We start from the raw sequence: 227,813 nt of genomic DNA on the forward strand, positions 1-227,813 counted from the left end.
CCAATCATTGCGGATCATCCGCTGGCGCTTGAGGTCTACCAGGGTGAAGTCGGCATCATAGCCCGCCGCCAGCCGCCCCTTGTTCAGCGCGCCATAAACCCGCGCCGGCCCGGCGCACATCAGGTCCACCAGCCGCGAGATCGACAGCCGCCCGCTCGTCACATGGTCGAGCATCAGCGGCACCAGCGTCTGCACGCCGGTCAGCCCCGCCGCGGTGTCGGGCCAGGGCCGCTGCTTGGCCGCCAGCGAATGCGGCGCGTGGTCGGACCCGATGCAATCCACCGTCCCATCGGCCACCGCCGCCCAGGCGGCATCGAGGTGCCGCTGGTCGCGGATCGGCGGGTTCATCACAGCGAGGCCGCCGAGGCGGTCATAGGCCTCGTCGGTCTGGGTGAGGTGGTTGAGCAGGACCTCGACCGTGCAGATGTCGCGGAAGTCGCGCAGATAGGCGAGTTCCTCCGCCGTCGAGACATGCAGGATATGCGCGGGACGGCCGGTCTTGCGCGCGATCGCCATCAGCCGCTTCGTGCCGAGCATCGCGGTCTCCACATCGCGCCATTCCATGTGGTTGCGATGCGGCATGCCGGGGGTGAACATCGGCTTGCGGGCCTGGAGACGATACTCGTCCTCGGAATGGTAGCAGATGCGCCGGCGGCCCGAGCGCATCACGGCTTCCAGGCTTTCATCATCCTCGACCAGCAGGTCGCCGGTCGAGGAGCCGGCGAAGACCTTCACCGCGCAGACATTCGGCTGCAGTTCGAGGTCGGCCAGCTCGCCGATGTTCTTCTTCGACGCCCCGACATAAAGCCCGACATCGCACCAGGCGCGGCCAGCAAGGAAGGCGCGCTTCTCGTCCAAAATCTCGCGGCTGATCACCGACTTCGCCGTGTTCGGCATGTCGAACACCGCCGCAAGGCCGCCCAGGATCGCCGCCTTCGTCCCGGTCTCGATGGTCTCGACCGCCGGGTCGCCCGGGTCACGCAGATGCACATGCGGGTCGATCAGCCCCGGCAGCACATGCAGGCCCGCGCAATCGAGAGTCTCCGCCGCCTCGGCGGTCCGCAGATCGCCCAAGGTGACGATGCGGCCATCCCGCACCCCGACATCGGCGGTCTCGACGCCCCAAGGCGTCACCACATGCCCGCCACGGAGCAGAAGGTCGAAACGTTCGGCGGTCATCGGCATGGCTCCTCAACAGGTCGGGGGCGTTTGTCGCACCGCCGCCCGCCGCCCGGAAGACCCGCCCGCCTTCCGCTGGACCTTCACGCCACTTGTCCGGCACGGCGCGCCTGCCCATGTCCCATGCTGCAATGCAACATAACCGCGACGACGTGATCCAACCCCTTGCCCTGGCGCTTCAGGGCGGTGGCTCCTTTGGCGCCTTCACCTGGGGTGTACTGGACCGGTTGCTGGCCGAGGCCGCCTTGCCGATCGCCGCGATCAGCGGCGCGAGCGCCGGGGCAGTGAATGCCGTGCTGCTCGCCGACGGCATGCTCGCCGGCGGGCCGGAGGAAGCGCGGGCACGGCTTGCCCGCTTCTGGCGCCTGCTGTCGGATCGTTCCGGCATGGCGGGGCTGCCGGTGCTGGGCTCGGTGCTGGCCATGGCGGAACTGCCGATGGCGCCCTTCGGCATCGCCATGCATGGGCCGGACTTGCTGAAGGAGTTGCTCGGCGACCTGGTGGACTTCAAGCGGCTGCGCGCCGAAAGGCCGCTGAGCTGCTGATCGCCGCGACCCGCGTGCGCGACGGCGAGGCCCGCATCTTCCGCGAGGATGAGATCACGCTCGATGCCGTGCTCGCTTCCGCCTGCCTGCCGATGCTGCGCGAGGCGGTGGAGATCGACGGCGAGGCATATTGGGACGGCGGCTACAGCGCGAATCCGCCTTTGCGCGACCTGATCCGAACGACTGCGGCCGAGGAATTCCTGCTGGTGCAGCTCTCGCCGGATACCCGCGAGGCCAGCCCGCGGCTGCGTCAGGACATCCGCAATCGCTCGCTGGAGATCGCCTTCTCCGCCCCGCTCAAGCGCGAATTGCAGGCGATCGAGGATATGCGCGGCCTGTGCCGTGCGGCGCGGCATGCGCGTCCACCCTTGTGTGACCAGTTCGACCGGCTGCGGCTGCACCGGCTGTCGCTGTGGGATGAGTTGGACGAATCGGGCGGCGCCAATCCGGCGAATCTGTCCTGGCCGTTCCTTCAGCACTTGGCCGAGGCGGGGCGGCTCGCGGCACAACGCTGGCTCGCCAGCGGGGCCTACACCGTCCAAGATCGGCAGGACGTCGCGGCGTCCCGCGGCTGATCCCGTACGACAGAGGGCGCAAGACCCGATGGTGCTGCACCGCATGCCCCTGGGTGTCGTCTTCGACATGGACGGCCTGCTGTTCGATACCGAGGCGCTGTATCGCGACGCCGCGCGCGACGCGGCGGCCGAGGCCGGCCGCGACCTGCCCGATGCCGTCTTCCTGTCCCTGATCGGCGGAAGCGCGCCGGACAACCGCGCCAGGCTGGTCCGTCATTTCGGGGCGGGTTTCGCCATCGATGCCTTCGAGGCGGCGTGGATGCGCCACTACGCCCGGCGGTCCGGCGGCGAACCGGCGCTAAAGCCCGGGGTGCCCGACCTGCTGGCGCTGCTCGACAGCCTCGACCTGCGGCGAGCCATCGCGACGTCATCGTCACATGAGACGGTGCGGCGGAACCTCGCCGCGCACGGGCTGGAAGGGCGCTTCGAGGCTGTGGTGGCGCGCGGCGACTATGCCCGCGGCAAGCCGGCGCCTGACCCCTTCCTGCTGGCGGCCGAACGCATCGGCGTGGTGCCGGAAGCCTGCCTGGTGCTGGAGGACTCGCCCCATGGCGTGCGCGCGGCAGCGGCGGCGGGCATGGCCGTGGTGATGGTGCCGGATCTCGTGGCCGCCTGCGAGGCGGATCGGGCGCTGTGCGAATTCATCGCGCAGGATCTGCATGTCGTGGCGAAGGCGATCCTGGCCGCGGCCGCTTAGCCGTTCCGAATAGCGCGGTGCATGCGCCAGACCTTCAACGGCCGTGAGCTGCGGCGCGCTTTCGGACGTTGTCGCAAGACGCCGGAGGTGCAGCCCGCCCTCGATGCAATCGTTGTCGCCAAGGCCAGAAACAAGTGACATTATTCGTTCTCGAAACGAATTACAGATCGCAAGGTTGCCGCTGTCCGTCGGATGGAACTCGCTGTCGTGCAGCGCAAGCTGCCCACGCCGTCCGATAAGCCAGCCGCCCGCTGTGACCGACTTCCATGACGGCCAGACTGCCAAAGATCCTCGCCCCACCTGAAGCGACGGACCAAGCTGGGAGACCAGTCATGAAGCGAACAACCGCAGCAGCCATTGCCGTCGTACTTGGTATTGGCTTCGCACCCACGGCATGGGCCCAAACGGCCACCCCGGGCACGACCGCGACAGGCAGTATCTCGGAGGCGCAGGCGCGCATGATGCTGGAGGCCGCCGGCCTGCGGAACATCCGCGACCTCACTTCCCTGAGTGACGGCAGTTGGCGCGCCCAGGTCACCAATGCGGCAGGGGGCAATGTTGTCGCGAGGATCGATTCCCAGGGCACTATCGTCCTGAACACCGGGGTGGCCGGCACGACGGCGCCGCTGCCACAGGCATCGACAACGCCCCTGGCGGAAGATCAGGCGCGCATGATGCTGGAGGCCGCTGGCCTGCGGAACATCCGCGACCTCACTTCCCTGAGTGACGGCAGTTGGCGCGCCCAGGTCACCAACGCGGCAGGGGGCAATGTTGTCGCGAGGATCGATTCCCAGGGCACCATCGTCCTGAACACCGGGGTGGCCGGCACGACGGCACCGATGCCACAGGCATCGACCACGCCCCTGGCGGAAGATCAAGTGCGCAGCATGATGGAGGCCGCCGGCCTGCGGAACATTCGTGACCTGACGCAGATGAGTGATGGGTCATGGCGCGCCCAGGTGACCTCAGGCTCGGGGGGCAATGTTCAGGCGAGGATCGATACCCAGGGCACGATCACCCTGAACACTGGTTTGCCGACGAGGTAACAGGCCCTCAGGCCAAGCAACCAGCCACATCACGCGATACGTTTCGGGCGATCGCGCGATCGCGATGTCGTCCTAGCAAGAGGCGGAACAGCGGATCCTGGCGTTCCATGATCTGCTGAACCGCGTCGATGCGAGTGTCGCCTACCGGGATGACGTCCCGGGCAAGCCGGCCGCGGAGCTGTTCCTCGTGCGGCCAAACGCCGTTGGTGTGGCGGCCGATGGCCGCCCCCTTCGTGCTCCCCCGGCCAGGAACCTCAACGTCCTGGATCTTCGATTTCGCAGAAATCGTCCGAAGGTGCAGTAGCCTTCGCTTCCTGCCGTGGTGCTCGAGGGGCGGCGCCCCTCGACCTTCTTCCTCACGCCGCCTGCTGCTCCAGCGTTGGCGCCACATCCGTCAGCGTCACCCGCCGCATGTCACGAGGATAGGTCGTGTCCTCGAAGGGCCGTGCCCGATGCAGCGTGCAGCGGTTGTCCCAGATCACCAGGTCGTGCTGCCGCCATTGGTGGCGATAGACGAATTCCCGCTGGGTCGCGTGCTCCAGCAGGTCGCGGATCAGCGACATGCCTTCCGGTACCGGCATGCCCTCGACGCGCCCGATATGGGAGGAGAGGTAGAGTGACACGCGCCCCGAGCCCGGATGCCGCCGCACCAACCGCTGCGGCACCGGGGCGAAGGCCTTCTTCTCCTCCTCGGTATAGGCGTCGAAGCCGAGCTGGGCGCGCGAATAGATCAGCGAATGCCAAGTCGTGAGATTGCGGACCTTGGCCTTGTCCTTGTCGGGCAGCGCGTCCCAGGCGGCGCGCATATCGGCGAGCTCGGTCTCGCCGCCCTCGGGCGGGATGACGCGCGCATGCAGCATGGAATAGAGCGCCGGCGTCGCCTTGAACGACGAATCGCTGTGCCACAGCCGGTTGCCGAGGTTGAACATCCGCCGCCGGTCATCGGCCGCGAGCAGCGAACCATCGACGTCGATGTTCGAGATGTCGTTCATCTGCTGGTGCTTTAGCCGATGCTTGTGGGCATCGACGACGGCGCGGGTTTCCTCGAGTGGCCCGAGGGCGCGGCCGAACGCCATCTGCTGGTCGTCATCCATCGCCTGGCCAGGCAGCACCAGCACGGCGTACTGGTCCATCGCGCGATGCACCTCGGCGGCCTGTTCCGGCGTGATCGGCTTGCGCAGGTCGATGCCGGTCGCTTCCGCGACGAAGAGCGGATGCAGCGGCTTCAGCGTCAACGGCATGGGCGGTGTCCTCCAGCCAGCCCGGTCCCAATGGGCCGGTTCTTCTGCGCGAAGCGTCGCGCCGGCGGCGGAGGGGGTCAAGATGGATGGCAGGGCGACGCCAACGCCAAGACGCACGATCGTGAGACGGGGCTGGAAGGTCGGGGGAGAGAACTCCCCCGATCCCCCTCCTTCTTCTGTCTGTTGGAGACGACCGCGGGGGCAGCGCCAAAAGACAAAAGACAGTGGGGGATTCGGGGGAGGTGTCCTCCCCCGCCTTTCTTCAGGCAGCGGTCGCGACCGCATCCTCGGCGTCGAGCACACCGGCCACCGCATGCACCACGGCGGCGATGCGCACCGCGGCCTGCACCGCTTCCTTCGACAGGCCGCCATGCAGGACGACCTTCTCATGGGCTTCCATGCACATGCCGCAGCCGTTGATGGCCGAGACGGCGAGCGACCACAGCTCAAAATCCGCCTTGTCGACGCCGGGCTTGGCCATGACGTTCATGCGCAGCTTCGCCGGCAGGTTGGCGTAGTCGCCGCCGACCAGGTGGGTGAAGCGGTAATAGACGTTGTTCATGCCCATGATGGCGGCGGCCGCCTTCGCGGCGGCGAGCGCTTCCGGGCTGAGCTTCGGGCCGAATTCACCGAGCATGGCGCGCGTCACCTCGGCATTGCGCGCGGCGATGGCGCTGGCGACGAAGGTGCCGGCGAGCTGCTGCTGGTTCAGTACCGGCTCCATGGCCAGCGAACCGAGGTTCAGTTTCAGGTCCTTGGCGTGTTCGGGCAGGCGGGCGCGCAGGGCTTCGAGGGACATAGTGGCCTCCAGGACAGACATGTCCCGCGTGCCCGATGAGGGCGCGCAGGACCGAGGGGTCTAAGGGGGGCTGCCTGCCCCCCTTTGCGCGGCGGCGGTAGGGTTGGTGTGGCGGCTACCGCTGCCGCGCACGAAACATCACGCCGCCTTCTCAAACAACGCCTGCGCGTTCAGCACGTCCTTGCCCTTCTCCCAGTTGCAGGGGCAGAGCTCGTCGGTCTGCAGCGCGTCGAGCACGCGCACAACTTCCTGCGGGTTGCGCCCGACATTCAGCCCATTCACCGAGGCCCACTGGATGGTGCCGTCCGGGTCGACGATGAAAGTCGCGCGCAACGCCACGCCCGCTTCCTTGTCGAGGATGCCGAGCGCGGTGGAGAGCTCGCGCTTCACATCGGCCAGCATCGGGATCGGCAGGTCGCGGATGTCGTCGTTGTAGACGCGCCAGTTCAGGTGGACGAACTCGCTGTCGGTCGAGGCGCCGTAGAGCACCGCATCGCGGTCGGCGAATTCACCGGCGAGCTTGCCGAAGGCGGCGATCTCGGTCGGGCAGATGAAGGTGAAGTCCTTCGGCCAAAAGAAGACGATCTTCCACTTGCCGGCATCGGTTTCGTTGGTGATCTCGGTGAAGGAAACGCCCGGGCCGCCGAGGCCCTCCTTGCCGCCCTTGACGGCGGTGAGCGCGAAGGTCGGGAATTTGTCGCCAACGGTCAGCATGAAGGTCAGGCTCCTCGGATCTGGTCGGGCCGGCGGCCCGTTGTGCAGCGCACTATGTGCGGTGCAGCAATGCGGCGGAGTGGGGATTCTGTCCAATGGATTTCTTCGAATAAATCGATCGAAAAGATCGATTTGATCGGAATGGCGGCGGGTCGGGGGAGGGCGAAACCGTCCTGCCAACGCCGCCCCGTCAGCCCCGGCCGGACGGATGCCTGGCTGAGCGATGCCGGAAGGGGCTTCCATCCGCGCCGGCTGGTTCAATCCCCGGGGCTTTCGCCTTCGCGAGCATCGTCACCCATTCAGGTGGCCGACCTGATCGGGCCCAATGCTAGAACGCAACGCGCAGGCCAAGCGTGCCGCTGTGAACGTCGTAATCGGCTGCGACAGCCCCATCATAGCGCAGGAAGAGTTCCATCGCCTCGACCGGCATGCTCAGACCGACACCGATGACGGCGAGGTCCCGTGGCGCGCGGACGCCGTCCACCGTGAAGGCGGCGCTCGGCAGGCCGGCGAAGGAGGCGTCGATGCTGCGGTCAATGTCGGCGAAATCATGCCCCCAGGCGAGGCGCAGCGCGGCCTGCAGCGTGCCCGTGCCCACCGCGAAACGCTGGGTCAGCTCGGCACCCAGCAAGCTCTGCACCGATGCGGTGGTCTGCGACCCGAGGCGGAGGTCGATGGCCCCGGCGCCGCTCTCGGTGAACGCACCCTGCGTGACGGAGACGACCTGCAGCCCGGCGATCGGCGTGAGCGCGGTGCTCGGCCCCAGTGGCACATGATAGCCGACCTCGGCCCTGCCGATCACGGCGTTGCTCCGTGGCTTGCCGGTGGCGCTGCGCACGACACCGGGGAAGGCGATGTCACGCGTCACATTCGCATCGGTGTAGGCGTAGCCGATCGCCGCATCGACATAGAATGCGTCGCGGGCATAGCTCGCATAAAGCGCGACCGTGTACTGATTGAGGTCGGCATTGCCGGAGAGCCCGTTGAGTGAATAACCGGAGCGGCCATAGCCAAGGGCGACGCCCGCGCGGAGTTCCGGCAGAATGTTGTATTCGACGCCGCCGATGATGCCGCCGAGCGCGAAGTCGGCATCGTGGCTGTTGCCGTTGCCGGAAAGCGAGCCCGCGCCACCATAGCCGCTGGCCCAGACGCGCAGCGGTTCCGCGCTTGCCGGCGGCGAAGTGCCGAGCGGACCCGCCCCGGCCAGCGTGCGCCCGATACGCATCTGGTCGCGCAGCGCGCCGAGAAAGAGCTGGCTGCCGGTGATCGCGATGGTCGGCAGGTCGGCATAGACCTCGCCGTCGAGCTGCGTCAGTGCGTCGCGCAGCCCCGCCGGACTGGTCAGGTTGAGGATGTCCAGCGCGTTGTAGACGCTGTCCATGTCGCCAAAGAGCGGCGGCAGGATCGCGTGATCGAGGGCATAGGCGACCGCGCCGGCATTGCCGCCGCCGGCATTGGGCACATAGGCCAGGGCGTAGGTGCCCATGTCGAGCTGCACGATGTAGGCGGAATCAGCCAGGTTCTGCGCGTCCACGCAGTTCGGATTGTTGGACTGACCGATGATGTAATATTGCGGGGTGCCGCCACGACCCCAGGGGCCTGGCGTGGGAATGTCGGGCGGGCTCGCGGGAAAATTGCCCAGCACGGCATTTCCCTGCGCCGCGAGGATGCAGGTTCCCGCCGGCGCGCGCGTGATCGCCAGCGATGTCGGCAGGGAAGGCAGAGCGAGCACGTCCTTCACCTGCTCGGCGGTCAGGCCGCGCACCGCGTTGGTGCCGGCGATCCAACTGCCGACCGGTGATCCCATGTCGCCCACGGCACCGGCCGTGTAGAAGCGCACCCACTGCGTTGGCGCCGAGGTCAGTACGACGGCGGCCGGCGCGTTGGGGACGAAAGAAAGCACAGGAGGAAAGGCGCCGACGTAATTGTTGGCATCCACGCCGGTCGTGATCGACGGGATGAAGCCGCCACCGCCCTGGAACGCAATCGGTCCGGTCAGGACCGCCCCCGGCGGCAATGGCGGCATGGAAAGTTGCTGCGCCCAGGCCATCCCCACATCGGCGAGAAGGCAAAGCCCCGCTGCCACGCCGGTCAAACGACGGCGCATTCGTCCCCTTTGGTCCATGTTTCTCTATTTCCCCTGGAGGCGAGGCCGCTTGGAAAGGATGTTCCTAGCCTAACAAGAGAAAAGCTCGGTGGGATATGACAACTTACGGCGCAAACAGGTGTCAGGCGACGCCGGGATCATTGTCTTGTGAGAGCCGGACGACATTGCTCAGCGAGGCGCCCGGGCTCTCCGTCCGGCTTCAGGCGCCGGGCGCATCATGACGCCCGGTGACATTTGCCGCCTCACGCTACCGCCGCAACTCCATCTGAATCGGCCCCTCCCGGTCCCCGCGCGCGAACTGGTCCACCATCGCATTCCCGCTCTCGCCCAGCACCGACGCCGGCCCGGTCCAGACGATCCTCCCCTTGTGCAGCATCGCCGCATCGTCGCCGATCCGTCGCGCGCTCGCCATGTCATGGGTGATCGACACAGCCGTCGCTCCCAGCCGCTTCACGACATCGACGATCAGCCCATCGATCACCGCCCCCATGATGGGATCAAGCCCGGTGGTCGGCTCGTCGAAGAAGATGATGTCCGGCTGCGCCGCGATCGCACGCGCAAGTCCCACGCGCTTCTGCATCCCGCCCGACAATTCCGCGGGCGACAGATCCCCCACCGAGGCCGCGAGCCCGACCTGTGCGAGCACCTCCGCTGCCTTGTCGCGCGCCTTGGCGCGCGTGATGCGCTTCTGCGCCAGCAGCTTGAAGCAGACATTCTCCCAAACGGGCAACGAATCGAACAGCGCACCGTTCTGGAACAGCATGCCGATCCGGTCGTTGAGTTCCTCGCGTTCGCGCCGCGGCATCGCCAGGATGTCGCGCCCATCCACCTCGATGGTCCCGGCATCAGGCGTGATCAGCCCGAGGATACACTTGATCGTGACCGACTTGCCCGACCCGGACCCGCCCAGGATCACCATCCCGTGCCCGGCGCGGATATCGAGGTCGACGCCATCCAGCACGCGCTTCTCGCCGAAGGCCTTGGCCAAGCCGCGCAGGCGGATCTTCGGGATCACGCCGGTCATCGCGCGAAGAACATCTCGGTCAGGATATAGTCGAAGGCGAGGATCAGGATCGATGACGCCACCACCGCGCTCGTCGTCGCCGCGCCCACGCCCTGCGCCCCGCCACGGGAATTGTACCCGCACCAGCACCCCATCAGCGTGATGACGAAGCCGAACACCGCCGCCTTGGCCAGCCCTGAGACGACGTCCATCACCTCGAGGAAATCCATCGTCGCCTTCAGGTAGCTCGCCGAATTGAAGCCGAGCTTCGTCGTCCCGATCAGCCAGCCGCCCATCACGCCCAGGATATCGGCCACCAGCACAAGGAAGGGCAGGGCGAGCACCCCCGCTAGCAGCCGCGGCGTCACCAGGTACTTCATCGGATTGGTGGACAGCGTGGTCAGCGCATCGATCTGGTCGGTCACCCGCATGGTGCCGATCTCGGCGGCGAAGGACGCACCGATGCGCCCGGCCACCATCAGCGAGGCGATCACTGGCCCGAGTTCACGGGTGATGGACAGCACCACCACATTGGCGACCGCGCCTTCGGCATTGAAGCGCGCGAAGCCGGTATAGGATTGCAGCGCGAGCACCATGCCCGTGAAGATCGCCGTCAGCGACACCACCGGCAGCGAGAAATAGGCGATCTCGATCAACTGCCGCAGGAACAGCCGCGCATAGAACGGCGGCCGCAGCAGGTGCGACAGCCCCTCCAGCGCGAAGAGCGCCAGCTCACCGACTACGCGGCAGGCCGACAGGACGACGCGGCCGATCGCCGCGACGGGGTTCAGCACCAGGTCCAACCGCTCAGCCCCGCAGGTATTCGCGGGCGTAGCGTGCACCGAGGCTGGTCAGCACCTCGTACCCGATGGTGCCCGCCCGCGCGCCGACCTCATCCGGGCTGCACCCGTCACCACCGATCAGCGTCAGGCGGTCGCCGGGGGCGATTTCCGGCAGGTCGGTCACGTCGAAGGTGGTCAGGTCCATGGATACTCGCGCCACGAGGGGAACGGACCGGCCGCGAAACTCGGCCACGGCATGGCCCGACAGACTCCTCAGGTAGCCATCCGCATAGCCCGCCGCAACCGTCGCGATCCGCGTCGGCCGCGACGCCGTCCAGGTCGCGCCATACCCGACCGGCGTGCCGGCCAGTATGTCGCGCAGCTGCAGCACCGGCACTTCGAGCCGCATGACCGGCCGCATCGGGTTCGGATGGTCCGGCGTCGGATTGATGCCGTACAGCGCGCAACCCGGCCGCGCGAGGTCGGAAGCGAAATCCGCCCCGAGGAACATCCCCGAGGAATTGGCGAAGGACCGCCGCATCTTCGGCAGCCCCGCACAGGCCGCCGCGAAGCGCGTCGCCTGCGCCGCATTCATCGGATGCGCCGGTTCATCGGCACAGGCGAGATGCGTCATCACATAATGAAGATCGAGCCCCGCCAGCATCCCATGATCCGCCGAGACCAGCGCCAGCTCCGCCGCATCGAGCCCGAGCCGCGCCATCCCCGTATCGACATGCAGGATCGCCCGTCGCGCCACCCCCGCCGCGCGCCCCGCCGCCGCATGCGCGGCCACGTCGCCCAGCGAGTTCAGCACCGGCGTCAGCGCCGCATCGCCATCCGCGCCAGGCGCGAAACCACCGAGCACACCGATCATCGGCCCGGGCCCGATCGCCGCGCGCAGGGCGATGCCCTCGCCCAGCAGGGCGACGAAGAAATGCCGGCACCCCGCCGCCCGCAGCGCCGGCCCGACCTCGGCCGCGCCGAGGCCATAGGCATCCGCCTTCACCACCCCGGCCACCGCGCCGGGCGCCCCGCGCGCGGCGAGGTCCCGCCAATTGGCGACGATCGCCGTCAGGTCTACCATCAACGTCGCGGCAGCACTCATCCGAGGTCCTTGCGGTACAGCAGGAAGCCGCCATGCGCGGCGACCTGGTCATAGAGCCGCCGCGCCTGCGCGTTGCTCTCATGGGTGTGCCAATAGACCCGTTCCGCCCCGGCCGCACGGGCATGGTCGTACAGCGCGGTGATCAGCGCGCGCCCGACGCCGCGGCCGCGCAGATCCGGCGCGGCGAACAGGTCCTGCAGATAACAGGTGCTACCCGCCAGCGAGGTGTTGCGGTGGAAGATCAGATGCGCGAGGCCGACCAGCCGGCCTTCCACCTCCGCCACCAGGCAATCCATCGGCTCCAGCGCGTCGAAGAAGCGCCGCCAGGCCAGGCGGGTGATCGCCTCGGCCGGCGCGGTCGCCCCTTCGCGTCCATAGAAGGCGTTGTAGCCAAGCCAGAGCGGTAGCCAGGCATCGTAGTCGGCAGGCCGCGCCAGGCGAACGATCACGGCCTCAGTCACGCATCGGCTCGTCATGCGTGGTGTCGAGGTCGCCGAAGCGGGTGAACTCCGCCTCGAAGAACAGCTTGATCGAACCGGTCGGGCCGTGACGCTGCTTGGCGATGATCAGCTCCGCCTTGTTGTGCGCCATTTCCATGTCCTTCTGCCATTTGTCGACGGCGTCGTGGAACTTCTCGGGATTGTCGAAGGCGAGTTCCTTCGGCGCGCGTTGCATCAGGTAGTAGTCGTCGCGATAGACGAACATCACCACATCGGCGTCCTGCTCGATCGAGCCGGACTCGCGAAGGTCGGAAAGCTGCGGCCGCTTGTCCTCGCGCGATTCGACGGCGCGCGAGAGCTGCGACAGCGCGATCACCGGCACCGACAATTCCTTGGCGATCGCCTTCAGTCCCTGGGTGATCATCGAGATTTCCAGCACGCGATTCTCCGGCCGCGTCCCCGCCGCCGGCCGCATCAGCTGGAGATAGTCGACCACTACCAGATTGAGCCCCTTCGTCCGCTTGAGCCGCCGGCAGCGCGTGCGCAGCGCCGAGATGGTGATCGCCGGCGTATCGTCGATCCACAAGGGCAGGGCTGAAATCTCGCGACTCACTTCAACGAAACGATCGAAGTCGCGCTGGCCGATCTCGCCACGGCGGATGCGGTCACCCGAGATGCGCGCCTCCTCCGACAACAGGCGCGTCGCGAGCTGATCCGCACTCATTTCCAGCGAGAAGATCGCGCAGCCGCCACGCGGCACGGCATTCGGGTCCGTCTCGCGCGCCTCGCGCAGGATGGCCTTGGCCGCGCCGAAGGCCACCTTGGTGGCGAGCGCCGTCTTGCCCATGCCTGGCCGGCCGGCGACGATCAGCAAATCCGACGGATGCAGCCCGCCCATCTTGGCATCAAGGTCGCGCAAGCCGGTCGGCAGGCCCGAGACGCCGCCTGGCGTACTGAACGCCTTCTCCGCATGCTGGACCGCGACGGTCAGCGCGCGTTCGAAGGAGACGAAGCCGCCATCGCCCGCGCCGCCCTCCTTGGCCAGTTCGAACAGCGCCTGCTCGGCGGCTTCGAGCTGGCCCTTGGCGTCGAGTTCCGCCTCCGCCCCGAAGGCGCGGTTCACCACCACCTCACCGAGGTCGATCAACTGCCGCCGCAGATAGGCGTCATAGACGACGCGCCCATACTCGCCGGCATTGATGATGCCGACCATCGCCGAGAGCAGCTGCGCGAGATACGCCGGCCCGCCCACTTCATCGAGCAGCCCGGAATGCTCGAATTCTGCCCGCAGCGTGACGACATCGGCCAGTTGCCCGGCTTCGACCCGCCGCTGGATCGCCTGGTAGATCCGCCCATGGATCGGGTCGGCGAAATGCTCGGCAGCGAGGAACTCCGAGACCCGCTCATAGGCCTTGTTGTTGGCCAGCAGGGCGCCGAGCAGCGCCTGCTCGGCCGCGAGGTTGGACGGCGGAAGTCGTTGCGACAGGCCAAGCAGCCCGTCATTCGGGGTCGTCGCGTCGAAGCTGTTCATCGCTGATCGTATAGCGCGCCCGGGCCCTCCCGGTCGCCGGCGATTCCCGCCTCGGCCTGGGGATAGCGGGGATGACCGCTCACGGCTGCGCGCGCGCCGCCACCCGTTCCGCCTCCAGCATGTAGTCGCGCGTCAGCGGCAGCGCATCGATCCGCCGCGTCAACTGCACCTGCCAGACCATATGCCCCATGTGCCGGAAGGAGAGTTCCGCGCCTGCCAGGTAGAATTCGAACATGCGGCAGAAACGATCATCGGTCAGGCTGGCAATGGTGTCGCGATTGCCGGCGAAGCGCGCCCGCCATTGCGCGATTGTCTCCGCGTAATGGAGGCGCAGCACCTCGATGTCCGTCACCAGCAGGCCGGCCTTCTCGATCCGCGGCAACACTTCGGACAGGGCAGGGGAATACCCGCCGGGAAAGATGTACTTCGCCAGCCAGGGGTTGGTGGACCCCGGCCCCTCCGACCGGCCGATGGCATGAATCAGCGCGACCCCGTCTTCCTTAAGAGCATCGCGCACCGCGCGGAAAAAACGGCGATAGTGGTCAATGCCGACATGTTCGAACATGCCGACCGAGACGACGCGGTCCACCGGTCGGGTCCAGTCGCGGTAATCCATCAATTCGAACTGGACCCGGTCCGACAGCCCGGCTTCCTCGGCCCGCTGCCGCGCGACGGCGAGTTGTTCGGTCGACAGGGTGATGCCGGTGACCCGCGCGCCCCAGTCGCGCGCCAGGCTGATCGCCATGCCGCCCCAGCCGCAGCCGATGTCGAGGATGTCCAGCCCCGGGCGGTGCAGGTGCAGCTTGGCCGCGATATGCCGCTTCTTGGCGGCCTGCGCCTGTTCCAGCGTCTCTGTCCCGGTGGCGAAGTAGGCGCAGGAATACTGCCGGTCCCGGTCGAGGAACAGGGAGTAGAGCCGCCCGTTCAGGTCGTAGTGGTGCGCGACGTTGCGCTTGGACCGGCCGGCGGAGTTGAGCTGGTCCAGCCGGCGCCGCGCCAGTCGGAACATCTCCATCGCGCGTTCGGCCGGATGCGTGCCGCCGTTCATCATGTTGAGGATGAACAGGTCGAGCAGGGCGAAGAGCGAACAGCCTTCCGGCTCGATCTCACCCGCCATGTAGGCTTCGCCGAAGGCGAGGGCGGGGTTGAAGGTCATGCCGCGCAGGGCCCGCTTCGTCCCGATATGCATGGCGGCCTCGGGGCCGGATCCGCTGCCATATCGGCGCAGCGTGCCGTCCGGATATCGCACGGTCAGAGTGCCGTGCCGGATCAGGCGCTTGAGAGCGAAGTGGAAAAGCATGCAAGGCTCCTCCAGGCTTGGAGGAAATCATTGCAGGACATCAGGCCGCAGGAAAAGGATTTTGGCCGTCAGGCAGCATCACGCGCGCGTGCCTGGCGCCCGGTCACGACGCCAAAGGCCCCGGCTCCCCCTCGCGGCGATGACCGGAAGGGCAGTGCCCCTCCGGCTTCACGCCCCGATGGGGGAGAAGGATACCCTCAGTGGTCCGCGTCGGCCTGCCCGGCCGCCAGTTCCGCTGCGAGTTCGGCCTCGAGGCTCGCCGCCTCGGCCTCGTCCTCGGCTTCCACGCGCTCGCCGCGGGCCTGCTTCTCGGCTTCCTCGACCGAGCGGGCGACATTCACCGCCACCGGGATCGAGACTTCCGGGTGCAGCGCAACCTGCACGGTGGTGACGCCGACCGACTTGATCGCATGCGGCAGCAGCACCTGGTCGCGCGTCACCGTCAGGCCGGCTTCGCTGCACTTCTCCGCGATGTCGCGGGTGGAGACGGAACCGTACAGCGCGCCGCTCTCACCCGCCTGGCGGATGATGGTCACCGACAGGCCGGCGACGCGCTCGCCGACGCGCTCGGCTTCCTCGCGGCGCTTGATGTTCAGCGCTTCCAGTTGGACGCGCTCACGCTCGAAGCGGGCGAGGTTCTCCTTGTTGGCGCGGATGGCCTTGCCGGACGGCAGCAGGAAGTTGCGCGCGTAGCCGGGGCGCACCTTCACCAGCTCGCCCATCTGGCCGAGCTTGTCGACGCGCTGCATCAGGATGAGTTCGATCATGTTGTGCCTCCGGGCGGGCTCGTGCGCCGCCCCCATTGCTCGTAGAAACCGAAGGCCGTCACCGCGACTGCGGCCGGCACGCTGAGGATGACAAGCCCGGCATAGAAGATGCCGAGCATGAAGTGGCGGCCCGGCCGTCCGGCCGAGCGGCGATGGATGGCGGCGATCCCCTGCAGGAACACCGGCAGCAGCAGCACCATCATGACGGAAAGGGCGACGACGTCGCCCTCCCCCCCAAAGACCAGCCAGGCGGCGGCCCCGGCCCCGGTCAGCGCCGGGTACCATCCGGGCAGCCGCACCGCGCTCCAGCGCGGCGTCGGCGCAAGGGCCAAGCCCATCCGCACCAGGGCGGACTGGGCGGCTGCCCCGTTGACCGAGAGCGAGATCGCCATCCAGAAGCCGATCGCCGCGGCCATCACCTGCACCAGTTCCTGGACCGGAACCTGGTCGGGCGATGTCCCCATGCGATGCAGCCCCTGGACCACGGCCGCGCGGATGGCGCCTTCAAGCCCGCCGGGAATGCCCGCGAAGGCAAGCCCGGCCGCCATGATGACGATAGCCGGCCAGATGCCGAGCAGCGCCAGCGGCAGCGCTGTGTCGATGCGCCCCTGGCGGAAGCCGAGGGTGACGATCAGCACCGCCGGCACGGCGAAGCCGACCAGGAACACCGCCATCGGCAGCATCCCCGAGACCGCGACGTGGATCACCGCAGCCAATCCGGCCGCCCAGGCCATGGAAGCCGGGCCGAAGCCCAGCCCCGCGGCAAAGAGCGGCAGGGGCGTCAGCCAGAAGGCCGCGAAGCCGAGCGGCAGCCCGCGCATGGCCCACAGCGAGAGGATGGCGGCCGTGAGGCCCGCCGCCGTTCCCGCCAGCCAGCGCGGATTGCCGAGCATGCTGCCCATGACGGATCGCCCCGCCCCCCGTCCTCAGTCGTTGATGACGTAGGGCAGCAGCGCCAGGAAGCGGGCACGCTTGATGGCCTGGGCCAGCTCGCGCTGCTTCTTGCCGGACACCGCCGTGATGCGGGACGGGACGATCTTGCCGCGCTCGCTCAGGAAACGGGACAGCAGGCGGACGTCCTTGTAGTCGATCTTCGGCGCCTGCGGCCCGGAGAAGGGGCAGGACTTCTTGCGCCGATAGAACGGACGGCGGGCGCCAACGGCCGGGCGACGGCCAGCGGGGGTCATATCAGTGGAATCGGACATGCTGGCTTACTCCTCCATCCCGCCGGGGCCATCCATCTCGTCACGCGGACGAGCACGGAATTCCTCACGGTCGTCGCTGCGCTCACGGCCGCCGGTGCGGCCCGAACCGAAGCGGCCGGCCGGGCGCGGGCCACGGAAGCCGCGGTCGCGTTCACGGTCGTCGCCACGCTTCGCCAGCACGGCGGAGGGGGCTTCGTCGAGCGCCTCGACACGGATCATCAGCGAGCGGAGCACGTCTTCGTTGAGGCCGAGCTGACGCTCGACTTCGGGCAGCGCCGTGGCGGGCGAGTCGATGCCGAGGAGCATATAATGCGCCTTGCGGTTCTTCTTCACCTTGTAGGCGAGCCCGCGCAGGCCCCAGTATTCCTGCTTCTTCACCTCGCCACCGCCTTCGGCGATGAGCGCGGTGACCTGCTCGGCGATCGCTTCGACCTGCTGCTGGGTGATGTCATTGCGTGCGATGAACACGCATTCGTAGAGCGGCATGTGATCTCCCTATGGCTGGCTCAGCCCTGGCCCCGGAATAGGGCGCGCAAACGGGCATAGCCGGGCGCTTGCCTCGCGCCCGGCAGGGGAGGCGGCGTTAAGCACAGTCGGGGGGGCGAAGGCAAGGCCTCGCTGTACCAGGGGTGCCACCTCGACCCTGCCACCATGCACCCACCCGGCCAATTTGTCGCCCGTGCCATCGCGTAGACAGCGACCGCGCCCGTCGTCCGAGGTCAAACAGCACCCAGGAGCGCACAGCGCGACCGCGGCCAACCCGCCCGTCGCCCCCGGTGCCGCCATCACACGGCGCGCAGCCAAGCCGCGCGAATGCGCGGCGCCCGACGCCTAAGGGCACAGTACAGTTGACAAGCGCGCCCCTGCACCGCATCCCGCGCGGCCACACCCGATTGAAACAACACGGAAACGCGCGAACATGGCTTTCGCCTTCGTCTTCCCCGGCCAGGGCAGCCAGGCCGTGGGCATGGGCCGCGACCTCGCCGAGGCCTTCCCGGCCGCCCGCCACGTCTTCCAGGAAGTGGACGACGCGCTGAATCAGAAGCTCAGCCGCCTCATGTGGGAAGGCCCACAGGAGGAACTGACGCTCACCGCCAATGCGCAGCCCGCACTGATGGCCCATTCCCTCGCCGTGGTCCGCGCGCTGGAGGCCGAGGGCGGCTTTCGCCTGGCCGAACGCGTCGCCCTGGTGGCCGGCCACTCGCTCGGCGAATACAGCGCGCTGACCGCCGCCGGCGCCTTCGACGTCGCCACCGCCGCCGGCCTGTTGCGCCTGCGCGGCGAGGCGATGCAGCAGGCGACCCCCCCTGGTACCGGTGCGATGGCCGCCCTGCTCGGCGCCGAGATCGACCTCGCCCGCTCCATCTGCGAAAAGGCCGCCCCCGATCCCGAAACCGGCAAGGCCGAGGTGGTCGAGGCCGCCAACGACAATGGCGGCGGCCAGGTCGTCATCTCCGGTGCCAAGGCCGCGGTTGAGCGCGCCATCGAGATCGCCAAGGCCGAAGGCGTGAAGCGCGCCATGCTGCTGCCAGTCTCCGCCCCCTTCCATTGCGCCCTTATGGCCCCGGCCGCCGACGCGATGGCCGAGGCGCTGGCCAAGGCCGACCTGCGCGCGCCCATCGTCCCCGTGGTCGCCAATGTCTCCGCCGCCAAGGCGACCGACCCGGTCGAGATCCGTGACCTGCTGGTCAAGCAGGTGACCGGCACGGTGCGCTGGCGCGAATGCGTCATCGCCATGGCATCGATGGGCTGCGACCATTTCGTCGAGGTCGGCGCCGGCAAGGTGCTGACCGGCCTGATGAAGCGCAACGCCCCCGACGCCAAGGCGCTCGCCATCGGCACGCCCGCCGATGTCGAAGCCTTCCTCAAGACGCTCTAGCCGGCAACGCGCGCGTGCCAGTCGCGATCGAACTGAACGACAGCGAAGACGCGGCGGCCGCGAAGGCCGTCGTCGCGGGCCTCCTCGACTTCAATGCCCGGATCGCCGGGCCGCATGGCTACCGGCCGCTCAACCTGCTGATCCGGCGCGAGGGCGGCACCGAGATCGCCGGCGGCCTGCTCGGCGGTACCTCGTTTGGCTGGCTGTTCGTGAGCGTGCTCCATCTGCCGGACGATCTGCGCGGGACGGGGCTTGGCGGCGAGCTGCTGCGCCGGGCGGAAGCCGAGGCGGTCGCGCGTGGCTGCATCGGCGCGCATCTCGACACCTTCTCCTTCCAGGCGCGGCCGTTCTATGAGCGGCATGGCTACCGGGTCTTCGGAACAATCGAGGACATGCCGCCGGGCATGCGCCGCTATTTCATGTCCAAACGCCTCGACGGCGCCGCGCCCGCGGGCGCGCCAGGGAGTCCAGATCATGTTCAGTCTTGAAGGCAAGACCGCCATCGTCACCGGCGCCACGGGCGGCATCGGCGAGGCCATCGCCACCGCGCTGCACCGCAAGGGTGCTACGGTCGCCATCACCGGCCGGCGGGAGGCCGAACTCGCCCGCGTGGCGGAAGCCCTGGGCGGCGCGCGCGTCATCATCGCCCCGGCCGACCTGACCGACCCGGCCGCGCCCGCCGCGCTGGTCGAGAAGATCGAGACGGAAGCGGGCGGCCTCGACATCCTGGTCAACAATGCCGGCTTTACGCGGGACATGCTCGCCCTGCGCATGGGCGATGCCGACTGGAACGCGGTGCTGGAAGTCGACCTGACCGCTCCCTTCCGCCTGGCACGCGCCGCCCTGCGCGGCATGATGAAGAAGCGCAGCGGCCGCATCGTCTCCATTGCCTCCATCGTCGGCGTGACCGGCAATGCGGGCCAGGCGAACTACGCGGCGGCCAAGGCCGGGCTGATCGGCATGTCGAAGTCGCTCGCCCAGGAAGTGGCGACGCGCGGCGTGACGGTGAACGTCGTCGCCCCCGGCTTCGTGAAGACGGCGATGACGGATGTGCTCGGTGAGGCGCAGAAGACCGCCCTGCTCTCGCGCATCCCGACGCAGCGCATGGGCACGCCCGAGGACATCGCGGCCGCGGTGGTGTTCCTCGCCAGCACCGAAGCCGGCTGGATCACCGGCCAGACCATCCATGTGAATGGCGGGATGGCCATGATCTGACACCGCGACGCCCGGATCATGCCGGGCATCGCGGTCTCGCAGCGACGGCGTCAGTAGCGCGCGGGCGGCACCACCACCGAGCCCGGCGGCACATAGGTCGTCGTGCCGGGCTGGATGACGGTCCCTGGCTGCGCGACAGGCTGCTGCACCACGACCGGGGTCGCCGCCGGCGGGTTGTTGACGGTGCACGCACCCAGGCCGAGCAGGCCAAGGGCCGCGAGACAGGACGCGGCGCGAAGCGAAATGGTCATCGTCGGTTACTCCAACCGCCGGCCATCGTCCCGTGGGATGTCGGTCGGCTTTTCACGCTCGTTGTGTGAGCGAACAAAATAACGAACGCGTGTCGGGAGCCGAGGTTGCGGACCGACGCGTCGATTGGCCCTTTGCCGGCGAGGCGGGCGGTCCCCGGCGCTTCCCGCCGCGGCCGACCTGCCTGTCCGATTCGTCACGAAACCGCCGCCATGCCGCCCGTGTTCCAGCTTTGCCGCCGCGCCGCGCGCGGCACCTGGGAGCCACGCGATGTCCAAGATCTTCGAAGCCCTGGCACAATGGACAGGCCGTCAGGCCGGACGCGCCTCGACCTTCCTGGGCGCGGTCACGCTCATCCTGCTGTGGGGGGTGTCCGGGCCGATGTTCGGCTTCTCCGACACCTGGCAGCTCGTCATCAACACCAGCACGACCATCATCACCTTCCTGATGGTCTTCGTGATGCAGAACACTCAGAACCGCGACACCCGCGCCCTGCAGCTCAAGCTTGACGAACTCATCCGCGCGACCGAGGGCGCGAAGGACCAGATGATCTCGCTCGAAGACAGCACCGAGGAACAGCTCGACGCGGTGAAGCGCCGCTTCGACACGCTGCGCGACGCGGCCCCCGACTGACCACGCCGGCCCCGGTTGGCCGGCCCGCGCAATCCTCTATGCTCGGCGCGCGACCGCCCCGGAAGCCGCGCCTTGTCCCCTCGACGCATGATGCAGCCGCTCGGCTGCGCCCTCCTGCTGCTGCTGTCGCTGGCGCTGCTGCCCGCCGCCCCGGCGCAGGCCTGCGGCGCCGATACCGACTGCATGCTCGGCACCCGGAGCTACCGCATCCGCCTGCCGCCGCTGCCGGCCGGTGGCGCCCGCATCGGCGCCATCCTCCTCGCCCATGGCTATCGCGACACCGCCGCCAACATGATGGCCGATGCCGCGGTCGCCGATGCCGTCATCGGCCTCGGCGTCGCGCTCATCACCCCGCAATCGGACGGCCTCAGCTGGAACCTGCCGGGCCAGCCCGGCGGCTCGCGCGCAGGCATCGACGACATGGCCTTCATCGAGACCGTGATCGCCGATGCCACCACCCGCTTCCCCATCGACCCGAACCGCGTCATGGCGAGCGGCTTCTCCGCCGGCGGCATGCTGGTGTGGAACCTCGCCTGCAACCGCGCCGGCCTCTTCGCCGGCTTCGCCCCGGTCTCCGGCACCTTCTGGAACCCGCTGCCGGAGTCCTGCCCGACCGGCCCGGCCACCATCCTGCACGCCCATGGCACCGAGGACCCCACCGTGCCGCTGCACGGCCGCGCCATCCGCGACACCAGCCAAGGCGATGTCTTCGAGGTGTTCCGCCGCTACGCCGCCTGGGGCCATTTCGGCGCGCCGGTCGAGAGCCACGCTGCCGACCTCGACTGCACCCGCCGCACCGATGCGCAGGGCCACGTGCTGGAACTCTGCCTGCACCCGGGCGCGCATGATCTGCGCCCGGTGGATGTGGTGCGCGCCTGGCGTGAACTCGCCGCCATCAAGGGCTGGTGAGCAGGGCATTGAACCCCGGCGGCCGGGCGCCGATCATCACCCGGCCAGCCAACCGCCTCACCGGCCAGCAAGTACGACCCGGCATGGATGGCCGGCGATGGCGGCGCCTTCGACACCCTCTGCGGCAACGAACTCGCCGCGCTGATTGACACCACCCTGTGAGGCCCGCTTCATGACCCGACCGCTCGCCCTGGCCCGCTGGGGCTCCTTCCATGTCGGCGGCCAGGAGGTCGCGGTTAGCGGCGAACCGCTGCGCGAGGTGCTCTTCACCCCCGGCAGCGCCCCGGCGCAGCTCGACCCCAACGGCACCTACCTGGTCGGCGCCATGTATGCGCAATACATGACCCCCGAGCCCCGGCGCGGCACCCTGCCGCTGATGCTGTGGCATGGCGGCGGCCTGACCGGCGCCTGCTGGGAGACCACGCCCGATGGCCGCGAGGGCTGGCAGCATTTCTTTGCCCGCCAGGGCTGGGAGGTCATCGTCACCGATGCGGTGGAACGCGGCCGCTCCGGCTGGATGCGCATCCCCGAGGAGACCGGCGGCATCCCCGTCACCATCACGGTCGAGAATCCATGGACGCGCTTCCGCATCGGCACCGGCACGCCGCAGGACGGCGCCTTGCTGCCCGGCAACCAGTTCCCCGGCGACGCGGCATCCTGGCACAACTTCATCCGCCAATGCGTGCCGCGCTTCACCTCCACCGACGCGCTGACGCTGGCGGCCTATGGCGCGCTGCTTGACCGCGTCGGCCCCTCGGTCGTGGTCGCCCACAGCCAGGGTGGATTCTTCGCATGGCGCGCCGCGCAGGAATGGCCCGACAAGGTGCGTGCGCTGGTGCTGGTGGAACCCGCCTCGACCGGCCTGGCCGAGAAGGCCGCCGCCCTGGCCGCCATTCCCGTGCTGATGCTCTATGGCGACTACATCGAGGGCAACCCGCGCTGGCCAACGATCCGCGCCAAGGGCATCGCCTTCGCCGAGGCGGTGCGCGCCGCCGGCGGCAGCGTCGATGTGGTGGATCTGCCGGCGCGCGGCATCCGCGGCAACAGCCACATGATCCAGATGGACCGCAACAGCGACGAGGTCGCCGCCCTGGTGCAGGATTGGCTGGCGGCGAAGGGCCTGTGGCACGCCGGAGCTGAACAGTAATTTAGTAGATGCGCATCTAGTCGCCGCGCTACCCTCCCGCCGCTGCGCGACACGTAGCGCGTCAGGGAGGAACGGTGATGCGACGGCGGGACCTACTCGCGGGCGCGACGATGCTGGCGGCATCCCGCCCGGCATTCGCGCAATTCGACCCGAGGCTGCCCGAGGGCACGCGCCAGATCGCGCGCATGGGCGCGCCGCCGGGCAAGAAGGACCTCATCGAACTCACCGACCGGCCGCCGAATTACGAGACGCCACTCGACGCCTTCCGCACCGCCATCACGCCGAATGACCGCTTCTTCGTGCGCTACCATCTCTCGGTCATCCCCGACATGGATGAACTGCGCGACTGGCGCCTCGAGATCGGCGGCGACGGCGCCGAACGCAGCCTCACCCTGACGCTCGATGATTTGCGCCGCGACTTCGCCCCGGTGACGATCGCCGCGGTCTGCCAATGCTCGGGCAACCGGCGCGGCCTCTTCCAGCCGCATGTCCCCGGTGTCGAATGGGGCATCGGCGCCATGGGCAATGCGCGCTGGACCGGCGTGCGGCTGCGCGACGTGCTCGTCCGCGCCGGGGTCAAGCCGGGCGCGCTGGAAGTCGCCTTCAATGGCGCCGACAGCGCGGTGGTGGAGGAAACGCCGGACTTCCTGAAATCCATCCCGCTGGCCCGCGCGATGCACCCGGACACGCTGCTCGCCTGGGAGATGAACGGCGAGGCGCTGCCGCACTACAACGGCTTCCCGCTGCGCGTCGTGGTGCCGGGCTGGACCGCGACCTATTGGATGAAGCACGTAAACCGCATCGCGCTGCGCACCACGCCGGAAGACAATTTCTGGATGAAGGCGGCCTATCGCGTGCCGCGCGGGCTGTTCCCGACAGACATGCCCTTCGCCTCGCAGGTCACCACGGGGAATGAGCCGATCACCCAGATCATGGTGAATTCTCTGGTGACCAACCTGCAGGACGGTGCGCGCGTTCCGGCCGCGGGCTTCGACATCGAGGGCATCGCCTGGGATGGCGGCCACGGCATCCGCACCGTCGAGGTCTCGACCGACCGCGGCCAGACCTGGCGGCCGGCGACGCTGGGCGAGGACCTCGGCCCCTACGCCTTCCGTTCCTGGACGATGCGCCTGCAGCCAGGCCGGGCAGGGCCGGTGCAGGCGATGGTGCGCGCCACCAGCAATGCCGGGCAGGTGCAGGTGGCGCAGCTCGTGCCCAACCCGGCCGGCTACCACCACAACGTCATCCAGACGCTGGAGGTCACCGCGTCATGAGAACCGCGCTCATCGCCGCCGCGCTCGCGCTGGCCGTCACCACCGTCGCGCGCGCCGAGGAACCCGAACTGCGCCCCGGCCCGGGCCGCGACCAGGTGATGGACAATTGCGGCGCCTGCCACACCCTGGCCTACATCCCGATGAACTCGCCCTTCCTCACCCAGGCCCAGTGGACGGCTGAGGTGAACAAGATGGTCGATGTCTTCCACGCGCCGATCGCGCGTGAGGATATCCCGGCGATCATCGCCTACCTCACCGCGCAATACGGCGCGCGCTGACGTACGGACGTCGCTTCACCCGGCCAGATGCGTGTTGAACCAGCGCAGCAGGTCGGGCTGGCCCGCCACCTCCGCCCCCGCGCCATACAGGCTGGCGAGGAAAGTCACCCGATGGCTCGCCCCCGGCACGGCGACGCCATCGATCCTCGCCCCGCCGGCAGGAAGCGGCCGCTGCGCGAGTGCCGGATGGATCGCCTCATCAGCCAACCCGTAATAGAGCCGCATCGGCGCCGCATAATCCCAATAGGTCGCGCGGTTGCTCGCCATCTGGCGCAGGAACCGGCTGTTCACCTCGGCGGTGAAGCGCTGCTGCATGCCCTCGACCAGCAGTTCCTCGGTGGTCGGGAAGGGCTTCGACCGGTCGACGTCGAGCGCATAGTCGCGCCAGTATTTCGCCGCCATAGCCTGGTATTCCGGCCGCACCGCCGCTTCCATCAGCCCGTCCATGCCGTAATAGGTCTCGTGGCTGCCCAGCAGGATGATCAGCACCAGCGTCCCCCAGGCGGGCCGCGCCGGGTACGGTGCCGCGGTCGGCGGCGCGTAGGTATCGAGGCCGGTCCAGAACCGCACCGTCTCGCTCAGGTCGTTGAACGGACTCTGAACCGCTGAAGCGCGCACCGGCCGGCCGGTGCGCTGTAGTTCCTGCGCCAGCCATTGCGTGTTGAACGCCCCCTGCGACCAGCCATCGAGGAACAGCGCCCCCGGCTCCAGCCCCAGCCCGCGCATCCCCGCCAGGCCGGCATCCAGGATGTCGATGCAGCACTGCGTCGTCGCGCCCTTCACCAGGAAGGGTTCCGAACGCCCGTCGCGAAACGGCCCCTTGCCGATGTAGTCCGCCGCGATCACCGCATAGCCGTTGGCCGCGAGACGCTGCAGGACGAACAGCGTCTCGATCGAATCATCGGCATCGCGCAGTACGTAGTCCGGCGCCGCAACGAGCGTGAGGTTGGACGGCACCGGACCGAAGCCGAGCAACGTGCCATGCTGCCAGCACACCACCGGCAGCCGCCCCGTGGCCGCCGCCGGCACGGCGAGCAGTCCGCTGACCTTCACCGACTCGCCGGTCTCCGGCACCCGCGTCCAGGTGGTGATGCGCTGGAGGCGGATATCCGAGGCCGCGCCATAGGTCGCGACATCGAAGGGCCGCAGCACATTGCCCTCGTTGAACACCGCGTATTGTTCCGTGACCAGCTGGTTCAGCCGCGCCACGCCAAGCGTCACCGCATTGTCCAGGCTCGCACGCTGCGCGGCCGGGGTGGCCTGGGCCGCCAAGGCCGGCACGGCCAGACGCTGCGCCAGCACCACGCCGCCAAGCCCGCCCAGGAAAGCGCGGCGCATCGCGCCGGAGACATCATCGGTGGCACGCGCAATCATCGGCGTGTCGGTTGGCTTGTCCATTGGTGCAATTCCAGTCGGGCGCCTGACCCGGCGCGGTGGCAACGGGGCGGTCACCCTACCCCGATACACACCGCGCAATGCCCGACGGTTGCGCCACAGTTTCGCGATGAACCGGCGAGGCGTTATTCCGCCGCCGCCGCCTTCGGTTCCATCCCCATCGCCAATACCGGCCACCGCGCGCAGGCGAACAGGAAGCCCGCCACCATCGCATAGGCCAGCGCCACCGCGGGCGTGACGCCGAAGCCCACCGCCGGCCCATGCATGAAGCCGAAGAAGGTCAGCACCGCCCCCGATCCGGCGAAAGCCGAGGCTCGCAGCCAATCGCGCTCGATGATGAACACCACGATCGCCGCGAGAATTAGCCCCGACAGGATCGCCCCTTCGCCCAACACCTCCAGCCCCGGATACAGCACGCCAAGCCCGGCGAGCTTGTCCATGCCCACCGCAGCCGCATTGGTCCCGGCCGCCCCCAGCGCCCCGTCGATCAGCGTCTTCGCCCAGGCGGCCAGATGCGGCACCAGCCCGATCACCACCGCCGGCGCGTGCGATTTCGGCGTCTCCTGGAAAGCCTGCGCGCCGATCAGCATCCCGATGTACAGCAGGATCGGCGAGATCGCGACGACCGGCACTAGGTCAAGCAACACCGACACCACGCCGAGCCAGGTCACCACCAGCACGGCCAGGCCCGTCGCCGCCGAATACCCGATCCGCCCGCCCATCGCTTTCCAGCCCGGGTGGCCGATATAGACCGCGTTGATGAAGGGGTTGCCCATCAGGCAGCCGATCAGGCTGACCGCCCCATCGGCGGAGAGCACGCGCGTCGTCGGGAAGGCATCGCCCGCCGCCTCCGCGCTCTCCACATTATCCATCGCCTCGACAAGATCGTAGATGCCAAAAGGGATCGCGGTGACGAGGATGATGCCGAGGAACTCGAAGCCGCCGAACACATGGCCCACCGCCGGCAGCGGGATCGAGAAGCCGATATTCGACAGCCCATCGAACAGCGCCGTCAGGCTGCGCCCACCGATCCCCAACCCGAACAGCGCGGCGAGCCACGCCACCGCCATGCCGAAGCCGATCGCGACCAGCCCGGCCGGGATGTTGCGCGGATAACGCAACCCGCCGAACCACGCCGCCAGCACAATGCCGAAACACACCAGCCCGATCACCGGCGTCATGAACATCTCCAGCGCCGGCCGCATGGAAATGAAGGTGATCGACACGCCCGCCAGCGTGCCGAGCAGTGCCGCGCGCGGCGTGATGCGCCGGATGAGCGGCGCGACGAAACCGCCGGCCATCAGGATGAAGGACTGGATGAACACCCAGGTCAGCCCGGCTTCCCAACCCTTGATCGGGTCGCCCGTCCGCTGCGCGATCGGCAGCATGATCACCAGCACCACGATGAACATGTGCGGCACCGAAATGCCCGAGGGCAGGGCACACACATCATCCCGCCCCGTCCGCGCCGCCAGCCGGTACGCCAGGAACGCGTAGTACCAGGTGGACAGCGCCATCATCAGCCCGGCGGCGGGCAGGATGCGCCCGTACACGATCTCCGGCGGCAGTTGCAGCACGAAGCGCAGCAGCCCCGTCAGTACCAGCAGATTGACCAGGATGTTCGTGCCGAAGCCGAACAGCGCGTTCCAATCCCCCGGCGTCCAGAGCGCGGGTTTGGCGGTCGTCGTCGTCATGCCCTGTCCCTTTCCTGCGATGCGCTAGACAGATCCCGACCGGGTGGACTCACCCGGACGCGTGAAGTGGCTCGTTCGACCCGGCCGGGAGCGGTTCCGCCCCCGCGGCCAGCGCGTCGATCACGCGCCCGGTGTCGGTGACCCAGCCGAATATCCCGCCCTGCGCGCTGACCATCGCCAGCGCCGCCGCGTGGAATGCGGGGAAGTAGGAGGCGCAGGCATCGCCCAGCACGGCGCAGCGAAAGCCACGGTCATTGGCTTCCCGCACGGTGGTGTGGACGCAGACCTCGGTGGTCACGCCGGCGACCAGCAGCGCCTCGATGCCGCGATGGCGCAGCATCGGTTCCAACTCCGTCGCGTAGAAGGCGCCCTTGCCGGGCTTGTCGATCACCGGCTCGCCCGCGATCGGCGCCAGCGCCGCGACAATCTCGTGCCCCGGTTCCCCACGCACCAGGATGCGCCCCATCGGCCCCGGATCCCCGATCCGCTTCGACGGCGCCCCACGCGCCACCTTTGCCGGCGGCGCGTCCGACAGATCCGGCCGATGACCCTCCCGCGTATGGATCACCAGCATCCCGGCGGCGCGCGCCGCATCGAGCATCGCCCGGCACGGCCCGATCGCCGCGGCCAGCAGCGCGACGTCATTGCCCAGCGTCTCCCCGAAGCCACCGGGCTCGAGGAAGTCGCGCTGCATGTCGATGATGACCAGCGCGGCCCGCGCGGGGTCGAGCGCGAAATCGGACGGTTCGGCAGGGATCGCGATCAGCATGCGGCGCACCCTCGCAATGGGATGCGGGAGGGTCATGCAAGCGGCGTGCAAACTGTATACGCGGCTGTATGCAAGGGGTGGCGGCTGCTGCGCTGCACCAAATGCATGCAAGCGGCGGGCACGCTGCCGATTTTGCTGGCGGGGTAGGGTGGGAAAAGTTATCGGAATAAACGCTTGGCGTAGTCCTGCGCCCGCCACTCAGAGAGGGGCTCTGCCCCTCTCCGAACCTCTCCCCACCAAAGGCCTAAGGGCCTCTGGACACCAATACTTGGCGCCACGCCAGTGGGAACGGTCCAACGCCGCCATCGTCGAACATTCGGCTTCCAGCCCGCCAGCGGCGCCAAGCGCCCTCGACGGCATTCCAAAGGGCCCGGCCCGTGGTGGGGTGGCTTGGAGGGGCGACGCCCCACCAACCTTCGCCCCGCCCCGGGTATGCACCCCGGCGCCGTCGCCTCTACACTACCCTCCACAGCAGGCGGGATACACCGCCGCAGGAGGACGCCATCATCAAGCTCGTCAGCTTCCTCGCCCGTCGCCCCGGCATGACGGCCGAGGCCTTCCTCACCCACTGGCAGGACGTCCACGCCCCGATGGCGTGCGACCTGCCCGGCCTGCGCGGCCACATCCTCAACATCCCGATCGAGACCCATTCGCGCAGCGACGTCGCCCAGCTCGACGTCGCGCCCTTCGACGGCATCGAACAACTCTGGTTCGACGACCAGGCCGCCTGCGCCGCCGCCATGGCCTCGCCGGCCGGCGCTCGCTGGCGCGCCGAGGCAGCCCGATTCATCGGCGCCCAGCGCGGGTTCGCCACCGAGGAAGCCTGGCAGGTCCCGCTGCCCGCCGGCCCGCGCCCGGCGGTCAAATCCTTCACCGCCATCCGCCGCCGCGACGGCGCGACGCCCGAGCAATTCCAGTACGCTTGGCGCGTCGTTCATGGCGGCATGGCGGCGAGCGTGCCGTTGCTGCGCGGCTTCGTGCTCTCCGGCATCCTCGCTGAACAGCCGCGCGACGACATCCCGCCGCTGCGCATGGCCCTGCCGCTCGATGGCATCGCCGAAAGCTGGTGCGACGACATGCAGGCGCGCCGCGCCATGGTGGTCTCGCCCGAGGCGCAGCACTGGTTCGCCGACGGCGCCACCTTCCTTGGCCAGGTGAAAACCGTGCTGCTCCGCGAGGCGGTGATGATCCCGCCGGCCGCCGCGATAAAATCCTAAAATCCTAGAGTTTTAAAGTGGCGGCGAAGGAACAAAACACAGGAAATATTCCATAGCCGACGACATATTTCGCTTTTATCCTGGCGTCACGGCGTCACGGCGTCACGGCGTCACGGCGTCACGGCGTCACGGCGTCACGGCGTCACGGCGTCACGGCGTCACCGCGGTGCGGCCGCCCGCGCCAGCCGATCATTGATTGCCGCCCCCAGCCCATCCATCGGCACCGGCATAACCGCGATCCCCCGCAGCCCAAGCCGCGCCCCTTCCGCATCCAGCCAGCGCAGCCCGGCGAACAGCCGCGTCGCCGCCTCGCGCGGCTCGCCGGCCTCGGACATCTGCCACACCGCCCCGGCCCCCGGGATCGGCGGCCCGAAGGCGAGCAGCGCCTCATCCGCCGCGACCTCGCGCGCGCCCAGCCGCACCGGCAGCGCGGGCGCGTAATGCGACAGCATCATCCCCGGCGAGCGCAGGCTGCGCGACGCTTCCGCCGCCGCCAGCGGGATTGGCCGGGCAACCGGACCGATCACCGCCTCGATCGCCTCCACCGGCACCCCGCCATGGCGCAGCAGCGCCGCCCCGCCGGCCGCGAGGTCGAGCACCGTGCTCTCCACCCCCACAGCACAGGCTCCGCCATCGAGCACCGCCGCAATCCGCCCGCCGAGCCCGTCCAGCACATGCCCGGCCGTAGTCGGGCTGACCTGGCCCGACCGATTGGCCGAGGGCCCCGCCACCGGCACCGCCGCCGCGCGCAGCAACGCCAGCGCCAGCGGATGCCCCGGCACCCGCACCGCCAGCGTGTCGAGCCCCGCCCCGGCCAGCAGGTCGATCCGGCAGTCGGGCCGCCGCGGCAGCACCAGCGTCAGCGGCCCGGGCCAGAAGGCCTTCGCCAGCGCGCGGGCACGGTCATCGGGCAGTACCTCGGCGAAGGCCGCCTCGGCGTCGGGGAAATGGCAGATCAGCGGATTGAAATGAGGCCGGCCTTTCGCCTCGAACACCGCGGCGACGGCGCGCGCATTCCGCGCATCGGCGCCGAGGCCATAGACCGTCTCGGTTGGGAAGGCGACGAGCTCCCCCGCGCGCAACAGCGCCGCCGCGCGCTCGACCTCCTCCGGGCCTAGCCGCTCCGTCACGCCACCCGCCCCTCGCAGACGAAGGAAGGATTGGCCCAACCTGCCTTGCGGTATAGCAACGGCCCGCCGCCATCGAGCAGCCGCAGCGTTCCGCCTGCCGCCTCCAGCACTGCATGCGGCGCGGCGGTATCCCATTCCATCGTCCGCCCGAAGCGGGGGTAGAGGTCGGCGCTGCCCTCGGCGACGCGGCAGAATTTCTCCGCCGAGCCGATATTGACGATGCGTGCGACGTGCCGCCCTTCCAGGAAGCGCCCCATGCGCGGGTCGTCCTGGTAATGGTGGCTGCCCATCACCGTGATCCCTTCGGCCGGGGGCGACCGCACCGAGATCGCCCGCGTCCCGGCGGCGTCGCGCTTCCACGCCCCGCCGCCGACGCGCCCCCAGAACAATTCCCCCGTCGCCGGGATGGCGACGGCGCCGAGTACCGCCCGCCCATCCTCGACCAGCCCGACATTCACCGCGAAATTGTCCCGCCCGGCAGCGAATTCCCGCGTGCCGTCCAGCGGGTCCACCAGCCAGAAGCGATGACCGGGATCGATCGGCGCGGTGCCGGCCTCAATCTCCTCCTCGGCGATGACGGGGATGTGGGGGGCGGCGGCGCGCAACCCCTCGACGATCAGCGCCTCGGCGATGTGATCGGCCTCGGTCACCGGGGAATGGTCGGATTTGCGGTCCACCGCGAAGCCGGTGGCGCGCACCGCGTTGATCGCGGCGGCGGCCTGGTCGGCCAGGCGGGCGGCAAGGGAAAGCAGCGCGTCATCATTCATCGCCCCTCGTTTGGCGCCGCGGCGGCCCAGGGGCAAGCCCGGAGGTGGCGAGCCCCGGCCCCGGCCCCGGCCCTGGCCGCGCGGCGCCACGCTGCGTAATGTGCCCGCCTCAATCGCCACACCCACGGAGTCACCATGCCCGACATCGCCTTCGTGAAGCCCGCCTTGCCGCGCGCCGGCGCGCTGATCCTGCCGCTGGCCGAGGATGCACCGCTCGCCGGCCTGGCGCAGAAGGCCGATGAAGCGACCGGCGGGGCCATCGCCCGCGCGCTGGAGGCGGCGAAGTTCAAGGGCCGCAAGGGCCAGAACACGACGCTCTGGGCCCCGGGCGCGGGGCTGACCAAGGTCGTCGCCATCGGCCTCGGCAAGGCCGCCGACCTCGCGGCGACGGGGGCCGAGGCGGCGGGCGGGTCGATCGCCGGCGCCGTCGCGCAGGAGCGCGAGGCGGTGGTCGCCGCCGATGACTTGGCCCCCGCGCTTGCCGCGTCGCTCGCCATGGGCATCGCGCTGAAATCCTACCGCTTCGACCGCTACCGCACGAAGGAGAAGGAGGAAGACAAGCCGAAGGTCGAGCGCATCGCCGTCGCCGTCGCCGACCCCGCCAGGACGAAGGCCGCCTATGCCCCGATGCAGGCGATCACCGACGGCGTCTTCCTCACCCGCGACCTGGTCTCCGAGCCGCCCAACGTGCTCACCCCGGTGGAATGCGCCGAACGCTGCAAGGCGCTAACCAAGCTCGGCGTCGAGGTCGAGATCCTCGGCCCGAAGGAGATGAAGAAGCTCGGCTTCGGCGCCCTGCTCGGCGTGGCGCAGGGCAGCGTCCAGGAACCGCGCATGGTGGTGATGAAGTGGATGGGGGCGCCCAAGGGCAAGAAGGCGGCCAAGCCCGTCGCCTTCATCGGCAAGGGCGTCACCTTCGACACCGGCGGCATCTCCATCAAGCCGGCCGGCGGCATGGAGGACATGAAGTGGGACATGGCCGGCGCCGGCACGGTGATCGGCCTGATGGCGGCGTTGGCGGGGCGCAAGGCGAAGGCGGACGTGGTCGGCATCGTCGGGTTGGTCGAGAACATGCCCTCCGGCAATGCGCAGCGGCCAGGCGATGTGGTGACCACCGCCTCGGGCCAGACGGTGGAAGTCATCAACACCGACGCCGAAGGCCGCCTCGTCCTCGCCGACGTCATCCACTACTGCATCGAGAAATTCGACCCGCGCTTCATGGTGGACCTCGCCACGCTGACCGGGGCGATCATCATCGCGCTCGGCCACGAACATGCGGGGCTGTTCAGCAATGACGACACGCTCGCTCAGCGCATCGAGGCCGCCGGGCGCACGGTGGGCGAAGCCGCCTGGCGCATGCCGCTCGGCGATGCCTATGACAAGCAGATCAAGTCCGACATCGCCGACATGAAGAATGTCGGCGGCCGGCCCGGCGGGTCGATCACCGCGGCGCAGTTCATCCAGCGCTTCGTGCAGGGCAAGCCCTGGGCGCATCTGGACATCGCCGGCACTGCCTGGAGCAGCAAGGACCTGCCGACCGCGCCGAAGGGGGCGACCGCCTATGGCGTGCGGCTGCTCGACCGCTTGGTCGCGGAGCATTACGAGGGCTGAGCGCCCGGCCATGATCGCGGTCGAGTTCCGCCGCGCCCCGTCAGGCGCTGACCGCCCCTGCGTGGTGCCGCTGGTCGCCGCCGCCGAGCCACCGCCCGGCCTCGGCGCGGCGATTGCGGCAGCGCGCTTCACGGCTGCTGTCGGCGCCGTGCTGGACCTGCCGGGCGCGCCGCGGCGGCTGGTGACGGGCCTCGGCACGGCACCGACACCGCTCGCGGCAGAGACGGCGGGGGCCTCCGCCGTGCTCGCCGCCGGCCCGATCACGGAACTCGCCCTGGCGGCCGGAGCGATGGAGCCGGGCCTCGCGGCCTCGGTCGCCGCGGGCATCGCGCTCGGCGCCTGGCGCTTTGATGCGCTGCGCACGCGCGACGTGCCGGCGCGGCTGAAGCGCCTGGTCGTCCAGACCGGGCACCCCGGTGCCGCCGAGAAGGCTTTTGCCGCGCTGAAGCCCGGCATCGCCGGCTGCCTCTTCGCCCGGAACCTGACGGTGGAACCGGCCAACCGGCTGACCACGCGCGCCTTCGCCGAACGGCTGGAGGCGCTGGAGGCGGAGGGCATCGAGGTCACCGTGCATGGCCGCAAATGGCTCGAACGGCATGGCTTCGGGGCGCTGCTGACGGTCGGCGGCGGTAGTGCCTCGCCGCCGCGCCTGGTGGTGCTGCGCTGGCCCGGCGTGCTGCCGGTCCCGCCGGTCGCTTTCATCGGCAAGGGCATCGTCTTCGATACCGGCGGCATCTCCATCAAGTCGGCGGAGGGGATGGAGGCGATGCGCGCCGACATGGCCGGCGCCGCGGCCTGTGCCGGGGCGATGCTGGCGCTGGCAAGGCGGCGGTCACCCGCGCCGGCCGTCGCGGTGCTGGCGATCGCCGAGAACGCCACTGGCGGCGCCTCCTACCGTCCCGGCGACGTCATCCGCACCGCCTCGCGCCGCACCGTCGAGGTGATCGACACCGATGCCGAAGGCCGGCTGGTGCTGGCGGACGCGATCCACCACGCCATCGCCGCCTTCCATCCGCGCGCGATGATCGACCTCGCGACGCTGACCGGGTCGATCATCACCGCGCTCGGACATCATCGCGCCGGGATTTTCGGCAACGATGCGGCGCTGATGGCCGTCGCGGCGGCGGCGGGGGAGGCGGTCGGCGAACCGCTCTGGCCGATGCCGATCGGGGCGCGGCATCGCGAGGACCTCGCCTCGGACATCGCCGATATCAGGCAATGCGCGCCCTCGGGCAGTGGCGCCTTTGGCGGGCGTCTGCTGCCCGATGCCTGCCACGCGGCGGCCTTCCTGCGCGAATTCGCCGGCGAGCGGCCCTGGGCGCATCTCGACATCGCCGGGGTGGAGACTGCCGAGGCGGCGCATGCGCTGGGCCCGGCGGGGCCGACGGGCTTCGGGGCGCGGTTGCTCGACCGGCTGGTGGCGATGCGCTTCGAGGCGGAAGCGTGACGGAGATCGGCTTCTACCATCTGACACGGACCAGGCTGGACCAGGCGCTGCCGCGCCTGCTCGGGCGGGTGCTGGAAAGTGGCGGGCGCGCCCATGTGCTGTGCGGCGAGGCCGAGCGCGCCAAGGCGCTCGACGCCGCGCTTTGGCTGGCGCCGGATCCGGACTGGCTGCCGCACGGCATGGCGGGCGGCGAGAACGACGCGCTGCAGCCGGTGCTGATCGGCACGCTCGATACGCTGCCGCGCAATGGGGCGCGCTTCCTGTTCCTGGTCGATGGCGCCGAGAGTGGGCGGCTGGCGGATTATGACCGGGTGCTCGACCTGTTTGACGGGGCGGATGAGGCGGTCGTCGCGGCGGCCCGGCGGCGCTGGTCGGCGGCGAAGGCGGCCGGGCATACCCTGACATATTGGATGCAGGGTGAGTCGGGGTGGCAGAAGCGCGGCTGACATCGCGCCGTCCATGATGGCGATGCGCACCGGGGCGGAGCCGCTTGGCGGGATGCGCCGCGGGGTGATGCTGGAACGGACGCTGAGGGGCTTGCCGGCAACCCGGGGAAACCAGGTGCACCGGGGGTTTGCGGCTGGCGGCTCAAGAGCCGGCCGGCACGCGGCGGCGCGCGACGAAATTCTGCAATGGCTGGGCACCCGCACCGATGCCGGGCTTGGAGACGCGCCGGGCACGGCATGCAGCAAGCGTGGGCCTGGCTGCGTTGGTGCGGGAGCGCCGATCACCCCACGGTTGATCTGAAGCGCAAAATATCACGCTAATCGAAAAATTAAATCAAATTAGGAAGATAGGCGAAAAAATACGACAATCGCGCGAAAGTGATTGTGTTAACGGCATAATAATGGGCTTTATACGACCTCAAGGTAAAAATCGTCTAAATAAATCTCTTTATCTCCAAAATGCGACGCTCCAAAAAGGGCGCCGTCTCCTGTCAGGAAAGGTAGTTCGATGTCGGAGACCACTGATACCCTCACCAGCGGCAATGATGTCTGGCCGGGCCATGGCGTCGCGAACTGGGGTGACAACACGGTCTACGGCGTTGGCGGCGACGACTCGATCAGTGGCGGGTCGAATGACGACTACCTCGATGGCGGCGCTGGCAATGACACGCTGCTGGGCGGTACCGGCGACGATGTGCTGGTCGGTGGCGACGGCAACGACGTGCTTTCGGGCGGCTCGAACGATGACACGCTGATCGGCGGTGACGGCAACGACATCTTCGACCCGGGCACCGGCAATGCCTACATCTCGCTGGGCGCGGGCAATGACAGCGTCTTCGGCGTCAGCAACAGCGGCGTGACCTATATCGACGGCACTGGCGGCGGCACCAACGTCATTCGCATCGACGCGGCCTTGCGCGACTACTGGGATACGATCATCGGCGGGGCCGATTCCGTCGATTCCAATGGAAATACCTACAATTCCATCATCAAGGGTGATGGCTACACGGTCGAGCTCAATCACTTCCACGGCCAGATCATCTTCAACAACGCGACAATCGAGGCGAATTGCTTTGCCGAGGGCACCCGCATCATGACGTCCGACGGCGAGCGCGCGATCGAATCGCTCCGCGTCGGCGATCTGGTGGTGACGGCTTCCGGCCACGGCGCGCCACTCAAGCCCGTGCTCTGGGTTGGACGGCGTGAGGTGGACCTCGAGACGCATCCGCGGGCCGAGGATGTTGCGCCGATCCTGATCATGCCGGGGGCGCTTGGCGAGGGCATGCCGCATCGCCCGCTGCGCGTCTCGCCGGACCACGCGCTGCTGGTCGAGGGCGAACTGGTGCCGGCGATGCTGCTGGTGGATGACGAGGTGATCTTCCAACTGCCGGCCCGAGGCCGCATCACCTACTTCCATATCGAGCTCGACGTGCATGACATCGTGTTCGCCGAGGGCGCGCCATCTGAATCCTACATCGACCTCGGCAACCGTTCGGCCTTCGACAATGCGGGTCTGCTGCAGATGTTGCATGCCGACTTCTCGCCGAAGCGCGACGGCGGCATGCCGCGCACCACGGAAGGCCCGGCGCTCGTCAAGGCGCGCCTGGCCGTGGCGCGGCAGGCGGCGGTGGTGCGCAGCGTCGTCGCGGCGCCCGAGGGGCGGCGTAAGGCGGTCTGATCGAGCGGCGCCGGCAGGGGGCGGCTCGTGCGCCCCGCCGGCGTTGCCCAGCCCAGCCGATTGCGGCGTGCGGCGCGGGCCGTGCGCCGCTTTCTTATCAGGCGGTTCGGCCGTCGCGGATGAGCGGCGGCATGTTCAGCCGTCCAGGCGGATCCCGGTCAGGTCCACCAGATGCCGCCAGCGGGCAACTTCCTCCCGCTGGAAGGCCGCGAAGGCCCCGGCCGGCATCGGAGCGGCGACGAAGCCCTGGCCCTGCAGCCGCTCCACCATGGCCGGCTGCGCCAGGATGGCGACCAGCGTGTCCGACAGCCGGGTGACGATCTCCGCCGGCGTGCGCGCCGGGGCCCACAGGCCGAACCAGGCATCGACGGCGAGATCCTGCGCGCCGAGTTCGGCGAAGGTCGGCACGTCGGGCGTTTCGGGCAGCCGCGCCGGGGCCCCGATGCCGAGCGCGCGCAGCCGCCCGTCGCGCACCAGCGCCACCACCTGCGGCCAGGTCGAGACGAAGAAATCCACGGTGCCACCGACGGTATCCGTCGTCGCCTGCGCGCCGCCGCGATAGGGGATGTGGGTCGCGTTCATGCCCTCGCGCCGGACGAAGGTCTCGGCGATCACATGGCTCGCCGAACCGGCCCCCGAGGAGGCATAGGTCACCCGCCCGCCATTCTTCCCCTTGGCCGCCAATTCGGCGAGCGTCCGCGCGCCATTGGCCGGCACCACCACCGCGTGGTGCACGGCGGCGAGGCGCGCGATCGGCGCGAAATCGGCGACCGGATCATAGGGCAGGGCAGACAGCATGGCGGCATTGGCCGCATGGGTCTGGTTATTGCCGAGCGACAGGGTGTAGCCATCCGGCGCCGCCTGGGCGACCGCCTGGGTGCCGATCACCGCGGCACCGCCGGGGCGGTTGTCCACCACCATGGTGCTGCCCGGGATCGCCTCCTGCATCGCGGCGGCGAGGCCGCGGGCCAGCACGTCGGTCGAACCACCCGGCGGGTAGCCCACCACGATCTTCACCGGCCGCGACGGCCATGCCTGGGCGCGCGCGACGGCAGGCAGGGCGATGGTGGGGGCGGCGGCGAGCAGTGCGCGGCGACGAATCATGAAGGCTTCCTCCGGGATGGCGCAGGCGCGCCGGGCTTTGATCCCCCCTTGGCGCATCACACGGCGGCGGTCCAGCCGGCATGGATGCATGCCTCGCTTGCCCGGTGGCGATTGCGGCGCCGCCATCACGTGTGGGGGGGCGTGTTTCACACAACCTTTCATTGTGTATCTCGCGCGTGAGGTCCTAAGCTTCGATCCATAGACGAGAGGAGGGCTTGATGGATCGCATCGAACCGCCTCGGCCGGCCGATCAGGCCGCCCGGATCGCAACAAGGCGCGAAGCAGCGCCAGAGCCGTCCACCAATCGTGCGCTGTGGCCCACCTTCATGCGCCGGACGCTTGAAGAAGAGCAGGTCCGTGCCAGCGCCCAGAAGGAGCGCCGTCCGGACCGAGTGGCCGTGTGAGAATGCGCCGGATGGCGTATCCTGCCATCCGGCCGCAGCCTTGGCCGAACTCTTCGGGCCGAGGCTACCGCTGGAGCGGTTTGCGTCGGACCGTGCTGACGCAAACGGCTCTCTAAGCTCTTGCTTGAACGAGCATCGTCACGCGTCTGATTGGGTAGAATCAGACGCGATCTGCTCTAAGCGGCTTCGAGCTGCGCCGACAGGTCCAGCCATTCCTCCTCCAGCGCCGCCACGTCCTTGGCGATGGCGGCGCGGCGGGTGTTTGCCCAGGTAATGTCCTCGGGTTTGAAGCGTGCATAGGTGGTCGGGTCGGACAGGCGCTTTTCGATCAGCGCGTCCTCGCGCGCGAGACGCTCCAGCGCGGCCTCGACTTCCTTCAGCCGGGCGCGCAGCGGGGCGGTGGCAACGCGGGTGCCGGCGCGTTCGCGGCGGGCGCCGGCACGGGCACCGCCGGCTTCGCCTTTGCTCGCCCCACCGCGGGCGCGTTCGGCAAGCAGCGCGCGGTAGTCGTCGAGGTCGCCGTCGAAGGGTGTGACCGCGCCATCGGCAACGAGCCACAACCGGTCGGCAGCAAGCTCCACCAGATGCGGGTCGTGGGTAATCAACACCACGGCGCCGGGGTAGTCTGCCAGCGCCTTCACCAGCGCCTCGCGCGCATCGATGTCGAGGTGGTTGGTCGGCTCGTCGAGGATCAGCAATTGCGGCGCGTCGCGCGTGGTCAGCGCCAGCAGCAGTCGCGCCTTCTCACCGCCTGACAGCGCAGTGATGCGGTTGTCGGCGCGATCGGCATCAAGGCCGAAGCGGGCGAGTTGCGCGCGGCACTGCGTTTCGGTCGCTTTGGGCAGTGCGGCCTGCATATGGGTGAGCGGCGTGCCGGCGAGGTCGAGTTCCTCTGCCTGGTGCTGAGCGAAATAGCCGACGCGCAGCGCCTTGTTGCGGAAATAGGCGCCGCCTTCGGGTTGCAGCCGGCCGGCGAGCAGCTTGGCCAGCGTGGACTTGCCGTTGCCGTTGGCGCCAAGCAGCGCGATGCGGTCATCCGGGTCGAGCCGCAGGTTCATTCCCTTGAGGATCGGCGGGCCGCCATAGCCGACCGAGCAACCGGTCAGGGAGAGGATGGGCGGGGCGAGTTCCTCCGGCGCAGGAAAGGCGAAGCGGACCGGGTGGTCCTCGACCACGGCTTCGATCGGCGGCAGGCGTTCGAGCGCCTTGAGACGGGATTGTGCCTGGCGCGCCTTGGTCGCCTTGGCGCGGAAGCGGTCGACGAAGGACTGGATATGGGCGCGTTCGGCGGCGATGCGGACATTCTGCGCCGCCTGCTGCGCCATGCGTTCGGCGCGGATGCGCACGAAATTGGCGAAGTTGCCCTGGTATAGCGTGATCTGCGCGCGATCGAGATGCGCGATGGAATCGACGCAGCGTTCCAGCAGCCCGCGGTCATGGCTGACCACGATGGCGGCGCCCGGGAAGCGCGACAGCCATCCTTCCAGCCACATCGTCGCTTCGAGGTCGAGATGGTTGGTCGGTTCGTCGAGCAGCAGCAATTCCGGTTCGAGGAACAGCGCGCGGGCGAGGGCGACGCGCATCCGCCAGCCGCCGGAGAATTCCCGCGAGGGCCGCGCCTGCGCCGCCGCGTCGAAGCCCAGGCCGGACAGGATCGCCCCGGCACGGGCCGGCGCACTGTCGGCGCGGATGCCGATCAACCGGTCGTGGATTTCGGCCAGCCGCGTCGGGTCGGGGTGGCTGTCGGCCTCAGCGAGCAGGCCGGCGCGTTCGGTATCGGCGGCGAGCACGATATCGAGCAGGGGTTCATCCCCGCCCGGCGCCTCCTGCGCGACATGGGCCATGCGGGCGCGGGCGGCGAGGCGGATCTCCCCGCCATCGGGCTGCAATTCATGGGTGATCGCACGCAGCAGGGTGGATTTGCCGGCACCGTTGCGCCCGACCAGCCCGACCTTGCGGCCGTCATCGATCTGCAGGTTCGCCCCGTCCAGCAGGTTCCGGCCGGCGATGCGGATGGTCAGGTCGCGGATGGTGAGGACGGTCATGGCGGCGGGGTTGTAGAACAGGCCTCGCCGCAGCGCATCAGGCGATGGTGGCGGGGCTGCGCCGCGCCGCGCGGAACAGCGCATCCGTGAAGCCGGCCAGCGCCATGCCGTTCACCGCGTGCAGCGCCTGGATTTCCGGCAGGCCGGTCAGGCGACCCAAGGCCAGCCAGCCGAACTGCATGGCATAGAGCCCAACGACGGTCGCGACATGTCGCCGCAGGGTCCGCAGCCGCGCGTCCCGCCCGATGAACCAGGCCAGGGCCGCCAGCGGCAGGGCAAAGGCGGTGCCGACCGCGCGATGTGCCTCCCACGCCGAACCCGTGGCAAAGACACCAAGACCGGCCAGGGTGAATTGCAGCGCAATGAGCCCCAGCAGCGAGGCGGCCAGGATGCGGATGGTCGGCGGGGTCATGACAGGGCCTCCCGCGTCGCGCCGGTCGGCCCAGGCAGGCATCCGAGGCCGCGCAGGGCCGCCGCCACCGCCTCGTCGAGCGGCGTGCGGGGTTCCGCGCCCAGCAGGGCGACCAGGCGCGCATTGTCGAGCCGGATTGGCCTTCGCCACAGCGGCGCGATTTCCGTCACCTCCCGTGCGAAGGCGTTGACCGGGACAATCAGCCGGAACAGCCACCAGGGCAGGCGGCCGACCTTCAGTTCCGGCCGGCCGAGCACGCGGCGGATGGCGCCGATCATGGCCATGCCGTCGGCATCCCATTGGCCGTCCATGTGGAAGGTGGCGAAGCCGTGCGGCAGGGCGGGATGTTCCAGCAGCCGGACCATGGTCTCCGCCACGTCGGGCAGATAGGCCCATTGATGGCCGACCCCTGTCCGGCCGGGATTGGTGATGCGCGCGACCGGCACGCCCGGCTTCACCAACGCCTGGGAGAACCAGCTATTGCCCGCATCCGGGCCGAAATAATCGCCGGCGCGCACCACCAGCACGTCCAGGCCCGATGCCGCCAGGCGACGTTCCATCGCCACGCGGATCGCGCCCTTGCGGGTGGTGGGGTTCTGCGGTGACGCCTCGGTGAGGGGCCGCGGCCAGGCATCCGGGCCGTAATTGTAGATCGTGCCGGGCAACAGGATGCGGGCGCGCTCGGCGGTGGCGGCGGCGATGCTCGCTTCCAGCATGTGTGGCACCAGCGTGTCCCAGTGGCGGTAGCCGGGCGGGTTCACGGCATGGACGATCAGTCGGACGCCCTGCGCGGCGGCGGCTACATCCTCGGGGCGCAGCGCGTCGCCCTGGATCCAGACGATGCCGCCCTGGCTCGATTGCGACGCGGCGCGGCGATGCAGCGCCTTGACCTGCCAGCCGCGCGCCGCCAGGCGGCGGGCCACCGCCCCGCCAATCCCACCTGTGGCGCCGAGCACCAACGCTGTCTTTCCGGTTGTCATCTCGCGCATCCCCTGACTGCGATGCGCGGAAGAATGACGGCTCAGTACCTATAACAGAATTGGCGAAGTTCGTGTTGATGATATACATATTTGCATGGATAAAACCACGCCCGGCTGGGATTTGTACCGCAGCTTTCTTGCCGTGTTGCAGGAAGGTTCACTGTCCGGTGCGGCGCGGGCGCTGAACCTCGCCCAGCCGACCATCGGCCGTCAGATCGATGCGCTGGAGCAAGCCTTTGGGGAGGCGCTGTTCATTCGGTCCGTCCATGGCCTGCTGCCCACCGAGGCGGCGACCGCGTTGCGCCCGCATGCCGAGGCGATCGCGGCCCACGCCGCCGCGTTGGTGCGTACGGCGTCCGGCCGGCGCGGCGTGGTGGAGGGCACCGTGCGCATCACCGCCAGCGAGGTGATCGGCGTCGAGGTGCTGCCGCCGATCCTCGCCGCGCTGCGCCGGCAATATCCTGCCCTGGTGCTGGAACTCGCGCTGTCCAACGCGGTCGAGGACCTGCTGCGGCGGGAGGCCGACATTGCCGTACGCATGGTCGAACCGCGGCAGGAGGCGCTCCTGGCGCAGCGCGTCGGCGATATCAGGCTCGGCCTGCATGCGCGGCAGGAATATCTCGACCGTCATGGAATTCCCGAGCGGCGGGAGGATCTGGCGCATCACACGCTGATCGGCTTTGACCGCGAGACGGCGGTGATCAACGCCATGCGCCGGCGTGTCGCAGGCCTCGACCGTGCGAATTTCGCCCTGCGTGCCGACAGCGACCTCGCGCAGTTGGCCGCGATCCGGGCTGGCTTCGGCATTGGCGTGTGCCAGGCCGGCATCGCGCGGCGCGACCCGGTGCTGCGGCGGGTCCTGGCGAATGACTTCGATATCCCGCTGCCGAGCTGGGTCGTGATGCATGAAAGCATGGCCGGTAGCCCGCGCTGCCGAGCGGTGTTCGACACGCTGGTGGCCGGACTCGTGGCCTATGGTCGCGAAAGCGGGGGCTGAACCGGGCAGCCGGGCTTGCGGAGGAGGCGCGCCGCGTCTATGCGCCCGGCGACCTGCTTAGAACCCGAGGACAGTCACCATGGCCATCGAACAGACCTTTTCCATCATCAAGCCGGACGCGACCCGCCGCAACCTGACGGGCGCCATCAACGCCGTGTTCGAGAAGGCCGGCCTGCGCATCGTCGCGCAGAAGCGCGTGTGGATGTCCCGCGCCCATGCCAAGAAGTTCTACGAAGTCCATGCCGCCCGCCCGTTCTACAGCGACCTGGTGGACTTCATGGTGTCCGGCCCGGTGGTGGTCCAGGTGCTGGAAGGCGAGAACGCCGTGGCCAAGAACCGCGAGCTGATGGGTGCGACCAACCCGGCCAATGCCGAGGAAGGCACCATCCGCAAGATGTTCGCCGAGAGCATCGAGGCGAATTCCGTGCATGGCTCCGACAGCGCCGAGAACGCCGCGGTCGAGATCGCCTATTTCTTCGCCGGCACCGAAATCGTCGGCTGAGATCGCACCGCACGGGTTGCGAGGCCGGTCGCGACGACCGGCACCGGACCGCGTGATGATGCCGCGAACGGCACTGGTCCAAGCGCCCTGATGGGTGGGCGGGCCGGTGCCGTTGCTGTTTTTGGGTGCTGCGTGATCAGGCTCATGGGACGTTAATCGCCATCGTGCTTGATATGGGGCGGAATAGGGAGCTCCCACGCGCATGGACGGCACCACGGCACGGGCGGCAGACGACCTGCCGCCGGTTGGCCTCGGCACCGAGCTGGCCGACACGCTGGCCGCCGGTGGCGACGGGTTGCGGCTCGACCTGCAGCCGATCTGCTCGGCCGGGACCCTGGCCCCGATCGGCTATGAGGCCCTGCTGCGTTGGGAACACCCCGAACGCGGCCCGCTTGGCGCGGCGGAAATCCTGGGCGCGGCGACGGCGGTCGGCCGCGATGTCGCGCTCGAGGCCTGGATCCTGGTCGCGGCCTTTCGCCTGCGGGCGGGCTGGAAGGCCGGCGGGCCCTATCTCGCGGTGAATGTCTCGGCGGCCGGGATCAGCCGGGGCCATGCCGCGCCGATGATCCGCGCGGCGCTGGAGACGACGGGAGTCGACCCGCGCGGCCTGTCCATCGAATTGCCGGAGAAGGCGGTGGCCAGCCACCTCGCCGCCGCACGCGACCTGTGCGCCGCGCTGCGGCAGCTTGGCATCACGGTGGCGCTGGATGATTTCGGCGGCGAGCTGGGCTCGGCGCGGGTGCTGCGGGACATCCCGTTCGGCACCGTGAAGATCGACCCGATGCTGACCGCGGGCGTCGACCTGCCCGGCGCTGGCGCCAACCGTCCGCGCGCCGCGGTCACGGCGGTGGTCGACATGATCCACGCGCTTGGCGCCACCGCGGTGGCCGAAGCGGTGGAGACGCCGGAACAGATGCGGGAATTGCGCGTCGCCGGCTGCGACGCGCTGCAAGGGTGGCTGCTCGGCCGCCCCGGTATCGGGCCGACCTAGAGCGCGATGGCCGCAGGTGCGAATGCACCGGAGGTCTGAATCGCGCGATCAAACAATAGGTTAGAGCGTGGTGGGTGAACGAATGTGAACCAATCACGCTCTGACGGACGGATCGCCGGCCTGGCCAGGAGAATGCCCCTCGCGGCGCATCCGCGCGCCGGCGTCAGCCCAGGAAGATCAGCAGCAGCAGCAGGATGACGGCGATCGCGCCGGTCGACCAGGTCACGAAGCTCGTGAAGCCGTGCCATTCGGACTGGCGCTCAGCGAGGATATCGCCGGCCTTCACTTCGACGAATTCGTAGGTGATCTTGTGTTCGGCCACGTCACGCCCTCAACGCTCTTGTGCCATCAGCCTTTAGAAAGCGCGGGCGCCGAACACAAGGGGTTCGCGAGGCAACCCGCCGCCATCCCCACGCCCGATACCAGGGCCCGGCCGGCCTCGACCCGCACCAGCCCCGCCGCCAGCCACGCCAGCGCGGCCGGGTAGAGCCGGTGTTCCTCGGCCAGCACCCGGGCGGCGAGGGCGGATTCGGTATCGTCCTGCAGCACCGGCACGGCGGCCTGGGCGAGGATCGGCCCCTCATCCACCCCGGCGGTGACCAGATGCACGGTGCAGCCATGCAACCGCACCCCGGCCGCCAGCGCGCGGGCATGGGTCTCGAGGCCCGGGAAGCTCGGTAGCAGCGAGGGGTGGATATTGATCATCCGTCCCTCCCAGCGCGCGACGAAGGCCTCCGTCAACACGCGCATGAAGCCGGCCAGGGCGATGATCTCGATGCCGCGGCGGGCGAACTCGGCTTCCATCGCGACCTCGAAGCCGGCGCGGTCACCTCGGAAGCCGCGGCTTTCCACCACGGCGGTCGGGATGCCGCGCGCGCTCGCATGGGCGAGGCCGGCGGCATCGGCGCGGTTGGACAGCACCAGCGCGATCTCGGCCGGGTAGTCGGGATGTTCGGCCGCCGCGAGCAGGGCGGCCATGTTCGACCCGCGGCCCGAGATCAGGGCCGCGACGCGGCGTCGACTCATCCCGGCCAGCCGGCGGAAAGGCCGTCGATGCGCACCGCGGCGGGGCCGTTTGCGGCCTCGATACGGCCGATGCGGCAGACTGTCTCGCCGTGGTCGGCGAGCAGCGCGGTGGCGGCCTCGACCTCGCCGGGAGTGACCACCACGGCCATGCCGATGCCGCAGTTGAACACGCGCAGCATCTCCTCCGGCGCGACCTCGCCCACCCGGGCGAGCCAGGCGAAAACCGGCGGCGGCGTCCAGGCGGTGGCGTCGAGCACGGCCAGTGTGCCCTCGGGCAGCACACGCGGCAGGTTGCCGGGCAGTCCGCCGCCGGTGATGTGAGCGGCGGCCTTGACCAGCCCGGCGCGATGCAGCGCGAGAACCGACTTCACGTAGATGCGCGTCGGCTCCAGCAGCGCCTCGCCGAGGGTTTTCCCGGCGGCGAAGGGGGCGGGGGCGCCCATGCCGGCATTGCTGCGTTCCAGGACGCGCCGCACCAGCGAGAACCCGTTGGAATGCACGCCCGAGGCCATCAGCCCGAGCACCACGTCGCCGGGACCGACATCGCCGCTCGGGAGCAGGGCGCCGCGTTCGGCCGCGCCCACCGAGAAGCCGGCGAGGTCGTAGTCGCCCTTGGCATACATGCCGGGCATTTCGGCGGTCTCGCCGCCCACCAGGGCGCAGCCGGCCTGGCGGCAGCCCTCGGCGATGCCGGCGACGACCTGCTTCGCGGCGGCCACCTCCAGCTTCCCGGTGGCGAAATAATCGAGGAAGAACAACGGCTCGGCGCCCTGCACCACCAGGTCGTTGACGCACATCGCCACGAGGTCGATGCCGACCGTCGCATGCAGCCCGGCGTCGATCGCCACGCGCAGCTTGGTGCCGACGCCATCGGTGCTGCTGACCAGCACCGGGTCGGTGAAGCCGGCCGCCTTCAGGTCGAACAGCGCGCCGAAGCCGCCCAGGCCCCCCATTGTGCCCGGCCGGTCGGTGGCTTTCGCCAGCGGCTTGATGGCATCGACCAGCGCATCGCCGGCCTCGATGTCCACGCCGGCCGCGCGATAGGTGAGGGGGGAAGACGGGGAACTGGTCAGGGCGGCCTCCGATCGGGTATTGGCTGGCACGGAAGTGCCGCGCGGCGCGGTGCTAACGTCGGCCGACCCGGCCGACCAGGGGGTGGTGAGCGATGCCGAATAGGTCCTGCTCCGCGCAGGCGCGCGGAAAGAACCATGTGGCGACGCTGATCGCAACTGCCCTGCTGGTGGCGGCCCCCTTGGCCGCACCGCGGGCGCAGGAGGAGCCGGCGCTCTCGGCCGCGCCCGCCGCCCCGGCGGCCCCGGCCGCGATCAGTTTCACCCAGCGCGGCGTGCCCGCCGAAGCGACCGCTGAGAACGGCGTGGTGGCGCGCGAACGCGCCCTGGCCAATGGCCGCCGCGCAGCCTGGGAGCGAATCGCCTCGGCCGCCGGCGTCACCCGTTCGCTGTCCGATGCGCAGATCGAATCGATGGTGAGTTCCATCATCATCGAGGAGGAGCGTACCAGCCCGACCCGCTACACCGGCCGCATCACGGTGAATTTCAACCCGTCCCGCGCCCGCTCCTACACCGGCGGCAGCGGTGTTGCCGAAGGCGGCGGTTCGGGCGGCGGCTCGACGTCCGGCGAGGGCGCCGCAGGCCGGCCGCAGGGCCCGTTGCCGGCGGCTTCGACGGTCGAGATGGTCGCTCTCTACGGGTCGCTGAATGAATGGCTGGAACTGCGCCGACGGCTGACCGGGGCGGCGGCGCGGCTCGACATCGTCGCCATCTCGACCGACCGCGCCAGGCTGCGCGTCGGGCTGCGCTCGCCGCCGGGCGTGGCGGCGCAGGAACTGGCCGTGCAGGGGATCACCATGACCCCGGGTTCCGGGGCGCCGGGCGACGCTTGGCGCGTGGGCCTTGCCGGGCGCTCCTGACAAGGTTCGCCGGCCGCCCGCGCCGGCCTCGGTCGATGTCGAGGCCGGGCTCTTCACGCTGCCCAACCTCATCACCTTCGCCCGGCTGTGCGCCGTGCCGGCGGCGGTGTGGCTGATGCTGCAGCACCGGCTCGACCAGGCGTTCCTGGTGTTTGTCGGCGCCGGCCTGTCGGACGCGGTCGATGGCTGGCTGGCGCGCATCCGCAATGCACGCTCGACCCTCGGCGCGCTGCTCGACCCGGTGGCGGACAAGGCGCTGCTGGTCTCGGTCTATGTGACGCTGGCGGCGATCGGCGTGTTGCCGGACTGGCTTGCCATCATGGTGGTGTTCCGCGACGTGCTGATCGTCGGCGGCCTGCTGCTGTTGTGGGTGCTGGGCGTGCCGACGCGGATCCGCCCGCTGCTCATTTCCAAGGCGAATACGGCGGCGCAGATCACCCTCGCCGCGCTGGTGCTGATGCTGAAGGGGTTCGACCTGTCGGCACCGATGGTGCTTGAAACGATGATCTGGCTGGTGGCCTTCACCACCTTCGCCTCGGGCGTCGCCTATGTGCTGCAGGCCGCGCGGCTGACCGGGGAGCGAGCACCCTGAGCGAATCGACGCGCCCACCCGCCCGCGCCGAGCCGGCCGTCCGGCCCGGACCGCCGGCGCGCTTCCCCGCACCCGCCGTCCCGCGCACCGCGACGCGTGCGCAGCGCACCGCGCTCGTGCTCGGCTTCACCGGCGCGCTGCTGTTCTGCCTGTGGCTTTTCCAGGGCATCCTGACGCCCTTCGTGCTGGCCGCAGTGGTCGCCTATTTCCTCGACCCGCTGGCGACGCGGCTGACGCGGCTGGGCATCCGCCGCCCGCTGGCCGCCTTCCTGCTGATCTTTCTGCTGATGGCGCTGACACTGATCGCGGCGCTGCTGTTCTACCCGCTGATCCTCGCCCAGATTGGCGTGCTGGTGCAGCGGCTGCCGGCCTATATCGCCGGCGTCGGGTCGCTGCTGCAGGACGGGCTGCAGCGGCTGGAGGAGGCGCTCGGCCCCGAGATGGTGGACCGGCGGCTGCGCGACCTCGCCATCAACCAGGCGGGAAGCATGCTGGCCTGGTTGGGCACAGCGACGACCCGGCTGATTGGCGGCGGCTTCGCCCTGTTCCAGGTCTTCACGCTGGTGATCGTGGTGCCGGTGGTCGCCTTCTATCTGTTGCGCGACTGGGCGGCGATGCTCGCGCGCATCGAATCCTGGCTGCCGCGGCGCAGCGCGGCGGTGCTGCGCCAATTGGCGCGCGACACCGACCGCGTCCTGGCAGCCTGGCTGCGCGGGCAACTGCTGTGCTGCGCGGCGCTCGGCGTTTTCTATGCGGTGGCGCTGCAACTCGCCGGGCTGGAACTCGGCCTGACCGTCGGGCTGATGGCGGGCGTGCTGACCTTCATTCCCTATGTTGGCTCGCTGACCGGCTTCGCGGCGGCCTTGCTGCTGGCGATGGGCCAGTTCGGCACCTGGAACGAGGTGCTGGTGATCGTCGGCATCTTCCTAGTCGGCCAGACCGTCGAGGGCTACGTCATCTACCCTTATCTGCTCGGCGACCGGGTGGAACTGCATGCGGTGTGGGTGATCTTCGCGCTGTTCGCCGGCGGCGTGGCCTTCGGCTTCCTCGGCGTGCTGCTGGCGGTCCCGATGGCGGCGGCTCTCGGCGTCGTCGCGCGCTACTGGCTGCGGCGCTATCTCGAAAGCCCGCTCTATCTCGACCCGCCACGGACCGGGACGTGACCGCCTCGCTCGGCGGCACGGCGCGGCAATTCACCCTGCCGCTGCCGCTGCCGGTCTCCTCCGATCGGGCGGATTTCCTGGAGGACGCCTCCAATGCCGAGGCGCTGGCTTGGCTCGACCGGCCGGATTCCTGGCCGGGCGGGCGGCTCGCGGTGTTCGGCCCGGCCGGGGTGGGCAAGTCGCATCTGGCGCGCGCGCTGGCGGCCGAGCGGGGCTGGCGGCTGATCGAAGGCCCGACGCTGCGCGGCCTGCCCGAACCCGCCCCCGGCGGCACCGTGCTCGATGACGCCGATGCGGTGGCCGAGGAGAAGGCGCTGTTGCACCTGGTCAACCTGTGTGCCGAGCGTGGCGAGCACCTGCTGCTGATGGGGCGCGAGGCGCCGGCGCGTTGGAAGGTGGCGCTGCCCGACCTCGCCAGCCGGCTGAAGGCGACCACCGCGATCGGCATCGGCCGGCCCGGCGATGCGCTGCTCGGCGCGCTGCTGGCCAAGCATTTCGCCGACCGCCAACTGCGTGTAGCACCCGAGGTGCAGGCTTGGCTGCTCGCCCGGTTGTCACGGGAGGCGGCGGCCTTGGCCGAGGCCGCGGCGCGGCTCGACCGCGCGGCGTTGGCGGCGCGTGCCCCGGTCAGCCGCGCCCTGGCGCGGACCGCCCTGGCAGGGTGGGAGGGCTTTGGCGAGGGGGCGGATGATGATGCTTCCGAGACGATCGACAACCCGCCCTCGCCGTGCGCGCCGGCCCTGCTGTAGTCTATCCGGATGACCGCAACCGGCCGGATGCCATGAACGACGCCGCCCCGACCCTCAATGAGCGGGTGCAGGCGCTGCTTGCCAGCCCGGCGCGCTTCGCCAACCGGGAACTTTCCTGGCTCGCCTTCAACCAGCGTGTGCTGGAGGAGGCTGCCAATCCGCGCCATCCGCTGCTCGAGCGGCTGCGCTTCATTGCCATCTCCTCAGCCAACCTCGACGAGTTCTATTCGGTCCGCGTCGCCGGGCTGGTCGGGCAGGAACGTGCCGGCATCGCCAAGGTGTCGCCGGATGGCAAGACGCCGGGCCAGCAACTCGTTGCCATCCATGAACGCGCGCAGCAGCTGATCGCAGGCCAGCACAAGGCTTGGCAGGATTTGCGCGTGCTGCTGCGGCAGGCCGGTCTCGCGGTGGTCGAGACGCCGGAACTCGACGCCGCGGACCGTGACTGGCTCGATGGCTGGTTCATGGATCGCGTCTTCCCGATCCTCACGCCGCTCGCGGTGGACCCGGCACATCCGTTTCCCTTCATCGCCAACCTGTCGCTATGCATGGTGCTGAAGCTGGTGCGCGAGGAGGATGGCGGCACGATGCGCGCGCTGCTGCCGCTGCCGCCGCAGGTGCCGCGCTTCATCCGCTTGCCGGCGCGCGAGGGCGAGGCGATCATCCGTTTCCTCCAGCTGGAGGATCTGATCGTCCTGTTCCTCAACCGGCTGTTCCCCGGCTTCATCCCGGCCGAGACCGGCCTGTTCCGCGTCATCCGCGACACCGATGTGGAATTCGAGGAAGAGGCCGAGGACCTGGTGCGGTCGTATGAAACCGCCCTGAAGCGCCGCCGCCGTGGCCTACCGATCCGCCTGTCGGTCACCGCGGCGACGCCGCCCGACATGGTCGATTTCGTCGCCGAAGAGCTGGGGGCGCCGCGCTCGGAACTGTTCACCGTCGATGGGCTGCTCGGCCTCTCGGACCTGACGCAGCTGATTGTCGATGACCGGCCGGACCTGCTGTTCACGCCGTACACGCCGCGCTTCCCGGAACGCATCCTCGATTTCGGCGGCGACTGCTTCGCGGCGATCAAGGCGAAGGACATCCTGGTCCATCACCCCTACGAATCCTTCGATGTGGTGGTGCAGTTCCTGCGCCAGGCGGCGCGCGACCCGAATGTCGTCGCCATCAAGCAGACGCTGTACCGCACCACGCGCGACAGCCCGATCGCCAAGGCGCTGATCGAGGCCGCCGAGGCCGGCAAATCCGTCACCGGCATCGTCGAGCTGAAGGCGCGCTTCGACGAGGAACGCAACATCGCCCTGTCGCGCGAGCTCGAAGCCGCCGGCGTGCAGGTGGTGTTCGGCTTCGTCGAGCTGAAGACCCACGCGAAGGTCTCGCTGGTGGTGCGGCGGGAAGGGGCGCAGCTGCGCTCCTACGCGCATTTCGGCACGGGCAATTATCACCCGGTCACCGCGCGCATCTACACCGACCTGTCCTACTTCACCGCCGACCCGGCGCTGACGCGCGACGCGGCGAAGCTGTTCAACTTCATGACCGGCTATGCGCGGCCGGAGAGCATGGAGAAGCTCGCCTTCGCGCCGCTGACCATCCGCCCCTCGCTGCTCGCGCTGATCGAGCAGGAGACCGTCTTCGCCAAGGAAGGCAAGCCGGCGGCGATCTGGCTCAAGATGAACTCGATGGTCGACGAGGCGCTGATCGACGCGCTGTATGCCGCCTCGCGCGCGGGGGTGAAGGTTGACGCCGTGGTGCGCGGCATCTGCTGCCTGCGCCCCGGCGTGAAGGGCATGAGCGACAATATCCGCGTGAAGTCGATCGTCGGCCGGTTCCTCGAACATTCACGCATCGCCGTGTTCGGCAATGGGCACCGGCTGCCTTCGCGCCGGGCTAAGGTGTTCATCTCCAGCGCCGACTGGATGGCGCGCAACATGGACTGGCGCGTCGAGACCATGGTGCCGGTCGAGAACCCGACCGTGCACGCCCAGGTGCTCGACCAGATCATGGCGGTGAACCTGAAGGATACGATGCAGTCCTGGCACCTCGGCCCCGATGGGCAATGGACGCGCCTGAAGCCCGGCGACAAGCCGGTCTCGGCGCATGAGTACTTCATGACCAACCCCTCCCTGTCGGGGCGAGGCAGCGCGCTGAAGGCCGCGCCGCGCCGCCCGCGACAGGACCGAGTGATGCAGGACTGAGCTTGATGGACAGCGCGATGCGAGAAGGCCCCGTCTGGATGGAGGACGGACGGCGACTGCCGCGCTCGGCCACCGTCGACCTGGGGTCCAATTCGGTGCGGCTGGTGGTCTTCGAGGGCCGCGGCCGCAACCCGCTGACCATCTTCAACGAGAAGGCGGTGCTCGGTCTTGGCCGCGGCTTGGTGACGACCGGCCGGTTGAACGAGGAGGCGGTGGACCAGGCGCTGACGGTGATGGTGCGCTACCACACCGTGGCCCGCGCGATGGGCGCCGACCCGGTCGAGGTGCTGGCCACCGCCGCGGTACGCGATGCCGAGAATGGCCCGGCCTTCGTCGCCGCGCTGCGCGAGCGGCTGCCCGACCTGACGATCCGCGTGCTGACCGGGCAGGAGGAGGCGCTACTCTCGGCCGATGGCGTGTTGCTCGGCTTCCCTGATGCCGATGGGCTGCTGGGCGATATCGGGGGCGGGTCGCTTGAATTGGTGGAACTCGCGCATGGGCGGGCGGGGCGCGCGGTCAGCCTGCCGCTCGGGGCGATCCGTCTGTCGGAACGCGCGAGTGGCGAGATCCAGCGCGGCCGCGCCATGGCGACCGAGGAATTCAACCGCGTCCCGTGGCTGAGCGAGGCGACCGGGCGCGACCTGTATCTCGTCGGCGGTGCCTGGCGCGCGCTGGCGCGCATGCATATTGCGCAGACCGCCTATCCGCTTTCGATCGTGCATCACTACGTGCTGTCGCGCGAGGAAGCGCGCGACCTGTCGGGCGTGGTGATGGCGGCGACGCGCCGCACGCTCGAACGCATGGCCGGCGCGCCCACCAAGCGCGTGCAGGACCTGCCCTGGGCGGCGATGGTGATGCGGCGGCTGTTGCGGGCCTCGGGCGCGCGGCGCGTGGTGTTCAGCGCCAATGGGCTGCGCGAGGGTTGGTATGCGCGGCAGATCAGCAGCGAGGAACGCCAGCGCGACCCGCTGGTCGCCGCGGCGCAGGACCTCGCCGGCCGCTTCGGCCGCGACCCGCGCCTGCCGCCGGCACTCGCACAATGGACGGCCGGGCTCTTCGAACGCGAATCCAATGCCGAGGCCGCGCTGCGCGTCGCCGCCTGCTGGATCAGCGACATCGGCAGTCATGACCACCCCGACTACCGCGCCGAGCACGCCTATTTCCGCGTGCTGCGCCAGGCGGGCGTCGGGCTCGACCATCATGCGCGCGCCTTTCTCGCCCTGACGGTTGCGCTGCGCTACGAGGCCGGGCCAGAGGCCGCCTATCTGCAGGCCGCGCGCGTGCTACTGGACGTGGCCGGCGTGCGCCGCGCGGAAATTCTCGGCGCGGCACTGCGGTTGGCCTACACGCTGTCGGGCGGCACGCCGGAATTGCTGGCCGGTACCGGGCTTGAGCGCGAGGGCGGGCGGCTGGTGCTGCGCCTGGTCGAAGGCAGCGGCGTTTTTGCCGGGGAGAGCGTGCTGCGCCGCGTGGAAGCGCTGGCGGCGGTACTGGGGCTGGAATCGACGGTCGAACTGGCGGCGTGACCGCCATCGGCTGATGGGCGTTGCCTGCGTCATGGGCGCGGGTTGCCCGGGGCATGGTCATCGCCGGGCCAACATGGCCGCGTGCGGGGTAGTCCTGGGGCTGGGCGGCTCGTCGGCCTGGGCTATGATCCGACATCGATCGCGCGCCGCCTGCGTGCGATGCGTTGTCGAAGGACACCCGCCTGCATGCCTGACGCCGAAGCTCGCGCCCGCATTGACGCCGCCATCGATGAGGGCTTCGGCCGTCAGGTGGAATTCCTGCAGGAACTGGTGCGATTTCCCTCGTTGCGTGGCCACGAGGCGCCGCTGCAGGATTGGTTCGCCCGGCAGATGGCAGCCCGCGGCTATCCGGTGGACCGTTTTTCCATCGCCGATGTGCCGGCGCATCCCAAGATGGCGCCGATGGTCGGAGTCGACCCCGCCGGCTCGATGCAGGTCGTCGCCGCGCATCGCCCGGCCAATCCGACCGGGCGCAGCCTGATCCTGCAGGGCCATATCGACGTGGTGCCGGAAGGCCCGCACGAGATGTGGACCTACCCGCCCTACTCGGCGACGATCCGCGACGGCTGGATGTATGGCCGTGGCGCGCATGACATGAAGTCGGGCGTCGCCTGCATGGTCTTCGCCATGGATGCGATCCGCGCGGCCGGCTTCGAGCCCGCCGCCGATGTCTATGTCGAGACGGTGACGGAGGAGGAGAGCACCGGCAATGGCGCGCTCGCTGCCCTGCTGCGCGGCTATCGCGCCGAGGCCGCGCTGGTGCCCGAGCCGACCGGCCACACCATCACCCGCACCCAGACCGGCACCATCTGGTTCCGCCTGCGCGTGCGCGGCGTGCCGGTGCATGTTGCGGTCGCGCAGGACGGCACCAACGCCATCATGTCGGCCTATGCGCTGATCAACGCGCTTTACGCCCACACCAAGGTGCTGAACGAGGCGGCGAAGTCGAGCCCCTGGTACGCGGACATCAAGGACCCCATCAAGTTCAACCCCGGCATCATTCGCGGCGGCGACTGGGCATCGTCCACGCCGGCCTGGTGCGAGGTGGATTGCCGCATCGGCCTGGTGCCCGGCACCACGCCGGAACAGGCGATGGCCGGCATCGAGCAATGCGTGAAGGCGGCGGCGACGACCGACGGCTTCATGGCCAACAACCCGCCCGAGATCATCTGGACCGGCTTCCAGACCGACCCCTATGTGCTCGAACCCGGCAGCGAGGCGGAAGCCGTGCTCGCCGCCGCCCACGCCAGCGTGCATGGCGGGGAGATGCCGGCGCGCAAGACCACGGCGGTGAACGATGCGCGGTATTATGGGCTCTATTTCGGCTTCCCCGGACTCTGTTACGGTCCCAAGGGCGAAGTCGCCCACGGCTTCGACGAACGCACCTCGATCGAGGATCTCCGGACATGCACGAAGACGATTGCCGCCTTCATCGCCGAATGGTGCGGCCTGCGCCCGATCGGCTGACGCGCCGGGCCTTGCTGGGGGCGGCGGGGACGGTGCTCGCCGCGCCCGCCTTCGCGCAGGCCGACTGGCCGAACCGGGCGATCCGCCTGGTGGTGCCCTTCGCCCCCGGCGGGTCGTCCGACGTGCTGGCGCGGCTGATCCAGCCAGGCCTCGGCGCGGCGCTGGGGCAGTCGGTGGTGGTGGAGAACCGCTCCGGCGCGGGCTCGATGCTTGGCACCGAATACGTCGCGCGCTCGCCCTCCGATGGCTACACGCTGCTGCTCGCCGACCTGCCCTACGCCATCGTGCCGGCGCTGCAGGCGCGCATGCCCTATGACGTCGAGAAGGATCTGGTGCCGGTCGTCATGGTCGGCGTCGCGCCGCTGCTGATCTTCGGGCATCCCTCGCTGCCGGCGCGCAACGCGGCGGAATTCGCCGCCCTCGCGAGGGCGCAGCCCGGCCACTACACCTATGGCTCGGGCGGCGTCGGCGCAGCCTCGCACATGATGGGCGAGCTGTTCCAGGCCGCCACGGGCACGCAGTTGACGCATGTGCCCTATCGCGGCGGCGGGCCGGCCATCCAGGACCTTGCGGCGGGCAATCTGAACACCGTGTTCGTCACCGTGGCCTCGGCCGCGCCGCAGCTTTCCTCCGGGCAGATCACCGGGCTTGGCGTGATGGCGGCCGAGCGCATGCCCAGCCACCCCGACATCCCGACCTTCCGCGAACAGGGCATTGACCTCATCGCCGAACATTGGTGGGGGCTGCTCGCACCCGCGCGCACGCCGGAGGCGATCATCCAGAAGATCGCCGCGGCGATGCCCGGCGTCCTCGCGGCGACGGGGATGGCGCAGCGGCTCGACGCGCTCGCCGTCATCCCGCGAAGCGACGGGCCCGAGGCCTTCGGCCAACGCATCCGGCAGGACCTCGCGCGCTATGGCGAGATCGCCCGCACCCGGGGCATCACCGCGCAGTGACGCGCGAGGCCTTTCTCGGCAGCATTGCTGCCGATGCCGGGCTCGCCGCCGATTTCGCGGCGATCTGCGATACCGGCGGCAGGCTGCAGGGCACCGAGAGCGCGGCGCGCGGCTTCGCCATGATGGCCGAGCGCCTCGGCACGCTCGGCATGGTGCAGGACGACCCGGTGCCCTATGCCGGCTGGCGCTGCCACGAGGCGCGGCTGACCGACCTTGCGACAGGCCGCGACCTCGGCTGTGCGCCGCTGCTCGGTGCCGCCGCCACGCCACCGGAGGGGCTGGCGCTCGACACGCTGGATTGCGGCCGAGGCGCGCCCGGGGACTACGCCGCCGCCGCGGGACGCGTGGTGTTGGCGCGGCATGAATATCCGTTCTCGGCTGGCACGGTGCATCGGCGGGTGAAGCTCGCCGCAGCGCAGGAAGCGGGCGCGGCGGCCTTCCTGATCGTGCAGCCGGAGCCGGGCATTGGGCCGGTCTCTGGTTCATCCGGGCGTGCCGGCGGGGCGGGCATCCCTGCAATGGGCATTTCCGCCGAAGCCGGCGCGCTGCTGGCCGAAGGGCGGCGGGTGCAGCTGACGCTGCTTGGCCAGGACCATGCGGCGACGACGCCGACGCTGAGCCTCAGCCTGCCGGGGCGTGGGGAGGGGCAGGTGGTGCTCTCGGCGCATCTCGACGGCCATCCCTTGGGCGAGAGCGCCATCGACAACGCGACCGGCCTCGCCGCCGCGCTGTGCCTGGCGCGGGCGGCGGCACCCTTCGTCGCGGGCTGCCCGCGCGGGTTGTTGGTGTGCGTCTTCGGGGCGGAGGAATGGGCGCTGGCCGGCTCGAAAGCGTGGCTGGACAGGTTGTCGCCGGCGCGGCGGTCGCGCCTGGCGGTGAACATCAACCTCGATTCCATCGCGGGCGGCGCGTCGCTCACGGCGCTGACCAGCGGCTTCGCGCGGCTGGGGCCTTTCCTGCGCGATGCGGCGGCGTCCTGCGGGGCGGATCTGCGTACGCATCAACCGCTGATGAGCAATTCGGACCACGCGAACTTCGCCGCGCATGGCATCCCCGCCGCCCGGCTGTTGGCAGGCTTCGGCGAGCCTGACAGCGCGCTGCGCTATCTGCTGACGGCGGCGGACCGGCGCGCGATCGTGCCGCTGCCGCAGTTGCGGGCGGCGACCGTGACGGCGGGGGCGCTGCTGTGGGAGGCGCTCAACGCGCCGGACGATGTGATGATGCGACTGCGGGGCACCGTTTAGCCCAGGCGCCGGCGGCCCCTTTCCCGACGCGCCCGACAATGTTCTGCTGCGGCCGATCAATGATCCATCGGGGGAAACGCGGTTGTACGACTACATCATCGTCGGCGGGGGCTCTGCCGGCTCGGTGCTGGCCCATCGCCTGTCCGCACCTGGCGCCAACAAGGTGCTGCTGTGCGAGGCCGGCCCCGATACGCCGCCGGGCAAGGAGCCGGCGACCATCCTCGATACCTATCCGGGCCAGGCCTATTTCGACCCGCGCTTCCATTGGACCGAGCTGAAGGTCCGCACCCAGGTCGTCTCCCACAACAATCCGGGCGCCGACCGGCCGCCGCTGCGCAAGTATGAACAGGCGCGGGTGCTGGGCGGCGGGTCGTCGATCAACGGGCAGATGGCCAATCGCGGGGCGCCGCATGACTACGACGAATGGGCGGATAGGGGCGCGGCCGGCTGGAACTGGGATGCGGTGCTGCCGTATTTCAAGAAGGTCGAGCGCGACGTCGATTTCGACAATGAATGGCACGGCAAGTCCGGGCGCATTCCGGTGCGCCGCATCCCGGAACAGCATTGGTCGAAGCACGCCAAGGCGGCCGGCGAGGCGTTCAAACAGGCCGGCTACAAGTACCTGCCTGACCAGAACGGCGCGTTCGAGGACGGCTATTTCCCGCTGACGGTGAATCTCGGCGAGAATGCGCGCGTCTCGGCGGCGATCGGCTATCTCGATGCCGAGACGCGCAAGCGCGCCAACCTGACGATCTCGACCGAGACGCAGGTGATGGGGCTGATCATCGAAGGCACGCGCTGCGTCGGCATCCGCGCGCTCGTGAAAGGTCAGGAGCAGGAATTCCGCGGGCGGGAGGTGATCCTGTCCACCGGCGCGATCCATTCGCCGGCGCACCTCATGCGTGCGGGCATCGGCCCGGCGGCGCATCTGCGCGAACACGGCATCAGCGTCGTCGCGGACCTGCCGGGGGTGGGGCAGGGGCTGATGGACCACCCGGCGATCTCGCTATCCTGCTTCATCAAGCCGGAGGCGCGCATCGTCACCGAGGCGACGCGCCGGCACATGCTGCTGGGGCTACGCTTCTCCTCTGGGCTGGAGGGCGCTCCCGCCGGCGACATGTTCATGTCGGTCGCCAGCAAATCCGCCTGGCATGCCGTGGGCGAGCAGGTCGGCTCGATGCTGACCTGGGTGAACAAGACCTATTCGCAGCGTGGCCAGGTGCGGCTGGTGTCCACCGATTGGCGGCAGCACCCGGATGTCGAGTTCAACCTGCTGTCCGACCGGCGCGACCTCGACCGGCTGATGACAGGTTTCAAGCTGGCGGCGGCGCTGAACCTTTCCGCGCCGCTCGCCGCCGTCACCGCCGACCCGTTCCCCGCCTTCTATTCAGACCGGGTGCGGCGGATCGGCGTGGTGAACACCAAGAACCGCATCATCACCTCGATCATCGCGAAGTTCCTCGACGGGCCGGCGGCGCTGCGCCGCGCCTTCATCGACCGCTTCGTCATCGAAGGCTTCCGCTTCAAGGAAGTGATGGAAGATGACGACGCGCTGGAGGATTTCATCCGCAAGGGCACGATCGGCGTCTGGCATGCCTCCTGTTCCTGCCGCATGGGGTCCGACAGTGACCCGATGGCGGTGGTGGACCCGGCCGGCCGGGTGCGCGGCGTACAGGGGTTGCGGGTGGTCGATGCCTCTGTCTTCCCGGTCGTGCCCTCGGCAAACACCAATTTCCCGACGCTGATGACGGCGGAGAAGATGGCAGACGCGATCCTCGCCGGGACGGCGTGATACCAACGGTCGAGTTCTTCGACCGTTGGTATTGGCCTTGTCGTGCCCTCGGACGCCGGGCGAAAACCTCCGGCTTGGTTGGCTTTCGCCGGACGCCCGGCGGGCCGCATGCGCGGCCTAGGCACGAGTGAAAGCCTCGTGCCGTTGCTATGGGGCTGCCTACCCGGACCTGCTCGGGTCGGCGCATCTCCGGTCGCGCAAGGTTCGGATGCGCGCCGGGGAAGCCCGACTGCTCACGGCGCAGACACCCCTTGGCGCCCCGGGTCGCGCACGGGCATGCTGCGCGTGGGCCAGCCGGAGACACGGCGGCTTCACGTCTGGAACCTGGGAGACGATATTGATGACAAGCATACGCACCCGCCTGGCCGGCCTCGCCGCCGCCGCCATCCTGGTGGCGGCCGGGCAGGCCCTGGCGCAGGGGTCAGGGCCGGACACCTCGGCGACGATCCGCTCCCGCGGGCAATTGGTCTGCGGCGTGGCGGTGAATGCGCCGGGCTTTGCTCTGCCGGACAGCCGCGGCGAGTTCCATGGCCTTGATGTCGACACCTGTCGCGCCGTCGCCGCCGCCGTCCTGGGCGATGCGAACAAGGTACGCTTCGTGCCGAACACGACGGTGCAGCGCTTCCCAATGCTCCAATCGGGCGAACTCGACATCCTGGTGCGCAACACCACCTGGTCGATGGCGCGCGAGACGCAACTCGGCCTCGCCTTCGCCGGCATCAATTTCTACGACGGCCAGGGCTTCATGGTGCGCCGGAATTCCGGCGTCACATCGGCGGCGCAGCTGGATGGCGCCACGGTGTGCGTGCAGCCGGGCACCACCACGGAACTCAACCTGACCGACTATTTCCGCACCCACAACATGCGCTTCACCCCGGTGGTGATCGAGCAGGCGGAGGAAATCCGCGCCGCCTTCGTTGCCGGCCGTTGCGATGCCTATACCAACGACGCCTCATCGCTCGCTTCCTTCCGCGCGACGCGCACGACGGATGCGAACGACTTCGTCCTGCTGCCCGAGATCATCTCGAAGGAGCCGCTGGGCCCGGCGGTGCGCAAGGGCGACTGGCGCTTCTTCGACATCGTGCGCTGGACGCTGTTTGCGCAGATCGCCGCCGAGGAACTGGGCGTGACCAGCGCCAATGTCGAGGAAATGGCGCGCACCAGCACCAACCCCGACGTGCAGCGTCTTCTCGGGCGGACCGGCGATCTGGGTCAATCGATGGGTCTGTCGAATGACTGGGTGGTGAAGGTCATTCGCCAGGTCGGCAATTACGGCGAGATGTATGAGCGCAACATCACTCCGATCGGCATCCCGCGCGGGGTGAACAACCTGTGGAACCGTGGCGGGCTGCACTACGCGCCGCCGGTCCGCTGAGTGACGCGGCAGGGGCATCATTCGGTTGCCCCTGCCAAACGCCTTGGCCACCGCCGCACGGCCATGAGGCCAGCGCGAGCGGCGTCATCCTTCAGCCGGGCGGCGGCGCCACCGGCAGGGCGGCGCTGTAGGGTTCGATCCGGTAGCTGTCCTGCCGCATGATCGCGACCCGGGCGGTCGTGCCGAACCGGGTCGAACCATCGGGCGCGCGGCCGACGATGTAGCGCCACGCGGTGATCTGGCCTTCAGCGACAAGCCGGCGGGCGATGCGCTCGACCCCGGGCCCGGTGCCGAGGCTGTCGAGTTCAGCCTCAGTGAGGCCGATGATCACCTCGTCGCGCTGCGAGACGATCCTGAAGAGCTGCACCGCCGGGGTCTGTGCGCCGGCGGTCGATGCGAGACCGGCCAGCGGCAGCGATGCCGCCACGCGGCGGGGGATGGGGTGCATGGGCTTGGATCCTTGCGCTTGGGCGAGCCGGCAGCGCGGATCGCGCCACAGGCCACTGATTGACCGGCGCGCGGAGGATCGAAGGTCCTGATCGAATCAAAAAGGGCGGCAGATCACTCCGCCGCCCTTTCGGGTGAAAGATTTCAGGCTTCAGCCGACCGTCAGGCGCCGTTCCACGACCTGCTGCTTCATCGACTTCTGCAGCTTCTCGAAGGCCCGCACCTCGATCTGACGAACTCGCTCGCGGCTGATGTTGTACTGCTGCGAGAGTTCCTCAAGCGTGGTCGGCTCCTCCTTCAGGCGCCGTTCGATCAGGATGTGGCGTTCCCGTTCGTTGAGCGTCTTCAGCGCGCCGTTGAGCAGGTCGCGGCGGTTGGTCATGTCCTCCCGCTCGGCCAACTCGTTTTCCTGGCTTTCGCCGTCATCGACCAGCCAATCCTGCCACTCGCCCTCGCTGTCGGCGCGGACGGGGGCATTCAGGCTGTGGTCGGGGCTGGCGAGGCGCCGGTTCATCGACACCACGTCCTGGGTCGGCACCTGGAGAGCGTGGGCGATCTTCGCCACCTGCTCGTCCTTCAGGTCGCCTTCCTCGAGCGCGGACATCTTCGCCTTCAACCGACGCAGGTTGAAGAACAGCTTCTTCTGCGCCGCCGTGGTGCCCATTTTCACGAGCGACCAGGAATGCAGGATGTATTCTTGTATCGCGGCGCGGATCCACCACATGGCGTAGGTAGCCAGACGGAAGCCGCGTTCCGGATCGAAGCGCTTCACCGCCTGCATCATGCCCACGTTGCCTTCGGAGATCAGTTCCCCGACCGGCAGGCCGTAGCCGCGATAGCCCATGGCGATCTTCGCCACGAGACGCAGATGCGACGTGACGAGCTTGTGCGCCGCGGGTTCGTCGCCCTGTTCCTTCCACCGGCGGGCGAGGGCGAGTTCCTCCTCCGGTGCCAACATCGGAAACTTGCGGATGTCCTGCAGATAGCGCGACAGGTTCCCTTCGGTCGCCATCGGAATAGACATGCTGGAAGCCATAGTCTCTGCCTCCTTGACCGGGCGAACCCCCCGTGACGGCGGGGCCGCAGGCGGCCATTACTTGGTTATGTCGGCATCCTCGGGGCCCTGGCCCGAGCCGCCTGCCCCGGTCACGTCGGGGCAGGCCGATGCGGGCGCTTGTTTGGCACCCCTTGGAATCCGACCTGGGGTATTTTTACCGCGCGCCGTGGTGCGGCGCAAGAAAAACCGACTGCAATAGTCGGGTTACTGGCTGTTACCGTCCAGCAATGTGAGCAGGCTGGTGAGGTCGGCCGGTACAGGGCTTTCGAAGGATAGGGGCTGTTTGGTTACGGGATGCCGAAAGCCCAGTGTCGCGGCGTGCAGCGCCTGGCGTGGGAACGCCAGCAGGGCGTCGCGGGTTGCAGGCGGCAACAGCCTTGCCGAGGCCGGGGTGCGGCGCAGGTAGACCGGGTCGCCCACCAGTGGATGGCCGATATGGGCCATGTGGACGCGGATCTGATGCGTCCGCCCGGTCAGCAGGCGGCATTCGACCAGTGCGACCGCGGTGCCCCAGGCGCGCTTGACCTGGTAGCGTGTGGTGGCCGCCTTGCCGCCGCGCTCGACCACCGCCATGCGCTTGCGGTCGACCGGGTGGCGGCCGATCGAGGCCGAGACCTCCCCCTGCATCTCCGCCGGCAGGCCCCAGACGAGCGCCAGGTAGGCGCGCTCCAGGTCGCGCGCGGCAAAGGCTTCCGACAGGGTGCGGTGGGCGCGGTCGGTCTTGGCGACGACCATGACGCCCGAGGTGTCCTTGTCCAGCCGATGGACGATGCCCGGCCGCTTCTCGCCGCCGATGCCCGGCAGGTCGTCTCCCGCATGGGCGAGCAGCGCATTGACCAGCGTGCCATCGAGGTTGCCCGGCGCCGGATGCACGACGAGCCCCGCCGGCTTGTCGAGCACGATGAGGTCAGAATCCTCGAACATGATGGTCAGCGGGATGTCCTGCGCCTGCGGCGTCGCTGGCGTCGGCGGTGGCACATGCAGGCGGTACAGCGACCCGGCGCGCACCGATTCGGAGGGGTCCTTGATCAGGACGCCGTCACGGCTCGCCTGCCCGGCCTCGATCAATGCCTTGACGCGGGAGCGCGAGAGCGAACCTATCGCGTCCGCGAGGAAGCGGTCGGCGCGCATGCCGGCCGCCTCGGGCGGTGCCGTGATGTCGGTGTCGGTGGATTCGGGTGGCGAGGGGGATGATGTGGGTGCGCTCAAGGGCCTGGTAATCGGAATGGGGGTGCTGATCGTCGCCGGCACCGTGGCGCTCGCGGTGCTGCTCGTCCAGCGCCTTGGTGGGCCGGCGGCAGGCAACGCGGCGGCGTCGCTGTCTCTCGCACAGCCTGAGGGCGCGCGGATTGCCGGCGTCGCGGCCTCGGACAAGGCGATCTCGATCTGGGTGGCGCGGCCGGATGGCGAGCGAGTGATCCTGCTCGACCCCACCGGGGCGCGGCGGATCGGGGAGATTCGGTTGCGCGATTGACCGGCTGGCGCGATGACACACCACAAGCTCGAGCTGCCGGAGAAGACCTGCGAGGCCTGCGCGCGACCCTTCGCCTGGCGGCGGAAATGGGCGCAATCCTGGGCGGAGGTCCGGTACTGTTCGGATGCCTGCCGCACCTGGCGGCGGGGTGCTGTGCGTGAAAGAATGACAAAGCCGGAGAAGGGCGCTTGATCCCGGCGAAACAGGAGGCTAGAAGCGCGCCTCCGGCCAAGGTCCCCTTCGTCTAGAGGCCTAGGACACCGCCCTCTCACGGCGGTAACAGGGGTTCGAATCCCCTAGGGGACGCCAATAGAATCAAATGATTGGCTTCAAAATGGCGGTCCTTTGGACCGCCATTATGCGTTTTGGGGAGAAGGCGGCATCTCCTGCGCTCCCGCACGCCCGGACACCTCCGGGCAGCGATCTGTCAGCCGTATGTCGGTAGGATCTGCGCCGTGGTGGCCGCATTCTGGACCGCGTTGACCAGAGCCTCCAGCACCGCATCATGGTGACGGCCGGCGTGCCAGACCGCCCCCAGCTCCCGGCGCGGCGCAAGCCCGGCCAGTTGCCGCAGGACGAAACCGGCGCCGCCGGAGACCGCCGAGGCCGGTAGCACGCTGGGACCAAGACCCGCCTGCACCAGGGCAACGATGGCGCCGATGCCCTCCAACTCCGCCGTCACCCGCGGCATCAGCCCCAGGGCCGCGAAGGCCATGTCGACCGTGTCGCGCAGGCCGAAGCCCGGCGGCGGCAGCACCAGGCCCTCGGCCGCCAACGCGGCAAGTTCGAGCGCGGCGCCCTCGCGGGCCAAGCGGTGGTGCGGCGGCAGCACGGCGACAAAGACATCCTCCACCATCGGTCGCCAGACCAGGCGCGGGTCGGTCGGCGCCGTGCCGACAAAGCCCAGATGCTGCCGCCCATCGATGATCTCGGCCATGATCGGCTCTGAACGGAAGCCCAGCACCCGTAGCGGCACGCCCGGCCAATCACGCCGCCACCCCACCAGCGCCGTCGAGAACACACCCTCCAGCAGCGATTGCAGGACGCCGACGCACAAGGTCGGGTCGCGCCCGCCATCCAGCCGCTGCACCTCCTGACGCAGGAAAGCTGCCTCGGCCAGCAGGCGGCCGGCATGTTGGGCGAGGAAACGGCCGGCCTCGGTCAGTGTCACCGGCTGGCGGCCGCGGCGAACCAGCGGCGCACCGAATTCGGCCTCCAGCACCTGGATCTGCCGGGTCAGGGCGGGCTGCGACAGGCCCAGCAGCTCCGCCGCGCGACGGAAGCCTCCGGCCTCGCTGAGGGTCAGGAAGGAGCGTAGGCGCAGCAGGTTCATGGGCACCCCAGGCAATTTCGCGGCACGTTGACCGGCGCAGAGGCAAACGCTCGCCCGCACGCCTACCATTATGCATAAACATGATCACTTGATGCATACAGCATCATTGTTCGCATCATGCGGGCATCAGATCGTCGTTGCCTGTGGGCATGACCCCAGGGAGCCACTGATCAATGTCCTTCGCCTTTTCCCGTGCCGATACCGACCTGCTGCAGGGCGTCATCGACATGCACCTGCACACCATGCCCTGCCTGTTCGACCGCCCGCTCGACGACCTGGAGGCGGCGGAGCAGGCCCGCACCGCCGGCTATCGCGCCCTGGTGCTGAAAAGCATCTACGTCCCCAATGCCGACCGGGTCGAGCTGGTGCGCCGCGTGGTGCCGGGCATCGAGCTGTTCGGCAGCCTGGTGCTCAACCACAGCGTCGGCGGGCTGAACCCCGAAGCGGTGCGCACCGCTATCGGCTTCGGCATGAAGGTGATGTGGCTGCCCACCGTGCATGCCCAGCACCACGCCGACCATTTCGGCATGCCGACCTATCCCTGGCTGGCGCAGCGGCAAGGCACGCTGCCGCAAGTGCCGGTGCCCGGCATCCGGCTGGTCGACGCCGCCGGCGCGCTGAAGCCCGAGGTAGCCGAGATCCTGGCGATCGCCAAGGCCGCCGACATTGTCACCGGCACCGGCCATATCGCACTGGACGAGGTCCATGCCGTGGCTCGCGAAGCGCAGCGCATCGGCTACGGGAAGCTGGTGCAGACCCATGTCGGCTGGCACGCCACCGACTGGCCGCTGGAGGATCTGAAGGCGCTCGCCGATCTCGGCATGAAATTCGAGTTCTGCATCAACCCGACCATGCCGAACCGGCAGCAGCAGAGCACCCGCAAGCTGACCGACACGATCAGGGCGCTCGGCGTCGAACGCTGCTTCATCGCCACCGATCTCGGCCAGCACGACAACGCCCATCCGATCGAGGGCATGCGCATGTGGTTGCGCATCCTGCCGCTGCATGGATTCAGCCAGAACGAGGTGGACCACCTGGCGCGCCACCACCCAGCGGCGCTGCTCGGCCTGCCGGCGGTCGGCTGACCCATGCGGGTGCTGCGCCCGGAGCGGATGCTGGACGGCAATGGCAGCGCCCTAGCCGCCGGTAGCGCGCTGCTGCTGGACGGTGACCGGATTGCCGCCATCCTGCCGCCGGGTGCCGTGGTTCCGGCGGGCGCCATCGAACTGGCGCTGCCGCCGGACTGCACGTTGCTGCCCGGGCTGATCGACCTGCACGACTACCTCTCGGTCGATCCGGACAGGCCGGATCCGATGCGGCAGATGTTCTCATCGGACGTGGCGTTGCGGCGGTCCGTCGCGCAGCGGCATCTAAGGCGCGACCTGCTCTCGGGCGTCACCACCCAGCGCATTATGGGCGAGGGGGGCGGGCTTGATCGCGTCATCGCCGCCGAGTTGCGGGCCGGCGCCTTGGCCGGACCGATGCTCGTCCTCTCCGGAGCGCCGATCGCGCCGACCGGCAGCCACCAGCAACGCCCGACCGGCGGGTTGGACAGCGAAGCCGCGCTCTTGGGCGCAGTGGAGGACGCGGTGGCGGCGGGCCAGGGTTGGATCAAGTTGGTCGCCACCGGCGGGGTGAATGGCAGCGGCATCGGCCCGACCGACTGCGCCTATGCGCCCAAGCTGCTGCGCCGCGCGACGGAGGCGGCGCATGCCGCCGGGTTGCGTGTGGCCGTCGCGGCCCAGGGCGGGCCGGCGGTGCGCGCCGCGGCGGATGCCGGCGCCGAGACGCTGGAACATGGTGCGTTGTTGGACGCCGACGATGTCGCCGCCCTGGCCGCCAATGGCATGGCCTGGGTGGTCACGCCCGGACGTTTCCTGCGCGCCGACGGCATCCCGCTGGCGGCGGCGCGCAACCCCGAGGTGGCGCGGCGGCTGTCGCGCGTGCGCGCCGCCCTCGCATCGGCGGTGCCGCTCGCGGTGCGGCTCGGGGTGCGCTTGGGCCTTGGTGCCGACAACATGCATGGGCGCTTCGGCGATGATGTGGGGCAGTTGGCCGCTCTCGGCGCGCCGGCGGCGACTGCCATCGCCGCGGCCACGGGCAATGGCGCGGCGGTCCTCGGCCTGTCGGATCGCGGCTGGCTGCACCCGGGGCTGCGCGCGGACCTGCTGCTGGTCGACGGCGACCCGCTGCTGGCACCCGATGCGCTGCAACGGGTGCGCGGCGTATTCAATGGCGGCCGGTACTATACGCTGGCGGAGCTCGCCTGATGGCCGAGTGTTGCCATGGCCTCCTCATCCGCGACGATGCCGGCCCGCGCGCGGGCGCCCCAGGTGGCGCCCGCCATATGCGGCGTCAGCACGACGTTCGGCAGCGCCGCCAGCCGCGCCGGTACCTGCGGTTCGCCTTCCAGAACGTCGAGTCCAGCGGCGGCGATGACACGCTGTTCCAGCGCCTCGATCAGCGCCGCGGTATCGACCAGCTCGCCACGACCGATATTGATCAGCGTGCCGTCCGCGCCGAGCGCGGCGAGTTCCGCCGCACCGACGACATGACGCAGGCCAGGCCCGCCCGGCAGGCACAACGCCAACACGTCGGAAGCCTCCGCCAGGGCGCGCATGTCGGGCAGCAGCGGGAAGCCGAGCCCCTCGGCCGAGGGCCGCGCCAGCCCGACGACATGCATGCGCGCGGCGACGGCGCGACGGGCCACCGCCCGGCCGATGCGCCCGCCAAGCCCGGCAATGCCCATGGTGGCGCCGACCAGGCTGCGGCGCGGCGCGAAGCGCGCTGTCCGCCACGCCCCGCCGCGCGCGAATTCATCGGCTGCGCGCAGGTCGCGCATCGTCATCAGCGTCAGCGCCATGACAAGGTCGGCGACATCGTCGGTCAGCGTCTCGCCCACCGCCCGCAGCGCGATGCCACGCAGCGCGAGTGCTGGCAGGTCGATCCGATCAAGCCCTGCCCCCATCGAGATCACCTGCCGCAACCCGGGGAGCAGCGCCACCAGCGTCGCGTCGCAACCGCGCTGCGCGCCGGTGATCACCACGCGGATGGCGGCGCGCTGCGCCTCGGGCAGCACGGCGACGGCGGCGGCATCGGCGACGTCAAGCAACAGCCCGGCTTCGGCCAGGCGTGGATAGACCGTCCCCGGCAAGGCCGGGAAGGCGAGTACCGGAGGAAAAGCAATCATGGTGACTGAACTGGTCATGCAGAATCCTGTGGTGGGCACGGTGATATCGGCGCGGCGCGACCTGGCGGCGCTGTGCCGGTTGATGGCGCATTTCGGGCTCGATGACATCACCTCGACGCATCTGTCGGTGCTGGTGCCCGAACGGCCCGGGCATTACCTGCTGAATCCGTATGGCATGATGCTCGCCGAGGTGACACCCGGCGACGCCGTCGAAGTCGATGCGGATGGCACCATCGTCGATCCCGGCAATGGCTGGCCGCTGAACAAGACCGCCATCGTCATCCACGGCGCCGTGCATCGCGCGCGGCCTGAAGTCGGCGCCGCTATCCACGCCCATACCCATGCCGGAATTGCCGTCGGCGCGTTGCCCGAAGGGCTGCTGCCGATGAGCCAGTGGTCGATGAAATTCGTGGAGCGCACCGCCTATCACGACTATGACGGCGCGGCGCGCGCCGGCGGGCTGGGCGAGGCGATCGCGCAGGATCTCGGCGCGGCGAATGTCGTGATGCTGCTGCGCAATCACGGCACGTTGGCGGTCGGCGACGATGCCGCCGCCGCCTTCATCCGGCTGTACTACCTGGAGCAGGCCTGCAAGTCGCAGCTCATGCTCGGCGCGCGTGGTGCGGATGCGCTGATGCTGCCGCCGCCCGCCATGCAGAAGCGCGCCGGCTTCGAGCAGAACCAGGGCACGCTGGATCATCGGCGCGACTTCCTGCCGGTCGGCCATCGAGAATGGCCGGCGCTGCTGCGCCTGCTCGACCGCACCCAGCCGGGATGGGATGCATGAGCCTGTCCATCGGCATCGATATCGGCGGCACTTTCACGGATTTCGCGCTGGAATGGCAGCGCGGCGAGACGCTGCTGCGCCACACGCTGAAACTGCCGACGACGCCGCACGCGCCGGAACAGGCGGTGCTGGACGGCCTGCCGCAATTGCTCGGGGGGGTGGGCGCATTGCCGCGTGACGTGACGCGGCTGGTGCATGGCACGACGCTGGCGACCAATGCGTTGATCGAACGCCGCGGCGCCCGCACCGCCTTCCTGACCACCGATGGATTCCGCGATGTGCTGGCGACCGGCAATGAAAGTCGAGCCGCGCAGTACGAGCTGTTCTACCGCAAGCCGGCGCCCTTGGTGCCGCGCCGCTGGCGGCTGCCGGTGGGTGGGCGCATCGGTGCCGCCGGGCAGGAACTCGCGCCGCTGGATGAAGCCGCCATCACGCGCCATGCCGCCGAGATGGCCGCAGGCGGCATCGAGAGCATCGCGGTCGGCTATCTGCATGCCTATGCCGCGCCGGCGCAGGAACGGCGCACGCGGGATCTGCTGGGGGCGCTGCTGCCGGGCGTACCGGTCAGTCTGTCGAGCGAGGTCAGCCCCGAGATACGCGAATACGAACGCTTCTGCACTACCGTCGCCAATGCCTATGTGCAGCCCATCGTCAGCGCTTATCTGAAGCGACTGGAAGCCGGGCTGCGCGCGCAGGGCTTCACCGTGGCGATGTTGCTGATGCTCTCCTCCGGCGGGCTGGCGACGGTCGAGACGACGATGCGCTTCCCGGTGCGGCTGCTGGAAAGCGGCCCGGCCGGTGGCGCGGTGTTCGCCGCGCGCATCGCCCGCGACGCCGCGCTGCCGTGCGCGCTGGCCTTCGACATGGGCGGCACCACGGCGAAGCTGTGCCTGTTGGAAGACGGCGTGCCGCGCACCGATCGCGTCTTCGAGGTTGATCGCAGCTACCGCTTCGCCAAGGGCAGCGGCATGCCGGTGCGCGTGCCCGTGGTGGAACTGGTCGAGATCGGCGCCGGCGGCGGTTCCATCGCCCGCGTCGATGCCACCGGACGGCTGGCGGTCGGGCCGAAGAGCGCCGGGTCGGAGCCAGGCCCGGCCTGCTTTGGTCTTGGCGGAAACGCGCCGACGGTCAGCGATGCCAACCTGGTGCTGGGCCGGCTCGCCGCGGCGGGGTTCGCCGGCGGTCGCATGATGCTCGATGCCGGTGCGGCCGAGGCCGCCTTGCTGTCCCTGGCGCCGGAGCGCGCGGCGGAGGACCTCGCCATCGCGGTGACCGAGGTGGTGGAGGCCGGCATGGCCGCCGCGGCGCGCGTGCATGCCGCCGAACGTGGCGCGGGGCTCGAGGACCGCGTGCTCGTCGCCTTCGGCGGTGGCGCGCCGCTGCATGCGCTGCGGCTGGCGCGGCGGCTCGGCGTCGCGCGCGTCATCATCCCGCAAGGCGCCGGCGTCGGCTCGGCCTTCGGCTTTCTTTGGGCCAACCCATCCTATGAGGCCGTGCGCGGCTATCCCGGCAGCGTCGCAGCGCTCGATATGGCGGCGCTGGAGGCGGCGTTCCTGGCGCTGACGGCGGAGGCCAAGCGCGTCGTCACCCCGGCGCTGCCCGCCGCCGCGCCGTTGCAGATCCGTCGCAGTGCCCAACTGCGCTATCGCGGCCAGGGCCAGGAGGTGACGGTGCCCCTGCCGGTCGTGGCACCCGGCGCGGCGATGCTCGAAGCGGCATTCCTCGATGCCTACTCCGCGCAATACGGCGCACCGATTCCGGGCGTCGCGGTCGATCTGGTGGCGATTGCCGTCACCGTATCCGGGCTGCCCGAGGCATCGCGGCCGCCGCCATCGGCCACGTCGGTGGATACCCTGCCGGGCACAACCACACGCAGCCTGCGTGACCCCGACGACCATGCGCCGATCGCGTGCCGCGTGCTGCGGCGTGATGCGCTGATGCCAGATGCGGTCGCCAGCGGGCCGCTGCTGGTCGTGGAAGACGCCACGACCACCGTCATTCCCGCCGGCTGCACGCTACATGTCGATCCGCGCGGCCATCTGGTGATCGACCTGCCTGCCGCCTTGCCCGGGATGCTGGCCGCATGATCGCTGACCTCGCCACGCAACTCACCTGGGACCGGCTGATCGCGCTGGCCGAGGAACAGGCGCAGGCGCTGCTGCGCTCCGCCTTCTCGACGACGGTGCGCGAGGCCGGCGACCTCTCGGCCGGCATTTTCGATCCGCGCGGCAGGATGCTGGCGCAGGCCGTCACCGGCACGCCCGGCCACGTCAATTCCATGGCCGAGAGCATCCGCCATTTCATCGCCGCCCACCCTATCGAGGCGATGCGCGCGGGCGACCATTACATCAGCAATGATCCGTGGCTGACCTCGGGGCATCTGCACGACATCACCGTGGTCACGCCGGCCTTCCATCAGGGGCGTTGCGTCGCGTTGTTCGCCTGCGCCTGCCATCAGGTCGATATCGGCGGCCTTGGTCAGGGCCCCGATGGGCGCAGCATCTTCGAGGAAGGCATCCGCCTGCCGATCCTGCGCCTGGCGCGCGATGGCGCCTTCGACCCGACGCTGCTCGCCATCCTGCGCGCCAATGTCCGCCGTCCCTTCGAGGTTGAAGGCGATATCCGGTCCTACTGCGCGGCCAATGCCGCCTCGGCGCGGGCGCTGGCGGCGATGCTGGCGCAGCAAGGCATGGCGGATCTGGAGGCGCTGGGCGAGGAGATCCTGACGCGCTCCCATCGCGCGACGCTTGCCGCCATCGCCGCGCTGCCGCGCGGCAGCTGGTCATCGCGGTTAAGGCTCGATGGCGTCGCCGGCCGCGCCATCGAACTTGCTTGCCGCGTCAGCATCGTTGCCGACGAGGTGCTGGTGGATTTCGCCGGCACGTCCGCCGCGGTGCCGCGCGGGGTGAATGTCGTGCTGCCCTATACCCGCGCCTATGCGGCCTTCGGCGTGAAGACCGTCGTCGCGCCCGATGTGCCGAACAATGCCGGCTCGCTGGCGCCGATCCGCGTCGAGGCGCCCGCCGGCAGCGTGCTGAACGCGCAGGACCCGGCGCCGGTCGCGGCCCGGCATGTCGTCGGTCAATTCCTGCCCGATGCCGTGTTCGCCTGCCTGGCGCAGGCGATGCCGCAACGCGTGCCGGCGGCCGGCTCCTCCGTGCTGTGGACGGTGCAACTGCGCGGCGGGCCGGAAGTGGTCGATGCCGAGGGGCATCAGGGCCGCACCAGCTTCGAGACAGTGTTCTTCAACAGCGGCGGCACCGGCGCGCGGCCCGGCATGGACGGGCTCGACGGCACCGCCTTCCCGGCCGGCGTCAAGGCGGTGCCGATCGAGGTGGTGGAGGCCAATGCGCCCATCATCGTCTGGCGCAAGGAACTCCGTCCGGGTTCGGGCGGGCTTGGCGAGTTTCGCGGCGGGCACGGGCAAGTCGTCGAGGTCGCGGCACTGGCCACGGACGAACCGATCGCCGTGCTGGCGATGTTCGAGCGCTGCGACAACCCCGCCGATGGCGCGGCCGGTGGCCAAGCCGGCGCCGCGGGGGCGGTGCGGCTGTCCTCCGGCGCCACGCTGGCCGGCAAGGGGCTGCAGACCGTGCCGGCCGGCCAGCGCCTGGTGCTGGAACTGCCCGGCGGCGGCGGCTGGGGCAACCCCGCCGCACGTCAGGCGGGCGGCGCGGAGGCCGATGATGGCCTCGACTGACCCGCTATTCCGCCAGATCGGCGTTCCACAGGTCGGTGATCGCCATCGCGCCGGGGTAATGCGTGATGGCGAACGGCAACTTCGCCGCGCGCAGGGCGCTTTCCGGCGTGACGCCGCAGGCCCAGAACACCGGCAGTTCGTCGGCCTCGGGCAGCAGCGCGTCGCCGCCGTCGCGCCGCTCGAGATCGACGCCGATCAGGCCCGGCAACCCCAGATGCAGCGGCGCGCCATGGACGCGCGGAAAGCGGCTGGTGATCTGCACTGCGCGGATCGCATCGGCGGGGCGCAGCGGCCGCATCGAGACGATCACCTCGCCGGCGAACGGCCCGGCCGGCACGCAGGGGATGGTGGTGCGATAGATCGGCGGGTTGCTGCCGCTGGCCCAGTGGCGCAGCACCAGGCCGGCCTGGCCGAGCGCCCATTCGAAGGAATAGGAGCAGCCGAGCAGGAAGCCCACCAGGTCGTCGCGCCACAGCGCCGCGACGTCGATCGGTTCCTCGGCGGCGGCGCCGTCGCGCCAGACGCGGTAGCGCGGCAGGTCGGTGGCGAGGTCGACGCCATGCAGCACACGCTCGCCCGGCGCGCCCATGGCGAGCACCGGGCAGGCGCGCGGGTTGCGCTGGCAGAAGGCGGCGAAGTCGAGCGCCGCGGCTGCCGGCAATGCGACGAGATTGGCCTGCACGCGGCCGGGTGCGAGCCGCGCGGTGCTGCGCGGCGACCACCCCGCGCGGAATGCCGCGCGGAGTTCGACGGGATCGTCGGAGACGATGTCCATGATGGCAGCTCAATCCACCTTGGCGCCGCTGTCCTGCACCGCCTGGCGCCACCGGGCGCGTTCGGTGGCCAGGAAGGGTTCCATCGCGTCGCCCTCGATCGCCATATAGGCGGCGGCGTTGCGGTCGAGCACGGCGACGAAGGCCGGGTCGCGGCACAGCGCGGCGAGTTCCGTGCGCCAGCGCTGCTGCGCAGCGGCTGGCATGCCGGCGGGGGCGAACATCGCGTACCAGGACGGCACGTCGAAGCCAGGCACGCCGGCCTCGGCAAGGGTGGGGACTTCCGGCAGCGCGGCGATGCGCGTCGCGGTGCTGACGCCGAGCGGCTTCAGCGTGCCGGCGCGGATCTGCTGCGCGGCGCTGGGCGCGCCGTCGAACATCATGGCGATGTCGCCGCTCATCAGCGCGGCCGCCGCGGGGCCCGAGCCGCGATAGGGCACGTGCAGCAGCTCGATGCCGCCGGCTGCCCGTTTGAGAAGCTCCATGGTCAGGTGAGTGACCGATCCCGCGCCATTCGAGCCATAGGCCAGGCTGTCAGGGTTGGCGCGCGCGGCGGCGAGCATGGCGCGCAGGTCGGCGAAGTCGTGCTTGGCGGGATTGATCATCAACACATTGGCGATGCCGATGAACATGCCGAGCGGCACGAGGTCCTTCGCGGGGTCGAAGCGCAACTGGCTGTAGAGCGCCTGGTTGATCGCATTGCTCGACATGCCGCCGAAGAAGATCGTGAGGCCATCCGCCGGCGCGCGCGCCGCGGCTTCCGCGCCGAGATTGCCGCCGGCACCCGGACGCGGCTCGACAATCACCGAGACGCCCAGGCTGGCGGTGAGCCGCTCCGCGGCGCTGCGCGCCAGCAGGTCGGAGGCCCCGCCGGCGGCGAAGGGAATGATGATGCGCACAGGCCGATCGGGGGTCCATGGCGCCTGCGCGCGGGCGATTGCCGGTGTGGCGAGGCCGGCGGCGAGCAGGACGCGCCGGTTGATGTGTGGTGTCGTCATCGTCGGGTAAGCCTTTTCTCGATGTCTGGCGAATTGGAAGCAATATGCGTTCCAATTCGACGACGACGATGAAGAATAAGTCGATACCCTTAAATGAAGATCGAGCAGTCAATGCATTGGAGATGTTCCGATGAATGATCAATCGTGCGTCGAATACATCGAGAGATTCAGGGAGAATGGCTTTGTCCTGATCCCCGATCTGGTGCCGCCGGACGATCTTGGCGCGCTGGTCGCGGTCACGGACCGGCTGATGGATGGCGCTCGCCACACCGACAGCCATACCGATGTCCTGGAACTTGACACTGGCCATCGCCGCGAGGCGCCGCGCATCCGTCGGATCAAGACGCCGCACAGCGCCGACCCGCTGTTCTTCGACTTCGCCCGCAGCGCGCCGTTGATGCAGCTGGTCTCCGCCATCGTCGGCCCCGACATTCGGCTGAGCCACAGCAAGATCAACACCAAGGCCGGCGACAATGGCAGCCCGATCGAGTGGCACCAGGACTGGGCCTTCGCGCCGCACACCAACATGGACATGTGCATCGTCGCGGTGATGCTCGACGATTGCCTGGCCGATAACGGGCCGCTGATGGTCATGCCCGGCAGCCATCGCGGCCCGCTGCTCGAACATCATGACGGCGATGGCTACTTTGTTGGTGCCATCGACATCGCGCGCGATGGCGTTGACCTCGACCAGGCGGTGCCGTTGATCGGCCGCGCCGGGTCGATCAGCATCCATCATCCGATGGCGATCCATGGTTCCGCGCCGAACCGCAGCGGGCGCATGCGGCGCATGATGTTCCTGGAGTACGCCGCGGCCGATGCCTTCCCGCTGTTCTATGGCGTGGATTGGGCGGAATACATGGACCGCATGGTCGCCGGCCGCGGCACCAGCCTGGTGCGCAGCGAACCGGTATTCATCAAGCAACCCTTCCCGACCCGCGCGCCCGGCTCGATCTTCGAAAGCCAGAGCCAGCTGCGGTCGCGCTACTTCGCCACGGCGGATCAGTCTTGAGCGTCGTCGGCGATCGCGTCGCCTTCATCACCGGTGCCGGGTCCGGCACCGGGCAGGCCATCGCGCGCATGCTGGCCGAGGATGGCTACAGCCTGGTGCTGGTCGGCCGCAACCGGGCGGCGCTGACCGACGTCGGCGCAACGCTCGCCACGCCTTGGCTGCTGGCGGAAGCCGACCTGGCCGATGCCGCGGCAACCGGGGCGGCGATGGCCGCCGGGCTCGACTGGTGCGGCGGGCGCATCGATGCGCTGGTCAATGCGGCCGGCATCACCGGGCCTTTGGGCAAGCCGCTCGGCGAGATCAGCGTCGCTGAATTCGACGCTGTCATCGCCGTCAACCTGCGGGCCTGCTTCGTCACGCTCTCGGCGGCGCTGCCGGCGATGTATCGGCGCAAGTCGGGTCGCGTGGTGTCGATCGGCGGCACGCATGGCCAGCGCGGTCGGCCGGGCAGGGCGAGCTACGTCGCGTCGAAATGGGCGCTGCGCGGCCTGCACCGCTCCGCCGCCATCGAGGCCGGCCCGCACGGCGTCACCGTCAACCTGGTGATGCCCGGGCCGATTGGCGTGCCCCGCATGCAGGGCCTCTGGCGTGCCGAAGCCGCGGCGACCGGCCGGGCCGAGGCCGAGGTCATCGCCGGCTACACCGAACGGATGGGCGGCGTGCTCGGCCGCATCAGCACCCCCGAGGAGATCGCCGGCGTCGTGCGATTCCTGCTCAGCGACGTGGCCACGAACATCACGGGCCAGGACATCACCATCGATGGAGGGACCATTCTGTGATCCGCAACGACCGAACCATCCTGTCGCGCCTCGCGCTCATCGCCTGCCTGGCCGCCACGGCACTGGCGCCAGCGGCGGCTGATGCGCGCAGCTTCACGGTCGGCCAGGCGGTCGCGGTGCAGACCTTCGACCCGCATGGCACCACCGAGACCAACACGCTCGGCGTCATCATGAATGTCTATGAGGCGCTGGTGCGTCGCAATCGCGAGATGCGAATCGAACCGGGCCTCGCCACCGCCTGGCAACTGGTCGAACCGACGCGCTGGCGCTTCACCCTGCGCCAGGGCGTGGTGTTCCAGGATGGCACGCCGCTGACCATCGCGGACGTCGTCTTCTCGCTGCAGCGCGCCCAGGCCGAGACCTCCGACGCGCGGCCGGCGGTGCGCAGCATCGAGCGCATCGAACAGATCGACGACAACACCTTCGACATCGTCACCCGCGCACCCAATCCCGTGCTGCTCGCCGAGATATGCAACTTCTACATCATGAACAAGGCGTGGTCGGAGGCGCACCAGGCGACCAGCCCCTACACGCCGACGCGCCGCGCCGGCACCGAGAACTTCGCCACGCGCCACGCCAACGGCACCGGCCCGTATCGGTTGGTCAGCTATGAGGCGGGCCAGCAGGTGAAGCTGGAACGGCATGCGCGTTGGTGGGATCACGCGACGAATGACCTGACCGAGGTCACCTTCGCACCGATCGGTTCCGATGCCACGCGCCTGGCGGCCCTGCTGTCCGGCGATGTCGACCTGATCAATCCAATCCCCGAGCAGGCCGCGGCCCAGGTCAGTGCCAATCCGGCCTTTCGCGTCGTACGCGGCGCCCGGCCGGCGGTGATGTTCCTTGGTATCAACCAGAGCGGCGATCATCCCTTTGCCGATCTGCGCGTGCGTCAGGCGATGTTTGCCGCGATCGACGGTGTCGCGTTGCGCCGCGTGGTGATGCGCGGTTCGGCGCAGCAGGCCGGGTCGATGATCCCGGAGGGGGTCGAGGGCTTCGCGCCGGAGATGGATCGCCACCCGGCGCCCGATCTCGCCGCCGCCCGGCGGCTGATGCAGGAGGCCGGATACGCGCAAGGCTTCGACGTCGCGCTGAACTGCACGAATGACCAGTATCCGCAGGACGAGGCGGTGTGCACGGCGCTTGCGCCGATGCTGGCGCGCATCGGCATTCGGATGACGGCGCAGCCGGAATCCCGCTCGCGCTTCTTCCCGCGCATCACGGGCGGCGATACGCGGTTCTATCTGATGGCCTGGTACGCGCCGACCTTCGACGCCCATCACATCCTGTGGAACACGCTGCAGACGAAGGGCGGCGGGAACGGGTCTTGGAACGCGACGGGTTGGTCGAATGCCGAGTTCGACGCGCTGGTCGGGCGCATCGGCGTCGAGATGGACCCGGCGACGCGACGCGGGCTGATCGCCGAGGCGAACAGGATCGAGCGGGAGAACATGGTCTATCTGCCACTGTACCAGTTGACCCTCGCCTGGGGCGCGCGCGCGGGGGTCGATGTGGTGCTGCGGCCTGACAACCGGCTCGACCTGCGCTTCGTGTCGGTACGATAAGGCGAGCACCGCGAGCCGCCCCGGTTGGCGTCCAACCGGACGTGCCAGCCGGGCTGGCTGCCAATGGGGTTCATCCCCTGGGCACGATCTGGCAGTGCGACGGCCGCGGCACTCGCGCCTACATGCCGCGACGCTATTCGCCGCCGGTGACGCGTGGGGATGAGGCCCTTTCGTGCCTATCGACCGGGCCGCACGGCCACCGCACCGGCACGGTAGCCATTGTGCTGGCTGATCCGGCTCCCGCCGCGCTCGCCAAGGCCAGCGCGGGTCAGGCCGCCCACCGCCAGCGCCATCAGGCGCTCGGCGCGTCCGTCAGGCGGCGCGGCGCATCCGATAGGTCGAGAGCGAACCCGCATGCATGATCCGCCCGCTCAGTGGTCGGCCGATGATGCGCTCCGCCAACCGCGCCGCCTCGATGAGCTTCTCCAGATCGATCCCCGTCTCGATGCCCATTTCATGGCACAGGAAAACCATGTCTTCCGTGCAGATGTTGCCGGCACCCCTGCTGTCGCCATGCCCGGCAAAGGGGCAGCCGCCAAGCCCGGCCACGGAGCTGTCGAACAGATCCACCCCCATCTCCAGCGCTGCCAGGACATTGGCCGGACCGAGCCCGCGCGTATCATGCAAGTGCAGCCCAACGCGGGTATCGGGCAGGGCATCGCGCACCATGCCGACCAGGCGGCGTACCGATTGCGGGTTGGCCCACCCCATCGTGTCGGCCAGATAGACCTTGGGCAGGCGGATGCCCCGTTCGGCGCAGGCCCGATGCGCCCAGACAAGTTCCGCCACCGGGCGTTCCGGCGCGATCTCGCCTTCGTAGTTGCAGCCAAAGGCGGTCATCACCAGGGCGCGGTCGATCGTCAGGCCCGCTTCGGAATAAAGGTCGAGCCAACGGAGCACGCGATCGCGCATCTCGGCCGCGGTGCAGTTGTTGTTGCGCTTCGCGAAGGCATCGGAGGTGTAGAGGCTGATCTTGCCGGAAAGGTCTACGCCCGGCGTCGCGCTGGCCCGATGGAAGCCCTGTTCGTTCAGCCAGACCGCTTCATAGCGTACACCGGGGCGCCGCTTGATGGCGGCGAACAAGGCCTCGGTGTCCGCCATCTGCGGCACCGCCTTGGGTGACACGAAGGACGCCACCTGGACGGCCTTCAGGCCTGTCTCGGCCAGCGCCTCGACCAGTGCGGCGCGCTGTGTCAGGGGATAGATGCGTGGTTCGATCTGGAAGCCCTCGCGCGGCCCTTCTTCGTGGAACTCCACGCACTTCGGCAGGTCTGACATATCCCGTCATCCTCTAGTTGAAGGTGATACCAAGGCCGCGCGCGATCGGGATCCACGTCGCGCGCTGCGCCTCGACGAAGGTGGCGGTGCTCTCCGGGGTGGAATCGGTCACCACCTCGGTCGCACCCAGTTCGAAGCGGCGCTGAATCTCCGGATCTGACAGCACCCGCCGCAACACGGCATTGAGGCGAAGGATCACCGGCGTGGGCGTTCCTGCCGTGGTCATCAGCAGGTTCCAGCTGTTGTTGGCATAGCCGGGCAGTCCGGCCTCGGCGAAGAGCGGCACATCCGGCAACTGGGCGATGCGATGCCGGAAGGACACCGCCAGCGCACGCATCCGGCCGGCACGCACATGCTCGATGGCGGCGGGGCCGGAATCGAAGCTCAGATCCACATTGCCCGCGAGCAGGTCGGTCTGCGCCGGCCCCTGGCCGCGATAGGGGATATGGGTCATCCGGATGCCCGCCACCGCCATGAACTGCTCGGTGCCGACATGGTTGATCGAGCCGTTGCCGGCCGAGGCATAGTTCAGCTTGCCGGGATTGGCCCGCGCATAGGCGATCAGCTCCGCCAGGGTGTTCGCCGGAACGGACGGATTGACCACCAGGAGAGACGGCGTGTCCGAGATCATGCCGATGAACGACAGCCCGTTCACCAGGTCGAACGGAATGTTGGTGTAGAGCGCCAGGTTCATCACGAGTTGCGACATCGTCCCGATGCCGATGACGTGGCCATCGGCTGGCGCGCGGACCACCACTTCCGTGCCGACGAGCCCGCCGGCGCCGGCGCGGTTCTCGACGATGACCGGCTGGCCGAGTTCGCGCGACAGCTCCGGTGCGATCAACCGCGCGGTTGAATCGTTGATGCTGCCGGGCGGGAAGGCGACGATCAGGCGGATCGGCCGGTTCGGATAGCCATCCTCGGCGCGGGCGCCGTGGGGCAGCAGCGCCGCCGAGGCGCCCAGCAGAGCGCGCCGGGTTGTCTTCATGGTTGTTTCCTCCTCGGTTTCAGTCCTGGTGGTGCGTCAGGCCGGCACAAGCATCTCCGCGACGCAGTGCGCCAAGTGTTCGGGATTGTCGGCGATGACGGCGCCTGCTTCGGCCAGCGCCGCCCGCTTGGCCGCGGCGGTCTCGCGCGTGCCCTCGACCAGCGCGCCGGCATGGCCCATCTGCTTGCCCGGCGGGGCATGGCGCCCGACGATCAGCGCCACCACGGGTTTGCGCCGCGCCGCAATGAGGTCGAGCATGGCGTATTCCTTCCCGCCGCCGATCTCGCCGAGATAGGCGACGATGTCCGTCCCCGGATCGTCGAGGAAGCGCGCGAGATATTCGTGCGGATTGCGGCCCACCACCATGTCGCCGCCCATATGCGTGATGGCCGACTGGCCGCAGCCGAAGCGGGTCAGCAGGCGCGTGCCGGTGAGGGTGAGGGTGCCGCTGCGGCCGATGACCCCGACCCGGCCGGGCCGGGTGAAGCCGGTCGCGATCGAGCCCAGCAGCGCCTGTCCCGGCACCATCATGCCGAGCGAATTCGGCCCGACCACCCACAGGCCGCGTTCCCGCGCATAGGCGAGCGCCCACAGCGCATCGTGCACCGGCACGAATTCGGCGGCGACGACCGCGAGCCTGATGCCCGCATCCGCCGCATCCACCAGTGCGTCCCGCACGCCGGAGGCCGGGACGTAGATGATGCTCACCTGGGCCGCGGTGGCGGCGACGGCGTCGGCCATCCGGTCGAAGCAGGGCAGGCCCTCGATCGTGCCGCCCGCGCGCCCCGGCGCGACGACGCCGGCGAGCGGCGTACCCGCATCGCGCATCGCCTCGAGCTGCGCCAACCCATAGGGCCCGGTGGCGCCCTGCAGCAGCACGCGCCAGCCGCTTTCGTACAGGACCGCCATGGCTATGCCAGCCGATCGAGCCAGGGGTTGCGGCGCTGGTGCATGGGGTTTCCTCCTTATCGCCGAGGCATGATGGAAAGAAACGGCCTATTGCGCAATAGTCCTAACCTTAATACCTTTGAGGCATGCCGATGGCCGCATCCCTCACCGACAGCGCGACAGCCACGCCGCTCGCCGGCCGCGATTCATCCGCGGAGGATGCGTCCCGCGTCGCGTTGTATCTGCGCCTGTCGCGCGTGTTCCGCGAACGCATCGCGGCGGGCGAATGGGCGCCCGGTGCTCTGATCCCGGGCCTGCCGCAGCTCTGCGAGGATTTCCAGGTATCGCGGGTAACCATGCGGCAGGCGCTCGCCATCCTGGCGCAGCAAGGGCTGATCGGCATCGGTCGGGGGCGCGGCACCTGGGTGATGCCGGACGCGCTGGACCGTTTGGGTGGACGCAGCCTGCGCGACGCCATCAGCGATACCGGCGCCGCCGATACGGGCCTGCAGATCAAGGTGCTCCAACGCACCGATGATGTGCCGCTCGCTGCCGATCTGCGCAGCCGGGCCCCGCAGGAGACGGGGCCCTTCACGCGCATCCTCAAACGTCACCACATGGGCGGACGACCCTTCGCCCTGCTGGACTACTACATCGAGGCAGCGCTGTTCCGCCGTTTTCCGCAAGGCGCCGAGAGCCGCTTCAAACTGGGGCGCCTGCTGCGCCAGGCGATCGGCCCGGCCCGCATGACGCTGCTGGAGGAGGTGACCCTCACCCATGCGGATCCACGGCTCGCCGAGTTGCTCGGCTGCGGCATGGGCGAGGTGCTGGTGCGCATGCGCCGCTGGTACCGCGATGCCGAGGGCCGGGTGCCGTTGGCGGGCACCTCCTACTACCGCGGCGACGGCTTCGCGCTGGAGGTCGAGCGCCCCCTGGCCGCCGAGATATTCCCGGCGCCGACCCCGACGGAGGAAACCTAGTGCGGCTCATCGAACATGACGGCAAGGCGCTGTTGGCGTCAGCGGGCATTGCCATTCCGCGCGGGCTGCTGATCGAAGCATCGGAACAACCGCAGGCGTCACCCTGGCCAGCGGCGATGGTCAAGGCGCAGCTCCTCGCCGGCGGCCGCGGCAAGCGCGGGCTGGTGGCGCGTGCCGAGGCGGCGGATCTCGCCGCGACCATCGGCCGGATGACGGCGGCCCTGGCCCCGTCCGCGCCGCCCTTGCTGGTCGAGGAAGCGCTGTCCGTCGAGGCTGAATACTACATGGCCTTGCGCATCGACGATGTGCGGCAATGCGTGAGTCTGCTGCTGTTGGCCCAGGGCGGCATCGAAGTCGAGAACGCCGCGGCCGAAGTCCAGACCCTGCCGATCGACCCACGCCGTGGGCTGTTCGCGCAGGATGTTCTGCCGGTCGCGAAGGCGGCCGGCATTCCGGCCCGCCAGCAGGGCGCCGTGGCGCGCTTCGCGAGCGATCTCCATCGTCTCTTCGTGCGCGCCGATGCGACACTGATCGAGATCAATCCGCTCGGCCTGGTGACGGGACGCGGGCTGGTCGCGCTGGATGCGAAGGTGGTGCTCGATGACGCCGCGGCGTCCCGGCATCCGGGCCGCAGCGCATTGCGCTCGGCCGCGATCGAACGCGCAGGATCGCCACCGCGCGAGGGCGAGGCGGCCAGCCAGGGCTTCACCTTTGTGGAGCTGACCGGGCAGGTGGCGCTGCTCACGGGTGGGGCGGGGCTGGGCATGTCCATCCTCGATCTGCTGGGCGATGCTGGCCTGCATGCGGCGAATTTCGTCGATGCCCCAGGTGGCGGCGGCGCCGAAGGCTTCATCCGCCGTGGTCGCATGGTCTTCGACCTGGCGGCCGAGAATCCGGCGGTCAAGGCAATCGGCATGTACCAGACGCTCGGCGCCAGTTCGCTCGGCGGTACGGTGAAGGGCCTGCTCACCCTGTTGGATCAGTATCCCCCGCCCAAGCCGCTGGTTGTCGGCTTCGCCGCCGCCGGCGCCGCGGAACGGGAGATGACGATGGCACAGGCCGCGCAGCTTGTGGCCGAACGTGGCTATGTCGCCGTGACCGAGTTGGATGACTTCGTGGATGCGCTGCGGCGCACGGTGGAAGGGTCATGACCTTGAACGAGTCGGTTCTGACAACGGATATCCGCGACCGCGTGATGCGGCTGACGATCACGCGGGAAGCGCGCCGCAATGCCATGAATGCCGAGGTGCAGCGGGGCATCTCCGCGGCGCTGACCCGTGCCGTGGAGGGCGGCGATGTCGGTGTGGTGGTGCTGACCGGCGCCGGTGACCGCGCCTTCTGCTCCGGCGCCGACCTCGCACCGGATTCGGTGGCGTTCCGGCAGGACTTCTCGCAGATCGGCACGCCCTTCACCGCGCTGCTGCGCCAGGTGCGCGACCTGCCCATACCGCTGATCGCCCGCGTCAATGGGCACTGCATGGCGGGCGGGATGGGGCTGATGGCCATGTGCGACATGGTGGTTGCCGCGGACCACGCCCTGTTCGGGCTGCCGGAAGTGAAGATCGGCGTCTTTCCGATGGTGGTGACGAGTGTCCTGCGCGCGCTGATGCCGGAGCGCGCCTTCGCGGAACTGGCGCTGACCGGCGAGCCGATCACCGCGGCCGAGGCCCATCGGCTGGGTCTGGTGAATCACGTGGCGCCTGGGGCTGAGCTTGACGCCAAGGTGGATTGGCTGGTCGGGCGGCTGCTCGACAAAAGCCCCACCGCCATGCGCCGCGGCAAGTATGCCCTGCGCAAGACGGAGGCCATGACGTTCGATGAAGCACTCGCCTTCCTCGAGACGCAGATCGGCGTCCTGGCGCTGACCGAGGATGCCCGGGAGGGGCGCAGCGCGTTCAATGAGAAGCGCAGACCGAATTGGACGGGGCGGTAACTCGGAAACGCCGCCAGAAGGCTATGAAGCCGCATTCGGTCGCTGAGGCGGCCCTTGCGCACGCCGTTGGTGACAAGGTCGAGGCCGCCTACCGGCGGGGCGACCTGTTCGAGAAGCGGGCCACACTTATGCAGGAGTGGGCGACGTTTTGCATGCGGGTGAAGGCGTGAGTCCTGATCCATGCACTGATCACAGTGATCAATTCAGATTGGCTAAGTGCCGCGTCTCAACTACCGCGGCTTCGGGCGCTGAGCCGGCGGGACCCAGCCTGCCGGTGGATCGTAACCGGGATGGCGGCGCGGCCACGTTCTTGGGGAAGCTCTGGACCATCATCAGCGGGCCTCCCTACTTGGTCCTGAACCCGGAAACTGGTCCGGCGGGAAGGCAATTTTTTCGGGCACTCTGACCAAGGAGGGAGGGTGCCATGAAGCAGAAGCGATACACGGATGAGCAGATCGCCTTCGCCCTGAGGCAGGCGGAGAGCGGCACGGCGGTGGCCGAGATCTGCCGCAAGCTTGGCGTGTCCGAGCCGACATTCTACAGGTGGAAGAAGCAGTTCGCCGGGATGGGCGTGGCGGAGATCCGGCGCCTGAAGCAGCTCGAGGAGGAAAACGCTAGGCTGAAACGGCTGGTAGCGGACCTCACGCTCGACAAGACGAAGTTGCAGGACGTGCTGCGGTGAAAGTGGTGAGGCCCGCCGTGCGCCGCGACGTGGTGCGCCATCTGCAGGGCGCCTACGCGGTCGGCGCACGCCGGCTTCCCGGCATCGCATTCCGAAGGCCAGGGAAGTGTATTGGCTGCCCTGATCGCTGTGATGCACGACACCAGCGGGTTTCCTGCTGGTCACCGCCATGTCGAGGGCGTCGAGCACTAGGCGCGTTCGCAGGTCCGCGGCCATCCGCCAAGCCGACGATGCGTCGGGACCAGGCATCGAGCACAACGGCCAGGAACATGAAGCCTGCCGCCGTCGGCACATAGGTGATGTCGGCCACCCACAGCAGGTTCGGCCCAGGTGCGGTGAAGACCCGGCCGACAAGATCGTTGGCCGGTGCGTGCGTCGGCTCGCGCCGCGTCGTGGTCGGGAAGCGTCGCCGTGGCACACCGCGCAGCCCGGCCTGGCGCATCAGCCGCGCCACACGCTTGCGGGCGATCGCCGTGCCCTCGGCTTGCAACTCGGCATGCAGCCGCGGCGCGCCGTAGGTGCCGTGTGAGGCCACGTGGATCGTGCGGATCCGGCGCAGCAAGGCGGCATCGGCCTGGGCGCGCGACGAGGCCGGCCGGCTGCGCCAGGCGTAGTAGCCAGAGACTGAGACCCGCAGAACGCGGGCCATGACACGGATGGGGAATTCGGCCTGGTGCGCGCTGATGAATTCGAAGACCCGGACGGGGTCTTGTCCTTCGCGAACCAGGCCGCCGCCTTTGCCAGGATATCGCGCTCCTGGCGCAGCCGATGGTCCTCACGGCGGAGCTTGCTCAGTTCCTCTCGCGCGGCGCTGGCAGCACCCTCGTCGCGGCGTTCCCGGCCATCGCGCTCCGCTTGGCGGATCCAGTGCACGATCGACTGCGCATTCGGCTCGAACTCGCGGGCAAGGTCCTGCGGATTTCGTCCTGATCGGACCAACACCACCATCTGTCGCCGGAACTCCGGCGGGTAGGGCACTCTGAATCTGGGCATCTCGAAAACCTCCGTCTCAAGCCTCGGGGTGTCCACGAAACCGGGTCAACTTCAGTACTGAGCCGCCATGGCGATGCGTGTACCCGCCGGCCGCCCTGTCCAACGCCACGCCTGATCAGGGAGGGCTCATCGCCTCCGGGCCGGACGGAGCCGCATCGCCCCGAATGATCGCAGCGCGACACCGGGTGCGGCCGATGCGCCGCCTCATGGCATGCTCCTTGCTTTCGTTGCCGGACGGACACCGACAGCAACGCAGCGGGAATGCGGCGAGGAGCCTGCTTGGCCGAGGATATCGCAACGAGCCACGCCTCGCAGGAACTGGCCTTGGCTGAGGCGCCGATGGATGCCCGCACGCTGCTGTCCGTGCGTGATCTGACGGTGGAATTCCAGACCGGGCAGGGTCGCTTCGAGGCCGTGCATCGCATCGGCTTCGATGTGGCGAAAGGCCAGGTGCTCGGCGTCGTCGGTGAATCCGGCAGTGGCAAGAGCGTGACCGCGCTGGCGCTGATGCGCCTCTTGCCTGACCACGCTGCTCGGATATCGGGCGGGCGCGTCGTCTTCGATGGCAGCGACATCGTGCCGATGCGCGAAGCCGAGATGTGCCGCATCCGCGGCCGCAGGATCGGCATGATCTTCCAGGATCCGACGACCTCCCTGAATCCCATCTTCACTATCGGCCACCAGCTGCGCGAAGGGCTCCGTGCACATCTCGGGCTTGGCAGGACAGCGGCGAACCGCCGGGCGGAGGAACTGCTGAGCCTCGTCCGCCTGCCTTCCGTGCGTGCTGCGCTCGACAAGTATCCGCATGAATTGTCGGGGGGCATGCGCCAGCGCGTGATGATCGCCATGGCGTTGGCCTGCGAGCCGCAATTGCTGATCGCCGACGAGCCCACCACGGCGCTGGACGTGACCACCCAGGCCCAGATCCTGGAACTGCTGCGGGACCTTCAGCAGCAGATGGGCATGGCCATCATGCTGATCACCCACGACCTGGGCGTGGTGGCCGAATTCGCCGATGCGGTCCAGGTCATGTACGCCGGGCGGATCGTGGAACGCGCGCCGGTGAGCCGCCTCTTCGCCAATCCGGCGCATCCCTACACGCAGGGTCTGCTGCACAGCATGCCGGCGCTGGACGAGGAGGACCCGGCCGTGCTGCCGGCGATTCCGGGCATGGTGGCGAGCCCTTTCGCCATGCCGGACGGCTGTCCCTTCCATCCGCGCTGTGCCCTGGCGTCCGATGTCTGCCGCGCCGCCGTGCCGCCGCTGAATCCGATCGCGCCCGCGCACAGCGCCGCCTGCTGGCATGTCGAAGCGGTGATGGCGGCCTGAGATGGAACAGACCCCGCTCCTGCGCATCCGCGAGCTGACGCGGCACTTCGCCGTCGGCGGCCGCGTGGTGAAAGCGGTGGATGGCATCAGTTTCGACGTGCGGCGCGGGGAGACCCTGGCCCTGGTGGGCGAAAGCGGCTGCGGCAAGACGACCACGGGCCGTCTTCTCGTGCGCCTGGCGGAGCCCGATGGCGGCAGCATCGCCTTCGACGGCACCGAGATCACCGCAGCCAAGGCCGACACGTTGCGGGCGTATCGACGCCGCATGCAGCTGATTTTCCAGGACCCCGGAAGCTCTTTCAACCCGCGCATGACCGTCGGCGCGCTCGTGTCGGAACCGATGCATCTCGCCGGTCTGAAGCGGGCGGAGCAGGCCGCCCGGGTGGCGGAGCTCTTGCCGCTGGTGGGCCTGTCGGCCGACTATGCCGCGCGCTACCCGCATGAATTCTCGGGCGGCCAGCGCCAACGCATCGGCATCGCACGCGCCCTGGCCCTGCGACCCGACTTCATCGTGTGCGACGAACCGGTCTCGGCGCTGGACGTTTCCGTGCAGGCGCAGGTGGTCAACCTGCTCACCGGGCTGCAACACCAATTCGGCCTGACCTACCTCTTCATCTCGCACGATCTCCGCGTCGTGCGTCACGTCGCGGCGCGCGTGGCGGTGATGTATCTGGGCCGCATCGTCGAGCTGGCGAGCAAGCAGGATCTGTATCGCAGCCCGCGCCATCCCTATACGCGCGCCCTGCTCTCCGCGGTGCCGTCGCACCGGCCGGGCATGACGCGAAGGCGCATGGACGCCATCGGCGAGATCGCCAGCGCCGATGCGGTGCCAAGCGGCTGTCGCTTCCATACGCGCTGTGTCCATGCCCAGGCACGTTGCCGCGAGGAGGATCCAGCGCTGCGCGAACTGGCGCCAGGCCACGTTGCTGCCTGCCACCTCGCAGAGAGCCTGCCGTCGTGACGCCCACTTCCCAAGGCGCGGCACCGGATCCGCGCAATCCTGGTCGAAAAGGACATCCCCATGCCGACTGACCGATCGAAGACCGCTCCTTTCGGCCTGACTCGCCGGGGATTGGGGCAGGCGGCCCTGGCCGGCGGCGCGGTGGCTGGCTTCGGCCTTCCGCAGCCGGCGTGTGCTGCCGGGAAGACACTGGTGGTCGGCGCCTCGGTCTTTCCGGACTCGCTGCGCCCAGGCATCTCCTCCTTCGCCTCCTCCAGCCTGATCAGCCAGACCAATGAGGCGCTCTATTCGCGCGACAATGCCGGCCAGGCCGTGCCGGGCCTGGCGGAAAGCCACACCCAGCTCGATGAGGTGACGACGCAGTTCAAGCTGCGCCAGGGCGTGAAGTTCCACGACGGCAGCGAGTTCACCGCCGAGGATGCCGCCTACACCATCAACTACGTGATCAATCCGGCCAATGGCTACGGATCCCTGGCGCGCATCGCGCCGGTCACCCAGGCGACCGTGGTGGACAAGTACACGCTGAACCTCACGGCACGGGCCGTCTTCCCGACAATCCTCCAGGGCCTCTCCAATATCCAGCTGCAGAGCAAAGCCTATTTCGAGCGCGTCGGCTTCGACGGCATCTCGACCCGGCCGATGGGCACCGGCCCCTTCGTCTTCCAGCGCTGGGTCCCGGGCGACCGCTACGAACTGACGGCGAACAAGGACTATTGGGGCGGCGCGCCGAAGGTGGACCGCATCGTCATCCGCGAGATCCCCGACCCCGGCACGCGCATCGCCTCCCTCGTCGCCGGCGAGACGCACATCATCGAGGAAGTGCCCATCGACCTGATCCCGCAGGTCGAGAGTTCCTCCGCCGCCAAGCTGGACGAGATCGTCTCCAGCGTCGGGCTGATCCTGACCTACGACGTCCGTGTGCCGCCCTTCAACAACCCGAAGGTGCGGGAGGCATTTGACTACGCCATCGACAAGGAAGCGATCCGTCGGGAATTGCTGAAGGGTCGCGGCGAGCTGTTGCAGGGGCAGTTGCTCACCTCCAACACCTTCGGCTTCAATCCCGCACTTAAGCCGCGTCCCTTCGATCCCGACCGGGCGAAGGCTATGCTGCGGGAGGCCGGGTTCAACTTCCGCACGCCGATCCCCATCGCCACCCAGTCGGGCAAGTACGTCTCCGACGTGGACATCTCCAATGCCGTCGCCGGCATGCTCTCCAACATCGGCGTCAACGCCACCGTGAACGTCGTCGAGGGTGGCGTCTGGACGCAGATGCAGCGCGCGCAGCGGGCCGGGCCGATCTACATGATTGGCTGGTACAGCCTGGGCGACGCCGACTTCGCGACGGTCTGGTTCACCGAGGGCAGTCGCCGGTCGGTCTGGAAGAACGACGAATATGAACGGCTCTTCGTCGAAGCACGCTCGACCAACGACCAGGCGGCACGGGAGCAGGCCTATCACCGCATGATGGAGATCCTCCATGCCGAGAACCCGGCCATGTTCCTGTTCGGGCTGCCGAGCCTCTATGCGGTGAACAGGAAGGTGACCGGCTTCGGCGCCGCATCCGACAAGATCCTCCGCCTCGCCGCGGCGGATATTGCCTGACGGGCGGACAGCGACAGTGCTTGCCTACGCTGCGCGTCGGCTGATGCTCCTGCCGATCTCCCTGTTCCTGGTGGCGCTGGTGACCTTCGTGGTGCTGCGCCTCACGGGCAATCCCGTGGACATCTTCCTCGACGTCACCTCGACGCCCGAGCAGGTCGCTGCCCTGACGGAGAAACTGCACCTGGACGAGCCGATCCCGATCCAGTTCCTGATCTTCCTGCGCGACCTGGCGCAGGGTGATTTCGGGCTGTCCCTGCAGTTCAACGAGCCGGCCCTCTCGACCGTGTTCCAGCGCCTGGGCGGCACGCTGCAACTTGCGGGGACGGGACTGCTGCTCGCCATCGTGCTGGGCGTCATCCTCGGCCTGGTCTGCGCGGTGTGGCGGGACCGGCTCGCGGATCTCGCCATCTCGTCTGTCGCCGTGGCGGGCCAGTCCATGCCGAGCTTCTGGCTCGGGATCCTGCTGATCCAGCTTTTTGCGCTGAAGCTCGGCTGGCTTCCGACCTCCGGCGCGGGCGGCTGGCGGCATATGATATTGCCGGCGGTCACCCTCGCCACTTTCCTGCTGCCGAACATCGTCCTCATCACGCGCGCCAGCGTGCTGGAGATGTCAGGCGAGCAGTTCGTCATCGCCGCCCGCGCCAAGGGCCTGTCGCGTCTGCGCGTGCTGCTGACCCATGTGCTGCCGGTCTCGCTGAACCCGCTGCTAAGCTTCCTCGGCATACAGATCGGCACGCTGATGGGCGGCTCCATCATCACCGAGACCATCTTCGCCTGGCCGGGTGTGGGCCGGCTGATGCTGACCAGCATCTCCAACCGCGACGTGCCGGTGGTGGAGGCCGGCGTGCTGGTCATCGCGGTCGGCATCGTGCTGACCAACCTCGCCGTGGACCTCCTGCAGATGCTGATCGACCCTAGGATTCGGCGACATTGAGCGCGACCACGCTGCGCCCGCGCCGTGCGCTGTTCGGCAAGGGATTCAAGATGACGCTGGGGGGCGGCATCGTGTTGGGCGCCGTGTTGGTGGCCATCTTCGCGCCCCTGATCGCGCCCTACGATCCATACCAGCAGAGCCTGTCGATTCGCATGAAGCCGCCGGCCTGGATGGCCGGTGGTAGCGCGGCCCACTGGCTCGGCACCGACGCCTATGGGCGGGACCTGCTGTCGCGCCTGATCTACGGCTCCCGCCTTTCGATCCTGGTCGGCGTCACCTCGATGCTGTTCTCCTGCCTGCTTGGCAGCGCGGCCGGCCTCATCGCCGGCTACAAGGGCGGCCGCTGGGAACAGGTGATCATGCGCTTCGCCGATGCACAGATGGCCTTTCCCGACATCCTGCTCGCGATCCTGATGGTGGCCGCGCTCGGCGGCAGCGCCGTGAACCTGATCTTCGTGCTCGGCGTGTCACGCTGGATGATCTATGCCCGCGTTGTCTTCAACCTGACGCGGGCGCTCCGCCAGCGCCCCTTCGTCGAGGCGGCGACGCTGTATGGCGCGTCGGACCGTTACGTGATCTGGCGGCATCTCCTGCCGCAGATGGTGCCGGTGCTGACGGTGGTGTCGACGCTGCAGGTCGCCCAGATGGTGCTCCAGGAGACGGCGCTTTCCTATCTCGGCCTCGGCCTGCCGGCACCGACCGCGACCTGGGGCAACATCCTCTCGGAGGGCAGCAGCCGGCTCTTCGTCGCGCCTTGGATCGCGAACCTTGCCGGCCTTGCCATCATCATCCTCGTCTGGGGAATCAACATGTTCGGCAACGGGTTGCGCGAGCATGTGGACCCGAAATCCCGCCTGGCGCCGCGCTGATGCCTACGCCGGACATTCCGCCCACAAGGACGCCCTCATGAGCAGCAAGCCCTTTCACCTCTCGTGGTTCCTCTCGCGTGGCTTCGGACCGAAGGCCTGGCACCACGAATGGGGCGGCACGGATGCCACCCAGGCGCGCTGGATGATGCCCGACCTCTTCGTGGATCTCGCGCGTTCCATGGAGCGGGCCTGCTTCGACTACCTGATCATCGAAGATAGCTGCAACGTCCCCTACACCTATCAGAACTCGCACAATGCCTATCTGCGCCAGGCTGCGGCGACGCCGAAGCTCGATCCGGCGACGCTGGTGCCGTACCTCGCCATGGCCACGAAGCATCTCGGTCTCGTGCCCACGCTGTCGGCCAGCGAGTATCCGCCCTACCTGCTGGCGCGACTGGTGAATTCGCTCGACCACCTGACCGAGGGCCGGGTCGGCTGGAACATGGTAACCGGCAGCAATGACGGCGGCGCGCAGAACTACGGCAAGGACAAGCACGTCCCCCATGACGAGCGCTACGATCGCGCCGACGAGGTGGCGGACATCGTCACCAAGCTCTGGGACAGCTGGGAGCCGGACGCCGTCGTGCTGGACCGGGACAACGTCATCTTCGCGGACGGCAACAAGGTCCACCCGATCAACTACAAGGGGAAGTACTTCTCCTGCCGCGGTCCGCTGACCGCCCCGCGCTCGCCGCAGGGGCGGCCGGTGCTGTGCCAGGCGGGCGGGTCGCCGCGCGGGCTTCGCTTCGCCTCGCGCTGGGCCGACACCATCATCGCCACCGCGGAATCCGTCGCCGACATGAAACGCCAGCGCGAGGTCATCCGCGCGACGGCCGTCGAGCAGGGGCGCAACCCGGACACCATCAAGGTGCTGTTCCTGGCCGATCCGATCATCGATCGCGACATGGAATCGGCGCGCCAGCGGCGTCGCGATGAGATCGCCTTCGCGGAGCAGAACATCGAGTTTGCGCTCGCGATGATGTCCACGCTGACCGGCATCGACTTCTCGCAGTTCCCGCTGGATGAGCCCCTTCCGCCGCTGACCTCCAACGGACACCAGTCGGCCGCGAAGAAATGGGTCGGTCGCACCCCGCGCGAGATCACCAAGCAACGCGCCAACCGCTCCGGGCTCGACTACACCGGCACGCCCGAACACGTCGCCGGCATGATGGAGGAGGTGATGCAGGAGGTCGGCGGCGATGGCTTCCTGCTCACCTTCGGCGATTTCAGCCGCCGTTACGTTGCCGAGATCTGCGACGGGCTGGTGCCGGTGCTGCAGAAGCGCGGCCTGACGAAGCGTGGTTATAGCTACAAGACGTTCCGGGAGAACCTGATGGAGTTCTGACCGCGGTGCCGAGCCCTACAGCATACCATCTGATCGTGCCGTAGGCGGCACCGGCCCCCTAGTCGCGGAATTGTACTGGTTCGGGCCCGCTACTGCCAGCCAGGCGGCGGAGGAGGCCGGCTGGCCTCCAACAGGGCAACCAACGTCGCTGCCCCCCCCCGCCGATGGCCTTGGCCTCGGGGCTTCACGCCGCGCCGGAGGGAACCGGGCGCCGGCCCACAGGCTGAGGGCGGCATGGCCGTGCATCCATCCGCGCCGATCCAGCGCATCGGCCACTGCCTCTACGCCGGACCATTCAGCCGCGAGAAGTGCCCACGCGACCCCTTCGATGGCATGCAAGACAGCCGCCTGGCTGCCGCCACCGTGCCGGTGGATGAAGTTCAAGCGCGCCCTGATCTCCGCCTCGTCACGCATGAACGGATCAAGACACTCTATTTCCGGACATTGATTCCCCGCGCGCTGAAGCAAGCGGAGCGTATCCTGGCAATTTCGGAAAGTGCGCGAGCCAATATCGAACGGCTATTTCCCTCGACTGTGGGTCGCGTCGTCACAACGCCCGGCGGTGTCGCCGCGCACTTCTTCACACGCCCGTCGGCGGAGGTTACGCGCGCGGTGCTGGCGCGGCTCGGCATCAGCGGACCCTATATGTTGTCGGTCGGCACGCTGCAGCCGCGCAAGAACCTGCCGCGCCTGCTCGAGGCCTTCGCCCTCCTGAAGCGGGAGGGCGCGATCCCGCATCGGCTGGTGCTGTGCGGCGAACCGGGATGGGCCAACAGCGAGGTCTATCAGCGGGCACAGGCGCCGGATCTCGCCGAGCACGTGGTGTTCACCGGGTTCATCCCGGACGAAGATCTTGTCTGCCTCTATGCGGCCGGGGATGTGTTCGCCTATCCGTCGCTCTATGAGGGCTTCGGTCTGCCGGTCGTCGAGGCCATGGCCGCCGGTGCGGCCGTGCTCACCTCGGACAATTCCTCGTTGCGCGAGGTGGCCGGCGATGCCGCGCTGCTCTGCGACCCGCTCTCCATCGAGGACATCGCTGCCAAGCTGCGCCGCCTCGCGAATGAGCCAGATCTTCGACGGGATTTCGTTGCCAGAGGCCATCGGCGGGCGACTGCTTATACGTGGCAGGAATGCGCCGGCGTGACGTTGAGAGCATACCGGGAAGCGCTGTAGGTCGCGGGTACGGCCTGTCCATCGAAGCGGGGGCAACTTCGACTCCAGGGCTACTGGCACACGACGATGCGGGTCACGAACCTGATCCAGAACGGCTGCCTGATCGGCTACGACGAGTACGCCAAGAACGAACTCGGCGCCGACCCGGAACCGCCGTCGCAGACCCTGGTCTTCCTCCCCGAGCAGTACGGCCTGATCGCCGACCGCACGATCTACGTGGAGCCGGAGCAGGTTCTCTATCCCGACAAGGGTGCCCCGATGATGGCCTGGCAGCCGGACGGCATGGTCCGTTCGATGCCCCGCCTGTCGATGCGACCCGTACCGCGGCGCACGTCCATGGTTCCGAACCCGACCACATTGCGTTCCTGCCCAGGCAGGTTTCAGATCAAGGTCGAAGTCGGGGCGGATCCCGCGGATCATCCATTCCATGGTTGTGATGCTCCGGAGAAATGAGGCCGCAATCGTCCGGCCAGCCATGCTGGCCGAAGCAAGGAGGGACACAGATGCCGATTCCCGTCGCATTCCAGGGACGCCTGTCCGTGCCCGTGGTCGCCGCACCGCAGTTCCTCGTCTCCGGTCCAGACTATGTCGTGGAGGCATGCCGCGCCGGGGTGGTCGGCACATTTCCGGCGCTGAACCAGCGTACGACCGATGGCTACGCCAGTTGGCTCGATCAAATCGCCGAACGACTGGCCGCGTCGCCGTCCGCGGCACCCTTCGGCGTCAACCTGATTGTCCACCGATCCAATGCGCGGCTGATGGACGATCTGGCGGCGACAGTGAAGCACAAGGTGCCGCTGGTCATCACCTCCCTCGGCATCGTGCCGGACGTGATCGCCGCGGTGCATTCCCATGGCGGGCTGGTGTTCCACGACGTCACGACCATGCGTCACGCCATCAAGGCCATCGAAGGCGGCGTGGACGGGTTGATCGCTGTCTGCGCGGGCGCCGGCGGCCATGCCGGCCGGCTCAGTCCCTTCGCCCTGCTGACAGTGTTGCGCGCCATCTACCAAGGTCCGCTGCTCATGGGCGGCGCCATCTCGACCGGACGGCACATCGCCGCGGCGCTGATGCTGGGCGCGGACATGGCCTATATGGGCACGCGCTTCATTGCCGTGCGGGAAAGCATGGCCGTGCAGGCGCAGAAGGACATGGTGGTGCAGGCCACCGCGGCTGACATCGTCTACACCCCGGCCATCAGCGGCGTTCACGCCAATTTCCTGCGCGCGAGCATCCAGGCCGCCGGGCTCGATCCGGACAACTTGCCGGAAGCCACCAGCGCGCATGTCGGCGACCACGACAAGCGTCCGTGGAAGAACATCTGGTCGGCCGGACAGGGCGTCGGCTCCATCCAGGACATTCCGACAATGGCCGGCTTGATCGCGCGCCTCGGCGACGAGTACCGCGCGGCACTGCGTGATGCGGCTGTTGCCCTGCCGTCGGCGGCTGAATAGAGACGCCGACGGCCCAGGTCGGCCACCAGGCCCGGCGGGTTGATGGACCATGCCTCGCTGAGGCGCGACACGCAGAACCGGTGTACCGCCGCGACGCGCTCGTCAGTCGCCGGTCACCCCATCCGCGCGCAGCTGCGCTCGGAGCCTACTTCTCAGCGCCGTGAGGACACGGTCGGCCGCGTCCAGGTCGTCTGGCTCCAATCCGCGCAGCAGGGTGCCGTTCAACTCCCGTCCGACCGCGATCATGCGCTCCAGGATCCTGCTGCCACGATTGGTGACGAAGACGCGATTCAGGCGCCGGTCCGACGCATCCGCCCGTCGCGACACAAGGCCCGCCGCTTCAAGCCGCATGACCATCGCACCGGTGGCGACCTTTCCCAGCTCCATCAGGCGAGCAAGTTCAGCCTGCGTCATGCCGCCCCTCGGGTCGTGCCGGGTCAGCTGCGCCAAGGCCCACCACTGTGCGCGCGTCACGCCATGTGGCTTCATCGCCTGGTCGAACACGGCCTGCCGCAGGCGCGAGACGTCATGCACCAGGAAGCCGATGCGGAACTCGCCGCCGACCGGCGAGGCGTCGCGCTTTCGGCGCGCATCATTCACCTCGCGCTTGCGGGGGGCGTCGCTCATTCCCGCGGCAGGCCGGCGGCCTGGACGATGCGGCCCCATTGGTCGATCTCGCGCGCCTGGAAACGGGCGAGGTCATCGGGCGTGCCGGTCGCGGAGACGAGGCCGAGGCTGAGCGAGTATCGCCGGCCTTCCTCGCTGTCGAGTACGGCGCGGATCTCGCGGTTCAGCCGCTCCACGATCGCCGGCGGCACGCGCGCGGGTGCGAAAACGGCGACCCAGGAGGCGAAGTCGTAGCCTGGCACGCCGGCTTCCTGCAGCGTCGGCACATCCGGCAGCATCGGGATGCGCTGCGCGGGGGTGACGCCGAGCGCGCGCAGCGTGCCCGCACGCACATGCTCGCCCGCCGAGGCAAGGTCGCTGACCATGAAATGCAGCCGGCCCGCCAGCAGGTCCGTCACCGCCGCCGGCGTGCCGCGATAAGAGATGCGTTCGGCGCTGATGCCGGTGCTGCTGATCAGCAGCTGCGCCGCCGCCAGGCTGCCGATGTTGCCGGTGCCGTAGTTCAGCGAACCGGCGCGCGCCTTCGCCTCAGTGATGAATTCCGCGACGGTGCGCGCGGGGAAGTCGGCGCGGACCATGAGCACGAGCGGTGCGATGGAGGTCAGCGTGACCGGCGTGAAGTCGCGCACGGGATCGTAGCCGGGCTCCTTCAGCAGATGCACGGCCGCCGCGTGGGTGGAGTTAGTGGCGAACATGACGGTGTACCCGTCTGGTGCGGCGCGGGCCGCCTGGCGCGCGGCGATCGCGCCATTGCCGCCGGCCACGTTCTCGATTACCACGGGCTGCCCCATGCTGCGCCCGATGCGCTCACCCACGAAGCGAGCGATGCCATCGGTCGCGCTGCCCGGCGGGAAGGGCACGATGGCGCGCATGGGTCGGGTGGGGAAGGCATCGCTGCCCTGCGCCCGCGCCGCGAGCGGCAGGAGCGGCGTGGCAAGGATGAGCCTGCGTGCGATCATCGCGATATCCTCCTCATGGCGCGCCGAGGGCGCCGGCGGCGCGCAGCGCGGCGATCTCCCCATCCGCGAAGCCGTAGGCAGCCAGCGCCTGTTCCGAATGCTGGCCGAGCAGTGGCGGTGGCGAACCGACCGAGCGCGGCTTGCCGTCGAACTGGATCGGCTGCGCCACGGTCTTCAGCGGGCCGAGCTGTGGGTGGTCGTAGTCCATCACCATGCCGCGGGCGGCCATGTGCGGATGGGCGAGCATGTCGGCGATGGTGTTCACCGCCGCACAGGGAATGCCGATGCGCAGGCAGAACTCCACCCAGTCATCGGCCGTGCGTGTGGCGACGATGGATTGCACCAGCTTGACCGTTTCGGCGAACCGCGCCACGCGGTCGGCATTGGTGCGGAAGCGAGGATCTTCTCCCAATTCCGGCTGCCCAATGCCGGCGGTGAAGCGGCGCCACAGATTGTCGTTGGCAATGCCGATCAGCACCGGACGGTCCGCCGCATCGAAGGCCTGGTAGGGGCAGAGCGATTCATGGCCGGAGCCACATTTCTCCGGCAGCGAGCCCTTCTCCCAGAAGATCTGGAAGTTGTAGCCGAGCAGCGCCGCCGCCGTTTCGAACAGCGACACTTCCAGCCGGCAGCCCTGCCCGGTGCGGTTGCGTTCCAGCAGCGCGGCGAGGATGCCCGAGAAGGCGTTCATGCCGGTCGATTGGTCGATCGGTGAGAAGGGGCTGCGCGCCGGCCCGCCGCTGCGTTCGCCCGTCATCGCCATGATGCCGGAGAAGGCCTGGAGGATGACGTCGTAGCCGAGGCCATTCTTCAGCGGGCCGGTGCGTCCGAAGCCCGAGATCGAGCAATAGACAAGGCGCGGGTTCAGCGTGCGCATGTCATCGGACCCGATGCCGAGGCGCTCGGCCACGCCTGTCGCGTAGGATTCGATCAGCACATCGGCTTGCGAGACCATCCGCCGCGCGGCGTTGCGACCGGCTTCGGTCTTGAGGTCGAGCGCGAGCGATTGCTTGTTGCGATTGGCGCTGAGGAAGACCGCGCCGACGCCGCCGCGAAAGGGCGGCCAACCCCGTGTGTCGTCGCCACCAATGGGCGGCTCGATCTTGGTGACCTCGGCACCCAGGTCGCCGAGCCACTGTCCGCAGAGCGGCCCGGCCAACACCTTGGAGAAGTCGAGCACGCGGATTCCGTTGAGCGGCGTCATGGTCAATACGATTTCGGCTGGCCGAGCACGCGCTCGGCGATGAAGGACAGCACCATCTGTTCGGAGACCGGCGCGATGCGGCAGATCAGCACCTCCCGCAGCAGGCGTTCGACGACGTATTCCTTGGCGTAGCCCATGCCACCATGGGTCAGCACCGCCTGCAGTGCCGCATTGTGGCCGGCGCGGCCGGCGAGCAGCTTCGCCGCATTCGCCTCCGCCCCGCAGGGCCTGCCGTTGTCATAGAGCCAGGCCGCCTTCTGGGCCATCAGCCACGCCGATTCCAATGCCGTCCAGCATTCCGCCAGCGGGTGCTGGATCGCCTGGTTCTGCCCGATGGGGCGGCCAAACACCGATCGGTCTCGCCCATAGCGCGCCGCGCGGTCCAGCGCATCCTGCCCGATCGCCACGGCTTCCGCGGCCACCAGCACGCGCTCCGGATTCAGGCTGTCGAGGATGTAGGCGAAGCCCTTGCCTTCCTCGCCGATGCGGTCCTCCTCGGGGATGAACAGGTCGTCGATGAAGGTCATGTTCGAATCGACGGCAGCGCGGCCCATCTTCGGGATGCGCTTGATCTCGACCTTGCTGCGGTCGATCTCCGTGTAGAACAGCGTGATCCCGTCCGACGGCTTGCGCGCATCCTCCTTCCTCGTCGTCCGCGTCAGCAGCATGATCCGGTTCGCGACCTGGCCGGTCGAAGTCCACATCTTCCGTCCGTTCACCCGATACCCGCCCGGCACCTTCGCCGCGAAGGTGGTGATGGAGGTGGTGTCGAGCCCCGCATTCGGTTCGGTGACGCCGAAGCAGGCCTGGTCGGTGCCGGCGATCAGCGGCGGGATCCAGCGCGCCTTCTGTTCGGACGTGCCATGCACGACGATCGGGTGCGGGCCGAACATGTTGATGTGGATGGATGACGCCGCGGCCATCGCCCCGCCATGGCGCGCGACGGTGTGCATCACCAGCGCCGCTTCGGTCACGCCGAGGCCGGCGCCGCCATGCTCCTCCGGCATGGTGATGCCGAGCCAGCCGCCATCCGCCATGGCGCGATGGAATTCGCGCGGGAAGCGCGCCTCGTCGTCGCAGGACCGCCAATAATCGTCGCCGAAGCGGCGGCAGACGGCGGCAACGCCATCAACGATCGCCTCCTGTTCGGGCGACTGACCGAAATCCATGCGTTCCTCCACGACTGCTTGCGCGATGATCGTACGCATGCTTACCATTTGGCAAGCGAACGAAGAACGATCGAGGAAACGGCATGCTGGACCGTCCGCGCACGGTGCTGGGCGAGGAGCACGGAATCTTCCGCGCCTCCGTGCGTCGCTTCGTTGAAACCGAACTGGCGCCACATGCGCTGGCCTGGGACGAAGCGGGCATCGTCCCGCGCGCGGCTTGGCGGCGCGCCGGCGAGGCGGGGCTGCTGTGCTGCGACGTAGCTCCCGAATACGGCGGGCCGGGTGGCGATTTCGGCCATTGCGTCGTGGTGACCGAGGAGCTGGCGCGGGCCAACCTCTCCGGCCCCGGCTTCGTCGTCCATTCCGACATGGTGGCGACCTACATCGCGAAGTTCGGGTCGGAGGCGCAGAAGCGTCGCTGGCTGCCGGGCATGGTGGACGGCTCACTGATCGGTGCCATCGCGATGACCGAGCCGGATGCGGGCAGCGACCTGAAGGGGATGCGCACGCGGGCAGTGGCGGATGGCGACCACTACGTCATCCGCGGGCAGAAGACCTACATCTCCAACGGCCAGAACGCCGACCTGATCGTCACCGCCTGCAAGACCGATACGAGTGCCGGCGCGCATGGCGTCAGCCTGATCGTGGTGGAAGCGACGACGCCCGGCTTCCGCCGTGGGCGCAACCTCGCCAAGATCGGCATGAAGGCCCAGGACACCTCGGAGCTGTTCTACGACGAGGTGCGCGTGCCGATGGACAACCGCCTCGGCGCGGAAGGCCAGGGCTTCGGGATGCTGATGACCAACCTGGCGCGCGAACGCCTGGTGCAGGCGGTGCGCGGCACCATCCTGGCCGAGGAAGCGATCCGCTGGACAGTCGCCCACACACGCGAGCGCAAGGCCTTCGGCCGCACCATCGCCGATTTCCAGAACACGCGCTTCGTGTTGGCGGAACTCGCCGCCAAGACCACCGCCGCGCGCGCCATGACGGACGGGCTGATCGCGTTGCAGATGGACGGCACGCTCGACCCAGTCGAGGCCGGCATGGCGAAGCTGTTCTGTACGGACCTGCAATGCGAGGTGCTGGACCGCTGCCTGCAGTTTTTCGGTGGCACCGGATACATGACCGAGACCCCGATCGCCCGGGCCTGGGCGGATGCGCGCGTGACGCGCATCGCCGGCGGCGCGGCGGAGGTGATGAAGGAGATCATCGGACGGCGCCTGTTCTAGGACGCCATCTGATGACGGATCAGCGGAGGAAACGGCGCCGATGAGCGAACGCACACTGCGCGGCAAGGTGGCGATCGCCGGCATCGGCGAGACCACGTACTACAAGCACGGGCATTCGCCCGATGCGGAGTTCAAGCTGGCGTTGCAGGCAGTGCTCGCCGCCTGCCGCGATGCCGGCATCGACCCGAAAGAGGTCGATGGCTTCGCCTCCTATGGCAATGACCGCTCGGAGGCGGTGCGGCTCGCCGCGGCACTTGGCATCAAGGAACTGCGCTTCTCCAACATGCATTGGGGTGGCGGTGGTGGTGGCGTCGCGGCCTCCGTCGCCAATGCGGCGGCGGCGGTGCATTCGGGCATGGCGAATTGCGTCATCGCCTTCCGTTCGCTCGCCCAGGGCCAGTTCGCGCGCTACGGGCGTGGCGCGGCGGTGCCGGCGGCGTCCGGCGACGATGCCTTCCTGTTTCCCTATGGCCTGATGTCCCCGGCGCAGCGCTTCGCGATGAAGATCACGCGCTTCATGACCGAGCACGGCATCAAGCACGAGGCGCTGCGCAGCATCGCGATGGCGTCCTACCACCACGCCCAGACCAACCCGAGCGCAGTGATGTATGGGCGGCCGCTGACGGAGGAGAAGTACGACGCCTCCCGCTGGATCGTCGAACCTTTCCATCGCCTGTTCGACTGCTGCCAGGAGAATGACGGCGCCGGAGCGGTGCTGGTGGTGCCGGCGGATCGTGCGAAGGACCTGCCGCACAAGCCGACCTATCTGCTCGGCACGGCGCAGGGCGGGCATCACCGCAGCGCGGCGCCGGTGCACAACGCGCCGGATTATGCTTCCGCACATTTTCCAACCGTAGCGAAGAACATGTGGGCGATGGCGAAGCTCGGCCCGCAGGACGTCGATGTCGTGCAGGCCTATGAGAACTTCACGGGCGGCGTGCTGCTCTCGCTGGTGGAGCACGGCTTCGTTGATCCGAAGACAGCGAATGAGTTCCTTGTTCTCGAGAACCTGCTGGCGCCGACGGGGAAGATGCCGATGAACACCAGCGGCGGGAACCTCGCCGAATGCTACATGCACGGGCTGGAGATGGTAAACGAAGCCGTCCGCCAGCTTCGCGGCACCGCGAACAACCAGGTTCCCGACGCGAATGTCGTCGCCGTCCTCGGCGGCCCCATGGTGACACCGGTCAGCAGCCTGGTCCTCGGCACGGAGGCAACCCTGTGAGCAACGCCCTTCCCCCTGGATTGCCCGCCCCCGCGCAGGAACCCGTCGCGAAGCCCTATTGGGAGGGTACGCGCACCAACAAGCTAATGATCCAGCGCTGTACCGGCTGCGGCGCGCATCAATGGGGCCCGGAATGGGTCTGCCATCGCTGCCATTCCTTCGATCTCGGATGGGAGGAGGTGGCGCCGCGCGGCCGCATCTGGTCATGGCAGCGGCCGCATCATCCCGTGCATCCGGCGCTGAACGGCCACGGCCCCTACACCATCGTGCTGGTGGAACTGCCGGAGGCGGGGAATGTCCGCATGGTCGGCAACCTGCTCTGCGCGCCCGACGCGAAGGTCGAGATCGGTGCGGAGGTCGAGGCGGTATTCGAACCGCATGACGATGCGGACCCGCCCTACACATTGGTTCAATGGCGCGCGAAAGGCTGACGACCATGGCAGGTCTGTATTTCGAGGAATTCGAGGTCGGTCAGGTGTTCCGTCACGCCATCCGGCGGACGATCACCGAGACCGACAATGTCTGGTTCTCCGCCATCACGCACAACCCGGCGGCGCTGCACCTCGACGAGGAATACGCGAAGGGCACCGAGTTCGGCACGCGCATCGTCAATTCCTGCTTCACGCTGGGGCTGATGGTGGGCATTTCGGTGGGCGACACGACGCTCGGCACCACCGTGGCGAATCTCGGCTGGGACGAGGTGCGCTTCCCGAAGCCGCTGTTCCACGGCGACACCATCCACGTGGAATCGGAGGTGCTGTCGAAGCGCCCGAGCAAGTCGCGCCCTGGTCAGGGCATCATCGAGTTCATGCACCGCGCCTACAACCAGCATGACGTGCTGGTGGGCCATTGTCGACGCCAGGCGCTGATGCTGGGCAAGCCGGCATGATCCGGTCCTGGCTGTTCGTGCCGGCCGATAGCGAGCGCAAACTTGCCAAGGGCGGCGAGAGCGGCGCCGATGCGCTGATCCTCGACCTTGAGGATTCCGTCGCCGCGTCGCGTCGTCCGGCGGCGCGCGGCATGGTGGTGGATTACCTCGCCGCGCATGCGGGTGCCGCCCGGCGGCCGCGTCTGTGGGTGCGCATCAATCCGCTCGATGGCGAGGGCCTGACCGATGCTGCCGCCGTGGTGCGCGCCGCGCCCGATGGGCTGGTGGTGCCCAAGGTCAACGGGCCGGATGAGCTGCTGCGCCTGTCGCATTGGCTCGATGCGCTGGAAGCGCGGGACGGACTGCCGGCCGGCGGCATCAAGCTGTTCGCCGTGGCGACGGAGACCGCGGCGGCCGTGCTGCGCCTGTCGGAATACGCGCGTGTTCCCGTTCCTCGTCTCGCCGCGCTGACCTGGGGTGCGGAGGACCTGCCGGCCGCCCTTGGCGCCAGCACCAACCAGGACCCGGCGGGGGGCTATGCGCTGACCTATCGCTACGCGCGCTCAGCCTGCCTGCTGGCCGCGGTGGCGGCGGATGTGCAGCCGATCGACACGCTGGAAGTCGATTTCCGCGATGAGGCCGCCTTGCGTGCCGCCTGCGCCGATGGGCGCCGCCAGGGCTTCACCGGCAAGATCGCGATCCATCCCGCACAAGTCGGGCCGATCAACGAAGGCTTCCGACCCACGGCCGAGGAAGTCGCCTTCGCGCGCCGCATCGTCGCGGCCTTCGACGCAAGCCCGGGCATCGGCACGGTTGGGCTCGACGGCAAGATGATCGATATGCCGCATCTGCGCCAGGCGCAGCGCGTGCTCGCCGCCGAAGCGGCGTTCCAGGACTGACGGGAGAAGCGACGGATGGCCATCGACTACGACCGGCTGAAGAACCGCCAATTCGCGGACATTGAGGCCGCCTATGGCATCAAGGACACGATGCTCTACGCGCTCGGACTCGGCCTCGGGCAGGACCCGATGGACCCGAAGCAACTACGCCATGTGTATGAGGAAGACCTCGTCGCGCTGCCGACGATGGGGGTCGTGCTCGCCACGCCAGGCTTCTGGGTGAAGCAACCGGACACCGGGGTCGATTGGCCGAAGGTGCTGCATGGCGAACAGGGCCTGACCATCCACAGGCCGCTGCCGCCGCAAGGCCGCGTGATCAGCAAGTTCCGCATCGACGAAATCATCGACAAGGGCGCTGGCAAGGGCGCGTTGATGTACACGACGCGTGAGTTGCGCGACGCTGCTGGCGGGGATCTGCTGTGCAGCATCACCAGCACATCATTCCTGCGCGGCGATGGCGGCTTTGGTGGTCCGACCGGCCCTGTCCGCCAGCCGCATCCAGTGCCGGAAGGCACGCCGGACGCATCCTTCGACTGGACCGTCGGCCGCCATGCAGCGCTGCTCTACCGCCTGAACGGGGACTACAACCCGGTGCATGCCGACCCGAAGGCAGCGGCCCAGGGCGGCTTCGCGCAGCCGATCCTGCATGGGTTGTGTTCCTATGGCGTCGCGGGATGGTCGGTGATGAACCTGCTCTGCGATGGCGATGCGTCTCGCCTCCGGCGCTTCGACCTGCGCTTCACCTCGCCGGTCTATCCCGGGGAGACGCTCCGCACGGAAGTGTGGAAGCAGGCCCCCGGCGTGGCCGCCTTCCGCGTGCGGGTGCCGGCGCGCGACGTCATCGCGCTCAACAACGGCCGGGCGGAATACCTGTCGTGACGGCGCCGGCGGTCATCATCAGTGGTGACCGCCAGGTCACCCGTGACGCGCTGATGGCGCGGGTGCACCGCGCGACGGCCGGCTTCGCCGCCCTTGGCATCGGCCCCGGAGACTGCGTCGCGTTGCTGCTGCGCAACGACTTCTCATTCCTCGAGGCCAGCCTCGCCGCAACGACGCTTGGTGGCTACGCGGTGCCGATCAACTGGCACTGGAAGCCCGACGAAGTCGCCTATCTTCTCGGCGACTGCGAGGCGCGCATCGTCGTCGTGCATCGCGACCTGCTGCCGCTGCTCTCGGATGCACCGTCGGGCCTGACCATCCTGGTCGTGCCCACGCCACCCGAAGCCGCCGCGGCCTATGGCATCGCGCCCGACCAGGGCGAGGCACCGGGCGAGGATTGGGATGCCTTCATCGCGCGCCATGACCCGATCGACCGCCCGCCGCAGCCGCCGCGGGAGAGCATGATCTACACCTCCGGCACAACCGGCCGGCCCAAGGGCGTTCGGCGACAGCCGCCGACGCCGGATCAGGCCGCCGCCACCGCCCGCAACCGCGCGCAGATCTATGGCCTGGTGCCGGGCATCCGCGCCCTGGTGCCTGGGCCGATGTATCACTCCGCCCCGAACGGCTTCGGCCTGCGCGCCGTCCCGCTCTCGGACGTGCTGGTGCTCATGCCGCGCTTCGAGCCGGAGGAGACGCTGGCGCTGATCGAGCGCCACCGCATCACCACCGTCTTCCTCGTGCCGACGATGATGATCCGCCTGCTGCGCCTGCCGGAGGACGTGAAGCGCCGCTACGACCTTTCCTCCCTGCGCCACGTCACCCATGCCGCGGCACCATGCCCGCCCGAGGTGAAGCGCGCGATGATCGAATGGTGGGGGCCGGTCATCCACGAATTCTACGGCGCCACCGACCTCGGCGCGCCGACCGCCTGCACCTCCGAACAGTGGCTGGCGAAGCCCGGTTCTGTCGGCACGCTGACTGAAGGCGCGGTGGTGAAGATACTCGATGAGAACGGGAAGGAATGCCCTGCCGGCATCCCGGGCGAGATCTACGCCCAGGTCGATTACATGCCCGACTTCACCTACAACAAGCGTGATGGCGATCGTCGTTCCGTCGAGCTCGGCGGCCTGATCACCGTCGGCGATGTCGGCTATTTCGACGAGGACGGCTACCTGTTCCTCTGCGACCGCAAGCGGGACATGGTCATTTCCGGCGGCGTGAACATCTATCCCGCCGAGATCGAGGCGGTGATGATCGGCATCCCCGGCGTGCTCGACTGCGCGGTCTTCGGCATCCCGGATGCGGAATATGGCGAGGCGCTTTGCGCCGCCATCCGCGCCGCGCCCGGCACCAGTGAAGCGGCGATCCGCGAGGCGCTGAAGGCGAAACTCGCCAACTTCAAGGTGCCGCGCATCATCGACTTCCATGACGAATTGCCGCGCGACGATTCCGGCAAGCTGCTCAAGCGCAAGCTGCGCGATCCCTACTGGCAGGGGGCCGGCCGCGCGATCTGACGCCAGGCGCGCAGCAAGCGCGCCGGAGGGGAGGGACAGTGATGCACCGCATTGCCACGTCACGCCGCGCGCTGCTCGGCGCATCGATCGCACCGCTCCTGGCCCCGCGCCTTGCGCGCGGTCAGGGTGCCTATCCCGGCAATCGCCCGGTCAGCCTCGTGATTCCCTATGCCGCCGGCGGCATCCCGGATGTCTTCGGCACGGCCATCACGCAGGGTTTGCAGGAGCGCCTCGGCGGCACCTTCGTCATGGATCACAAGCCGGGGGCGAGCACGACGCTCGGCACGCGCCAAGTCGCGCGGGCGCGGCCGGACGGCGCCGCGCTCGTCTTCGCGGGCAACGCCACCTTCACCATCACGCCCTTCGTGCTACGCAGCGCCGGCTACGACCCCGCGAAGGACTTTACCTGGATCGGGCTGACCGGCATCGCCGTCTACCTGTTCGTCGCCAATCCACGCTGGGCAAGCCTCGAACAGATCCTCGCCGCCGCGAAGCAGCGCCCGAACGAGATCAGCTACGCGACCTGGGGTGTCGGCTCCTCAGCTCATCTCGGCACCTTCGACCTGGCGCGCCGCGCGGGGGTGGAGATGATCCACGTGCCCTACAATGGCACCGCGGCGGGACTGATCGACGTTTCCACCGGACGCGTCGACTTCATGCTGACCACCCTCGCGCCGGCGAAGCCGCATATCGAGGGCGGGCGCGTGCGTGCCCTCGGCATCGCAACCGCGGAGCGCTTCCGCGCCCTGCCGGACCTGCCAACGGTCGCCGAGCAGGGCTTCCCCGGCTACCTGGTGCCCAACTGGACCGGCGTTGCCGCGCCCGCCGGGCTGCCGGACACCATCGCCGGGCCGCTCGATGCCGCGCTGGCGTCCACCTTCTCCGACGAACGCCTGCTGGCCCGGCTCGAACCGCTCGGCATCACGGCCTCGCCGACCGGGAGCCGTTACATGCGCGAGCAGGTGGCGCGCGACTTTGCGGAGAATGCCGACCTCGTCCGCCGCGCCGGCATCACGCCCGAATAGGCAACGCATGGACGGCGCGCGTCGCGCGGTCGTAGCCTGTGTGGAAAGCCCCGGGGGAAAACCGATGTCCATCGCACGCCGCACGGCGCTCACCGCCGCCCTCGCCATCGCCGCGCCGGCGGTCCGCGCACAGACCCGCACCTGGCCGAACCGGCCGGTGCGCATCATCATCCCCTATGCCCCCGGCGGCCCGGTCGAGATCCCCGGCCGCTTCATCGCCGAACACCTCTCGGCGCGCCTTGGCCTGCCCGTCATCGTGGAGACGCGCCCCGGTGCCGGCGGGGCCGTCGGCACGAAGCAGGTGATCGCCGCGACCGACCAGCACACGTTGGCCATGGTCACCGGGGCGGTGGCCATCCAGCCCGCCGTCCAGCCCGATATCGGCTACGACCCGGTGACCGAGTTGCTGCCCGTCTCGCTGGTCTCCACGGCCAGCATGGGCTTCATGGTCCGCCCCAACGCGGCCTTCCGTGACCTTCAAGGGCTGATCGCGGCCGCCAAGGCGGCGCCGGGGCGGCTCACCTATGGTTCCTCCGGCAACGGCACCACGACGCATATGGCGGCGGCACTATTCGGTGCGCGCGCCGGCATCACTTGGCAGCACGTGCCCTATCGCGGCGGCGGGCAGCTGATCAGTGGCTTCCTTGCCGGCGACGTGGATGTGATGAGCGGCGACCTCGCGACCTTACTGCCGCATGTGCAGGAAGGCCGCGGCCTACTGCTCGGCGTCACGGCGCCGGAGCGCGTGCCGGTATTGCCCGACGTGCCGTCGATCGCCGAAGTCGTGCCCGGCACGGGCATCACGATCTGGTTCGCGCTGTTCGCTCCGCGCAACTTCCCTGAGGACGCCGTGGCGCGCATCGTCGCCGAGCTCGCGCCGCTGCGCAGTGGTTCCGCGCTAGGCGAACGCATGGCGGCGACCGGCGGGCAGCTGCTGCTGACAGGACCGGCGGAACTGGCCGAGCAACTGCGCCGCGAGATGCCGCTCTGGCGCCAGGTCGTCGCCGAAGCCGGCATCCGGCCGGAGTGACGCGCGTATGATCCCGCTGCTGTCTGGCCTGCGCGTCCTCGATCTGACCACCGTCATCTACGGCCCCCTGATCGGTCAGGTGCTCGGCGATTTCGGAGCCGATGTCATCAAGGTGGAAGGCCCGGAAGGCGACCTCGCCCGCGCCATCCAACCGCGCGGCCCGCATGGCGACAGCGCGATGTTCGTCTGCAACAACCGCAACAAGCGCAGCATGGTGCTCGACCTCAAGACCGCCGCCGGGCGGGAGGTCTTCACCCGACTGCTGCGCTGGGCGGAGGTCTTCGTCCACAACATGCGCCCTGCAGCGATCGAACGCCTCGGCTTCGGCTTCGCCCCGGTGGCGGCGATCAATCCGCAGATCATCTATTGCGCCGCGGTCGGCTTCGGCAGCGGCGGGCGCTATGCGGGGCGCCCAGCCTTCGACGACGTGATCCAGGCGGCCGGCGGCATCGCCGCGCTGCCCTCCTATCGCGGCCAGGACCCCGCCTATGTGCCCGGCGTGATGGCCGACAAGGTGGCGGCGCTGACCGCGACCTATGGCGTGATGGCCGCCATCGCCGCGCGTGGCCGCGGCATGGTGGGGGCGATCGAGGTCGAGGCGGCGATGTTCGAATCCGTTGCCGCCTTCGTGCTGAACGAGCACCTGGCCGCGGCGGCCTTCGGCGGGCCGCCCGAGGCCGCCGGCTATCACCGCATGTTCGCCCCGGACCGCCGTCCCTACCGCACGCAGGATGGCTGGATCGCGGCACTGCCCTATACCGAGCAGCAATGGCGCCGGCTGCTGGACTTCACCGGCCGGTGCGACGTGCTCGAAGCACCGTGGTTCTCGGATCCAGGCGAGCGCAGTGCGCACATCGCCGAGCTCTACACCGTGCTCGCAGAGGAGATGACGCGTCGCAGCACCATCGAATGGCTGAAGGTGCTGGAAACGCTGGATATCCCGCACGCGAAGGTGAACCGGCTCGAGGATCTGCTGACCGATCCGCACCTTCAGGATGTGGATTTCTTCGCGCCTAATGGCAGCGGCCTGGCTCGGTCCGCGCGGCAACCGGTGCGCTTCCCTGGCCTGGAGACGCAACCTGACAGGCCGGCCGCGGCGCTTGGCGCCGACTTGGAGGCGGTGACCGAGATGCTCGGCTACGATGCCGCGCAGATCGCCCAACTCCGGGCAGGCGGCGCTTTCGGGGCGCCTTCCTGAATTCGGGGCGATCGACGCGCATCGAAGCCGCGTGCCGCCTACGCGGTCGACGCTCGGTGCCACTCGATGGACAGCACGGAAGCGCCAGGGCGGTTCATGCAACGCGAGGAAGGGTGCTCAGTAGGCTTGGGTCGGGGTGTGGGTTCGAATCCCGCCGATCCAGCCACACAGTCGCGGTGTCGCAGACGATTTCTGGGGCGGCGGGCCCGACCCGCCAAACCCCCGCCCTTCCGGCCAGAAACGCGGCCGCCTATCGCGATACGTAGCTGAGAGACGCTGGTCCAGCGGCTTGGAGCGGCGAAATGTCGGTTATGTCTCTCCAGGCCATTTCGGCATGTACGGTTGGGGTCAGATGCTCGGTCCGGACCGTCGCGTATGGCCGGCCGCACGCTTCCCGTGGGGCCCGACTAGCTTGGACGGATCAATCGCAGGTGACACGTTGCCCAGGATGCTGCGGTCGGCACACGCCCCCGCTCAGATGAACCCAAGTGCCTCGCGTTGGTCCTGCCAGCCGGTGGGGATGCGGGTGTCCTGTATCAGGTGCGATGCCGTCAGTTTTACCGGCTGGCAGCCCCCGAGGATGGCCTCGACGATGTCCGGCGCCAGCCAGGCGAGGCGAACCAGCCGAGTTGCATAGGATTGGGAAATGCCCTGCTCCGCCGCGACGGCGGTAAGGCCTGGCGCCGTGCTGGACACAAGCGCCTCCCGGAGCGCCCAGGCCTTCGCGATCAGGCGAACCAACAATGGGTCGGACCGGACGGCAGCAACAGTGGATCCTACCAGCAATGCCATCTCCCGACCGGCACGACGGAGGGCCTCCTCAGAGGATTTCCGGGTGTAGATGGTGCAGCGCAAGCCGGTACTGGTCGCAGGCTGGCCTGGGCCCCGCCGGCTACGCATCGCTTGCATCTCCCGCCTGCCGCCGGCCAGGATTGGCGCCCACGGTTCTCGAAGTGCGACGGATGCCAGAGAACCTTGGCCCGGACCAATGGGCGCCAGTGATGTGGCGGGCGACCTCCGAGAGGGAGGCAAAGCGCTGCCCTGCCATCTCGAAGCCCTCCTCCAGGGCCAGCACGGTGTAGGTCCTGCCGTGCCATTCCCGCAGCAGCGTGGGATCCTGGCTTGATCCGCGGCGTCGGCGTCCGCGGCTCCTGTGACCTGGCAGGATCGCCGCTGGCCAGGTCAGCCAGGCGGCGGCGGGCATCGGCACTGAGCCCGCCGTGCTGGTCTGCCTGCAGGCGATAGGCGATGTCTCGCTGCAGGAAGTCCGGGCTCAGCGCGGCGGGCGCCGCCATACCATGCAGGCGCTCCCACTCCTGCCGCCGCGCGGCCGCAGGCGATTCACCCCCGGGCAGGCCGGAGCCTGCCCTACGCGATCGGGGCATCGGGGCCGTCCTCAGCCCAGCGTCGTCAGGCGGTAGGCCTTACGGCCGCTCTGCTGGATGAGTCCACATCGAAACCCCGCTTGCGCAGGCCAGTGACGGCGGCGCGGGCCGTGTGCGGCAGCCAGCCGGTCAGCGTGGTGATCTCGGCCAGCGTCGCACCCGCCTCGGCGGAGATCGCCTGCAGTACCTCACCCAGCGTGCCGGTGGGGCGGCGGGGCGGGGCTTCCTGCATGACCTGCTCGGCGCCGGGCTCCTCGACCGTGGCAGCATCGCCGCCCGTCGAACTCGCGACCCCTCCGAAGCTAGTGTCGGCGTCAGCATCTGCCGTCTCCACCGGCGCATCCTCATGAACGTCTGCGGCGGCGAGGCCAGCCGTCGTGATGCGAAGGCCGTGGTGCTGGCCGGCCTCGTCGGTGCGCCAGGCGATGCCGGCATCATCGCCAGGCACCTCCGCGACGAGTTCCATCTTGAGCAGGGCGCCGAGCAGGTTGCGCTGGGCGCCGCCGCGGGCGCGGATCGTCGGCGGCAGGGGGAGGACCATGCGGTCGGGGCGCTGCGTAGCAGTCGTGAGAATCAGAAGCTGGACGACGGTGAGGGTCTTGGTATTGGACATCGGGTTGGTTCCTTCGCGAGACGCCACCCTATGCGGCGCTCCCACCACCCAGAGCCCGGGACTTGCGGGGCTTGCTGCCGCGGGCTCCCTCGCCCGTGGCGCGTCAGCACCAATGCTTCCTGTCGCAAGGAAGTCGAGCGGAATGTGCGGGAGCCGCGACATTGCTCAGCTCATCGAATTCGCCGCCGGACATACGGCCGGATCTGGCCGGAAGCGGCCGGTCTGCTTTCCGGCGCCGCATCTGGAACAGCGGACATCAAACTGCCGACAGTGCTACGGCTCCCGCCTCCTCAGAATCACAGCCCAGATCCAATGGATCCGGCCGGACCTCCTCATGGCGGCTGGTCAGTCAAGTTCTCGGTCTCTGCCCCATATACCGCCATGAAAATGCTAATCCCTCGTTCCACTCGCTGCTTGATTTCCTCATCCGTTAGAGGGGGGCGCGCACCGAGTTTGATTTCTAGAGTGGTGAAGCCAAGCCAAAGGCCCGTCAGCGCGTCGGCGGCATAATCTGCATCGACAGCCTTCAGGTGCCCCTGATTGATGGCCCGTGCGATTAACGCCGTGAGAAGGCGCTGGCCGCGTCCCGGACCCAGATCGAAGAAGCGCTTCGGCAATTCGGAATGGCGCGTTTCAAGCACGGCAATCAAGCGGTCCCAGCCGAGGATATCGCGGTTGTTGATGAAACTGACGAAGCGGACGCCGAAGCTGAAAAGCACGTCGCTGATGCGGGATTGAGTGAACCTCGAATACTCCTCGTCGGTAATCGTGTTGTCCGACTCCCGACGTATTACCGCTGCGATAAGGCTGTCCTTGTCCGCGAAGTTCGCATAGAGCGTCGCCTTCGAGACACCCGCCGTCGCCGCAACCTCGTCTATGGTGACGTCCGTCCCACGGGCCAGGAAGAGAGAACGCGCTGCGTCCAACAGGGCAGTCCTCTTGGTGTCGTCCTTCGGCCTACCTCGCGTCCGTTTCGCCGTCTGCATCAAACCGTTCCAGCATCAGCCCACGATCAGGAGTGTAGTGAGATAATTGCAGCGAGCATGAGTCCCCCCACAACGGTGATATGCTCAAGCACGATGTGGAACTCGTGGGTCCGCTTCGGCTCCTCGAACTTCCAGAACGGGTGGCCGATCGGGATCGTGAGGATGGTGAAAACCGCCAATGCACCTGCTCCAAGCCAACCGAGCCGAGCGACGTTGGTGATCACCAAAGCAGAACCAATCAGCTGACAGGCGATCGTCGCCACAGCGAAAATGGGCGGCGAAGGCAGGTTCACATCGACCATTTCCTGGACGATGACCTTGAAATTGAAGACGCCGAAGAGGCCAGCGATCCAGAAGAACGATGTCAGCACGACCTTCGCGGCAGCGATCGCGACAGGATGGGTAAGCGTCAAGGTGAGGAGATCTTCCATCGGGCACCCGCCATTATTAATCAGACGGAGCGGTATGGAAAATAATTTCCGGACTGACAAGTGCAGAAATTCTGCTTGCCCCTGCTTGACCGGGTGACTGACGTGTGAGCACCGAATCCAGGAGCGCGCCTTGCCGGTCGATACGACCTCAAGCGAGCTAGCGAAGGCGCGCCATGGCGTATGGGTCAGCCCCAAGCGACAGTTCCTGCCGGACGGGGCATCAGTCGAAGGTGTCGGGATACAGCCCGAACTGCGACGGATGGAGGGTCGGTCGGCGCTGACCGGCTCGCAGCCATTGCTGCCGCATCTCATCATGCCGGCCCATCACGACGTCCGTCCGGAGGATGTGGTCGAGCGCCGGCTCCACGGCGCCCTTTGCGGCGGCGGCGGAGAGCGGGCCGACGGATTTCGCGAACCTGTTGCTCGTGCCGGGGGTCGGGGCGCGAACCGTCCGGGCGCTGGCGATGGTCGCCGAAGTGGTGCATGGCGCGCCGTGTCGCCTTACCAAACCGGCGCGCTTCTCGTTCGCGCATGGCGGCAAGGATCGCCATCCCTTCTCGGTACCGACGCGCGTCTATGATCGGACCATCGCGGTCATGAAGTCGGCGGTTCGCAAGGCGAGGCTCGGAAACACCGAGGAACTGGCCGCGATGCGCCGACGGACGGACGGAGCGCCGGCCGCCGCTCTATGGATTGGCGCGCCTAGCGTATGGCCGACCCTCGACTATCTGATGCGCGTCCCTCAATTATCACTTTTGGGCGTCGCAATCCGCGCAGTCCGTCTGCATCGACGAAAACTCGGGTGTTTGGTCCCGAAGGGTCGTGGCGCTACGCTCGCGCCGTCTCGAGCGGCCGGACGCGGCAGCGCAGTGGCGGCAAGTCACCAATCCTGCCGAGATACTCAGCACCTTCGGGCGGTACGGGCAGCACGCCGGTCAGGCTGCCGAGGGTCACGATCTCCCCGGCTGCGAGGGCCAGCCCCGCGCCAGCGCAACGCGCCTGCCAAGCGCCGAGCAGCGGTGCCAGGGACGCCGCCGGATGCGCGCCCTCGTGCCGCGCGATCTCGGCGCCATCCAGGAAAAGTTGCACCAGCGGCAGGCTCTCGAGGATGGCAGGTGACCAGGAGCCGGACGCTGTGACGGCCACCACGCGCTCATTGGAGATGCAATCCGCAATGCGATCGTACCCTGATGCCGGTGCAGAGAAGCGCGTCCGCACGAACTCGAACAGCACGACCAGATCCGCTATGCCAGGCAACGCCTGCAGTTCCAGCGCGTCCGACGGCGGTACGTCGCGGAAGCGCAGTGCGAGCTCAAGCTCGATGCGCGTGCCTGATGGAAGCGTCAGCACCGGCTGTGCTTCGTCGACCGGACCGACTGGCATCGGCGCACTGATAATCTGCCCCTCGGCGCGACCAAGTTTCCAGCCGCCGCGACGCACGCCCAGGGCGGAGAGTGTGGCGAGCTGGATCGCTTCCGCCTCGGCCATGGTCTGTGGGGCGGGCGACAAGCCGTCAATGCTCCGACCGGTTCTCGCCGCCGCCAGTGCTGCCGCGACGTCGGCGATGTCAGCTTCGTTCATGGTGTCACTCCCCGATAGGTGGATCCGCGTCTTGCAGCATCGGCGCGCCGCCTCAAGCCTCGGCCGAGTCGGTCTTGCACTATCCAAGCCGGCGCACACCCTGAGCGAGGACATACTCGTCTGGCCGCGGAACGTGATGGAGGTCCGCGCACACGACCATGTCGTCACATTGCCGCCTGGCCGGCGCGCGGGAGAATGCCGGCCTTGTCGACGGTCATCCAGCCGTTCCAGGCGCGCGCGCTTCGCGTAACATGCGCTCGATCCCGATCGGGAAATGCCGGACGCGAATGCCGGTGGCATGCCACACGGCATTCGCGATCGCGCCGGCCGTGCCGGTGATACCGATTTCGCCGACACCCTTGATGCCGAGAGCATTCACGTGGGGGTCGTCTTCCTCAACCAGAATGGCCTCGAGCGAGGGGACATCCGCGTTCACCGGCACGTGGTACTCGCCCAGATCGGCATTCATCACCCGACCCGTGCGCGGGTCCAGCACGGCGCGTTCGTGCAGGGCGAAGGAAACGCCCCAGATCATGCCGCCATAGTACTGGCTGCGCACCAGCCGTGGGTTGATGATCCTGCCGGCCGCGAAGGCGCCGACCAAACGTGTTGCGCGGATCTGCCCCAGGTCGGGATCCACCTTCACCTCGGCGAAGACCGCGCCATGGGCCTGCATGGCATAGCGCTCCGCCATGGCCGTGTCCGCCGCCCCGCTGCCATGACCCTCGATTTCCGCCACGCCGGCGCGAGCGAGGATATCGGCGAAGCTCTCGCCGCGATTTTCGTCATCCCAGCGCACCAGCCGGCCTTTGCGAGGCACGACGCCGACATTGCCGGCGCCGAACAGCGGTGATCGCGGGTCGGTCAGTGCCAGCTCCGTCAGGCGGGCGATCACCTGCTCGCCTGCCGCCTGGATCGCACTGCCCGCGGTGGCGGTATGCCCGGAGCCGCCGGCGATCCCGGCATCCGGCAGGTCGGAACTGCCGGCGCGGAACTCCACTTGCTCGACATCAAGGCCGAGGCTGTCAGCCGCGATCTGGGCGAACACGGTCCAGGCGCCTTGCCCCATGTCGTGCGCGCCGGTCTCGACTAGGCCCGTTCCGTCACGCCGCAGCACAGCCCGGGCCGCGGCCTGGAACATATGCGCGGGGAAGGTCGCCGTGCCGACGCCCCAGCCGACCAGCAGCCCGTTCTCGTCGCGCATCTGCCGCGATTCCAGCGGACGGCCGGCCCAGCCGAAGCGGGCCGCGCCCTCGGCGTAGCATTCGCGCAGCGCCTTGGAGGAGAAGGAGCGCCCGGAGACCGGCTCGACCTCCGCGTAGTTGCGCAGGCGGAACTCCAGCGGGTCCATGGCGCAGGCCTGCGCCAACTCGTCGATCGCGCTCTCCAGCGCGATGCTGCCGCTTGCCAAGCCGGGTGCGCGCATGAACCCCGGCGTGCCGGTGTCCAGCCGCACGGCCTCGTTGGTGATGGCGATGGCCGGCGCGGCGTAGAGCGTCCTGCTGATCCCTGCGGCCGGTTCGAAGAACTCGTCGAAGCGGCTGACGGCTGTGCGCACATGGTGGTGGATCGCTGTGAGCGCGCCATCCTCCGTCGCGCCGATGCGCAAACGCTGCCGCGTCGGCGCGCGATGGGTAACCGGTCCATACATCTGGTCGCGCCGCAGCACGAGCTTCACCGGCCGGCCGACGAGCTTCGCCGCAAGGATCCCCAACACCTGTGGCCCGGTCAGCAGCTTAGACCCGAAGCCGCCACCCAGGAACGGGCTGCGGATGTGGATGCCTTCCGCCCGGATACCGAACAGGGCGGCAAGCCGCATCTGGGTCAACGCCAGACCCTGCGTCGGCATGTCGAGCGACAGCGCATCGCCATCCCATGCGGCGACGACGCTGTGCGGCTCCATCGCGTTGTGGAATTGCTGGGGCGTCTCGTAGGTGGCCTCGAGCCGCCTGGCGGCCGCGGCGAGGCCGCCTTCGACATCGCCGTGCCAGAACTCGCCGGGGTCGCCGACGCCCACCGCCTGCGGCACGAAGACCTCCTCGGCGTCTAGTGTGACCTCGACCGGCTCGGCCTCGTAGCGAGCCGCGAGGAGCGCGGCACCCTCGGTAGCGGCTTCGAGCGTCTCCGCGATTACCACCGCAATCGGTTGCCCGGCATAGCGCACACGGTCGTCCTGCAGCAGGTCGAGGCAGAAGGAGAAGGGCACCGACTTGTCGTCCGGGTGCAGCGCGAGTGGCGGCCGATTGCCGGGCGCCATCACGGCCACCACGCCAGGATGCGCTTGCGCCGCCTCGATATCCATGGACACCACGCGGCCGCGCGCGATGCGGCTTCCCGCCAGCACCGCGTGCAGCATGTCCGGTGGATGGTTGTCTGCGGCATAGCGCGCCTGGCCCGTCACCTTCAGCACGCCGTCGCGGCGCGTGATTGGCTGGCCGGCATTCGACCCATGCCGCATGTGCAGAACCTCAGCCATGGAGACCTCCGGGAATGGGAGCGAAGGGGGACGCAGGCAACGCCGGCAAGCGATCCGGCGTGCCGGCCGCCGCGAGTGTAAGCGCACGGATGGCGATGCGCTGCGCGAGCTCGATTTTGAAGGCGTTGTCGCCGGAGGGCCGGGCACCGGCGAGGGCAAGCTCCGCCGCGTGGCGGAAGGCGGCAGCGCCCGGCGCTGCGCCGGCCAGTGCTGCTTCCGCGGCCTCGGCACGCCACGGCTTGGCGGCAACGCCACCCAGTGCGAGCCGCGCCTCGGTGATCCTGCCATTCTCGATCCGCAGGCCGGCGGCGGCAGACACGACGGCGAAGGCATAGGAGGTGCGTTCGCGCAGCTTCACGTAGCGACTTTGCGCAGCGAAGCCCGCGGCCTCAGGCGGCAGCCGCACGGCCACCACCAACTCGCCCGGCGTCAGCACGCTCTCACGCTCCGGCGTCTCGCCCGGCAGCAGGTGGAAGTCCTGCAGCGGAATTGCCCGTGCGCCGGCAGGCCCTTCGATCTCGACCACCGCGCCCAACGCCACCAACGGCACGCAGAAATCCGAAGGATGCGTCGCGATGCAGCCTTCGCTCCAGCCGAGCACGGCATGCAGCCGGTTCTCGCCACCACGGGCATCGCAGCCGCTGCCGGGCGCGCGGCGGTTGCACGCGCTTGCCGTGTCCTGGAAATAGGCGCAGCGCGTGCGCTGCAACAGGTTGCCGCCGACTGTGGCGACGTTGCGCAGCTGGGCCGAAGCGCCGGAGAGCAGCGCTTCGCATACCGCCGGAAATTGCCGGCGAAACGCGGCGTCATGCGCGAGATCGGCATTGCGAACGCGCGCGCCGATCCGCACCCCGCCATCCGGTAGCTGCTCGATCGCGTCGAGACCGGACAGGTAGTTCAAATCCACCAGCCGCGCCGGTCGCGCCGCACCGATCTTCATCAGGTCGAGCAGGTTGGTACCGGCGGCCAGATAGGCGCTGCCCGGCATCGCGGCGGCCGCGATGGCCTCGGCAACCGTATGCGGCCGAACATAGTCAAAGCGGTTCATGCTGCCTCCTCGCGCGTCGTGGTGACGGTCATGTCGTGGGTCGCTTCGATCACCGCCTCGGTGATCCCGCGATACGCGCCGCAGCGGCAGAGATTGCCGCTCATGCCCTCACGCACGCGCTCGGGGTCGTCCCCGGCCTGGCCTTCGCCAATCAGGCCGATGGCGCTCATGATCTGGCCAGGCGTGCAGAAGCCACATTGCAGGGCGTCGTGGGCGATGAAGGCCGCCTGAACGGGATGCAGCACGCCGCTCTCGGCCAAGCCCTCGATGGTCAGGATTTCCGCCCCGTCATGGCTGATTGCCAGCGCAAGGCAGGCGTTCACGCGGCGGCCGTTCAGCAGGACTGTGCAGGCACCGCACTGGCCGCGGTCGCAGCCCTTCTTGGTGCCGGTGAGGTCCAGCCGCTCGCGCAGCAGGTCCAGCAGGGTGACGCGCGGATCGTCCAGCTCGACCGTGCGTGGAACACGGTTGATAGTGAGCGTAACGGACAAGCTCATGCGAACCTCCGATGAGGACGGTTTCAGGATAAGAAGTGCGGCCGGGCCGGCGCCCTGCGCCGGGCCCGGCGGGGGAGAATGGCGGGGGCGGAAGAAGATCCTCCCGCGGCGCCGAAGCGTGATATACGGAGGGTGCCTCCGTTTGCAAGAGGTAACGGAGGGTGTCTCCGCTTTTATCGGAAAGACTACGACCGCGCATGACCGACCAGCTAGGCAGAAGCCCCCGCAAGCCCCGCGCCGATGCCATCCGGAACCGCGAACGTGTGCTGGAAGCGGCGAAAGCCATCTTCAGCGAGGGTGGTACGGAAACCGGCCTGGAGGCCGTGGCTCGGAAGGCCGGCGTCGGGATCGGGACGCTCTATCGTCACTTTCCGACGCGCGAGGCGCTCTATGAGGCGGTCTATCGGCGCGAGGTGGAGCAGCTGGCGGAGCTGGCGCAGCATCTCACCACGGACATGCCGCCACTTGCCGGGTTGCGCCGTTGGCTTCTGGCGTTGGTGGAATTCGTCGCAACGAAGAAGGGCATGGGGGCGGCGCTTGCCCTGGCGGCCCACAAGCCGCCGGAGCTCATGGCATTCACGACCAGCCGGATGAACGAAGCGATCGGGATGCTGCTGGGCCCGGCCGCCGAGGCCGGTGAGGTGCGGCGCGACATCGGCCCGGATGACCTTCTGCGGATGGTGATCGGGCTTTGCTACATGCAGGACGGGCCGGGCTGGCAGGCGCAGGTGATGCGGCTGCTCGATGTCTTTCTGGACGGGCTGCGCATCCGTCGGGACGATCCGTCAGAATCTCCGCGATCCTGACCCTACCCGCGCGCGAACGCCAAAGCCATCGCGGATAATGCGCGCATAGCCGCTACCTCCGAACACATCCCCCGAGCGATGCTGTCCCGCGCCGCGTGCACACGGCCGAGAAAGTTTTAGCTGATGTTGTGCATCACGACAGATATGCCGATTAGACCAAGGACGTTCCGATATGAGTTTCTTTGCAATTGAATAGTCATGCCGATGTCGCTGCGACGAGCCGATCCTCTTCTCGGCATATGAGCACCACGCGTCCACGCAGGAAGTTCCTCGAAGAGCTCGTCGAATGGCCTCTTTGCTTGACTGTTGAGAACGCTGAAGCATTGCTCGCGTTGAAGACGTCGGCGACCAGGAAGTCCTCGACGATGCAAGTCTGAGGCGAGATTGCACGATCGAACATCTCAGGAGCTCCTGGACGCCCTGAAAGACGTCCTGGCGCCGAAGCGCCGCGGCCATGGCATGGCGCTCCCACAGCGGCTGCGAATGATGGCAATACGATTGGAGGCAGGACGACGCGAGACGCCGCAGCGCTTCATCCCGCTTGCGTTCCACATGACGCGGGTCGACGAGACGGTCAGGCGTCGCCTTCTGCACTTCCTCGTCTCCGACGTTCAGCGCGGAGCGATCGCGTCCCCGCGCTCCAAGACGAGGCCATCAGTGCTCCCGACGTTGTCGCGCTGCGCGAGCACGTTGAGATCATCGCCGACACGACCTTCGGACGCGACGAGGCCGCAGCGGAGATTGTGCTGCGGGATAGGGCGGCCAGTCGCGTCCATATCCGTCATGCGCGCGGCAGCACGGCCAGACCGATGACGGACAGCGAGCTCGACGCCAAATTCCGCGGCCAAGTCTGCACCGAATTGCCTGACGCCGACGTCGAGAGACTGATCGGTCGCCTGCGTACCGTGGTGGAATGCGCGGACGTGGCGACTTGGCTCTTGCGCTAGGATGCTGATCCTGCGAGCGGGCGATCAAATCGCCTGTAGTGGCCGAGGTGGTGTACGATAACTGACGAGCCTCCATCGAGTGGCCCACTAAAATCCCAGCCGCGCCACTCGATGGGGCTGGTCATGAGTGGGGTTATTTCTTCATGACGATCGACCCCGCTCTCCTGTAGCCCCAAAAGAGCGTTCAAGGAGCGGATGGCTGGATTGCTCGATACCATCGAAGCATCGCGCACCGTGCCCGATGCCGGCGCAGTGCGCGTTCCCGGCGGTGGAAGCCAGCGGAGAATTGCGGAAGGCCGTGCCCGCGGCTGGATCGACGTCGCCGCGCCGATCTATGAGGCTCTACGCGCGTAATGCGTGGATTCGGCGCTCATCCTGCGCGCCCAGCCCGGTCGTTTGACGCGGTGCCGAGCTAATTCATCTCGACGCGCATCTCCCGTAGCAGCGGCGTCCAACGCGCGACCTCGGTGCGGTAAAGCTCCGCCGCCGCATCCGGCCCCTCCGGATTGCCGACGACGCCTTCGCTTGCCAGCCGCTCGCGAACGATCGGCGTCTGCATGGCTTGCGCCACGGCCGCCGCGACGCGGTCGAGGATCGGTCGCGGCGTGCGCGCGGGCGCCACGATCGCCGCCCAGTTGGAATACTCGTAGCCGGGGAAGCCTTGCTCCGCGACCGTGGCGACGTCCAGCAACAGCGGGCTGCGCTGCGTACCGCTGACGCCGATCGCCTTCACCGCCCCCGCCCGCACCTGCGAAGCCACGGAGGATATCGTGGTGAACATCACATCCAGCCGCCCCGCGAGCAGATCGTTCAGCGCCGGCGCCGTGCCGCGATAGGGCACGTGCAGCATCTCGACCTGCAGCGTCCGCCAGAGCATCTCTGACGCGATGTGCGTTCCGCTGCCCTGACCGGCCGTTCCGAAAGTCAGTCTACCCGGTTCCGACCTGGCACGGTGCATCAGGTCCTGCACGTCGCGGATCGGGCTGTTCGGCGCAACGATCAGGATGTTCGGTTGCCGCCCCGTCACCGAAATCGGCGCGAAGTCGCGGATCACGTCATAGGGCAGCGATCGCGTCATGCCCGGCTGGAAGGTCAGGCCAAGCCCGCTGTAGAGCAGCGTATAGCCGTCCGGTGACGCCTTCGCGACGTAGTCGGTGCCGATGACTGTGCCAGCACCACCGCGATTCTCCACCACCACCGGCTGCCCAAGCGATTGCGTCATGGCATCGGCGATGACGCGCGCGACGATGTCCGTGCCGCCGCCTGGTGCGAAGGGCACGACCAGACGGATCGGCCGGTCGGGATATGTCCCTTGTGCGCGCAGTGGCGCGGCGATCAGGCCGAACAGCGCCGCCGTGATCGCTGCCCGCCGTCCGATCGGCGCCGCATCCGGCCGCGACAGGAAGTTCCGCAGATGGCTCGCAACGAGGTCTGGCGCCTCGAGCAGGATGGAATGGCGCAGCCCTGGCAGGATATGCAGTTCGGACCCGGCGATGCGGTCGTGCATCAGTTGTGACATGCGCGGGTTGGATCCCTGGTCGAACTCGCCAGTCATCACCAGCGTCGGCGCGGTGATGCGATGCAGGTCATCCGCAAGATCGCTGGTCGCCAGCACGCGATAGGCGGCCGCGTAGCTTGGCTTGTGGTTGGCGGCGATGCGGGCGAGGCGGTTCTCCACGATCTCAGGATGGCTCTCGCGAAAGGCGTCCGTGAACCAGCGCGATGCGGATGCGGCCGCGTGGCTCATCGGCTCGTTTGTCTCGAGTGCCGCAAGGCGCTTCATGACGGCCTCGCGCTCCGCCTCGGTACGGCCTGCGACGCCGCTGACGACGGCGAGCCGCCGCACGCGGCTGGGATAGTCCAACGCGAAACGCTGCGCGACTAGCGCGCCGAGCGAGAAGCCCATCACATCCGCCTGCGCGAAGCCGACATGGTCCATCAGCTCGGCGATGTCAGCCGTGAAATGCACGAGTCTGTAGGGGCCGGGCACGCGTTCAGACTTGCCATGGCCACGCAGGTCAAGGCGCAGGATGCGGAAGCCCGGGCCGAGCGCGCCGGCGACCAGCGACAGATCTTCAAGGTCGCTGCCGACACCGTGGATCAGCACCACCGGCTGCCCGTCGCCTTCCAGCCGATAGCGGGTCCGCAGTCTGGACCCAGCGAAGAAGCAGTCGTCCGACACGTCTTTCAGCCCTCCGTCATACGTCGCACCGTTGCGTGGCCTTTGCCCCGGGCCGCGCCCGCATCTTGGTCAGCGCCATCGGCTCCGGCGTCCGTAACCTGTGCGGAGCCTAGGCAAGCAGGCAAACGCCGGTCAAGGGCGACTTTCACCATTTCCACAAGAACCCGCGAGGCCGATCTCAGAAAAGCTTGACTTATGAGGCCTGTCATCCTTCGATATTCAGGAATATGAAAATCAGGGACGACCAAGTGTGTTGGGAGGAATTATGAGAAGAGCACTGCGTCACCGCACGGGACGGGAACGCCGCTCGTGACCTCGCTCCATGGCATCCGGAAGATCGTGACCTTCGTCGACGACACGCTCGAGGAGGGCGGGCGCCCGACGTCAAGGCATATCCGGATGGCCGGCTGCGCCGCGGTGATCCGCAACCCTTGGGCCGGCGCCGGCTATGTGGATGATCTCCGCCCCGGCATCACGGAACACGCCGCGGCGCTGGCCGGCATCCTGGTTCCTCGCCTTGTCGGGCTCTTCCCCGATGCGGACGCTATCGAGGCTTTCGGCAAATGCGCGGTGGTCGGTGTCAACGGTGAGATCGAGCACGCCGCCGCCATGATCCACACCCTCCATTTCGGAAACCTGGTCCGTATCGGCGCGCGCGGCGATTCCTTCCTGTCCTTCACCAACAAGCGCAATGGCGCGGGCGGCGCCATCATCCTTCCCCTCACGCACAAGAAGAGCGAATTGCGCGGATCCCGCTCACATTTCCTCACCCTCGAATTCGCGATCCCTGATGCGCCGGGGCCGGACGAGATCGTTGTCGCGCTCGGCGCGGCCGATGGGGGCAGGGCTCATTCGCGGATCGGCGACAGGTACATCGACATGCGGGAAATGGGCGTGGACCAGACCGGCAAGCCGCTTCCGCCGTCGTGACCCGCATGCGCTGTTGAGAGGGCACGGAGGGTTACGATAGAGGGTTTGGTCGGGGCCCGGCCCGGAATACCCTGTGGCAACTGCTGCGGTACGAGCTTTGATGGAAGACGCAAACATGACTGTCGCGGCGACGGCGTCGACCGAAGCTGGCGTGGCGCCCGAGATCATCGGGTCGAAGATCCGCATGGTGCGGCGCTCGTTGGGGCTGTCCTTGCAGGTGGTGTCGGAACGGACAGGCATCTCGATCGGCCTGCTGAGCCAGATTGAACGCGGCATCTCTGCCCCGTCGCTGAAGAATCTTGTCGCGCTGAGCACGGCACTGGGCATCCGCACCGGATGGTTCTTCGATGACGGCCGCCCGGGAGAGGATGGCGATCGCGACTTGATCGTGAGGCGGGAATACCGCCGGAAGATCGTCATGGAGAACGGGACGAACATGTCGAAGGAGTTGCTCAGCCCGAGGCGGGACGGCGCGCTCCAGATGTTCATCCTCACGCTCGAGCCTGGCGGCAGCACGGGGGAAGAGCCCTATTCGCACCCGGCGGAAGTGGGGGGCTATGTTGTGCGCGGGCTTCTCGATTTGTGGCTGAACGGGCGCAGCTTCGTGCTGCGGACTGGAGATAGCTTCTCCATTCCGCCCAATTGCCTCCGCAAGTACGCCAATGCCGATCCCCAGCAACCGGTGGAACTCGTCTGGTCGATCGCCTATCCGGACCGCATGTAGCTGCTCCGTCCTAACCAGCGGGACCGATTTCAGGGAGAAAATCCCTGATCAGGCCCGAGTCAGTCCCTGATCTTGCGCGAAGAATTCCCTGTTAGATTTTCAGGGAAATTGATTGAAAATCACTGCTCACTCCTAGGCTCAGGACCCATTAACGGCTTGCGGCGACGCGGCGGCGTGTGATTCTGCGTGTGGTGGAGGTTCCGCTATGCCCAGCCCNTTGCCCGCCGATCCAGTCAGCGCCGATGTGGAAGGCCTGGGCAATGCCTTCGGGCTTGGACTGTTCGGCATAGGTGATCGAGATGCCGAACTGGCTGCCATCGCCGAGCAGGCGGCGGAAGGAGGGCAGGTCCGCCGGCGTCGAGATCAGCATGATGTCGCGGATGCCCGCCAGCATCAGCGTCCCCAGCGGGTAATAGACCATCGGCTTGTCATAGACCGGCAGCAGCTGCTTGGACGCGGCGAGCGTCATCGGGTGCAGCCGCGTGCCGGAGCCGCCGGCCAGCAGAATACCCTTCATGTGTGGCTCCAGTGCGTTCGGGCGCTGCGGAGTGGGGCGTTGCCCCCCTCCGAACCTCCCCCCACCAAAGGCCTAAGGGCCTTTGGAAACCGATACTTGGCGCGGGGCATCAGGATTGAGCCCCGCCGTGGTGGACGGCGCCTGGCGCCGCGGTTCGGACGAACTGTGCTCCCCGGCACCAGGTCGAGGTGTCCAGAGGCCTTTAGGCCTTTGGCCGGAGGGGTTTGGGGAGGGCAGAGCCCTCCCCAATCAATGTGCGGGGTTTGGGCGGCGCCGTGCGGTGACGACGTCACGCCTTCACCCCGCCGAGGCGTTGGCCGGCATAGCGTTTGTCGCGGATCGGGCGCCACCAGGCCTCGTTGTCGAGATACCAGGCGATGGTCTGCGCCAGGCCGGATTCGAAATCGTATCCGGCGCGCCAGCCCAGCGCGGCCTCGGCGCCCGAGGGGTCCATCGCGTAGCGGAAATCATGGCCCGGGCGGTCGCGCACATAGGTGATCAGCCGTTCGCGCGGGCCGGCGGGGTCGAGGCGCAGCCGGTCGAGCGTCGCGCAGATGGCGCGCACCACCTCGAGGTTGCTGCGTTCCTGGCGCGGGCCGAGGCAGTAGGTCGCGCCCGGCACGCCGTGGAACAGCGCGAGGACAAGCGCCTCGGCGTGGTCCTCGACATGGATCCAGTCGCGGATGTTGGAGCCGTCGCCATAGACCGGCAGGGGGCGGCCCTCGAGCGCGTTCAGCGTCACCAGCGGGATCAGCTTTTCGGGGAATTGCCAGGGGCCGTAGTTGTTCGTCGTGTTGGAGACGAAATTCGGCATGCCGTAGGTGTGCTGCCAGGCGCGCACCAAGTGGTCGGACGCGGCCTTGGAGGCCGAATAGGGGCTGCGCGGGTCGTAGCGCGTGTGGTCGTCGAAGGGCGGTGCGTCGAGGCTGTCGAGCGAGCCGAAGACCTCGTCGGTCGAGACGTGGTGGAAGCGGAACGCGTCCTTCGCCTCGCCGGTCAGCGCGGCCCAGTATTCGCGCGCGGCCTCCAGCAGGACCTGGGTGCCGACGACATTGGTGCGGATGAATTCGGCCGGGCCGTCGATCGAGCGGTCGACGTGGGATTCGGCGGCGAGGTGCATGACGCGCGAGGGCCGGTGCGTGGCGAGGGCGGCGCGCATCGCGCCGATGTCGCAGATGTCGGCGTTGACATGGACATGGCGCCGGTCGCCCAGCCAGGCGCCGAGGCTCTCCGGGCTCGCCGCATAGGTCATGCGGTCGACATTCACCACCACCTCATCCGTCGTCGACAGCAACCGACGCATCACTGCCGAACCAATAAAGCCCAGGCCACCGGTGATCAGTAGGGTCATGCCGCGTCGTATCCGCCCGTCAGGGACATCATCGTAGTTGCGGATTTACGTAAGGAAAGCGGCAGCATCTAGGCTCAGGACCCATTAACGGCTTGCGGCGACGCGGCGGCGTGTGATTCTGCGTGTGGTGGAGGTTCCGCTATGCCCAGCCCCAAGCCACCGATTCTGCTCACGTCAGCCCAGCTGCGCCGCCTGTCGCCGCACTTCCCGCTCTCTCACGGTGTGCCGCGCGTGGATGACCGCCGCGTGCTCAGCGGCATCATCTACGTGATCCGCCACGGTCTCCAGTGGCGGGACGCGCCTGTCGCCTACGGCCCCCACAAGACGCTCTACAACCGCTTCGTCCGATGGAGCCGCTTGGGCGTGTTCGACCGCATCTTCGCCGCGCTGGCCGCCGAGAGCGGCCCGCCTGAACGCCTGATGATCGACAGCACACACCTCAAGGCGCACCGCACCGCGGCCAGCCTGCTCAAGAAGGGGCTTTCCCCCGCTGCATCGGCCGAACCAAGGGCGGGCTGAACTCCAAGCTTCACGCCGCCGGCGACGGCCTGGGGCGTCCCGTCGTGCTGCTGCTCACCGAAGGCCAGGCCAGTGATCACCGGGGTGCTGCCTTGATACTGCACAAGCTCCCACCAGCCAGCGAACTCATCGGCGACCGCGGCTACGACAGCGGCCGCTTCCGCGCAGAACTGGCGGCTCAGNAATCTATGTGATCCGCAACGGCCTACAGTGGCGGGACGCGCCTGTCGCTTACGGCCCCCACAAGACGCTCTACAACCGCTTCGTCCGATGGAGCCGCTTGGGCGTGTTCGACCGCATCTTCGCCGCACTGGTCGCCGAGGGCGGCCCGCCCGAGCGCCTGGTGATCGACAGCACGCACCTCAAGGCGCACCGCACCGTGGCCAGCCTGCTCAAAGAGGGGCTTTTCCCCGCTGCATCGGTCGAACCAAGGGCGGGCTGAACTCCGAGCTCCACGCCGCCTGCGACGGCCTGGGGCGTCCCGTCGTGCTGCTGCTCACCGAAGGCCAGGCCAGTGATCACCGGGGTGCTGCCTTGATGCTGCACAAGCTCCCACCAGCCAGCGAACTCATCGGCGACCGCGGCTACGACAGCGGCCGCTTCCGCGCAGAACTGGCGGCTCGGGGCATCGCCCCGTGCATCCCCTCAACCCGCAGTCGGAAGCTGCCCATCCCGCACGACACCGCGCTGTATCGCCAGCGCCACCGCATCGAAATCATGTTCCGCAGGCTCAAGGATTGGCGCCGCATCGCCATGCGCTACGACCGCTGCGCCCACACCTTCTTTAGCGCTATCACCCTCGCCTCCACCGTCATCTTCTGGCTCGCTCAATGAGTCCTGAGCCTAGACAGTGCCGCGCCGCGCGGCACGGCCCAGCCAATGGCCGGGCAGCTGGGTGAGGAAGCGCGCCGACCACAGCGCATCGGCAACAAAGCCGCCCCCGGCGGTGGCACGGCCCAGGAAGTGCGCCCCGCAGTCGGCTTCCATCGCAATCACGCACGTCGGTAGCCCGACTGGGCTTGCCCCGCTTTTGTGGACACGGTTATGCGGCTGTTGCCGCTGAATGGAACGCTGCTGCCTTCTGCTCGGGTGTGATGTAGCCGAGCGCGGAGTGCAAGCGGCGCTTGTTGTAGAAGCCCTCGATGTAGTGGAACACGTCGGCCCTGGCTTGGTCGCGCGTCTGGTAGTCGGCCTCCTCGACGAGTTCGCCCTTCAGCGTCGCGAAGAAGCTCTCCATCGGCGCGTTGTCCCAGCAGTCGCCCTTGCGGCTCATCGAGCAGAGCATGCCGTGCGCCAGCAAACGGGCGCGATAGCGATGCGCGGCGAATTGCACGCCACGGTCGGCGTGGTGGATCAGACCGGGCAGCGGCCGCTGGCGCGCGATGGCGATGTCGAGCGCGGCAAGCGCTAGTTCGTGACCGAGGTGGTCGGCCNCTCAACCCGCAGTCGGAAGCTGCCCATCCCGCACGACACCGCGCTGTATCGCCAGCGCCACCGCATCGAAATCATGTTCCGCAGGCTCAAGGATTGGCGCCGCATCGCCATGCGCTACGACCGCTGCGCCCACACCTTCTTCAGCGCTATCACTCTCGCCGCCACCGTCATCTTCTAGCTCGGTCAATGAGTCCTGAGCCTAGCTTTCAACGCTGCGGCAAGCGGCAAAGAAGGCGCCATTTGCTGTTATTTCCCTGTTTGCAGGGAATATCCCGTTCGACGGAGGCTGAGACGGGTTCGCGCGGGACTGTGTCCACATCCATCAGAACCGCAGAACTCCATCGACTCCTGCCGCAAGCCCGGTTGTCGCCGGCTTCACCTCGACCCAACCCTGCGCCACCACCCGATACCAGCGTCACGAGGCTCCGATACGCGCCAAGGCGACGGATGCGGGCCGCTGCCATTCCGCCAAAAGCCTAGCAAGCCGAAGGTTTGCGCGTCGCGCCGCAGGCGTGCCGCTGGCACGACGCGTCTGAGGGCCTGATGATCCGGACGCCAGCGGTCGAAGCACTCGGCCGTTGGCATGAGATACGGTCTTCGCGCTTCCTACCACGCCGTCGCGCTGTCCGCGATCGACGCGAACCTTCGGCAACACACGTCGCCGGCAATCCTGGCATCCCGCCGGCCGTGCCACCTGGGTCGCTACCGACCCACGCCCCCAACGCCGCCAATCGGTTGTGTTTACGAAATAAATGCAACCACTCATCGCGCCCGCTGGGTCGCGGCGGACCCAGTCTACGGCGGCCGACCTGCTAACCTATTGAAAAAAAGCGCCAATCACACCTGGCCCGACCCTTGCAGAACAAGTGGCGGAGATGCAGAGCATGAGCGATACGCAAGGCGAACTTACCCCCGCGATCCTCGCGGGCTGGATCATGGCCTATCTGTGCGCCCAGCCGGCCGCCTCCGACACGGTGCGCGGGGTGCGCGAATGGTGGCTCAGCCGCATCAGCCCACCGCCGCCCGATGAGGCCGTGCTCGCCATCCTAGAGGATCTCGCGCGCGCCGGCCTGGTGCTGCGCCAGGTCAATTCAGACCGCACCGTGATGTGGTCGGCCGGCCCTGGCTTCCCGTGTCCTTCGCGCGATGCGGCGCGGTAGGGGCGCCCAGCCATGAGCACCGCCCTCCTCGCCGCCAGCCGGACCCTGCAGGGGCTGCTGCTGGCCGAGCTGCAGGCCGACCCCGTGCTCCAGCTGCTGTTCCCGCCGCTCGGCCCCTCGGTGGTCTCGATCGCGACCCCCGACGGTATGGTGGCGCAGGATCTGACCGGCGTTTCGGTCTGGCTCTACCGGGTGGCGCGGGACGAGCAGCGGCTCAACCAGCCGCCGCTCCGCCTGCCCCCCGACCGGCTGCGGCCACCGCCCCTGCCGCTGCGCCTGCACTACCTGATGACACCCGTCATGCGCAGCGCGGCCGGGGACCCGGCGCCGGAGACCGACCAGCACGTCCTCGGCGCTATCCTGCGCACCTTCCACAGCCGGCCGCTGCTGAGCGGCGCCTTCCTCGCCGGCACGCTGGCCGGCACGGACCGGGAACTCGCGGTTCGCCTGGAAAGCCCGGGCCTCGAGGAGATCGCCCGCGTCTGGGACACGCTGGAACAGCCCTACCGCACCAGCCTTTGCTACGAGGTCGGCCTCGTCGAGGTGGAATCGACACGGCTCGACGAACGCGGCCCGCCGGTGCTCGAATCCTGGCCGCGCCTCGGCCAGGCGACGCAGGCCACGGCGGGGGCAGGGACATGAGCATCGCCCCGCAGATCGTCGAGGTGGATGGCCGGCGCTGGCGCCTGCTGCCCGAGTCCTCGCCGCTGCCACAGGCGGCCCGCGTACAGGCGCTTGCCCGCGCGCAACTGATCGACGAATTGACCGGCGAACCCCCGCCGGGGCGCGCCATGGTCGTCAGCCGCACGCCCGGCGCTCGCTCGGCCGCGGGTGAGGGTGGGCATATCGGGTTGAGCGGGCGCCCGGCGACGCTGTTCCCGGCCGCCTGGCCGCTGGTGCCGCCGTTCCCGCGCTTGGCGCTCGAGGCGAGGTTGCCGGCATTCCTGCCCGTCACGCTCGCCACCGACCTGGTCGCGCAGCCCGCCTGGCCGGACGCCTTTCTCCTGCACGACTTCCTCCAGGTCGCGCTGCACCGCCAGCCGACGCTGCTGAGCGGACGTGTCGCATCCCGGACCACCGGCCCGGTGGCCGGCGCCGCCGTCGAGGTCACAGAGATCTGGACGAGCTTCGCCGCCATCGGCCTGGCCGGCCTCGCACCGAATGCCCTCAGCCTCCGCGCGGGCCTCTATGCCGACCGTCCCGCCGGTGCGGCGCTGCGGCGGCGCACCCTGACGCTCCAGGCGCCGGTCAGGACCCTCCTGCGGCATGCCCATGCGGGTGAGACCGCGATCCGCCTGTCGGATCGGCAGGGCCTGATCCTCAACCGTCCGCTGGCGATCGAGCCCGGCGATCCGGAGCGGGAGGAGTACATCCTCATCGCCGCGATCGACACGGGCGCGGCCGCCGACCTGCCGGCCGAGGTGACGCTCGCCCATCCCCTCGCCCGCGCCCATGACGCCGGGACCACCGTGCAGCGGACGACATTCGCCGCCCCCGGTCCGGCCAATGCGATCACGCGCGCCGCGCGCCGCGGCGATCTCAGCCTGTTCGCGAACGGCTTGAACGGCATCGCGCCGGCCACCCCGACCATCGAGGTCACCGGCGGCGGCGTACCGGCGGAATACCACGGCATCGCGCCATGGCGGACGACCTCCGATGCCGAGGGCGCCTTCCGTCTGCCGCCCATACATCGCGTCGCGCATCTGCGGCTGCGTGCCTCCGGCGGCGGCCAGCCCGTCCCGGCCGAGATCATCGTCAGCCTGACCAGCCCCGGCGAAGCGGCCGCCGACCTCCTCTTTCCGTAGGGAGACGCTCCATGCCCGAGTATTTGAGTCCCGGCGTGTATGTGGAGGAAATCGACACCGGGCCGAAGCCCATCGAAGGGGTGAGCACCTCCACCGCCGGGATGGTCGGCGTGACCGAGCGTGGGCCCGTCAACGTGCCCATCCTGCTCACCAGCGCGGGCGAATACGACCGCTGGTTCGGCGGCATCCTGCCGATCGGCGACTTCACCGATCCGGCCGATCCCGATCGCGCCCATTGCTACCTGCCGCACGCCGTCCAGGGCTTCTTCACCAATGGCGGCAAGCGCGCCTATGTGGTCCGCGTCGCCGCCGACGAAGCCCAGCGCGCCCAGGGTTCCTTGTTCGACCGTGCGGAGCCCAACGACGCGAACAGCGTCCTGCTGCGCCGCGCCGGCCAGGGTGAGGGAAGCGCCGGCACGCCGCTGCTCTATGTGCTTGACCGGACCAATGTGAATGCGGGCGACACGCTCCGCGTCGGCGACGGCAGCCGCGCCGAGTACCGCGCGCTGTTCAACCCACCATTCCCGGCCGCCGCCACCGCCGCGCATCTCGCGCTGGGCGCGCCGCTGCTGCGCTCCCATGCCGCCGGGCCGAACATGGTGCGCATCAGCGCGGCGGGGGCGCCGATCGGCGCGGCGACGCTGTCGAATGCTGCGGCCGCGGGCGATACGGCCATCGTCATCGACACCGCCGTGAACCTCGCGGCGCAGGGCCTGCCCTTCCTGGTGCAACTCAGCGCGGGTGGCGTGACGCATATCGCCGCCGTGCGCGAGGCACCGGTGAATGTCGGGGTGAACCTGTTCCGCACCGTGCTCAACGACCCCTTGCCGCAGGCCTATGACGCGGCGGCGGCAACCGCGGTGACGCTGCTGCCCTCGGGCGGCGCAGGCAACCGGGCGCTGGATGTCGCGGCGGCCCCTGGCGACGCGCTCGCCTTCATCATCACCCCCCCGGCGCTGCCGGCGGGCGACGTCATCGAATTCGAGCAGGGCAGCGCCAGTCACGAGGTCCGGCTGCGTGGCACGCTCTCGAACCTCACGCTGCGGCGGCCGCTGCCGGCCGCATCCGGGCCGGGCACGCGGCTCGACCATGTGACCCTCGCCGATGACGGCGCGATCGCCGCGAAGGCGCTGACGGCCATCGGCACGGCCGGGACGCGGGTGCTGGCGCTCAATGACCGCGTCGGGCTCGCGGTGGGGCAGGTCGTGCGCGTCGGCGCCGGGCCGACCGAGGAGTTCAACATCATCGTCGCCATCCCCGGCGAGCGCGGCGCGGCGCCTGATGCCGGCAACGTCACGCTGGCCCATGGCATCAGCGCGGAGCAGCCCTTGGGTGCGGCGGTCGCAGCGCAGGTCGCACCTGCCTTCCCGGTCGGCGGACGCCAGGCGACGCGCAGCGTCCTCGCCGCCGCGGCGGGCGCGATGGATCTCGTCGTCGCGGCGGGGCAGGGCTATGCGGCGGCCGATGGCGTGCGCCTCACCACGCCGGACGGGCTGGTGAGCTACAACCGGGTCGGCGCCAATGCCGCCCCGGCCAATGCGGGCCAGGTGCAGCTCACCGGCGCGCTCGACCGCACCCATGAGATGGGTGAACCGGTCGCGGAGCGCCGCGCGCTTCTCACCGTGCAGGCGCTAGATGTCGGCGCCTGGGGCAACCGACTACTCCTCTCGGTCGAGGACGAGCCCACCGGCCTCGCCGCCTCCGCCCGCACGACGCTGCTGACGCCGCCCCTGCAGATGCGCCTCACCAGCCTGACCGGCATCGAGGCCGGCACGCTGTTGCGGGTGACCAACCCGGGCAGCGGTAACCAGGTCCTGCTGAAGGTCCGCAGCACCAACACATCCAACGCTAGCGTCACGCTGGATGGGCCGGGCCTTGATGCGGTGGCACTCGCCGCGCTCGGCCCGATCGGCGGGCCGCTCGACATCGGCAGCGTCGAGTTCCGCATCACCGTGCGGCTGCTGCGGCGCCCGGATGCCGCGGTGCCGTCGCGCAACACCCAGGTCATCGCCACCGAGGTGTTCCGGCATCTCTCGCTCGATCACCGGCATAGTCGCTATGCGCCCTCGGTCATCGGTGACATCAATGGCGACCTGCGCCTGGAGGACGGCCGGCCGGAGGGCGAATCCGCCTATGTGCGACTGACCGACACGGCGGCGAACCTCGCCGCGACCGAAGCCATCCGCCCCGGCCCCGAGACGCTGGTGGACCCGCTGCCGACCGGGCAGACGCAGCCCGCGCGGCACGCGCTGGCCAATGGCGATGACAGCGTCGCGACGCTGACCGACCTGACCTATATCGGCCAGGACGATCCCGAGCCGGCCGACCGCACCGGGCTGAACGCGCTGCGCAACATCCAGCAGATCAGCCTCGTCGCCATCCCGGGCCAGGCGAGCGCACAACTCCATGCCGAGCTGATCGCCCATTGCGAGTTGATGCGCTACCGCTTCGCCGTGCTCGACGGGCGCACGTCGGAGGACAGCCTCGCCGACATCCAGGCGCAGCGCCAGGCCTTCGATACGAAATACGCGGCGCTCTACTACCCGTGGCTCACCCTGCCGGACCCGATGCCGGACAACCTCGCCATCCTCCGCGATTTCGCGCTGCCGCCATCGGGCCATGTGCTCGGCATCTACGCGCGCACCGATGAGGATCGCGGCGTCCACAAGGCGCCCGCCAACGAGGTGGTGCGCGGCATCACCGGCCTTACGCGCAACCTCAGCAAGGGCGAGCACGACATCCTCAACCCAAGCCCGGTGAACATCAACGTCATCCGCGACTTCCGGGTGGATGGGCGCGGCATCCGGGTCTGGGGCGCGCGCTGCATCACCTCGGATTCCGACCACAAATACGTGCCCGTGCGGCGGCTGCTGATCTTCCTCGAACGCTCGATCGACCTCGGCCTGCAATGGGTGGTCTTCGAGCCGAATTCCGAGGCGCTGTGGGCACGCGTGCGGCGCACCGTGGCTAACTTCCTCACCGATGTGTGGCGGTCGGGCGCGCTCGAGGGAACCAAGGCGGAGGAAGCCTTCTTCGTCAAATGCGACCGCACGACGATGACGCAGACCGACATCGACAATGGCCGGCTGATCTGCGTGATCGGCGTGGCCCCGGTCAAGCCTGCCGAGTTCGTCATCATCCGCATCGGCCTCTTCACCGCGCACGGCGAAGAGTGATCGGCAATCGGGAGGAGGCACCACGATGCCCACGGCTGAACGCAACGACCCCTACCGCGCCCACAATTTCCGCATCGAGATCGACGGGCTGACCGTCGGCGCCTTCTCCGAGGTCTCCGGCTTGGTGGCGGATGGCGATGCCGCCGACTACCGCGAAGGCACGGACCGGGTGAACTCGGTACGGAAGCTGCCGTCGCTGCGCAAATACCCGAATATTACCTTCAAGCGCGGCTACACGCAGAACCGGGAACTCTGGTCCTGGTACCGCAACATCGCGAACGGCCTCGCCGACCGGCGCAACGGCGCGATCATCCTGATGGATGAGGCGCGCAACGACGTGCTGCGTTGGAACTTCGTCAACGCCTGGCCGAACAAGATCGAAGGCCCGTCGCTCAACGCCAGCAACAACGAGGTCGCGATGGAGAGCATGGAACTCGTCCACGAAGGCCTGGAAATCGAGCTGTAGCATGGCCGGCCGCCCCGACACGCCCGGCGTCTATCTGATGCGCGACGACCGCGCCGCGCATGGCGTCGTGGTCCTGCGCACGGATGTGACGGGCTTCGTGGGGCTGGCCGAACGCGGGCCGCTGTGCCGCCCCGTGCGCATCGAGACCTTCCGGCAGTTCGAGGCGGTGTTCGGTGGCTTCATCGGCTCCGGCTACCTCGCCTATGCGGTGCGGGCCTTTTTCGAGAATGGCGGGCGCACCTGCCTCGCGGTGCGCGTCGCCTCGCCGGATCCCGAACTGGGCGCGGCCGCAGCGAGTGTCGCGCTGCGCGACACGGGCGGCGCGGAGGTCCTGCGCCTGTCCGCCAGTGCGCCGGGCGTCTGGGGGGAGGGGCTCGCTGTCACCGTCAATCCGGCCTGGCGCGCCGAGACCGTCGCGACCGACCCGCCGCTGTTTGCCGAATGGCTGACCGTGGCGCGGACCGAGGGCTTTGCCGCGGGCGACCTGCTAGCCCTGTCCCAGCCGGGCGCGGCCCCGCAGTTTCGCTTGCTGCGCCTCGTGGAGCCTGGCCTGCGGCGGCTGCATTTCGTCCATCCGGACCCCGCCGCACGCTGGCCGACCGACGCCGCCGTGGCCGGCTTGCTGTCCAGCCTGCCCGTGCGCATCGAGACGCTGGAATACGACATCGCCGTGCGCCGCAACGGCATGCCCGCCGCGCTCCACACGCGCCTCAGCCTGAGCCCGCGCCATCCGCGCTTCATCGGCGCCATCCTGCGCGCCGAGCAACCCGACGACCAGGGACGCCTGGCAGCGGTGCCACCCCTCGTCATCGCTCAACTCGCCGAAACGGCCGCGACGGCCACGCCCCAGCCGCTCGACGTGACCGCGGGGGAGCCGCTCGCCCTGCGCGGCGGGCGCGACGGCCTCGGCGGATTGACGGCCGCGGAATTCATCGAGGGCCTCGATGCATTGGAGCCGGTGCGCGATCTCTCGATCCTCGCGGTGCCCGACATCCACATCCAGCCGGCCCGGCGCCTGCGCCTGCCCTATGCGTCCCCGGTCACCGATCCCTGCGCGCCATGCCCGCAGCCGGCCGCGCCCGCCGCGCCGATCCCGCCGCCGGAGGAAGACCTGCCGCCGCTCTTCAGCCTCGCCGCGATCGAGCAGGTCCAGGCGGCGATGCTGGAGCAATGCGAGCGCCTGCGCGACCGCGTCGCGCTGCTCGACCCGCCCTACACGACGATCCGCGACGATGCGCTCGGCATCGGTGGCCTACAGGCTTGGCGCAGCCGCTTCGACAGCGCCTTCGGCGCGCTCTATGCACCCTGGCTCGCGGTGCCCGACCCGCTGCGCACCGCGCCCACCCGCCTCGTGCCACCCAGTGGCCATGTGGCGGGACAGCTGGCGGCGACCGACCTCGCCGCCGGGCCGCATCGCGCGGCGGCCAATGTCCCACTCGTCTGGGTGCAGCGACCGAGCCTCGACATCGACCCGGTGCGCCACGGACTGCTCAACAGCGAGGGCGTCAACATCATCACCGCGCGCGACGGCCGCGCATTGCGCATCCTCGGCGCGCGCACGATGTCGAGCGACCCCGCCTGGCGTTTCTTCCCGGTGCGCCGCTTCATCTGCATGCTGCGCCGCGCGCTGGACGCAGCGACCCAATGGGCGGTCTTTGAGCCCAACGACGACGAGACGCGCGGCCTGCTGACGCAGACCATCGGCATCTTCCTCGAATCCCTGCGCGAAGGCGGCGCCCTGGCCGGCGCGCGGCCTGTCGAGAGCTACCGGGTGCGCTGCGACGAGACCAACAACCCGCCCACCGGGCGCGCCCGCGGTGAACTCGTCATCGACATCGCCGTCGCCCCGGCCGTGCCATTCGAATTCATCCTGCTGCGGCTGGGCCGCATCGACCAGGCCTTCGAACTGACCGAGCAGGGCCGCCTGTCCGACGACATGCTGGGAGCAGCCTGATGGCGAAGCGACGCGATCCCCTGCTCGGATGCAACTTCTCCGTCGTCCTGCTCAATTCCAAGAGCGCGGACGGGCCGGGGATGGGCACGATCGCGCTCTCGACCGCCGGCGCGAAGAGCTTCGCCGGCTTCTCCGAGGTCTCCGGCCTCGAGGTGCAGATGGCTGTCGAGAGCTACGAATCAGGTGGGCTGAACGGCGCGGTGCTGAAATTCCCCGGCCGCATGAAGTGGTCGAACCTCATTCTCAAGCGCGGCGTGATCGGGCGGCGCGACCCGCTCGACGACAGCGATCTTTGGACCTGGTTCAACGAATTCCTCGAAGGCCGCGGCACGCGCAAGGACGGCATGATCACGCTGCTCAGCCTTGAGGGAAAGCCGGTGCATGTCTGGTCGTTCAAGCGCGGGCTGCCGGCGAAATGGACCGGACCCTCACTCAACGCCGGGCGCGGCGAGGTAGCGGTCGAGGCGATCGAGATCGCCCATGAAGGCATCAAGCGCGAGGACGCCGGCGGCGCGCTCGGCCGCGCGGTCGCCGGCGTCATCGAAGCGATCTTCTGAAGGGAGCGGACGGTGCAGGTCGAAATCGACGAGGTGGTGAGCACGATCCGCGTGACAGACGGCGCGGCGCTGGATGCGCGGCAGATGCACGCGCTGGTGCAGGCCGTGCTCGCCGCGGTCGAGGAACGTCTCGCGCGCAATGGTCGCCAGGCCGATGGCGTGCGTATCCCCGATGACGGCCGCGGCGGCATCAACCGCGCCGGTGGGAGCATGCCGTGACCACAGCCCCGCCGCCGGGCCGCGCCTATATCGTCGCCCATTGGAAGGCGGGTGAGACGACGCTGCCCGTGCAGTACAACCCGACCAAGCTGGAATTCGAGAAGGCGCTGCAATTCGCCGAGATCGCCATCCCCGGCCTGACCGGCCCGCTGCACCAGTTCGTGCGCGGCCAAGCGGAGACGCTGACGGTCGAACTGTTCTGCGACACATCGGACAAGGGCATGGGCGCGCAGGCGGTCAGCGTCGCCACCGAGACGGACCGGATCTACTCGCTCGCCCGCATCGAGCCGGAGGGGCATGCGCCGCCCACCATCACCTTCTTCTGGGGCGCCGGCTTCCCGGGCTCGCAGCTCTCCGCCGAACTGGATGGCGGCACCCGCGTTGATGGTCAGCGGCGCCAGAGCTTCACCGGCGTCATCAAGACCATCCGCCAGAGCTTCACCCTCTGGAGTGTCGGCGGCGTGCCGCTGCGCGCGACGCTGACCTTGACCATCGCCGAATACAAGACGCTGAAGGAGCAGCTCGACGAGCTGAACCTGAGCTCGCCTGACCGCACGCATGGCCATGTGCTGTCGTCGAGCGACCAGCTGTGGTCGGTCGCTCAGCGCTACTACAGCCGCCCGGGCGAATGGCGCCGCGTGGCCGAGGCCAATGGCATCGGTGACCCGCGCCGGCTGATGCCGGGGCAGCGCTTGGCCGTGCCCGCGATCTCGGCGGGGAGGGCACCACGGTGACCACCTTCCGCCCCGTCATCGAGGATGCCGAACGGGTCGAGAACCGCTTCTTCTATGCGCCCGCCTTCCAGCTGCGCATCGACGGCGAGAACCTGCCCCAGGGCGTGCTGCGCGACGTGATGGAGCTGAAATACATCGACAGCCTGACCGAGATCGACCGCTTCGAAGTCACCGTCAACAACTGGGACCCTGACCGCCGCGCCTTCAAGTTCATCGGCTCCGAACCGGACGACTACATGACCTCGGGCGATGCCGAGACCCGGCTGTATCGCCTGTTCCAGCCCTGCGAGAAGACGGTCGAGGTCCGGCTCGGCTACGCCGACCGGCTGATCACCATGATGCTCGGCAACTTCACGCAGGTGGAGCCGACCTTCCCGGCGAATGCCGCCCCGACCCTGACGGTGACGGGCCTGAACGTGCTGCACCAGCTGCGGCGCAAGAAATACAGCACCGCCTGGACGCGCGAGAAGCCGAGTGCCATCGCGCGCAACATCGCGACGCTGCGCGACGGCAGCCGGCCGCGCTTCCCGCTGCCCATCGCGGTGAGCGAGGCGGCGGAAGCGGCCGAGCCGGTGCTCGACTACACCGCCCAGGCCAATGAATACGACATCGACTTCCTGCTGAACCTCGCGCGCCGCCACGGCCATGAGGTGATCATCCAGGAGGCCGACACGGATGCCGGAACGCCGCGCCGCCTATGGTTCGGCCCGCCCGGCGAAGCCCGTCCGCGCACCAACTACCGGCTCGACTGGGGGCGCACGCTGATCGACTTCAGGCCAGTCATCACCAGCCACAACCAGGTGCAGTCGGTCACCGTGCGCGCCTGGGACCGGCAAGGCCGCCGCGCCATCAGGGAGACCATCCGCTTCGACGATCCCGAGATCCGCAATCTGAACGCGGACCTGCGCGAATTCGTGCTGTGCGACCCCCGCGAGGACCTCGTGGTCGATCGCGTGCTCGACAACTGCCTGCATGCGCGCGACCTCGCTGTCGCCATCCTGCGCGACCGCGTGGCCGGCGTCATCAAAGCGACGGGCACAACGGTCGGCCTGCCCGAGCTGCGCGCCGGCACCAAGGTGCTGATCGGCAAACTCGGCGCGCGCCTGTCCGGCGAATACCTTGTCACCAAGACCACGCACAGCTTCAGCGACCGCGGCTACACCGTGCAGTTCGAAGCGCGACGCGAGCACATCCCCGATATCCATCATCAGCCGAGGGGGCGGGCATGAGAACCGGCAGCATGACCGGCCTCGTCATCGGCCTGGTGACCGATGTGAACGACCCGGAGAACCAGGGCCGCGTGAAGCTGTCTTACCCCTGGCTGGACGACACGCTGAACAGCCCCTGGGCGCCGGTCTGCTCGCATCTCGCAGGCAATGACCGCGGCTTCTACTTCATGCCGCAGGTGGATGACGAGGTGCTGGTCGGCTTCCTGCAGGGCGACTTCGACCATCCTGTCGTGCTGGGCAATCTGTGGAACGGCCAGACGGCGACGCCCTCGCCCGATCCGCGCCAGCGCATGATCCGCTCCGTCAACGGCCACACCATCCGCTTCGTGGATTCGACGCCCACCGGCGGCGACCTCGGCGCGCTGATCATCGAGGACGCGCACGGCAACACCATCACCCTATCCAACAGCATGATCACCATCAACGCCACCGCGGTGCTGCGGCTGGACGCGCCGGTCGTGATGATCGCCAACCGCGTCGTCACCCCCTCGGCCAATCCGATCTGAGGGCGCCATGGCAAGCATCGACATCGCCCTGCCGGACGCACTCACGAAGCTGATGCAGGCGCCGAAATGCGTCGATCTCAGCCTGCCCAAGCCGAACCTGCCCGAACTCACCCTGCCGACCGGAGGCACGCTGAAGGGCATCGCCGACATCACTAAGGGCATCCCCAGCGACTGTTCGATGAATGCATCGCTGATGCTCCAGATCGCACCGATCATGGCGAGCATGGAGTGCCTGCTGAAGCTGCTGAAATTTATCGGCGTGCTGATCGACACCTTCAAGGAACTCGGCAGCGGCAACGTCACCGCGCTACCGTCGGGCCTCGCCAAGATCGCCGATGCCGGCAAGGACCTCGCGCCCTGCATCGGCATGGCGATCGGCCTGACCATCCCGCCCTTCATCAAGGATCTGATCCTGCTGATCGTGAAGATGCTGAAATGCGCGTTGCAGGCGATCAAGAGCGCCATCGCCGTGCTGGACGGGCTGGAGCTGAGCATCACCACCGCGGCACAGAACGGCAACGACCTGCTCGCCGCGCAGCTCGAATGCGCAAAGGAGAACGCGATGAACGCGGCGGATGGTGCCCTGCAGGCAATCGATCCGATCGCGACCATCCTGCAACTCGCCGGCCCCTTCCTCGAGATCATGCCGGGCGCCCCCGCCATCGAACTGCCCTCGCTCGCCTCCGACGGATCGATCGATGGGTTGAAGACGCTGGTCGAGACGCTGGAGGAAGCGGTGCTCGTCCTCGAAGGCATCGCCGAGGCGATCCCGGTATGAGTACGCCCCCGCCCCCCTTCCGGCCCGAGCCACGCGCCTTCCTTGGCGCTGGCCTCGCGTTCCCGCTGACCGTGACACCGCAGGGACGGCTCGCCCGCGCCAGCGGCGAGGCGAAGATCGAACAGGCCATCTGGTTCCTGCTCTCGACCGCACTCGGCGAGCGCGTCATGCGCGCGGATGTCGGCTGCGGCGCACACGACCTGCTCTTCGCGCCAGGCACCGACGCGACGGTGGTGCGTGTCACCGACCAGGTGCGCCGCTGCCTGACCGCGCATGAGCCGCGCATCGCCGTTCTCGATGTCGAGGCGGAGACGCCACCGAGCGACCCCAGCCTGCTGCTGATCCGCATCGCCTACCAGGTCCATGCCAACAACGCGATCGGCAACCTTGTCTATCCCTTCTTCATCCGTGAGGGAGCGTGACGCCATGCCGCTCGCCGACGGCTTCCCCCGCCTGGACGACCGCCGCTTCGCCGACCTGGTGAACGAGGCCCGCGCGCGCATCCCGCGCTACACGCCGGAATGGACGGACTTCAACGCCGGCGATCCCGGCTTCGCGCTGGTCGAGCTGTTCGCCTGGATGAGCGAGCTACTGCTCTATCGCCTCGGCCGCGTGCCGGAGCTGAACTACCTGAAGTTCCTCGAACTGGTGGGGATCGAACTCGCACCCGCGCGCCCGGCCTCGGGTGTCGTGGTCTTCCCCGTTCGCAGCGCCTTTGCAGGCGACAGCGTTTCCGTCGCCGCGCGCACCGCCATCGAGGCAGCGCAGCCCGACGACACCGGCCCGATCGTCTTCGAGACGGAGCGCCCGCTGACCGCGCTGCGCTCGCGGCTGGAGGCCGTGCAGTCCTTCGACGGCTATGCCTATGCGGATCTGTCGCAGGCCAATACCGATCTCGCCGGCTTCTTGCCCTTCGGCCCGCTGGCCAATGCCGGCGCTGCGCTGCTGCTCGGCTTCTCCGCCGATGCCCCGCTGCCTGCTTCTGCCGAGCTGAGCCTCGCCTTCTGGCCCTCGTCCGACCGCCCGGTGCCACCACCCACCCCCTGCGGCGGCGGCGCGGTTCCGGTTGCCGCGCCGGCCCGGCTCGTTTGGGAATTCTGGGCCGGCACCGAATGGCGCAAGCTGACGCTGTTCAGTGACGACACGCTGGCACTGACGCGTTCGGGCATCGTGCTGCTGCGCATGCCCGGCAAGGACGAGGCCGTCGCGGCGAAGCTCGGCCGCAAGACCGATGCCAATCGCTGGTGGCTGCGTGCGCGCCTCGACCAGGCTTCCTACGAGACCGCCCCCCTGCTGCGCGGCGTGCGCGCCAATGCCGTGCGGGTTCTCCAGGCGCGCTCGGTCGCCGGCGAGGTGCTGGGCGGCAGCGATGCGACGCCCGGTCAGACCTTCGCGCTCGATAACGCCCCCGTGCTCGCGGCCACACTCGCGATCGAGGTCGATGAAACCGGGACGCCGGAACCCTGGACCGAGGTCTCGGACTTCTTCGGCTCCGGCCCCGACGACCCGCACTACGTGCTGAACCGCACGACCGGGGAGGTGCGCTTCGGCGACGGCACGCGCGGCCGCATCCCTGCGGCCAATCCCGACAATCCGCAGGCCGCCATCGTCGCCCGCTTCTACCGCCATGGCGGCGGGCGGCGCGGCAACCTGGCGGCCGGCCAGATCACGACGCCGATGTCCTCGCTGCCCGGCATCGATGTGGGCCGGCTGACGAACCCCATCGCCAGCGAGGGCGGCACCGATGAGGAAAGCCTCGACGCCGCCATCCAGCGCGCGCCGGTCGCCCTCAAGGCGCGCGACCGCGCCGTCACGGTGGATGACTTCGAACTGCTGGCGAAGCAGGCCGGACCCATCGCGCGGGCGCATGCGATGCCGCTGCACCATCCGGAGTTTCCCGGCATCGCTGTGCCGGGCGTGGTGACCGTGCTGGTGGTACCGGACACCGCCGACCCCGCCCCGGTGCCGAGCGAGGCCCTGCTGCGCACCGTCTGCGCGCATCTCGACCAGCGGCGGCTGCTGACCACCGAGCTCTACGTCACCGGTCCCGCCTATGTGGATGTGGCGCTGCGGCTCGACGTCATCGCCATGGAGGACGCCGACACCGCCGCATTGACGCTGGCGGTCGAGGACGCGCTGCGCGCCTATCTGCATCCGCTCACCGGCGGTGCGGACGGCCTCGGTTGGCCCTTCGGCGGCACGCTGTTCTTCGGCGAACTCTATCGCCGCGCGCTGCTGCCCGGCGCGGCGCGCGTTCCGGAACTCGTCATCACCCTGAACGGCGTCGAACAGCCGCTGTGCCAGGATGTCGCCATCCCCGCCGGCGCCCTGGTCCGCCTTGGCGAGGTGGACGTGGCGGTGCGCTACGAGGCGATGGAGGGCGCGTCATGACCTCCGCGGCCGCCCTGCTGCCGCCGCCGCCACGCCCGCCGCATGACCCCCTGTGGCAGAGCCTCGACGGATGCCTCGGCTGGCGGCTGCTGCCTGGCGGCGGTCTCGCGGAACACCCCGGCACGGGCGCGCTGGAACTGCCGCCGTTGCCCGGCGTCGCGCGCCGCCTGGGCGAGGCGAATGGCAGCCTGGGCGGCCTGCTGCTGCCCGGCACCATGGCGCTGGATTCGGCGGGCAATCTCTGGCTGCTGGACCGCGCGCGCCGCGTGCTGCGCTGGTTCGACCGCTGCCTGTGCCGCTTCGTCGATGCGCCGTGCCAGGGCATCGCGCTGACCGACCCGCGCGCCCTCGCGGCCGATCGCGGCCGACTCTACATCGTCGATGCCGGGCCGCCGGGCCGCTTGCTGGTGCTGGATGCCCGCGCGCTCACCCTGCGCGCCGTCTGGGCACCCCCGCGCGCTGCCGCGCCATGGCAGCCGACCGCGGTCGCGGTGCGGCGCGGCGATGTCCTTGTCGCCGATGCCGCCAATGGCGCGCTGCACCGCTTCACGCCATGGGGCGGCCATGCCGGCGCCTGGGTCGGGATGGGCACCGTCTCGCGCATCGCGGTGGATTGCCGGGATGACATCCATCTGGTCCGGCCGTGCCTGGAGGCTGTCGAGATCCGCGATGGCACCGGCAGGCTGACTGGTACCGAAGCCGACCCTGCCGCAGTTGCCGGCCGGTTTCCGCCGCCACCCGTCCTCGTCGACCGCAGCGGCGCGGTCGACCTCACCGGCTGGTGCCCGGGCGCCGGCTGGTACGACCTCGCCGGCACGCCGGTCCCGCCGCCGCCCCCGGTCGAAGGCCTCTATGCGACCACGGCCACCGCCCTGCTCGGGCCGCTCGACAGCCGCATCGCGCGCTGCCAGTGGCACCGCGTCATCCGCGACGCCGACCTGCCGGCGCATGGCGCCATCCGCATCGAGACCACCGGTGCGGAGACGGACCTGCCCGACAGCGTCATCACCACGCTTCCCGCCGCCGCCTGGGCCGAGGTGCCGCTCGGGGCCGCGGCGCGAAGCGAGGCGCTGATCCTCAGCCCGCCCGGCCGCTATCTCTGGCTGCGGCTGACCCTGTCGGGCGATGGCGACGCGACACCCGCGCTGCGGCGCCTCGACATCGAATACCCGCGCCTGTCGCTGCGCCGCCACCTGCCCGCCGCCTTCGGCGCCGACCCGGTCTCCGCAGCTTTCGCGGACCGCTTCCTCGGCATCTTCGACCGCGGCTTCCGCGACATTGAGGCGCGGCTGGATGGCCAGGCGGCGCTGTTCGACCCGCGCTCCACGCCGGTCGCGATGCTGCCCTGGCTGGCCGGCTGGATCGGCGCCACGCTCGACCGCCGCTGGCCGGAGGCGCGGCGGCGCGACTACCTCCGCCAGGCGGCCAGGCTGTTCGCCTGCCGCGGCACCTGGCCGGGCCTGCGGGGTGCGCTGCTGCTCTGGCTCGGCTGGACCCGCCTGGACGGGCTCCTGCAACCGGCGGCCAGCTGCGCGCGGCCCTGCCCGGCGCCGTCGCCCTGTCCGCCGTTGCCGCTGCTCGTGCTCGAGCACTGGAAGCTGCGCCGCTGGCTGTTCCTCGGCGCCGGGCGCATCGGCGATGCCGCCGAGCTGTGGGGCGCGGCGCTGATGGGCCGCAGCCAACTCGACCGCACCGCGCAGGCTGGCGGCACCAGGCTCGATACCACGCGCGACCCGCTGCGCGACCCGTTCCACCGCTCGGCGCACCAGGTCACGGTCTTCGTGCCGGCCCATGCGGTGAAGGACCGGCCGTCGCGCGGCGCACTCGACCGGCTGCTGCGCGACAACCTCCCTGCCCAGGTCCAGGCCCAGGTCGCGCCGGTGCATCCGCGCATGCGCATCGGCGTGCAGGCGAGCATCGGCTTCGACAGCGTGGTCGGCTGCTGGCCCTCGGGCATCACGCTGGGCGAGGCGGCGCTCGGCCGGGCCACCGTCCTGCCCGCCGCCGTTCCGCCACCACCACTGCCGCCGCGCCTGGGGAGGGATTCCCGGCTCGGCCGTCCCACCGCGTTCCCGCCTTCACCCCCCACCGGTCAGGCGACATCATGAGCGACACCCATCACCATGCCGGCCCCTGCAGCTGCGACGAGGCCTGCGAGCCGCACAGCCTCACGCGGAACCACTACTTCACCGGCAAGCTGCTGGTGGAGCGGGACTTCACGGACGAGCAGCACTATTTCCGCGAGAAGATCCGCCTGCACCACCAGCGCCTGCATGGCGTGGGCGTGGTCTGCGGCCTCGACCTGACGCCGCATCCCAACCCCGCCTGCCGGGACCGGATGTTCGTGCTGCAGCCGGGCAGCGCCATCGATTGCTGCGGCCATGACATCCTAGTGGTCGAGCCCGAGACGATCGAGCTGGCGAGCTTCGCGAATGTCGCCGCGCTGATCGCGGCCGCGACGCAGAACCCGGACGTCCCCGCGGCCCATACGCTGCAGGTCTGCCTCAGCTACCGGGAATGCCCGACCGAGACGGTGCCGGTGCTGTTCGACGAATGCGGCTGCGACGACACGCAATGCGCCCCGAACCGCATCCTGGAATCCTACGCGCTCGACATCCGCATCGACCCGCCGCCGCCGGTCTTCAACCCGGGCGGGGCGAGCGTGACCTGGGCGAGCACCATCGCCATCGCCCATGCTCGTCACGTCGCGGTGGATGAAACGAACGGCCGCCTGTTCGTCATCAGCGAAGCGCCCGCCGCGCTGTACCAGGTGCGGACGGCCAATGGCGCCATCGAGGCATCCGTCGTGCTGCCCGGCACGGCGACCGGCCTCGCCGTCTCGCCCGACGGCGCGCAGGTGTATGTGGCTCGGCAGGACGGCGCCAACCCGCACATCCTGGCCGTGTATGCGCCCGATGGCGTGGGCGGCATCGGTGCGGGGCCGTCTGCCGAGGCCCCCATCCCCGGCACGGTGGCCTCCGCCGTCGCGCTGCGGACGCTGCCGGATGGGCGGCTGCTGGGGGTGGGGGAGACCGGCGGTCTGCTGCGCCTGTGGGCCGCCGGCGTACCGGACCCGGCCATCATCGCGGCAACCCGCGACACCGGCGCCGATCGGCGCTGCATCGGCACCAGCGGCGACACGGCCTATCTCGTCGCGCCGGGCACCAACGCCGCCTTCTCCATCGACCTCGCGGCCGCGGCGCTGCCGGAGACCGCGATCGCAGGCGTGCCGGCCGCGGCGACACTCTCGGGCGGTGCGGTAATGGTCTCGACCGGACCGGACCGGCTGCTGCTGCTCGACACCGCCGCACCCGCCGCCATCGTGATGAACGCCAGCGGCGGGGCGCCACTGGGCACGGCGGCGCTGGCGCATCCGCCGGTCGACGCGCAGGCCGCCTCCGGCGGCGCCTTCGCGCTGATCCTGGAGGCGGATGCGGCGGGCGCCGGCTTCGTTCAGGCGCTCTCCGTGGGGGCGTTGGCGGCTGGGCTCACAGCCCATGCGACGCCACCGGTGCCCGTCGGCGACGGCCCTTCCGGCATCGTGATCAGCGGCGAGGTCGGCTACGTCGCCTACACGGACGCGCTGGCGACACCGGGCGTCGGCGGTGTCGCGGTGCTCGGCGTCTCGGCGCTGGATTGCGCGGATGCGCTGCGCGGCGGCGACTGCCCCGGCTGCGTCACGCCGGATTGCGTCGTCCTCGCCACCATCGAGAACTGGCGGCCCGGCTACAGCCTCGAAGCGATGCCGCCGGGCGTGACCGACCCCGCGGCGGACCTCGCGGCCGGGGTCGCACAGCTGAACAACCGGTTGGGCCGCATCCACCTGCCCAGCACCCAGGCGATCACCCAGGCGCTGCTATGCCTCCTCTCGCGCGGCAGCGGCGGCGTGGGCACGCAGGGCCCGCCGGGTCCCATCGGCCCGCCAGGTCCCGCCGGAGCCGCCGGACCACCGGGCGCACCGGGCGGGCAGGGGCCACCTGGCGCACCCGGCGCACCCGGCGCGCCAGGCGGCCAGGGACCGCCCGGCCCCCCGGGACCTCCTGGACCACAGGGCCCGCCGGGGCCGGGACCGGAGCAGGAGGACCTCACGCGCATCTGCGCCATCAACTGGGAGCATCGGCGCGTGCTGCTGCTGCCCCGGCTCGAAGCCGGCCTGATCATCGCCTTCGACCGGCCCGTGCGCCTCGAGGACATCGACGACCTGACCTTCGAGGTGCAGGTCCAGGTCCCCGACACCCAGCAGCGCGTCATCTGCTGGTGCAACTGGGATTCGGAGGTCATCCAAGGCCTCATCCTCGAACAGCGCTGCCGGCCGGAGGTCGGCTTCGCGACCAGCCCCGGCCCGCTGGTGGACGCGGTGCGCTGGCGCCCCAACGGCCTGCCGCCCGCCATCTTCCAGGGCCAGGGCTGGGTCCGGGTGCTGCTGCACGGCGACCACATCCGCGACGAGAACGGCCGCGCGCTGGACGGCAACCACCTGCCACCCTGGCTGCCGGCTCGACCGAGCGGCGACGGCATCCAGGGCGGCCTCTTTGAAAGCTGGTTCCAGCTGCGGCGCGGCTGATCAACCCTTTGGCGGGAGAACGGATCGTGCAACACGGTCGATCCTATGGCGGCATCGGAGCAGGCGACGCGGTCGCCTGGCGCGATCCCTCGAGCCGGACGAACCCAGGCTACGGACCTGACCCGAGCTGCCAGCCCTGTCCCGCCTGCGGCGGGCTCGAATGCCTGTGCCGGCCGCGCTTCTTCGCCGGCCAGTTGCTGACCGAGCAGGACCTCAACCGGCTCGACCACTACATCACCGAGAAGCACAAGCTGCACAACCGCCACCTGTTCGGCCCCGGCGTGGTGTGCGGCCTGGAGGTCCGCTGCGACCCGTGCGACGAGCGCGTCACCGTGATGCCCGGCTACGCACTCTCGCCCTGTGGCGAGGACATCGTCGTCTGCCACGCGGACAGCGTCGACATCTGCGACCTGATCGCCCGCTGCCGCGACTATGAAGGACCGGATTGTCGCCCCTATGCGCGCGGCGACGATCCCTGCGAGGCGGTCATCGAGGAGTGGGTCCTCGCCATCCGCTATGCCGAGACACCGTCGCGCGCCGTCACGCCGCTGACCGGCACCGCCGGCTGCAACTGCGGCGCCGGCGGCTGCAAGGGCAGGGGCTGCGCCTGCGGCGGCGGGTGCGGCTGCAAGGGCGGCGGCGCCGCACGGCCCACGCGCGCCGAGGCGGTCAGCGCCGACCTGCCCCGCCTGCGCCGCGGCGCGCCACCGACATGCGAGCCGACCGTCACCTGCGAGACCTATCGCTACGACGTATTCCGCAAGCCCGACGACGAGACCAAGAAGCCGCGCGACCCGAAGGGCGAGGCAAGCAACGTCATCGTCGCCGGCCTCGCCGCCTTCTTCGAGGGCCTCGAAGGGGAGATGGCCGCGCGCATCGCCTGCTGCCTGCGCGACCTGGAGGCCGCGCTGCCCCGCCCGCCCGGTGCCTTCAACACCGTCACCGACGCCACCAAGCAGGACTGGTTCCGCTGGGTCTGCGCCGTGCGCCAGGCGCTCGGCGTCTATTTCGGCCGCATCGGCGGGACCGATTGCGAGGCGATCGAAAAGCTCGGCAGCATCCCGATACCCGATCCCGCCCTGCCGCTGTCGGCCTTCCTGGTCGCGCTGGGGCAGGCGGTGCTGGGGCTGCTGATCCTCGCCATCGAAGCGATGCTGAACTGCATCTGCGCGAACGCCCTGCCACCCTGCCCGGCGGCGGAGGACCCGCGCGTGCCGCTCGCCGTCGTCAAGATCCGCAAGCGCGACTGCCACATCATCTCCGTCTGCAACTGGACGCCCGAGCGCCGCCACGTCGTGACCTTCCCGACGCTCGGCTACTGGCTGGGCTGGATCCCGCTGCGCCGGATCATCCGGGACTTCATGGAGGCGCTGTGCTGCCGCACCTTCGACCTGCCCGACTTCTTCGGCCCACGCGACCCCGCCGGGACCACCGCTAATCCGGCCGGAACGCCGGCCGCGGGCGGCATCCGGCCGCAGGGGCTGGCCGCCATGCGCGCCGCCATGGCCGACGGGCAGCCGGATGCGGCAGCGGACCCGCTGACCCAGCCGGTGCTGCTCGACTGGCGCTTCGACAAGGCCTTCGACCTGACCTTCCTCCAGGCGCTCGTGCTGCGCACCAGCCAGGGCAGCCCGATGGTCGCGGGCGACCTCGCGGACATGGTCTTCCGCCGCCCCGGCTATCTGCGCGCGGACGACCCCAAGGATCAGCCGGCCGCCGCCGCGGCGCTCGCCGAGAGCGGCCTGCTGAAGGCCTTCGCGAGCGTGTTGCGGCCGCTCGGCGACCTCGCCCCGTCCTTCGCAACGACCGGCGGCACCACGGCGGCTGCCGGCCAGGCCGCCGAGATCGCCGAACTGCGCGAGATGATGAAGGCGCAGGCCGCCGAGATCGCGGTCCTCAAGGCCCGGATCGAGACGAAGCAGTAGTTCGGGAGAACCGCCATGGCGACGCGATCGGACCGTCCGCGCTTCTTCGAGGGCCAGTTTCTCGGCGCTGCCGACCTGGAGGCGGTGGTCGGCCATGCGCGCGACCTGTCGCGGGAGCATCTGCTGGCCGCCCATCCCTGGGGCATTGCGACCGGCCTCGACCTCGTCGATACGCCGGCTGCGGGCGGCGGCGGCGCGGCGGATTACTTCATCCTGCCGGGCCTCGCCTGGGACGGCTATGGGCGCGCCGTGCTCGTGCTGTCACCCGTGCACGTGCAACCCGCGCTGTTCACCGGCCTCGCCGATGGCGACCAGATGGTCTGGCTGCGCTACGACGAGACGCCGTTTCGCGGCCTGCGCGAAGGCTTCGGCGCCTGCGGCACGGACGAGGCCTTCGCCCGCATCCGCGAAAGCTTCGCCATCGAGGCCGGCCCCTTCAGCCGTGTCACCGACCGCCAGCGCGGCGTCTCGGTCGCTGGCGTCACCGTCGCCGATGCGCGGCTGGTGCCACGCCAATTCGACGCCGCCGCCGCCATCCTCGGCGACGGTTCAGTTCCCTACCAGACCTTTCCGGCGGATGACGCCCGCTGGCTCATCCCCGTCGGCGTCGCGACCTGGGCGAATGGTGCGCCGGGCATCCTGAAGCCGCGCAGCGCTGCCAGCCTGCAGCAGAACCGCGTGGTGCGGCAGATGCTGGGCACAGTGACGGAAAGCCTGTTCGCCGCCGATGGTGTCATCCGCCTGCGCGACCGCTTCACCAGCCTCAAGGCCGGCGAGACCGCCGACCTCGCCATGGCCGCCCAGGCGATCAAGACGACCGACCTGCTGAACGCGCCCGACCCCGACGACAACACGAAGACGCTGGCGCGGTTGATCAATCGGGAACTCGTCTGGGTCGAAGGCAATCTGCGCGCCACCGGCCAAGTGCGGCTGTTCGGCACGCGGCTCGAACTGCGCGATGCGACTGGTGCGGAAGCGGCCGGCGTGGCGCTGTACGCACGCCGCGCGGTGAGCGCGAACAACCCGGCCGGCGGGCAGGATTTTCAGATCGTCCTGGGCGACAAGTCGGATGGCAAGGACCGCCTGGCGGTCGGCACCGCGACCGCTTATGGCCCCATTAGCGAGCGCTTCGTGCTGCGCACCGATGGCGTGCTGGCGGCGGGCCAGTCGATCCCCAACGATCTCAAGACCACCCATGCGCTGTTCTGCCAGCCCGATGCGGTCACCGCCGCGCTTGGCGTCAATGCCGGCCGCGTGGCGCGCTACGCCTTCCAGATACTGCCCGCCCTGACCGAGGCGGCGCACATCGCCTATGACGATGCGCCGAAGAAGCTGCGCCTCGGCGTCGGCGCGGACCTAGCGACCTTCACCACCTGGACGCTGGCCGGGCAGGTCGGCATCCGCACCGATGCGCCGGAAGCGGTGCATGCCGATGCGTCCAGCCTCGTCATCAACGGCGCGCCCAATCCCGGCCTGACGCTGCTCGGCGGCGCCAATACGCTCGGCAGCATCCATTTCGCCGATGGCGTGGCGGGCAGCGGCGAGCAGCGCGCCGGCTTCCTCCGCTACAACCACCTGGCCAACCGCCTGCAGTTCGGCACGCTCGATGCGCTGCGCATGACGCTCGATGCCCAAGGCGACCTCGGCCTCGGCACCGACGCGCCGACGGCGCGCGTCCATATCGTTGACGGCGCCGCCGCGCTCAAGCTCGACGGCAATGCCGTGCAGGCGGAAAATGGCGGCGCGGTCGCGCGGCTCGACCTGCAACCCAATGGCGGCGGGCTGCGCGTGAACGGCGGCAGCGCCGACGCGAACCGCTTCGCGCTGACCGCCGATGGCCGCCTCGGCATCGGCACGGATGCGCCCGTCTCGCCGCTCACCATCCGCAAGACGGAGCCGGAGATCTTCCTCGACGTCACCGGCGGCGGGGCGACGGCGCGCATCGAATTCGCCGTCGCGTCGGGCGTGCAATCGACCATCTTCCATCGCGTATCCGACCGCGCGTTGCGGTTGACCAATGACGGCACGACCACAGCCACGCTGCGCCAGGGCAGGATGGGGGTGAATCTTGGCGCGAACGACCTGCCGCAGGCCTCCCTGCATGTGCGCGGCAGCATCAGCGGCGACGCCAGCGCCGTCACCTCGCATGTTGCGCTGATCGAGAACACCGCAGGCGGCGGCGCCGACGTGCTCGCCCTCCGGATCACCGGCAAGTCGGCGGACGCGCAGAACAACTACATCACCTTCTTCGACCAGTCCGGCGCCATCGGCCGCATCGAGCGCAGCACACTCGGTGAGATCCCCGCGGGCGACAACAACCAGAACCAGACGACACCGGGCAACGTGCTGCGCCTGATCTCCGGTGGCGCCGACTTCGCCGAATGCCTGCGCCGGGCCGATGCCGCCGCGCCGATCGGGCCGGGCCGGATCGTCGGCGTGCGCAATGGCGCGGTCTCCCTCGCCACCGCGGGCGCGGATTCGGTGCTGGTCACCACCGACCGCGCGGTGGTGGTGGGCAATGCATCCCTCGGCGGCGACGCCGCAGCCGAGACGGTGGCGCTGATCGGCCAGGTATTGCTCAGCGTGCATGGGCCGGCCGCCTCGGGCGATGCGATCCTGCCCTCGGGGCGCGACGATGGCATGGGCCGTGCCGTCGCCCCATCACGCCTCACCGCGGCCGAGGCCGGCCAGGTCGTCGGCCGGGCTTGGGCCGACAAGCCCTCGGCCGGAACCGGCGCGGTGCTGGTCGCGGTCGGCATGCAGGGCGCCGATGGCATGGCGGCGCTGAGCGCGGCCGTCACCGCCCAGGCCGCCGAGATCGCCGAACTTCGCCGCACCGTGGCGGCACTACTGGCCAGGACGGGATGAGTCATGTCGGCGAGCCTCACCATCCGCCACCTGACGCTCGACTTCCACGCCCCGCCCGGGGGGGCCGGTCGGCAGGCGCGGGACAGCGCGGAGGCGATCCGGACGGAGCTGCCGGACCGGCTGCGGGATGCGCTGAGCCTGCCCGATGACGATGGCGTGCTGTTGCTGCGGCGCTTGGCCATCGACCTGACCATACCGGCCGGCGCCTCGGGCAGCGCGGTAGCGGCGCGGCTGGCCGAGGCGCTCGCCGCCGGCCTGCGTCGGGCGGCGGCGGATGGCCGCGCGGTGGTCCGCTTCGACAGCGTCGCCGGCCATTCGGCCGCTTTCCTCGCCGCGCTGGTCGATGGTTCCGCCTGGGGCCGCTGGTGGTTCGTCGGTTTCGACGGCGTGCGCGCCTTGCCGCTGCCCGCCGCCATCCGCACGGTGCTGCTGCGCGACCCGGCGATCGCGCTTGCCATGCTGGCGGCCATGCCGGCGGCCGTGCGCGCGCAGGTCCTCGCGGCACTCGGCTCGGCGGAGGCGCGGCGCGTCATCGACGTGCTGCGCGCGCGCGAACCGGCAACGGCCCCCGACGCGGCCTGGGCACCGGTGGTCGCGGCCCTCGACGCGGCCGGCGCCGAGCCGGAGCCGATCGCGGTGCTGGCCCTCGCCGCCGCGGCCGAACTCGTCCCGGGCCGGCTTCGCGTGGCCGAATGCCTGGCGCGGCTGACGACCTGGATGGAGGCCGCGCCGGATGCGGCGGAAGCCTGGCTGGCGACCGGTACCATCCCGGCCGGCCTGGAGCCCGCGACGGCGACGCTGCTGGCGGCCACCCCCGCCGCCGGGCGCGCGGCCCTGGCCGCGCGGCGGCAGGCGCTGCCGCAGGCGGCGCCGCGGCCGGCGGTGGCGCTCCATGTCCCGCTCGGCGGCTATGCCCTGCTCTGCCCCGGCCTGCTCGACTGGCCCATCGAGGCCGATGTGGCGGCCTGGCCCGACCTCGACGACACGCCTGCCGCCGACGTCCTGCGCCTGCTGACGCTGGCCGCCGCCGCCGGCCCGGCGCGCGCCGGCAGCCTCTGGCGCGAAGCCGCCTTCCGCGAGGTGTTCGCCGTGGCGCCCCGCACCGTCGAGGCCGATCTTCGCGCCTGGGCGCGACGCATCGGGCCGGCACGGTGGGCGCGGCTCGCGGCACCCTCCGGCGAGACGGCGGCGGCGAAGGGGGTGGGCCTACCGGTGCCGATGCTGCCCGGCCGCATCGCCCGCGCCACGCTGGCGCGCTGCGCCGGCGGCATCCTCGCCGACTTCGCCCGGCGCCTGCCAGGCTTCGCCAGCGCCTCGCCCGGCTTCCTGCGGGCGAACCTGCTCGGCCGGGGCGCCACCTTCCTCCTCGCGCCCGACAGCATCCAGGTGCGGCTGGAGCGGCCGCCGCTCGACGTGCTGTTGTCGATCACCGGGCTGGGCGACCGGCGCGCCAGCCTGCCCGACGGGCGCGCCCTCATCCTGGCGCGGGCGCCATGAGCGCGCCCTTCGCCGCCGCGCTGGCCCATCTGGACCAGCTGATCGCGCAGGAGATGCGTCGCCTGCGCGCCCGCTACGAATTGTCGATCGACGAGTTCCGCGGCCTGTTCGTCTCCGACGCGCAGGTGGAGGCGCTGCTGCAGCAGGGTGCGAGTCCGCCGCCCGCGCTGTGCCGGGACTGGCGGCGGGACATCCCGGTGCTGGCGCATCGCTTCGCGCTCGACCCCATCGCCTGCGGCTGCGTGATCCTCGCCTTGGCGCCGGAACTCTCGACCCGCTACCCGACGCTCTACGCCTATCTCAACGACGATGTGGCGCGCCGCTGGCCGACCCTCGACCTGGCGCAACGCCTGCTCGGGGAGGGCGACGCACTGCGCGGGATGCTGACCGGCGAGGCGCCTCTGGCGACGGCCGGCCTGATCCTGCCGGCCGAGGCCGCCGATGCGGCCCGGCCGCTGCCGGCGCGCGGATTCCGGCTGAGCCCCCCACTGCTGCACCATCTGCTGCGGTTGCCGGGCTTCCCTGTCGTCGGCTTGTCCTGGCTGCCCGAGGCGATCCCCGCCACGCCGCCGACGGAGCCCCCGCCCGAGGCGCTGCTGGTCTGCGGCCCGCCCGAGACCGGCCGGCGGGTGGCGGCGGCGGCATGGGCCGCGCGCCACGGCTGCCGGCCGCTGCTGTTCGACCTTCCGGTGACGGATGCGGCGGAGCGAGTGGAGGACGCCGCCCTCGCCGCACGGCTCGAAGGTGCTGCGCTGATCCTCGCCGCGGATGACGCTCCGCCGCCCGCGCGCCTGCCGCGCCGGCTCGATGGCGCGCCGATCGCCGTGATCTGCCGCGCCGCCGGCCCCTGGCGGCCGTTGCTGCGCGGGCGCCGCTGGGCGGAGGTGCTGCTCGCCGCCCCGGATTCCGCGGCGCGTCTCGGCCATTGGCGCCAGCTGCTGAAGGCGCGCGGCAGCGCCGCGCCGCCCGCCGCACTGGCCGCCGTCGCGGGGCAGTTCCGGCTCAGCCTTCCGGCCATCGGGCGCGCCGCGTCGCGGCTGCCGCCGGGCCGGGTCTCGTCGGCCGCGCTCACCCGCGCGGCGGGCCATGAACTGAGCTTCGATTTCGGTCCGGCCGCCCGGCCCGTGGCGCTGCAGCCGGGCTGGGACGACCTGGTGCTGACCGCGGGAACGCTGGAGCAACTGCGCGACTTCGCCGCCGCCATCGCCGCGCGCGCCATCGTCTTCGGCCAATGGGGCTTCGGCCAGGTCGGCCGGCGCACCGGTGACGGGCTGACGGCGATGTTCTCCGGTGGCTCCGGCACCGGCAAGACCATGAGCGCCGCCGTCATCGCCCGCGAGCTCGGCCTCGACCTCTGGCGCGTCGATCTCGCCGGCCTCGTCAGCAAATACATCGGCGAGACCGAGCGGAATCTCGAGAAGCTGTTCGGCGCGTCCGGTGCCAGCGACGCCATCCTGTTCTTCGACGAGGCGGACGCCATCTTCGGCAAGCGGTCCGAGGTGAAGGACAGCCACGACCGCTACGCCAACATCGAGATCGCCTACCTGCTGCAGCGGCTCGAGGAGCATGACGGCGTGGTGATCCTCGCCACCAACCTCAGCCGCAACCTCGATGCGGCCTTCCTCCGCCGCATCCCCTTCGTCATCGAATTCCCCATGCCCGACGCGGCCGCGCGCGCCCGGCTGTGGCGCAAGTCGATCCCCCCCGCCGCGCCGCTGGAACCGGATATCGACTTCGCCGCGCTCGGCCAGCGCTTCGACCTGAGCGGTGGCGATATCCGCGCGGCCGCGCTGGAAGCGGCCTTTCTCGCCGTGCGCCGCAACCGCCCGATCGGCCGGCCGGAGCTGGAGCGGGCGGTCGGCCGCCAGTTGATGAAACGGGGGATGCTGCCGCCGGCGCAACTGCCGTCATCCTCGGCCCGCCTGCGACCAAACGGCGCCGACCACCACCCCGACCGGAGGCCGCCGGCATGACCCTGCATCCACGCACGCTGCCCGGACGGGCCGAGCGCGAGCGCGCGACGCCGCCGGCGCGACCCGCGCCCCAGGCGCCCACCGGCATCGGCAACCAGACGAGCCAGCGCGCCGCCCTGGACCCTGCCATCGCGGCGGCGGCGCGCGCGGGAAGCGCACCGTCCTCCCTCTGGGTGCCGCCGGGGACCGGGACGGACCGGCCCGTCCCCATCCACGACACGCCCGCAGCGCACCGGGCCGCCGCGCGGATGGGCGCCGCCGGGTTCTCCCATCGTGGCGAGGTGTTCCTCGGCCGCGACCTCGATGCGCCGGGCGCGCCCGGCCGCGCCCGCGTGCTGGACCATGAGGTGACGCACGCGCTGCAGGCCCGCCAGCCCGGGCCGCCGGCCAGCCGTGATGCGCTGGAAAGCCAAGCGCAGGCACCGCGTGGGCAGGCGGAACTGTTCGCTGCCGACCCCGAGGCCGTGCATGGCTGGCTCTGGATCCCGGCCATCATCGCCTTCACCTACATCACCACCCGGTCCAACACCGCCAATGCCCCCGGGCCGGGCGACAAGACCTATCCCAGCCTGACCACGGGCGACTATGCGAAGATGGTCGCCGAGGCGGCGTTCCTGGCCAGCGGCGGCCTGGTCGCGGGGTCCATCCGCAAGGCCGGCTACAGCATGGTGACGGCCTGGGGCGGCTCGGGGGCGATCGGCTCCATCGGCTTCCGCGCGATCGATGACATCCAGCGGGGCGAGTTCTCCGGCATCAACGCCTATGTCGTCGACGGCCTGACCGGCGCGGTGGTCGGCATCGTGGTGGGCGGCACCTTCCACGCCGCCGGCAAGCTGCCGGGGCTCAGCCGTGTCCGCGACTGGTGGCGGACCGGCGCCGAGGGCGATGCCGAATGGGCCAAGCTGTCGGCGCGGGACAAGTGGCTCTACGAGATCGGCCAGAAGACGCTGCCTTCCGGCCAATGGGAGCCGTTGGCCGGCCTCTCCCCGGTCGAACGCGGCCGGGCGATCGTCGCGCAGCAGGGCTGGCTGCGTGCGCTGCTGCCGCGCTCGGGCGGGTTCATGGTGCCGGGGGAGGGCGGGACACTCAGCACCGGTCCGACGCCGATGTTCCGCGCCTGGATGCCGCGCCTGTTCGGAGGCGCCGCCGGCGCCACGGGCCGGCACGCATTCCTCCCCGACTGGGAGGACATTCTGTCCGGCCCCCCGGCCGGCCCCACGCAGGACTCGGGCCCGGGCGCCCAGAACGACCAGGTCGTGCCACCCGCGGAAGGCGGCGCCTTCGTCGCGCCGCCGGGCTGGGACACCATCATCGTCGTGCCGGAGGGCAGGGAGATGGAATACCAGATCAAGGCCGGCAAGATCGGCGACTTCCCCGAGCCGGACCGCGACGCCGACACCGGAATCGGGTGACCCATGACGACCGCGATGCTGAACGCCATGCAGCGTCACGCAGGAAGCTGAGGCAGCCATGCAGGCGCGCACCCAGGCCACGGCCGGCAAGGGCGACAAGCAGGCAGCCGCGCGGCCGGGGCACGCCGCCGCCGATATCGCCGCGTCCGAGCCGGCAGGCCTCGGCAACCAGGCGCTGCAGGAGGCGCTCGCCGCCGGCCGCCTGCACCGCCGGGCCGCCTTCGGTGCGTCGGGCGACCCGGTGGAGGCCGAGGCGGACCGCGCGGCGGCGGCGGTCCTCGCCGGGCGCACGGCCTGTTCCTGCGGCGGCCGGAAGGACGAACCCTGCCCGGAATGCCGCCGCCGTGCCGGGCTGACGCTGCGCCGCCGCGCGGTGGACGGTGGCGGCACGCCAGCCGGCCCGGTCCCGGCGCCACTATCCGGCGGCATGCCGCTCAGCCGCCGCGAGCGCAGCCTATTCGAACCGGGTTTCGGGGCCGATTTCTCCGACCTGCGCCTGCACACCGGCCCCGAAGCCGCCGCCGCCGCCCATGGCGTGAAGGCGCGCGCCTTCGCACTGGGGCGCGACATCGTCTTCGGGCAGGACCAATACCGGCCGGACACGGCGGAAGGCCGCCGCCTCCTTGCCCATGAACTGGCGCATGTCGCGCTTGGCCATACCGGCCTGCGGCGGGACAACGGGGATGGCGGCAGCGACGTCGATGTCGAGGAGACGGGGGCGGAACCGGTCGCCGAATTCGACCCCTGCGCCGTCAATGTCGCGGAGATCGACAATGCGCGGCTGCTCGCGCTGTTCGTCACGGTCGAGGGCTACCTCAACGGCCTGATCCGCGAGCAGCGGCGCGGCGAGGAACGCTATTTCGACTACGCCAACCTGCATCGCCGCCTGCTGTCGGCGCGCAGCCAGCGCGCGCGGCAGGGCCATGGCTGGCTCAATGCCGACATCACCGCCGTCCCGGCCACGGTCTACAAGCTTGAGCCGAACCCAATCGGCGACCTCATCCTGATCTACCGGGTCGCGGGCAGCGTCGTCGCCGCCAATCCGCCGCCGGGCCGGGCCATCTATGTGACGCCGGGCCAGCTGACCCAACGCCTGGCCGATGACAGCATTCCGCAACTCGACCTCGAAGGCTTCTTCGACGAGCAGGCGCGCGACGCCCCGCAACGGCCCTGGCCATTGCAGGTGCCCGAGCGGCCCGTGGAGCAGCTGCTGCCGGAATTCGACCCGGACGACCCGTTCGGCTTCCGCTTTCTGCAGCCCCAGGACCCCTTCGCGGTGCCGGAGGGGGTCGATGAGCTCGGCTTCCCCAACTACGGGCTCGGCCCCTTCGGCATGCAGGCGGCACCGACCTTCGGGCCGCAGATCTCGCCGCTGACCGAGCACCTCGCCGTTCCCTACAACCGGCCCGTGGTGACCGCCGGCCCGTTCGGCTTCAACAGTGGCGCGGTCGGCGGCTTCCGCAGCGACTGGCAGGGCGATGTCGGCGAGGCGCTGTATGCCGCGCGGGACGTGCCGACGCTCGGCCAGATCCAGGACCTCAACCTCGCAGTGCAGAACTTCACGCTCTACGACTTCTATGACCCGCGCACGCAGACCTTCGAATCCGTGAAGACTCAGCTGCCGACGACCGCCGGCGGCACGCCCGACCTCGGTTCCTACCAGCAGGCCGTGCGCGAGGTGTTCGGCAATGCCGACCCAGCCAAGCGGCAGCAGGCGCTGCAACTGATGCAGGGCGCGGTCGATCCGACCCTGACGCTCGACCAGATGCTGATCGGCACGCGCTTCGCGGTGAATCCGGAAACCGTGCCGGCGGCGCAGGATTCCATCGAAGCGGCGATCCGCCGCGGCCAGATGGATTACGAGGCCCTGCTGTCGGCCTATCTGCGCCAGCAGTCGATCTCGGTGCAGCATTCGCGTGGGCCGAACAAGGGCTCGTCCGTCACCTACACCGACTTCGCGACGCTGCATGCCGACTTCACGGCCAGGAACATCACCCAGGCGCGCTACCGCGACGCGGTCGCCCAGCTGGCGCAGCGCGCGCGTGCTCAGGTGGTGCCCACCGCCGCCGGCGCGGAAACCCACCTGCGCCCGCTGATCGATTTCCGCCAGCGCTACGACTTCACCGGCGCGGCCGAATACGCCGGGCTGGCGGACACGCCGGCCAACCGGCGGCTGGCGCGCGCCGGCCAGCAAAGCGTCTTCGAGCAGATCGCCGTGCCCGAACTGCTGGAGGTGCAGACCGGCGGCATGCGCCCGGTGCTGCGCCGTTCTGGCGCGGCGGGCGGCGCGATGGGCCTCGGCAGCGCCGCCGTGCTGGGCGCGCCGCATCTGGTCAGCAGCTGGGACACCGACCCCCATGCCGGCAGCCGCTACCTGGTGAATGTAGGCCTGTCCGGCGCGGCGAGCGCGGGCCAGGCGACCGCCGAGCAATACATGCGCATCCGCATCTCGCAGGCGGGTCTCGACTGGGCGGCCTCGCGCGCCGCGGCCGGCCGCTCCATCGCACCGGCCGCCTGGGGCACCTCGGCGGCGCGCCTCGGCGGCGGCAGCCTGCTCGGCGGGGCGGTGTCGGGCGGTGTCACGCTCGGCAGCATGTGGATCGACGAACAGGCCTTCGGCGCTGACTACACCTCGATCGACTACGCCGCGCGGGGCACGCGCGCCGCGGTGATCGGCACCGGCGCGTCGCTGGCCGGTGCGCTCGCCGCCGGTGGCACCACCGCCTACCTGGCCGGCGGCGGCGGCGCGGCGGGGTGCACCGTGGTGCTGCCCGGGGTGGGCACGGTGGCCTGCGGCGTGGTCGGCGGCGCCGCCGGCTTCGTCGTCGGCGTCGGCTCCTATGTCGTCTTCGACTGGCTGCTGGGGGACACGGTCGAGACCGCCGTCCGCGACGTCATGGGCGAGGAGGGCTGCGTCGGTCGCTGACCTCGGGGGCGCCGCACCAGGCCCGGTATGCCTGCGGCTCCAACCCCAGGCGGCGGATCATCCGCCCCAGATGCCGCCGCTCCGCCCCGGCGGCACGCGCCGCCGCCGAGACATTGCCGCCCGTCTCGCTCAGCAGCCATTGCAGGTAGCGCCGCTCGAAGCATTCCAGGCAGCGCGCACGCGCTGCCTTCAGGCCGCCGTCATAGGCCCCGGCGTCGCCGTCCTCCGGCGTTGCCTCCCGCACGGCGTCGGTCACGCCGATGGGCAGGTCGTCGAGCAGGCTGCCATCGGCCAGGATGGTGGCGCGATGCATCGCGTTCTCCAGCTCGCGCACATTGCCCGGCCAGGCGTAGCGCGTCAGCGCCCGCCAGACGGCCGGACCAAGGTCGGGACGGCGGCGGCCATACTGCGCGGCGAAGCGGGCGAGGAAGAATTCGGCGAGGCGCAGCACATCCTCCGGGCGGTCTCGCAGTGGGGGGATCACCACGGTCGCGACATTCAGTCGGAACAGCAGGTCGCGCCGGAAGGCACCCAGTGCGACCAGCTCATTCAGATCCGCATTGCAGGCAGCGATCACCCGCACATCCGCCTTGACCGCGCGATCCGCGCCGACGGGCCGGTAGGTCAGGTCCTGCAGGAAGCGCAGCAGCGCCACCTGCGCCCGCGCACTCAGCGCGTCCACCTCATCGAGCAGCAGCGTGCCGCACTGCGCCTGCGCCACCAGGCCCAGCTGCGCGGAGCGTGCATCGGTGTAGGCGCCGCGCGCATGGCCGAACAATTCGTTCTCGAACAGCGAGTCCGGCACCGCACCGCAATTGACCGGCACGAAGGGCTTGCCGGCGCGGCGACTGAGGTAATGCAGCGCACGGGCAACGAGTTCCTTGCCGGTGCCGGTCTCCCCGCCCACCAGGACGGGCGCATCGCAGGCGGCATAGCGCGCGACGAAGGAGAGGACGCGGCGGAATGCCGGCGACGCGCCGACGATGCCGAGCGTCTCGAATACCTGGGCCGGCTGGGCGGGCGGGTCCGGGCTCGGGAACGCATGCGACTGCATGGCTGACCTCCCCATTCACGACGCGACGGGCCAAGGGCCCGCGCGGCTTCCATCGCAACCGAATCAACAGATGCCGCCCCGGAAACCAGCCTTGACGACGTACGGGGCATGAACGAGACGATGGTGGAATATCATGCGCGCCATTCGCGTGTCCTCCCGTGCGTCATCTATAGCAACAATTGCATCAGGTTTCCGGGTAGGAAACGATTTGGATCGCAACGCGCGCCTGCGCCGATCCAGATTGTCGATCCATCACGGATCATCGGTTCGTGCGCCGCATCGCCGCGGCTCTGTTGCCGATCGCCCGGAGGCGGACGATATGTGCCTCCAGCGGGACCATGCGGCCCGCCACGATACCGATGACGGGAACATCCGCTGCCATGGTCGATGACGACACCGAGACGCGCCTCGCGCGCAACCTGCCCGACCTCGTCGCCATCCGTCGCGACATCCACGCCCATCCTGAACTCGGCATGGAGGAGACGCGCACCGCCGCCCTCGTCGCCCAGAAGCTGCGCGGCTGGGGCATCGAGGTGACGGAAGGCGTCGGCCGCATGGGCGTGGTCGGCACGCTGCGTGGCCGCCGGCCGGGGCAGGGCGCGATCGGCCTGCGCGCCGATATGGACGCGCTCGCCCTGACCGAGCGTACCGAGCTGCCCTACGCCTCCACCAACACAGGCCGCATGCATGCCTGCGGGCATGACGGGCACACCACGATGCTGCTCGGCGCCGCGCAGCTGCTGGCCGAAGCGCCCGACTTCGCCGGCACCGTCCACTTCATCTTCCAGCCCGCCGAGGAAGGTCGTGGCGGTGCGCAGGCGATGCTCGCCGATGGCCTGTTCGAGCGCTTTCCCTGCGATGCCGTCTACGGGATGCACAACATGCCGGGCATCCCGGTCGGCCATTTCGCGACCCGCAAGGGGCCGCTGATGGCGGCGTCGGGCCGATGGCAGGTGGTGTTCCGCGGCACTGGCGGGCACGGCGGCAACTCGCCGCATCTGGCCACCGACATCACAGTCGCCCAGGCGACCTTCGTGCAGGCCCTGCAGACCATCGTCAGCCGCAACGTGTCATCGCTCGACAGCGTCGTGGTCAGCGTCGGCCATATCGCGGCCGGTGCGCCGGAATCCCTGAACGTCATGCCGTCGGAACTGCATATCGGCGGCACCATGCGCGCCTTCACCCCGGCGATGCAGACGCTGGTCGAGGCCCGCATCCGCGACCTCGCCGAACAATGCGCAGCGCTGCATGGCGCGACGGCGGAGACGACGCTCTGGTGGGGCACGGTGCCGCTGATCAACCATGCCCACGAGACCGACGCCGCCATCGGGGCGCTCAATGCGCTGGTCGGCCCCGCCCAGGTCGCCACCGACACCAGCCCCGTCACCGGCGGCGAGGATTTCGCCTTCATGCTGCGCGCCAAGCCCGGCGCCTTCGTCTTCATCGGCAATGGCACCGCGCCGGATGGCCAGGCCCATGCGCTGCACACGCCGCTCTACGACTTCAACGACGCCGCGTTGCCGCATGGCATCGGCTTCCTGGTCGGGCTGGTGCGGCGGGAACTCGGTGTCCCCGCCGCCGCCTGATCAGTCCTGCCAGAACGGCTTGCGACACTCGCGCTCGACGTCATAGGCGCTGAGGCCGGCATCCTGCCGTTCCCGCGCCGTCATCGCCGCCATCTCGGCGCGTTCCTGCAGCCGTGCCATCCACCGCCCGGACAGCAGCCGCCAAGTGGATGCCGGCACCGTGGCGGGGCCGGCCCAGGTCATGCTGCGGGCGCTCATGCCAGCACCGCCGCCGGCGCCATCTGCGCGATGCCCGCGCCGAAGGACCAGTCGACCGGCGCGTTCTCCTGCAGCACGACCATCACATCCTCGGGCCGGATGCCGATGTCCGCTGCGCGCCGCGCCAGTGCCGCGTAGAGCGCGCGCTTCTTCTCCTCGCTGCGGCCACGGCGGAAGGTGACGGTCACCACCAGCGCCTGCGCGGTCCGATCGACGCCGAAATAGGTGCGGTCCATGATCAACCGCCCCGGTGCGTGCTCGGTGATGATCTGGAAGCGGTCGGTGGCGGGCACGTCCACCGTCTCGACCAAAGCGTCATGCACGGCGTCCGCCAGCGCGGCGATGCGCGTCTCGGGCCAGTTCTGCGGAATATCGATGCGAACCAGGGGCATGGGAGGGTCCTCCGTTGTGCCCCCCATGTCGTGCATCGTCCCTTTGACGATAATCGGCTATGCTGGATCGACATTGAGGAACTGGAGTCCGCAATGGGCCAATCCGACGAGATGGCGGCCTTCCTGCACATCGTCGAACGCGGGGGCTTCGCCGCCGCCGCGCGCGGGTCGCCGCAGACGCCCTCGGCCCTGTCGAAACTCGTCCAGCGACTGGAAGCACGGCTCGGCGTCCGACTGCTGACCCGCACCACCCGCCGCATCGCGCTGACGCCGGAGGGCGAGACCTACGCCGCCCGCGCGCGCGACATCCTCGCCATGATCGAGGCCACCGAAACCGAGGTCACCGCCGGCCGTGGCCGCCCGCGCGGCCATCTGCGGGTGAATACCGGCACCGCCTATGCGCGCCACCGCCTGATCCCGCTGCTGCCGGCCTTCTGCGCCGAATACCCCGACATCACCCTCGACCTGACGGTGACCGACCGGCGCGTGGACCTCGTCGCGGAAGGCGCCGATGTCCTGCTGCGCACCGGCCCGCTCGACGATTCCACGCTGATCGCCCGCCGCATCGCGACCGGCCGGCGCGTGATCTGCGCCGCCCCCGCCTATCTCGACCGTCGTGGCACGCCTCGGCAGCCGAACGACCTGCTGGCCCATGACTGCATCATGCTTCATGGCCAGGCGCGACTGACCATCTGGCCGTTCCATGATGGCGAGGGCCTCGCCGCGCTGACCGTGCCAGGGCGCCTCGCCACCGACAGCGCCGAGGCGCTGCGCGACATGGCGCTGGCCGGCCTCGGCGTCATCCGCATCAGCGAGTTCGTGGTGCGCGAAGACATCGCCGCCGGCCGGCTGGTCTCTCTGCTGGCGGCGCAGCATGCCTCTGAGGAGGTGCCGGTCTGGGCCATCACCGCGCCCGGCCGGCACCGCATGCCGCGCATCCGCGCCTTCGTCGACTTCCTCGCGGCGCATGCGGCGGCATGAGGGCTGCCACAGTCGCCGCGACGGTCAGCCCCGTGTCACCGCCTGCGGCAGGAACGCGCCGTTATAATAGGGCGTTACCGAGACCGGCTTGCGCGCCGCATACACATAGGCGGGGTGGTAGATCATGTGGATGATCGCCTCCTCGCCGATCGCGATCTCCGATGCCTGCGCGAGCAGCCCGTTGCGCTTCGTCTCGTCCATCTCGCGCAACGCCTCGGCGACCAGCGCATCGGCGCGCGGGCTCGAATGCCGCGTGCGATTGGCGGTGCCGAGGCCCCGCTCGCGGTCATAGGTGTGGACCAGGGCGCGATAGGCATAGGAGACGTTGTCGGCGCCGTATTGCGCGGCGAAGACGCTGAAGGTCTGCCGCGCCGCGGCGGGGAAGAAGGCGGCGTTGGGCAGTGTCGCGACATCCGTCTTCACGCCGATGCGCGTCCAGTACTGTGCGATCGCCTGCGCTACCTTCTCGTCATTCGGGTAGCGGTCGTTGGTCGCGTGCAGCGTGAGTTGGAAGCCATTCGGATACCCCGCCGCCGTCAGCAGGCCGCGCGCCCGCTCCACGTCAAAAGGCGTCACGCCAAGCGCGCTGGAGGTGCCCGGCGTGCCATCCGGCAGCAGGTTCGACGCGACCGTCGCCGCGCCCTCCATTACCCGATCGACGATCGCAGCACGGTTGATGGCGAAGGACAGCGCCTGGCGCACCCGCACATCCTTCAGCGGATTGCGCGTCATCGGCTGGCCATTGGCGTCGCGGATCTGCGGCGAGACGTCGCGGTCCATGTCCATCGAGATGTACATCACGCGCATGCCGGCGATCTGCGTGACATTCAGCGCCGCATCGCGCCGCAGCCGCGCGATGTCGGGCACCGCGACCTCGTCCACCGCCTGCACGTCGCCGGCGAGCAGCGCCGCCATGCGGCTGGAATCGGAGGCGATGACCTTGAAATTCGCCGTCTCGAAGCTCGGCCGCGCGCCGAACCAATGCAGATTGCGCTGCATCGCGACGAATTCGCCGAAGCGGAAATCCGTCAGTGTGTACGGGCCGGAGAAGATCTTCACCGCCTGGCTGTTGAAATCCGCCGTGCGCAGATTGGGCCCCAGCGCCTTGGCGATAATCGCCACCTCCGTCATGTCCTCGGCCATGAAGGGATAGGGGCTGGCGGTGTGCAGCAGGATGGTGTGCGCGTCCTTCACTTCGGTCCGCGTGATGGCGCGGACGAAGATGTGGTAGGCACCGGCCGACCCCTCGATGGTCGGCACCCGGGCGATGGAATAGGCGACATCCTCGGCCGTGATCGGGCTGCCATCGGAGAATGTCGCGTCCCGGCGGATCGTGAATTCCCATGCCAAGCCGTCATTCACCGGCCGCCAGGATTGCGCGATGCCGGGCTCCGGCTTGCCGTCGGGCGTCATGCCCACCAGCCGCGCATGGATCGCGCGCAACAGGTTCTGCTCGCCCGAGAGCCGGAAATGCGGGTCCATCGAGGTCGGGCTAAGCTTCAGCCCGGCGCGCAGGTCGCCTGCCGCGTCAGCCTGTGCCGCGCCGGGCCGTGGCAGCGCCACCAAAGTCACGCCGGCCATTGACAGGCGCAGGAATTCCGAGCGCTTCATGACGTTGTTCCTCCCCAGGATCATTGCCGATGATCCTTGGGGAAGCCGCCCTCGGGCGCAAGGGTTGCGGCGTCAGCCCCGCTCGCCGACGCCGTAATACAGCGCGACCGTATGCGTCGCCTCGGCGAACATCAGCCAGCGTTCGGCCAGCAGGCCAAGCGTGACGAGCCCCGCCGCCGCGACCGCCAGCATCGCCGCTAGCATGCCGCCCGACAGCAGGGCAAGGACCAGCAGCAGCGCCGGCAGCACGAAGCCCGCCAACGCCGCGATGCGCCGCAGCCGCTGCGCATGCACGCGGCCGATGCGGAACGCCATCTCGCGCAGCAGGTAGTTCGTCTCGGTATGCGGCGGGTCGAGCGTGCGGACCTTGCCGATGAAGCCGAGCCCGGTGGCACTCTCCATCGTCGAGCCCGGCTTGCCGGCATCGACGCTCGCCCAATAGGCGCGCTTGAGCAGAAAGCCCGCCGCGCCGAGCACCGCGGCGAGCGCCGCCGGCAACGTCGCGGCGCCCCAGAACCCCGCCAGCATCGCCAGCAGCGCCGCGCCCGAGAAGGCGCCGAACAGCAGGTAGCCCGGCGCCACCAGCGGATGGTGCCACTGCCGGATGGTCGGCAGCGAGGCGTAGATCATCCCGGTGCACCACACCGTCACCGCCGCGCCGGCGGCGGCGAGCAGCCCGGCCGGCACCGCCACCCATTCCGCCTGGGCGATCACGGCGAGGAAGAACAGCCCGGCCGGCGCGAAGGTCACCACCGCCGCGACGCCTTCGCGCGACAGCCAGGACGACCGCCACTGGCTGAGCGCCCGCCAGGCGCGTTCCGGCCGCCCGAGATGCGCCGTGGAGGACAACAGCCCGAGCATGACCAACACCAGCGCAAGCCCGACCGCGAGCGCCCCGAACCCCGCCGTACGCGGCAAATGGCCGAGCGCGCGCAGCAACCCCATCCAGAACAGCAGCCCGTAGCCCGCACCCGAGGCCACGGTGAAGAAGATGATGGAGGGAGCCGGATTCATCGGGACAGCACCTTGTCGACCCAGCGCAGCAGCGGGTTGGTGATCTGCGAGGGCAGGGGGCCGGCATCGCGTGGCGGCCCGGCATCGGCCTTCGGCGCGAGGCGCGGCGGCAGGTAGCGATTGACCGGCTTGTAGTCGAGCTCCGGCATCAGCCCATAGCCACCACGATCGGCCACCAGCTTCGAGACATCGCTGTTGGGGTCACCAAGATCGCCGAAATGCCGCGCCTGCGCCGGGCAGGTCGAGACGCAGGCCGGCACGCGCCGTTCCTCGGGGATGGTCTCATTGTAGATGCGGTCGACGCAGAGCGTGCACTTCTTCATCACGCCGGCATCATCGTCGAATTCGCGCGCACCATAGGGGCAGGCCCAGGCGCACAACTGGCAGCCGATGCAGATATCGGTGTTCACCAGCACGATGCCGTCCTCGGCGCGCTTGTAGGACGCGCCGGTCGGGCAGACGGTGACGCAGGCCGGCGTCTCGCAATGCATGCAGGACCGCGGGAAATGGACGGTGCGGCCTTCCTCGCCCTCGCCGGCCTCATAGGAATGCACGCGGTTGAACCACACGCCTTCCTGCCCGGCCGAATACGGGTTGTGGTCCGGCAGCGGCGCCATGTGGCCGCTGGTGTTCCATTCCTTGCAGTTGGTCGCACAGGCCTGGCAGCCGACGCAGGTGTCGAGATCGATAACGAGGCCGAGCTTCTTCGCCCCCGGCAGGGCTTCGGGCAGCGAGGTCATGATGTCTTCCCCCCCGCGTCATAGCGCAGGATGTCGATGGCTTCCGGCATATGCGGCGGCGGCTCCAGCATGGTCGGATAGGGATCGGTCACGCCTTCCTCGCCCGGCGCGACCTTCGTCACCTTCACGCGCAGGTCGTACCAGGCGGCCTGGCCGGTCACCGGGTCGGCATTGGCCAGCCGCGGCCCGGTTTGCGCCGGCAACCATTCGCTGATGACGTGGTTGAGCAGGAAGCCGCGCTGCGATTCCGCCGCATCCGGCGAGAGCATCCACGCCCCTGCGCGCTTGCCGATGGCATTCCACGTCCAGACGGTGTCGCGATTGACGCCTTCCATCAGCGACAATTGCGCCTTCACCCGCCCGCTGCGGCTTTCCACCCACACCCAGTCATCCTGCGCCAGCCCTTCGGCCGTGCCGCGCTCGCGCGACATGTACAGCTTGTTGGAGCCATGGATCTGCCGCAGCCATGCATTCATCGACCCCCAGGAATGATACATCGCCATCGGCCGCTGTGTGACGGCCGAGAACGGGTAGGGGTCGGTATCGTGCTGCTGCTGTTCGAGCGGCGCGTACCAGAAAGGCAGCGGGTCGCAATACGTCCGCACGCGCTCGCGCAGATTCTCCGGCGGCTGCTTGGCGCCATGCCCCTCGGCGGCGAGGCGGAACTTCTGCAACGGCTCCGACCAGATCTGCATGACGATCTGGTTGGCGTTGCCCATCATGCCCATCGCCTTCGCATTATCCAGATAGGTGCGATTGGCGTGCTTGAAGTAGGATTCTTCCGGCGCAAGGTGGTGCCGCCAGAAGCAGCCATTGTCGATGTAGCGCTGCAACTGGTCCTGGTTCGGCTCGCCGACACCCTTCTTCGAGCCATCCTCACCACGCCAACCCGCGAGCGGCCCGACACCCGGCGTGCGCTGATGATTGACGATGTAGTCCGGGTAATCCTTGAAGCGCGGCGACCCATCCTCCTTCACGAAGGCCGGCAGGCCGAGCCGCGCGCCGAGCTCGATCAGCACCTCCTGGAAGGGCCGCACATTGCGGTCCGGCTTGACCACCGGCTGGCGGATCGCATCGCCCGGCCCATGCGAGGACCCGATCGGACGGTCGAGGATGCTGATCGCGTCCCAGCGTTCCAGATACGTCGTGTCCGGCAGGATCAGGTCGGCGTAGGGCACCGTCTCGGAGAAATAGGCGTCCGAATAGATGACGTGCGGAATGACGTAGTCGCCATTCTCTTCCTGCGCCGTCAGGCAGCGGATCGTCTCCAGCGGGTTCATCGCGCTGTTCCATGCCATGTTAGCCATGAACATGAACAGCGTGTCGATCTTGTACGGATCACCCGCCGCCGCATGGCCGATGACGGAATGCATCATCCCATGCAGGCCGAGCGGCGCCTCCCACGAAAACGAATGGTCGATCCGCAGCGGCGTGCCGTCATCCTCGACCAGCAGATCATCCGGCCCATGGGTGAAGGCAAGGATATTGCCCGCGAGCGGAGTATTCGGCTTCGCCCCCTTGCCGGCCGGCCCAGGCCCCGGTGGGATCGGCCGAGGGAAGGGCGATTTGTACCGCCACGAACCCGGCGTATCGACGGCGCCCAACACCATCTGCAGGATGTGCAGCGCCCGGCAGGTGTGCATGCCGTTGGAATGCGCGGAGATGCCACGCATCGCATGGAAGGCGACGGGCCGCCCCACCATTTTGTCGTGCTTTCGTCCCCACACATCCGTCCAGGGAATGTCCAGCGTCAGCGTCTGGTTGAAGGCCACATCGGCGATCTCGGCGGCGAGGCGCCGGATGCGCTCGGCCGGAAAGCCGCAGCGTTCGGCAACCGCCTCCGGTGCGTATTCGTCGCCGAGGTAGCGTTCGGCCATCAGGTTGAACACCGGCTTCGCGGCGCGCCCGTCGGGCAGTGTGAAATCCCCCACCAGCACCGCGCTCAGCGTCACGTCATCGGCCGGGATCGCACCACGCGCGCGGTCCCAGGCCAGCGGCTTGCCATCGGCATCGCGGGCGAACAGCCCGTCATCCGCCCCACCCGGATTGCGCACCACCAGCCACGGCGCATTGGTGTAGCGGGCGAGGAATTCCCCATCGACCTGGTCGGTGCGGATCAGCTCATGGATCAGCGCCATGATGAACAGCCCATCCGTCCCCGGACGGATGCCGACCCATTCATCGGCGATCGCCGAATACCCGGTGCGCACCGGATTGACCGAGACGATCTTCGACCCGCGCCCCTTCATGGAGGCGAGCCCGGTCTTGATCGGATTGGAATCATGGTCCTCGGCAACGCCGAAGATCATCAGGTATTTCGCGTTCTCCCAATCCGGCTCGCCGAACTCCCAGAACGACCCGCCGATGGTGTACAGCCCGCCGGCCGCCATGTTCACCGAACAGAACCCGCCATGCGCCGCGAAATTCGGCGTGCCGAACTGCGCCGCCCAGAAGCCGGTCAGCGACTGCGACTGATCGCGCCCTGTGAAGAACGCCAGCTTCTTCGGGTCCGTCTCCCGCACATGCTTCAGCCAGCCGGTGGCGGTCTCGATCGCCTCATCCCAGCTGATCTCGGCATATTCGCCCGACCCGCGCGGCCCGACACGCTTCAGCGGCGCCTGCAACCGCGCGGGCGAATACTGCGTCATGATCCCGGCGCTGCCCTTGCCGCAGAGCACGCCCTTGTTCACCGGATGGTTCGGATTGCCCTCGATGTAGCGAACGCGGCCGTCCTTCAGATGGACGCGGATGCCGCAGCGACAGGCGCACATGTAGCAGGTGGTCGTCTTGACCTCGTCGCCGATCGGCGCCGAGTAGATGATCTTGTCTGTCGCGCCACCATCCGCCGGCATGGTCTTCCCCTGAACGTCGTCCCCGAAGTAGCGCATGGCGTGCCAGCTGCGCAAAGGGGGGAGCGCGAAGGCGCTCCCGTGATGCGAACGTCTCGCAACTACCCCTTCAGCGCCGCGCTGGCACCCTCACGGCGCGCGCCCGGCGGAGAAGGCCAGCGTCATCTCATCTGTCCGCGCCTGATAGGTGATGCCCTGGCGCATCGCCCAGGTATTCACCTGGAAATACAGTGGGAGCAGCGCGGTCTCGTCGCGCAGCGCCCGCCGCGTCGCCTCCTGCGTCAGCCGTTCGCGCGTGGCGTCATCCATGGTGGTGCTGGCGCGCTGGATCATGGCGTCGATCTCGGGGTTGCCGAACCGCCCGCGATTCGCCGTGCCCATCCCCAGCGTGGTGTCCCAGCTATGGATCTGCGTCACCAGCATCCCGAGCACCTCGGGGTTGGGCGAGAAGCCCGCCAGGTTCACCGAATACCGCAGCTGCGCCGCCTCGCTCAGCCACACGCCGCGCGGCTTGACCTCGACGCTCGCCTGCAGCCCGGCGCGCGTCCACATCTGCGCGATCGCCTGCACCACCTGCTCGTCATTCACGTAGCGGTCATTCGGTCCGTTCACCTGCACGGCGAAGCCATGCGGGTACCCCGCCTCGGCCAGCAGGCGCCGCGCCTCGGCCAGGTCGAAGGCGGGCGGCGTCAGGTCGGGCGAGGTGCCGAAATACCCCGCCGGCCCCAAATCCCCCGCCGCCACCGCCTGGCCCTGCATGGTGCGGCTGACCAGCGCATCGCGATTGATGGCGATGGACAGCGCCCGCCGCACCCGAGCATCGCGCAGCGGGTTGCGCAGTGGCGAGCCCTCCGGTGCGCGCACATGCGGGCTCTCCTCCCGCCCGGAATCGAGCGTCAGGAAAATGAGCCGGTTCGACGGGCTCTGCGCCGTGGCGAAGCGCGGATTGGTCCTGAACCGCTCGAACTGCTCGGGCGGGATGATCTCGATCAGGTCCACATCGCCCGATTGCAATGCCGCGACGCGCGCCCCGGCATTTCCGATCGGCCGGAACTCCACCGTGGGAAAGGCGGGCTGCGTGCCGGTGAAGGCCTCGTTGCGCGCATAGCGCACCGGCTGCCCCGGCTGCCACGAGACCAGCCGATATGGCCCGCTGCCGATCATCGCCGAACCGTCATTGAAGGCCGCGGTGGTCAGCCCCTCGCGCTTCGGCACGATCATCACCAGCGCGAGCTGGTTCAGCAGCAGCGGCACCGGCCCATTGGTGCGCAGCCTGATGGTGTGCGGCCCGACCAGCTCAACCGCCTGCACCGGCCGCGTCGCATAGCGGAACGACGATGGCGAATTCGGCACATCCCCCGCGCGGGCAATGGTGAAGGCGATGTCGTCCACCGTCACCGGGCGCCCGTCCGAGAACCGCGCATTCGGGTCGAGTTCCAACTCCCAGGTGGTGTCATCCACCACCCGCCAGGACCGCGCGATGGCCGGGCGCAACACCTGGCGATCATCCTGTTCCGCCAGCGGCTGGAACACATGCCGCGCGAAGGCGACATTGGTGATCAGGCTGGCGTAATGCGGGTCGAGGCTGGTCGGCCCGGTCTCGACGCCGATGCGCAGTGACGCGCGCTCCTGCGCCTGGGCGGCGAGGGGGGCGAGGGCCGCCACGGCGGCGAGCAGCAGGCGTTTCATGCGGCGTCCTTCCCGGACATCAGGGGGCAGAGATCGTACGGCGCACTCCCGGCACGCGGCATCCAGCCGCCGGAAACACGCGCGAAGATCGGCGTCGCGAAAGCCGCGCGCACCGGAATATCGGCCGGCCAGGTGGCGCGCCAGCGACCGCCCTGCGCCATCCCTACCAGCAGCCCGACCGGCCGCGCGCCGACCCCATCGAGCAACGCCACCCCCGCCAGCGCCGAGGACCCGGTCGAGATCACATCGTCCACCAGCAGCGCCCGCTTGCCCGCCAGCCGCGGCAACAGGCGCGGGTCGAGCCACAGCCGCCGTTCCGCCGGTGCGGTGGAGGATGAGGCAGGCACCGACAGCGCTTCCTCGTACCACCGCTTGCGCGACCAGCCCGGCGCCACCCAATTGGCATGCCCGAGCCCCTGCGCCACCGCCGGCGCGAAAACCTGCCCGAGCGTCGGCAGCCCCACCACGATCTCGGCTCCGAGACCGCGCGCCGCCTCCGCCATCCAGCCGCCGATCCGCTGGGCAACGACGATCGCCGCCTGGTTGGCGATGAAGCCGGCGACGCCGATCTCGCCATAATCGCGCAGCGGCAGCACGAGCCGCGACCCATCGGGCATCGGCGCGGGGTAGCGGTCGGTGAAGGGGCCGTCCTCGCCGGTCGGGGCGGTGAAAGCCTGCCAGAACTCCATGATCTCGGCCCGTGGTGGAATGGCGCCCAGCGTGGCATCTTCGCCGCAGCGCAGCAACGGAGAGCGACCATGCCCACGCCGGAGGAATTGTCACCCCTCGCCGAGGACATGACCGCCTGGCGCCGGGACTTCCACCGCCACCCGGAACTGGGCTTCGAGGAAACCCGCACCGCCGGCATCGTCGCCGACCTGCTCAAGCAGTGGGGCATCGCGGTCGAGACCGGCATCGGCGAGACCGGCGTGGTCGGCACCCTGACCGGCACGTGCGGTACCGGCGGCAACCGCGCCATCGGCCTGCGCGCCGACATGGATGCGCTGGCCATGCCGGAAATGACCGGCGCCGACTATGCCTCCACCACCCCCGGCAAGATGCACGCCTGCGGCCATGACGGCCACACCGCCACGCTGCTCGGCGCGGCGCGTTGGCTCGCGGCCAACCGCGACCGTTTCGGCGGCACCGTCCACTTCATCTTCCAGCCGGCCGAGGAATCCCTCGGCGGCGCCGCCCGCATGGTCAAGGAAGGCCTGTTCGACCGCTTCCCCGTCGATGCCGTCTACGGCATGCACAATCTGCCCGGTCTGCCGGTCGGCACCATCGCCGTGCCGAAGGGCGCCGTGCTGGCGTCGTCGGACACCTGGGAGGTCACCTTCCGCGGTGCCGGCGTCCACGGCGCCCGCCCGCATCTGGGCACCGACGCGCCGCTCGCCGCCGCGCAATTCATCGCCGCCCTGCCGATGATCGTCGCCCGCGAGATCGACCCGCTGCAGGCCGCCGTGCTGAGCGTCGGTCACATGGCCGCCGGCCAGCGCCGCGCGCCCAACGTCATCCCCTCCGAAGTCTTCCTCTGCGGCACCGCCCGCGCCTTCACCGAGGAAGTCCGCAGCCACCTCGAAGCCCGCTTGGTCGAGGTCGCCCACAGCGTCGCTACAATCTGCCGCGTCCAGGCCGAACCGCACTACATCCGCCGCATCTCCCCCACCATCAACCGCGCCGAACAGGCCGCCGTCGCGGTCCGCGCCGCCCGCAGTGCGGTAGGGGAGGGCCTGACCATGGACGATCACCCGCCGCTGACCCCCGGCGAGGACTTCTCCGAATTCCTCCTCGCCCGCCCCGGTGCCTATGTCTGGCTCGGCACCGGCGCCCCGGCGCATCCCGAGGGCTTCCATCATAACCCGCATTTCGACTTCAACGACGCTGCGCTCCCGCACGGCGCCGCCTTCTGGTGCACCCTGGTGGAACAGGAGCTCGCGTGACCCGCCGCGCCTGCGTCATCGACACCGACCCCGGCACCGATGACGCGATCGCATTGTGGCTGGCCATGGCCTCGCCGGAACTCGATGTCCGGCTTGTCACGGTGGCCGGCGGCAATGTCGGGCTCGACCACACGCTGCGCAACGCGCGCGCCGTTGTCGGGCTGACTGCGAAGACGGTGCCGATCGTCGCCGGCGCCGAAGGCCCGCTGCTCGGTGCCTTCATGAGCGAAACGCGCGTGCACGGCGCCGACGGCCTGGCCGGCGTCGCCTTGCCGCACGGCCCGCCCGCCACGCCGGGCATCGCCGCCGACGCCATCCGCGCCCTGCTGCGCGCCGAACGCAGCGTCACGCTCATCGGCATCGGCCCGGCGACCAACCTCGCCCTCGCCCTCGCCGCCGAACCCGCGCTGATCGACCGCGTCGAGGAGATCGTGCTGATGACCGGCGCCTGGTCGGAGGGCAACATCACCCCCTCGGCCGAGTTCAACGCCTGGTCCGACCCTGAGGCGCTCGCCATGCTGCTGGCCTGCGGCCGGCCGGTGACGCTGGCGACGCTGGAACTCACCGCCCAGGCGCTCGTGACGCCCGCGCGCATCGCTACCCTGCGCGCGGCTGGCAGCGGCGCCTGCCTCGATGCCGCCGCGCGTATCATGGAAAGCGTGCCGACCTCCCGCCGATTCGCCCATCAAGGCCACCCGCTGCACGACCCCTGCGCGGTCGCCTGGCTGCTCGACCCGACGCTCTTCACCAGCCGCGACGTGCATGTGCATGTCGAATGCGCCGGCGTCGCGCGCGGCCGCACCGTGGTCGATCGCTGGGAGCGCAGCGGCGCCGCGCCGAATGCGCGACTGCTCGACACCCTCGATGCCGAGCGATTTTTCGCGTTCTTGACGGAACGCCTCGCCACGCTGCCCTGAGAGTCTGTCTTGAAAGTCCGGCACCGGCCCGAACCTCGACCCGGGATACTCTCGTTGGGCGGCCGGATGGCGGTACGGGCCGGTGCCGAACCGCGAAAACCGTCCTGAGGCGACTTTCGAGACAACGCCGGTGGCCGCGCGTCGCCTTCATCACGCATTAACCACCCTGATCTCAAATGACGGTGAGGGCCCGGCTCGGTGCTCGCGACGGATCAACAAGCCGCCCGCGGCGCCGCAACCGGGACCGCTCGACGGCTGGCAGGATGCCTGGCCCGCAACCCCCCCCCTCGCGCGTCTCGCTGACGCGCGCGTCATCGGAGATCCGACGATGCTGAATACGATTGCGGCGCGCCTGTCTGCGCTGAAGGCCGACACGCGCGGCGTGACGGCCATGGAATACGGGCTGATCGCGGCCTTCATCGCGGTCGCGATCATTGGTGGCCTGACGCTGCTCGGTGGCAATCTCGATGCCATGCTGAACGGCATCGCCGCCAAGTTCGTGGCCCCGGCCTGATCCTGGCGGTGCGCTGCACCGCCATCATCGCGCGCAGGGTCGACATGGCGCCGACATGCCATGCTCAACACCGCCGGGACGGCAGGCGAAGGGCCTGCCGCACCGTGCGCTCCCCGGCTCAACCCTTCCTTCACGTGGCCCGGCGATGATCGCTGCGATGGTCCCGTTCCCCCCCGATACCCTGGCCGACGCCGTCGCCATGCTGGCGCTGCCGCTGCTGCTCGCGGCGGCGCTCGGTGACGTCATGTTCCGCCGCATTCCGAACCCGGTCGTCGCGTCGGTCGCGCTGGCGGGCCTGCTGCGCCAGGGGCTGGCCGGCGGCGGCGTCCTCGGCATCGCCCTACTGCTGGCGGCCGCCGTGTTGCTCGGCGGCATGCTGCTGTGGCTGCGCGGCGCGCTCGGCGGCGGCGACGTGAAACTGCTCGCCGCCACCGCGCTGCTGCTGCCGCCCGCCCTGGTTCCCGTCCAGTTGCTGGCCGTCGCCCTGGCCGGCGGTGTGCTCGCCCTGCTGCACCTCGCGCTGCGCCCCTTGTTGCGCACCCTGAACGCCGATGGCCGGCCGCGTGGCGCGCTGCACCGGGCGCTGCGCCGCGAAGCCCGTCGCATCCGCGCCGGCGCGCCGCTGCCTTATGGCGTCGCCATCGCCCTCGGCACCGCCTTCGTTCTGATCCGGCCGGAGGTCTGACGCGATGGGCCTGCGCCTCGTCCTCATCGCGGTCATGCTTGTCGGCGTCGCCGGCCTGGGGGTGCTCGGCGTCATCGCCATGGCGCCCACCCCGCAGGCGCCTCGGCAGGCCGCGGCCGAGGCCCCGCCGGAACGCATCGCCGTGCTGGTCGCCGCCCGCGCCGTGCAGGCCGGCACCCTGCTGAAGCCCGAAGACGTGACGGCGCGCGAGACCTTCGTCGCCGAACTGCCGGAAGGCGCGATGCGCGACGCACCCGAGGCCCGCATCGACTTCATCGGTGCGATGGTCCGCCGCACCCTCAGCCAGGGCGACGTGCTGCGCTTCGACGGCGTATTGCGCCCGGGCGAGAACGGCTTCCTCGCCGCCGTGCTCGCGCCTGGCATGCGGGCGGTTACAGTCGGCGTCGATGCCGTCTCCGGCACCGCCGGTCTGATCTGGCCCGGGGACCGTGTCGACGTCATCCTGACCCAGTCCTTCGATGAGCACGACGCCACCCCCGCCCGCCGCGTGGCCGGAGAGACAGTGCTGACCGCCGCGCGCGTCATCGCGGTGGACCGCCACCTGGTGCAGGGCATGCAGCCCGGCCAGGTCGGCGACTCCCTGCGCGAGACTAACCGCACCGTCACCCTTGAGGTCAGCGCCGAGCAGGCGACGCGCGTCGCGGTCGCGACCCGCCTCGGCCGCCTCTCCCTCGCTTTGCGTGCCGCCGGCACGCCGATCGAGGAACGGCTCGACCAGCGCCCGGTCTGGGGCGGCGATGTCAGCAGCGCCTTCGCGCCGGTCGGTGTGACGACGCCCGGGGAGACCGGCGGGGCCGGCTCCACCATCCGTGTCTTCGGGGGCCCAGGACGGGTCGAGGAGATTCGCTTTCGATGAGGACGCACCTCGCGCGCCACCTCGCGGCCGCCTGCGCCTGGCTGGCGTTGGCCGTGCCGGCGCAGGCCCAATCGCCGGCCGACGCCTCGCTGCCGGTCGCGCAATCGCCGGCCGGCATGCGCATCGAGCGCCTGGCGCTGGAGGCCGGCACCGGCCGCGTGCTGGTACTCTCCGCCCCCGCCGCCAGCCTCTTCGCCGCCGACCCGCGCATCGCCGAGATGCGCCCGGCCAGCCCGACCAGCGTCTTCGTCTTCGGTGTCGCGCCGGGGCGCACCACCCTCGCGGCGATGGACGCCGCCGGCATGCCGCTGGTGCAATGGGAAGTGACGGTGCGCCCCTCGGCTTTCCTACTGTCGGATATCACCTCGGCGCTGCGCCGCGGCTTCCCCGGCAACCGCACCATGCGCGTCGAATCCGGCCCCGGCGGCATCGTCCTCAGCGGTACGGTCAGCGCACCGGCGGACGCCGAACGCGCGCAAACCCTGGTGCGCTCGCGCGTCGACAATGACCGCCTGCCGATCGACAACCGCATCACCGTCACCGGCGCAACCCAAGTGAATCTACGCGTGCGCGTGGCGGAAGTCTCGCGCGAGGTGACGCGCCAGCTCGGCGTCAACTGGCAGGCGCTCGGCACCATCGGGCGCATCGGCACGCTGATCGGCGCGCCAACCTCCGCCGCACTGGAAACGTTGAACTTCGCCTTCGACCGCACCGCGCCGTCGGACCGCATCGGCGTCGGCTTCCGCACCGGCAACGCGGCACTGCGCGACATCAACGCGGTGATCGACGCGCTGGCGCAGGACCGCCTCGTCACGATCCTCGCCGAGCCGAACCTGACGGCGACCTCCGGCGAGACTGCCTCCTTCCTCGCCGGCGGCGAATTCCCCATCCCGGTCTCCCAGCGCGAGAACCAGGTCACCATCGAGTTCAAGCAATTCGGCGTCGGCCTCGCCTTCGTGCCGACGGTGATGTCCGATGGTCGCATCTCCTTCCGCATCCGCTCGGAAGTCAGCGAGCTGTCCGACCAGGGCGCCGTGCGGCTGCTCGCCGGCAACAACAACACCGTCACCGTCCCCTCGCTGACCGTGCGCCGTGCCGAGACCACCGTGGAACTCGGCTCCGGCCAGGCCTTCGCCATCGCCGGCCTGCTGCAGGATTCGTCGCGCAACACCGGCCGCGCACTGCCCTTCGCGGGCGAGGTGCCGATCCTCGGCGCGCTGTTCCGCTCCGACCGCTACCAGCGCAACGAGACGGAGCTCGTCATCATCATCACCCCCTACCTGGTGCGCCCGGCCGACAACCCCCGCGCGGTGGCCTCGCCGCTCGACGGCTTCACCCAGCCCAACGACGTCGAGCGCATCCTGCTGCTGCGCCAGACCGGGCGCGGCACCGGCGCCACCGCGCCGGCGCGCAACCTGTCCGGCACGCCCGGCTTCGTGCTGGACTGAGGCAGGCGATGATGCGTCACGCCCCCCTCGCGCTGCTTCTCCTGGCCCTCGGCGGCTGTTCCTCCATCGACCCCTTCACCCGCGAGGGCGTCTGGCGCCCGCGTGGCGCGAACGACGCCAATCTGCGCCTGCATGTCGCCGACCCGCTGACACTCGAACACGGCGTGGACGACCCGCGCTCGGATGGCCAGGCCTCGGTCGCCGCCATCCGCCGCCTGCGCACGGACCGGGTGCACCCGCTGGCCGCCGCTTCGGTCGCGCGCCTGCAGGCGACCGGCACCGCCGGCGCGGCACCCTCCTCGGCCGGAGCGGGCGATGGCGGGCGTTGACAGCCCCGACCGGATGGCGCCGGCCGCGGCGCAGGCTTCCGCGCCGTCGAGCGACCGCGCGCCGCTGGTCGCCTTCGTCACCGATGCCGGGTCCGACGCCGTCCTGCGCGAAACGCTGCTTGCCGAACTGGGGGAGGGGTCGGAGGTTCGGCGTGGCGATGTCGTCGTCGCCACCAAGTCTCTCAAGCGCAGTTCCACGCCGCAGGCGCTGATCGTCGATGTCAGCGGCGTCGACCAACCGCTCACCGCGCTCGAGGAGCTCGCCCTCGTCGTCGAACCCGATGTCCGCGTGCTGGTCATCGGCGAACGCCAGGACGCCGCGTTCTACAGGCAGCTCACCCGCGGCCTTGGCGTGCTGGAATACCTGTTCAAGCCGCTGACGCAGGAAATGGTGGCCCGCCACCTGCTCCCCTATCTGCGCCAGGGCGGCACGCAGCGGGACATGCATCTGCGCGGCGGGCGCGTCATCACCGTCACCGGCGTGCGCGGCGGCGTGGGCGCGACGACGCTGGCGGCCAACCTCGCCTGGCATCTGGGCGAGGAAGCACGGCGCCACACCGTGCTGTTCGATGGCGACCTGCACAGCGGCGCGGCGGCCTTGCTGCTCGGCGCGCGCACCAGCAACGGGCTGCGCGCCGCCCTTGAACACCCCGAACGCGTGGATGAGCTGTTCATCGAACGCACCGCGCAGCCCTGCGGCGAACGCCTCCATGTGCTGGCGGCGGAGGAGAAGCTGCTCGAACCCGTGCAGGCCCAACCAGGCGCGGCGGCGCGGCTGATGACGATGCTGCGCCGACGCTACAATTTCGTCGTGGTGGACCTGCCCGCGCGCAGCACGCCGATCGCGCGCGAGATCCTGAACATGGCGCACCAGCGCGTCCTCGTGACCGATGCGACGCTCGCCGGCGCGCGGGAGATGCTGCGCTACGCCGCCATCCCCAATGCGCCGACCCAGTCGCGCCGAGCCTTCACCGTGCTGAATCGCGCCAGCCAGCCGGGCCTGCTGACCGCCGCGCAGATGAAGGAGGCGCTCGGCGAGGACCCCGACCTCATCGTCCCCTGGCTGCCCAAACTCGTGCCGGCGGCGGCCGACCTCGGCGAGGCGGCGGGCACGCGGCGCGGCCCGTTCCGCACCGCCCTGCTGCGCCTGGTGCAGGAAGTCGCCTCGATCCGCACCGAGGGCGAGGAGGAGGTGAAGAAGGGGCTGTTCAAGCGATGGTTCCGCTAGACCTGCCCGCCCCCGCCTTCGGCCGCTTGGTGCGCGACGACGCGTCGCATGACGCACCGGCCCCGTCACCACCCGTGGCCGAACTGCCGCCAGCCCCGGCCGAACCCAGCGCACCGGCGACGCCGCAGCAACGCCAGAAAGCCGAGCTCCGCACGCTCTGCCTGGCCCGCATCGACCCCGCTTCGGTCGCCGCCCTGCCGCAGGAAGCGCTCTTCGCCGAAGTCGAGCGCATGATCGCCGAACTGGCCGACCAGCAACGCATCAGCCTCTCGGCGCGCGAACAGCGCGAGGTCGCCGCCGACCTCGTCGATGACATGCTCGGCCTCGGCCCGCTCGCCCCGCTGCTGGAGGATGAGACGGTCACCGACATCATGGTGAACGGCCCCTTTCGCGTCTTCATCGAGCAGAAGGGCAAGCTGACCCTCTCCGGCATCCGCTTCCGCGACGCCGCGCATCTGGCCGGCATCGCCCAGCGCATTGCCGCGCAAATCGGCCGGCGCATCGACGAGAGCAGCCCGATGGTCGACGCCCGCCTGCCCGATGGCAGCCGGGTCAACATCATCTTCCCGCCGCTCTCGCTGCTCGGCCCCTGCCTGTCGATCCGCAAATTCGCCAAGCGCAAGATCGACTTCCAACAGATGGTCCGCAACGGCTCGCTCAACGGCCAGATGGCGCGCGTGCTCGAAGTCGCGGCGCGCGCCCGACTCAACATCATCGTCTCGGGCGGCACCGGTTCGGGCAAGACCACCATGCTCAACGCCCTGTCGCGGCTGATCGACCCGACCGAACGCATCGTCACCTGTGAGGACGCCGCCGAGCTGCAACTGCAACAGCCGCACGTCATCCCGCTGGAGACCCGCCCGCCCAACCTCGAAGGCCGTGGCGAGGTCACCCAGCGAGACCTCGTCAAGAACGCGCTGCGCATGCGCCCCGACCGCATCATCCTCGGCGAGTGCCGTGGCGCCGAGGCCTTCGACATGCTGCAGGCGATGAACACCGGCCATGACGGCTCGATGTCCACCATCCACGCCAACACCACGCGCGATGCCGTCACCCGCATCGAGAACATGGTGCTGATGGGCCAGACGGCTTTGCCCGCGCGCGCCATCCGCCAGCAGATCGTCTCCGCGGTGGACATCATCCTGCAGATTGAACGCATGCGCGACGGCGCGCGCCGCTGTACCCAGATCACTGAAGTCTGCGGGCTGGAGGGCGAGGTCGTCGTGCTCAACGACATCTTCCAGTGGGAATACGAAGGCGAGGACCCCGGCGGCAAGCTTCGCGGCTCTTACCGCGTCAGCCGCGCCTGCCCGGCCTTCGCGCCGCGGCTCGCCTATTTCGGCCTCGACCGCGCCTGGTTCAACGCGCTGGAGGAATCCGAGCCATGAGCGGCCTTCTCGCCCTGCTGCTCGCCATCCTGCTCGGCCTCGGCCTGGCGCTGTGGGGGTTGCACAGCACCGGCAGCCGCGGGCGCGGGCGGCTGTTGGCGGCGCGCTTCGCCGCGCATTCGCTGCCGCATGCGCGGCAGCGCACGACCAGCCGAGTCGCCCAGCGCAGCCCGGAAGCCTCCCTGCTGCGCCTGCCCGAACCGCTCGAACGCCGCCTGTCGCGCCTGTTCGGCTGGGAACCCGAGCGGCTGGACCAATACCCCATCGCGCCAACGCTGGTCGTCCTTCTCGCCGCCGCGCCGGCCGCGCTCGGCGCCGCCTATCTGACAACGATGTTCGGCCCGAAGGCCTGGCTCCTGACCCCTGTCGTCTGGGTCATGGTCGCGCGGTGGTTCTTCACCTCGGTGCATCGCAAACGGGCGGCCGCGCTCTACAAGCAATTGCCCGACGCGCTCGGCATGGTGGTGCGCGCGGTGCGCGCCGGCATCCCGGTGGTCGAGGCGCTGCGCACCATCGGCCGCGAAGTGCCCGACCCGACCGGCGCCGAGTTCCGCCGCCTGTCGAACAAGCTGGCGATCGGCGTGCCGTTAGAAGACGCGCTGAAGCGTCTCGCCCGCCGCTCGGGCCTGCCGGAATACCGCTTCTTCGCCGTCGCCCTCACGTTGCAGAACAGCGCCGGCGGCAACCTTACCGAAACGCTCGACAACCTTGCCGATGTCGTGCGCAAGCGGGTGGCGACGCGGCTGCGCGGCCATGCGCTCGCCTCCCAGGCGCGGGCCAGCGCCTATGTCCTCTCCGCTGTGCCCGTCTTCGCCGCCTGCGCGCTGCTGCTGATCAACCCGCGCTACGTGCTGGTGCTGTTCAACGACCCGCGCGGCAATGTCGTGCTGGCCTCGGCGCTGGGCTCGCTCGCCCTCGGGCTCGGGACGATGAAGGCGATCATTCGGCGGTCCCTGTCATGAACCGCATCATGCTGTTGCAGGCGGCCGGCGCCATCATGGCGGCGATGCTGCTCTGCGCCGCCTTGCTGCTGCCGCGGCTGCGGCGGATCGAGCGCATGCAGGCGCGCATCGCCACGTTGCGCGGCCTGGGCAACCAGAACCAGCTCGAGCCCGCGCCATGGCCGCAGCGCGCCGCCCGCGCGGTGGGCCAGGCGGTGCTCGCCAGCGGCATAGTCAAGGGCGAGACCCTGGCCGAATTGCAGCGCACCGTGATGGCCGCCGGCTTCCGTGGTTCGCGCGCCGTGGCGGTGTTCATCGGCACCAAGGTCATGCTGATGGTCGGCCTGCCCTTCATCGCCCTGCCGCTGTCCTCGGTTATGGGGCCGATGGGGCGCAACCTGCTCGTCGCCGGCGCGGCTGTGGCCGGGCTGGTGCTCCCCGACATGGCATTGCGCCGGTTGCGCGAGATGCACGCGAAGCAGGTCGAACGCGGCCTCGCCGATGCGCTCGACCTGATGGTGATCTGCGCCGAGGCGGGCCTGCCGCTGGAAGCCGCGGTCGAACGCGTCTCGATCGAGATGGCCGAGGCGAACCGCGCCGTCGCCACCGAATTCGGCAATGTCGGCACCGAGCTGCGCATCCTGTCCGACCGTCGCCAGGCCTTGCAGAACATGGGCGACCGAACCGGCCTCGATTCCCTGCGCCGGCTTGGCGGCACCCTGGCGCAGACGCTGCAATACGGTACGCCGCTCGCCCAGGCGCTGCGAACCCTGGCCACCGAGCTGCGCCACGAAACCCTGATGCGCTTCGAAGCGCGCGCGGCGCGGCTGCCGGCGCTGCTCACCATGCCCACCATCGCATTCATCCTGCCCTGCATCTTCCTGATCGTCGGTGGTCCCGCCGTGCTGCGGGTGCTCGACATCGCGTCGCGTCCCTGAGCCGAAGGAGTTGGCCATGCGCTTCACCCTCATCCCCATCCTGTTCGCCGGGTCGCTCGCCGCCTGCGCCGGTGGCGTCGATGACAACGACCAGCGCCTGCGTCTCGCCAGCGCCGCGCTCGCCACCGGTAACAACAGCGCGGCGACCGCCATCACCGGCAGCCTGGCGCATGACAACCCCGGCGACGTGCAGTCTCAGCTCCGCCACGCCGAGATGCTCGCCGGCAATGCCCGCTGGCGCGAGGCCGCCGAGGCCTATACCCGCGCGGTGCAGGCCGATGGCCATTCCGCCCCGGCGCGGCTCGGCCTCGGCCGCGCGCTGCTGCGCGGTGGCAACGCGGTGGCGGCTGAGACCGCCTTCCGCCAGGCCGTCGCCGCCCTGCCACGCGAGGCCGGCGCGCAATCCGGACTCGGCGTCGCGCTCGACATGCAGGGGCGCCAGCCGGAAGCCCAGTCGGCCTATCGCGCGGCGTTGGCGATCAACCCCAACCATGCCGGCGCGCGCACCAACCTGGCGCTGTCGCTGACACTGTCGGGCCATGGCGCGGAGGCCGTGCGGGTGCTGGAACAGGTGGCGCGCGCACCCCAGGCGACGATGCGCCAACGGCACAACCTCGCCCTCGCCTATGCCGCCGCGGGCGATGCGACCCACGCGGCGGAACTGCTCGCCCCGGAACTCGGCGGGGAGGCCAGCCAGGAGGCGGTGGTGGCTTGGCGCGCCGCGCTGTCCGGGTCATGACGCAGCGCCACCAGACAGCGCGGCGCGGCTCCATCATCCTGGAATTCGCGCTGACCGCCCCGGTGCTGATGGGGTTGATGATGACGGTGCTGGAAGGCGCCTGGCAGGCACTGACCGCCGCAACGCTCGATATCGGCGCGCGCGAGGCCAGCCGCTTCGGCGCCACCGGCGAGGCCGCGCCCGACTGGCTGCCGCCGCCCGCCCCGGCGACGCGCGAGGAAGCCGTCCGCCGCGTCGTGCTGTGGTTCGGCCCCTATGTGCTCAACGCCGACCATCTCACGGTGCGCGTCACCGCCTATGCCGGCCCGGCGGCGCTGGCCTCGCCGACGCCCGGCCAGGCTGGGGCGGGCGGGGCAGGGGAGACGGTGCTGTACGAGCTGACCTACCAGCAGCCCTTCCTCTCGCCGCTGCCGGCGCTGTTATTCGGGCGTACCTCGCTCGACCACACCTCGCGAATGATCGTGCGCAATGAACCCTTTCCGGCGTCGTGACAGCCGCCGGGCCGGCTCGGTCGCGGTCGAGTTCACCCTCGTCGCGCCAATCATCGCGCTGCTCGGCCTCGCCGTGCTGGACGTAGTGGATTTCCTGCGCGTCTCGCTGCGGCTCGAACGCACGGCGGGGGAGGTGGCGAATGTCGTCGCCCAATACCAGACCCTGCGCGCCGCCGATTTCGCCTCGGTCTTCGACCTCGCCGGGCGCATCGCCTCGCCCTATCATGTCACGGATTCCGATGGCGCCGTGGTGGTCTCGGGCCTGGCCAATGTCGGCAATGGCGTCATCGTGCTGTGGCAGCGGCGCGCCGGCTCCCCGGGCTATCGCAGTGCCTTCGGCACCGAGGGCGGCGCGGCGACCATACCGGCCCGCTCGGCCGACCTCGTCCTCGCCATCGGCCAGGGCGCGGTGGTGACCGAAGTGTTCTACGCCCGTAAGCCCTGGTTGCTGTCGGGTCGCTTTCTCTCCGGCGATCCATTCTCGCGCCTGCAATCCTTCGCGCTGCAACGGCCGCGGATGGTCTCGATCCTGCGGGTCTCGGCGTCATGACGCTGCTGCGCCGCCTGTGGCGGGATCGTCGCGGCGCCGTCGCGCTCATGGCCGGGCTGTCGATCATCCCGTTGCTGACCATGGCCGGCGCGGCGGTCGACCTGACGCGGCTGTACATTCTGCATTCGCGCCTGATCACCTCGGTCGATGCCGCCGCGCTGGCCGGCGCCCGGGTGATCAACGAACTCGACCGCGACGCGCAGATCCAGCGCTGGTTCTGGGCCAATTTCACGCGCGACCAGCCGGGGCTCACCTCCGGCTTCCTCGGCGCGGAGGTCACGACCTTCTCCATCGCCGTCGATGCGGAAAGCCGCGCGGTGCGCGTGCAGGTGCGTGCCGCGCTGCCGACCACGGTACTTCGCCTGTTCGGTCAGGACACGCTCTATGCCAGCGTGGACCAGACGGCGCGCCGGCAGGATCGCGGCATGGAGATCGCACTGGTGCTCGACGTCACCGGCTCGATGGCAGGCACGCCGATGACCGCGTTGCGCAACGCCGCGACGGACCTGGTGAACATCATCTACGGGCCGAATGAGACGGTGCCGAATCTCTGGGTTTCAGTCGTGCCCTACACCTCGACCGTGGATATCGGGCGTGGCCGCGCGGGTTGGCTCGCCGTCGGCAGTCTCAATGCCTCGGCCTATGGCAGTACGGTCTGGCGCGGCTGCGTCTTCGCCCGCCACCAGAACCGCGAGGACGAGACCGACACGCCGCCCACCGTCGCCCCCTTCCGGCCTTTCCTGTGGCCATCGACCTATGGCCGCTACAGCCCGAACCTCGGCGACAACGAATGGACCAACAGCACGATCACCGAGCCCAACCCGGAGAATCCGCCGAGCGATTCCACGCAGAATGCGCTGGGCAACAACGCGAAGGGCCCCAACCTTGGCTGCGGCCGCGCCATCCTGCCGCTGACCGCGACGCGCAGCACGGTACTGAACGAGATCGCCAACCTGCGCGCAACGCATCGCGGCGGCACCATGGCCAATCTCGGCCTGCAGATGGGCTGGGCCACCATCTCGCCGCGCTGGCAGGGGCTGTGGGGCACCGCGGGCCTGCCACAGGCCTATGACACGCCGTACATGGACAAGGTCCTGGTGCTGATGACCGACGGCAACAATGAATGGTACGACTGGCCCGGCGGTGCACCGGGTGTCTGCACCACCAGCGGGTCCAACCCGCCCTGCCGCAGCACCTACCGCTCCGACGGCGATGCCGACATGACCTCCTATGGCCGGCTGCGGGAAAACCGCCTCGGCCTGGCCAGCGTGACCAACGCCAACGCGCTCGCCGAGATCAACGCCCGCATGTCGCGCCTGTGCACCAGCATCAAGGCGAATGGCGTGGTCCTCTACACCATCACCTTCAACGTCGCGAACAGCACGACGCGCGACCTGTACCGCACCTGCGCGACGCAGCCGGAATATTACTTCAACAGCCCCGACAGCACGGCGCTGCAGGCGGCGTTCCGCGAAATCGCCGGCCAGCTCGCCAATCTGCGCCTGGTGCATTGAAAGCCTTGCCCGGCGACCGGCGGCGCGCTACGGGCGCTGCACAAGTCCAAGGGAGCACAGGCGGTGAACCGTCGTCACGTCTTGACCATCGCGGCCGCCACGCTGGCCGCGCCGCGCCTGTCCCTCGCGCAGGACAACTGGCCGAACCGGCCGGTGACCCTGCTGGTGCCCTTCGCCGCCGGCGGATCGAACGATGTGGTGGCCCGCTTCATCGCCCCCGCACTCGAACAGAAGTTCGGCCAACCCTTCGTCATCGACAACCGCCCCGGCGGCGGCGGTTCGCTCGGCATGGGCATGGTTGCGCGCGGGCGGCCGGATGGGCAGACCCTGCTGATCTCCTCGGCCTCCAACCATGTGTTCCATCCGCTGGTCTCCGGCGACCTCGGCTACGACCCGCGCGAGGCGCTGGTCGGCGTCGCGATGCTGACCGATGTGCCGACCGTGCTCGCCGCCAATCCGCGTGCTGGCGTCAGCACCGTGCAGGAACTGATCGCCAAGGTGCGCGCCACGCGCGACGGCTTCTCCTTCGGCTCCTCGGGCGTCGGCACCTCGAACCACCTGGCCGGTGAGCTGTTCCGCATGCGCACGAGGCTCGACCTGACCCATGTGCCCTATCGTGGCGGCGGCCCAGCCCTGACGGACCTGGTGGCCGGCACCATCCCGATAGCCTTCATGAACTTGCCGACCGTCGCCCCGGCGGCCGAGGACGGGCGAGTGAAGATCCTCGGCGTCTGCACCGGGCAGCGCGTTTCGGTGCGCCCCGAGCTGCCGACCGTGACGGAACAGGGTGTGCCCGACTTCGCGGTGCGTTCCTGGACCGGGATATTCGCGCCACGCGGTACCTCGCCGGCCATTGTCGCGCGGGTCGGCGCCGCGGTGAATGAGGCGCTGGCCGCCCCGGCGCTCACCGCGCGCCTCACCGCGATCGGCGCCGAGCCGATCCTGATGACGCCGGCCGAGACGGACGCCTTCGTGCGGCAGGAATTCGACCGTTGGGCGCCGGTGGTGCGCGCGGCGAACATCTCGGCCAACGGCTGACCACCCAATGACGCCGGCCGAGGCGGACGTTTTCGCACTGCTGCTGGCCTCCGCACGGCGCGATGGACGGCAGGTAATGCCGCCCGCCATCCTGCCGGCGACGCCGCAGGAGGGCTATGACGTCGCCGATGCCGTCGCGGCACAACTCGGCTGGCCACGCCGCGGCTGGAAGGTGGCAGCAACCACGCCCGAGATGCGCCGCCGCCTGCGCGCGAGCGAACCGACGCGTGGGCCGATCTACGCACGCTTCGTGCAGGCCTCGCCGGCGGTGCTGCCCTTCGCGTCGCTGCTCGATCCGCTCATCGAATGCGAGATCGTCCTGCGCCTCGGTGTGGACCTGCCGGCCCGGCCTGAACCCTGGACCGCGCCCGAGGTCCAGGCCGCCATCGCCGGCGTCCATGGCGGGATCGAGGTGGCCGAGTGCCGCTTTCCCATCGATGCATTGCCCGCCATGCCGGCGATCCTCGCCGACGGCGCGGCCAATGGGCGCTATGTGCTGGGCGCGGAGATCGCGGGCTGGCGCGACGGCGACCTCGCCGCCATGCCGGTGACCCTCGCGGTCGATGGTGCGGTCCGCCGTAGCGGTACCGGGGCGGAGGCGATGGGCCATCCCTTCCACGTCCTGCTCTGGCTCGCCGAGGCCTTGCGCCAGCGCGGGCAAGGGCTGGCTGTGGGCGACCTCGTCAGCAGCGGCACCTGCACCGGCATGCTGCGCCCGGCGGCCGGGCAGCGATTGCTGGCGCGCTTCGGCGAGTCTTGCGAGGTAGCGCTCGACCTGCGTTGACGGCGGGCGGAGCCTGTCGCAGCGTCGGCGTGAGGAATGCAGGAGCGCGCGATGAAGATGCCAGCCCATGGGCGCTACGCCCACAGTGCCATCCCGGCCCGCCCGACCTATGAATGGCCGAACGGCGCGCGGCTCGCGCTGGTGGTGTGCAACAACATTGAGGCATTCGCCTTCCGTGCCGGCATGGGGTCAGACAGCACCGGGGCGGCCTCGCCGCAGGGCCAGCGCAACTACGCCTGGCGCGACTACGGCAACCGCGTCGGGCTGTGGAACATGCTCGACATGCTCGACGAACTCGAGATCCCCTGCGCGCACAACGTCAACGGCGCGGTGCTCGATGCCTGCCCGGAGATCGCGCCGGCCCTGAAGGCGCGCGGCGACGAATTCATCGGCCATGGCCGCACCAATGCCGAACGCCAGGACGGCATGTGGGAGGAAGACGAACGCCGCCTCATCGCCGAAAGCCGTGACGCCATCATCCGCCATGCCGGTGTCGCCCCGCAGGGCTGGCTCGGTCCCTACATCGCGCAATCGCCCGTCACGCTCGACCTGCTGAAGGAGGAAGGCTTCTCCTACGTCATGGATTGGCCGGCCGACGACCAGCCCTTCTGGATGACGACGCGCGCCGGCCCGATGCTCTCGGTGCCCTATTCCATCGAATTGAACGACAGCCCGGCGATGGTCTTCCGCCAGCATAGCGGCCGGCAATTCGCCGAGATGATCGTCGACCAGTTCGACGAAATGCTGGAGCAGTCCCGCAAACGCCCGCTGGTCTGCTCGGTGGTTCTGCATCCCTTCATCGTCGGCCAGCCGTTCCGCCTGCGCGCGCTGCGCGATGCGCTGCGCCACATCCTGTCGCATCGCGAAAGGCTGTGGGTGACGCGGCCTGGCGACTTGGCGCGCTACGCGGCCAGCCTGCCGCGCGGCGTGGTGCCGGGCTCCGAGGCGCTGTGATGACTGATGCGGAAGCCGGCCGCGCGCGCGACTTCGTCGGCTATGGTCGCAACCCGCCCGACCCGAGCTGGCCGGGCGGCGCGCATGTCGTCTGCAACTTCGTCATCAACTACGAGGAAGGCGGCGAGCGCAGCGTCCCCGATGGCGACCCGAACAGCGAAGGCGCGTTGACCGAAGGCAGCACCGCCCCCGTCACCGGCCGCGACATCGCCGCTGAATCGATGTTCACCTATGGCAGCCGCGCCGGCTTCTGGCGCCTGCATCGCATCTTCACCAGGCGAGGCCTGCCCTGCACCGTCTTCGCCGTGGCCCGCGCGCTGGAGCGCAACCCCGAAGCCTGCGCGGCGATGCGCGAGGCCGGCTGGGACGTCGCCGGCCACGGGCTGCGCTGGGAAATGCACAACGCCTTCGACGAGGCGACCGAACGCGCCCGCATCGCCGAGGCGACCGACCTCATCACGCGTTGCATCGGCGAACGCCCGGCCGGCTGGTACACACGCTACGCGCCCTCGATGCACACGCGCCACCTGCTGCTCGAAGCGGGCTACGAATACGACAGCGACGCCTATGACGACGAAATCCCATATTGGGTGAAATGCGCCGGCCGCGACGCGCTGGTATTGCCCTACTCGCTGGTCCACAACGATGTGCGCTTCCCGCGCATGGGTATGACCTCCGGCACCGAATATTTCGACTACATGCGCGACGCCATCGAATGCGTGCTGCGGGAGGACCCGCCGCGCATGCTCTCCTTCGGACTGCACAATCGCATCATCGCCCATCCAGGTCGCGCGATGGGCCTGGCACGGCTGCTCGACTGGATCGCGCAGCACCCGCGCGTCGCTGTGATGCGGCGCGTCGACATCGCCCGCCACTGGCGCAAGGAACATCCCGCCTCATGACCCGCGACCTGCCGAACTGGCGTTCCCTTCTCTACGTCCCGGCCAGCGCCACGAAATTCGTCGCCAGGGCGCATGAGCGCGGGGCGGATGTGGTGATCCTCGACCTTGAGGACGGCGTCGCCCCCGATGCGAAGGACGCCGCGCGCGCCGGCCTGCCGGCCTCGGTCGCCAGCGTGCGTCGCAACGGTGCGGATGTGGTGGTGCGCATCAACCGCCCGCTGCGCATGGCGACGCGCGACATCGCCGCCGCCGTCGCCGCCGGCGCCGATGGCCTGGTCTGCACCAAGATGATGGGCGCGGACCATGTCCGCCTGCTGTCCGAACTGACCGCGGAATCCGAAGCCGATGCCGGCCGTGCGATCGGCTCCGTCCGCTTCATCGTGCTGATCGAGGACGCCGCCGCCCTCGCGCACGCGCAGGCGATCGCCGCCGCGGACCCGCGCGTGGTTGCCCTGGGCGTGGGCGGCGAGGACCTCGCGACCGACCTCGGCGCCGAACCCACACCCGATGCGCTCGACCTGCCCAAGCGCTTGGGCGTCGTCGCCGCGCGCGCGGCCGGCGTGCTGCCGCTCGGCTTCATCGGCACGGTGGCGGGGCTGAAGGACCTCGACGGCTACCGCGCCATGCTGCGCCGTTCGCGCGCCATTGGCTTCGCCTGCGCCTCCTGCGTGCATCCCTCGCAGGTCGCCATCATCAACGAGGAATACGGCGCGCGCCCCGAGGAGGTGGAGCGGGCGAAGCGCCTCGTCGCCGCCTTCGAAGCCGCGCTGGCCGAAGGCAAGGGCGCCGTTGCCTTCGAAGGCGACATGATCGACAAGCCGATCGTCGACCGGGCGCGCAAGCTGATCGCGCGAGCGGGGTAGGCGCCGCGGCGCCCACCCCTTCACGTCACGGCTTGTAACGCAGGGTCTGCGCGTCGAAGTTCACCGCCCGCAGCCTGTCGCCCTGGCGGACCACCGCGGTCCCCCGCACGAAGTCGATCGCCACGACCTCGGAGAGCGGCGGCTCGCCAGGCTGGATCAGGTTGGCGAGCTGCATGTTGTTCAGCAGCGTGATGCGCAGCACCTCATAGACCGAGTTCCCGCCGGTCGCTCGGCGCTCGACCTCGCTGCGCGTCTCGGCGTTCATCCCATCAAGGATGGCGCGCTGCATCGCCGGGCTCGGCGTCTGCGCGAAGGCCGCCGGGGCGGCGAGCATCAAGGCGAGCGCAGCCCCCGAAAGGCAACGGAATCTCCTGCTCATGGTGGTCATTCCTCCTGGCTGATTGCGCGAGGCAGCGGCCCGGACGTCCCGCCAAAACGCACAGGCGGGCTCACGTGGCATGCCGGCGGCCGATCGCTGGACCGACGCCGGGAGGTTTGTGACAGGCCACGGACGAAACAAGAGGCCAACCCATGAGAAGACCTGGTCTGGAACGCAGGGAACGTCGGCGGGACGCGGTGACAGCGCCGAAGCCCTGGCGGCACGAGCCGTCGCCATGCGCCCGCCGCCAGAAGCCCATCGCCGCTCACTTTCGCGGCATCGCAACGATGCGGGCATCGTGCGCCAGCTCCGGCGCCATTGGCTTGGCGCGCTTGCCGGCCCGACGAGGCAAGCCCGTCCGGTCGGGACCGACCGCTACACCACCGCCGTCATCCCCCCATCCACATAGACCAGCTGCCCATGCACGAAGTTCGAGGCCGGCGCAGCGAGGAACACCGTCGCTCCCACCAATTCCTCCACCTTGCCCCAGCGGCCGGCCGGCACGCGCTTGCATAGCCAGTCGGTGAATTCGGCGTTGTTCACCAGCGCGCTGGTCAGCTCTGTGTCATAATACCCTGGTGCCACGCCGTTCACGTTCACCCCATGCTTCGCCCATTCGGCACACAGCGTGCGCGTCAGCATGCGCAAGGCGCCCTTGCTCGCGGCATAAGGTGCAATGGTCGGCCGCCCGAGCTCGCTCTGCACCGAACAGATGGTGATGATCTTGCCCGCACCGCGCGCGACCATCCGCTTGCCGGCCGCCTGGCAGCAATACCAGACGCCATCGAGGTTGGTGCCCAGCACCTCCCGCCACACATCCGGCGGCATCTCCACCGAGGGCATTCGCCGCATGATGCCGGCATTCGCGACGAGGATATGCAGCGGCCCATGCGCGGCCTCGATGGCAGCGATACCGTCCTCGACCACCGCGGGGTCCGTGACGTCGAAGGCCGCCGTCTCGGCGCTGATCCCGGCCTCGGCCAGCCTGGCCCGCGCGGCCTCCAGCTTGCCGGCGTCGCGGCCATTCAACACGACCTTGGCGCCGGCCTCCGCCAGCCCCTTGGCCAGCGCGTAGCCGATCCCCTGGCTTGACCCGGTGACCAGGGCAAGCCGCCCCGTCAGGTCGAATAGCGCATGCGGCATCGGCATCACTCCCTGTAGGATTAACGCCAAGGCTAGGGGGGAGAGACCGTCATGGACAAGCCGGGGCTGCTGGTGGTGGGCATCCTACCCGATTGGGACCTCGAAGCGCTCGCCGAGCGCTTCACCCTGCACAAGCTGTACGAGGCGCCCGACCGCGCCGCCTTCCTCGCGCAACACGGCCTGTCCATCCGCGCCATATCAACCAAGGGCGAACTCGGCGCCGACCCGGCCATGATGGATGCCTGCCCACAGGCGAAGATTATCGCCTGCTACGGCGTCGGCGTGGACGCCATCGACCTGCCCGCCGCCCGCGCCCGCGGCATCGCCGTGACCAACACGCCCGACGTGCTCACCGAGGATGTCGCCGACATGGCCTTCGCCCTGCTGCTGGCGACCGCGCGCGCCATCCCGGAAGGCGATGCCTATGTCCGCAGCGGCATCTGGGCGAAGCGGGGCCCGATGCGCTTGGCCACCCGCGTCTGGGGCAAGTGTCTCGGCATTGTCGGCCTCGGTCGCATCGGCCGCGCCATCGCCCGCCGTGCCGAGGGCTTCGGCATGTCCATCGCTTATTCCGGCCGCATGAGGAAGGACGTGCCCTACGCCTTCCACCCCAGCCCGGCCGCACTCGCCCCGCAGGTGGACATCTTCATCGTCTCCGCCGCCGGTGGCGCCGCGACGGCCGGCCTGGTGGACCGCGCCGCGATCGAGGCGCTGAACCCCGGCGCCATCTTCGTCAACGTCTCCCGCGGCTCCGTGGTGGACGAAGCCGCGCTGATCGCCGCGATCCGCTCGGGCCGCATCGCCGTCGCCGGCCTTGACGTCTTCCACAACGAACCGGCGATCGACCCGGTTTTCGCCACCTTCGACAACGTCGTGCTCTCACCCCACCAGGCATCGGGCACGGTGGAAACCCGCAAGGCCATGGGTGCCCTCATGCTCGACAACCTCAACGCCCATTTCGACGGCCGCCCCTTGCCGACCCCGGTGGCGTGATGCGCGCCGTCGTCATCCACCCGCCCCACGACCTCCGCGTCGAGGACTACGCTCTAGCCGACCCCGGCCCCGGCCAGGTCCGCGTCGCCATCCGCGCCGGCGGTATCTGCGGATCGGACCTGCACTACTACCAGCATGGCGGCTTCGGCACGGTGCGCGTGAAGCACCCGATGGTGCTGGGCCATGAAGTCGCCGGTATCATCGACGCCATCGGCCCCGGCGTGACCGGCCTCTTGCCAGGGCAGGCGGTGGCGGTGAATCCATCGCTGCCTTGCGGCACCTGCACCTTCTGCCAGGCGGGCGACCAGCAGCACTGCCTGGAGATGCGCTTCTACGGCAGCGCGATGCGCGACCCGCATGTCGATGGCGGCTTCCGCGAGGCGCTGGTCTGCGAGGCCACCCAGGCGGTGCCCTTGCCCGATGGCCTCGACACGACAACCGCCGCCTTCGCCGAGCCCTTGTCCGTCTGCCTGCACGCGGCGCGGCAGGCCGGCCCGCTGTTGGGCAAGCGCGTGCTGGTCACCGGTGCCGGGCCGATCGGCGCGCTGACCGTCGCCGCCGCGCGCCTCGCCGGCGCCCGCGAGATCATCGCCACGGACCTGACGTCGGCGCCGGAAAAGACCGCCCGCGCCATGGGCGCGGACCGCTTCATCGCCGTCGGCGGCACCACCGACACATTGGCCGCCTTCACGGCGCGCAAAGGCTATTTCGACGTGGCCTTCGAGGCCTCCGGCAGCGGCCCCGCGCTGCTCGGCATCCTGCCCGTGCTGCGCCCGCGCGGCACCATCGTGCAGATCGGCATCGGCGGCGACGTCGCCGTCCCGCTCTCGGTACTGGCCGCGAAGGAAATCACCTGGCGCGGCACCTTCCGCTTCCACGAGGAATTCGCCCTCGCCGTGGAAACCCTGGCCCGCCGCGCCATCGACGTCACGCCGCTGCTCACCGCGCAATTCCCCATCGACCGCGCGGCGGAGGCCTTCGCCCTCGCCGCGGATCGCTCACGCGCGATGAAGGTTCAGATCGCCTTCTGAACCCTCAGCCATGCGTGCCGCGGATCGGGTAGTTCATGTCCTGGATCCGCTTGGCCCCACGCGCGATGGCCGTGAGATCCGGCCGCGAGAACGGTGCGTTCGAGATATCGACGATCTGCACCGTCCCCGCCGGATTGATCAGGAACAGCCCCGGCTCGGCAAACGGACGGTCGGTCTCCTGCGGCGAACGCGGGTCGGAAACATACAGGCCGAGCGCCTGCATCTGCTCGACCGACAGCCCATAGCCGAGCGGGAAGCGCCAGCCGAATTCCGCGGCATCGGCGCTGGCCTTCTCCTCCGGATCGGCCGAGATCGCCATCACCTGCACGCCGGCCTCGGCGAAGGTCTCGATCAGCCCGTCAAGCGTCGTCAGATACGGCTTGCACAGCGGGCAATGCTTGCCGCGATAGACGACGAGCAAACGCCAGCCTTCCATCGAGGCCGGCGCGATCTCCCCACCGCCAAGGCGAGCCACCGAGATCGGCGGAAATGCCGCGCCCGCGGCAATCTTCGTTGCATGTGTCATGGTCGGTCCCTCAACCGCCGAAGCAGGGCGCACGCCGCGCCGCGCCATCACTCAAGTCCAGCATCCGCTCGCGCCACGCATGCAGCGCGTCATCCTCGGCCAGCAGTCGCAGCGGGCTGACGCTGCGCGCCCACATGAAGCTGCCGAAGACGATGCAGTCGGCGTAATCCGGCTTATCGCCACCGAGGAAGTCGCGTCCCTTCAGCGCCTGCCGCAGCGGCTGCAGCGTGGCGCGGAACGCCGGCAGCTTCTCCTCGCGCCCCTCGGTCACTTGTGCGAGCGGCATGCCAAAGCGCTTCTCACGGCTCTCGACGAAATACGGCCGCTCCATGTCGCCCAGCAGCGCCGGAATGTCGGAGACGATCAGCTTCGCCACCCCCGGCTGCAACACCGTGTCGTTCCACGCCGCGACGAACAGATATGGCGCCGGATTGCCACGCAGCAGCGACGGCGTCGATGGCCTGGTCGCATCGAGATACTGCACGATGTCCCATGATTCCGGCACCGCGCGATCGCCATCCACCAGCACCGGCACCTTGTCATGCGCGGCGAAGGCGAGGCGTTCCGTCTCGGTGAATCGCCACGGCACGCTTTCGAAATCGAGCCCCTTGATGATCAACGCCATCCTGATGCGCCAGCAGAAGGGGCTGAACACGCGCGACGCATCCGTCCCGCACAATTCGTAGAGCTTCAGCGCCATGGCCATCACTCCGCCGCCACGGTCTTGGCGCTTTGGCCGAACAACAGGGACGCCGAGGCCGCGCTGACGGTCGGCGTGGAATTGACCTCCTTCGCCTTCGCATAGGCGCGCTCGGTCGCCGGCCGCGCGCGCACCGCCTCGAACCACCGTTGCAGATGCGGGAAGTCCTCCAGCTTCTGCCCCTGGCGTTCATGCGGCACGATCCAGGGATAGGTCGCCATGTCGGCGATGGTATAGGCGCTGCCCGCCATGAAATCCCGATCCGCCAGGCGCTTGTTCAGCACGCCATAGAGCCGGTTGGTCTCATTGACGTAACGGTTGATGGCGTAAGGGATCTTCTCCGGCGCGTACTGGCTGAAATGATGGTTCTGCCCTGCCATCGGCCCGAGCCCACCCATCTGCCAGAACAGCCATTGCAGAACCTCGGCGCGCGCCTGCACCTGCGCGGCCGGCGGGATGAACCGCCCGATCTTGTCGGCGAAATACAGCAGGATCGCCCCGCTCTCGAACAACGACACTGGCCCGCCGGCGACATCATGATCGACGATCGCCGGAATGCGGTTGTTCGGCGCGATCGCCAGGAATTCCGGCTTGAACTGGTCACCGGCCGAGATGTTCACCGGGATGATGCGGTAGGGCAGTCCCGCCTCCTCCAGGAACATCGTCACCTTGTGGCCATTCGGCGTGGTCCAATAATGCAGGTCGATCACGAAGCTATCTCCGGGGCAGGGGGGTCGAACAGGCTCAGGGCCTGGCGCACGGCGCCACGCAGCAGCGCGGGCTCGGGCCGCGCGCGCGCCAGGACGCGCAGCCCCATGGTGGTGGTCAGCAGCAGCCTCGCGAGGTCGCGTGGCGGATGCGCCCGGGAAATGGTGCCGGCACGCTGGCCACCCACCACGCACCGGCGGAAGAAGCTTTCCAACTCGCCCAGCCGGGCGGCGACGACCTCGCCCACCTCCACATCATGCGGGGCGATCTCCAGCGCGGTATTGACCAGCAGGCAGCCGCGGCGATCCGCCAGCGACCGGCTCACGCTCTCGGCGAAAAAGGCCTCGATCGCCCCACGCGGCGGGTTGTTCGCCTCATGCCGGGCGATGCGCTCGCGCATATTGGCGTCGAGGTAGCGATCGAGGCAGCGGGTGAACAGCGCGCGCTTGTCGCCGAAGGCATTGTACAGGCTCGCCGCCCCGAGCCCCATCGCCTCGCCCAGGTCGCGCACCGAACTCGCCGCATAGCCATGCTCCCAGAACCGGGTCATGGCCGCGTCGAGCGCGGCATCCTCGTCGAAGGCGCGGGGGCGGGACAGGGCAGGGCTCCACAGCTACTGTATCGGTCGATACAGAATTTATGAAGCGATCGCTCCAGAATCAACCCCCCGCGTCAGGCCTTCTTCGCCGCACCCTCGCGCACCACGCCCATCTCACGCAGCCGCGCGACTTCCTCTACCCCCAGCAGCGGGGCGAGGATCTCGTCATTGTGCTCGCCGATCCGCGGCGCGCGGCGCGCCAACACGCCCGGCGTGACGGACAGCCGCGGCACCAGCCCATGCATCGGCAGCCAGCCGCCGGGCATCTCCTCATCCGGCACTTCGATCAACGCCTCGCGCTCGATGGCGTAATGATCCTTCTCGAGCATCGCGGTATCCATGATCGGCCCGATCGTCACCCCGGCCTTGTCGAAATGCGCGAGGTTGTCCGCCAGCGTCCGCTCGCCGATCCAGCCGCCGATGATCCCATCCAGTTCCTGCCAATGCTGAAGCCGCGCCGGATTATTGGCGAAGCGCGGATCGCTGATCATGTCCTCGCGCCTGATCGAGCGGAACAACTTCTCCGTCATTCCCTGCGTCGATGCCGACAGGCACACCCACCCGCCATCGAGCGTCCGATACGCATTGCGCGGCGATGTGTTGGTGCTCCTGCTGCCGGTGCGCGGCTTGCGCTTGCCGCTGATGCGCCAATTCGCCACCTGCGGCTCCAGCACGCTGAACAGCGGCTCGAACAGCGACACGTCGATCACCTGCCCTCCACCGCCGGCCTCGGCATGACGCAGCGCGATCATCGCGACCGAGGCGCCATACAACCCGGCATAGGCATCGCCCATGAACATCGGCGGTAGCACCGGCTCGCGGTCGTCGAACCCATTCACCGCCGCGAAGCCGGAATACCCCTCGACCAGCGTGCCGAAGCCCGGCTTGTGGTTGAACGGCCCATCCTGCCCCCAGCCGGAAATCCGCACGACCACCAGCGCCGGGTTGATCGCCAGCAGCACCTCGGGTCCAAGTCCCATCGTCTCCAACACGCCGGGACGGAAGCTCTCGACGAACATCGCCGCATCCCGCACCAGCGCCTTCACCACGCCGATCCCATCCGCCTGCCGCATGTCCAGCGCGACCGATTTCTTGTTGCGGCAGATCGTCTTCCACGACGTTTCGACGCCACCCACGCGCCAAGCGCGCAGCGTGTCGCCCTCTGGCGGCTCGACCTTCACCACCTCCGCGCCATGGTCGGAAAACACCTTGGTCAGCACATTGCCTGCAACCAGGCGCGAGAGATCCACCACGCGCACGCCATCCATGGCGCCGCGCGCGGCGGGGTCGAAGGATTTGCGATGGATGCCGGTCATGCCCGCCCTCAGTGTCAATTCGATCAACCCGGCCGCTTGCCGCCGCCGGGGCACGAGAATGCGCCATGTGGCGCATTCCCGCACAGACACTCAGTCGAGGCGGATGTTCGCCAGCTGCGCCACCCCGCGCCAGCGGGCGATGTCGGTGCGCAGCATGGCGGCGAAAGCTTCCGGCGTCTCGGGCGACGGCCGCGCGCCCTCGCCCTGGTACAGCCGGGCCATGTCCGGGTCACGCAGCGCGTCATTCGCGTCGGCGTTCAGCTTCTCCAGGATCGGCCCCGGCAGCCCGTGCGGCGCGAACAGCCCCCACCAGATGGCGATGTCGTAGTCGAGCCCCGCCTCGCTCACCAGCGGGGCCGGCGGCGAACCTTCCGGCACGCCCGCCGCGCTGTAGGCGAGCAGCCGCACCCGCCCGTCGCGCACCACGCCGGCCGCGCTCGGCAGCGTCGTGATCATCAGTTGGATATGTCCGGCGACGAGGTCGGTCACCGCCGGCCCAGTGCCGCGATACGGCACGTGATTCATCTGCACGCCGGCGCGCTGGGAGAAGTACTCGGTGACGAAGTGGTTGATCCCGCCCGGGCCCGAGGTGCCGTAGTCGATCTTGCCCGGCTGCTCGCGCGCCAGCCGGATCAGATCCTGAACGCTGCGCACCGGCAACTCGTTGTTCACGATGACGATGAAAGGCGAGCGCGCCAGCAACGCGACCGGCGTGAAGTTCTCCAGCACGCCCCAAGGCACGCGCTGCGACACCGAGGTGGTCGCGAAGGAGGAGGAGGAGACCATCAGCGTGTAGCCATCCGCCGGCGACTGCGCCACGGCGGTCGCGCCGATCGCGCCACCCGCGCCGGCGCGGTTCTCGATCACTACCGGCTGGCCGAGCTTCTGCTGCAGGCGTTCGGCCAGCGGCCGCGCCACCACGTCGTTCGACCCGCCGGGCGGGAAGGGCACCACGATGCGGATCGGCCGGCTCGGCCAGGCACCCTGGGCGCGCACCGCCGGACTGGCCAGCGCCGCGCCGACGGCAAGGACGGCCCGACGGCCGATGTGGAACTTGTTCACGTCATTTCCCCCGATCTGATGAGGCGCAGTCTCGCCGAGCCGTCGCCAAGCCGGAAGGCACCATTTTTTCAGCACCGCATTAACCCGCGCCTGCGACAACGCAGCCCTGTTCCACCGGGGTAGGAGAACGGGGTGACGGCCGCCCAGCAGCCGGAGCGTCCGCTGCGCGAATGGCCGCTCGAGCAATTGGCCGAGCAGGCGGCGCTGCATGCCGCCGATGCCGAGGCGTTGTCGGCCCTGGTGCTGGAGGCGCGGCATCGCCGCGGCGCCCGCGCCAAGGCGCTGGAGGCACGCCTCACCCGCATGATAGCCGCCTGCGCCGCCAACGCGGAACCGCAGCAGGACCAGGCTGCGCGGCTGCGCACGACGCTTGCCGCCGCGGCACGGGAGATCACGGTGCTGCGGGCGCGCGTCGCCCTGCTCGAACAGACGCAGGGGGCACCGCCGGAGCCTGACGCCGCCAGCGCATTCCGCCGCGTCCATCTCAGTCCCGATGCGCCGGCCTGGCTGCTCGTCGAGGTGCGCCGCGCCTTTCGACGGCGCTACCACCCCGATACCACGACCGACCAGCAGCATCGCCGCCGCTCCGAGGAAGTATTCAAAAGGGTCGAGGCGGATTTCGAGGAGATCGAGCGCTTGCGCCGCATGTGACGCGAACGAACGGTGGAAAAGCAACCAGGACGCGCATTTTTTAAATCGAAACCGTCACAATTACGACCCCTGGTGCGTGGAGACTGCCAATTTCGCCTGTCATTATCTCAGATTGAGACGGGATAGATGAAGCGCAGGAAATGTCGGCCGCGGAACAGGACATCAATCGACGCAGCATCGAGAACTGGCCGTCCGGCAGGCTGCTCGACTACGCCGAGGAGCATGTCGGAGATCGCGATCTCCTCGCAGTCATCCATGAGGTGCTGACCCGCCGCGGGGTCGATGTCGCGACCGCTGCGGCGAAGCGCGTGCAGGCGCTGCTCGACCGTGGCCGAGATGGCATGGCGGCTGATGTGTCGGTGGGTGTGTCCGATGAGGGCCGGGCTGAACTCGCGGCCATGAAGGCGCGGCTCGAGCAGGCCGAACGCCGCATTCGCGAGGCCGAGGCCCGTGCCGCCACCGCCGAACGCGCCCTGGCGACGGAGGCATTGCCCTCACGTGGTGGTGGGCTGCTGCGCCGCGTGCACCTGGCCGAGACGGCACCGACCTGGCTGGTTGACGCCGCGCGCCGGGCTTTCCGGCTGCGCTTCCATCCGGACCGCTTCGCCGATCCGGTGATGAAGGCCCGCGCCGAGGAAACCTTCAAGGAGGCGGAGGAAATCTTCCGCCAGATCGTCCCGAACGGCCAATAGCCACCGCCCACCGGTTTCGCAGAAATCGCCCGAAGGTGCAGTGGCCTGCGTTTCCTGTGAGGGTGCTCGAGGGGCGGGCGCCCCTCGACCTTCACGACACCCCCGCCGCCGCCTCCAGCACTTGCGCCGCATGTGCCTCTGGCTTCACCTTGCGCCAGATCTTCAAGATCTTGCCGTCGCCGCCGACGAGGAAGCTGCTGCGCTCCATCCCCATATAGGTCTTGCCGTACATCGACTTCTCGACCCAGACGCCATAGGCCTCGGCGACCTTGTGGTCCTCATCGGAGGCCAGCGGAAAGGTCAGGCTGTACTTCGCCGCGAACTTCTCGATGGGCGGGATGGCGTCTGGGCTGACGCCGATCACCTCGAGCCCGAGGTGCCCCAGTTGAGGCAAAGCCTCCTGCACGCCACAGGCCTGCTTGGTGCAGCCCGGCGTATTCGCCTTCGGATAGAAATACAGCAGATACGGCCTGCCCTTCAGCGCGGCAGAGGAGACCTCGCGCCCGCCGCTCGCCTTCATCGTGAAGGCCGGTGCCTTCTTGCCTTCGGTCAGTTCGCTCATTCCCGTTCCCCGTTGTTGTCGGGCCTGCCGAGGCGTCGTTCGAACACCGCGCGGACCTGCTTCGCCCGTCGGGCCATCTGTGCCTGGAGGGCCGGGAGGTCAACCGGCGCATCGTCGGGGTCGAGCCGCCGGCAGGCATGCAGCAGCGCCGCTGCGACACTCTCGGGCAGTTGTTCCTCGCGCCAATGCCCCACGGTCAGGCGCAACAACCCGCTGATGCTGCGCCACAGACGTTCGGCGCCGATCAGCGCCGCCGCCTCATCGGCCTCCAGCAGCCCCGCCTCGGCCAGCCGCGCCAGCGCGACGTGGGTGGTGGTGGCCAGTACGCCCGGATGCTCGCGCGCATGCACCAGTTGCAGCGCCTGGGCGATGAACTCCACCTCGACCAGCCCGCCGCGGCCGAGCTTCACATCCCACGGCCCATCCGGCGGCAGGTCGCGCAGCATCCGCCCGCGCATCGCGACGGCATCCGGGATCGCCTTCGCCGCGGCGTCGGGGCGCAGCAGCGCGGCGCGGATCGCCGCCTCCACCTTGCGCTGCAAGGCGGGCGGCGCGGCGACGACGCGCGCGCGGGTCAGCGCCATGCGTTCCCAGGTCCAGGCCTCCTCGGCATGGTAGCGCTGGAAGCCGGACAGCGAGACGGCGACAGGCCCCTTCGAGCCCGAGGGCCGCAGCCGCATATCCACCTCATACAGCTTGCCCTCGGCCCCCGGCGCCGTGATGCCGCCGATCAGATGATGCGCGAGCCTGGTGAAATACTGGCTGACCGGCAGCGAACGCAGCGGCGGCTGGCCGCGTTTCGCGCGCCCCTCGCTGGCCTCGGCGGCGGCGGCATGGTCGTAGATCAGGATCAGGTCAAGATCCGAGCCCGGCAGCATCTCGCGCCCGCCCAGCTTGCCGAGCGCCACGACCGCCAGCGCGCCACCCTTCACGCGGCCGAAGCGTTCGGCGAATTCGCGGGCGACATGCGGCATCAGCCCGGCGATGGCGGCATCGGCCAGCGCGCTGCGCGCCTCGCCCGCCGCATCGACACCAAGCGTGCCTTCCAGCGTCGCGGCATCGATCTCGAACTTGCCTTCGAGCACCAGGCGACGCGCCGCCTCCATCGCCTCCTCGATGTGGCGGGCATCCTTGAGCTGGGCGGGCAACACCGTGGCCGCCGTGCCGATCGACCCGCCGGCGCCGACCAGCAACCCCTCCAGCGCCGCCGGATGGCGCGAGAGATGGTCGGCCAACTGCGGCGCCGCGCCGAGAATGCCGGCGAGCCGTTCCAGCAGCGCCGGATTGCGCGCGAGCAGCGAGAGCACCTGCACCCCGGCTGCCAGCCGCCCGAACACGCCATCGAGCCGCGCCAGCGCCGCATCCGGCGCGCGCTGCTTGGCGAAGGCGCCGAGCAGCGCGGGCATCAGCGCGGTCAGCAATTCCCGCGCCCGTTCGCTGCGCGTCGCGCGGGTATGGCCGTGATGCCAGCCGCGCACCATCGCCGCGACGCCCGAGGGATTCGCATATCCCATGCCGCGCAGCGTCGCGATGGTCGCCGGGTCGTCCTCGACGCCGGTGAAGACGAGGCTGCCATGGCGGTCTTCCGAGGCCAGCGTCGGCTCGGCCTCGAACATCCGCCCGTAATGGCGCTCGACGCGCCTCAAGTGTTGGGTGAAGGCGGTGCGGAACGCCGCCACATCCGGGTAGCCGAGGAAGGAGGCAATGCGCGCCATCCCCTCCGCATCCTCGGGCATCCGATGCGTCTGGTGGTCGGCGACCATCTGCAGCCGGTGTTCGAGGTTGCGCAGGAACACATAGGCATCGGCGAGGTCGGCGGCGACACGACGGTCGATCTTGCCGGCGCGCGCCAGCGCCGAGAGCGCGCCGAGCGTCGTCGGGTCGCGCAGCCCCGGGTCGCGCCCGCCCCAGATCAGCTGCAAGACCTGGGCGGTGAATTCGATCTCGCGAATCCCGCCCCGGCCGAGCTTCACGTCATGGCCTTCGACCTGCACCGTGTCATGCGCGCCCTTCGCCCCCTTATGGGCGTGGATCTGTCGCTTGATGGAATGGATGTCGGCGACGGCGGCGAAATCGAGATGCCGGCGCCAGACGAAGGGGCGGATCTCGCGCAGGAACGCTTCGCCGGCGGCCCGATCGGCGGCGACCGGGCGCGCCTTGATCATGGCGGCGCGTTCCCAGTTCTGCCCCATGCTCTCGTAATAGACGATGCCGGCCGGTACCGAGACGGCGAGCGGCGTGGCCGCCGGGTCCGGGCGCAACCGCAGGTCGGTGCGGAAAACATAGCCCTCGGTCGTGCGTTCCTCCAGAAGCCTCACGAGGTCGCGCGCGATTCGCACATAGACGGCGCCCGCCCGATCGGCATGGTAGGCTGCGACGGAGGGGTCATAGAGCACCATGAGGTCCACATCGGACGAATAGTTCAATTCGCGCCCGCCGAGCTTGCCCATGCCGAGCACGACGAGGCCGGAGTTGCGCCCGACGAGGCGCGGATCGGTCCGCGCCGCGCCGGAAAGGCGGATCTCGCCCCGCGCCGCGGCGTCGCGCAGCAGATGCGCGCAGGCGGCGTCGATGGCGGCCTCGGCGAGGTCCGACAGCGCCCCGGTCACCCGGTCAAGCGGCCACAGCCCCGTGATGTCGCCGAAGGCGGCCGCCAGCGCGCCCTGCCGCTTGGCCTGGCGCAGCACGGTGGCGACCGCGGCACGCGGCGTCTCGGGGTCGATGCGCGTGAGCGGGTCGAGCGCGCGGGCCATCGCCTCATCCGGCCCGCGTTCGGCCAGCAGCATCAGCGCCGCCGATTCGCGCACGGCGAGGTCGGCGAGATACGGGCTGTGCCCGCCCAACGCCTCCAGCAGGGCGCGGCCGGCGGGCGCGGCGGCGAAGTCGCGCTCAGCCGCGCCACGTTCGGCGAAACTCTCCCGCGTCATGGCGGCGGCGGCCACATCGTAGGGGCGGGGCAGGCGGTCGATCGCGAAACAGGCCTTCATGGCCGGGCAGGGAACAGGTGAGGCGGGCCGCCGGTCAAGCCGGGCGCTGGCTGAACCGCATGTGCCGGTTGGTGCTCGGCGCTGTGATGCTGGCCGGTCTCGGCCTCGGCGCCCTGGCCTGGCGGCTGCAGGAAGGGCCGCTGCCGCTGCCGCTGCTCGCGCGCGAGGTCGAGAAAGCCGTCAATCACGGCCGCGAGGGCATGCGGCTCGAGATCGGCGAGGTCGCCATCGCTTGGTCCGGCTGGCGAGACGGGCACCGTTCCCCGCTCGCCCTGACGCTGCGCCAGGTCCGCGCGGTGGGCGATGACGGGGCGGTGCGCGCCGAATTGCCCGATGCCGCGGTATCGCTTTCCCTGCCTTGGCTGCTGCGCGGCGTCGTCGCCCCAAGCGTGCTGGAATTGCAGGGGCTGAGCGTGGTTGCCGCACGCTCGGCCGAAGGCGCACTGCGGCTCGACCTGGGCGAACCCGCCGACGTCTCCGCCGCCGAGGCTGCCGGCCGCCCGCCGGCCGCCGAGAGCACGCCGCTCCTCGAATTGTTCGCGCAGTTGATGAAGCCGCCCTCGGACAACACCCCGCTCTCGGCACTGCGCCGGGTGCGGCTGACCGATGCGCGGCTGCGCGTGGTCGACGCCCAGTTCGGCCGCTCCTGGACCGCCGAGATCGGCAACCTGGTCCTGACGCGACGGCAGGGCGGCGGCATCGACGTCAACGGCAATGGCGCCCTGGTGCTCGATACCGGCCAGGTCGGCCTGCGCGTCAGCGGGTCGATCGACGGCGCCACCGGCCTGGGCCGCCTGACCATGGCGATGCCCGCGGTACGCCCGGCCACGCTCGCCGGCAGCGCGCCCCTGCTCGCCCCGCTCGCGGCGATCGACGCACCCGCCTCCCTCGCCGTCGATGTCCAGCTCAACGGGCTGCGCATCCCGACCATGGCGCTGGCGCGGCTGCGCGTCGGTGCCGGGGCCATCGAACTGGGCCGCCACGGCCGGCTGGCGCTCAACGCGCTCGAGGCCGACCTGACGCTCGACGAACAGACGCTGCGGGTCGAACGCGCCGTGCTGCGCCCCGCCGCGCCGCCCGGCCGCATCATGGCCGGCGCGACGCCGATCATCACCGCCCAGGCGCAGGCGCAGAACGCGGATGGTCGATGGCAGGCCGAGGCGACGCTCGGCATCGATCAGGTCGCCGCCGCCGACCTCGACGCCTTTTGGCCAAGCGGCGTCGCCCGCGGCGCGCGCGAATGGATCACCGAGAACCTGACCGGTGGCATCGCACGCGACGGCACCTGGCGCATCACCGCCGACTGGGACCCGGCGAGCGGCGCGGCGCGCCTCCTCACCCTGGACGGCACCCTCGAGGCCGAGGACATGGAGGTCCACTGGCTGCGCCCCATCCCGCCTGCCATCGGCGCCGCCGGCCATGCCCGCTTCGGCCTCGATGCCATCGAGATCGACGTCTCTGGCGGCACCCAGTCCGGCACCGCCATCGCGCTGCGCGAGGGCACCGTGCGCATCGGCTTCGCCACCGAGCCCGAAACCGCTGAGATGGACTTCGTGCTCGGCGGCCCGGCCGCCGATGTCTGGTCCCTGCTGCGCCACCAGCGCCTTGGCCTGTTCAAACGCGGCCCGCCGCCGATCAGCGAGGTGCGCGGCACGCTGAACGAGGCAAGGCTGTCGATCGGCTTTCCCATGGTGGCCGAACTGCCGATCGAGGCCATGCGCATCGGCGTCGCCGGCCGGGTGAGCGACATCCGCATCCCGCGCCTGGTGCTGGGCAAGGACCTCGAACGCGGCAATTTCGACTTCACCGCCGACCCCGCCGGCATGCGCGCCACCGGCACCGCGACGGTCCAGGGCATCGCCCTGCGTATCCAGCAGGAAGCCGACTTCCGCACCGGCCCGGCCAACCAGCTGGTGACGCGCGAGATTGTCTCCGGCCGCGCCGAGGTTGGCCAGATCGCCGCCTTCGGCCTCGACCCGCGCCCCTTCGTCGAGGGTACGGTCGGCCTCGATATCCGCAACGAGACCCGGCGCAACGGCCAGGGCCGCGTGGCGCTGCGCACCGACCTCACCCAGGCACGCCTCGCCGTCGACGCGCTGGCCTGGGCCAAGCCGCCGGGCATCAGCGGGCAGGGCGAGGCCACCATCGCGCTGCGCAACGGTCAGATCACGGCCATCGACGGCATCCGCATCGAGACAGCCGATGCGCTGATGCGCGGCCGCGGCACCCAGTTGCGGCAGAACATCCCGCAGGCGATCGAGATTCAGCAGGGCCAGATCGGCCGCAGCCGCTTCGCCGGGGAGATCAACCCCCCCTCCGGCCCACGGGCGAACTGGACCATCGCGATGCATGGCCCGGTGCTCGACGCCGCACCGGTGCTCGCTCGCCCCGCCGCCGCCGAGGACACCGCCACGGCGGGCGCATCCGGCGGGCCGGGCGTGACGCTGCAGGCGCGCTTCGACCGTGTGCTGCTGCAACGCGACGGCGCGTTGACCGGCGTCGTCGCGAACCTCACCTCGAACGCCCGCGGCACGGTGCAGGCGGCGCAACTGCGCGGGCGGGTCGATGGCGGCGGCAGCATCGACCTCACCATCGCCCCCGAGGGCGGCCGTCGCCACCTGCGCCTGACCAGCGACAATGGCGGCGCCCTGCTGCGCGCTTTCGACGTGCTGCGCACCGTCCAGGGCGGCCGGCTGCGCGTCGATGCCGCCTTTGACGACCACCAGCGCGGCGTCCCTCTGGTGGGCTCGGCCGAACTCGAGGAATTCGCCGTGCAGGATGCCCCGGCGCTGGGCAAGCTGCTGCAGGCCATGTCGGTCTTCGGCGTGTTCGAGGCGCTGTCCACCCAGGGCCTGTCCTTCGCGAGCCTGACCGCGCCCTTCACCCTGACGCGCGAGGCGCTGATCCTCGACGATGCCCGCGCCTATTCCATGTCCCTCGGTATCACCGCGAAGGGCCGCATCAACCGCCTGGCCCAGACCATCGACATGGAAGGCACCATCGTGCCGGCCTACGTCTTCAACTCCCTGCTCGGCCGCATCCCGGGCCTCGGCCGGCTGTTCAGCCCCGAACGCGGCGGCGGCCTCTTCGCCGCCACCTACCGCCTGCGCGGTCCGCTTGCCGACCCAGCCGTCAGCGTCAATCCGCTCGCCGCCCTGACCCCCGGCTTCCTGCGCGGAATCTTCGGCATCGGCGACGATACCCCCACGCCCCCCGCACCCGGGCGGTAGCCGCGGCGCGATACCTCCGATAGCCTCACCGCACTGCAACAAGGAGCGGATCATGACGGGCATCGCCAAGGGCGCCGAGGAACTGGCATTGATGGAAGCCGCCAAGCGCGTGCTGCCCGGCGGCGGCTTCGGCAACTTCGCCAACGACATCATCATCCGCTCGGGCCAGGGCGGCCACGTCACCGACGTCTCGGGCAACGACTACATCGACTACCTGCTCGGCTCCGGCCCGATGTTCATCGGCCACAACAACCCGGCGGTGACCGAGGCGGTGATGGCGCAGATCCCGCTCGGCACCACCTTCTTCACCAACAACGAACCCGGCATCCACCTGGCCGAGGCCATCGTCGACGCCATGCCCTGCGTCGAGCAGGTGCGCTTCCTCACCTCCGGCACCGAGGCCGATTTCTACGCCATGCGTCTCGCCCGCGCCTTCCGCGGCAAGCCCAAGATCGTGAAGTTCGAAGGCGGCTACCACGGCATGTCCGACTGGGGCCTGATGTCGCTCGCCCCCAAGCGCCTCGCCAACTTCCCCGACGCGGTTCCCGACAGCCCCGGCATCCCCGACGCCGTCCGCAACGAAGTCCTCGTCGCCCCCTTCAATGACATCGAAGCCGCGGTGCGCCTGATCGAAGCCCACCAGGACGAGATCGGCGGCGTCATCATGGAGCCCCTCCAGCGCCTGATCCCGCCCAAGCCGGGCTTCCTCCAGGCGGTGCGCGACGTCACCGCCCGCCTCGGCATCCCTCTCATCTTCGACGAAGTCGTCACCGGCTTCCGCTTCGCATATGGCGGCGCCCAGGAATACTACGGCGTCACCCCCGACATCTGCACCATGGGCAAGATCGTCGGCGGCGGCTTCGCGCTGTCCGCCATCGGCGGCCGCGCCGACATCATGGCGATGTTCGACAAGGCAGCGGTCGGCGAAGAACGCTTCATGACGCAGATCGGCACACTCTCCGGCAACCCCGTCGCCGCCGTCGCCGGCCTCGCGACACTGGAAGTCCTCCGTGAACCCGGCACCTACGAAAAGGTCTTCGCGATGGGCCGCGAGCTGATGGACGGGCTGACCACGCTGATCGCCGAAGCCGGCATCCCGGCACAGTGCCTCGGCGAGCCCGTGCTGTTCGACGTAGTTTACGCCGCCGGCGACATGCGCGACTACCGCGCGATGCTGCGCCAGGACGCGGCGATGCAGAAGCACGTCAACACGGTGATGCGCAGCCGCGGCATCCTGAAAGGGGACAGCAAGTTCTACCTGTCCACCGCACATACGGCCGCGGACATCGCGCAGACGCTGGAGGCGTTCCGCGCGGCGATGCAGAGCATGCCGGCGTCGCGCAAGGTTGCGTAGGAACGTTGGAGGGGCTTTGCCCCTCCAAGCCACCCCACCAAAGGCCCGAGGCCTTTGGAAACCAATACTTGGTGTCAGGCGGGTTTGATGCCCGCTTTGTGCCCGGGCCAAGCATTGGTATCTGAACCCCAGGCTCCCAAGAGCGGATACTCCGCCTGCCAATTCTTTTGACCGGGATGGGCGGTTTGCCGAAATCTCACGGCCAAACAGGTACGCCATCCAACCCCGCGGTTTCTGGCAGGCCGCAGATCAGGTTCGCATTCTGTACTGCCTGGCCGGCCGCTCCCTTGCCGAGATTGTCGACCACGCCCATCGCGATCACCAGGTTGCGCTCCGGATCGGCCGCATAGCTGACGAATGCGAGGTTCGAGCCGGTAGCCCATTTGGTCTGCGGCGGCTTGTCGGTCACGCGGACGAACGCCCGCCCGGCGTAGAAGCGGCGCGCCGCGTCCAAGCACTGGCCCGTGGTGGCGCTGCCGCGGCAGTACATGGTGACGAGTACGCCACGGGTCATGGGAACCAGGTGTGGTGTGAACACCAGCCCGGCGGCGCTGCCGCCACTCAGCCGCTCGATCGTCTTGGCCATCTCGGGCATGTGGACATGCTTGAGCAGACCGTAGGGAACCAGATTCTCGTTGCTCTCGGCGTAGCCGAACTTGCTGTCGGCGCCGCCCCGGCCGGCGCCGGAGATGCCGGTCTTGGCGTCGATCACGATGTTGCCCGGCTCGATCAGCTTGTCGACCAGCAACGGCGCCAGCGCCGTCAACGTCGCCGCGGGGAAGCAGCCAGGGTTGGCAACACGGGTCTGTCCGTCGATCTGGTCTGGCCAGACGTCGGCCAAGCCATACGCCCAACCTTCGATGTAGCGGTGGTCGCCGCCGATATCGACGATCTTCACGTCCTTGGGGATTCGCGCCAACGCCTCGGCCGAGGCGCCCGTGGGCAGCGACGCGAACAGCATGTCGAGCTTTGGCAGGGTCACAGGGTCCCACTTCTCGATCACCAGCTGGGCCAACTTGGCCGGCACACCGGGGAAGCGGTCGCCCAACCGACTGCCGGCGCTGCCCTCGCCTGCGGCGTAGACCAGTTCGAAAGTCGGGTGGCTCGCGACCAGGCGCATCGCCTCGCCGCCGCCAAAACCGCTGATCCCGACAATGCCGACGCGAATGCTCATGGGGGTGTCCTGATGCTGGAGTACGGGCAAAGAAAAACCCCCGAAGCCAGGGGCTGCGGGGGTTCGGAGATGCGGGCTGATGCCGCCTCAGGAGTGGACCGCTACGGGACGGATCTCACCGGGAGAGGGGCCTGTCTGCACGCAGCCACGAAAGCCGCCGCTGAGAAGCAGCGACGGCGTCGGTTCGCGGTGCGGAGGCGAAGATTACCCATCGCGCAAACGGTAGTGGTCCACCTGAACATCTGTCAACGCGGGTTCGTAGCTGTGATGGCGCGACCTGCCCGAGCGATTCGGCAGTTGGAACAGCGCCTTCCATCGCTTCAGCCGCAGGAGTGCGAAGGGCGTCTAGCGCGGCATTCCGCTCGCCGCGTCAATCAGCGGCTGCACCGGCACCTTGATGAAGCCGCGAGCCGGCCGGTCCAAATCGGCCACCAGCGTCATCACGACCCCCACGGTCATCGCCATCAGCACCGTGGCGACGGGCCGTCGGGCACCGCGTACACCCGAGTGGAAACCGGTGAGCGCCATGGCCATCATGGCGACGCCAAACAGCATCACCATCACCTCACCGGGGATGCGATAGCGGATCGCGGTGATGCGGCTCTCGTGGACGTTGTTCATCTCGTTCAACGAGCCGACGAACCGATAGACCGGCAGGGATTGCGGCGACGCCGCCGTCACCTCCACGGCAATTTGCCAAAGCCTGCCCTGCAACGCGACGGAGCGGGCAACGTCCTGCTCAAGCTTCGCGACGTCGTACGGCCGCCCGAGGCCAGTCCGCACGGCCGTGTACTCACGCAGCAAGTCGAATATCGGCTGCCGCGCCGGCTCTGGCAGCATCAGCGCGAAGTTCGCCGTACTGCCGATCGCATTGGCCTCGTGCAGCACCATGGAGCGGCGCGTGTCGAACCGAGACAAGGCGAGTGAGAAGCTGAAGGCGAGCAACAGCGCCAGCAGCCCCAGGGCCGAGCCCGCCAGCATCCCGAGATCCTCCGCCTTGCTTCCCCGGCGCTGCGCCCGATTGCCGAGCCACGCCCCCAGGACGGTGGACCCGACGCTCAACGCCACGACAAGGGGATAGAGGATCGAGAAGTCCAGGTCGTACAAGCTGTCAGCCATGCCGGGCCAGTCCATCCAGGGTCCACGTCGCGTGGCGCGAAGGCCCCGCGGACGCAAATGCGCGGAGACCTACACACCCGAAGCCAAAGCTTGTCCAGTTGCCCACAGCCCGTCATGGGCCGAGCCTCAATCCGACGCCATCTACCCTGGATCTTCGGCGAAGTTCCGTGTATGTTCTCTACATCGGCGGCGTCGCGGCGCCCGACGTCCCATCAGTCTCGGAACGGCGTAAAAGCTTAAAATCCTAAAATCTTAAAATGCACAATCCCAAGCACTTACACCCCAAATACCCCTCAAGCCGTCCCAAATATCCTGTCCCCCGCATCCCCCAACCCGGGTCGGATATAGCCGTGCTCATCCAACGCCCTATCGACCGCCGCCGTCCAAACCTCCACATCCGGGTGCTTCTCCTGCAACCGGGCGATCCCCTCCGGCGCCGCCAACAGGCAAACGAACCGGATCGACCTGCATCCCCGCGCCTTGAACCGGTCGATCGCCGCGACCGCTGAATTCGCCGTCGCCAGCATCGGGTCGAGCACCAACACCAACCGCTCCGCCACATCGCTCGGCGCCTTGAAGTAGTACTCCACCGCCTGCAACGTCGCCGGGTCCCGATACAGCCCGACATGCGCAACGCGCGCCGCCGGTAACAACGCCAGCATGCCATCCAGCATGCCCAACCCCGCCCGCAACACCGGCGCCAGCACCAGCTTCCGCCCGGCAATCCGCGGCGTCATCATCGGCTCCAACGGCGTCTCGATCGGCACCTGCTCCAGCGGCAAATCCCGCGTCACCTCGTAACACAGCAGCATCGCGATCTCGCCCAGCAGCCGCCGGAATTCCGAGGACGGACACCCCGCCTCCCGCATCAGCCCCAGCTTGTGCTGGATCATCGGATGCGTCGCCACATGCACCGGCGCCGCCATCCCCACTTCTTTGCCCATCGCCCGCCTCCCTGCCGTCCCGCCTGCTTGGCCCAAAGCCCCGGCCGACGCCAGAGCCCCCAGCTTGATTCGCCAATAGGTTGATTTAATCTCGGCAATCAGCAACTATACTCCCATGCCAGACACCGGACTGATGCCCGTTGCTGCCAGAACCGCCCCGGTCGCCGCTGGGGAGGTCGTGGTCATCGGCCTGGGCTATGTCGGCCTGCCCATCGCGCTGGAAGCCGCCGCCGCCGGCTTCTCCGTCACCGGCTTCGACCTCGACCCCACGGTGGCGCGCGCTGCGGAAGCGGCTGGCCACGGCCGAGGGGGCTCCGGCCGCCTCACCGCCACCGCCGACCCCCGCTCGCTGCCGCGGGCCGAGACCTGGCTCATCTGCGTCCCGACGCCGCTCGACGCCACCGGCCGCCCCGACCTCTCCCTGGTCGCCGCCGCCCTGGCCACCTGCCGCGCCAACCTCGCCCCCGGCGCGCTGGTCTGCCTCGTCTCCACCTGCCAGCCCGGCGCCACCAACGGCATGTGCCGCCGCGCCCTCGAGGATGACGGCCTGCTGGTTGGTCGCGACGTCTTCCTCGCCGTCTCGCCCGAGCGCGAAAACCCCGGCGGCCCCACCCCCGGCCCGCGCCACACCCCCCGACTGCTCGGCGCGCCCGACCCCGTCTCGATGGCCCGCGCCCGCGCCTTCTGGGAGCGCATCACCGACTGTGTCGTGCCGGTGGCCACCCCCGAGATCGCCGAATGCGCCAAGCTGCTCGAAAATACATACCGCTTGGTCAACATCGCGCTGATCGATGAACTGCATCGGGGCTTCGCCGCCCTCGGCGTACCGACCCGCGCGGTGGTCGAGGCAGCGGCGACCAAGCCCTTCGGCTTCGCCCCCTTCTGGCCTGGTACCGGCGCCGGCGGCCACTGCATCCCGGTCGACCCCGCCTTCCTGCAGATGGAACTGGCCCGCGTTGGAGCGCCTTCCGCCATGCTCGCCAGCGCCACCGAGGCCAACCGCGCCCGCCCCGCCCGCATCCTTGCCGCGGTGGAACACGGCCTGGGCGGTTCACTGGCCGGCCGCCGCGTCCTGGTCCTCGGCGTCACCTACAAGCCCGAGGTGCCGGACCTGCGCGGCGCCGCCCCCGTCGCCCTGCTGCGTGCCCTGACCGCCCGCAGCGCCGAGGCGCTGTGGCACGACCCGGTGCTGGGCGAGACGCCGCCGGCCCTCAGCCACCTGCACCGCGTCACCGACCTCGCGGCGGCCGCACCGGACGCCGTCATCCTCGGCACGCCGCACCGCGCCTATGGCCAAGTGCCGATCACCGCCCTGGCGCCGCTGGTCTTCGACCCCTTCGGCCTGCTGCCGCCCGACCCGTCCGGCCGCGTCCGGGCGGTTTGAGTGTCCATTCGGGCATGCGCCATCCGGCGCATTGCCGCATGCGGCCCCGGCACTCAGCCGCCCAGGTCAGTAGCCTGGTTTGGGTAGGGCAGGGGTGCGGGCCCGTGCCGGACCCGGCAAACGCCCACTGACGCCCAGGTGCAGCCAAGCTCCTCACCGCCACTTCGGCTATCGCCCCGATATCGGCGGCGCGCCCAGGCACTGAACCACCCATCAAAGTCCCATCGTGCCTCGACGATGCTGCATTCATGGGTGTTCACGCCACCTGCTCCTGGCGTTGTCTGGCGAGCATCCTCACGCGTTCCGATAATTCCGCCCGAACGCGATCGGTGCGCGGCCCATCCGGCATTCACCCGGCAGCGGCGATCGCCCCCAGCCGGTCCAGCAGCCGCAGCAGCCGCGGCGCCAACAACCGGTCGAGCCCCAGCTTGTGCAGCGCCGCGCGGTCCTCCGGCAGCGGCCCCTCGAACAACTCGGCGAGCCGCGCATCCGCGGCGACCGGCGGGCGCCCGGCGAGCAGCGCCAGCACCGCCGCCCCCGGCTCGGCCACCGCCATCGGCCCATCCCCACGCCGCGCCGCCGCCAGGCGCATCGCCCCCGGCTGCCACACCGCATCGTCTTCGGCGCCCGGCGTCGGCGCCACCGAGAAGGCCGCGCGCGCCTCGGCGCCCGAGACCAGCCCGCAGGGCGGCGCCATCGCCTCCGTCACCAGCGCCGATTCCTGCAACAGCACCCCGCGCCGCCGCGCCCGCGACGGCACCACGATATCCGGCGTGAGCGCCATGGCGGCATTGGAGGCGGCGTCGCGGTCATCCTCGAGGAACCAGCCGATCGCCGGCCCGGCGAAGCCCTGCCGGCGCAGCCTCGGCACCCAATCCTCCCCGTCATGCGCCGCGAGCAGCCGCAGCACGATATCGGCCACCACCGCCCCCGGCGCCACCCGTGGCACGACCTCGAGCGCGATCCGCCGCGTGGCCAGCGCCGCGCGCGCCTCCTCCTTCGCGGCGGGCGAGATCGTCTCGGCACAATGCGGGTCGACCAGCAACAGCCGCACCGGGCGGCCCGCCGGCCGGAGCGCCCCACGCAGCCGCGCCGCCACGTTCGCGACGCGGGCCGGCGGCGGGGCAGGGGCGGCGAAGCGGTCGCGCACCATCACCTGTTCGGCGGCCAGCGCCGAACGTTGCCCGCTGCGTTGCGCCGGATGGGTCCGATAAAACGCGACCGGCCAGCGCGCCTGGGCGATGCGCGCCCCGGCCACCGCCGCGCGCAGCCACAGTTCGTAATCGAACACCGCCGACAGCCCGGTATCGAGCCGCCCGCCGAGCTGTTCCCAGAAGCGCCGCGCGACCAGAACCTCGGGTTGCAGGAAAAACCGCCCGGCCCCCCAGCGCCCGAAGACATCCGCCAACCCGGCGACGGTGAAGTCCCGCACCCCGCCCGGCAGCGGCTGCTGCAACCCGGTGATCCGCCGCGCCCGGTGCGCTACCGACCAGCCATGCACCAGATCCGCCGCCGGGTCCGCCGCAAACGCCGCCCCCAGCACATGCAGCGCGCCTGGCGCCAGCAGGTCATCGGCATTGATCCAGCCGATGAGGTCCGCATCGTTGCCGGCAAACCCCTTGCCGATCGCCTCCGCCGGCCCGCCATCGGGCTCGACGATCACGCCATGCAGCCGGTCCCGGTGGCGCGCCAGCACCGCCGCCGTCCCGTCGGTCGAGCCGCCATCGACGACGACATGCTCGACCGCCGGATAGCCCTGCGCGGCGACGGAGAGGATCGTCTCCTCCAGCCACGGCCCCGGATTCAGGCAGGGCGTCACCAGCCGGATGCGCGGCCAGCGCCCACCCGGCGGCAGCAGCGCCTCGAAGCCGCGCCGTGTCGCCTCGGTGGGGGGCGCGAAAGGCCAGGGCAATTCGCCGAAGCGTGGCCAGGCGGCGCCGGCGAGCATCGGCTCCCCCGCCGCCGGCAGGGCGCCGAGCAGCGCCGAGGCCGCCCCCACATCCCCCGCCGCCAGTGCCGCATACCCCGCATTGAACCGCGTCGACGGGTCACCCGGCAGCGCCACCTGGGCCGCCGCGAAGGCAATCGCCGCCCGCGCCGGCCGATGCGTCGCGAGATGCGCCAGCCCCGCCAGGCTCTGCGTCACGCCAAGCCCCGGCCGCGTCAGCCGCTCGACCAGCGGGCGCGTTCCCCGCGCCTGCACCGCCGCCCCAAGCGTCCGCAGCAGGTCATCCCGCCCGGCCTCCTCGGCAAGGCGCGCGAGTTCGGCGATGTCAGCCTCCCGCCCCGCCCCGGGGTCGAGGCAGGCCGCCGCCACCATCCCCTCCAGCAGCGCCAGGTCGGCACCGTCCTGCAGGCTGCGCTGGAAGCTCGGCAACCCGGCGCTGAGGAACAGGCCGATCGTCAGCCGGTCCGGCCGCCCGCGCCAGCAGAGCCGCAGCACCGCCGTCGCCGCCTCCGTCGCGCCGGAAACATGCAAATGCCCGGCAACCTCGATGCCAAGTACCGCGAGGGCCGGGTCGTCATTCGCCGCCAGCGCCGCGCAGGCCAGCGCGCGCGCCGAGCCCGGCCGTTCCAGCCGCGCATGCAGCAACGCCGCGCGCAGCCTCAACCCAGGCTCGGCAGCAACCGCCGTGGCGGCGAGGGCGACGGCAGCGGGCAGGTCACGCCCCGCCGCGGCCGCCTCCGCGGCGGCCATCGCGGCCTGGCCCTCTGCCGGCACCGTCATGGTCCGCGCTATTCGGCCGCCTGCGCCGCGACGGGCAGCACCGCCGCGAGCGAGGTGCGCACCACGATCGCCGCCGGCCCGGGTGCCGCCAGCGCCGCCGCCAGTGCCGGGAAATCGGCGTTGCTGTCCACCCGCGTCACCGGCACGCCGAACGACCCACACCAGGCGACGAAATCCGGGTTCGCGAGCGAGGTGCCCGACACCCGCCCCGGATGCGCCCGCTCCTGATGGATGCGGATCGAGGCATAGGCGCCATTGTCCGACAGCAGCAGCTTGAGCGGCACGCCCCGCGCAACGGCCACGGCGAACTCGCCCGCCGTCATCAACGCGCCGCCATCGCCCACCGCCGCGATCACCTGCCGGTCCGGGTAGCGCAGCGCGGCGGCGACCCCCGCCGGCACGCCAAAGCCCATCGCCCCCGACACCGGCGCGAGCAGCCGCTGCGGTGGCACCCAGGGCAGTTTGCGATAGAAGGGCGCGCCGAAGGTGCCGGCATCCAGCGTCACGATGGCATCGGCGGTGGCGACCTCGCCGACCAGTCGCGCGACCTCGGCGAAGGCGACGCCGTCATTGTGCTGGCCGGGGCGGATCCCGGTATCGGCAAAGTGGATCGCCCGCAGCCGGGCATTCCAGCCTTCGCGCGCGGCGGGCGCGGCGGGTGCCTCGGCGGCCAGCGCCTCGATCAGCGCGAGCGCATCGGCGGCCAGCGCCATCTCGGCCGGGAACAGCCAGCCGAGGAAGCGCGGCTCCGCGCAGACATGGACCAGCCGCTGTCCCTCGGCCGGCCAGGTCCAGCCCTGGGTGGTGATGTCGGTCAGCCGGGTCCCGAGCGCCAGCACCAGGTCGGACTCCGCGAAGGCGGCGCGCTGCTGGTCCGGGTTGCGCAGGCCGAGATCGCCCGCATAGAGCGCGTGGTCGTTGGGGAACAGATCCTGCCGCCGGAAGGAGACGGCGACCGGCAATTGCCACGCCTCGGCGAAGGCCTGCAACGCCGCGCGCCCGCCCGGCCGGTCGAAGGCATGGCCGGCGAGCAGGATGGGGCGCTCGGCCGCACGCAGCATCGCGGCGAGCCGCGCGACCTCGGCCGGTGCCGGGATGGCGGGTGCGACGATCGTCGCCGGCAGGGCAGGGGCGGTGCAGGCCTCGGCCAGCACATCCTCGGGCAGCGACAGCACCACCGGCCCAGGGACGCCCTGCATCGCCATCGCATAGGCGCGGCCGATCAGTTCCGGGATCTGGTTCGGCTCGGTCGCCTCGCCGACCCATTTGGCGATGCCGCCGAACATCCTTCCGTAGTCGATCTCCTGGAAGGCGTTGCGGCGCAGGTCGCGCTTCTCGACCTGGCCGACCAGCAGGATCAGCGGCACCGCGTCCTGCTCCGCGGTGTGCACCGCGATCGACGCATTGCACGCCCCCGGCCCGCGGCTGACCAGCACGACGCCCGGCCGCCCGGTCATCTTTGCGTCGGCCACCGCCATGAAGCCGGCGCCGCCCTCGGAGCGGCAGGTCACAAGGTCGATGCCCTCATGCGCGTGCAGGGCGTCGAGCAGGGCGATGTAGGATTCGCCCGGCACGCAGAAGGCGCGGTCAATGCCCTGGGCGGCGAGGAAATCGATCAGTCGTTCGGCGGCGGTCGGCATCCGGTTGGGTCTTTCTTGGGACGACCCTTCCGATAGCGCGCCGCGCGCGGATGATCCATGGCGGGGGGTGGCGGAACCGGCATGCCACGGTATGAAGGTTCAGAAGCACGGCGTGGCCGGCCCACAGTGGGCCGCCGCAGCCCTGCCGCAGGGAACACGTTCATGATGCTGGATCGCCGCGCAACCCTCACCCTCGCGATCGCCGCCGGCTTCGCTGCGCCCGCCGTGCGCGCCCAGCCCGCCGCCTGGCGCCCGAACCGGCCGATCCGATTGATCGTGCCGTTCGCCCCGGGTGGATCCAACGACATCGTCGGGCGGCTGGTTGCCGAAGCCGCCGGCACGCTGCTCGGCCAGCCCGTGATCATCGAGAACCGCGCCGGCGCCGGCAGCATGGTCGGCGCCGAGGCCACCGCGCGCGCGCCCGCCGATGGCTACACGCTGCTGATCAACAGCGCGCAGTCCACGGTGCCGGCCATCGTCGCGAACGTGCCCTACAACTCGGTCGATGATTTCGTCGGCATCGCGGTCGCCGGCTTCTCGCCCTATGTGCTCGCGGTCAATCCGGGCTTGCCGGCGCAGACCGCCCAGGAACTGGTCGCGCTGCTGAAGGCCAATCCGGGACGCTACAACTTCGCCTCCGCCGGCCTCGGCAGCGGCGTGCATGTCGGTGGCGAGCTGTTCCGCGCCATGACCGACACGCAGTTCGAGATCGTCCACTACCGTGGCGGCGGCCCGGGCGTCGCCGCGATCATGAGCAACGAGTCGCAGTTCGGCCTGCCGACCATGGCCTCCTCGCTCGGCCAGGTGCGCCAGGGCGGCGTGCGCGCGCTCGCCGTCGCGGCCGCCGAGCGCAGCCCGGCGCTGCCCGACGTGCCGAGCGCGCCGCAGGCGGGCCTCCCCAACCTCATCCATGAGGAGAACTTCCCGATCCTCGCGCCGAAGGGCACGCCGCCCGAGATCGTCGCGGCCCTCAGCCTCGCCTTCCGCACCGCGATCCAGCGCATCGGGCCGCGCATGATCGAACTGGCGGGCGTCGCCCCGCGCGAGGGTTACGACACCTCCGCGAAGGTGATGGAGCTGGTCCGCGAGGGCGTGGAACTCAACACGCGGGTGCTGCGCCAGGCCGGCGTCCAGCCGCAATAATACCGGCGGCCCGGCGTGTCTGTCGGGCCCCAGGCGCCGGCGCGCCCGTCCGGGCGCCTAGCTTGCGCGCCGGGCACTCTTGCCGTGGAGGCCCATGCCGGTCCGGGCGCGATCGCGCCGCGCGCCCCCAGCCCGGTGCAGGGCTTCGGGCCGATGGGCTTGCCGGCATATGCCTCGGCCGGGCGACTCGGGGGATGCCCGCCGCCGCGGAACGTGCGATGAACCGCCCTGGAAGGCCGGCATCTGAACGCCGTGTCCCAGGGAGGCTACAATCCATGACCACGCGCCGCGCGGCTCTCGCGCTCGCCCTCGCCACGCCCGCCATCGCTCGCGCCCAGCCGGCCTGGCGCCCTGACCACCCGATCCGCGCCGTGGTACCTTTCGCCCCAGGCGGGGCCACCGACGTCGTCGCCCGCGTGCTTTCTGAGACGGTCGGCGCGCAGCTTGGCCAACCCCTGGTGATCGAGAACCGCGCCGGTGGCGCGGCCGGGCTGATTGGCACGGATGCCGTCGCGAAATCCGCGCCCGATGGCTACACCATCCTCATTCACTCCAATGCCCATGTAATCGCGCCGAGCCTCGTCGCGCACATGCCGTATGACCCGATCGCCGATTTCGCGGGGGTGGCGCATCTGGGCGTGATCCCGCAGGTGCTGGTGGTCAATCCGCGCCTGCCGGTGACCGACATGGCGTCGCTGCTGACCTGGCTGCGCGCCAATTCGGGGAAGATCAACTTCGCCTCCGCCGGCATCGGCAGCGCCAACCACCTGGCGAGCGAGGTGTTCCGCGCCGCGGTGCCGGGTGTCGAGATGCAGATCGTGCAGTATCGCGGCGGCGGACCGGCGATGGCCGCGGTGATCTCGGGCGAGGCGCATATGGCCGTCGACCCGGTGGCTTCCGCCGTGCCGCATATCCGCGGCGGCACGGTGCGCGCCATCGCGGTGGCAGGGCCGGCGCGCGCCGCCGTGCTGCCCGAGGTGCCGTCGGCGACCGAGGCCGGCCTGCCGGCATGGGCGGCCGGAGCCTGGTTCCTCGCGCTGGCCCCGGCGCGGACGCCGCCGGCGGCGATCGCGGCGCTCAACGCCGCCTTCAACGAGGCGATGGTCCGCCTCGCCCCGCGCCTCGGCGAACTGGGGGTCGAACGCCAACCGCAATACGCGACGCCCGAGGCACTGATGACCTATGTGCGCGCCGAGCAGGTCCGCAGCGCGGCCGTCCTGCGCGCGGCCGGCGTGCTGCCGGAATAGGCGCACCGAGGCGGCGGCATCCGCCCGATCGCCGATACCCGCCGCCGAGGCCAGAGCGTGATTGGTTCACCTTCGTTCACCAACCCCGCTTCAACCTTTTGGTTGATCGCGTGATTCAGACTTCCGGTGCATTCGCACCTGCGGCCATCACGCCACAGAGCGGTTTCCGTTCGCCTCGGCTCACGGAACCCTCTCCAGCCTGTTGTTCTTGCGAGCATCTTCACCCGGTCAGATGTTTCCACCTGATCGGGATCTGCTCTACGACCCGCGCTGCATCAGTGCGATGACCGCCCGCTGCCAGGTTTCCCAGGCCTGGTCGGCGGCGGCGCCGGCCTGCTCGGCCTCGCGGCTCGCGCTGTTGAGGCGGCGGCGGGCTTCCTGCAGGTCGGGGCCGGTGCGGTCCTCGGCAGCCTTGCGCGCGCGCTCCAGTGCCTGGTCGGCGCTGCGATAGCTGCGCTGCTTCAGCCGCGCATCGTCGAGCAGGCGGCGCAACTCGCCCATCGCCTCGACCGCGGCAGCGAGGTCGGCGCGGCCGGGCACGTCCGCCGGCGTGCGGGCCAGCACCTCCTGCAACCGTTCCATCGTGCCGGGACCGCCGGGCAGGCGGCGCAGGTTCTGCTCCAGGTCGAAGGTCTGCCACCGCAGCAGGATCGGCTCGCCGAGGCCGCTGTCCCACAACGGCATGTCCTGGCGGATCGGCCGTTCAAAGGCCAGGTGCAGCGTCTGCGGGCCACCCTCGAGCGTGGTCTCGTAGCGCAGGCCGAAATCGCCCTGCGAGACGACCGGGAAACGCGGCGTCGCGCCGGGGCGCGCCGGCACGTCCACCACCACCAGGCCGCGCCCGCCATGCGGGTCGACGGCAAGTGCGGTGTCCTCGACGCGCTGCATCTCGACGCGGACGAAGCCGCGGCGCAGCGCGATGCCGATGATGCGTTCGTTTGTCGAGGCGGTCTGTGCCACCTGCACGTCGCGGTCGCGCCCGAAGGCGAGGATGCGGCCATCGCCGGCGGGCATCGCGCGGATCTCGGCATCGCCGAGGAAGACACCGGCCTCAGCCCCCTCCGCGCCATAGACTGTGGCGAGGCCGTCCGGCAGCGTGTGCGGCGAGGCGTTGCGGATGCGCACCGCCTGCAACGGGCTGCGTGCGTTGAGGTCCTGGATCCACCAGATGCGTTCGGCCGGCAGGCGGATGTCGAGGAACGGCACATTCGCCGTCTCGCCGCTGTGGATCGTCACCGGCTCGGCGAGGACGAAGGCGACGCGCCCGGCCGAGGCCTCCGCGGTGGCGCCACCGGCCGGCGCCGAGGTGCCGGCGATGCCGCCGGCGGCCCCGCCGATCACGGCCTCGGCCCGGCGGGCCATCTGCGGCGCTGCGGCCATTTCGCGCGACATGGTCGTCGATGGCACCGGTGCCGGCGCGGGCAGCGGGATCGGCCGGGCGCCGGTATCGGGGCGGACGTGCACCGCCCCGGCGATGTGCACCGGCAATTCCGGCCGCGGCACGGTGATGGGGTCATAGATGCGCTGGCGGAAGGCGGCGGCATCGCCCGAGACCAGGGCGAGGCGCACGCTGTCCCAGTCGCTGCCCGAGGCGTTCTCGACTACCGCCCAGCCTTGCAGCCGGGCCTGTGGCGCAGGGCTCGCGGCAGCGGTCATGGGTGGCACCAGTAGCCGGTAGGATGGCTTCCACAACGGCGCGCCGGCGACATACAGCACCGCGACCTGGCGGGCGCGGTCGGCGCGCAGGCGGATGTCGATGCGCCGCTCATCCGCGCTGCGCGCGGCCGCCAGCGCTTCGGCCGCGCGGGCAACGCGCGCGGCGAGACCCTCGTCGAGCAGCTTCACCTCGTCGCCTTCGCGCAGCAGCACGGTGACCAGGCCGCGCGGGGTGATCAGCGTCAGGCGCAACCCATTGTCGGTCTCGGCGGCATCGGCGATGCGGCCGCGCGCGCTGCCGGCCTCCGCTTCCTGGCCGCGCAGCGCCGCGAGCAGGCGGGCGCGGCTGTCGAAATCCTCCGCCCGCAACGGCAGGCCGCGGAAGGCCTCGCCAGCCAGGTCGCGCGCGGGAAGGCGCAGTCCTTCGACGGTGCCGGCGGGGTCGACGACGATCAGGCTGCGCAGCAGGTCGTCCACATCATCGGTGCGGGCGCGGAAGGTGACATTGCCATCTGCCGGCACCTCCCCGGCACGTTCGATCTGCGCAAGGCCGGCGGAGGACAATGTCACGCTGCGCACCGGCAATTCGGTGGCGAGGGCGGTTGTTGCCGTCAACAGGAAGGCAAGGGTCAGGCGGCGCATGGCGTTGTCCTCTCCTCGGGGCGGCGGAGGGTAGGGAGAGGGGCCGGTCGGGTCCAGCGGGGCGGGGCCTGTCGCGTGAAGCGCTTCAGGGGGTGGTGACGGTGGTCACAGGAAGGCAGGCAGCAGCGAGCCGACCATCAGCAGCGCCATGGCGATGTTGAACCAGCGCAACGCGGCCGGCGTGCGCAGGATACGCGACGCGCCGGCACCGAAGCCCGCCCAGACCAGCAGGCAGGGCAGGCAGATCACGGCGAAGACGAGGGCGATGAGCAGCCCCTCCGCCAGCGTGTCGCCGGCCGGCGTGGTGAAGGCCGGGATGGCGGCGAGCGCGATCATCCACGCCTTCGGGTTCACCCATTGGAACAGCGCCGCGCCGATGAAGCCGAGGGGCGGCCGTGACGGTCCTTCCCCGGGTGCGCCGGCGCGGGCGATCTTCCACGCCAACACCAGCAGCCAGGCCCCGCCGATCCATTTCAACGCCGTGTGCAGCGCCGGCCAGGCGGCGAAGGGCGCGGCGAGTCCAAGCCCCACGATCAGCAGCATGACAGCGAAGCCGATGGCGATGCCGAACATCTGCGGCACCGTCGCCCGGATGCCGTGCGTGGCCGAGACCGCCGCGACCATCAGCACATTCGGCCCTGGCGTGACGGAAGCGGCCACGGCGAAGCCGAGCAGCGGGAGGAGCGTTTCCATGATGTGATGCTATGTCAGTAATGCTGTCCTACATGTGTGCTCTTGCCGGGGCGCCCATGCGCGTGTCGCATGGCGCGTCGTCGATGGAGGATGAGATGTCGAACGAGACCCCCGAACAACGCCTGGCCGCGCTCGGCCTGACCCTGCCGCCGGTGCCCAAGCCGATCGGAAGCTATGTGCCCTGGCGCGTCGAGGGCAACATGCTGTGGACCTCGGGGCAGGGGCCGCGGCGCGCCGATGGCGTGCCGGTGAAAGGCAAGGTGCCGAGCGAGATGAGCATCGAGGAAGCCTATGAAAACGCGCGCATGGTCGGCCTCGGCCTGCTGGCCGCGGCGGCCGAAGGGGCAGGTGGGCTGTCGAAGCTGAAGGTCGTGAAGGTGCTCGGCATGGTCAACGCCGACCCGGACTTCAACGACCACCCCAAGGTGATCAACGGCTGTTCGGACCTGTTCGTCGCAGTGCTCGGCGAGAACGGGAAGCATGCGCGCTCCGCCGTGGGGTTCGCCTCGCTGCCGAACCGGATTCCGGTGGAGATCGAGGCAATCTTCACGATACTCGATTGAAGGTTGGGGGAGGGAACTCCCCCAAACCCCCTCCTTCTTCTGTCTTTTTGGCGCGGGCCTCGGATGTCAGTCCCCAATTGATAGAAAACGGTGGAGCTTGGGGTCCCATCGGCGTTGCTCGGCAACGTCGATGGGCACGATTCGGGGGAGGTGTCCTCCCCCGACCTTCACTCAGCCGCGCCGCACATTGATCGGCAGCGCCATCCCCTTCTGCACGCCGCTGATATCGCGCCGCCACGCACTGTCGATGAAGTACTGCCCGAGCGGGATGAACGGCAGATCCTGCCAGAACTGTGCCTGGATGCGCCGCGCCACCACCTGCTGGTCTGCCATCGGCCCGGCGGCGAACCAGGCATCGCGCAGCGCTTCGAGCGCCGGGCTGGTCGGCCAGCCGAACCACGCATTCGCCCCATTCGCCCGCAGCAGCGGGTGCTGCCCCGGGTTGGCGAGGTCGATGCCGCCGAACAGCACCACCAGCGCATTCCAGCCGCCGCGATCGGGCGCCTCGCGATTGGCGCGGCGCTGCAACACCGTGCCCCAATCCGAGGTCGCGCTCTCGGCGTTCAACCCCGACCGCTTCAGCGTGTCGGTCAGCACCGTGGTCAGCGTGTTGTTGTTCACCACGTCGGTCGGGTGCAGCACCGTCACCTTTTGCCCGGCATAGCCCGCCGCGCGCAACGCGGCCTGCGCCGCCGCGGTGCTCCGCGGGCCGGTCATCGCGCCGATGCCCTCGTCATTCGCCAGCGGCGATGACCGTGGGAAGACGCCCATGCCGTCCGACCACAGGCTGCGGTCATCGCCCATGATCGCGGTCATGAAATCCGTCTGGTTGACGCTGTGCAGCAAGGCGCGGCGGATCGCCGGGTCGTCGAAGGGCGGATGCAGGTGGTTGAAGCGCAGCATCGCCATCAGCCCGCCGAAGTCGACACGCTCGAGGATGATGTCGCGATGCCGGCGCATCACCGGGCGCAGGTCGGGCGCGACCTGCTCCCACCAGTCGATCTCACCGGCCTGGATGGCGGCGGAGGCGGTGCCGGCATCGGGCATGATGCGGAAGTCGACCCGTTCGAAATGCGCGAGCTTCGCCCCGCCGAGCAACGAGGGCGCGACCGGCGCCGGCTTGTATTCCTCGAAGCGGCGATAGACGGCGCGCGCGCCAGAGAGCCGTTCCTCCGCGACGAATCGATAGGGGCCGGAGCCGACCACCTCGGTGAAGGGCCGCGCCGGATCGACCTCGGCGAAGCGCTGCGGATAGATGAAGCACGGATAGGATGACGGCTTGGCAAGCGCTTCGAGCATCACGCCGAAGGGCGCTTTCAACCGGATCTCGAAACGCCGGTCATCGAGGGCGCGCATCGCGTCGGTGCGTTCCGCCAACGATTGGCCGAGCGAATCACGCAGCGCCCAGCGGCGGATCGAGGCGACGGCATCGCTCGCGCGGATCGGTTCGCCGTCATGAAAGCGGATGCCCTCGCGCAGGGTGAAGACCCAGCGCAACCCATCCCGTTCGACGACGTGGCCCTCGGCGAGCTGCGGCCGCGGCACGAAATCGGTGTCCGGGCCATACAGCGTGTCCCAGCACATGTGGCCGTGGTTGCGCACGCCGTAGGAGGTGGTGGACATCGGATCGACGGCGGTCACATCAGCCTGCGGAATGAAGCGCAGCGTGTGCGCGGCCGCCCCCTGCGCAAGAGCCGCGCGGGGGCGTGGCGCGAGGGCGAGGCCAGCCCCGCCGAGAAGCATCGATCTGCGCTGCATGGGGATCTCCTGCACAAGGATGGCTGATTTTTCCGCCGCCATTGCGCAGGCCGCAAGCAAAGCGTGCAAGCCCTTGCATTGAATGGATGGACGCCCCGGCTGCTTGCGCCTGTGGCATGCCGCATGCAACGGTTCGCCACGCTCACCCGGCCGTTCAGCCCCAACATTCGGGAGCGAGGGAGACTTTGCGATGCGTTCACTGCTGCGCGCCGTAGCGCTGACCTTCGTCGTTGCCTTCGCCACTGAGGCGACAGCGCAGAACATCCAGCCGGGCCCGACCCTGACGGCTGTTCGCGAGCGCGGCGTGCTGCTGTGCGGTGCCTCGCCCAATGCGCCAGGCTTCGGCGCACCGGACAGCCGCGGCAATTGGCAGGGGATCGACCCCGATATCTGCCGCGCCATCGCCGCCGCCGTGCTGGGCGACCCGACCAAGATCCGCTTCACCCCGCTGACCAGCCAGGCGCGGTTCGCCGCGCTGCAATCGGGCCAGATCGACGTGCTGCCGCGCACGGTCACCTGGACCCATTCGCGCGACACCGCGGTGGGGCTGAACTTCACCACGCCCATTTTCTACGACGGCCAGGGCTTCCTGGTGCGCAAGTCGCTTAACATCACGCAGGCCACCCAGCTGGCCGGCGCCACCATCTGCACCTTTGCCGGATCGACCAGCGAGCTGAATCTCGCCGACTGGGCGCGCGCCAATAACGTGCAGTACACGCCCGTGGTCTTCGAGCAGAACGACGAGGCGCGCATCGCCTACGACAATGGCCGCTGCGACGCGATCTCGACCGACGCGTCCCAGCTGATGGGCCTGATCACCGCCATGCGCGTGCCCGCCGACCACATGGTCCTGCGCGACCGCATCAGCAAGGAACCGCTGACTCCCGCCGTCCGCCAGGGCGACGACCAGTGGAACGACGTCGTGCGCTGGACGATCTTCGCGCTGATCAATGCCGAGGAGATGGGCGTCACCCAGGCCAATGCCGAAGCGATGTTGCAGAGCACCAATCCCGACATCCGTCGTCTGCTCGGCAATGCCGGTGACCATGGGCCGATGATGGCGCTCGACCAGCGCTGGGCCTACAATGCCATTCGCGCCGTCGGCAACTATGGCGAGATCTTTGAACGCCATGTCGGCCATGGCAGCGCCATCGGCCTCGACCGTGGCATCAACGACCTCTGGACGCGCGGCGGGTTGATGTTCGCGCCACCGATCCGCTGAACCAGCCGAACCCCAGATACCGATCGCAGGGAGACATTCGCATGAGCATTCTCACCACACGCCGCATCGCGCTTGGCGGCGCACTGGCCTTGCCGTTCATCCGCACCGCCTCGGCGCAGACCACGCTCGAATGGGTGGCCGGGTCGGTGGGCGGCGGCTGGTACACCATGGCCGCCGGCCTTTCCTCCCTGATCCGGGAGGAAAATCCGGACATCCAGATCCGCGTCGTGCCCGGCGGCGGCCTCGCCAACCCGACCCGCATCAACAACGGCCAGTCGCAGATCGGCTGGGGCATCGACACCTTCTCCGCCTCGGCGGTGAAGGGCACCGAACCCTACAGCGCGAAGCACGAGAAGATCCGCTGCCTCGGCACCGGCTATTCCCCGACCGAGCACCTGCTGCTGCGCCACACCGGCGCGGGGCCGGACGACATGCGCGCCATCCTGACGCAACGGGGCTTGAAGATCGGCACGCCGCAGCGTTCCTCGACGGATGAGATGACGCTGCAACGCATCCTGAAGTTCCTCGGCTCCAGCCCCGACAAGGTGCGCGCCGATGGCGGTCGCTACCTGAACGGCTCCTATGCCGATATCGGCGCGGCCTACAATGACGGGCAGGTGGACTACCTATACATCGCGCTGGCCAAGCCGGCGGCGCTGATGACCGAAGTCGCGCAGGGCCGTCGTGGCGGCCGCCTGACGGCCTTCCCCGACGACATTCGCAAGCACCTGGTCGACGAATTCTCCTATGCCGAGGGCACGCTCGATAAGACGGACTATCCGGCGCTGCTCGACGGCGCAATTCCCGTCACGATGATGGACAGCGTCATCGTGGTGAACGAATCGGTGCCGGCGGAGATCACGCAGAAGATCACTGCGACGCTGATCAAGAACCAGGGCCGGCGCCTGGCGACCATCCATCCGTCCATGGGTGGCTGGACGCCGGCCAAGGCCGTGAACTACCACGGTGTGCCGTTCCACCCCGGTGCCGTCGCCGCCTTCCGCGCCGCCGGCGTGAACCCCCCGGCGTGATGCCCGCGCACCGCGTTTTTTGCTGAGGAGAGCGCGGTGCGCGAACTTCCGTTCTGGCTCCGGACCGCCATTTTCGGTTGGCTTGCCTTCTGGGCGGCGGTGCATCTCTATTGGGGCGGCTTCGGGTTTCCGGAGCCGATCACTATCCGCAGCCTGCATCTGCTGGTCTTCACGCCGCCGCTGTTCCTGCTCTATCCGGCCTTCGCGAAGCGCTCGCCGCAGAACCGGCCGAGCGTGATGGACTGGATCTGGGCGGCGGCCTCGGCGGCACCGCATTTGTGGGTCCTCATCAACGCCGATGCGGTCAATGACCGCATGGAATACGTCGATCCGTTCACGCCAGTGATGCTTGGCCTCGCCATCCTGTGCATGGTGACGATGCTCGAGGCGATCCGCCGCGCCGTCGAGCCGGGCCTCGCTTGGATGACGGCGGGCTGCCTGCTCTACATGTTCGTCGGCCATCACCTCCCCGGCGTGCTCAACACGCGCGTCTTCACCACCTCCGAGATCATGGAGGCGGCTTGGCTGGTGCCGACGGCGGGCGGCGTCTACGGGCCGCTGACCGGGATCGTGGCGACCACCATCGCGGTCTTCATCCTGTTCGGCTCCTTCATGCAGGGCAGCGGCACGGGA

210 protein-coding genes, 1 tRNA gene and 12 pseudogenes (2 of these 223 cut by a window edge) are annotated in these 227,813 nt (G+C 69.5%); 135 read left to right on the forward strand and 88 right to left on the reverse strand.

Annotation, left to right across the window (positions count from 1 at the left end):
• Positions 1-1,179 carry the 5' portion of a dihydroorotase gene (locus IEY36_RS16260; RefSeq protein ID WP_188968494.1) on the reverse strand. 159 nt of this gene lie to the left of the window's left edge, so only the first 1,179 of its 1,338 coding nucleotides appear in the window; it begins with the start codon at positions 1,177-1,179; its stop codon lies beyond the left edge, outside the window.
• A gap of 116 nt (positions 1,180-1,295) precedes the next feature.
• Between IEY36_RS16260 and IEY36_RS16265 the strand changes: the two genes are divergently transcribed.
• The 4 genes from IEY36_RS16265 (at position 1,296) to IEY36_RS16280 (ending at position 4,042) form a co-directional block, all read left to right on the forward strand.
• On the forward strand, positions 1,296-1,724 hold the full coding sequence (locus IEY36_RS16265) for a patatin-like phospholipase family protein (RefSeq protein WP_188968496.1): 429 nt from the start codon (positions 1,296-1,298) through the stop codon (positions 1,722-1,724).
• A gap of 14 nt (positions 1,725-1,738) precedes the next feature.
• Entirely contained in the window at positions 1,739-2,299 is a 561-nt protein-coding gene (locus IEY36_RS16270) for a patatin-like phospholipase family protein (protein ID WP_188968498.1), read from the forward strand.
• A gap of 28 nt (positions 2,300-2,327) precedes the next feature.
• Complete coding sequence (locus tag IEY36_RS16275) at positions 2,328-2,996, forward strand: HAD family hydrolase (RefSeq protein WP_188968500.1); 669 nt, start codon at positions 2,328-2,330, stop codon at positions 2,994-2,996.
• A gap of 332 nt (positions 2,997-3,328) precedes the next feature.
• Positions 3,329-4,042 (forward strand): PepSY domain-containing protein, encoded by a 714-nt coding sequence (locus IEY36_RS16280; RefSeq protein WP_188968503.1) that lies wholly within the window; start codon positions 3,329-3,331, stop codon positions 4,040-4,042.
• A 356-nt stretch (positions 4,043-4,398) separates the two neighbouring features.
• Here IEY36_RS16280 and IEY36_RS16285 read toward each other — a convergent pair whose 3' ends face one another.
• The 14 genes from IEY36_RS16285 to rpsF form a co-directional block, all read right to left on the reverse strand.
• Complete coding sequence (locus IEY36_RS16285; RefSeq protein WP_188968505.1) at positions 4,399-5,283, reverse strand: TauD/TfdA dioxygenase family protein; 885 nt, start codon at positions 5,281-5,283, stop codon at positions 4,399-4,401.
• A 262-nt stretch (positions 5,284-5,545) separates the two neighbouring features.
• On the reverse strand, positions 5,546-6,082 hold the full coding sequence (locus tag IEY36_RS16290; protein WP_188968507.1) for a carboxymuconolactone decarboxylase family protein: 537 nt from the start codon (positions 6,080-6,082) through the stop codon (positions 5,546-5,548).
• A gap of 138 nt (positions 6,083-6,220) precedes the next feature.
• A complete protein-coding gene (locus IEY36_RS16295; protein ID WP_188968509.1) occupies positions 6,221-6,796 on the reverse strand; it encodes a peroxiredoxin in 576 nt (191 codons plus the stop codon).
• A gap of 328 nt (positions 6,797-7,124) precedes the next feature.
• Positions 7,125-8,903, reverse strand: a complete 1,779-nt coding sequence (locus tag IEY36_RS16300; protein WP_188968511.1) for an autotransporter outer membrane beta-barrel domain-containing protein — start codon at positions 8,901-8,903, stop codon at positions 7,125-7,127.
• 247 nt (positions 8,904-9,150) lie between these two features.
• Entirely contained in the window at positions 9,151-9,927 is a 777-nt protein-coding gene (locus IEY36_RS16305; RefSeq protein ID WP_188968513.1) for an ABC transporter ATP-binding protein, read from the reverse strand.
• On the reverse strand, positions 9,924-10,709 hold the full coding sequence (locus tag IEY36_RS16310; RefSeq protein WP_188969105.1) for an MlaE family ABC transporter permease: 786 nt from the start codon (positions 10,707-10,709) through the stop codon (positions 9,924-9,926). The genes IEY36_RS16305 and IEY36_RS16310 overlap by 4 nt, the downstream gene beginning before the upstream one ends.
• A gap of 4 nt (positions 10,710-10,713) precedes the next feature.
• Positions 10,714-11,793, reverse strand: a complete 1,080-nt coding sequence (gene alr, locus IEY36_RS16315) for an alanine racemase (RefSeq protein ID WP_188968515.1) — start codon at positions 11,791-11,793, stop codon at positions 10,714-10,716.
• Positions 11,790-12,254, reverse strand: coding sequence for a GNAT family N-acetyltransferase (locus IEY36_RS16320; RefSeq protein ID WP_188968517.1), 465 nt, complete (start codon positions 12,252-12,254; stop codon positions 11,790-11,792). Before IEY36_RS16320 ends, alr begins: the two co-directional genes overlap by 4 nt.
• Positions 12,247-13,764: a replicative DNA helicase gene (locus tag IEY36_RS16325; RefSeq protein WP_188968519.1), complete on the reverse strand. Its 1,518-nt coding sequence runs from the start codon at positions 13,762-13,764 to the stop codon at positions 12,247-12,249. The genes IEY36_RS16320 and IEY36_RS16325 overlap by 8 nt, the downstream gene beginning before the upstream one ends.
• A gap of 79 nt (positions 13,765-13,843) precedes the next feature.
• On the reverse strand, positions 13,844-15,064 hold the full coding sequence (locus IEY36_RS16330) for an SAM-dependent methyltransferase (RefSeq protein WP_188968521.1): 1,221 nt from the start codon (positions 15,062-15,064) through the stop codon (positions 13,844-13,846).
• 197 nt (positions 15,065-15,261) lie between these two features.
• A complete protein-coding gene (gene rplI / locus IEY36_RS16335) occupies positions 15,262-15,831 on the reverse strand; it encodes a 50S ribosomal protein L9 (protein ID WP_188968523.1) in 570 nt (189 codons plus the stop codon).
• Positions 15,828-16,733, reverse strand: coding sequence for a YybS family protein (locus IEY36_RS16340; RefSeq protein ID WP_188968525.1), 906 nt, complete (start codon positions 16,731-16,733; stop codon positions 15,828-15,830). Before IEY36_RS16340 ends, rplI begins: the two co-directional genes overlap by 4 nt.
• 24 nt (positions 16,734-16,757) lie before the next feature.
• Positions 16,758-17,036, reverse strand: a complete 279-nt coding sequence (gene rpsR / locus IEY36_RS16345; protein ID WP_188968527.1) for a 30S ribosomal protein S18 — start codon at positions 17,034-17,036, stop codon at positions 16,758-16,760.
• Between the two features lie 6 nt (positions 17,037-17,042).
• Positions 17,043-17,522 carry a 30S ribosomal protein S6 gene (gene rpsF / locus IEY36_RS16350; protein WP_188968529.1) on the reverse strand — a complete coding sequence of 160 codons (480 nt, stop codon included), beginning with the start codon at positions 17,520-17,522 and terminating at the stop codon, positions 17,043-17,045.
• 433 nt (positions 17,523-17,955) lie between these two features.
• Between rpsF and fabD the strand changes: the two genes are divergently transcribed.
• Genes fabD through fabG form a run of 3 tightly spaced genes read left to right on the forward strand, consistent with a single transcriptional unit; the run spans position 17,956 to position 20,130 of the window.
• Positions 17,956-18,915, forward strand: coding sequence for an ACP S-malonyltransferase (fabD, locus tag IEY36_RS16355; RefSeq protein ID WP_188968531.1), 960 nt, complete (start codon positions 17,956-17,958; stop codon positions 18,913-18,915).
• A 14-nt stretch (positions 18,916-18,929) separates the two neighbouring features.
• A complete protein-coding gene (locus IEY36_RS16360) occupies positions 18,930-19,403 on the forward strand; it encodes a GNAT family N-acetyltransferase (protein WP_188968533.1) in 474 nt (157 codons plus the stop codon).
• Positions 19,390-20,130, forward strand: coding sequence for a 3-oxoacyl-[acyl-carrier-protein] reductase (gene fabG / locus IEY36_RS16365; protein ID WP_188968535.1), 741 nt, complete (start codon positions 19,390-19,392; stop codon positions 20,128-20,130). Before IEY36_RS16360 ends, fabG begins: the two co-directional genes overlap by 14 nt.
• 50 nt (positions 20,131-20,180) lie before the next feature.
• Here fabG and IEY36_RS16370 read toward each other — a convergent pair whose 3' ends face one another.
• Positions 20,181-20,381, reverse strand: coding sequence for a hypothetical protein (locus IEY36_RS16370; RefSeq protein ID WP_188968537.1), 201 nt, complete (start codon positions 20,379-20,381; stop codon positions 20,181-20,183).
• A 268-nt stretch (positions 20,382-20,649) separates the two neighbouring features.
• Between IEY36_RS16370 and IEY36_RS16375 the strand changes: the two genes are divergently transcribed.
• The 5 genes from IEY36_RS16375 to IEY36_RS16395 all read left to right on the forward strand — a co-directional run bounded on the left by IEY36_RS16375 (position 20,650) and on the right by IEY36_RS16395 (position 24,620).
• On the forward strand, positions 20,650-21,012 hold the full coding sequence (locus IEY36_RS16375; protein WP_188968539.1) for a low affinity iron permease family protein: 363 nt from the start codon (positions 20,650-20,652) through the stop codon (positions 21,010-21,012).
• 72 nt (positions 21,013-21,084) lie between these two features.
• Positions 21,085-21,921 carry an alpha/beta hydrolase family esterase gene (locus IEY36_RS16380; RefSeq protein ID WP_188968541.1) on the forward strand — a complete coding sequence of 279 codons (837 nt, stop codon included), beginning with the start codon at positions 21,085-21,087 and terminating at the stop codon, positions 21,919-21,921.
• A 172-nt stretch (positions 21,922-22,093) separates the two neighbouring features.
• Positions 22,094-23,068 carry an alpha/beta fold hydrolase gene (locus IEY36_RS16385; protein ID WP_188968543.1) on the forward strand — a complete coding sequence of 325 codons (975 nt, stop codon included), beginning with the start codon at positions 22,094-22,096 and terminating at the stop codon, positions 23,066-23,068.
• Between the two features lie 77 nt (positions 23,069-23,145).
• Positions 23,146-24,342, forward strand: a complete 1,197-nt coding sequence (locus tag IEY36_RS16390) for a molybdopterin-dependent oxidoreductase (protein ID WP_188968545.1) — start codon at positions 23,146-23,148, stop codon at positions 24,340-24,342.
• Positions 24,339-24,620, forward strand: coding sequence for a cytochrome c (locus IEY36_RS16395; RefSeq protein WP_188968547.1), 282 nt, complete (start codon positions 24,339-24,341; stop codon positions 24,618-24,620). Before IEY36_RS16390 ends, IEY36_RS16395 begins: the two co-directional genes overlap by 4 nt.
• A 15-nt stretch (positions 24,621-24,635) precedes the next feature.
• Here the strand turns inward: IEY36_RS16395 and IEY36_RS16400 are convergent, their stop codons facing one another.
• From IEY36_RS16400 to IEY36_RS16410, 3 genes are all read right to left on the reverse strand, one after another.
• Positions 24,636-26,018, reverse strand: a complete 1,383-nt coding sequence (locus IEY36_RS16400) for an alpha/beta hydrolase family protein (protein ID WP_229681365.1) — start codon at positions 26,016-26,018, stop codon at positions 24,636-24,638.
• Between the two features lie 122 nt (positions 26,019-26,140).
• Complete coding sequence (locus IEY36_RS16405) at positions 26,141-27,709, reverse strand: regulator (RefSeq protein ID WP_188968549.1); 1,569 nt, start codon at positions 27,707-27,709, stop codon at positions 26,141-26,143.
• A 49-nt stretch (positions 27,710-27,758) separates the two neighbouring features.
• Positions 27,759-28,478 carry a cysteine hydrolase family protein gene (locus tag IEY36_RS16410; protein ID WP_188968551.1) on the reverse strand — a complete coding sequence of 240 codons (720 nt, stop codon included), beginning with the start codon at positions 28,476-28,478 and terminating at the stop codon, positions 27,759-27,761.
• 380 nt (positions 28,479-28,858) lie between these two features.
• Between IEY36_RS16410 and IEY36_RS16415 the strand changes: the two genes are divergently transcribed.
• Positions 28,859-29,695, forward strand: coding sequence for an EthD domain-containing protein (locus IEY36_RS16415; RefSeq protein ID WP_268238141.1), 837 nt, complete (start codon positions 28,859-28,861; stop codon positions 29,693-29,695).
• 158 nt (positions 29,696-29,853) lie between these two features.
• On the opposite strand, the gene IEY36_RS16420 is transcribed toward IEY36_RS16415, so the two are convergent.
• Positions 29,854-30,825 carry an L-threonylcarbamoyladenylate synthase gene (locus IEY36_RS16420; RefSeq protein WP_188968554.1) on the reverse strand — a complete coding sequence of 324 codons (972 nt, stop codon included), beginning with the start codon at positions 30,823-30,825 and terminating at the stop codon, positions 29,854-29,856.
• Positions 30,822-31,592 carry a 3'(2'),5'-bisphosphate nucleotidase CysQ gene (gene cysQ, locus IEY36_RS16425; protein ID WP_188968555.1) on the reverse strand — a complete coding sequence of 257 codons (771 nt, stop codon included), beginning with the start codon at positions 31,590-31,592 and terminating at the stop codon, positions 30,822-30,824. Before cysQ ends, IEY36_RS16420 begins: the two co-directional genes overlap by 4 nt.
• A 135-nt stretch (positions 31,593-31,727) precedes the next feature.
• Between cysQ and IEY36_RS16430 the strand changes: the two genes are divergently transcribed.
• The 4 genes from IEY36_RS16430 (at position 31,728) to IEY36_RS16445 (ending at position 36,774) form a co-directional block, all read left to right on the forward strand.
• Positions 31,728-33,203 carry a leucyl aminopeptidase gene (locus IEY36_RS16430; protein ID WP_188968557.1) on the forward strand — a complete coding sequence of 492 codons (1,476 nt, stop codon included), beginning with the start codon at positions 31,728-31,730 and terminating at the stop codon, positions 33,201-33,203.
• Between the two features lie 10 nt (positions 33,204-33,213).
• The gene (locus IEY36_RS16435) at positions 33,214-34,650 is read left to right on the forward strand and encodes a leucyl aminopeptidase family protein (RefSeq protein ID WP_188968559.1); all 1,437 of its coding nucleotides are present in this window, start codon (positions 33,214-33,216) and stop codon (positions 34,648-34,650) included.
• Positions 34,647-35,096, forward strand: a complete 450-nt coding sequence (locus IEY36_RS16440; protein ID WP_188968561.1) for a DNA polymerase III subunit chi — start codon at positions 34,647-34,649, stop codon at positions 35,094-35,096. Before IEY36_RS16435 ends, IEY36_RS16440 begins: the two co-directional genes overlap by 4 nt.
• A gap of 508 nt (positions 35,097-35,604) precedes the next feature.
• Complete coding sequence (locus tag IEY36_RS16445; protein WP_188968563.1) at positions 35,605-36,774, forward strand: Hint domain-containing protein; 1,170 nt, start codon at positions 35,605-35,607, stop codon at positions 36,772-36,774.
• Between the two features lie 135 nt (positions 36,775-36,909).
• On the opposite strand, the gene IEY36_RS16450 is transcribed toward IEY36_RS16445, so the two are convergent.
• Entirely contained in the window at positions 36,910-37,878 is a 969-nt protein-coding gene (locus IEY36_RS16450; protein ID WP_188968565.1) for a Bug family tripartite tricarboxylate transporter substrate binding protein, read from the reverse strand.
• 218 nt (positions 37,879-38,096) lie between these two features.
• Here IEY36_RS16450 and IEY36_RS16455 point away from each other — a divergent pair, with 218 nt between their 5' ends.
• Entirely contained in the window at positions 38,097-38,282 is a 186-nt protein-coding gene (locus tag IEY36_RS16455; protein WP_188968567.1) for a hypothetical protein, read from the forward strand.
• Between the two features lie 176 nt (positions 38,283-38,458).
• Here IEY36_RS16455 and IEY36_RS16460 read toward each other — a convergent pair whose 3' ends face one another.
• The 3 genes from IEY36_RS16460 to IEY36_RS16470 are packed head-to-tail and all read right to left on the reverse strand — an operon-like array spanning position 38,459 to position 41,719.
• On the reverse strand, positions 38,459-40,327 hold the full coding sequence (locus tag IEY36_RS16460) for an ABC-F family ATP-binding cassette domain-containing protein (protein WP_188968569.1): 1,869 nt from the start codon (positions 40,325-40,327) through the stop codon (positions 38,459-38,461).
• Between the two features lie 37 nt (positions 40,328-40,364).
• Positions 40,365-40,739 carry a DUF6220 domain-containing protein gene (locus IEY36_RS16465; protein WP_188968571.1) on the reverse strand — a complete coding sequence of 125 codons (375 nt, stop codon included), beginning with the start codon at positions 40,737-40,739 and terminating at the stop codon, positions 40,365-40,367.
• On the reverse strand, positions 40,736-41,719 hold the full coding sequence (locus IEY36_RS16470) for an NAD(P)H-binding protein (RefSeq protein WP_188968573.1): 984 nt from the start codon (positions 41,717-41,719) through the stop codon (positions 40,736-40,738). Before IEY36_RS16470 ends, IEY36_RS16465 begins: the two co-directional genes overlap by 4 nt.
• A gap of 94 nt (positions 41,720-41,813) precedes the next feature.
• Here IEY36_RS16470 and IEY36_RS16475 point away from each other — a divergent pair, with 94 nt between their 5' ends.
• The 3 genes from IEY36_RS16475 (at position 41,814) to IEY36_RS16485 (ending at position 44,209) form a co-directional block, all read left to right on the forward strand.
• Positions 41,814-42,716, forward strand: a complete 903-nt coding sequence (locus tag IEY36_RS16475) for a LysR family transcriptional regulator (protein WP_188968575.1) — start codon at positions 41,814-41,816, stop codon at positions 42,714-42,716.
• A gap of 79 nt (positions 42,717-42,795) precedes the next feature.
• Positions 42,796-43,218 (forward strand): nucleoside-diphosphate kinase, encoded by a 423-nt coding sequence (gene ndk, locus IEY36_RS16480; protein WP_188968577.1) that lies wholly within the window; start codon positions 42,796-42,798, stop codon positions 43,216-43,218.
• 202 nt (positions 43,219-43,420) lie between these two features.
• Positions 43,421-44,209: an EAL domain-containing protein gene (locus IEY36_RS16485; RefSeq protein WP_188968579.1), complete on the forward strand. Its 789-nt coding sequence runs from the start codon at positions 43,421-43,423 to the stop codon at positions 44,207-44,209.
• A gap of 163 nt (positions 44,210-44,372) precedes the next feature.
• Here the strand turns inward: IEY36_RS16485 and IEY36_RS16490 are convergent, their stop codons facing one another.
• The 3 genes from IEY36_RS16490 to purM are packed head-to-tail and all read right to left on the reverse strand — an operon-like array spanning position 44,373 to position 46,308.
• Positions 44,373-44,531 (reverse strand): aa3-type cytochrome c oxidase subunit IV, encoded by a 159-nt coding sequence (locus IEY36_RS16490; protein WP_188968580.1) that lies wholly within the window; start codon positions 44,529-44,531, stop codon positions 44,373-44,375.
• A 26-nt stretch (positions 44,532-44,557) separates the two neighbouring features.
• Positions 44,558-45,235: a phosphoribosylglycinamide formyltransferase gene (purN, locus tag IEY36_RS16495; protein WP_188968582.1), complete on the reverse strand. Its 678-nt coding sequence runs from the start codon at positions 45,233-45,235 to the stop codon at positions 44,558-44,560.
• Positions 45,232-46,308 (reverse strand): phosphoribosylformylglycinamidine cyclo-ligase, encoded by a 1,077-nt coding sequence (gene purM, locus IEY36_RS16500; protein WP_188969109.1) that lies wholly within the window; start codon positions 46,306-46,308, stop codon positions 45,232-45,234. Before purM ends, purN begins: the two co-directional genes overlap by 4 nt.
• Positions 46,309-46,445: 137 nt before the next feature.
• On the opposite strand from purM, the gene IEY36_RS16505 reads away from it, so the two are divergent.
• The 11 genes from IEY36_RS16505 to IEY36_RS16555 all read left to right on the forward strand — a co-directional run bounded on the left by IEY36_RS16505 (position 46,446) and on the right by IEY36_RS16555 (position 60,227).
• The gene (locus IEY36_RS16505) at positions 46,446-47,165 is read left to right on the forward strand and encodes a hypothetical protein (RefSeq protein WP_188968584.1); all 720 of its coding nucleotides are present in this window, start codon (positions 46,446-46,448) and stop codon (positions 47,163-47,165) included.
• Positions 47,149-47,757 (forward strand): CDP-alcohol phosphatidyltransferase family protein, encoded by a 609-nt coding sequence (locus IEY36_RS16510; RefSeq protein ID WP_188968586.1) that lies wholly within the window; start codon positions 47,149-47,151, stop codon positions 47,755-47,757. The genes IEY36_RS16505 and IEY36_RS16510 overlap by 17 nt, the downstream gene beginning before the upstream one ends.
• Before the next feature lie 116 nt (positions 47,758-47,873).
• Positions 47,874-48,920: an AI-2E family transporter gene (locus IEY36_RS16515; RefSeq protein WP_188968589.1), complete on the forward strand. Its 1,047-nt coding sequence runs from the start codon at positions 47,874-47,876 to the stop codon at positions 48,918-48,920.
• The gene (locus IEY36_RS16520) at positions 48,917-49,669 is read left to right on the forward strand and encodes a P-loop NTPase family protein (RefSeq protein ID WP_188968592.1); all 753 of its coding nucleotides are present in this window, start codon (positions 48,917-48,919) and stop codon (positions 49,667-49,669) included. Before IEY36_RS16515 ends, IEY36_RS16520 begins: the two co-directional genes overlap by 4 nt.
• Positions 49,670-49,701: 32 nt before the next feature.
• The gene (locus tag IEY36_RS16525) at positions 49,702-51,867 is read left to right on the forward strand and encodes an RNA degradosome polyphosphate kinase (RefSeq protein ID WP_188968594.1); all 2,166 of its coding nucleotides are present in this window, start codon (positions 49,702-49,704) and stop codon (positions 51,865-51,867) included.
• Between the two features lie 5 nt (positions 51,868-51,872).
• Positions 51,873-53,393 (forward strand): Ppx/GppA family phosphatase, encoded by a 1,521-nt coding sequence (locus IEY36_RS16530; protein WP_229681366.1) that lies wholly within the window; start codon positions 51,873-51,875, stop codon positions 53,391-53,393.
• A gap of 186 nt (positions 53,394-53,579) precedes the next feature.
• Entirely contained in the window at positions 53,580-54,860 is a 1,281-nt protein-coding gene (locus IEY36_RS16535) for an ArgE/DapE family deacylase (protein WP_188968596.1), read from the forward strand.
• On the forward strand, positions 54,800-55,816 hold the full coding sequence (locus tag IEY36_RS16540) for a Bug family tripartite tricarboxylate transporter substrate binding protein (protein WP_188968598.1): 1,017 nt from the start codon (positions 54,800-54,802) through the stop codon (positions 55,814-55,816). The genes IEY36_RS16535 and IEY36_RS16540 overlap by 61 nt, the downstream gene beginning before the upstream one ends.
• The gene (locus tag IEY36_RS16545; protein ID WP_188968600.1) at positions 55,813-57,060 is read left to right on the forward strand and encodes a M28 family metallopeptidase; all 1,248 of its coding nucleotides are present in this window, start codon (positions 55,813-55,815) and stop codon (positions 57,058-57,060) included. The genes IEY36_RS16540 and IEY36_RS16545 overlap by 4 nt, the downstream gene beginning before the upstream one ends.
• Before the next feature lie 82 nt (positions 57,061-57,142).
• Positions 57,143-58,852 carry a GMC family oxidoreductase gene (locus IEY36_RS16550; protein ID WP_188968602.1) on the forward strand — a complete coding sequence of 570 codons (1,710 nt, stop codon included), beginning with the start codon at positions 57,143-57,145 and terminating at the stop codon, positions 58,850-58,852.
• 340 nt (positions 58,853-59,192) lie between these two features.
• The gene (locus tag IEY36_RS16555) at positions 59,193-60,227 is read left to right on the forward strand and encodes an amino acid ABC transporter substrate-binding protein (protein ID WP_188968604.1); all 1,035 of its coding nucleotides are present in this window, start codon (positions 59,193-59,195) and stop codon (positions 60,225-60,227) included.
• A gap of 91 nt (positions 60,228-60,318) precedes the next feature.
• Here IEY36_RS16555 and IEY36_RS16560 read toward each other — a convergent pair whose 3' ends face one another.
• The 3 genes from IEY36_RS16560 to IEY36_RS16570 form a co-directional block, all read right to left on the reverse strand.
• Positions 60,319-60,675, reverse strand: coding sequence for a hypothetical protein (locus tag IEY36_RS16560; protein WP_188968606.1), 357 nt, complete (start codon positions 60,673-60,675; stop codon positions 60,319-60,321).
• Between the two features lie 150 nt (positions 60,676-60,825).
• Complete coding sequence (gene rpoH / locus IEY36_RS16565; protein WP_188968608.1) at positions 60,826-61,710, reverse strand: RNA polymerase sigma factor RpoH; 885 nt, start codon at positions 61,708-61,710, stop codon at positions 60,826-60,828.
• Between the two features lie 225 nt (positions 61,711-61,935).
• Positions 61,936-62,862: an RluA family pseudouridine synthase gene (locus IEY36_RS16570; protein WP_188968610.1), complete on the reverse strand. Its 927-nt coding sequence runs from the start codon at positions 62,860-62,862 to the stop codon at positions 61,936-61,938.
• Here IEY36_RS16570 and IEY36_RS16575 point away from each other — a divergent pair.
• From IEY36_RS16575 to IEY36_RS16585, 3 genes are all read left to right on the forward strand, one after another.
• The gene (locus tag IEY36_RS16575; protein ID WP_229681368.1) at positions 62,861-63,205 is read left to right on the forward strand and encodes a DUF6476 family protein; all 345 of its coding nucleotides are present in this window, start codon (positions 62,861-62,863) and stop codon (positions 63,203-63,205) included. The genes IEY36_RS16570 and IEY36_RS16575 overlap by 2 nt on opposite strands.
• A gap of 12 nt (positions 63,206-63,217) precedes the next feature.
• Positions 63,218-63,397 (forward strand): DUF2256 domain-containing protein, encoded by a 180-nt coding sequence (locus IEY36_RS16580; protein ID WP_188968612.1) that lies wholly within the window; start codon positions 63,218-63,220, stop codon positions 63,395-63,397.
• A gap of 41 nt (positions 63,398-63,438) precedes the next feature.
• Positions 63,439-63,514: transfer RNA gene (locus IEY36_RS16585), tRNA-Glu, on the forward strand.
• A gap of 118 nt (positions 63,515-63,632) precedes the next feature.
• Here IEY36_RS16585 and IEY36_RS16590 read toward each other — a convergent pair.
• Positions 63,633-64,538 (reverse strand): LysR family transcriptional regulator, encoded by a 906-nt coding sequence (locus IEY36_RS16590; RefSeq protein ID WP_188968615.1) that lies wholly within the window; start codon positions 64,536-64,538, stop codon positions 63,633-63,635.
• A 173-nt stretch (positions 64,539-64,711) separates the two neighbouring features.
• Here IEY36_RS16590 and IEY36_RS16595 point away from each other — a divergent pair, with 173 nt between their 5' ends.
• Together IEY36_RS16595 and IEY36_RS16600 are read left to right on the forward strand one after the other, a co-directional pair.
• Positions 64,712-65,623: a DUF6282 family protein gene (locus tag IEY36_RS16595; protein ID WP_188968617.1), complete on the forward strand. Its 912-nt coding sequence runs from the start codon at positions 64,712-64,714 to the stop codon at positions 65,621-65,623.
• A gap of 3 nt (positions 65,624-65,626) precedes the next feature.
• The gene (locus IEY36_RS16600) at positions 65,627-66,808 is read left to right on the forward strand and encodes an amidohydrolase family protein (RefSeq protein ID WP_188968619.1); all 1,182 of its coding nucleotides are present in this window, start codon (positions 65,627-65,629) and stop codon (positions 66,806-66,808) included.
• On the opposite strand, the gene IEY36_RS16605 is transcribed toward IEY36_RS16600, so the two are convergent.
• Positions 66,784-67,746, reverse strand: coding sequence for an NAD(P)-dependent oxidoreductase (locus IEY36_RS16605; RefSeq protein ID WP_229681369.1), 963 nt, complete (start codon positions 67,744-67,746; stop codon positions 66,784-66,786). The two genes, IEY36_RS16600 and IEY36_RS16605, sit on opposite strands and share 25 nt — an antisense overlap.
• Between IEY36_RS16605 and IEY36_RS16610 the strand changes: the two genes are divergently transcribed.
• The 3 genes from IEY36_RS16610 to IEY36_RS16620 are packed head-to-tail and all read left to right on the forward strand — an operon-like array spanning position 67,727 to position 72,215.
• Positions 67,727-68,515, forward strand: coding sequence for a class II aldolase/adducin family protein (locus tag IEY36_RS16610; RefSeq protein WP_188968621.1), 789 nt, complete (start codon positions 67,727-67,729; stop codon positions 68,513-68,515). The genes IEY36_RS16605 and IEY36_RS16610 overlap by 20 nt on opposite strands.
• Positions 68,512-70,602: a hydantoinase/oxoprolinase family protein gene (locus tag IEY36_RS16615; protein ID WP_188968623.1), complete on the forward strand. Its 2,091-nt coding sequence runs from the start codon at positions 68,512-68,514 to the stop codon at positions 70,600-70,602. Before IEY36_RS16610 ends, IEY36_RS16615 begins: the two co-directional genes overlap by 4 nt.
• A complete protein-coding gene (locus IEY36_RS16620; protein WP_188968625.1) occupies positions 70,599-72,215 on the forward strand; it encodes a hydantoinase B/oxoprolinase family protein in 1,617 nt (538 codons plus the stop codon). The genes IEY36_RS16615 and IEY36_RS16620 overlap by 4 nt, the downstream gene beginning before the upstream one ends.
• 4 nt (positions 72,216-72,219) lie before the next feature.
• On the opposite strand, the gene IEY36_RS16625 is transcribed toward IEY36_RS16620, so the two are convergent.
• Together IEY36_RS16625 and IEY36_RS16630 are read right to left on the reverse strand one after the other, a co-directional pair.
• The gene (locus IEY36_RS16625) at positions 72,220-72,990 is read right to left on the reverse strand and encodes a putative hydro-lyase (protein WP_188968627.1); all 771 of its coding nucleotides are present in this window, start codon (positions 72,988-72,990) and stop codon (positions 72,220-72,222) included.
• 9 nt (positions 72,991-72,999) lie between these two features.
• Complete coding sequence (locus IEY36_RS16630; protein ID WP_188968629.1) at positions 73,000-73,986, reverse strand: Bug family tripartite tricarboxylate transporter substrate binding protein; 987 nt, start codon at positions 73,984-73,986, stop codon at positions 73,000-73,002.
• Positions 73,987-74,116: 130 nt separating this feature from the next.
• On the opposite strand from IEY36_RS16630, the gene IEY36_RS16635 reads away from it, so the two are divergent.
• The 3 genes from IEY36_RS16635 to IEY36_RS16645 are packed head-to-tail and all read left to right on the forward strand — an operon-like array spanning position 74,117 to position 77,342.
• Positions 74,117-74,998 carry a phytanoyl-CoA dioxygenase family protein gene (locus IEY36_RS16635; protein WP_188968631.1) on the forward strand — a complete coding sequence of 294 codons (882 nt, stop codon included), beginning with the start codon at positions 74,117-74,119 and terminating at the stop codon, positions 74,996-74,998.
• A complete protein-coding gene (locus IEY36_RS16640) occupies positions 74,995-75,777 on the forward strand; it encodes an SDR family NAD(P)-dependent oxidoreductase (protein ID WP_188968633.1) in 783 nt (260 codons plus the stop codon). Before IEY36_RS16635 ends, IEY36_RS16640 begins: the two co-directional genes overlap by 4 nt.
• Positions 75,774-77,342, forward strand: a complete 1,569-nt coding sequence (locus tag IEY36_RS16645) for an ABC transporter substrate-binding protein (RefSeq protein WP_188968634.1) — start codon at positions 75,774-75,776, stop codon at positions 77,340-77,342. The genes IEY36_RS16640 and IEY36_RS16645 overlap by 4 nt, the downstream gene beginning before the upstream one ends.
• 312 nt (positions 77,343-77,654) lie before the next feature.
• Here IEY36_RS16645 and IEY36_RS16650 read toward each other — a convergent pair whose 3' ends face one another.
• Genes IEY36_RS16650 through IEY36_RS16660 form a run of 3 tightly spaced genes read right to left on the reverse strand, consistent with a single transcriptional unit; the run spans position 77,655 to position 80,517 of the window.
• On the reverse strand, positions 77,655-78,620 hold the full coding sequence (locus tag IEY36_RS16650) for a hydroxymethylglutaryl-CoA lyase (protein ID WP_188968635.1): 966 nt from the start codon (positions 78,618-78,620) through the stop codon (positions 77,655-77,657).
• A 13-nt stretch (positions 78,621-78,633) separates the two neighbouring features.
• Positions 78,634-79,608: a Bug family tripartite tricarboxylate transporter substrate binding protein gene (locus tag IEY36_RS16655; protein WP_188968636.1), complete on the reverse strand. Its 975-nt coding sequence runs from the start codon at positions 79,606-79,608 to the stop codon at positions 78,634-78,636.
• A gap of 36 nt (positions 79,609-79,644) precedes the next feature.
• On the reverse strand, positions 79,645-80,517 hold the full coding sequence (locus IEY36_RS16660) for a succinate--CoA ligase subunit alpha (protein ID WP_188968637.1): 873 nt from the start codon (positions 80,515-80,517) through the stop codon (positions 79,645-79,647).
• Positions 80,518-80,648: 131 nt separating this feature from the next.
• On the opposite strand from IEY36_RS16660, the gene IEY36_RS16665 reads away from it, so the two are divergent.
• From IEY36_RS16665 to IEY36_RS16685, 5 genes and pseudogenes are all read left to right on the forward strand, one after another.
• Complete coding sequence (locus IEY36_RS16665; protein ID WP_188968638.1) at positions 80,649-81,476, forward strand: GntR family transcriptional regulator; 828 nt, start codon at positions 80,649-80,651, stop codon at positions 81,474-81,476.
• Positions 81,476-82,627 (forward strand): ATP-grasp domain-containing protein, encoded by a 1,152-nt coding sequence (locus tag IEY36_RS16670; RefSeq protein WP_188968639.1) that lies wholly within the window; start codon positions 81,476-81,478, stop codon positions 82,625-82,627. Before IEY36_RS16665 ends, IEY36_RS16670 begins: the two co-directional genes overlap by 1 nt.
• The gene (locus IEY36_RS16675; protein ID WP_188968641.1) at positions 82,624-83,409 is read left to right on the forward strand and encodes an enoyl-CoA hydratase-related protein; all 786 of its coding nucleotides are present in this window, start codon (positions 82,624-82,626) and stop codon (positions 83,407-83,409) included. Before IEY36_RS16670 ends, IEY36_RS16675 begins: the two co-directional genes overlap by 4 nt.
• A gap of 29 nt (positions 83,410-83,438) precedes the next feature.
• Positions 83,439-83,579 (forward strand): annotated as a pseudogene (locus IEY36_RS16680) (integrase); the annotation flags it as partial.
• A 254-nt stretch (positions 83,580-83,833) separates the two neighbouring features.
• Positions 83,834-84,165 (forward strand): annotated as a pseudogene (locus IEY36_RS16685) (transposase); the annotation flags it as partial.
• 31 nt (positions 84,166-84,196) lie between these two features.
• Here the strand turns inward: IEY36_RS16685 and IEY36_RS31355 are convergent.
• From IEY36_RS31355 to IEY36_RS31360, 3 pseudogenes are all read right to left on the reverse strand, one after another.
• A pseudogene (locus IEY36_RS31355) lies at positions 84,197-84,385 on the reverse strand (hypothetical protein); the annotation flags it as partial.
• Positions 84,321-84,818, reverse strand: a pseudogene (locus tag IEY36_RS16690) (IS3 family transposase); the annotation flags it as partial. The pseudogenes IEY36_RS31355 and IEY36_RS16690, both read right to left, overlap by 65 nt.
• Before the next feature lie 107 nt (positions 84,819-84,925).
• Positions 84,926-85,084 (reverse strand): annotated as a pseudogene (locus tag IEY36_RS31360) (transposase); the annotation flags it as partial.
• 279 nt (positions 85,085-85,363) lie between these two features.
• On the opposite strand from IEY36_RS31360, the gene IEY36_RS16700 reads away from it, so the two are divergent.
• The 9 genes from IEY36_RS16700 (at position 85,364) to IEY36_RS16740 (ending at position 94,751) form a co-directional block, all read left to right on the forward strand.
• Positions 85,364-86,413, forward strand: coding sequence for an ABC transporter ATP-binding protein (locus IEY36_RS16700; RefSeq protein ID WP_308423176.1), 1,050 nt, complete (start codon positions 85,364-85,366; stop codon positions 86,411-86,413).
• 1 nt (position 86,414) lies between these two features.
• A complete protein-coding gene (locus IEY36_RS16705) occupies positions 86,415-87,374 on the forward strand; it encodes an ABC transporter ATP-binding protein (RefSeq protein WP_188968643.1) in 960 nt (319 codons plus the stop codon).
• 60 nt (positions 87,375-87,434) lie between these two features.
• Positions 87,435-88,976 (forward strand): ABC transporter substrate-binding protein, encoded by a 1,542-nt coding sequence (locus tag IEY36_RS16710; protein ID WP_188968645.1) that lies wholly within the window; start codon positions 87,435-87,437, stop codon positions 88,974-88,976.
• A gap of 16 nt (positions 88,977-88,992) precedes the next feature.
• Positions 88,993-89,910 (forward strand): ABC transporter permease, encoded by a 918-nt coding sequence (locus tag IEY36_RS16715; protein WP_188968647.1) that lies wholly within the window; start codon positions 88,993-88,995, stop codon positions 89,908-89,910.
• Positions 89,907-90,779 carry an ABC transporter permease gene (locus IEY36_RS16720; protein ID WP_188968649.1) on the forward strand — a complete coding sequence of 291 codons (873 nt, stop codon included), beginning with the start codon at positions 89,907-89,909 and terminating at the stop codon, positions 90,777-90,779. The genes IEY36_RS16715 and IEY36_RS16720 overlap by 4 nt, the downstream gene beginning before the upstream one ends.
• A 37-nt stretch (positions 90,780-90,816) precedes the next feature.
• Positions 90,817-92,124, forward strand: a complete 1,308-nt coding sequence (locus tag IEY36_RS16725) for an NtaA/DmoA family FMN-dependent monooxygenase (protein ID WP_188968671.1) — start codon at positions 90,817-90,819, stop codon at positions 92,122-92,124.
• Positions 92,125-92,358: 234 nt separating this feature from the next.
• Positions 92,359-93,297 (forward strand): glycosyltransferase family 4 protein, encoded by a 939-nt coding sequence (locus IEY36_RS16730; protein ID WP_188968674.1) that lies wholly within the window; start codon positions 92,359-92,361, stop codon positions 93,295-93,297.
• A 66-nt stretch (positions 93,298-93,363) separates the two neighbouring features.
• Positions 93,364-93,750, forward strand: coding sequence for a hypothetical protein (locus IEY36_RS16735; RefSeq protein ID WP_188968676.1), 387 nt, complete (start codon positions 93,364-93,366; stop codon positions 93,748-93,750).
• Positions 93,751-93,800: 50 nt separating this feature from the next.
• Positions 93,801-94,751, forward strand: a complete 951-nt coding sequence (locus tag IEY36_RS16740) for an NAD(P)H-dependent flavin oxidoreductase (RefSeq protein WP_188968678.1) — start codon at positions 93,801-93,803, stop codon at positions 94,749-94,751.
• 102 nt (positions 94,752-94,853) lie between these two features.
• On the opposite strand, the gene IEY36_RS16745 is transcribed toward IEY36_RS16740, so the two are convergent.
• The 4 genes from IEY36_RS16745 to IEY36_RS16760 are packed head-to-tail and all read right to left on the reverse strand — an operon-like array spanning position 94,854 to position 98,749.
• Positions 94,854-95,378, reverse strand: coding sequence for a MarR family winged helix-turn-helix transcriptional regulator (locus IEY36_RS16745; protein ID WP_188968680.1), 525 nt, complete (start codon positions 95,376-95,378; stop codon positions 94,854-94,856).
• Positions 95,375-96,337 carry a Bug family tripartite tricarboxylate transporter substrate binding protein gene (locus IEY36_RS16750; RefSeq protein ID WP_188968681.1) on the reverse strand — a complete coding sequence of 321 codons (963 nt, stop codon included), beginning with the start codon at positions 96,335-96,337 and terminating at the stop codon, positions 95,375-95,377. Before IEY36_RS16750 ends, IEY36_RS16745 begins: the two co-directional genes overlap by 4 nt.
• Before the next feature lie 13 nt (positions 96,338-96,350).
• Positions 96,351-97,541, reverse strand: coding sequence for a CaiB/BaiF CoA transferase family protein (locus IEY36_RS16755; protein ID WP_229681370.1), 1,191 nt, complete (start codon positions 97,539-97,541; stop codon positions 96,351-96,353).
• Between the two features lie 2 nt (positions 97,542-97,543).
• Entirely contained in the window at positions 97,544-98,749 is a 1,206-nt protein-coding gene (locus IEY36_RS16760; protein ID WP_229681371.1) for an acyl-CoA dehydrogenase family protein, read from the reverse strand.
• Positions 98,750-98,793: 44 nt separating this feature from the next.
• Between IEY36_RS16760 and IEY36_RS16765 the strand changes: the two genes are divergently transcribed.
• The 10 genes from IEY36_RS16765 (at position 98,794) to IEY36_RS16805 (ending at position 108,580) form a co-directional block, all read left to right on the forward strand.
• Positions 98,794-99,939: an acyl-CoA dehydrogenase family protein gene (locus tag IEY36_RS16765; RefSeq protein ID WP_188968685.1), complete on the forward strand. Its 1,146-nt coding sequence runs from the start codon at positions 98,794-98,796 to the stop codon at positions 99,937-99,939.
• Positions 99,940-99,979: 40 nt separating this feature from the next.
• The gene (locus tag IEY36_RS30665; RefSeq protein ID WP_229681372.1) at positions 99,980-101,164 is read left to right on the forward strand and encodes a thiolase C-terminal domain-containing protein; all 1,185 of its coding nucleotides are present in this window, start codon (positions 99,980-99,982) and stop codon (positions 101,162-101,164) included.
• Positions 101,161-101,595 (forward strand): Zn-ribbon domain-containing OB-fold protein, encoded by a 435-nt coding sequence (locus IEY36_RS16770; protein WP_229681373.1) that lies wholly within the window; start codon positions 101,161-101,163, stop codon positions 101,593-101,595. The genes IEY36_RS30665 and IEY36_RS16770 overlap by 4 nt, the downstream gene beginning before the upstream one ends.
• 5 nt (positions 101,596-101,600) lie before the next feature.
• A complete protein-coding gene (locus IEY36_RS16775; protein WP_188968696.1) occupies positions 101,601-102,053 on the forward strand; it encodes a MaoC family dehydratase in 453 nt (150 codons plus the stop codon).
• Positions 102,050-102,931 carry an HpcH/HpaI aldolase/citrate lyase family protein gene (locus IEY36_RS16780; RefSeq protein WP_188968698.1) on the forward strand — a complete coding sequence of 294 codons (882 nt, stop codon included), beginning with the start codon at positions 102,050-102,052 and terminating at the stop codon, positions 102,929-102,931. Before IEY36_RS16775 ends, IEY36_RS16780 begins: the two co-directional genes overlap by 4 nt.
• Before the next feature lie 15 nt (positions 102,932-102,946).
• Positions 102,947-103,810 (forward strand): MaoC/PaaZ C-terminal domain-containing protein, encoded by an 864-nt coding sequence (locus tag IEY36_RS16785; RefSeq protein ID WP_188968700.1) that lies wholly within the window; start codon positions 102,947-102,949, stop codon positions 103,808-103,810.
• Positions 103,807-105,327, forward strand: coding sequence for an acyl-CoA synthetase (locus IEY36_RS16790; protein ID WP_188968702.1), 1,521 nt, complete (start codon positions 103,807-103,809; stop codon positions 105,325-105,327). The genes IEY36_RS16785 and IEY36_RS16790 overlap by 4 nt, the downstream gene beginning before the upstream one ends.
• A gap of 41 nt (positions 105,328-105,368) precedes the next feature.
• Positions 105,369-106,352, forward strand: coding sequence for a Bug family tripartite tricarboxylate transporter substrate binding protein (locus IEY36_RS16795; protein WP_188968704.1), 984 nt, complete (start codon positions 105,369-105,371; stop codon positions 106,350-106,352).
• 64 nt (positions 106,353-106,416) lie between these two features.
• Entirely contained in the window at positions 106,417-107,382 is a 966-nt protein-coding gene (locus IEY36_RS16800; RefSeq protein WP_188968706.1) for a Bug family tripartite tricarboxylate transporter substrate binding protein, read from the forward strand.
• 7 nt (positions 107,383-107,389) lie between these two features.
• Positions 107,390-108,580, forward strand: a complete 1,191-nt coding sequence (locus tag IEY36_RS16805) for a CaiB/BaiF CoA transferase family protein (protein ID WP_188968708.1) — start codon at positions 107,390-107,392, stop codon at positions 108,578-108,580.
• 474 nt (positions 108,581-109,054) lie between these two features.
• Here IEY36_RS16805 and IEY36_RS16810 read toward each other — a convergent pair whose 3' ends face one another.
• The 7 genes and pseudogenes from IEY36_RS16810 to IEY36_RS31375 all read right to left on the reverse strand — a co-directional run bounded on the left by IEY36_RS16810 (position 109,055) and on the right by IEY36_RS31375 (position 112,362).
• Positions 109,055-109,372 (reverse strand): hypothetical protein, encoded by a 318-nt coding sequence (locus IEY36_RS16810; protein ID WP_188968709.1) that lies wholly within the window; start codon positions 109,370-109,372, stop codon positions 109,055-109,057.
• Between the two features lie 100 nt (positions 109,373-109,472).
• Positions 109,473-109,784: a DUF2924 domain-containing protein gene (locus IEY36_RS31365; protein ID WP_373290328.1), complete on the reverse strand. Its 312-nt coding sequence runs from the start codon at positions 109,782-109,784 to the stop codon at positions 109,473-109,475.
• Positions 109,705-109,965, reverse strand: a pseudogene (locus IEY36_RS31370) (DUF2924 domain-containing protein); the annotation flags it as partial. The pseudogene IEY36_RS31370 and the gene IEY36_RS31365, both read right to left, overlap by 80 nt.
• Before the next feature lie 25 nt (positions 109,966-109,990).
• Positions 109,991-110,578 (reverse strand): DUF3489 domain-containing protein, encoded by a 588-nt coding sequence (locus IEY36_RS16820; RefSeq protein ID WP_188968711.1) that lies wholly within the window; start codon positions 110,576-110,578, stop codon positions 109,991-109,993.
• Positions 110,579-110,910: 332 nt separating this feature from the next.
• Positions 110,911-111,504: a TetR/AcrR family transcriptional regulator gene (locus IEY36_RS16825; RefSeq protein ID WP_229681374.1), complete on the reverse strand. Its 594-nt coding sequence runs from the start codon at positions 111,502-111,504 to the stop codon at positions 110,911-110,913.
• Positions 111,505-111,590: 86 nt separating this feature from the next.
• Complete coding sequence (locus IEY36_RS16830; protein WP_188968715.1) at positions 111,591-111,995, reverse strand: DoxX family protein; 405 nt, start codon at positions 111,993-111,995, stop codon at positions 111,591-111,593.
• Positions 111,996-112,215: 220 nt separating this feature from the next.
• Positions 112,216-112,362, reverse strand: coding sequence for a hypothetical protein (locus tag IEY36_RS31375; protein WP_373290334.1), 147 nt, complete (start codon positions 112,360-112,362; stop codon positions 112,216-112,218).
• On the opposite strand from IEY36_RS31375, the pseudogene IEY36_RS31380 reads away from it, so the two are divergent.
• Positions 112,340-112,498, forward strand: a pseudogene (locus tag IEY36_RS31380) (DUF763 domain-containing protein); the annotation flags it as partial. The gene IEY36_RS31375 and the pseudogene IEY36_RS31380 overlap by 23 nt on opposite strands.
• Before the next feature lie 325 nt (positions 112,499-112,823).
• Here the strand turns inward: IEY36_RS31380 and IEY36_RS16840 are convergent.
• The 4 genes from IEY36_RS16840 to IEY36_RS16855 form a co-directional block, all read right to left on the reverse strand.
• Positions 112,824-113,576: a hypothetical protein gene (locus IEY36_RS16840; RefSeq protein ID WP_188969155.1), complete on the reverse strand. Its 753-nt coding sequence runs from the start codon at positions 113,574-113,576 to the stop codon at positions 112,824-112,826.
• 214 nt (positions 113,577-113,790) lie between these two features.
• Entirely contained in the window at positions 113,791-116,052 is a 2,262-nt protein-coding gene (locus IEY36_RS16845; RefSeq protein WP_188968717.1) for a xanthine dehydrogenase family protein molybdopterin-binding subunit, read from the reverse strand.
• Entirely contained in the window at positions 116,045-117,100 is a 1,056-nt protein-coding gene (locus tag IEY36_RS16850; RefSeq protein ID WP_188968719.1) for an FAD binding domain-containing protein, read from the reverse strand. The genes IEY36_RS16845 and IEY36_RS16850 overlap by 8 nt, the downstream gene beginning before the upstream one ends.
• Positions 117,097-117,597 (reverse strand): (2Fe-2S)-binding protein, encoded by a 501-nt coding sequence (locus IEY36_RS16855; protein ID WP_188968721.1) that lies wholly within the window; start codon positions 117,595-117,597, stop codon positions 117,097-117,099. The genes IEY36_RS16850 and IEY36_RS16855 overlap by 4 nt, the downstream gene beginning before the upstream one ends.
• 263 nt (positions 117,598-117,860) lie before the next feature.
• Here IEY36_RS16855 and IEY36_RS16860 point away from each other — a divergent pair, with 263 nt between their 5' ends.
• The 3 genes from IEY36_RS16860 (at position 117,861) to IEY36_RS30675 (ending at position 119,704) form a co-directional block, all read left to right on the forward strand.
• Complete coding sequence (locus IEY36_RS16860) at positions 117,861-118,403, forward strand: TetR/AcrR family transcriptional regulator (protein ID WP_229681375.1); 543 nt, start codon at positions 117,861-117,863, stop codon at positions 118,401-118,403.
• Between the two features lie 695 nt (positions 118,404-119,098).
• A complete protein-coding gene (locus IEY36_RS30670) occupies positions 119,099-119,350 on the forward strand; it encodes an MmgE/PrpD family protein (RefSeq protein WP_229681394.1) in 252 nt (83 codons plus the stop codon).
• Between the two features lie 195 nt (positions 119,351-119,545).
• Entirely contained in the window at positions 119,546-119,704 is a 159-nt protein-coding gene (locus IEY36_RS30675; protein WP_229681376.1) for a hypothetical protein, read from the forward strand.
• 58 nt (positions 119,705-119,762) lie between these two features.
• Here the strand turns inward: IEY36_RS30675 and IEY36_RS16870 are convergent, their stop codons facing one another.
• Complete coding sequence (locus IEY36_RS16870; RefSeq protein WP_188968725.1) at positions 119,763-121,532, reverse strand: tripartite tricarboxylate transporter substrate-binding protein; 1,770 nt, start codon at positions 121,530-121,532, stop codon at positions 119,763-119,765.
• Positions 121,533-121,871: 339 nt separating this feature from the next.
• On the opposite strand from IEY36_RS16870, the gene IEY36_RS16875 reads away from it, so the two are divergent.
• Positions 121,872-122,462 (forward strand): amino acid synthesis family protein, encoded by a 591-nt coding sequence (locus IEY36_RS16875; protein ID WP_229681377.1) that lies wholly within the window; start codon positions 121,872-121,874, stop codon positions 122,460-122,462.
• 73 nt (positions 122,463-122,535) lie between these two features.
• A complete protein-coding gene (locus tag IEY36_RS16880) occupies positions 122,536-123,186 on the forward strand; it encodes a helix-turn-helix domain-containing protein (protein WP_188968729.1) in 651 nt (216 codons plus the stop codon).
• 217 nt (positions 123,187-123,403) lie between these two features.
• Here the strand turns inward: IEY36_RS16880 and IEY36_RS16885 are convergent.
• A pseudogene (locus tag IEY36_RS16885) lies at positions 123,404-123,703 on the reverse strand (sugar phosphate nucleotidyltransferase); the annotation flags it as partial.
• Between the two features lie 289 nt (positions 123,704-123,992).
• On the reverse strand, positions 123,993-125,054 hold the full coding sequence (gene rfbB / locus IEY36_RS16890; RefSeq protein WP_188968731.1) for a dTDP-glucose 4,6-dehydratase: 1,062 nt from the start codon (positions 125,052-125,054) through the stop codon (positions 123,993-123,995).
• Between the two features lie 141 nt (positions 125,055-125,195).
• On the opposite strand from rfbB, the gene IEY36_RS16895 reads away from it, so the two are divergent.
• From IEY36_RS16895 to IEY36_RS16905, 3 genes and pseudogenes are all read left to right on the forward strand, one after another.
• Complete coding sequence (locus tag IEY36_RS16895; RefSeq protein ID WP_373290329.1) at positions 125,196-125,573, forward strand: transposase; 378 nt, start codon at positions 125,196-125,198, stop codon at positions 125,571-125,573.
• On the forward strand, positions 125,570-125,767 hold the full coding sequence (locus tag IEY36_RS31385) for a transposase (protein WP_373290333.1): 198 nt from the start codon (positions 125,570-125,572) through the stop codon (positions 125,765-125,767). The genes IEY36_RS16895 and IEY36_RS31385 overlap by 4 nt, the downstream gene beginning before the upstream one ends.
• A pseudogene (locus tag IEY36_RS16905) lies at positions 125,683-126,407 on the forward strand (IS5 family transposase); the annotation flags it as partial. The gene IEY36_RS31385 and the pseudogene IEY36_RS16905, both read left to right, overlap by 85 nt.
• A 9-nt stretch (positions 126,408-126,416) precedes the next feature.
• Here the strand turns inward: IEY36_RS16905 and IEY36_RS16910 are convergent.
• The gene (locus IEY36_RS16910; RefSeq protein ID WP_188968735.1) at positions 126,417-126,560 is read right to left on the reverse strand and encodes a hypothetical protein; all 144 of its coding nucleotides are present in this window, start codon (positions 126,558-126,560) and stop codon (positions 126,417-126,419) included.
• A 55-nt stretch (positions 126,561-126,615) separates the two neighbouring features.
• A pseudogene (locus IEY36_RS30680) lies at positions 126,616-127,002 on the reverse strand (integrase core domain-containing protein); the annotation flags it as partial.
• Between the two features lie 18 nt (positions 127,003-127,020).
• On the opposite strand from IEY36_RS30680, the pseudogene IEY36_RS16920 reads away from it, so the two are divergent.
• The 23 genes and pseudogenes from IEY36_RS16920 to IEY36_RS30690 form a co-directional block, all read left to right on the forward strand.
• Positions 127,021-127,185, forward strand: a pseudogene (locus IEY36_RS16920) (transposase); the annotation flags it as partial.
• Positions 127,186-127,891: 706 nt separating this feature from the next.
• Positions 127,892-128,167, forward strand: a complete 276-nt coding sequence (locus tag IEY36_RS16925) for a hypothetical protein (protein ID WP_188968740.1) — start codon at positions 127,892-127,894, stop codon at positions 128,165-128,167.
• A 12-nt stretch (positions 128,168-128,179) separates the two neighbouring features.
• Positions 128,180-128,809, forward strand: coding sequence for a DUF4255 domain-containing protein (locus IEY36_RS16930; RefSeq protein WP_188968742.1), 630 nt, complete (start codon positions 128,180-128,182; stop codon positions 128,807-128,809).
• Positions 128,806-129,972 (forward strand): hypothetical protein, encoded by a 1,167-nt coding sequence (locus IEY36_RS16935; protein WP_188968744.1) that lies wholly within the window; start codon positions 128,806-128,808, stop codon positions 129,970-129,972. Before IEY36_RS16930 ends, IEY36_RS16935 begins: the two co-directional genes overlap by 4 nt.
• A gap of 11 nt (positions 129,973-129,983) precedes the next feature.
• On the forward strand, positions 129,984-133,148 hold the full coding sequence (locus IEY36_RS30685; RefSeq protein WP_229681378.1) for a phage tail sheath subtilisin-like domain-containing protein: 3,165 nt from the start codon (positions 129,984-129,986) through the stop codon (positions 133,146-133,148).
• A gap of 25 nt (positions 133,149-133,173) precedes the next feature.
• Positions 133,174-133,614, forward strand: a complete 441-nt coding sequence (locus IEY36_RS16950) for a phage tail protein (protein WP_188968746.1) — start codon at positions 133,174-133,176, stop codon at positions 133,612-133,614.
• 1 nt (position 133,615) lies between these two features.
• Complete coding sequence (locus tag IEY36_RS16955; RefSeq protein WP_188968748.1) at positions 133,616-135,568, forward strand: phage tail sheath family protein; 1,953 nt, start codon at positions 133,616-133,618, stop codon at positions 135,566-135,568.
• Positions 135,568-136,125 (forward strand): phage tail protein, encoded by a 558-nt coding sequence (locus IEY36_RS16960; protein WP_229681379.1) that lies wholly within the window; start codon positions 135,568-135,570, stop codon positions 136,123-136,125. Before IEY36_RS16955 ends, IEY36_RS16960 begins: the two co-directional genes overlap by 1 nt.
• Positions 136,126-136,137: 12 nt before the next feature.
• Positions 136,138-136,344, forward strand: a complete 207-nt coding sequence (locus tag IEY36_RS16965; RefSeq protein ID WP_188968750.1) for a hypothetical protein — start codon at positions 136,138-136,140, stop codon at positions 136,342-136,344.
• Complete coding sequence (locus tag IEY36_RS16970; protein ID WP_229681380.1) at positions 136,341-137,078, forward strand: CIS tube protein; 738 nt, start codon at positions 136,341-136,343, stop codon at positions 137,076-137,078. The genes IEY36_RS16965 and IEY36_RS16970 overlap by 4 nt, the downstream gene beginning before the upstream one ends.
• A complete protein-coding gene (locus tag IEY36_RS16975; RefSeq protein ID WP_188968752.1) occupies positions 137,075-138,307 on the forward strand; it encodes a phage late control D family protein in 1,233 nt (410 codons plus the stop codon). Before IEY36_RS16970 ends, IEY36_RS16975 begins: the two co-directional genes overlap by 4 nt.
• An 11-nt stretch (positions 138,308-138,318) precedes the next feature.
• On the forward strand, positions 138,319-138,813 hold the full coding sequence (locus IEY36_RS16980; RefSeq protein ID WP_188968754.1) for a phage baseplate assembly protein V: 495 nt from the start codon (positions 138,319-138,321) through the stop codon (positions 138,811-138,813).
• A gap of 7 nt (positions 138,814-138,820) precedes the next feature.
• Positions 138,821-139,591 carry a hypothetical protein gene (locus IEY36_RS16985; RefSeq protein WP_188968756.1) on the forward strand — a complete coding sequence of 257 codons (771 nt, stop codon included), beginning with the start codon at positions 138,821-138,823 and terminating at the stop codon, positions 139,589-139,591.
• Positions 139,588-140,013 (forward strand): GPW/gp25 family protein, encoded by a 426-nt coding sequence (locus tag IEY36_RS16990; RefSeq protein WP_188968758.1) that lies wholly within the window; start codon positions 139,588-139,590, stop codon positions 140,011-140,013. The genes IEY36_RS16985 and IEY36_RS16990 overlap by 4 nt, the downstream gene beginning before the upstream one ends.
• 4 nt (positions 140,014-140,017) lie before the next feature.
• The gene (locus IEY36_RS16995) at positions 140,018-141,982 is read left to right on the forward strand and encodes a putative baseplate assembly protein (protein ID WP_188968760.1); all 1,965 of its coding nucleotides are present in this window, start codon (positions 140,018-140,020) and stop codon (positions 141,980-141,982) included.
• Entirely contained in the window at positions 141,979-144,090 is a 2,112-nt protein-coding gene (locus IEY36_RS17000) for a phage tail protein (protein ID WP_188968762.1), read from the forward strand. The genes IEY36_RS16995 and IEY36_RS17000 overlap by 4 nt, the downstream gene beginning before the upstream one ends.
• On the forward strand, positions 144,087-146,546 hold the full coding sequence (locus tag IEY36_RS17005; protein ID WP_188968764.1) for a hypothetical protein: 2,460 nt from the start codon (positions 144,087-144,089) through the stop codon (positions 146,544-146,546). The genes IEY36_RS17000 and IEY36_RS17005 overlap by 4 nt, the downstream gene beginning before the upstream one ends.
• Positions 146,547-146,572: 26 nt before the next feature.
• The gene (locus IEY36_RS17010) at positions 146,573-148,471 is read left to right on the forward strand and encodes a hypothetical protein (protein WP_188968766.1); all 1,899 of its coding nucleotides are present in this window, start codon (positions 146,573-146,575) and stop codon (positions 148,469-148,471) included.
• Positions 148,472-148,486: 15 nt separating this feature from the next.
• Positions 148,487-151,339 carry a hypothetical protein gene (locus IEY36_RS17015; protein WP_188968768.1) on the forward strand — a complete coding sequence of 951 codons (2,853 nt, stop codon included), beginning with the start codon at positions 148,487-148,489 and terminating at the stop codon, positions 151,337-151,339.
• A 3-nt stretch (positions 151,340-151,342) separates the two neighbouring features.
• Positions 151,343-152,836 carry a hypothetical protein gene (locus IEY36_RS17020; protein WP_188968770.1) on the forward strand — a complete coding sequence of 498 codons (1,494 nt, stop codon included), beginning with the start codon at positions 151,343-151,345 and terminating at the stop codon, positions 152,834-152,836.
• Entirely contained in the window at positions 152,833-154,809 is a 1,977-nt protein-coding gene (locus IEY36_RS17025; protein WP_188968772.1) for an ATP-binding protein, read from the forward strand. Before IEY36_RS17020 ends, IEY36_RS17025 begins: the two co-directional genes overlap by 4 nt.
• A complete protein-coding gene (locus tag IEY36_RS17030; RefSeq protein ID WP_188968774.1) occupies positions 154,806-156,221 on the forward strand; it encodes an eCIS core domain-containing protein in 1,416 nt (471 codons plus the stop codon). Before IEY36_RS17025 ends, IEY36_RS17030 begins: the two co-directional genes overlap by 4 nt.
• A 58-nt stretch (positions 156,222-156,279) precedes the next feature.
• Complete coding sequence (locus IEY36_RS30690) at positions 156,280-159,147, forward strand: eCIS core domain-containing protein (RefSeq protein WP_229681381.1); 2,868 nt, start codon at positions 156,280-156,282, stop codon at positions 159,145-159,147.
• Here IEY36_RS30690 and IEY36_RS17040 read toward each other — a convergent pair.
• A complete protein-coding gene (locus tag IEY36_RS17040) occupies positions 159,116-160,201 on the reverse strand; it encodes a sigma-54 interaction domain-containing protein (protein WP_188968776.1) in 1,086 nt (361 codons plus the stop codon). The genes IEY36_RS30690 and IEY36_RS17040 overlap by 32 nt on opposite strands.
• Positions 160,202-160,560: 359 nt before the next feature.
• Between IEY36_RS17040 and IEY36_RS17045 the strand changes: the two genes are divergently transcribed.
• Complete coding sequence (locus IEY36_RS17045; RefSeq protein WP_188968778.1) at positions 160,561-161,787, forward strand: M20 aminoacylase family protein; 1,227 nt, start codon at positions 160,561-160,563, stop codon at positions 161,785-161,787.
• Here the strand turns inward: IEY36_RS17045 and IEY36_RS17050 are convergent, their stop codons facing one another.
• On the reverse strand, positions 161,788-161,985 hold the full coding sequence (locus tag IEY36_RS17050) for a DUF1127 domain-containing protein (RefSeq protein WP_188968780.1): 198 nt from the start codon (positions 161,983-161,985) through the stop codon (positions 161,788-161,790). It abuts the gene before it with no gap.
• Positions 161,982-162,377, reverse strand: coding sequence for a tautomerase family protein (locus IEY36_RS17055; protein WP_188968782.1), 396 nt, complete (start codon positions 162,375-162,377; stop codon positions 161,982-161,984). Before IEY36_RS17055 ends, IEY36_RS17050 begins: the two co-directional genes overlap by 4 nt.
• Before the next feature lie 93 nt (positions 162,378-162,470).
• On the opposite strand from IEY36_RS17055, the gene IEY36_RS17060 reads away from it, so the two are divergent.
• Positions 162,471-163,358 (forward strand): LysR family transcriptional regulator, encoded by an 888-nt coding sequence (locus tag IEY36_RS17060; protein ID WP_188968784.1) that lies wholly within the window; start codon positions 162,471-162,473, stop codon positions 163,356-163,358.
• A 24-nt stretch (positions 163,359-163,382) separates the two neighbouring features.
• On the opposite strand, the gene IEY36_RS17065 is transcribed toward IEY36_RS17060, so the two are convergent.
• The 6 genes from IEY36_RS17065 to IEY36_RS17090 all read right to left on the reverse strand — a co-directional run bounded on the left by IEY36_RS17065 (position 163,383) and on the right by IEY36_RS17090 (position 172,007).
• The gene (locus tag IEY36_RS17065) at positions 163,383-164,969 is read right to left on the reverse strand and encodes an ABC transporter substrate-binding protein (RefSeq protein WP_188968786.1); all 1,587 of its coding nucleotides are present in this window, start codon (positions 164,967-164,969) and stop codon (positions 163,383-163,385) included.
• A gap of 72 nt (positions 164,970-165,041) precedes the next feature.
• Positions 165,042-165,983 (reverse strand): dimethyl sulfoxide reductase anchor subunit family protein, encoded by a 942-nt coding sequence (locus IEY36_RS17070; RefSeq protein ID WP_188968788.1) that lies wholly within the window; start codon positions 165,981-165,983, stop codon positions 165,042-165,044.
• The gene (locus tag IEY36_RS17075; RefSeq protein WP_188968790.1) at positions 165,980-166,723 is read right to left on the reverse strand and encodes a 4Fe-4S dicluster domain-containing protein; all 744 of its coding nucleotides are present in this window, start codon (positions 166,721-166,723) and stop codon (positions 165,980-165,982) included. Before IEY36_RS17075 ends, IEY36_RS17070 begins: the two co-directional genes overlap by 4 nt.
• Positions 166,720-169,611, reverse strand: a complete 2,892-nt coding sequence (locus tag IEY36_RS17080; RefSeq protein WP_188968792.1) for a molybdopterin-dependent oxidoreductase — start codon at positions 169,609-169,611, stop codon at positions 166,720-166,722. Before IEY36_RS17080 ends, IEY36_RS17075 begins: the two co-directional genes overlap by 4 nt.
• A gap of 90 nt (positions 169,612-169,701) precedes the next feature.
• Complete coding sequence (locus tag IEY36_RS17085) at positions 169,702-171,261, reverse strand: ABC transporter substrate-binding protein (RefSeq protein WP_188968793.1); 1,560 nt, start codon at positions 171,259-171,261, stop codon at positions 169,702-169,704.
• Positions 171,258-172,007 carry a phosphoribosyltransferase gene (locus IEY36_RS17090; RefSeq protein WP_229681382.1) on the reverse strand — a complete coding sequence of 250 codons (750 nt, stop codon included), beginning with the start codon at positions 172,005-172,007 and terminating at the stop codon, positions 171,258-171,260. The genes IEY36_RS17085 and IEY36_RS17090 overlap by 4 nt, the downstream gene beginning before the upstream one ends.
• 12 nt (positions 172,008-172,019) lie before the next feature.
• Here IEY36_RS17090 and IEY36_RS17095 point away from each other — a divergent pair, with 12 nt between their 5' ends.
• From IEY36_RS17095 to IEY36_RS17190, 20 genes are all read left to right on the forward strand, one after another.
• The gene (locus tag IEY36_RS17095; RefSeq protein ID WP_229681383.1) at positions 172,020-173,204 is read left to right on the forward strand and encodes an amidohydrolase; all 1,185 of its coding nucleotides are present in this window, start codon (positions 172,020-172,022) and stop codon (positions 173,202-173,204) included.
• The gene (locus tag IEY36_RS17100; RefSeq protein ID WP_188968797.1) at positions 173,201-174,121 is read left to right on the forward strand and encodes a nucleoside hydrolase; all 921 of its coding nucleotides are present in this window, start codon (positions 173,201-173,203) and stop codon (positions 174,119-174,121) included. Before IEY36_RS17095 ends, IEY36_RS17100 begins: the two co-directional genes overlap by 4 nt.
• Before the next feature lie 82 nt (positions 174,122-174,203).
• The gene (locus tag IEY36_RS30695; RefSeq protein ID WP_229681384.1) at positions 174,204-174,635 is read left to right on the forward strand and encodes a Flp family type IVb pilin; all 432 of its coding nucleotides are present in this window, start codon (positions 174,204-174,206) and stop codon (positions 174,633-174,635) included.
• A 157-nt stretch (positions 174,636-174,792) separates the two neighbouring features.
• Positions 174,793-175,320, forward strand: coding sequence for a prepilin peptidase (locus tag IEY36_RS17110; protein ID WP_188968799.1), 528 nt, complete (start codon positions 174,793-174,795; stop codon positions 175,318-175,320).
• A gap of 4 nt (positions 175,321-175,324) precedes the next feature.
• The gene (cpaB, locus tag IEY36_RS17115; RefSeq protein WP_188968801.1) at positions 175,325-176,197 is read left to right on the forward strand and encodes a Flp pilus assembly protein CpaB; all 873 of its coding nucleotides are present in this window, start codon (positions 175,325-175,327) and stop codon (positions 176,195-176,197) included.
• Positions 176,194-177,645, forward strand: a complete 1,452-nt coding sequence (locus IEY36_RS17120; protein WP_188968803.1) for a type II and III secretion system protein family protein — start codon at positions 176,194-176,196, stop codon at positions 177,643-177,645. The genes cpaB and IEY36_RS17120 overlap by 4 nt, the downstream gene beginning before the upstream one ends.
• Positions 177,646-177,653: 8 nt before the next feature.
• A complete protein-coding gene (locus tag IEY36_RS17125) occupies positions 177,654-177,974 on the forward strand; it encodes a hypothetical protein (RefSeq protein ID WP_188968806.1) in 321 nt (106 codons plus the stop codon).
• On the forward strand, positions 177,961-179,202 hold the full coding sequence (locus IEY36_RS17130) for an AAA family ATPase (RefSeq protein WP_188968808.1): 1,242 nt from the start codon (positions 177,961-177,963) through the stop codon (positions 179,200-179,202). Before IEY36_RS17125 ends, IEY36_RS17130 begins: the two co-directional genes overlap by 14 nt.
• Complete coding sequence (locus tag IEY36_RS17135; protein WP_188968810.1) at positions 179,190-180,590, forward strand: CpaF family protein; 1,401 nt, start codon at positions 179,190-179,192, stop codon at positions 180,588-180,590. Before IEY36_RS17130 ends, IEY36_RS17135 begins: the two co-directional genes overlap by 13 nt.
• Entirely contained in the window at positions 180,587-181,552 is a 966-nt protein-coding gene (locus IEY36_RS17140) for a type II secretion system F family protein (RefSeq protein WP_188968817.1), read from the forward strand. The genes IEY36_RS17135 and IEY36_RS17140 overlap by 4 nt, the downstream gene beginning before the upstream one ends.
• Positions 181,549-182,469, forward strand: a complete 921-nt coding sequence (locus IEY36_RS17145) for a type II secretion system F family protein (protein ID WP_188968819.1) — start codon at positions 181,549-181,551, stop codon at positions 182,467-182,469. Before IEY36_RS17140 ends, IEY36_RS17145 begins: the two co-directional genes overlap by 4 nt.
• 16 nt (positions 182,470-182,485) lie before the next feature.
• Positions 182,486-183,208, forward strand: coding sequence for a tetratricopeptide repeat protein (locus tag IEY36_RS17150; protein WP_188968821.1), 723 nt, complete (start codon positions 182,486-182,488; stop codon positions 183,206-183,208).
• Complete coding sequence (locus tag IEY36_RS17155) at positions 183,181-183,699, forward strand: TadE/TadG family type IV pilus assembly protein (protein ID WP_188968823.1); 519 nt, start codon at positions 183,181-183,183, stop codon at positions 183,697-183,699. The genes IEY36_RS17150 and IEY36_RS17155 overlap by 28 nt, the downstream gene beginning before the upstream one ends.
• The gene (locus IEY36_RS17160; RefSeq protein ID WP_188968825.1) at positions 183,677-184,249 is read left to right on the forward strand and encodes a TadE/TadG family type IV pilus assembly protein; all 573 of its coding nucleotides are present in this window, start codon (positions 183,677-183,679) and stop codon (positions 184,247-184,249) included. The genes IEY36_RS17155 and IEY36_RS17160 overlap by 23 nt, the downstream gene beginning before the upstream one ends.
• Positions 184,246-185,763, forward strand: a complete 1,518-nt coding sequence (locus IEY36_RS17165; protein ID WP_188968827.1) for a pilus assembly protein TadG-related protein — start codon at positions 184,246-184,248, stop codon at positions 185,761-185,763. The genes IEY36_RS17160 and IEY36_RS17165 overlap by 4 nt, the downstream gene beginning before the upstream one ends.
• Positions 185,764-185,826: 63 nt before the next feature.
• Positions 185,827-186,801: a Bug family tripartite tricarboxylate transporter substrate binding protein gene (locus IEY36_RS17170; protein WP_188968829.1), complete on the forward strand. Its 975-nt coding sequence runs from the start codon at positions 185,827-185,829 to the stop codon at positions 186,799-186,801.
• A 7-nt stretch (positions 186,802-186,808) separates the two neighbouring features.
• The gene (locus IEY36_RS17175; RefSeq protein ID WP_188968833.1) at positions 186,809-187,585 is read left to right on the forward strand and encodes a 2-keto-4-pentenoate hydratase; all 777 of its coding nucleotides are present in this window, start codon (positions 186,809-186,811) and stop codon (positions 187,583-187,585) included.
• Positions 187,586-187,636: 51 nt separating this feature from the next.
• Positions 187,637-188,539 carry a polysaccharide deacetylase family protein gene (locus IEY36_RS17180; protein ID WP_188968835.1) on the forward strand — a complete coding sequence of 301 codons (903 nt, stop codon included), beginning with the start codon at positions 187,637-187,639 and terminating at the stop codon, positions 188,537-188,539.
• The gene (locus IEY36_RS17185; RefSeq protein WP_188968837.1) at positions 188,539-189,441 is read left to right on the forward strand and encodes a polysaccharide deacetylase family protein; all 903 of its coding nucleotides are present in this window, start codon (positions 188,539-188,541) and stop codon (positions 189,439-189,441) included. The genes IEY36_RS17180 and IEY36_RS17185 overlap by 1 nt, the downstream gene beginning before the upstream one ends.
• Complete coding sequence (locus IEY36_RS17190; RefSeq protein ID WP_188968839.1) at positions 189,438-190,304, forward strand: HpcH/HpaI aldolase/citrate lyase family protein; 867 nt, start codon at positions 189,438-189,440, stop codon at positions 190,302-190,304. Before IEY36_RS17185 ends, IEY36_RS17190 begins: the two co-directional genes overlap by 4 nt.
• 25 nt (positions 190,305-190,329) lie before the next feature.
• Here the strand turns inward: IEY36_RS17190 and IEY36_RS17195 are convergent, their stop codons facing one another.
• Positions 190,330-190,683 carry a hypothetical protein gene (locus tag IEY36_RS17195; protein ID WP_188968841.1) on the reverse strand — a complete coding sequence of 118 codons (354 nt, stop codon included), beginning with the start codon at positions 190,681-190,683 and terminating at the stop codon, positions 190,330-190,332.
• A 375-nt stretch (positions 190,684-191,058) separates the two neighbouring features.
• Positions 191,059-191,832 carry an SDR family oxidoreductase gene (locus IEY36_RS17200; protein WP_373290330.1) on the reverse strand — a complete coding sequence of 258 codons (774 nt, stop codon included), beginning with the start codon at positions 191,830-191,832 and terminating at the stop codon, positions 191,059-191,061.
• Positions 191,833-191,877: 45 nt separating this feature from the next.
• On the opposite strand from IEY36_RS17200, the gene IEY36_RS17205 reads away from it, so the two are divergent.
• Together IEY36_RS17205 and IEY36_RS17210 are read left to right on the forward strand one after the other, a co-directional pair.
• A complete protein-coding gene (locus IEY36_RS17205) occupies positions 191,878-192,819 on the forward strand; it encodes a 2-hydroxyacid dehydrogenase (protein ID WP_188968845.1) in 942 nt (313 codons plus the stop codon).
• The gene (locus IEY36_RS17210; RefSeq protein ID WP_188968847.1) at positions 192,819-193,850 is read left to right on the forward strand and encodes an L-idonate 5-dehydrogenase; all 1,032 of its coding nucleotides are present in this window, start codon (positions 192,819-192,821) and stop codon (positions 193,848-193,850) included. The genes IEY36_RS17205 and IEY36_RS17210 overlap by 1 nt, the downstream gene beginning before the upstream one ends.
• 4 nt (positions 193,851-193,854) lie before the next feature.
• Here IEY36_RS17210 and IEY36_RS17215 read toward each other — a convergent pair whose 3' ends face one another.
• The 6 genes from IEY36_RS17215 to IEY36_RS17240 form a co-directional block, all read right to left on the reverse strand.
• A complete protein-coding gene (locus tag IEY36_RS17215; RefSeq protein WP_188968849.1) occupies positions 193,855-194,376 on the reverse strand; it encodes a redoxin domain-containing protein in 522 nt (173 codons plus the stop codon).
• Positions 194,377-194,386: 10 nt separating this feature from the next.
• Positions 194,387-195,076: a glutathione S-transferase family protein gene (locus IEY36_RS17220; protein ID WP_188968851.1), complete on the reverse strand. Its 690-nt coding sequence runs from the start codon at positions 195,074-195,076 to the stop codon at positions 194,387-194,389.
• A gap of 5 nt (positions 195,077-195,081) precedes the next feature.
• Entirely contained in the window at positions 195,082-195,786 is a 705-nt protein-coding gene (locus IEY36_RS17225) for a glutathione binding-like protein (protein ID WP_188968853.1), read from the reverse strand.
• Positions 195,783-196,334: a TetR/AcrR family transcriptional regulator gene (locus IEY36_RS17230; protein ID WP_229681385.1), complete on the reverse strand. Its 552-nt coding sequence runs from the start codon at positions 196,332-196,334 to the stop codon at positions 195,783-195,785. Before IEY36_RS17230 ends, IEY36_RS17225 begins: the two co-directional genes overlap by 4 nt.
• Positions 196,335-196,456: 122 nt before the next feature.
• Entirely contained in the window at positions 196,457-197,698 is a 1,242-nt protein-coding gene (locus IEY36_RS17235; RefSeq protein ID WP_188968855.1) for a CaiB/BaiF CoA transferase family protein, read from the reverse strand.
• A 90-nt stretch (positions 197,699-197,788) separates the two neighbouring features.
• Positions 197,789-198,760 (reverse strand): Bug family tripartite tricarboxylate transporter substrate binding protein, encoded by a 972-nt coding sequence (locus IEY36_RS17240; RefSeq protein ID WP_188968857.1) that lies wholly within the window; start codon positions 198,758-198,760, stop codon positions 197,789-197,791.
• Between the two features lie 132 nt (positions 198,761-198,892).
• On the opposite strand from IEY36_RS17240, the gene IEY36_RS17245 reads away from it, so the two are divergent.
• A complete protein-coding gene (locus IEY36_RS17245; RefSeq protein WP_188968859.1) occupies positions 198,893-199,411 on the forward strand; it encodes a hypothetical protein in 519 nt (172 codons plus the stop codon).
• Positions 199,412-199,551: 140 nt separating this feature from the next.
• Positions 199,552-200,103, forward strand: a complete 552-nt coding sequence (locus tag IEY36_RS17250) for a hypothetical protein (protein WP_188968861.1) — start codon at positions 199,552-199,554, stop codon at positions 200,101-200,103.
• Positions 200,104-200,194: 91 nt separating this feature from the next.
• Here IEY36_RS17250 and bcp read toward each other — a convergent pair whose 3' ends face one another.
• Together bcp and IEY36_RS17260 are read right to left on the reverse strand one after the other, a co-directional pair.
• Complete coding sequence (bcp, locus tag IEY36_RS17255; protein WP_188968863.1) at positions 200,195-200,665, reverse strand: thioredoxin-dependent thiol peroxidase; 471 nt, start codon at positions 200,663-200,665, stop codon at positions 200,195-200,197.
• Positions 200,662-203,652, reverse strand: a complete 2,991-nt coding sequence (locus IEY36_RS17260) for a bifunctional [glutamine synthetase] adenylyltransferase/[glutamine synthetase]-adenylyl-L-tyrosine phosphorylase (protein WP_188968865.1) — start codon at positions 203,650-203,652, stop codon at positions 200,662-200,664. Before IEY36_RS17260 ends, bcp begins: the two co-directional genes overlap by 4 nt.
• A gap of 17 nt (positions 203,653-203,669) precedes the next feature.
• Here IEY36_RS17260 and IEY36_RS17265 point away from each other — a divergent pair, with 17 nt between their 5' ends.
• Positions 203,670-206,882: an AsmA-like C-terminal region-containing protein gene (locus IEY36_RS17265; RefSeq protein ID WP_188968866.1), complete on the forward strand. Its 3,213-nt coding sequence runs from the start codon at positions 203,670-203,672 to the stop codon at positions 206,880-206,882.
• Positions 206,883-206,934: 52 nt separating this feature from the next.
• A complete protein-coding gene (locus IEY36_RS17270; RefSeq protein WP_188968868.1) occupies positions 206,935-208,236 on the forward strand; it encodes an aspartate aminotransferase family protein in 1,302 nt (433 codons plus the stop codon).
• A 196-nt stretch (positions 208,237-208,432) separates the two neighbouring features.
• Here the strand turns inward: IEY36_RS17270 and argC are convergent, their stop codons facing one another.
• Entirely contained in the window at positions 208,433-209,410 is a 978-nt protein-coding gene (gene argC, locus IEY36_RS17275; protein WP_188968870.1) for an N-acetyl-gamma-glutamyl-phosphate reductase, read from the reverse strand.
• A 268-nt stretch (positions 209,411-209,678) separates the two neighbouring features.
• Here argC and IEY36_RS17280 point away from each other — a divergent pair.
• Positions 209,679-209,756 (forward strand): annotated as a pseudogene (locus IEY36_RS17280) (IS5/IS1182 family transposase); the annotation flags it as partial.
• On the opposite strand, the gene IEY36_RS17285 reads toward IEY36_RS17280, so the two are convergent.
• Together IEY36_RS17285 and upp are read right to left on the reverse strand one after the other, a co-directional pair.
• Entirely contained in the window at positions 209,756-210,529 is a 774-nt protein-coding gene (locus IEY36_RS17285) for a bestrophin-like domain (RefSeq protein ID WP_188968872.1), read from the reverse strand. The pseudogene IEY36_RS17280 and the gene IEY36_RS17285 sit on opposite strands and share 1 nt — an antisense overlap.
• Positions 210,530-210,822: 293 nt before the next feature.
• A complete protein-coding gene (gene upp, locus IEY36_RS17290; RefSeq protein ID WP_188968874.1) occupies positions 210,823-211,473 on the reverse strand; it encodes a uracil phosphoribosyltransferase in 651 nt (216 codons plus the stop codon).
• 115 nt (positions 211,474-211,588) lie between these two features.
• Here upp and IEY36_RS17295 point away from each other — a divergent pair, with 115 nt between their 5' ends.
• Positions 211,589-212,857 carry a nucleotide sugar dehydrogenase gene (locus tag IEY36_RS17295; protein ID WP_188968881.1) on the forward strand — a complete coding sequence of 423 codons (1,269 nt, stop codon included), beginning with the start codon at positions 211,589-211,591 and terminating at the stop codon, positions 212,855-212,857.
• Positions 212,858-213,206: 349 nt separating this feature from the next.
• Here the strand turns inward: IEY36_RS17295 and IEY36_RS17300 are convergent, their stop codons facing one another.
• Together IEY36_RS17300 and IEY36_RS17305 are read right to left on the reverse strand one after the other, a co-directional pair.
• Positions 213,207-215,585: a glycosyltransferase gene (locus IEY36_RS17300; RefSeq protein ID WP_188968883.1), complete on the reverse strand. Its 2,379-nt coding sequence runs from the start codon at positions 215,583-215,585 to the stop codon at positions 213,207-213,209.
• A gap of 8 nt (positions 215,586-215,593) precedes the next feature.
• Complete coding sequence (locus tag IEY36_RS17305) at positions 215,594-217,225, reverse strand: thiamine pyrophosphate-binding protein (RefSeq protein ID WP_188968885.1); 1,632 nt, start codon at positions 217,223-217,225, stop codon at positions 215,594-215,596.
• A 162-nt stretch (positions 217,226-217,387) separates the two neighbouring features.
• On the opposite strand from IEY36_RS17305, the gene IEY36_RS17310 reads away from it, so the two are divergent.
• The gene (locus IEY36_RS17310) at positions 217,388-218,368 is read left to right on the forward strand and encodes a Bug family tripartite tricarboxylate transporter substrate binding protein (protein ID WP_188968887.1); all 981 of its coding nucleotides are present in this window, start codon (positions 217,388-217,390) and stop codon (positions 218,366-218,368) included.
• 275 nt (positions 218,369-218,643) lie between these two features.
• Positions 218,644-219,615, forward strand: coding sequence for a Bug family tripartite tricarboxylate transporter substrate binding protein (locus IEY36_RS17315; RefSeq protein ID WP_188968889.1), 972 nt, complete (start codon positions 218,644-218,646; stop codon positions 219,613-219,615).
• A 258-nt stretch (positions 219,616-219,873) separates the two neighbouring features.
• Here the strand turns inward: IEY36_RS17315 and IEY36_RS17320 are convergent, their stop codons facing one another.
• Together IEY36_RS17320 and IEY36_RS17325 are read right to left on the reverse strand one after the other, a co-directional pair.
• Entirely contained in the window at positions 219,874-221,913 is a 2,040-nt protein-coding gene (locus tag IEY36_RS17320) for a hypothetical protein (RefSeq protein ID WP_188968891.1), read from the reverse strand.
• Between the two features lie 105 nt (positions 221,914-222,018).
• Positions 222,019-222,606, reverse strand: a complete 588-nt coding sequence (locus tag IEY36_RS17325; protein WP_188968893.1) for a LysE family translocator — start codon at positions 222,604-222,606, stop codon at positions 222,019-222,021.
• A 95-nt stretch (positions 222,607-222,701) separates the two neighbouring features.
• On the opposite strand from IEY36_RS17325, the gene IEY36_RS17330 reads away from it, so the two are divergent.
• Positions 222,702-223,169 carry a RidA family protein gene (locus IEY36_RS17330; protein WP_188968895.1) on the forward strand — a complete coding sequence of 156 codons (468 nt, stop codon included), beginning with the start codon at positions 222,702-222,704 and terminating at the stop codon, positions 223,167-223,169.
• Positions 223,170-223,340: 171 nt separating this feature from the next.
• Here IEY36_RS17330 and IEY36_RS17335 read toward each other — a convergent pair whose 3' ends face one another.
• Positions 223,341-224,927: an ABC transporter substrate-binding protein gene (locus IEY36_RS17335; RefSeq protein ID WP_188968897.1), complete on the reverse strand. Its 1,587-nt coding sequence runs from the start codon at positions 224,925-224,927 to the stop codon at positions 223,341-223,343.
• 190 nt (positions 224,928-225,117) lie between these two features.
• Between IEY36_RS17335 and IEY36_RS17340 the strand changes: the two genes are divergently transcribed.
• The 3 genes in view from IEY36_RS17340 to IEY36_RS17350 are tightly spaced (at most 41 nt apart) and all read left to right on the forward strand, a layout consistent with a single transcriptional unit that may run on beyond the window.
• A complete protein-coding gene (locus IEY36_RS17340; RefSeq protein WP_188968899.1) occupies positions 225,118-226,149 on the forward strand; it encodes an amino acid ABC transporter substrate-binding protein in 1,032 nt (343 codons plus the stop codon).
• Positions 226,150-226,190: 41 nt separating this feature from the next.
• Positions 226,191-227,180, forward strand: a complete 990-nt coding sequence (locus IEY36_RS17345) for a TAXI family TRAP transporter solute-binding subunit (RefSeq protein WP_188968901.1) — start codon at positions 226,191-226,193, stop codon at positions 227,178-227,180.
• 36 nt (positions 227,181-227,216) lie between these two features.
• Positions 227,217-227,813: the 5' portion of a TRAP transporter fused permease subunit gene (locus tag IEY36_RS17350; protein WP_188968903.1), read on the forward strand. Its footprint extends 2,328 nt past the window's final position; 597 of the gene's 2,925 nt are visible here — the first part of the coding sequence; the start codon lies at positions 227,217-227,219; its stop codon lies beyond the right edge, outside the window.

The sequence above is a fragment of the Neoroseomonas lacus genome, from assembly GCF_014644535.1.
In the GTDB taxonomy this organism is placed as follows: domain Bacteria; phylum Pseudomonadota; class Alphaproteobacteria; order Acetobacterales; family Acetobacteraceae; genus Neoroseomonas; species Neoroseomonas lacus.

Coding starts and splice junctions, on each gene's coding strand:
- rfbB (WP_188968731.1), bottom strand. CDS start 125,054: ATGACCCTACTGATCACCGGTGGCCTGGGCTTTATTGGTTCGGCAGTG.
- IEY36_RS30675 (WP_229681376.1), top strand. CDS start 119,546: ATGGCTGGATTGCTCGATACCATCGAAGCATCGCGCACCGTGCCCGAT.
- IEY36_RS17190 (WP_188968839.1), top strand. CDS start 189,438: ATGACCCGCGACCTGCCGAACTGGCGTTCCCTTCTCTACGTCCCGGCC.
- IEY36_RS16950 (WP_188968746.1), top strand. CDS start 133,174: ATGCCCACGGCTGAACGCAACGACCCCTACCGCGCCCACAATTTCCGC.
- IEY36_RS16910 (WP_188968735.1), bottom strand. CDS start 126,560: ATGGAAGCCGACTGCGGGGCGCACTTCCTGGGCCGTGCCACCGCCGGG.
- IEY36_RS17215 (WP_188968849.1), bottom strand. CDS start 194,376: ATGACACATGCAACGAAGATTGCCGCGGGCGCGGCATTTCCGCCGATC.
- IEY36_RS16570 (WP_188968610.1), bottom strand. CDS start 62,862: ATGCGCGCCGACCGCTTCCTCGCGGACGCGATAGGTTCGCTCTCGCGC.
- IEY36_RS16265 (WP_188968496.1), top strand. CDS start 1,296: ATGTCCCATGCTGCAATGCAACATAACCGCGACGACGTGATCCAACCC.
- IEY36_RS17270 (WP_188968868.1), top strand. CDS start 206,935: ATGACGGGCATCGCCAAGGGCGCCGAGGAACTGGCATTGATGGAAGCC.
- rpsF (WP_188968529.1), bottom strand. CDS start 17,522: ATGCCGCTCTACGAATGCGTGTTCATCGCACGCAATGACATCACCCAG.
- IEY36_RS17055 (WP_188968782.1), bottom strand. CDS start 162,377: ATGCCCCTGGTTCGCATCGATATTCCGCAGAACTGGCCCGAGACGCGC.
- IEY36_RS16575 (WP_229681368.1), top strand. CDS start 62,861: ATGCCGGCCGCCTCGGGCGGTGCCGTGATGTCGGTGTCGGTGGATTCG.
- IEY36_RS17250 (WP_188968861.1), top strand. CDS start 199,552: ATGTCGGCCGCGGAACAGGACATCAATCGACGCAGCATCGAGAACTGG.
- IEY36_RS17260 (WP_188968865.1), bottom strand. CDS start 203,652: ATGAAGGCCTGTTTCGCGATCGACCGCCTGCCCCGCCCCTACGATGTG.
- IEY36_RS16840 (WP_188969155.1), bottom strand. CDS start 113,576: ATGAACGAAGCTGACATCGCCGACGTCGCGGCAGCACTGGCGGCGGCG.
- IEY36_RS17050 (WP_188968780.1), bottom strand. CDS start 161,985: ATGAGCGCCCGCAGCATGACCTGGGCCGGCCCCGCCACGGTGCCGGCA.
- IEY36_RS16405 (WP_188968549.1), bottom strand. CDS start 27,709: ATGACGACGACGACCGCCAAACCCGCGCTCTGGACGCCGGGGGATTGG.
- IEY36_RS16590 (WP_188968615.1), bottom strand. CDS start 64,538: ATGAACCTGCTGCGCCTACGCTCCTTCCTGACCCTCAGCGAGGCCGGA.
- IEY36_RS17180 (WP_188968835.1), top strand. CDS start 187,637: ATGAAGATGCCAGCCCATGGGCGCTACGCCCACAGTGCCATCCCGGCC.
- IEY36_RS17315 (WP_188968889.1), top strand. CDS start 218,644: ATGACCACGCGCCGCGCGGCTCTCGCGCTCGCCCTCGCCACGCCCGCC.
- IEY36_RS16465 (WP_188968571.1), bottom strand. CDS start 40,739: ATGACCCCGCCGACCATCCGCATCCTGGCCGCCTCGCTGCTGGGGCTC.
- IEY36_RS16560 (WP_188968606.1), bottom strand. CDS start 60,675: ATGCACCCCATCCCCCGCCGCGTGGCGGCATCGCTGCCGCTGGCCGGT.
- IEY36_RS16395 (WP_188968547.1), top strand. CDS start 24,339: ATGAGAACCGCGCTCATCGCCGCCGCGCTCGCGCTGGCCGTCACCACC.
- IEY36_RS17300 (WP_188968883.1), bottom strand. CDS start 215,585: ATGACGGTGCCGGCAGAGGGCCAGGCCGCGATGGCCGCCGCGGAGGCG.
- IEY36_RS16615 (WP_188968623.1), top strand. CDS start 68,512: ATGAGCCTGTCCATCGGCATCGATATCGGCGGCACTTTCACGGATTTC.
- IEY36_RS16805 (WP_188968708.1), top strand. CDS start 107,390: ATGATCCCGCTGCTGTCTGGCCTGCGCGTCCTCGATCTGACCACCGTC.
- IEY36_RS17015 (WP_188968768.1), top strand. CDS start 148,487: ATGGCGACGCGATCGGACCGTCCGCGCTTCTTCGAGGGCCAGTTTCTC.
- IEY36_RS16410 (WP_188968551.1), bottom strand. CDS start 28,478: ATGCTGATCGCGATCCCTGCCGAACCGTCCGATTTCGCGCTCGACCCC.
- IEY36_RS16650 (WP_188968635.1), bottom strand. CDS start 78,620: ATGTCAGACCTGCCGAAGTGCGTGGAGTTCCACGAAGAAGGGCCGCGC.
- IEY36_RS16675 (WP_188968641.1), top strand. CDS start 82,624: ATGACCTTGAACGAGTCGGTTCTGACAACGGATATCCGCGACCGCGTG.
- IEY36_RS16555 (WP_188968604.1), top strand. CDS start 59,193: ATGACAAGCATACGCACCCGCCTGGCCGGCCTCGCCGCCGCCGCCATC.
- IEY36_RS17040 (WP_188968776.1), bottom strand. CDS start 160,201: ATGCAGTCGCATGCGTTCCCGAGCCCGGACCCGCCCGCCCAGCCGGCC.
- IEY36_RS17310 (WP_188968887.1), top strand. CDS start 217,388: ATGATGCTGGATCGCCGCGCAACCCTCACCCTCGCGATCGCCGCCGGC.
- IEY36_RS16625 (WP_188968627.1), bottom strand. CDS start 72,990: ATGGACATCGTCTCCGACGATCCCGTCGAACTCCGCGCGGCATTCCGC.
- IEY36_RS17200 (WP_373290330.1), bottom strand. CDS start 191,832: ATGCCGATGCCGCATGCGCTATTCGACCTGACGGGGCGGCTTGCCCTG.
- IEY36_RS17220 (WP_188968851.1), bottom strand. CDS start 195,076: ATGGCGCTGAAGCTCTACGAATTGTGCGGGACGGATGCGTCGCGCGTG.
- argC (WP_188968870.1), bottom strand. CDS start 209,410: ATGAGCATTCGCGTCGGCATTGTCGGGATCAGCGGTTTTGGCGGCGGC.
- IEY36_RS17345 (WP_188968901.1), top strand. CDS start 226,191: ATGAGCATTCTCACCACACGCCGCATCGCGCTTGGCGGCGCACTGGCC.
- IEY36_RS16705 (WP_188968643.1), top strand. CDS start 86,415: ATGGAACAGACCCCGCTCCTGCGCATCCGCGAGCTGACGCGGCACTTC.
- IEY36_RS17140 (WP_188968817.1), top strand. CDS start 180,587: ATGAGCGGCCTTCTCGCCCTGCTGCTCGCCATCCTGCTCGGCCTCGGC.
- IEY36_RS17085 (WP_188968793.1), bottom strand. CDS start 171,261: ATGAAACGCCTGCTGCTCGCCGCCGTGGCGGCCCTCGCCCCCCTCGCC.
- IEY36_RS16300 (WP_188968511.1), bottom strand. CDS start 8,903: ATGCGCCGTCGTTTGACCGGCGTGGCAGCGGGGCTTTGCCTTCTCGCC.
- IEY36_RS16275 (WP_188968500.1), top strand. CDS start 2,328: ATGGTGCTGCACCGCATGCCCCTGGGTGTCGTCTTCGACATGGACGGC.
- IEY36_RS16620 (WP_188968625.1), top strand. CDS start 70,599: ATGATCGCTGACCTCGCCACGCAACTCACCTGGGACCGGCTGATCGCG.
- IEY36_RS17330 (WP_188968895.1), top strand. CDS start 222,702: ATGTCGAACGAGACCCCCGAACAACGCCTGGCCGCGCTCGGCCTGACC.
- IEY36_RS16895 (WP_373290329.1), top strand. CDS start 125,196: ATGCCCAGCCCCAAGCCACCGATTCTGCTCACGTCAGCCCAGCTGCGC.
- IEY36_RS16740 (WP_188968678.1), top strand. CDS start 93,801: ATGCCGATTCCCGTCGCATTCCAGGGACGCCTGTCCGTGCCCGTGGTC.
- IEY36_RS17075 (WP_188968790.1), bottom strand. CDS start 166,723: ATGACCTCGCTGCCCGAAGCCCTGCCGGGGGCGAAGAAGCTCGGCCTC.
- IEY36_RS17135 (WP_188968810.1), top strand. CDS start 179,190: ATGGTTCCGCTAGACCTGCCCGCCCCCGCCTTCGGCCGCTTGGTGCGC.
- IEY36_RS16665 (WP_188968638.1), top strand. CDS start 80,649: ATGGCCGCATCCCTCACCGACAGCGCGACAGCCACGCCGCTCGCCGGC.
- IEY36_RS16375 (WP_188968539.1), top strand. CDS start 20,650: ATGTCCAAGATCTTCGAAGCCCTGGCACAATGGACAGGCCGTCAGGCC.
- IEY36_RS16285 (WP_188968505.1), bottom strand. CDS start 5,283: ATGCCGTTGACGCTGAAGCCGCTGCATCCGCTCTTCGTCGCGGAAGCG.
- IEY36_RS16330 (WP_188968521.1), bottom strand. CDS start 15,064: ATGCTTTTCCACTTCGCTCTCAAGCGCCTGATCCGGCACGGCACTCTG.
- IEY36_RS16830 (WP_188968715.1), bottom strand. CDS start 111,995: ATGGAAGATCTCCTCACCTTGACGCTTACCCATCCTGTCGCGATCGCT.
- IEY36_RS16400 (WP_229681365.1), bottom strand. CDS start 26,018: ATGGACAAGCCAACCGACACGCCGATGATTGCGCGTGCCACCGATGAT.
- IEY36_RS16605 (WP_229681369.1), bottom strand. CDS start 67,746: ATGACCAGTTCAGTCACCATGATTGCTTTTCCTCCGGTACTCGCCTTC.
- IEY36_RS16600 (WP_188968619.1), top strand. CDS start 65,627: ATGCGGGTGCTGCGCCCGGAGCGGATGCTGGACGGCAATGGCAGCGCC.
- IEY36_RS17230 (WP_229681385.1), bottom strand. CDS start 196,334: ATGACCCGGTTCTGGGAGCATGGCTATGCGGCGAGTTCGGTGCGCGAC.
- IEY36_RS17120 (WP_188968803.1), top strand. CDS start 176,194: ATGAGGACGCACCTCGCGCGCCACCTCGCGGCCGCCTGCGCCTGGCTG.
- IEY36_RS30685 (WP_229681378.1), top strand. CDS start 129,984: ATGCCCGAGTATTTGAGTCCCGGCGTGTATGTGGAGGAAATCGACACC.
- IEY36_RS16730 (WP_188968674.1), top strand. CDS start 92,359: ATGGCCGTGCATCCATCCGCGCCGATCCAGCGCATCGGCCACTGCCTC.
- IEY36_RS17335 (WP_188968897.1), bottom strand. CDS start 224,927: ATGCAGCGCAGATCGATGCTTCTCGGCGGGGCTGGCCTCGCCCTCGCG.
- IEY36_RS17305 (WP_188968885.1), bottom strand. CDS start 217,225: ATGCCGACCGCCGCCGAACGACTGATCGATTTCCTCGCCGCCCAGGGC.
- IEY36_RS17030 (WP_188968774.1), top strand. CDS start 154,806: ATGACCCTGCATCCACGCACGCTGCCCGGACGGGCCGAGCGCGAGCGC.
- IEY36_RS16925 (WP_188968740.1), top strand. CDS start 127,892: ATGAGCGATACGCAAGGCGAACTTACCCCCGCGATCCTCGCGGGCTGG.
- IEY36_RS17130 (WP_188968808.1), top strand. CDS start 177,961: ATGGCGGGCGTTGACAGCCCCGACCGGATGGCGCCGGCCGCGGCGCAG.
- IEY36_RS31365 (WP_373290328.1), bottom strand. CDS start 109,784: ATGCCCGCCGCCGCCTGGCTGACCTGGCCAGCGGCGATCCTGCCAGGT.
- IEY36_RS17235 (WP_188968855.1), bottom strand. CDS start 197,698: ATGACCGGCATCCATCGCAAATCCTTCGACCCCGCCGCGCGCGGCGCC.
- IEY36_RS17000 (WP_188968762.1), top strand. CDS start 141,979: ATGACCTCCGCGGCCGCCCTGCTGCCGCCGCCGCCACGCCCGCCGCAT.
- IEY36_RS16635 (WP_188968631.1), top strand. CDS start 74,117: ATGAATGATCAATCGTGCGTCGAATACATCGAGAGATTCAGGGAGAAT.
- IEY36_RS16525 (WP_188968594.1), top strand. CDS start 49,702: ATGAACGACGCCGCCCCGACCCTCAATGAGCGGGTGCAGGCGCTGCTT.
- cysQ (WP_188968555.1), bottom strand. CDS start 31,592: ATGAATGATGACGCGCTGCTTTCCCTTGCCGCCCGCCTGGCCGACCAG.
- IEY36_RS16980 (WP_188968754.1), top strand. CDS start 138,319: ATGACCGGCCTCGTCATCGGCCTGGTGACCGATGTGAACGACCCGGAG.
- IEY36_RS16725 (WP_188968671.1), top strand. CDS start 90,817: ATGAGCAGCAAGCCCTTTCACCTCTCGTGGTTCCTCTCGCGTGGCTTC.
- IEY36_RS16530 (WP_229681366.1), top strand. CDS start 51,873: ATGGACAGCGCGATGCGAGAAGGCCCCGTCTGGATGGAGGACGGACGG.
- fabD (WP_188968531.1), top strand. CDS start 17,956: ATGGCTTTCGCCTTCGTCTTCCCCGGCCAGGGCAGCCAGGCCGTGGGC.
- IEY36_RS16985 (WP_188968756.1), top strand. CDS start 138,821: ATGGCAAGCATCGACATCGCCCTGCCGGACGCACTCACGAAGCTGATG.
- IEY36_RS16370 (WP_188968537.1), bottom strand. CDS start 20,381: ATGACCATTTCGCTTCGCGCCGCGTCCTGTCTCGCGGCCCTTGGCCTG.
- IEY36_RS16430 (WP_188968557.1), top strand. CDS start 31,728: ATGCCCGACATCGCCTTCGTGAAGCCCGCCTTGCCGCGCGCCGGCGCG.
- upp (WP_188968874.1), bottom strand. CDS start 211,473: ATGGGCAAAGAAGTGGGGATGGCGGCGCCGGTGCATGTGGCGACGCAT.
- IEY36_RS17125 (WP_188968806.1), top strand. CDS start 177,654: ATGATGCGTCACGCCCCCCTCGCGCTGCTTCTCCTGGCCCTCGGCGGC.
- IEY36_RS16475 (WP_188968575.1), top strand. CDS start 41,814: ATGGATAAAACCACGCCCGGCTGGGATTTGTACCGCAGCTTTCTTGCC.
- IEY36_RS16930 (WP_188968742.1), top strand. CDS start 128,180: ATGAGCACCGCCCTCCTCGCCGCCAGCCGGACCCTGCAGGGGCTGCTG.
- IEY36_RS16850 (WP_188968719.1), bottom strand. CDS start 117,100: ATGAACCGCTTTGACTATGTTCGGCCGCATACGGTTGCCGAGGCCATC.
- IEY36_RS16540 (WP_188968598.1), top strand. CDS start 54,800: ATGCACGAAGACGATTGCCGCCTTCATCGCCGAATGGTGCGGCCTGCG.
- fabG (WP_188968535.1), top strand. CDS start 19,390: ATGTTCAGTCTTGAAGGCAAGACCGCCATCGTCACCGGCGCCACGGGC.
- IEY36_RS16340 (WP_188968525.1), bottom strand. CDS start 16,733: ATGGGCAGCATGCTCGGCAATCCGCGCTGGCTGGCGGGAACGGCGGCG.
- IEY36_RS16855 (WP_188968721.1), bottom strand. CDS start 117,597: ATGAGCTTGTCCGTTACGCTCACTATCAACCGTGTTCCACGCACGGTC.
- IEY36_RS16435 (WP_188968559.1), top strand. CDS start 33,214: ATGATCGCGGTCGAGTTCCGCCGCGCCCCGTCAGGCGCTGACCGCCCC.
- IEY36_RS30690 (WP_229681381.1), top strand. CDS start 156,280: ATGCAGGCGCGCACCCAGGCCACGGCCGGCAAGGGCGACAAGCAGGCA.
- IEY36_RS17080 (WP_188968792.1), bottom strand. CDS start 169,611: ATGCGCTACTTCGGGGACGACGTTCAGGGGAAGACCATGCCGGCGGAT.
- IEY36_RS16800 (WP_188968706.1), top strand. CDS start 106,417: ATGTCCATCGCACGCCGCACGGCGCTCACCGCCGCCCTCGCCATCGCC.
- IEY36_RS16660 (WP_188968637.1), bottom strand. CDS start 80,517: ATGGCGGTCCTGTACGAAAGCGGCTGGCGCGTGCTGCTGCAGGGCGCC.
- IEY36_RS17205 (WP_188968845.1), top strand. CDS start 191,878: ATGGACAAGCCGGGGCTGCTGGTGGTGGGCATCCTACCCGATTGGGAC.
- IEY36_RS17160 (WP_188968825.1), top strand. CDS start 183,677: ATGAACCCTTTCCGGCGTCGTGACAGCCGCCGGGCCGGCTCGGTCGCG.
- rplI (WP_188968523.1), bottom strand. CDS start 15,831: ATGATCGAACTCATCCTGATGCAGCGCGTCGACAAGCTCGGCCAGATG.
- IEY36_RS17320 (WP_188968891.1), bottom strand. CDS start 221,913: ATGCGCCGCCTGACCCTTGCCTTCCTGTTGACGGCAACAACCGCCCTC.
- IEY36_RS17150 (WP_188968821.1), top strand. CDS start 182,486: ATGCGCTTCACCCTCATCCCCATCCTGTTCGCCGGGTCGCTCGCCGCC.
- IEY36_RS30665 (WP_229681372.1), top strand. CDS start 99,980: ATGAGCGAACGCACACTGCGCGGCAAGGTGGCGATCGCCGGCATCGGC.
- IEY36_RS17210 (WP_188968847.1), top strand. CDS start 192,819: ATGCGCGCCGTCGTCATCCACCCGCCCCACGACCTCCGCGTCGAGGAC.
- purN (WP_188968582.1), bottom strand. CDS start 45,235: ATGAGTCGACGCCGCGTCGCGGCCCTGATCTCGGGCCGCGGGTCGAAC.
- IEY36_RS16960 (WP_229681379.1), top strand. CDS start 135,568: ATGGCGAAGCGACGCGATCCCCTGCTCGGATGCAACTTCTCCGTCGTC.
- IEY36_RS17175 (WP_188968833.1), top strand. CDS start 186,809: ATGACGCCGGCCGAGGCGGACGTTTTCGCACTGCTGCTGGCCTCCGCA.
- IEY36_RS16455 (WP_188968567.1), top strand. CDS start 38,097: ATGGATCGCATCGAACCGCCTCGGCCGGCCGATCAGGCCGCCCGGATC.
- rpsR (WP_188968527.1), bottom strand. CDS start 17,036: ATGTCCGATTCCACTGATATGACCCCCGCTGGCCGTCGCCCGGCCGTT.
- IEY36_RS16655 (WP_188968636.1), bottom strand. CDS start 79,608: ATGAAGACAACCCGGCGCGCTCTGCTGGGCGCCTCGGCGGCGCTGCTG.
- rpoH (WP_188968608.1), bottom strand. CDS start 61,710: ATGGCTTCCAGCATGTCTATTCCGATGGCGACCGAAGGGAACCTGTCG.
- IEY36_RS16630 (WP_188968629.1), bottom strand. CDS start 73,986: ATGACGACACCACACATCAACCGGCGCGTCCTGCTCGCCGCCGGCCTC.
- IEY36_RS16610 (WP_188968621.1), top strand. CDS start 67,727: ATGGTGACTGAACTGGTCATGCAGAATCCTGTGGTGGGCACGGTGATA.
- IEY36_RS16710 (WP_188968645.1), top strand. CDS start 87,435: ATGCCGACTGACCGATCGAAGACCGCTCCTTTCGGCCTGACTCGCCGG.
- IEY36_RS16280 (WP_188968503.1), top strand. CDS start 3,329: ATGAAGCGAACAACCGCAGCAGCCATTGCCGTCGTACTTGGTATTGGC.
- IEY36_RS16810 (WP_188968709.1), bottom strand. CDS start 109,372: ATGGCATTGCTGGTAGGATCCACTGTTGCTGCCGTCCGGTCCGACCCA.
- IEY36_RS16485 (WP_188968579.1), top strand. CDS start 43,421: ATGGACGGCACCACGGCACGGGCGGCAGACGACCTGCCGCCGGTTGGC.
- IEY36_RS17095 (WP_229681383.1), top strand. CDS start 172,020: ATGCCCACGCCGGAGGAATTGTCACCCCTCGCCGAGGACATGACCGCC.
- IEY36_RS16845 (WP_188968717.1), bottom strand. CDS start 116,052: ATGGCTGAGGTTCTGCACATGCGGCATGGGTCGAATGCCGGCCAGCCA.
- IEY36_RS16760 (WP_229681371.1), bottom strand. CDS start 98,749: ATGCGTACGATCATCGCGCAAGCAGTCGTGGAGGAACGCATGGATTTC.
- IEY36_RS17070 (WP_188968788.1), bottom strand. CDS start 165,983: ATGAATCCGGCTCCCTCCATCATCTTCTTCACCGTGGCCTCGGGTGCG.
- IEY36_RS16750 (WP_188968681.1), bottom strand. CDS start 96,337: ATGATCGCACGCAGGCTCATCCTTGCCACGCCGCTCCTGCCGCTCGCG.
- IEY36_RS16450 (WP_188968565.1), bottom strand. CDS start 37,878: ATGATTCGTCGCCGCGCACTGCTCGCCGCCGCCCCCACCATCGCCCTG.
- IEY36_RS16305 (WP_188968513.1), bottom strand. CDS start 9,927: ATGACCGGCGTGATCCCGAAGATCCGCCTGCGCGGCTTGGCCAAGGCC.
- IEY36_RS16580 (WP_188968612.1), top strand. CDS start 63,218: ATGACACACCACAAGCTCGAGCTGCCGGAGAAGACCTGCGAGGCCTGC.
- IEY36_RS17165 (WP_188968827.1), top strand. CDS start 184,246: ATGACGCTGCTGCGCCGCCTGTGGCGGGATCGTCGCGGCGCCGTCGCG.
- cpaB (WP_188968801.1), top strand. CDS start 175,325: ATGGGCCTGCGCCTCGTCCTCATCGCGGTCATGCTTGTCGGCGTCGCC.
- IEY36_RS17020 (WP_188968770.1), top strand. CDS start 151,343: ATGTCGGCGAGCCTCACCATCCGCCACCTGACGCTCGACTTCCACGCC.
- IEY36_RS16995 (WP_188968760.1), top strand. CDS start 140,018: ATGCCGCTCGCCGACGGCTTCCCCCGCCTGGACGACCGCCGCTTCGCC.
- IEY36_RS17005 (WP_188968764.1), top strand. CDS start 144,087: ATGAGCGACACCCATCACCATGCCGGCCCCTGCAGCTGCGACGAGGCC.
- IEY36_RS17295 (WP_188968881.1), top strand. CDS start 211,589: ATGCCAGACACCGGACTGATGCCCGTTGCTGCCAGAACCGCCCCGGTC.
- IEY36_RS16385 (WP_188968543.1), top strand. CDS start 22,094: ATGACCCGACCGCTCGCCCTGGCCCGCTGGGGCTCCTTCCATGTCGGC.
- IEY36_RS16460 (WP_188968569.1), bottom strand. CDS start 40,327: ATGACCGTCCTCACCATCCGCGACCTGACCATCCGCATCGCCGGCCGG.
- IEY36_RS16755 (WP_229681370.1), bottom strand. CDS start 97,541: ATGACGCCGCTCAACGGAATCCGCGTGCTCGACTTCTCCAAGGTGTTG.
- IEY36_RS16745 (WP_188968680.1), bottom strand. CDS start 95,378: ATGAGCGACGCCCCCCGCAAGCGCGAGGTGAATGATGCGCGCCGAAAG.
- IEY36_RS16535 (WP_188968596.1), top strand. CDS start 53,580: ATGCCTGACGCCGAAGCTCGCGCCCGCATTGACGCCGCCATCGATGAG.
- alr (WP_188968515.1), bottom strand. CDS start 11,793: ATGAGTGCTGCCGCGACGTTGATGGTAGACCTGACGGCGATCGTCGCC.
- IEY36_RS17025 (WP_188968772.1), top strand. CDS start 152,833: ATGAGCGCGCCCTTCGCCGCCGCGCTGGCCCATCTGGACCAGCTGATC.
- IEY36_RS16390 (WP_188968545.1), top strand. CDS start 23,146: ATGCGACGGCGGGACCTACTCGCGGGCGCGACGATGCTGGCGGCATCC.
- IEY36_RS16780 (WP_188968698.1), top strand. CDS start 102,050: ATGATCCGGTCCTGGCTGTTCGTGCCGGCCGATAGCGAGCGCAAACTT.
- IEY36_RS16470 (WP_188968573.1), bottom strand. CDS start 41,719: ATGACAACCGGAAAGACAGCGTTGGTGCTCGGCGCCACAGGTGGGATT.
- IEY36_RS17045 (WP_188968778.1), top strand. CDS start 160,561: ATGACGGGAACATCCGCTGCCATGGTCGATGACGACACCGAGACGCGC.
- bcp (WP_188968863.1), bottom strand. CDS start 200,665: ATGAGCGAACTGACCGAAGGCAAGAAGGCACCGGCCTTCACGATGAAG.
- IEY36_RS17065 (WP_188968786.1), bottom strand. CDS start 164,969: ATGAAGCGCTCGGAATTCCTGCGCCTGTCAATGGCCGGCGTGACTTTG.
- IEY36_RS16765 (WP_188968685.1), top strand. CDS start 98,794: ATGCTGGACCGTCCGCGCACGGTGCTGGGCGAGGAGCACGGAATCTTC.
- IEY36_RS16935 (WP_188968744.1), top strand. CDS start 128,806: ATGAGCATCGCCCCGCAGATCGTCGAGGTGGATGGCCGGCGCTGGCGC.
- IEY36_RS16775 (WP_188968696.1), top strand. CDS start 101,601: ATGGCAGGTCTGTATTTCGAGGAATTCGAGGTCGGTCAGGTGTTCCGT.
- IEY36_RS17185 (WP_188968837.1), top strand. CDS start 188,539: ATGACTGATGCGGAAGCCGGCCGCGCGCGCGACTTCGTCGGCTATGGT.
- IEY36_RS17060 (WP_188968784.1), top strand. CDS start 162,471: ATGGGCCAATCCGACGAGATGGCGGCCTTCCTGCACATCGTCGAACGC.
- IEY36_RS16795 (WP_188968704.1), top strand. CDS start 105,369: ATGCACCGCATTGCCACGTCACGCCGCGCGCTGCTCGGCGCATCGATC.
- IEY36_RS17285 (WP_188968872.1), bottom strand. CDS start 210,529: ATGGCTGACAGCTTGTACGACCTGGACTTCTCGATCCTCTATCCCCTT.
- IEY36_RS17195 (WP_188968841.1), bottom strand. CDS start 190,683: ATGAGCAGGAGATTCCGTTGCCTTTCGGGGGCTGCGCTCGCCTTGATG.
- IEY36_RS17145 (WP_188968819.1), top strand. CDS start 181,549: ATGAACCGCATCATGCTGTTGCAGGCGGCCGGCGCCATCATGGCGGCG.
- IEY36_RS16295 (WP_188968509.1), bottom strand. CDS start 6,796: ATGCTGACCGTTGGCGACAAATTCCCGACCTTCGCGCTCACCGCCGTC.
- IEY36_RS16445 (WP_188968563.1), top strand. CDS start 35,605: ATGTCGGAGACCACTGATACCCTCACCAGCGGCAATGATGTCTGGCCG.
- IEY36_RS16325 (WP_188968519.1), bottom strand. CDS start 13,764: ATGAACAGCTTCGACGCGACGACCCCGAATGACGGGCTGCTTGGCCTG.
- IEY36_RS17325 (WP_188968893.1), bottom strand. CDS start 222,606: ATGGAAACGCTCCTCCCGCTGCTCGGCTTCGCCGTGGCCGCTTCCGTC.
- IEY36_RS16955 (WP_188968748.1), top strand. CDS start 133,616: ATGGCCGGCCGCCCCGACACGCCCGGCGTCTATCTGATGCGCGACGAC.
- IEY36_RS17110 (WP_188968799.1), top strand. CDS start 174,793: ATGGTCCCGTTCCCCCCCGATACCCTGGCCGACGCCGTCGCCATGCTG.
- IEY36_RS16785 (WP_188968700.1), top strand. CDS start 102,947: ATGGCCATCGACTACGACCGGCTGAAGAACCGCCAATTCGCGGACATT.
- IEY36_RS16735 (WP_188968676.1), top strand. CDS start 93,364: ATGCGGGTCACGAACCTGATCCAGAACGGCTGCCTGATCGGCTACGAC.
- IEY36_RS16290 (WP_188968507.1), bottom strand. CDS start 6,082: ATGTCCCTCGAAGCCCTGCGCGCCCGCCTGCCCGAACACGCCAAGGAC.
- IEY36_RS16820 (WP_188968711.1), bottom strand. CDS start 110,578: ATGTCCAATACCAAGACCCTCACCGTCGTCCAGCTTCTGATTCTCACG.
- IEY36_RS16990 (WP_188968758.1), top strand. CDS start 139,588: ATGAGTACGCCCCCGCCCCCCTTCCGGCCCGAGCCACGCGCCTTCCTT.
- ndk (WP_188968577.1), top strand. CDS start 42,796: ATGGCCATCGAACAGACCTTTTCCATCATCAAGCCGGACGCGACCCGC.
- IEY36_RS16595 (WP_188968617.1), top strand. CDS start 64,712: ATGTCCTTCGCCTTTTCCCGTGCCGATACCGACCTGCTGCAGGGCGTC.
- IEY36_RS17340 (WP_188968899.1), top strand. CDS start 225,118: ATGCGTTCACTGCTGCGCGCCGTAGCGCTGACCTTCGTCGTTGCCTTC.